Below are 230,686 nucleotides of genomic sequence, written 5' to 3' on the forward strand. Positions count from 1 at the left end.
TCCTTTGACTTTTGGTGAATGGTAATTTTACAAACCGTTGCATCACTATGTTTGACGACATTCGTCACCGCCTCTTTTATGCACATGCTCACAATGTTTTCGTTCAGAAGTGAGATGTGTTTCGGTGCTTCCTTTTCATCATAAATCAATTCAATTCCAGCTGCTTCGAGAATTTGCTCGATGTTCGACATTTCATCTTTGATTCGGATGCCTTTCATGGAGGAAACAATCTTCCGCACTTCATTGAGAGACGTTCTGGCGGTCTGCTGGACGCTTTTGAGTTCGGCACGAGCCTGTTCAGGGTCTTTATACACGAGTTTACGGGCAAGATCACTTTTTAAACCGATCAAAGAAAGCTTTTGTCCAAGGGTGTCATGCAGGTCGCGTGCAATGCGCTGCCTTTCTTCAAGCTTCACAAGATCTGCAATCCGTTCATTGGCATATTCTAATTTCTCCTCAAGCCGTTCACGTTCCTTCCTGCTCCGAATGCTGAGAGGAAGAAGAATGGCACTAATCAGGGTGATGACGACAAAAGGAATTTGTGTGAGAAACCAGCCCTTTTTTAAGATCAAACTAAAGTTCACTGCCACGGCGGCGCTCGCCAGATGGATATAGTACAAGATATAAAAGGGAACTTTTCGTTTAATATGTCCGTTAAAATAGGCGATGCAAAAAGCGAAATAAATATAGCTGTAGAGCATCACATAACCAGTTGAAATACCGATCAATAATAGGCCAAAGACATATAATGACCAGCCTTTTGCAACAAAGGCAAAACGATACACAGCGAAAAAGACGACGTTCAAAATAATGCCGATCACAATACCTAAAGTCGAAGGTGTCTTAAGGATAAAATAGAAGGGCAGGATGAAAAAAATGGCCCATATATAGGGGGAAATCCCATGCAATTTTTGAAGTTTAAACTGTTTTTTCATCCGTGTGCCACCTTTTTTCGTTTTTCATTGTTTTTCCTTACTTTATCAAATTCAGCCTATTGGTGCATCCTGTAAATGACAACAAGCCCCTTCTCGTGTAAGAAAGAGCCTGCGCCGATTATGCATTTTTCTTGAGAATGTCTCCTTTGATAACTGGAACGTTCATCTTCTTAGATTGCCGTGCTTCTCTAAACGTCACAAATGCTTTCGTTTCCTCATCCCACAGTCTAAATTTCATCGACTCAAGGCTTGTTTTCAACGTGATGGTCGGGACATTTTGCAGCGGTTCACTTTGGTCATGGGCATGCTCTAAAAGATAATTCGGTACTCTTGGGCTTAAATGATGGACATGATGGTAGCCGATATTACCAGTTAACCATTGAAGAAGCTTTGGCAATTTGTAAAAGGAGCTTCCTTCAACAGCTGCCTGCACATAGTTCCAATGTTCATCTGCTTCAAAATAAGAGTCCTCAAACGTATGCTGTACATAAAACAACCATACACCGATAGATCCTGAGATCAGGAAGATCGGACCTTGAACAAGCAGGAATTCCTGCCAGCCAAAAAGAAGACATGTTGCGGCTGCTAACGCAATGATGCTCACGTTTGTGAAATACGTGTTCCAACGCTCTTTTTTACGAGCATTTTTGACGTTGAAACGGTTTTTTAAGAGAAAGACAAAGATCGGTCCTAAAATAAACATCACAAAAGGGTTACGATAAAATCTGTAGCGAAATTTCGTCCATGCTGATGCTTCTTGATATTCTTTGACTGTTAGGAGCCAAATGTCGCCAGTACCTCGTTTGTCTAAATTACTGCTTGTGGCATGGTGAATGGAATGATCTCGTTGCCATTGAAGATAAGGGAAAAGGGTGAGTACGCCCGTTAAAAAACCGAACAGGTGATTTAGCGGCTTCTGTTTAAAAAAGGATTGATGGCAGCAGTCGTGAAAAATAATAAAGACACGTACTAAAAACCCAGCTGCAATAACCGCAAAAAAGAGGGTTAAAAGGTAGGAGATATTCAGGCTATAATAGGCAAGAAACCAAAGCCCTAAAAATGGAATGAATGTATTAAAGAGTTGAATGATACTTTTTTTCGAATCAGCACCAGAGAATTGACCCACTTGTTTTCTTAAAGTAGCTTGCTGCTGTGTGTTTGTTGAAGTCGTCATGAACGTTCAAGTCCTTTCCGTTTCTTTCTACTTCAAAGTATAGAAGGAAAGGTGTCATGCTCATAGTAGCACCCATCATGTATTCAATATGACATTTGTCATGTTTGTCATCAAAAAGGCTGATGGAATACGGTTTTGAGCTTATTTCAATATAAATAAAAAAAGTAAAGGCGCTGGGCCTTCACTTTTTTTATGAACGTGCTTCATGTACTTTTAACTGCTTGCCTTTAATGGTTGTGTGGCGCATGGCATTCAGCACAAGAGGGCCTTTGCCGTTTAAAATATCTACATATGTTTTTGTGTCTTGAATCGTAATAATCCCAATGTCATCGAATGCAACGCCTTCTATTTTGGCAATGGTCCCAACGAAATCAACAGCCCGCAGCTTCTTTTTCTTTCCGCCGTTAAAATAAAGCTTCATAATATCCTTCTCAACGCCTGCCTGTTTATTTTCCTTTTGAATAGGCGTTTCAATTTTCTCTTCGAAGCTTTCTACATGCTCCTCTGCTTCTTCCTTTGTCGGATAAGGCTGAGTTTGAAAGTCTATGCCAGCATCCTGCTTTAATTCATCAATAAGCGGTTTTGCATTCTTTGTCATAAACGCAATCGTTTTCCCGCTTTTTCCCGCTCTGCCTGTTCTGCCAGTCCGGTGAATATAGCGCTCTTTTTCATAAGGGAGATCATAATGAATGACATGTGTCATATCACTGACATCAATTCCCCGGGCTGCTATATCTGTTGCGATCAGATAACGGAATTCACCTTTTTTAAATTCATCCATCACATCAAAGCGGTCTTCCTGTCTCATGCCGCCATGAATTTTGTCACAGGGCACATCCCATTCGTCCAGCTTCAGTGTGAGTTCATTCACTCGGTCTTGTGTATTACAGAAAATAATGCAGCTATCTGGATTTTCAATGACGATCGTACGCTGAAGAAGGGAGAATTTTGATTCTTCTTCCGTTTCAATGACGGTGTGGGTGATTTGCTGTACAGACGTTTCTTCACGTGCAATCTCAATGACTTTTGGTGATTGTAAAAACTGTTCGCTCAATTTCTTCATGTCATCAGACATTGTCGCTGAAAACAGCATCGACATGCGCTTTGGCGGCAGATACTGAATAATAGAAGAGACTTGATCGATAAATCCCATGTTCAGCATCTCATCCGCTTCATCTAACACGAAAAATTTGAGATTTTCTAAAGAAAGGGTGCCTTTCTCAAGGTGATCCAAAATGCGGCCTGGTGTCCCGCACACAATATGGTTTTTCTGTGAAAGCTCTACTTTCTGCGCTTGAAAAGAGGCTTTTCCATAAATGGCTGCGGCTTTGATTCGTTTGAACCGCCCAAGGCTTGTGAGGTCTTGTTTGACCTGCATGGCGAGTTCTCGTGTCGGAACGAGGATGAGGGCTTGAGGTTTATTTTCAGCCCAATCAACCATTTCACAAATCGGCAGACCATAGGCTGCAGTCTTGCCGCTGCCAGTCTGAGATTTGACGATTAAATCCTGCTTTGAAAAAGCAACGGATAATGTCTCGTGCTGAACGGGTGTAGGTGTATGGAAGTGAAGCGCTTCTAACGCTTGTTTCAATTCATCACTTAATGGATATTGATCAAAATGTTGTAATGTCATCGTGTTCTCCTTTTCGTACATTCATACTTGTGACATCATACCATAACCATGGCCGTGAATGAAAAGACATAAAAAAAGCCCCGTAAAGGAGCTTTCAGCGTGCAGACAAATTCTCAAAGGAATCTGCGTTTTACTTTTTCCCAGTAAGAGTTGTCTTTTAATTTCACCGTTTTAATGACTTTTCCTGAAAGGCCAATGTCAATTTGTTTGACGTGTTTTGTGCCGAGCGCTTCGTTATCAAGCCCGATAATTGGATGATCGTTTCCATCCTGCACTACCTTCAGCGTCAGCTTGCGGTCACTGCTCAAGATGAAAGGAGCGCCTAATGTACGGTACGAGTTGTTATTCAGCGATGCAAGCTCTGTGACTTGCATACAAGGAAGCATCGGATCAACCACGGCGCCGCTCACCGATTTATTGTAAGCCGTTGAACCAGTCGGAGTGGAAATAATCATGCCGTCGCCTCTAAATGTTTCAAAGTGGAAATCATCTATATACACATCGATCACAAATGTTTTAATAATGCTGGAGCGGATCGACAGTTCATTTAAGCAATGGAACTGGTTTGTGCTGTCAACGCTTACATCGATGATCGGATATTTTCTCACTTCAAGCTGTTCAGTGTTCATGGCATCAATCATTTTATCAAAATGCTCTAATGAGAAATCGCAGTATAAGTGCGTATTTTCTGATTTTGATACCCCTACATACAAGCAGTCATCCCGGAAGTTTGTTTTACGTACTGCTTGAAGAAATGTGCCATCCCCGCCAATTGAAGCAATAATATGGGCATCCTCTGCACGCTTGACGACGTGAAAGCCCTGATCGGTAGCGAGCTTCTCGAGAGAAGAAATGTGTCCATCCAATTCATGATCTTTTTTGTAAAAGAAAAATACATTGCGACGATTGTCTGTCATTGACGTTCTCCCCTTTGCTGTCAAAAATAATTTTCAATGATAAAGGGCTTACATGAAAACCCTTGCTCACATTTTACACTTTTTTCATATGAAAGTAAAAACTTTAGAAAGAACCACCTGATGATCGGATTGCCTTTATGAGAAATGAGTCGATGTGAGTGATTTGAAATGGCTGAATCCTGAGCATAATTGAATAGCCGTTTTCTCATGAAAGAATGGTTTAGGTGTTTCGTTGCGGTGATGATCTAGCCTATTAGGTGCAGGGAGAGGATAAAAAAGCCAATTTTTCGTCATGCGCATATCTACGTAGACGATGTAAAGTTGATCGTTATTTAAGAGAGGTGCTATCATATGCCTACATGAAATGTAAAAAAACCACAATTCCTGTGAAACATTTCATGTGGGCATTCGTATGAATGAAGTGAGAAAAAAAGGAGGAGAAAAAGATGAATGCGAAAAGATGGGTAGCGCTAATTATTGCACTTGGTGTTTTCGGATTTTCAATTGTGATTAGTGTCACGATGGCCTTGTTCGATAGCTTCAATGACAATAAAATGAGCTATCAATTCGGGGATGAAATAGAAGAGAAGGTACTAGAGAATGGCAGCGGTGCAGGCAAGATTGCTGTTCTTGAGATTAATGGAACCATTCAAGATAATGGCGGTGCATCGAGCCTATTAGGCGGAGAAGGTTATGATCATCGTGCATTCCTCAAGGAACTAGATAAAGCGAAAGAGGATGCTTCTGTAAAAGGTGTACTTCTGCGCGTAAACTCTCCTGGCGGCGGTGTCTATGAAAGTGCTGAAATACATAAAAAATTAGAAGAAGTGAAAAAAGCGAAGAAGCCGATTTACGTATCTATGGGTTCAATGGCAGCTTCTGGCGGCTACTACGTGTCAACTCCAGCGAAGAAAATCTTTGCTTCACCTGAAACATTAACAGGGTCGTTAGGGGTCATCATGCAAAGCTTGAATTATTCTAAGCTCGCAGATAATCTAGGTATTAAATATGAAACGATTAAGAGCGGGAAATTCAAAGATATCATGTCTCCGAACCGTGATATGACAAAAGATGAGCGCAACATCATGCAAAGCATGGTCGATAACTCTTATGAAGGATTTGTCAAAGTGATCTCTGAAGGACGCGGCATGTCAAAACAGGAAGTCAAGAAAATTGCCGACGGCCGGGTATATGACGGGACACAGGCAAAATCGAACGGATTAGTCGATGAGCTTGGGTATTATGAAGATGCATTAAAAGCGATGAAGAAAAATGAAAAAGGCTTAAAAGGAGCAACAGTGGTCAGCTATTCTCAAAGCTTTGGCTGGAACTCTCTCTTCAACATGAGTGCAAGCAAGCTCTTTAAAAGCGAAATTGATTTTCTGAATTTAAAAGAAACACTGGCTGGCTCAAATGGGTCTAAACCGATGTATCTCTATTCAAAATAAAGGAGGGATCATAGATGGATTCTACATTCGATGAAGTAAGCGAAAGCCGCAGCCAAGAGGAAGAATCGAAGCCGGCCTTTGTGAAGCGCGCTTCAATTGAAGCACAGGCGTTTGCAGGTTTTTGGATTAGATTTTGGGCATTTATTCTTGATTGGCTCGTCGTCTGGGGTGTAAACCATTTGACGGTTTCTCCAATCTTTAGTCTGTTTGGCTGGTCCAAAGGAGGGGGATGGTTTTCTCCATTTTCCGTCACAACGACGATTGTATTCCTCCTTTATTTCGCCATCATGACGAAAATCTTTCAACAAACACTTGGCAAGATGGTGTTTGGAATTAAAGTGGTCTCACTTCAGCCTGAGAAGAAGCTGGCATGGGATGTTATTTTCTTTAGAGAGATTGTGGGGCGCTACATTAATACGATCTTTATTCTCTATGCTATCGTTGGGTTCTCACCGAAAAAGCAAGGGGTTCATGATTACTTTGCCGATACGGTGGTCGTCCATGAACATTTATATGAAAAAACAGAATCAAACGTATAATCAGAGGAGTTTGGCCGGGTACCGGTCAAACTCTTTTTTGTTGATTGGGTATAAAATCCAGAATGAGAGCCATAATCGTAGGGGAAGCATCATTTGTTATGGAGGAAGTGAGCACAGTGCTTTACGTTTGGATCGCAGCGTTTTTGCTTCTTGTGATCTTGTTGATTTTCATGAAAGTAACCATTTTGCTGGACTATTCGCATACAAACGACAATGACCACATTGCACTGAAGGTCATCACCTTATATGGATTGGTCAGACTCAAAAAAGATATTCCGATGGTGAGGGTCAATCCAGAAGACCAAACGATTGATATTCGTGAAAAGAAAATGGAAAGCGCTAAAAACCCTGATCACGAAAAAGAATCGATGCATAAAAAAGTAGGAAAGCGTGATATGAAGCAAATCCTTCATCAAATGGAGCGCATCACAAAAGAGATTGTCGATTTAAACCGGATCATGCGCAAATTCTTCATTCACATAAGGGTTGTCTCATTTCACTGGTCGACATGGATCGGCTTTCATGACGCCGCTTTAACAGGTGTAGCAGCCGGCGGTGTGTGGTCAGTGAAAGGAGCACTGCTTGCCTTTATGCAGGAGCATCTCACCTTTAAGCATAAACCGGTGTATGAAGTCATTCCGGCCTTTCAGCACAATGTGTCACAGACTCAGTTTACATGTATAGCATATTTTCGTATTGGACATGCTATGCTTGCAGCCATTCGTTTACTTGTCCATTGGTTAAAAGGAAGAAAGGCGAGAAAAAGTGCCTCTCTTCAAGCAACGAAGAATGAATCATCTGTTTAAGGAGGAACCCGAAAATGGCAGATCATCCAATCCAAGGTCTCATGAAGACAGCGATGGAAAACTTAAAAGAAATGATAGATGTGAATACAATCATCGGCGATCCAGTCGAAACCCCTGACGGCAGTGTCATTCTCACTGTGTCAAAGGTTGGTTTTGGATTTGCAGCCGGCGGCAGTGAATTTAACGGGAACCAAAAGAAAGAAAAACGTTCTGATGAACAGGAACGAAAAGAGCCGAGACTCCCATTTGGCGGCGGAAGCGGCGGCGGGGTGTCGATTACACCAATCGCCTTCTTAATTGTAGGAACAAACGGAGTTCGAATGCTTCATTTGGATGAACACACACATCTGCTCGATAAAATATTGGATTCTGCTCCTCAAGCAATTGAACGTCTTCAGCACATGTTTAAGAAGGATGAGCGGGAGCACCGTCACAAAGAACGAAAACTAGATGACATAGACCTTTAAAAAGTTAGCTGCGCTGCAGTTAACTTTTTTTGCAAAAGGGACGATTAGGCTTTGCAGTTTTTTGCTTTCTCTACTATGATAGAACCATACATTTGAAAAGGGAGGAATTGTTTTGGCATCGATCACATTTAAAGGAAGTCCTGTCACGCTTGTAGGAAATGAAGTAAAAGTAGGCGAGCAGGCTCCTGATTTTACGGTATTAACGAACTCACTTGGAGAAGTTTCACTTTCTGATTTAGCAGGAAAAGTGACGATCATCTCAGTGATTCCTTCTATTGATACAGGTGTGTGTGACGCACAAACAAGACGTTTCAATGAAGAGGCAGCGGGTTTAGGTCCGGTCAATATTTATACGATTAGTGCAGACCTTCCATTTGCACAAGCACGCTGGTGCGGAGCAAACGGAATTGAAAATGTCGAAACATTATCTGATCACAGAGATATGTCATTTGGTGAAGCATTCGGAGTGTATATGAAAGAATTGCGTTTATTGGCGCGCGCAGTCTTTGTATTAGACCCTAACGGAAAAGTGGTTTACACTGAATACGTAAGTGAAGCAACGAATCACCCAAATTATGAAAAAGCCATTGAAGCTGCAAAATCACTGTTATAAAAGCAGCATCGACAAGAGCTCCGGCTTCATCCTGGGGCTCTTTTCAATGAGAACATATAGCTTTTAACAAAGCGAGGAGAGAAAAGCATTGCAGAAAGATCAAGTAAGTACTATTTTTGAACTGCTCGATACAGCTTCTATTCGATTAAAAAAGGAACAGGGCATTTCCTATATTGAAGCATTGGCAGAAGCAGGAGAAGCCTTTTTCCAAGCAAATGATCGAAACGGTTTATTAAAGGATTTAATAGAAAAAGCAGATTTTGCTTCTTATGATCATGAGCAGATTCGTAAAGCGTTTCAGCTCGCCGTATTGAAAGGTCAAAAGGATATTTCTCACCCAAATCGCCAGATGACACCAGATACGATTGGACTGTTTGTCAGCTATTTGGTGAATAAATTTTTAGACGGTCAAAAAGAGCTCGTAGTCTTTGATCCAGCAGCGGGAACAGGAAACTTACTTCTTGCTGTTTTAAATAATCTCACTGCAGAAACAAAACGCGGCTTTGCGTCTGAAATTGATGATGTGCTCATTAAAATTGCTTGGGCCCAGGCGAATTTAGAGGAGAAAGAAGTTGAGCTTTTCCACCAGGACAGTCTTGAGCCGCTTCTGATCTCACCGGCAGATGTCACTGTATGCAGTCTCCCAGTGGGCTATTATCCAAATGATGAGCGTGCAGCAGACTTTGAACTAAAGGCAAAAGAAGGACATGCCTTTGCCCATTATTTATTCATTGAACAAAGCCTTCGCTACACAAAAGAAGGCGGCTTCTTATTCTTCATCATTCCAAATGATTTATTTGAAGGAAAAGAGAGCGTACAATTAAAGGATTTCATCAAAGATCATGCGTATATGAATGCGTTAATTCAGCTGCCAGTGTCCATGTTTAAGGATAAAAAACACGCCAAAAGCTTATTTGTGATGCAAAAGAAAAAAGAAGGGCTGGAAGCCCCAAAACGAATGCTGTTTGCCAATCTTCCATCTTTCTCACAGAAGGAAGCAATGGTCGGTGTGATGAGAAAATTAGACCAGTGGTTTATAGAAGAAAAAGAAACGAAAGAATAGCCAGAGTGATTTCTGGCTATTTCAGCGTGTAGACAAACCCTCGCATTCGCCCGCAGGTCTGCGCTCCGGTGCTCACGAATCCCAAATTCGCTCTGCTCCGATGCTCGCCCTTCCTAGAGCTGCAAAGGTTTTCTATCACGCTGAAAAGAAAACAAAGAGCTAAAATAAAAATCATTTTATCTCTTTGTCAATAATCTGGATATTTTACTATTCAGAAAATAACGACTTATTGATGTAAGCGATAACAGTTTGAAGGTGCACTTGAAATGCAAAGTTTTCAATGTTTAAATGAAAAAGTCAGATATTTTTCGGACTTATCGTTAAACTATAAAAGACCCGTCAAACAGGTTGAATATAGCACCGGAAAAAACGTGAAACCTTATATAACAACTGAGTAAAAGGAGCGACAGTAATGTCCAAAATTATTGCAATCAACGCAGGAAGCTCATCTCTTAAATTCCAATTGTTCGACATGCCAGAAGAAACCGTTTTAACAAAAGGGCTTGTTGAAAGAATCGGAATGGACAACAGTATCTTCACGATTTCTGTAGATGGAGAAAAGAAAACAGAAGTGACAGATATTCCAGATCACGCAGTAGCGGTCAAAATGCTGCTTGAAAAACTAACTGAATTTCACATCATCAAAGACTTTAATGAAATTGATGGCGTAGGACACCGCGTTGTTCACGGCGGAGAGAAATTCAGCGATTCTGTTCTTTTAACTGATGAAGTGATCAATGACATTGATCAGCTTTCAGAGCTTGCACCACTTCACAATCCTGCAAACGTTGTAGGAATCAAAGCATTCAAACAAATTCTGCCTGACGTACCAGCGGTTGCTGTGTTCGATACAGCATTCCACCAAACTATGCCAGAGCAGTCTTACCTATACAGCCTTCCGTACGACTACTACAAAAACTTTGGTATTCGTAAATATGGATTCCACGGGACAAGCCACAAGTTCGTTACAGAGCGTGCAGCAGAGCTATTAGGCCGTCCGCTTGAAGAGCTTCGTCTGATTTCTTGCCACCTTGGAAATGGTGCGAGTATTGCAGCAGTTGAAGGCGGAAAATCAATCGATACATCTATGGGCTTTACACCACTTGCTGGTGTTGCAATGGGTACACGTTCTGGTAACATTGACCCTGCCCTTATTCCATTTATTATGGAAAAAACAGGACATACTGCTGAAGAAGTGCTTTCTACTTTGAATAAGAAGAGTGGTCTTTTAGGTGTGTCTGGTCTGTCAAGTGACCTTCGTGATATCGAAGAAGCAACAGAAGAAGGAAACGACCGTGCAGAAGTTGCTCTTGATATTTTTGCGAGCCGTATTCATAAATATATCGGTTCTTATGCAGCAAGAATGAATGGCGTAGATGCGATCATCTTCACAGCTGGAATCGGTGAAAACAGTTCAGAAGTAAGAGCACGTGTACTTCGTGGTCTAGAATTCATGGGCGTTTACTGGGATCCTTCCCTAAACAATATGAGAGGCGAAGAAGCATTCATCAGCTACCCGCACTCTCCTGTAAAAGTGATCGTCATCCCTACAAACGAAGAAGTAATGATTGCAAGAGACGTTATGCGTTTAGCGTAATCAAGTTTGAAAAGCTCTTTTCCAATAAGGAAAAGAGCTTTTTTCTGTTAAAAGCAGCATGCTATAATGTTGTCCAATATGAAGCAAAAGGGAGCGGGTGCGAAAGATGAGCGTGACAGAACATAAACGTGAGGCGAAAGAAAGGCTTTATGTGAAAGTCATTACGGTCAGTGATACAAGAACGAAAGATACAGATAAAAGCGGCCGTCTGATGATTGATTTGGTCAAAGAACAGGGACATCTTGTTCTTGCATACGATATTGTAAAAGATGATATAGGATCGATTCAAGACGCTGTGCTCGAAGGAACAAGCGAACCGAAAATAGATGCCGTCTTGTTAAATGGCGGAACAGGGATTGCCGCAAGGGATGTGACCATTGAAGCGATCACTCCTCTTTTTTCCAAGGAACTGCCTGGCTTTGGTGAAATCTTCCGCATGCTCAGTTATACAGAAGACATAGGTTCAGCTGCTATTTTATCCAGGGCAACGGCAGGGGTCGTCAATCAAAAGGCTGTCTTTGCCACGCCGGGATCTACCGGAGCCGTTCGTTTAGCCATGACCAAACTCGTGATTCCAGAGCTTCCTCATGTCTTACGAGAGCTTGAAAAGGATCAAAAATAGCCCAAAATGACTCTGCCAAGAAAATTTGGCAGAGTTTTTTTCATAAAGGGGTTGAAAAAACAATTTTTCCTTGTTACAGTGTATACATACTAAATGCATGTTTATAAATTAAAACTTATTTTTATGCAAAAAACATTCACAGAATCAAAACAAGCGAGAGGAGCTTTTCAATCATGTCACAAAATAAAAAAGTCGTATTAGCATATTCCGGAGGTCTTGATACCTCTGTTGCAGTTAAATGGTTACAAGAGCAAGGATACGAAGTCGTTGCTTGCTGCCTGGACGTAGGTGAAGGAAAAGATTTAGCATTCGTTCAACAAAAAGCACTTCAAGTCGGAGCGGTTCAATCATACATGATTGACGCAAAAGAAGAATTTGCTGAAGAGTTTGCACTCACTGCATTACAAGCACACACAATGTATGAAGGAAAATATCCACTAGTATCTGCACTATCCCGTCCGCTTATTGCAAAAAAATTAGTGGAAGTGGCAGAAAAAGAAAATGCAGTAGCAGTTGCTCATGGATGTACTGGAAAAGGGAACGACCAAGTTCGTTTTGAAGTATCCATTAAAGCATTGAATCCAGACCTAGAAGTTCTTGCACCAGTGCGTGAATGGAAATGGTCTCGTGATGAAGAAATCGATTATGCACAAAAACACGGTATTCCAATTCCGATTAACTTAGACAGCCCATATTCAATCGACCAAAACCTTTGGGGCAGAAGTAACGAATGTGGCATTTTAGAAGATCCTTGGGCTGCGCCGCCAGAAGGTGCATACGATCTGACAAATCCACTTGAAAAAACGCCTGACACACCTGAAATCATTGAAATCACGTTTGAAAAAGGAAAACCGACAGCCATTGACGGTATCCAGTATTCATTATCTGATCTCATCCTTCATTTAAATGAAGTCGCTGGACAGCATGGTGTTGGCAGAATCGATCACGTTGAAAATCGTCTTGTCGGCATCAAATCTCGTGAAGTGTACGAATGCCCAGGTGCTGTCACACTTCTAAAAGCGCATAAAGAGCTTGAAGACTTAACACTTGTTAAAGAAGTCGCACACTTTAAACCAATCGTTGAACAAAAAATGGCTGAATTAATATACAACGGCTTATGGTTCTCACCGCTTAAAGAAGCACTAGATGCATTCTTACAAGAAACACAGCAGAACGTAACGGGTGTTGTACGTGTGAAACTATTTAAAGGTCATGCCATTGTAGAAGGACGTAAATCACCATATTCACTTTATGATGAAAATCTAGCCACTTATACAAAAGCAGATGAATTCGATCATGATGCAGCTGTAGGATTTATTAATCTTTGGGGCTTACCGACAAAAGTAAACAGCATCGTGAATAAAAAGGAGCAGGTTAAAGCATGAAAAAGCTTTGGGGAGGCCGATTTCAAAAAACACCAGAAAAATGGGTCGATGAGTTTGGCGCGTCCATTCATTTCGACAAACAATTAGTCAAAGAAGATCTGACCGGCTCCCTTGCTCATGCAAGTATGCTGAATAAATGCGGTATCCTCGATGATGAGGAAGCCGCTGCCATCAAAGACGGGCTGAATACGCTCATGAAAAAGGCAGAGGCGGATGAACTGGAATTCTCAGTGGATTATGAGGACATTCATTTAAACCTTGAAAAAATGCTCATTGATGAGATTGGTCCGCTTGGCGGCAAATTGCACACAGCGAGAAGCCGGAATGATCAGGTCGCAACTGATATGCACTTATATTTGAATAACCAAGTAGAGCATATCATTGAACTGATCTCTTCCTTTCAAACGGTGCTTGTAGAAAAGGCAGAACAGCACGTTGAAACGATTTTTCCAGGATATACGCACCTGCAGCGTGCACAGCCTATTTCGTTTGCCCATCATATGCTCGCCTATTTCTGGATGCTTGAGCGTGACAAAGCGCGCTTTCAAGATTCATTAAAGCGAATTAACGTGTCTCCGCTTGGATGCGGAGCGTTAGCAGGAACGACATTCCCGATTGATCGTGAATATACAGCAGAGCAGCTTGGCTTTGACCATATTTACGAAAACAGCCTCGATGGTGTGAGTGACCGGGATTTCATTTTAGAGTTTTTGTCTAATAGCAGCCTTGTGATGATGCACCTCTCACGTTTTTGTGAGGAAATCATTTTGTGGTGCTCGCAAGAATTTAAATTCATTGAACTTGATGACACGTATGCAACAGGCAGCAGCATGATGCCGCAGAAGAAAAACCCGGATATGGCTGAATTAATCCGCGGGAAAACAGGCCGTGTGTATGGCAACCTGATGGGGCTTCTCACGATTATGAAAGGCTTGCCGCTTACGTATAACAAAGACCTTCAAGAAGATAAAGAAGGCATGTTTGATACAGTGAAAACCATCGCTGGCAGCCTGCAAATCTTCACAGGCATGATCCAAACGATGACAGTGAACGAAGATGTCATGAAAAAGGCAACAAAAGAAGATTTCTCAAATGCGACAGAAGTGGCAGACTACCTTGCGAAAAAAGGCATGCCATTCCGTGAAGCACACGAAATCGTTGGAAAGCTTGTGTATACATGTATTCAAAAAGGCATCTATCTAAGTGATCTTTCTTTTGAAACATTCACAGAAGCAAGCGATCTTTTTGAACAAGACATTTACACTGTTCTTGATCCATATGTTGCGGTTGAAAAAAGAACAAGTGCAGGCGGAACTGGATTCAAACAAATTCAGCTCGCTTTAGAAAAAGCAAAAGCCTGCCTGGCATAACTTATTAAAACCATTCGTTTATACGGATGGTTTTTTTGTCATGGAAAAAGGAGATTGATGAATATTGGAGAAAATGAAAGCATACCGTCGCCAAGCAGAAGAGGGAGTGACAGCAGATCATGAAGAAAACGCTTGAGGCTTTGTTTCATCAACCACTCGTATCAGTGAAAACGTTAGGAGAACAATATGACGGACGGGCTAATGATGTGTGGCTGATCTCCTTACAAGATAAAACGGAATATGTAGTCAAATCTCCTAAAACTGCAAGAGAAGAAAGTGAATTTGTTTCTGGGATCAAGATGATCTATGGAGTAGATGACCGTACTGTAGAAGAGCATATCGATCAAATCAATCAAAAGCTGTCTCATACGAATTCCTTTCATATTCCAAAAGTTGTTCGTAAAGTGAAGAAGGCAGGGAGACATTTTTATGTAATGGAAAAAGTAGAAGGAACACCTTGTACATCTTTTGAGGGACGTTCATCAGACTTTTATAAGGATTATGGGAGGAAACTAGCACATCTTCATTCATATCGTACTGACTTTTTTGGTGCAGTCTACGGAGCTGAAAAGAAGCATTTGAGAGAATTCCATGCTGTGTTAAAAAAGGCTGTATCCAAACTCATAGGCCGCTATTACGCTGATCAGCATGAATTTCACTGTTATGCAGAAATTGTGCTGCAAAAGATGGAAAAGCTAAAGCCCCCTGATTCAGCAAGTCTCATTTTAATTGATTTAGATCCGTCTCAATATATTGAAAAAGATGATCAAGTGACAAGTTTAGTTGATACAGAATATGTCATATATGGACCAGCTGCGTTTGATTTTATTGCATTGGAATACCTTTTGACGAAAGAAGCTGCCCGCAATGTTCAATTGGGCTATGAAGAGATTTGCCCGCTTCCTCGTGATCTTCATGAGGTGAGAGAGTGCTATCGTTTTGTTTCTCTGCTGCTCGATATCCATGGCTCATGGGATTTGAAAATGTGGATGAATCACCCTATATTGTTTGACTCATATCGATAAAGGGTTCATAAGTGCGCCAGATGCCGGTTTATAGTAAAGTAAAGATAACAAAAGAAACACGTGAACTTGCAACCTTTGCTTTAGGAGGAGATTGTGTGCGACACGCATTAATAACAGCGGGTTCTAAAGGACTTGGCCGGAAAGTTACCGAGTCTTTACTGAATATGGGGTATTCTGTGACAGTGAATTATCGAAGTGATGATGAAGCTGTCCGGCAGATGAAAGAAGAATTACACCAGTACGAAGATAAGCTTCAATTTGTCGAAGGTGATGTGACAAAAAAAGAAGATTTAAAAAACATGGTAGAGCTGGCAGCAGAGCGATTTGGACGGATTGATGCCTTGATTAACAATGCCGGTCCTTATATTTTTGAACGAAAAAAATTGGCGGATTACTCTGAAGATGAATGGTATCAAATGATAGAAGGCAACCTATCAGCAGTATTCCATTTGTTCCGAATGGTCATCCCAACGATGAGAAAACAAGGCTTTGGCCGCATTATCACTTATGGCTTCCAAGGTGCAGACCATGCGCCAGGCTGGATGCACAGATCAGCCTTTGGAGCGGCAAAAGTGGGCCTTGCGTCATTGACGAAAACGATTGCGATTGAAGAAGCCGAAAATGGCATCACTGCTAATATGGTTTGTCCAGGCAAAATCGTTGGAGACATGAAAGAATCGACAATAGAGAAAGCCCGTCAAATCAAAGACGATGAAACGCCGATAGGCAGGTCTGGCACTGGAGAGGATATAGGGCGTATCATTTCATTTCTATGCGATGACCGTTCAGATCTCATTACAGGGACCGTCATTGAAGCAACAGGTGGTCTTAACGTCATTCACAGGCATTAAGTTTTTCAGCTTTTTATAGAGGGAATAAATGATATGAGATCAAAATTGAAAGGTGGATATACTACATGAAAGCTACATATCATGGACATTCAGTTGTACACATTGAAACAAACGGATATCATATTTGGATTGACCCATTTTTAAATGGAAATAAGCACACAGAGATCAAACCGCAAGATGTGAAAGCGGATGTCATTTTACTGACACATGGACATGGAGATCACCTTGGTGACACCATTGAAATTGCTAAAAATAATGACGCTCTCGTCGTTGCGCCAAATGAGCTTGCCGTTTATTTAAGCTGGCAAGGGGTGAAAACGCACCCGCTTCATATCGGCGGCGGACGTGAGTTTGAATTTGGTAAAGTGAAGCTCACGCAAGCGTTTCATGGTTCAGCTGTCATTGATGAAGAAACGAAAACAATTACGTATACAGGGATGCCATCAGGTATTTTATTTACCGCAGAGGGCAAAACAATTTATCATGCTGGAGACACTGCACTCTTTTCAGATATGAAACTGATCGGTGAACTGAATCATATTGAGCTCGCATTCCTTCCAATTGGTGATAACTTCACAATGGGACCAGAGGATGCAAGAATCGCAGCAGAATGGCTGCGGGCAAAACAGGTCGTTCCGATTCACTACAGCACATTCCCGCCAATTGAACAGGACCCGCATGCATTTGCAGACAGCCTGCATGGCGGCGTCGGTCATGTGTTAAACAGCGGGGAATCAATCGAAATTTAATCCTCATATGAAAAAAGCTGGCACACAAATGCCGGCTTTTTTATTTGCCTTCATCTGCCGAAAGAAAAGACAAATTGCTATTAAAAGCCTCCTGCCCTTATAATGAAACATAGATGAAAACGCTGAAAACAAAAAGGGTGAACGGGATTGGCGACAAAGCATGAGCAAATTTTATCGTATATTGATTCATTAGATGTCGGAGAGAAAATTTCTGTCCGGCGCATAGCGAAAGAAATGAAAGTGAGTGAAGGTACCGCTTACCGGGCCATCAAAGATGCTGAAAATAAAGGATTCGTCAGTACCATTGAACGAGTCGGCACCATTCGAATTGAACAAAAGAAAAAAGAAAATATTGAAAAACTCACATATGCAGAAGTAGTCAATGTTATTGATGGTCAGGTCCTTGGAGGACGCGCCGGCTTACATAAAACGTTAAATAAATTTGTTATCGGAGCGATGGAGCTGGACGCAATGATGCGCTATACGGCTGCTGGCAACCTGCTCATCGTCGGAAACCGGATCAATGCCCATAGGCAGGCATTAGAGGCAGGGGCAGCTGTGCTGGTCACAGGCGGATTCTCAACGGATGATGAAATCATTCAGCTCGCAGATGAGCTGGAGCTGCCGATTTTATCGACAAGCTACGATACATTTACCGTAGCGGCTCTCATTAACAGAGCCATTTATGACCAATTAATTAAAAAAGAAATTGTGCTTGTAGAAGATATTTTAACGCCGATTGAACGCACCGTGTATTTATCACCAGAGGATAAGCTTGAAAAATGGTATGAAAAGAATTATGAAACTGGCCACGGCCGTTTCCCGGTCGCAGATGATCAAATGAAGATTCACGGAATCCTCACCTCAAAGGATATTGCGGGGCATGACCGCTCCACACCGATTGAAAAAGTGATGACGAAAAATCCGCTGACGGTCATTGGCAAGACATCTGTCGCCTCAGCTGCACAAATGATGGTGTGGGAAGGCATTGAGGTGCTGCCAGTTGTGGATGATCATGCGAAGTTGATCGGTATGATCAGCCGTCAGGATGTGCTCAAGGCGCTCCAAATGATTCAAAAGCAGCCGCAGGTCGGAGAAAAGCTGGATGATGTTGTCTCAAGAGGATTTAAAGAAACCGATACAGAGAAACCAAAAGCAGATGCGGTTTATCAATACGAGGTCACCCCGCAAATGACGAACCAGCTTGGAAACATTTCATATGGGGTGTTCACACAAATTTTAATCGAATCTGCCAACCGCTTCTTAAAATCTCATAAAAAGGGCGAACTGATCGTCGAGAGTCTCTCTGTCTATTTCTTAAAACCGGTCCAAATGGAATCCACAATCCAGATTAAGCCGAATATTTTAGAAGTAGGACGCAAGTTTGGAAAGCTGGAAGTGGAGGTTTATCACCAATCGAATATCGTAGGCAAAGCGATGCTGATGGTGCAGCTGATGGAAAGAGGATAATGATAAAAAGGGCGAACTCATGTCGCCCCTTTCCTTATTACGCGTGATCTTTTTCGCCTTCCTTTAAAAAGAGCGGAAGATAATGCTTGTAGGCTTTATACCCAGCCCATGTACTGCCGATACCAACAGCAACAAAAATAAATCCGATGACAAATGCGAGTGACGAGCGGTTTAAAAATAATTGATTCACACCGAAGAGCAGGACAAAGCAGCCAAGGGCCATACTGGATTTCGCCGACCAGAATTTTTTCTCGACTGGCCGGTTCGTACGGACATTTTTTGCTTTGTAGTATAAATAAAACATGGCAGAACAAATAATAAACACAATCAAAACAAGCATGTGCCAAGCCTCCATTGTAAGTGGTTACAACCCTATTTTAAACGTAAATAGGCTTGCTTACTAGAATAAATTGTCTATCCCTCACTTTTCCGTCACGATAGATTATGATTTAATAATAAAAAGAGTATCGCATGAGAAGGAGTTTTTATGAAAAAAGAACTGATTAGAACCATATCATTATATGACACCATCATCATCCATAGACATGTAAGACCAGATCCTGATGCGTATGGATCGCAGTGCGGCCTTACGGAAATCTTGCGTGCCACCTATCCAGAAAAAAATATTTATGCGACAGGAACGCCTGAGCCATCCCTTTCATTTTTATATGAACTCGATGAGGTACCAGATGACGTGTATAAAGGGGCCCTTGTCATTGTCTGTGATACGGCCAATCAAGCAAGAATCGATGATCAGCGCTATTTAATGGGTGATAAGCTGATGAAAATCGACCATCACCCGAATGAAGATCCTTATGGTGATTTGCTTTGGGTGGATACAGAGGCAAGCTCTGTGAGCGAGATGATTTATGAATTGTACTTAGAGGGGAAAGAAGAAGGATATCAGCTGAATACAAAGGCAGCTGAATTGATCTATGCCGGCATTGTAGGAGACACAGGCCGCTTCCTTTTCCCAAACACAACGAAAAAGACACTCAAATATGCAGGGGAGCTTATCGAATATCCATTTTCATCTTCAGATCTTTTCAATCAATTGTATGAGACAGATTTGAATGTCGTGAAATTAAATGGCTATATTTTTCAACATATTTCTTTGTCAGAGAACGGGGTTGCATCTGTTTTCATTAAGCGTGAAATTTTGGAATCGTTCCAAACAACAGCGCAGCAGGCCTCACAGCTTGTTGGGACACTAGGGAATATTGCAGGCATTAAGGCATGGGTCTTTTTTGTGGAAGAAAACGATCAGATTCGTGTGAGATTCCGCTCTAAAGGCGTCGTCATTAACACCATTGCGAAAAAATATCATGGAGGCGGCCACCCGCTTGCAGCCGGTGCGTCCATTTATGATTGGGCAGTAGCAGATGAGATTTTGCGTGATTTAGAGGAAGTATGTAAATCATCATCATAAGAGAGGAGGGATGTGAAGTCCCTTCTCTCTTTTTTTGTCATGGAGAAAAGGGTTACTTGCATACAGGGATAAACCAGCAGCCGATGTCTGTTGAATCTTCATAGGCTTGGAGATTTTGATGCTTTAATTCTTTTTTAATTAAATGAGCCATCATTTCTGTCTCAGCATAAGCACACATGCCGTCTTTGATCCGGCTTGCTTTGTCTCGTGCCATTTGACGATAGCTGTAAACCTCCATTGTCCTCACCTCTTTCTATTTAAGATCTCGTTCTACTTTTAGTGTATAAAAATGAAGCGTGAAAAGCGATCATTGAGGGCAGAAATTCATAAAAATTCCACAACCTCTTTATTCAGCAAATGAAATACGTACTTCAAGTGAAAGCTTCGTATAAATTGTCAGCTCTGTCACTTTCGCGCGATATGCCTTTTCCCGAATGGTATATTCTTTATTTTCCACTGTCCGTTTTAGTAATTCCTTTGTTTTATAGACACTTTCAATATCTTTTGTAATGACTTCTGAGATATCCTCCTTGACCTGATCTTCAAACTTTAGCGTATCTGGCTCTGGGATTTTATATTGCTCACGATTCACGAGATGAACATCTACGCTTTGGATCAGCAGCCGCTTCTTATTATCCTCATTTAACTTATGCAAATCTTCCCGATAGAGTGTGATTTGTTCTTTCAGACTGTCCATATGATGCTGCTGGCTTCTCAGCAGTGTCACTTGCTTTTCCTGAAAGGTTCCGTATGTAAAGAGAAAAATAAGCCAGCTTACAATCGCACCAAACATCATTCCTGCAAAAAAACGCTGCCAGCCTGGGCGTTTATACAGCTCCGGCACCCTCATGATGACACATGCTCCTGGGTGAGCCACGTAATAATGAGATACCCCGTTTGTGCACCGCCCATGGCAGAGATAATTAATAAAATCTGCTTGAAAATATCACGCGTGTTTCCTTCGAAAATGCCTCGTTCAAAGCTATAAACAGCATCAAATGTTCCGCCGATAGCGGCGACAAGCGCCCAAATCTTTAAACGGTTGGCAAGACTAGTAATAATGGATAAAGGCGGCTGACCAGATAAATACGCACCAACACCGCCTATGATAGCACCACCCAAGATGACCCCTAGGGCGATAAAATAACAGCTGATAAAATTCGGAATAAAAGCTTCCTTCACATCCATTTTGTCCACCTCACTCTATTCAATATATGGCGTATGCTGGACAAGTATGAACGGACAGAAAAGAAAGAACATTTGTTTCTCATCGCATCGCGTTTTATAATGAAAGAATGACTTTAGACGAAAGGAGTGGATTAAGCATGTCTTATGTTCATCTTCAGGTCCACAGTGGATACAGCTTATTAAGCAGTGCAGCTAAAGTAAAGGAGCTTGTGCTGAAAGCAAAAGAACTTGGCTGCAAGGCGCTCGCTCTTACCGATGACCATGTGATGTATGGCACGGTTGAATTTTATAAGGAATGTAAAAAACATGGCATCAAGCCGGTTATCGGTTTAACAGCTTCTGTCTTCATAGATGAACAAGAGACAGAGGCTTATCCCTTGGTACTCCTTGCAAAAAACAATGAAGGCTATCAAAACCTAATCAAAATCAGCAGTGTGCTGAAATCAAAATCAAAAGCCGGATTGAAAGAGAAATGGCTCAAAAGCTATCACCGCGGGCTCATTGCCATCACACCAGGCGCATCTGGGTATATTGAAACGCTTTTGCAGCATGATCAGTTAGAAGAAGCACGTGAAGCTGCCAACCAATTGAAGCATATATTCGGCGAGGGACATGTGTATATCGCACTTCAGCCATTTCAGCAGGACGAATCGCTCGCCGGCAAACTGCGGGACGTCTCACAAAGTACAGACATTCCTCTTGTTGCGACGGGTGATGTTCACTATATCAATCGAGAAGACAAAATGGCTTATACGTGCTTAAAAGCGATCAAAGCAGGTAAGCAGCTTTCAGAGATAGAGGAAGACCGAGGAGAAAAGCATTTCAGATCCTTTGAAGAAATGTTGGAATGGTATAGAGATGATCAAGAGCTGCTGACAAGAACGGTGGAGATTGCAAACCGCTGTGAAGTTGATTTAAATCTTGGGCAGACAAAACTCCCATCTTACCCGACTCCTGATCAATCAACAGCAGATCAGTTTTTACGCAGAGTGTGCGCAGAAGGGATGAAGCAAAGAAAGCTTGCTTCAAATGACATGTATGTCAAAAGGCTTGAATATGAGCTGAGCATTATCCAAAAAATGAATTTCAGTGATTATTTTCTCATTGTGTGGGATTTTATGAAATATGCGCATGACAAAGGAATTGTCACAGGCCCTGGGCGGGGATCAGCAGCGGGTTCACTTGTTGCATACGTTCTGTTTATTACGGATGTCGATCCGATCCGTCACGGTCTTTTATTTGAGCGCTTCTTAAATCCAGAGCGGATCAGCATGCCAGATATTGATATTGATTTCCCCGACACGAGAAGAGATGAAATCATTTCTTATGTAAAAGACAAATACGGAGATATGCATGTGGCGCAAATTGTCACGTTTGGAACACTGGCAGCAAAAGCTGCTTTAAGGGATGTTGGTCGTGTGATGGGAATTGATTCAAAGGCAGCGGACCGTCTTGCCAAGCTGATTCCATCAAAGCCAGGAACGACGCTGAAAGAAGCGGTGACTGCATCTTCTGAATTAAAAACGATGCTTCAGCAATCCGATGAGCTTCGAAAGGTCTTCCAAACTGCTTTAAAAGTAGAAGGCTTGCCAAGACACACCTCGACACATGCAGCTGGCGTTGTGCTGAGCGAGGAGCCGCTGACAGAGGTCGTTCCGATTCAAGACGGCCATGAAGGTGTGTATTTAACGCAGTATGCGATGAATTATTTAGAAGATCTCGGACTTTTAAAGATGGATTTCTTAGGACTCAGAAATTTAACATTAATTGAATCCATTAAAAACCAGATTGAAAGACAGGAAAACGTCCACATTAACTTTAGTGACATTTCATATGAGGATCAGAAAACGTTTGAATTGTTATCCGCAGGAGATACAACTGGAATATTCCAGCTTGAATCACAGGGGATGCGTCAGGTGCTAAGGCGCCTGAAGCCGTCTAGTTTAGAAGATATCGTGGCGGTCAATGCCCTCTATCGTCCAGGTCCAATGGAAAATATCCCGCTTTTTATCGACCGAAAGCATGGCAGAGTCAAGGTCTCCTATCCTCATCCTGATTTGTATGACATATTAAAGGATACATATGGGGTCATCGTCTATCAGGAGCAAATCATGCTGATTGCAGCGAAGATGGCTGGTTTTCAGCTGGGCGAGGCAGATCTATTAAGAAGAGCTGTTTCAAAGAAGGATAAAAAGGTCCTGGATGAAGAGCGAAGCCATTTTGTTGAAGGATGCCTAAAAAAGGAGTATCCTGTTAACATTGCAAATGACGTTTATGACTTAATCGTCAAATTTGCAAACTATGGTTTTAATAGAAGCCATGCTGTTGCATATAGCATGATTGGCTTTCAGCTTGCTTATTTAAAAGCGCATTATCCGTTATATTTTATGTGCGGTCTTTTAACGAGTGTAATTGGAAATGAAGACAAAATTGCTCAATATTTCTATGAGGCGAAGGAAAAAGGGATATCTGTGTTGAAGCCTTCTATTAATAAGAGTGAGTTTCCATTTACGGTTGAAAAAGGGGAGATCCGCTACAGCTTAAGAGCGATCAAAAATGTCGGAGTGTCAGCTGTAAAGGATATATACAGAGCAAGACAGGAAAAGCCGTTTGAAGATTTATTTGATTTTTGCGCAAGAGTATCACCAAAGAGTGTCAACCGAAAAACGATTGAAGCGCTCATTTTTTCAGGGGCGATGGATGAATTTTATCCCAATCGTGCTTCGTTATTAGCATCGATAGATATCGCGTTAGATCACGTGTCATTTTTAAATCCAGAGGATCAGCTGGACTTTCTTGGGGATACAACCTTCTCCATTAAGCCAAAATATGCGGAGATAGAAGAAATGCCGCTTGTTGATCTCCTGCAATTTGAAAAAGAGGCACTCGGGTTATATTTATCAAATCATCCAGTACAAGCGTACCGAGACCGCTTAAGAGAGAATGGTGCAGTGGAAATCATCAGACTTTCTTCCTATATTAAGCGTAGAATCTCAATGGGTGGTCTTTTGACAAAAGTGAAATCGATTCGGACAAAAAATGGACAATCGATGGCATTTGTTACATTTGGGGATGAAACGGGAGAAATGGAAGGCGTCGTCTTTCCAGAGCAATTTAGAAAGCTGTCCCCCTTACTTGAGGAGGGCAACATGCTTTATGTTGAAGGCAGAGTAGAGGTCAGAAATGACAGCAGTCAAATCATCGTGCAAGAAGCTGCTTTACTGGAAGAGATGGATGCAAAAAGAAAAGAGTCTGTCTACATTCGTGTGAAAGAAGAGAATCATACGCAGGAGCTGCTAGAGCAAGTAAAACGAATCCTTTCGATGCACAGAGGAGGAGCAGATGTCTATTTGTATTATGAGAAGCAAAAAAAGACGATGAGACTTCCAGATGCATACAAAGTTCATGCAGATCATGCTGTCATTTTCCAGTTAAAAGAGCTGCTCGGTGAACAAAACGTTGTGATTAAATGATGACAAATCGCCTGAATATGTTTTACAAATTCACCTATTGTGTTATCATTTTAAAGATTCTGTTTATTTAAAACTGCCAGTATGTGCTTATCAACTTAGCAAATCATTAAATCATTTTCCACTTGAAGGAGTGTTCATCACATGTCATTAAGAGAAGAAGCATTACATATGCACAAAGAGAATCAAGGCAAACTCGAATCAAAATCAAAAGTACAAGTGAAAAATGCGAAAGACTTGAGCTTGGCTTATTCACCTGGTGTTGCAGAACCATGTAAAGATATTTATGACGACACAAGCAAAGTGTATGATTATACAATGAAAGGCAATATGGTCGCTGTTGTCACAGACGGAAGCGCTGTTTTAGGACTTGGAAATATCGGTGCAGAAGCATCTCTTCCAGTAATGGAAGGGAAAGCTGTATTATTCAAAAGTTTTGCAGGCGTAGATGCCTTCCCAATCGCGCTTGCAACAAACGATGTAGACAAAATCGTTGAAACAGTGAAGCTTCTTGAGCCGACTTTTGGCGGTGTGAACCTTGAAGATATTGCAGCGCCTAACTGCTTTATCATCGAAGAGCGCTTGAAAAAAGAGACAAACATTCCAGTTTTCCACGATGATCAGCACGGAACAGCGATTGTGACAGTAGCAGGACTTGTGAATGCACTGAAGCTATCTGGAAAATCCATGTCTTCAATTAAAGTAGTGGCAAACGGCGCCGGAGCAGCAGGGATTGCGATTATCAAGCTTCTTTATCATTTCGGTGTACGTGATATCATTATGTGTGATACGAAAGGTGCTATTTACGAAGGCCGCCCGAACGGTATGAATGCAGTGAAAAACGAAGTAGCTAAATTCACGAACCAAGACCGCAAAGAAGGTTCATTAGAAGAGGTCATTGAAGGCGCAGATGTCTTTATCGGGGTTTCTGTAGCAGGCGCTTTAACAAAAGAAATGGTTGGAAAAATGGCAAAAGATCCTGTCATCTTTGCTATGGCTAATCCAAATCCAGAGATCATGCCAGAAGATGCACATGCAGCAGGAGCAAGTGTTGTAGGAACTGGCCGTTCTGACTTCCCGAACCAAGTGAACAACGTACTGGCATTCCCAGGAATTTTCCGCGGAGCATTAGATGTACGTGCAACTCACATTAACGAAGAAATGAAAATCGCAGCTGTTGAAGCGATTGCGTCTCTTGTTTCAGATGAAGAATTGTCAGCTGAATATGTCATCCCTGCACCATTTGATGCACGCGTAGCACCAGCGGTAGCAAAAGCGGTGGCAAAAGCAGCAATGGAAACTGGCGTTGCAAGAATCAAGGTCGACCCAGAAGCTGTCGCTGAAAAAACAAGAAAATTAACGATTATCGGCGAATAATCAACTGGAAAAGTGTGCACGTTCTTTCTGAAACTGGAGAAAAACGTGCACCATTTCCTCTCTTACGCGAAAATTTTTTCATCCGGAATGAGATTTTTTTGTAGACGTTCACAATTCAAACATATCAACTGCTCAGCGCCCCAAACACATACTCATTTCTCATCAATTCCCCACTGAAAAAATTGAATGAAGGATGACAGCGTTTGACAAAAAAAGTACAATAGTTTCGGTACAGTTATGACATGTCCTATAATAGTGGATGTGCGTGTAAAGAAAAAACCCTTCAAAAAGGGAGGTAGTCATTTGTCAATCAAGAATATTTTCAGTAAAAAGAAAAAATATGCATCTGTACCCTCTGAACAGGCAAGTCAAGATGTGCCTGAAGGCATCATGACCAAATGTCCGCAATGTAAAAAAATAATGCTCACCAAAGAACTAGATAAAAATTTACGTGTTTGTATGAATTGCGGCAGACATTTGCAAATGAATGCAAAACAGCGTATTGAAAGCCTTGTAGATGAAGGCACATTTGAAGAATTTAACGGGCACCTCATTTCATCAAACCCGCTCGGTTTCCCAGGCTACGAAGAAAAGCTTGAGAAAGACAGAGAAAAAACATCTTTGAATGAAGCCATTGTCACAGGTAAAGGTGAAATTGAAGGCCAAAGTGCTGTGATTGCTGTCATGGATGCCACGTTCCGTATGGGCAGCATGGGATCCGTTGTTGGTGAAAAGATCACGCTGGCGATCGAGAAAGCAAAAGCGGACAAGGTGCCATTTATTATCTTTACTGCTTCTGGCGGAGCGAGAATGCAAGAGGGAATTCTCAGTCTCATGCAGATGGCAAAAACAAGTTCAGCATTAAAACTGTTCAGCGAGGATCAAGGTTTGATTATCTCTGTGATGACGAACCCAACAACTGGCGGTGTATCAGCTAGTTTTGCGTCTCTCGGTGATTACAATTTTGCAGAACCTGGTGCTTTAATTGGTTTTGCAGGCCGCAGAATCATTGAACAAACGATTCGTGAAGACCTGCCAGAGGACTTCCAGACGGCTGAATTTTTAATGAAGCATGGACAGCTTGATGCTGTGATTCATCGTGCAGAAATGAAAGAAACACTAGGCCGAATCTTAGCACTACACAGCACAGGAGGTGAACGAGAGTGGCTGGAGAATTAGAATTTGAAAAACCTGTCATTGAACTTCGAGCGAAAATTGATGAACTGAAAAAGTTCACACAAAACTCAGAAATGGATTTAAGTGCAGAAATTGAGCGCCTTGAAACACGTCTGAGTAAGCTTGAAGCAGACATTTATACAAATTTAAAGCCGTGGGACAGAGTGCAGATTGCTCGGCATGCGATGCGCCCAACAACTCTCGATTACATTCAAGAGCTGTTTGACAACTTTTTCGAATGTCACGGTGACCGTTTTTATGGTGATGATGAAGCGATCGTTGGAGGAATTGCCACGTTTAAAGGGCTTCCTGTCACGGTTATTGGCCATCAGCGCGGTAAAGATACAAAAGAAAACTTGCGCCGTAATTTCGGAATGCCTCATCCAGAAGGCTACCGTAAAGCGCTGCGCTTGATGAAACAAGCAGATAAATTTAATCGCCCGATCATTTGCTTTATTGATACAAAAGGAGCTTATCCTGGTAAAGCAGCTGAAGAGCGCGGACAAAGTGAAGCAATTGCGAAAAACCTATTCGAAATGGCAGGACTTCGTGTACCAGTTGTCTGTATTGTCATTGGAGAAGGCGGAAGCGGCGGCGCACTAGGCTTAGGCGTAGGAAACCACCTATTCATGCTAGAAAACTCAACATATTCAGTGATTTCACCTGAAGGTGCAGCAGCACTGCTCTGGAAGGACTCATCACTTGCGAAAAAAGCTGCAGAATCAATGAAAATTACCGCTCCAGACCTAAAAGAATTAGATATTATAGATGATGTTATTAAAGAAGTGCAAGGTGGAGCACATCGAGACGTGAAACAACAAGCAGCTTACATGGAAAAAACATTAAAACAGTCACTTACATCTTTGCTCAAACTAACGCCTGAAGAACTAGTCGAACAAAGATATGAAAAATACAAAGCAATCGGGAAAGTCTCGATTGAAAATCAATATATTGGGGTAAACTAAATAAACGTACAGCCTTTTTGGCTGGCGTTTATTTTTTTCATCTTTTTTCATGAAAACCGTCTTCATGTAAGCGCTATTTGAAAATAATTTTCTTTTGTTTTCATAAAATTTGAAACGTCTGAAAACCTTGACATGACAAGGTTTATAGCACTTGCCTTTACAGATTTCAGAGAGATTTGCTTTCATTACGTTCTTAACTTTTGTTTAAAAACGGTTTATTTAATTGTATAATAAGTACGGTTTTAGAAATTCGTATTGAAAACATCCAAATTTGCTCATGATTGTTTTCAAGCAGTGGAAATGGTATGTTTAATTCATATATGGTCTCTGAGGTGAAAAAGATGAAGCGTATAGGAGTTTTAACAAGCGGTGGGGATTCCCCAGGAATGAATGCAGCTGTGCGCGCAGTTGTAAGGAAAGCAATTTACCATAATGTTGAAGTTTACGGTATTTATAATGGATACTCAGGTCTAATTAACGGTAAAATTGAGAAACTCGAAATAGGTTCAGTAGGCGATATCATTCATCGTGGAGGAACAAAACTTTACACGGCAAGATGTCCTGAATTCAAGACAGTTGAAGGTCGTGAAAAGGGAATTGAAAACTTAAAAAAATTCGGTATTGAAGGACTTGTAGTCATTGGTGGAGACGGGTCATTTATGGGAGCAAAGAAATTAACAGAGCTCGGTTTTCCATGTGTAGGTGTTCCAGGCACGATTGACAACGATATTCCAGGTACTGATTTTACTATTGGCTTTGATACAGCACTGAATACTGTCATTGATGCCATTGATAAAATTCGTGATACAGCCACATCTCATGAACGTACATACGTAGTGGAAGTAATGGGAAGACATGCTGGTGATATTGCCCTTTGGTCAGGTCTTGCGGGCGGAGCCGAATCTATTTTGATTCCTGAAGCAGACTATGACATGGACGAAATTATTGCTAGGTTAAGAAGAGGTCACGAACGCGGCAAGAAGCATAGTATCATCATCGTTGCAGAAGGCGTAGGCAGCGGTGTTGAATTTGGTAAGCGGATTGAAGAGGAGACAAGCCTTGAAACACGTGTATCTGTCTTAGGGCATATTCAGCGCGGAGGTTCTCCGAGTGCGTTTGACCGTGTACTGGCAAGCCGTTTAGGAGCATATGCAGTCGAGCTTCTTCTTGAAGGACAAGGCGGACGCTGTGTAGGCATTCAAAGCAATGAACTCGTTCATCACGATATTTTAGAAATCTTAGATAAAAAACATACAGTCGATAAAAATATGTACCGACTTTCACAAGAGCTCTCTATATAAAACGAGAAGACCTTAGGAGGAACAGTAATGAGAAAGACAAAAATCGTTTGTACAATCGGTCCAGCAAGTGAAAGCATTGAAAAGCTGACTGAATTGATTGAAGCAGGAATGAATGTAGCCAGACTAAACTTCTCCCATGGAGATTTTGAAGAGCATGGTGCACGCATTGAAAACATACGTAAAGCAGGTAAAACATTAGGCAAGGACATTGCGATCCTTCTAGATACAAAAGGTCCAGAGATCCGTACACGTACAGTTGAAAACGGCTCAATTGAGCTAGTCGCTGGTGCTGATCTTATCGTGAGTATGGAAGACATTGTTGGAAATACGGAAAAAATTAGTGTGACATACGAAGATTTAATTCATGATGTAGAAGTAGGTTCAACGATTCTATTAGATGATGGTCTGATTGGTTTAGAAGTAAAAGAAATTAACAAGGACCGCAAAGAAATCGTCACAAAAGTCATGAATACAGGCACACTCAAAAACAAAAAAGGTGTCAACATACCTGGTGTCAGTGTAAACCTGCCTGGTATTACAGAAAAGGATGCCAATGATATTCTGTTTGGAATTGAACAAGGCGTCGATTTCATCGCAGCTTCTTTTGTGAGACGAGCTTCTGATGTTCTTGAAATTCGTGAGCTTCTTGAAAAGAACAATGCGACTGATATTCAAATCATTCCTAAGATTGAAAACCAAGAGGGTGTTGATAACATCGACGAGATCCTTGAGGTATCTGACGGTTTAATGGTTGCGCGTGGAGATCTTGGTGTAGAGATCCCGGCAGAAGAAGTACCGCTTGTTCAAAAAATGCTGATCAAAAAATGCAATCGCTTAGGCAAGCCTGTCATCACAGCGACTCAAATGCTGGACAGCATGCAGCGTAACCCTCGTCCAACTCGTGCGGAAGCAAGTGACGTGGCAAATGCTATTTTTGACGGTACAGATGCGATTATGCTTTCTGGTGAAACAGCAGCAGGAACATATCCAGTAGAAGCCGTACAAACAATGCATAACATTGCATCACGTTCAGAAGAAGCACTAAATTATAAAGCCATTCTTTCTCGCAGAAGCGAAGAAGTAGAAGTCAGTATTACAGACGCGATCGGTCAATCTGTTGCACATACAGCAATGAAGCTTGATGTAGCAGCGATTGTGACACCGACGGAAAGCGGACATACAGCAAGAATGATTTCAAAATATAGACCAAAAGCACCAATCGTAGCAGTTACTGCAAACGAATCAGTTGCGAGAAAGCTATCTCTTGTATTCGGTGTATTTGCAAAGAGCGGCTCAAAAACGACGTCTACTGATGAAATGCTTGAGAATGCAGTAGAGAAGTCTATTGAAACAGGCTATGTAAGACACGGCGATTTAATTGTGATTACAGCCGGTGTGCCAGTTGGTGAAACAGGTACGACGAACTTAATGAAAGTATATGTTGTCGGTGACATTATTGCGAAAGGTCAAGGGATTGGCCGTAAATCTGCATTTGGACCGGTTGTCATTGCACAAAGCGGAAAAGAAGCAGAAGAAAAAATGTACGATGGTGCGATCCTAGTTGCAAACTGCACAGATCGTGATATGATGGGAGCTTTAGAAAAAGCATCTGCCCTTATCACAGAAGAAGGCGGTTTAACAAGCCATGCAGCAGTTGTTGGACTAAGCCTCGGCATTCCAGTGATTGTTGGTCTTGACAGCGCCACGACACTTTTAAAAGAAGGCGAAGAGATTACAGTAGATCCAGCACGCGGAGCGATCTACAAAGGCCGTGCGAGCGTCCTTTAAATCATCCAAGAGGGGAGTTGTCTGACTCCTCTCTTTTTTTATGTTACACTAAAAAAAGTAAACAGCTTTCGATGAAAGATACCCCATGAGGTGATATGGTTGAAGAAATATTTTCTACTATTATTAATTCTGTTCCCTGCGGTGGAAATTAGTTTATTTTTAATCTCAAGTAAAATTATTGGCATTTTGCCAACGATGCTGCTCATCGTGCTGACAAGTGCCTTAGGTGCTTATTTTGCAAGAAAACAAGGTATAGAAGCCTTCCAAAAAGTGCAGCGAGATTTGCAATATGGAAAGATGCCAGGGGGAGCGATTGTCGATGGTTTTTGCATTCTAATCGGCGGTCTGCTGCTGCTCATACCAGGCTTCTTATCGGATCTCATTGGGGCTTTGCTGCTCATTCCGGTGACGAGAAAGGGAATCAAGCCGCTCTTTGAACGCTGGCTTAGAAACATGTCTAATCGTAACCGCTACACGATCATTCGTTAAAGAGACCTTCAGGCTGAAGGTCTCTTTTATTTTTGCATGCCATACCGAATGTACTCATAAATATCTCTGAAAACTCCTGCATTACGGAACGCCTGCCACACGACAAGTGAGGCAGGGCCAATCACAAGTCCTAAGAAACCAAACCATTTTAACCCGACAAATAGCGCTACAAGCGTTGCTAAAGGATTAAGTCCGATGGATTTGCTTAAGACTTTTGGCTCTGATATTTGTCTTTGAATGAGGACGACAATATACAAAATGCCCAGTCCAATGGCGAGGGAAAGATTTCCTGTCATAGCAGAATAAATGATCCACGGTAGAAAAACAGTACCGCTCCCGATATATGGAAGTAAATCGACGAGCCCAATACATAAAGCAATCACAAGGGCGTGCTCAACTTTTAAAATGATGAGTCCAATCAATACAATACCAATCGTCATGGCCACAAGCAGGAGCTGGGCTTTCATAAAGCCAGTAATGGCTTTTTTGATTTCAGATAAAATGGCGCGTGTATGCTGCATCCATTTTGCGGGAAAGATACGTGAGCCATATGTTTTTAACGTAAACCAATCCTTCGTGATAAAAAAAGTTGCGAGAGCAGAAAATAACAGAGTGGCTGCTGCATCAGGCAAAAGACCTAAAAACGCTGGAATAAGCTCGAGTGTTTTCGAAAGAAAAGTCCCGATTTTTGCGGCCGCTTCATCACCGAGTGCTTGAATTTGTCCCAAAATCGATTCCTTTTGACCTGCTTGAAGCGTATTAAATTGGGCCGTCATATCATGATATAAAGGCAGAATCTTGTCTGTGAAAAATTGCTCTACAATACCAATCATTTGATCAAGATGGCCAGGCAGCACTTTTGCCAAATAAGCACTTCCTGAAATGATTTCCGCAACTAAAAGCGTCATTAAGCCGGCAGCTGCAACTAAAAAGAGCAAGAGCACAATGACCACAACAAATCCTCTCGGCATTCCGGTGATCTCTTCGATTTTGCATACGGCAGGATGAATCAAACAAGACACAATAAGGGCGATCCAAAAAGGATATAAAAACGGAAAAGACTGATATAAAAAGACAACCGCAAAAACAGCAATGCTGATCATCATCAAACTTCGCAGAAAAATGGCCACATAGGCGTGATTCACACAATCCCCTCCAAAAAACAAGCATGTCCGATACTTCATTTTATTCAAAAAGATTAGTAATATGAAAAGGTCGCAATAAAAAGAAAGAAAGGAGCGGCGTATGTTTACTCAAGCAAATTTATTTTTGGTACTTTTACTCGTTATTGCACTTATTGCAAAAAACAATTCGTTAATTGTAGCGGTCTCTGTGCTGATCGCGATTAAGCTGATTGGCCTGGATCAAAAAATTTTCCCGGTTCTCCAATCTAAAGGCATTAATTGGGGAGTCACTGTCATTACCATTGCTGTGCTGGTCCCGATTGCAACAGGTGACATTGGATTTAAGCAGCTTGGAGAAGCGATGAAATCTTCCTATGCTTGGATAGCTCTTGGAGCGGGTATATTAGTAGCATTAATTGCAAAAAACGGGATTGTGCTACTCGAAAATGATCCGCATATTACGGCAGCGCTTGTGTTTGGTACCATTTTGGCAGTCAGCTTATTTAAAGGTGTGGCTGTTGGGCCGCTCATCGGGGCAGGAATCGCTTATTTGGCGATGCAGGCTGTGAAATTTTTCAGCGGGTGAAAAGAGAGTGGTTCCTGCCACTTTCTTTTTTAAATTTTTTCTTGCGTGAGCTTTTGCAAAAAAACATAATTAAATATATTAAAAGAAGCAAAATCCCTTTATTCCATGCCTGATATGGGAGACTGGAAAAAAAAATATCAAAAAAAATTATAGTTAAACATTTAACAAATGTCTGATTATTGTTTATAATGGGAATAGGCTTAATTTTGAACTCATTGATCATACAAGAGATATGAGGCTTAAAGCGCTCTAACCGTATAGGTAAATGTAAGCATTTTCTTTTCTGAGCCTGTTATCTTATTCGGATTGGATAGCGCTTTCAAAAAGTGAGAATTCTGCAACGAAGGGGAATCTTTTTAAAAAGGGGAGATTGAACATGACAGCAACAAGAGGTCTTGAAGGTATCGTGGCAACAACTTCATCCGTAAGCTCAATTATTGATGATACTCTTACTTATGTAGGGTACAATATCGATGATTTAACTGAAAAAGCTACATTCGAAGAAATTGTCTACCTGTTATGGCACTTAAAGCTGCCGAATGAGCAGGAGCTGAGTGAATTAAAACAGCAGCTCAATGAAAATGCTCAGATTCCGCAAGAAATCATTGAGCATTTTAAATCTTATTCGCTCGATGGGGTTCATCCAATGTCTGCGATTCGTACAGCAGTATCCTTACTAGGTTTACTCGATGACGAATCAGAGATTATGGACAAAGAAGCGAATTACAGAAAGGCGATTCGCTTACAGGCGAAAATTTCTGGACTAGTCGCTGCATTTTCACGTATTCGCAAGGGACTTGAGCCTGTACAGCCAAAAGAAGAATACAGCTATGCTGCAAACTTCTTGTATATGCTAAATGGCGAAGAGCCGTCACCAGTAGAAATTGAAGCCATTGATAAGGCACTTATTCTACATGCGGATCATGAATTAAACGCATCGACATTTACAGCACGTGTATGTGTTGCTACACTATCAGATATCTACTCTGGTGTAACAGCGGCTATCGGTGCGCTAAAAGGACCGCTTCATGGCGGCGCTAATGAAGGCGTGATGAAAATGCTTTCAGAAATTGGCGAAGTTGAAAACGTAGATTCCTATATTCATGGTAAGCTAGAGAAGAAAGAAAAAATTATGGGCTTTGGCCACCGCGTATACCGTCAAGGTGACCCGCGTGCAAAGCATCTAAAAGAAATGAGCCAGCGTTTAACAAACCTCACTGGCGAGCCGAAATGGTATGAAATGTCTGTTCGCGCAGAGGAAATCGTGACATCAGAGAAAAATCTTCCACCAAATGTTGATTTTTATTCTGCATCTGTATATCACAGTCTTGGGATTGATCATGACTTGTTTACACCAATTTTCGTGATCAGCCGATTCTCTGGATGGATTGCTCACATTCTAGAGCAATATGACAACAACCGTCTCATCCGTCCAAGAGCTGACTACATTGGACCTGATCTTCAAACCTTTGTTCCGATCAGTGAAAGAGACTAATGTTTATAGAATAAGCGGGGGCTGATTTCAAAAGGCCAATCAGCCTCCATATCAACAAAAAAACGAATCACGTGAAAAACTTTTTTGCTTGCAGACATCAAGCCAAGAAGTTTCAAATATTCACTACATAACCTGGGAGGTAATATCATTGTCACAAGGCGAAAAAATTACAGTTACTGGCGGCGTATTGAATGTACCAAATAATCCAATTATCCCGTTTATCGAAGGGGACGGAATCGGTCCTGACATTTGGAAAGCAGCATCAAGAGTACTTGAAGCAGCTGTAGAAAAAGCATATAAAGGTGAAAAGCAAATCACTTGGAAAGAAGTATATGCAGGTGAGAAAGCTTACAATAAAACTGGAGAGTGGCTTCCTGAGCAAACGCTTGAAGACATTCGTGAATACTTAATCGCGATTAAAGGACCACTAACAACACCAATTGGCGGAGGAATCCGTTCATTAAACGTGGCACTTAGACAAGAGCTTGATTTATTCACATGCTTACGTCCAGTTCGATGGTTCAAAGGCGTACCTTCTCCTGTGAAACGTCCAGAAGACACAGATATGGTGATCTTCCGTGAGAACACAGAAGATATCTATGCAGGTATCGAGTATGCAAAAGGTTCAGACGAAGTGAAGAAGTTAATTGACTTCTTGAAAAACGAATTAGGTGTGAACAAAATCCGTTTCCCAGAAACGTCAGGTATCGGAATCAAGCCAGTTTCTGAAGAGGGTACATCCCGTCTTGTCAGAGCGGCTATCCAATATGCAATTGACCAAGGCCGTAAATCTGTGACGCTTGTTCACAAAGGAAACATCATGAAATTTACAGAAGGTGCCTTCAAAAACTGGGGCTACGAAGTGGCTGAAAAAGAGTTTGGCGACAAGGTCTTTACATGGGCACAATATGATCGTATTGTAGAACAAGATGGAAAAGATGCGGCAAACAAAGCGCAAAGTGAAGCAGAAGCTGCTGGCAAAATCATTGTCAAAGACAGCATTGCAGATATTTTCCTTCAACAAATCCTAACTCGTCCAGCTGAGTTCGATGTTGTGGCTACAATGAACTTAAATGGAGATTACATCTCTGATGCACTTGCAGCACAAGTTGGTGGAATTGGTATCGCACCTGGTGCGAACATCAACTACGAAACAGGACACGCTATTTTTGAAGCGACTCACGGAACAGCACCAAAATATGCTGGTCTTGATAAAGTGAATCCATCTTCTGTTCTTCTATCAGGTGTGCTTTTACTTGAGCACCTTGGCTGGCAGGAAGCAGCTGATCTAGTGATTCAATCTGTTGAAAAAACAATTGCATCTAAAGTTGTCACGTACGATTTTGCTAGATTAATGGATGGCGCAACAGAAGTAAAATGTTCTGAGTTTGCTGACGAGCTCATCAAAAACTTGTCTTGATTCTTAAACTTTAAAGTTAAAGGGGAAAAAGGAAATGGCAAACAAGCGTAAAAAAGTATCTGTCATCGGAGCAGGTTTTACTGGAGCAACTACAGCATTTCTAACAGCTCAAAAAGAATTAGCGGATGTCGTATTAGTTGATATCCCGCAGCTTGAAAACCCAACAAAAGGGAAAGCACTTGATATGCTGGAAGCAAGCCCTGTTCAAGGCTTCGATGCGAACATTACAGGCACTTCTAACTACGAAGATACAGCCGGTTCTGATGTCGTGGTCATTACGGCAGGAATTGCAAGAAAGCCGGGAATGAGCCGTGACGATCTCGTGTCCACAAATGAAAAAATCATGCGCAGCGTGACACGCGAAATCGTTAAATATTCTCCAGAAGCCATTATTGTTGTGTTAACAAACCCTGTTGATGCAATGACATATGCAGTTTATAAAGAATCAGGATTACCAAAAGAAAAAGTCATTGGACAATCGGGCATTCTTGATACAGCACGTTTCCGTACATTTGTTGCTCAAGAATTAAACCTATCTGTCAAAGATGTGACGGGCTTTGTCCTTGGTGGACATGGCGATGACATGGTTCCGCTTGTTCGTTACTCTTATGCTGGCGGTATCCCGCTTGAAACATTGATTCCAAAAGATCGAATTGATGCGATTGTTGAAAGAACAAGAAAAGGCGGCGGCGAAATCGTAAACCTATTAGGTAACGGTAGTGCCTATTATGCACCTGCTGCTTCACTAGTAGAAATGGTTGAGGCGATTCTAAAAGATCAGCGCCGCGTCATCCCAACGATTGCATACCTTGAAGGTGAATATGGCTACGAAGGCATTTACCTTGGAGTACCAACAATCGTAGGTGGAAACGGCCTTGAGCAGATCATTGAGCTTGAGTTGACAGAAGAAGAAAGAAGTCAGCTTGACCGTTCTGTTGAATCTGTTAAGAACGTCATGAAAGTATTGTCTTAATATGAAAAAAAGAAGGCTTCTCTTATGAGGGGCCTTCTTTTTGTTTACAAAACAAATCTTGTCGAAATTTTAAATTGTCCTCTTGTTAAGCTTTCGTTAAAATGAAAGAGAAAGCATGACTTCTCGCTTTTCACATAAGATACAAAAAAACGGATGCAGGGGAAATCACTAATTGGAGGCACAACATGAATAAAAAAATATTAGTTGTGGATGATGAAGAATCGATTGTAACACTTCTAAGCTATAACCTTGAAAGGGCGGGCTATGATGTCGTCACAGCAAGAGATGGGGAAGAAGCGCTTGAAAAAGCAGCAAGTGAACAGCCTGATCTCATTGTATTAGATTTAATGCTTCCGAAGATGGACGGCATTGAAGTGTGTAAACAACTGAGAATTCAAAAAATGATGTTCCCTATTTTAATGCTGACAGCAAAGGACGATGAATTTGATAAGGTGCTCGGTCTTGAGCTTGGAGCCGATGATTACATGACAAAGCCATTTAGTCCTAGAGAAGTGGGTGCTCGGGTAAAAGCCATCTTGAGAAGAGCGCAGCAATCTCAGCCTGTCCCCGCGCAAGAGGAGAAGGAAGAGGTCATTGCAGACCAAATCAAAATTGGTGAACTGCGCATTTTACCAGAACACTACGAAGTCTACTTCCAAGAAGAACGCCTAGAGCTTACGCCGAAGGAATTTGAACTGCTGCTTTATTTGGCCAAGCATAAAGGACGTGTCCTCACACGTGATCTGCTGCTAAGTGCCGTTTGGAATTATGACTTTGCAGGTGACACTCGTATTGTGGATGTACATATCAGCCACTTGCGGGACAAAATTGAAAAGAATACGAAAAAACCAACATACATTAAAACCATTCGCGGATTAGGCTACAAATTGGAGGAGCCAAAGCCAAATGAGTAAAATTAGAACCCGTCTGTTTTCGGGACTTATTTTTCTCCTTTTTATTGTGTTTGTTGCACTTGGCCTTTTTTTGGATCACATGTTCCATGTTTTTTATGAAACAAAATTAACGGAACGAATGGAAAATGAATCGAGCTTTCTTCTTTCTTCCATGGATGGTGATGATCTGCAGGCGAAGCAAAACAAGGAGATCCTCAATCAGGCAAAGCAGCATCTCGATATGAATGCGTCAATTGTGGACCTGAAGGGGAATATCATACATACAACGGGTCAAGCGGAGCAAATGGGCATCATTCAAAACACACTGAACAATGAACGCCTTCAAACAAAAGGCGTCGTCATTGAGGATGAGAAGGATGCGCTGTTTCATTACGCAGTCCCTATCCTGAAACAAAACAAACCGGTGGGCTATTTATTTCTCCATGCGTCATTCCAGCCTTTAAATGAAATTGACGGCCAGCTTTGGCTCGCATTAGCCGTTTGTCTTGGCTCGGCGATTATTATTATCGTTTTCTTTGGATACCGCATGTCGATGAAATATGTAAAACCGATAGATTATGCCACAAAGGTAGCCAAACAGCTGGAACGCGGGAACTATGATACCAATCATTATGAAGAGCTCATCATCGAAACAAGTGAGCTTAATACATCAATGAAGCGCCTGGCAGAAAGCCTTCAAGAAATGACTAGCACTGGGGAAATGCAGCGGGACCGTCTGCAAACAGTCATTGAAAACATCGGTGCAGGAATTATTTTGATTGATAAGATGGGATATATCAACCTAGTCAATCGAACCTTCCGCAAGCAGTTTAAAGTGCAAAAGCACATTTACATGCACAAGCTGTACCATGAAGCATTTACTCATGAAGAAATTATTGAGCTGATTGACGAAATTTTCATGACAGAAACGAAGGTGCGGAAGTTTTTACGCCTGGCCGTTGACATTGAACGGCGCTACTTCCAGGTGGATGGTGTTCCCATTTTAAGTACAGACGATGAATGGAAAGGAATTGTCCTTGTATTTCATGACGTGACAGAAACAAAGCAGCTGGAGCAGATGCGAAAAGATTTTGTCGCCAATGTGTCTCACGAATTAAAGACACCGATTACGTCGATTAAAGGATTCTCCGAAACTCTTCTTGATGGAGCGATTGATGACAAAGAAGCGCTGACACAATTCCTTTCCATCATTCTAAAAGAGAGTGTCCGTCTCGAAACTCTTATTCAAGATTTACTCGATCTTTCCAAAATCGAGCAGCAGCATTTCAAACTGAATATTCAAGACGCCAATGCGACAGAAATCATTCAAGAGATTGAAGTCCTTTTAAAACAAAAGGCCGCAGAAAAAGGCATTCAATTACAAGTGCGAATCCCGAAAGAGCCTGTCTATGTGATGGCAGATCCGCTGAGGTTAAAGCAAATCTTCCTCAATCTCGTGAACAATGCCCTTACCTATACACCAGAGGGAGGGAGTGTCACCATTTCAGCAAGACCGCGGAAAGGCGCCTATGAATTTGATGTAGCAGATACAGGAATCGGCATGAAGAAAAGCGAGATTCCAAGAATATTTGAGAGATTTTATCGAATTGATAAAGATAGAAGTAGAAATTCAGGCGGTACAGGACTTGGTCTTGCCATTGTCAAACACCTTGTGGAGGCGCATGAAGGGACGATTTCGGTCCATAGCAAACAAGGCAAAGGAACGACTTTTACAGTGAGCCTGAAATCAAAATAGGAAAAAAGGAAAGTCACGTTAAAATTTACATGATCTTTACAATGGATTCATGTTTAGTTAAACAATCATTGGTAGGATGAATAGGAACCCCTTCATCCAAGGAGCCAATTTTGTAAGGACGAAAACACTTGTTGTTTTCGTCCCTTTTTTTATGCAGGTTCGACTATTTTCTTTTCAAAATAAACTTTGATAAAATGATGATACAATGTGTGAAAGAGACGGCTGAAATGGCTCAGCCGATGGAGGATTAAAACATGACAGACAAAAAGAAATTAGTACTAGTGGATGGAAACAGTCTCGCATATCGAGCCTTTTTTGCATTGCCGCTATTATCAAATGATAAAGGCGTCCATACAAATGCCATTTATGGCTTTGCGATGATCTTAATGAAGATGCTCGAGGACGAGAAGCCAACCCATATGCTTGTCGCATTTGATGCGGGAAAAACAACGTTCCGCCACGAGACATTTAAAGAATATAAAGGCGGAAGACAAAAAACGCCGCCAGAGCTATCAGAACAAATGCCGTTTATCCGTGAACTATTAGATGCCTATCAGGTGAAAAGATACGAGCTTCCTCAATACGAGGCAGACGATATTATTGGGACATTGGCTGTGGAGGCAGAAAAAGACGGCTTTGAAGTCAAAATTTTCTCAGGAGATAAGGACTTAACGCAGCTCTCAACAGACCATACGACGGTAGCAATTACGAAAAAAGGCATTACAGAAGTAGAATATTACACACCGGCTCATATTGAAGAGAAATATGGCCTGCGCCCAGATCAAATCATCGATATGAAAGGTTTGATGGGAGATTCCTCAGATAATATCCCAGGGGTGCCAGGTGTAGGTGAAAAAACAGCGATTAAATTGTTAAAGCAGTTTGAAACGGTTGAAAACCTGCTTGAACATATTGACGAAGTCAGCGGGAAAAAACTCAAAGAAAAGCTTGAAGAATATAAAGAGCAGGCAGTGATGAGTAAAAAACTCGCAACGATTCTTGTAGAAGCGCCAATTGATGTATCAAGCAAGGATCTCGCATATGAAGGTCCTCATATGGATCAAGTGATCTCTCTTTATAAAGAACTAGGCTTTCAAACGCTGCTAGAACGTCTAGGAGAAGCACCAGAAACAGGTGAACAGGTCGAAGTAGAAGCATTAGAAGTGAAAAAAATGACCGAAGTAACGGATGAGATGCTGACAGATCATGCCGCCCTTGTGGTAGAACAGCTTGGAGATAATTATCATGAAGCAGATTTGATTGGTTTTGCGATCCATAATGAAAATGGTGCGTTTTTTATCACGAAAGAAGATGCACTTCAATCAGATGCATTTAAACAATGGGTACAGGATGAAACGAAGAAGAAATGGGTCTTTGATTCAAAAAGAGCAGTTGTCGCCCTCAGATGGCATGATGTCGATCTAAAAGGTGTCGATAACGATGTTCTGCTCGCTTCCTATGTCGTCAACCCTCAGAAATCGTATGAGGACGTCGCAAGTGTGGCGAAGGAATACGGTCTTAACATCGCTCTTTCTGATGAAAAAGTGTACGGAAAAGGAGCAAAGCAGGCGATTCCACCTGAAGATGAACTGAAGGAACATCTTGGGCGAAAAGCAGCGGCGATCTCTGCTCTGCATGATTTAACACTTGAAGCGCTAGAAAAAAATGATCAGCATGAACTATATGAAGACTTAGAGCTGCCGCTTGCCCTCATCTTAGGTGAAATGGAATCCCTTGGCGTAAAGGTAGATATTGAGCGCCTAGAAAAGATGGGTGAAGAGTTAACGAAAAAGCTGAAAGAATATGAAGAAACCATTCACCGCTTAGCAGGTGAAACGTTTAATATCAATTCTCCTAAACAGCTTGGCGTGATTCTTTTTGAAAAATTAGGCCTGCCGATTATTAAAAAGACAAAGACGGGCTATTCGACATCTGCGGATGTTCTTGAAAAGCTTGAAGATAAGCACGAGATCATTCGGTCCATTCTGCATTACCGCCAAATTGGAAAGCTCCAATCGACCTATGTGGAAGGCTTAATGAAAGTAACGCGCAAGGATACCCATAAAGTGCATACACGATTTAATCAAGCGCTCACGCAAACAGGAAGATTAAGCTCAACAGATCCCAACTTGCAAAATATCCCGATTCGTTTAGAGGAAGGACGAAAGATTCGTCAAGCATTCGTCCCTTCAAAAGAAGGCTGGCTCATGTTTGCTGCTGACTATTCTCAAATTGAGCTGCGTGTACTCGCTCATATTTCTCAGGACGAGAATTTGATCGAAGCGTTTACGCAAGATATGGATATTCACACAAAGACAGCGATGGACGTGTTCCATGTCTCAGAAGAAGAAGTGACTTCCTCTATGAGAAGACAAGCCAAGGCAGTCAACTTCGGAATTGTATATGGAATCAGTGACTATGGATTATCTCAAAACCTTGGGATCACAAGAAAAGAAGCAGCTGCCTTTATCGAACGCTATTTAACAAGCTTTAAAGGCGTGAAAACCTATATGGAAGAGATCGTGCAGGAAGCGAAACAAAAAGGATATGTCACGACGCTTCTCAAACGCAGAAGGTATATCCCGGATATCACAAGCCGTAATTTTAATATCAAAAGCTTTGCCGAACGAACAGCCATGAACACACCGATCCAAGGAAGTGCAGCTGATATTATTAAAAAAGCCATGATTGATATGGCGCGAAAGTTAAAAGAAGAAAACTTGCAGGCAAATCTTTTATTACAGGTGCACGATGAATTGATCTTTGAAGCACCGAAAGAAGAAATTGCCATACTTGAAAAAATTGTCCCTGAAGTCATGGAAAATGCACTTCAGCTAGATGTGCCGCTAAAAGTTGATTTTGCTTCAGGCCCATCTTGGTACGACGCAAAATAATAGAGAGAGAAAAAGGAGCGAGGAGCATGCCGGAATTACCAGAAGTTGAAACCGTCCGGCGCACACTCAAGCGGTTAGTCGAAGGAAAAACGATTGAAACGGTCGATATTAAATGGCCAAATATCATCAAACGTCCTGGGGAGCCGGAAGAGTTCGCAAGAAGGATGGTAGGAGAAACGATACAAACCATTGAAAGAAGAGGAAAGTTTCTTCTCTTTCATTTAGACCATTACGTGATGGTCTCCCATTTAAGGATGGAAGGGAAATACCGTGTACATGAAGCGCATGAGCCATACGATAAACATGTCCACGTCGTCTTTACGTTTACAGACGGTACTGAGCTTCGGTATCATGATGTGCGTAAATTTGGCACGATGCATTTATTTCAGCCGGGTGAAGAAGAAAAGGAACTCCCGCTTTCACAGCTGGGGTATGAGCCTTTTGATGATCAATTCACTCCGGAATATTTATGGGAGCAATTGAAAAAAACATCCCGTGTGGTCAAAACAGCGCTGCTTGATCAAAAGATTGTCGTGGGACTAGGTAATATTTATGTAGATGAGGTTTTGTTTAAAGCAGGCATTCATCCAGAAACAAAAGCGAATCAGCTCAGCCTTGAATCGTGTAAAGTGCTCCACAGGCATATTATCGATACACTTCAAGTAGCGGTAGATGCAGGAGGCAGCACGATTCGATCATATATCAATTCACAAGGTGATATTGGCACATTTCAGCTGCAGCTTCTTGTGTATGACCGGCGGGGAGAGCCTTGTCAAACATGCGGAAGCATCATTGAGAAAACAGTAGTCGGAGGGCGCGGCACTCATTTTTGTGTGACCTGTCAAAAACGTCCTCAATAAAAATCAGCCATCAGCATGCTTCCTTTTTGCTGTGCATACGATAAAAAACATTCATTTTTCAGCAAGGTGTAGACTGACACACAGCCCACCTGCTCTTCATATAGTGAAGAAGAGTCTAAGGACGCCCAGAGACTCTTGATCATCGTTGCATGAACAGAAAGGAAGAGTTCAGGTATGATTTCGATTTCGCTCCTGTTTTTAGCTATTGCAGTCAGTATTGACAGCTTTTCTGTAGGCTTTACGTATGGCCTTCGTAAAATGAAGATTCCATTTAAAGCGATTGTCATTATTGCATGCTGTTCAGGGATTGTGCTGCTCATTTCCATGCTGATTGGCAGCCTGCTGACGACATTCCTCCCTGTCTCAGTGACAGATAAACTTGGTGGAGGCATTTTAATCGCCATTGGACTTTGGGTCCTTTATCAATTTTACAAACCAGCGAAAGAGCGTGATTTGCTTCTTCATGAAAAGACATTGCTCAATGTGGAAGTGCAATCGCTTGGTCTTGTTATTCAAATTTTGCGAAAGCCGACAAGTGCTGATATTGACCGTTCTGGGACGATCAATGGAATAGAAGCGGTGCTTCTTGGGATTGCTTTATCCATTGATGCATTTGGCGCAGGGATTGGCGCTGCGATTCTAGGCTTTTCTCCAATTGTCATGAGTATCACTGTGGCCGTGATGAGCTCACTCTTTGTGTGTATCGGGCTCCGTGCCGGGCATTACTTGGCCAATTGGCGCTGGATCGATAAACTTGCATGCTTACCAGGGCTTCTGCTCATTTTAATTGGGGTGTGGAAGCTGTAAAGGAGGAAATCAATTGACGCTTGTCATTGGATTAACAGGCGGGATTGCTAGTGGAAAAAGCACCGTCTCGCAAATGATAAAAGAGCAGGGCATCAGGGTCGTGGACGCAGATGTCATTGCAAAAGAAGCGGTTGCTAAAGGTACACCAGCTCTTCAACAAATCGTTCAAGCCTTTGGTGAGGATGTTCTCCTGCCAAATGGGGAGCTGAACCGGCAGCAGCTTGGAGCCATCATTTTTTCTGATGAAGAGAAAAGAAAGCAGCTGAATGCGATTGTTCATCCTGAAGTGAGAAAAGAAATGCTCAAACAGCGAGATGAAGGGGTTAGTCAGAAGGAAACCTTCGTTGTCCTCGATATCCCGCTTTTATTTGAAAGTCAGCTGGAAAGTCTCGTCGACCGCATCATTGTGGTGTATACAACGCCTGAATTGCAGCTGTCGCGGCTCATGAATCGAAATGACCTCGACGAGGAAGAAGCGCTGAATCGAATACACTCTCAGCAGCCTCTTGAGGAGAAATGTAAAAAAGCAGACCGCGTGATAGAGAACACACAAGATCTCGCGTTTATTAGAAAGCAATTGCAGAACATATTAAATGAATGGGAACATACAGATAAGTAAGAGTACATACACGTACTCTTCTTTTTTTATGCTTTATTCTGATTTCCTTTGAAAAGAACAGCCCTTTTTAGAAAATATACGTTTATATACTGGCAATTACATTCTAATGTGATATACTAATTTCATAAATAAATTTATTGAGTATAACACATAATAGAGGAGTGACCTGTTCATGAAGGTAAAAGCAGCGATCAATGGGTTTGGCAGAATTGGACGCATGGTCTTCAGAAAAGCAATGCTTGATGATCAAATTCAAATTGTAGCGGTGAACGCAAGCTATCCTGCCGAAACGCTAGCACATTTAATTAAATATGATACAAATCATGGACGTTACGAATGTGATGTGACAGCAGAAGATGACGCCTTGATTGTGAATGGCAAAAGAGTTCTTTTGCTTAATAATAGAGATCCAAAGCAGCTTCCATGGGGAGAGCTTGGGATTGATATCGTCATTGAAGCAACAGGTAAATTTAATTCAAAAGATCAAGCGATGGGCCATATAGATGCCGGAGCGAAAAAAGTCGTTCTAACAGCTCCAGGCAAAAATGAAGACATTACGATTGTGATGGGTGTCAATGAGGATGATCTTGATCCTGAAAAGCACGTCATTATTTCAAACGCATCTTGTACAACAAACTGTTTAGCACCAGTTGTGAAACTGTTAGATGATGAATTTGGCATCGACAATGGTTTAATGACAACGGTTCATGCTTATACAAATGATCAAAAAAATATCGATAACCCGCATAAGGATCTGCGCCGGGCGAGAGCATGTGCTCAGTCCATTATTCCAACTACGACGGGTGCCGCTAAAGCGCTTTCTTTAGTGCTTCCGCACATGAAAGGGAAATTACATGGACTTGCACTTCGCGTACCAGTTTCCAATGTGTCGATGGTTGATCTTGTCGTTGACTTGAAAAAAGATGTGACAGCCGAAGAAGTCAATGCAGCCTTCTCGAATGCATCTAAAACATCTCTTGCCGGTATTTTAGATTACACAGATGAGCCGCTTGTTTCTACGGACTTTAACACAAATCCTTATTCAGCAGTCGTTGATGGACTGACAACGATGGTAATGGAAGGGAGAAAAGTGAAAGTTCTTGCATGGTATGACAATGAATGGGGTTATTCATGCCGAGTGGTTGACCTTGTAAAGTTTGTCGGCGCACAGATGAAAGAGCTGTCTGCTGTTTGAAATGAAGAAGACGATCGTCCCTTTTCAAGAAATGAGAGAAAATCCCACTAAAAACACAGCTTGCAAAATGGGTCTAAACAAAGTATACTATTTTTCGTGAACTTCTTGTTCGCAGACTCATTCGGGTATACTTAAAGGGTTAGGACCTCTTAGGACTAACTTTCCCCCGTGGTATATGTCCGGTCCGGCTGCTTAGAACTTCACTCTTTCATTCTTGTTTAAAGGGGGGTCCATGATGGAAACAATCGGACGTCACGTTATCTCCGAGCTATGGGGATGCGACTGTGATAAACTGAACGACATGGATTTTATTGAAAAAACGTTTGTAAATGCAGCTTTGAAATCAGGAGCTGAGGTAAGAGAGGTTGCTTTTCACAAATTTGCACCTCAAGGAGTAAGTGGAGTTGTCATTATTTCTGAATCTCATCTGACAATTCACAGCTTTCCTGAACATGGTTATGCGAGCATAGATGTTTATACTTGCGGTGACCTAGATCCGAATATTGCAGCAGATCATATCGGAGATGAATTAGGTGCTGAAACAAGAGAAAACATCGAAATTCCTCGAGGCATGGGACCTGTACAAGTAAAACAGGCACAAGCCAAAGCACTGTAAACATAAAAAAGATTGCAATGGGAGCTGGCCAAAAGCATTGAATGCCTTTGTGTTATGCTCCTTTTTATATTTTTTTGATAAAAAATCCAACATTCCCCAGCTTGTCTATACTTTTGTTCTAGGAAAACAAAGGTTTTTTTTATAAAATAAAGAAAGAGGCATTATGGCAAAGGGGATACGTGTATGACTTTAAGACAAAAGTTTAAACGATTCATGTCAAACCATACAGAAACATCTGACGAGCATCCAGTGTCAGAACTGAAAAGCCATTACTACAAATCGACGAATGCACAAGTTTTTCAAGCGGTGGAAACCATTCTTTCCCGAAGCGATTCTTATCAAGTAACATCTGTTTCAGCAGAACGAGGTGAAATCAGCGCAAACATACGATTGCCGAAAAAAGCCTTTCTCGTGGCGACTGTCATTTCAATTCGTCCTTTTGAAACAGCTGTCGATTTTAATGTGACAACAGAAACGGCCCTGCCAACAGATTTCGGCTATAGTCAGAAGACCGTTCTGTCCCTTTATGATGAACTAGACAAACAACTTCCAAGAATAGATCGGAGCTGATGAAATGAAATGTCCCACATGTCAGCACCTTGGCACAAGGGTGCTTGATTCAAGACCAGTAGATGAAGGGAAATCCATCCGTCGTAGAAGAGAGTGCGAAAGCTGCCAATATCGCTTTACGACGTTTGAAAAATTAGAAGAATTACCGCTGATTGTGGTGAAAAAAGAAGGGATTCGAGAAGAATTCAGCCGGGAAAAAATGCTGAGAGGACTCATCAAAGCGTGTGAAAAGCGTCCTGTTGCTTTAAAGCAGCTGGAGGATGTCTGCTTTAATATCGAAAAAGAACTGCGCAATCAAGGCATGTCAGAGGTGAAAAGCGAGCTTGTAGGTGAAATGGTCATGGACGAGCTGGCGAAAATTGATGAAGTGTCTTACGTCAGGTTTGCCTCGGTTTACCGGCAGTTTAAAGACATCAATGTCTTTATTGATGAATTAAAAGATCTATTAAAGAAAGAACGCTAAAAAGAGCTGGAGATTCTTCATGCTCTTTTTCCTGCGTAAAGCGTAAAACGTAAAAAGAGTGTACAATGGAAACAATCGCAATTCATGGGGAGGATCAGCATATGACAGAGCATTGGAAGGAAGTGCTAGCCGTCGATCCGTATGTCGTCAAAAGCGCTTCATTGCTCGGTGACATCGATAGACAGCTCATCACTCTTTTATATCAGCCGCTTATTGGCATGTCCGCTTTCAGCTTATACATGACGCTGTGGGGTGAGCTGGAACAAAATCGTATGTGGGGGAAACCTGCACCTCATCGGCAGCTCATGGTCATGCTGCAGACGAATTTAAATGATATTTTTGAGGAACGTTTAAAGCTTGAAGCGATCGGCTTACTCCGCACATATGAACAGGAAACGGAAGAAGGCAGACTGTTTACATATGAGCTTGTACCGCCGCTAAGACCAGATGAATTTTTCCAAGATGGTATGCTGAATGTTTTGCTGTACCATCGTGTAGAGAAAGCAAAATATATGCAGCTTCGCGATTATTTCTCCTATCCGGGTGTTCCTGCAGAAGCAAAGAACATTTCACGGTCGTTTGAAGAAGTCTTTCACGTATTGCAGCCAGGCGAACGCAAGATGACAGAAGAAATTCATCAGGCTTCATCGCTTGATCAAGGCTATGAATATGTGACCGTTGGATCGAGTCAGCCGGCACCGCTCTCAGACGAATCCTTTGATTTCGATCTATTATTAGCCGGTATGTCTGACATGATGATTCCAAGAAAGGCTTTGACAAAGCAGGTAAAAGAAACAATTAAGAAGTTAGCTATTGTATACGGCATCACCCCGCTTCAAATGCAAAATATTGTAGCAGGTGCATGCGGTTCGGATCAAATGATCTCAACAGAAGAGCTGAGAAAAGCAGCAAGAGACTGGTACCAAATTGAATACAGAGGCGAACAGCCAAAGCTGATTGATCAAAAACAGCCAAGACACTTGCGACAAGATGCTTCAAAGACGCCGGCAGCGGATACTCCAGATGCAAAATTGATTGAAAAACTGGATCATATTTCGCCTAGAGAGCTGCTAAAAGACATGGCAGATGGTATTGAGCCAACATATGCCGACTTAAGAATTGTCGAAGATATCATGCTCGAGCAGCAGCTAGAGCCAGGTGTCATGAATGTTCTCATCTACTATACATTACTCAAAACAGATATGAAGCTGTCAAAAACATATATGCAAAAAATCGCCGCTCATTGGGTGAGAAAGAAAATTAAAACCGTAGCAGCGGCCATGAAAATTGCCAAAGAAGAAAACAGACAAATGACAGAGTGGGCGCAGCAGAAAAAGCAGCGCAGCACATATGGTTCAGGAAAAGTCGTCAGGGAAGAGAAACTGCCTGACTGGATGAAAGAAACCGAAACAAAAGAACAGCCGGCAAAAGAGCAAACGGACAGTCTGTCTACAGAAGACCTCGAACGAGAAAAAGAAAAACTGTTAGATCAGTTTAAAAATATGAAAAAGTACAATGCACATTAAGGTGAGGTGAGATGGGATGAAACCGATCGGTCGTTCATTTGAACAGCTAAAAGGACGAGTAGATTTTCGCGTGAGATACAATCAGATTAAGGAAAGTGTGTTATCTGATGAAGATGTGAAAGCCTTTTTACAGAAGCATCAAGAAGAGATACATGAAGACATGATCAATCGCAGCTTGAACCGGCTCTTTGAATATGTGCAGCAGTCGAAGGGCTGCTCTTACTGCTTAGATGACGAAAACGTTAATGCGATTTTAGATGGGTATCACCCTAAGCTTGTGATCAAAGGTCAGAGTATTGATATTGAATATTCCCCTTGTCCAGTCAAGCTGCGGCTCGATAGACAGAAGAAACAGCAAGAGCTGATGAAAAGCATGTATATTCCGCAAAATGTCCTTCAAGCGACGTTCGCTGATCTGAATGTTGTGGGAAGACAAGAGGTCATTCAAAAAGTAGGTCAATTCCTCCAAAGCTATGATGAGACTGGAAAAGGAAAAGGCTTGTATTTACACGGAAAGTTTGGGGTAGGAAAAACGTATATACTAGCAGCTATTGCGCAGCAGCTAGCGGAGAAAGAATACCCATCTCTCCTTGTTTACGTGCCTGAATTTGTAAGAGAGTTAAAAAATTCATTAGCCGATCATACGCTAGAAGAAAAGCTGAATATGGTCAAGTCCACTCCTATTTTAATGCTTGATGATATTGGGGCAGAATCGATGACAAGCTGGGTGCGGGATGAACTGCTCGGTACGATCTTACAATACCGTATGGCAGAGCAGCTGCCGACATTTTTCTCTTCTAATTTCTCACCAAACGAGCTGAAGCATCACTTTACGTACTCACAGCGGGGAGAAAAAGAAGAGGTCAAAGCCGCTCGTTTAATGGAACGGATTCTCTATTTAGCAGAGCCTGTCTTGCTCGAAGGAGAAAACCGCCGTCATTTATAAAAGCGTATGTCACCTGAAGGAGGAGCAAATGAAATGAACAAAAGAAAATGGCTGCTTTTTCTTGGGATTGGCATTCTTGCTGCTGCGCTGTGGTGGCTGAATAAACAGCATCTTCAGCTGGCGCCGAAAGATGTGAAGAATTGGGTGCTTCAATTTGGGATGCTGGCTCCCTTTGTTTTTCTTTTCTTATCTCTTTTCCGCCCGTTTGTTCTTGTTCCGATTACGGTCTTTTCCTTGGCGGCAGGTTTGGCATTCGGCAGTGTCCTTGGGACGATTTATGCCCTCATTGGAGCGACAGCCGGGGCAACAGGCTCTTTCATGATTGCTTCAACCTTTCGTGCAAAAAAGAAGGAAACGGAATCAAACAGCCGAAAGCTGAAAGCGGTGACGTCCCGCATTCAGGAGCATGGATTTCTTTATATTTTGTTATTGCGTATTGCACCGATTCATTTTGATTTTGTCAGCTATGCGGCAGCTGCTTCACGTGCAAATTATCGTGCATTTGTGACAGCCACCTTTTTAGGCTTAATACCGGGTACAATTGCGTTAAATGTTCTCGGCTCAAGCTTTGTCAGCGGCAATTATGCCGCCTTAGTGGTTGTTTGTTTGATTTATTTGATCTTTATCTCTGTTCCACTCATTTTAAAAAGAAAGATGCCTGATTTATTTTAGGCGTCTATTTTTTATGTTCCCCCCATATATATGTAACAGATGTCGTTAGGGGGGACAAACATGCTTGAAATAATCTTTGAAGATGAATATGATACCGCCGCTTTTTTACATCTTGCTGAACACTTGGACAGTCGGCATCACATGTCAATTCAACAAGGGAAAGACCGGCTTCTCATAGAGGCGAAGGAATCCGAAGAAGCACTTGAGCACATTGTGCGGCCATTACTGGTTCACTTTTTTTTGGAATGCAAAGAAAATGAGCGCATGCGCAGCATCCTTGAAAACACCTATTTGTTTAAAGATCCCGAAGAGCAGCACCAAATTCTTTCCATCGCACACAGTATCATGAACGGGGATTTAGATGATATTCCCGGTATTCAGCAAGACCCGTCAAGAGAAGCCCTTTTAAAAAAGGAGCTTGAGGCGATTTCTTTACAGCAAGGCGTTTTTTCAATTGGTTCATTTATGACATTTAGGCTGTCAGAGTATGACCGAAGGCTGAAGAACTATGTTGAAGTGTCCATTGAAGAATACAAAATGGAGCAGGAGTATCAAAACTTCATTCAATCGCTTCGAGACTATGTGATGGCAAGAGAGCCTAGGCTCGAAAAAGTACATGTTGTGCATCAGGACCGCCTGGTGATTTGGGAATTTCGCTACGCTTCTGAGCGTGATCAAAAACAATACATAGACAGACAGTTTGTAAGAGAGCATCCAATGTATATTGATTCTCAGCTGATTGCACCGCTTGTCTCCATTGCACCGCAAAAAATTGACCTATTTACAAATGATACAGGTCACTCGATGGTGCAAACCATTCAAAATATTTTTCAAGAAAGGGTCGAGGTGTTCCCGTCTCATTCATTCCAAGAGCAGAATGTTCAATTTGTACATGCTCATTTCAACAAGAAAAGTGAAAAGCTTTCTTGATTTTCACGAAAAAACGTTTTATAATACGGTGTAACTTCATACAGAGACCGTATTGATAAGGACATGAACAAATGAACACCCGCTTAAAGAGAGGGAAGCCGCGGCTGAAAGCTTCCTAGCAGAGGACCATTTGCTTTACCACCTTTGAACATCAGCTGTGAACTTTTTAGTAATGGCTGACGGGAATTCCCGTTATCGAAACGCAAGCCGTATTTGCTTATGAAAAAGCAAGCTGCAAATACGGGAAAAAGGGTGGAACCACGATTCCGTTTATTCAACCTCGTCCCTTTCCAGGGGGCGGGGTTTTTATATTGCCAAAAAAAGGAGTGACCAGAGATGTCAGAACAAATTCAACTTACATTTCCAGATGGAGCAGTCAAGGAGTTTGACAAAACAGCTACAACAGAAGACATCGCGGCATCAATTAGCCCGGGCCTAAAGAAAAAAGCACTTGCCGGTAAATTGAACGGTAAAGAAATAGATCTGCGTACGCCGCTATTAGAAAGTGGAACAATCGAGATCATCACAGATAAAAGTGAAGAAGCACTCGACATTATGCGCCACAGCACAGCACATTTGCTAGCGCAGGCGATCAAACGCCTGTATGGAAAAGAGCATCACGTTCAGTTTGGCGTAGGTCCTGTCATCGAAAATGGCTTCTACTACGATGTGGACATCGATGTTGCCATCACACCCGAAGACTTACCAAAGATTGAAAAAGAAATGAAGAAAATCATTAACAGCAATCTGCCAATTGAGCGAATTGAAGTATCAAGAGAAGAAGCGAAAAAGCGCTTTGAAGCAATTGGTGATGAATTGAAGCTTGAGCTGTTAGAGGCGATTCCAGAAGGTGAAGCTGTGACGATTTATGAGCAGGGTGAATTCTTTGACCTCTGCCGCGGGATTCACTTGCCGTCTACAGGGAAAATCAAAGAGTTTAAACTGTTAAGCCTTGCTGGTGCATACTGGAGAGGTGACAGTAACAACCAAATGCTTCAGCGTATTTACGGAACAGCTTTCTTCAGCAAAGAAGATTTAAATGAGCACTTACGTCTGCTGGAAGAAGCGAAAGAACGCGATCACCGTAAGCTTGGAAAAGAGCTGAAACTCTTTGCAAATTCTCAAAAGGTTGGTCAAGGTCTTCCGCTTTGGCTGCCAAAAGGCGCAACGATCCGCCGCGTCATTGAGCGTTACATTGTCGATAAAGAAGTGCGTCTTGGCTATGAGCATGTGTATACACCAGTTCTTGCGAATGTTGAGTTGTATAAAACATCAGGACACTGGGCCCATTATCAAGAAGACATGTTCCCAGTAATGGAAATGGACAACGAAGATCTTGTTCTTCGTCCGATGAACTGTCCGCACCATATGATGATTTACAAAAACGAGCCGCACAGCTATCGCGAATTGCCAATTCGTATTGCAGAGCTTGGTACAATGCACCGCTATGAAATGTCAGGTGCCTTATCCGGCCTTCAGCGTGTCCGCGGTATGACATTAAACGATGCACACATCTTTGTTCGTCCAGATCAGATCAAAGACGAGTTCATCCGTACAGTTCGCTTAATTGAAGAAGTGTATCAAGACTTTGGCTTGAATGACTACACATTCCGCTTGTCTTATCGTGATCCAGAAGATACTGAGAAGTATTTCGATGACGATGCGATGTGGAATAAAGCACAATCGATGCTGAAGGATGCAATGGACGAGCTTGGTCATGACTATTATGAAGCAGAAGGCGAAGCGGCATTTTATGGGCCGAAGCTTGATGTACAAGTGAAGACAGCTCTTGGAAAAGAAGAGACATTATCCACTGTACAGCTTGATTTCTTACTTCCAGAACGCTTTGATCTCACATATATCGGAGAAGATGGAAAGCACCATCGTCCAGTCGTGATTCATAGAGGCGTTGTTTCTACAATGGAACGCTTCGTTGCCTTCTTAATTGAAGAATACAAAGGAGCCCTTCCAACATGGCTGGCACCTGTACAATTCCAAGTCATTCCAGTTTCACCGTCTGTTCATTTAGACTATGCGAAAAAAGTACAAGAACGTTTGCAGCTTGAAGGTCTTCGTGTAGAGCTTGACAGCCGCGATGAAAAAATTGGGTACAAAATTAGAGAAGCGCAAATGCAAAAGATTCCGTACATGCTTGTCGTCGGAGATCAAGAAGCAGAAAATGGCGCTGTCAATGTAAGAAAATACGGGGAACAAGATTCAGAAACAATGGATCTTGAAGCCTTTGTGAAACATGCAGTAGCAGAAGCAAAGAAATAATAAGCACAGCCAGTGATTCTCTTTAGATCACTGGCTTTTTCTTTTTGGTGATCCAATTCCTAAAAAGAGACGTTTAGATAGTACAAAAGTAAGGGTAAGTATGTACTATTGGTTTGAGACAAATTGGGGGAATGAAAGCGATGATGCAAACAACAAACAATTTATCGTCACATGTATTGGAGCAATCAGCTGTTCTTCGTGCATTAGAGCACTCACTGGCAATGATTGAATTTAATGTGACAGGTGAAGTTCTATGGGTGAACGATATTTTTGCAAAAGCCATGGGATATTCTAAAGAAGAGATGATCGGTCTTAAACATAGACAGTTCTGTCCTCCGCATATTATAGAACACACGAGCTATCACATGTTTTGGAAGCGTTTGAGAGAAGGTCAAGTCTTTCAGGAAAAAGTGCAGCGGATCACAAAAAACGGCAGCAGCTTATGGCTTGAAGCGACATATTCACCTGTTCAAGATGAAGAAGGAACTGTAGTGGGTGTTGTGAAAGTGGCAACAGATATTACGGAGAGAGAACACACAATGAAACAGGTTGTAGAAGACTTAAAGGAGATGTCTGCGAAATTAATGGAACGAGCAGAAGTTGGCATTCAGCATAGTCAAAGTGTTAATGCTTCCTTTGATCATATAGCAAACGAAACCGATCAAAATATGAGCTTGCTAAAAGGATTAACGGAGCAGGTAGAGTCCATCAGATCCATTGCTGCAACCATTAACAGTATTTCTTCACAAACCCAGCTGCTCGCCTTAAATGCGGCAATAGAAGCGGCACATGCGGGTTCCTATGGAAATGGCTTTAGTGTAGTAGCAGCAGAAATTCGAAAGCTTGCGACAAATTCAAAAGAAGCGATCGTTAAGGTAGATCAATATGTGAAGGCGATCCATACAGAAGTAGAGAAGGTCAGCAGCGGAACAAGCCGGGCAAAGACAACCGTGTTTACAAACCGGGATCTTGTAAAGCAGGCAAGTGAGGAATTCATCGTTGTAGGAGAAGCAGCACGCGGCTTAGACCGGCAAGCGCAAAGTCTAGCGGCAATCATATAGCTCTAAAAATACAAAAACACCCAATCTCGTCAGGAGAAGGGTGTTTTTTTGTTCTATTTTAATATATCAAACAATTCATGTAAGTCTTTGATTTCATAATCAGGCGTCACATCTGTTTCATTTTTCTTGCCATGGCGATTGATCCAAACGGTTTGGATACCAACCCGAGAAGCACCGAGAATATCTGTTTTCGGATTATCTCCAACCATGATCACTTCGTCTTTTGTTAAGTTTAACAGCTGAAGGCAGTGCTCAAAGATACCAGGGTCAGGTTTGCCTTTTCCGTAATCTCCTGAAATCACAATTTCGTTAAAATAAGGTGCAAGCTCAGGAACACCTGCCAGTTTCTCCTTTTGAAGGCTAGGATCTCCGTTTGTTAAAAGGAGCAATTCGTAGCTGCCTTTCAGGCGGTTTAAAACAGGGTATGTTTCTTCATAGACATATGGGCGTTTTCTGCGTTCTGCTGCAAAGAAATCAGCCAAATATTGTCCAAATGCCTCATCGTCAATTCCCGCTGCCCTTAAGCCGTTGGTCCAAGCGTTTTTACGATACTCTGGTGCAATGGCGTTCAGCTTTTGAAAGCCTTCGCTAATCGGTTCACTAAAATTGGACCACAGTCCTTCGAAAGGATTAATGCCGATCATGACAGTATAATCATATGTTTCATAGGAAGAGTACAGCTTTCTTGCTTCTTCACGTACAATCTGTTCAAACGATTCTGGATCAAGTCCATATTTCTTTTCCGCTTCCCGGCAAGTTTCCTGAAAAGTTGTATGAATGCTTTTTTCGTCCCAAAGCAAAGTATCATCTAAATCGAAAAATACGGCTTTCATGATCTTCTCCCTTGTTATGTATGTGTTACCTTCAATTGCAAGTGTCAGGCTCATGTTCATTTTACAATAGAAGAAGAGGGCAATAAAGAAAAGATTTGAGAGATATTTGATCATTGACCGCACATGATAGAATAGAAAGACAATAGATATGACATACATCATTTGAGGTGGCCGGTTTGCTTCATTTAATTATCATGATGATCGAGCGTGTGGGGATCATCGTTATTTTAGGATTTGTGCTTGCCCATGTGAAGGGTTTTCGCAATCTATTGCTACATAATCAAGGGTTTCGGAAAAAGGCAATTCTTGTCTTCATTTTTGCTTCTTTTAGTATGATCAGCAATTACACAGGAATTGAAATCCAGCAGCAAATTGTCATGAATCATGAGTTTTCTTATCATCTTGGCTCGTCCAGCTCTATCGCCAATACGAGAATTATGGGGATCGAAATGGGTGGTTTGATCGGGGGGCCGTTTGTAGGGATTGGCGCAGGGCTTTTAGCTGGAATTCATCGATATTCCCTAGGAGGAAGCACTGCGCTCAGCTGTGCGATTTCTTCCATTTTAGCGGGTGTCATTGCAGGCTATGTCGGCAGCAGGTTTAAGCGGAGGAATCGAATGGTCACACCTCGCCAAGCAGCCCTTTTTGGTGTAGCGATGGAATCATTACAGATGATCATTATCCTTCTGTTTGCAAAGCCATTTGCGGATGCATGGGGGCTTGTCAGTATCATCGCTTTGCCGATGATCTTTGTGAATGGAATCGGCAGCTTTATCTTTTTATCTATTTTACAGTCAGTCATTCGGCAAGAAGAGCAGGCAAAAGCGATGCAGACACATCGAGTATTTTCGATCGCCGATCAAACACTGCCTTTTTTCCGCCAAGGGTTAAATGAACAGTCATGTAAAAGTGTGGCGGAGATCATTCATCGGTTGACTGAAACAGATGCGGTCTCCTTAACGGACACAGAAAAGATTTTAGCGCATGTCGGAGATGGAACAGATCATCATATGCCATCTAAAAGCCTGATTACGGGGCTGTCGAAACAAGTCTTGATGAGCGGCAAGATTATGAAGGCACATTCGAAGGACGAAATCAATTGTTCAGTCGCCCATTGCCCTCTTGAAGCCGCAATCGTGCTGCCGCTCACTTCTAACGGTCAAACGATTGGAACGTTAAAAATGTATTTCAATTCTCCGGTCGGATTAAGCAGGGTGGAAGAGGAGCTTGCAGAAGGTTTGGCGATGCTGTTTTCCACACAGCTTGAGCTTGGGGAGGCGGAAACCCAAAGCCGCCTGCTAAAAGATGCAGAGATCAAAGCACTTCAAGCACAAGTGAACCCGCACTTTTTATTTAACGCCATTAATACCATCTCTGTTTTATGCAGAACCAATGTGGAGATGGCAAGGAAGCTGCTGCTGCAGCTAAGTATTTATTTTCGTTCAAATATGCAAGGTGCCCGCCAGCTGCTGATTCCAATGCATAAAGAGATTCAGCATGTGGAGGCATATTTATCACTCGAACAAGCAAGGTTTCCAAATAAGTACCATGTGACCTTTCAAATTGAAAAGGAGCTGGAGCAGGTGATGATTCCGCCCTTTGTGCTTCAGGTGCTTGTTGAAAACGCAGTGAGACATGCTTTTCCTAAACATCAAACGAATTGTGAAGTCATCGTTTCCGCTTTGATGAAAGATGGGCATGTTTATATGAAAGTGACAGATAATGGACAGGGGATTGAAGATGATAAGATGGCTCAGCTATTAAAAGCGCCTGTCAAATCACTAGAAGGAACAGGGACAGCCCTTTTTAATTTAGATCAGCGGTTAAGAGGAATTTTTGGCAGACAAGCCGCTTTATCCATTCATAGTGACCAAGGCACTGACATCTCATTTCGCATTCCGATGGACTATGTAAAAAAGGATGATTCTCGTTGATGAAAGTATTAATCGTAGATGATGAAGTGTTAGCAAGAGATGAATTAAAATACTTATTACGAAGAACGAAAGAGGATGTTCAAATAGAGGAAGCAGAAAATATAGAATCTGCTTTTGACCGGATGGTCGACCATAAGCCGGATCTGCTCTTTTTAGACATTGATTTATCTGGTGAGAACGGATTTGATATTGCCAAAAGGCTCAACCGGATGTCTGATCCGCCAGCGGTTGTATTTGCGACAGCCTTTGATCAATATGCGCTGAAGGCGTTTGAGGTAAGTGCGCTTGATTACTTAACAAAACCATTTGATGAAGAGCGGCTGCTCCAGACCATCCAGAAGTTTAAAAAGTGGAAATCTGTTGAGACGAAAGAGCACCAGCTGTCAGATGAGAAAGCGCCACACCAGCAAAAATTAGCGATCTCAGTCGATGACTCAATTGTGATCCTGCAAGTTGAAGAGATCATGTATGTAGGACTCAGCGAGGGGAAAAAGGTCGTGAAAACAAAGAATCACATGTATGAGGTCTCAGAACCGCTTGTGGTCATTGAAAAGAAACTTCCTGAGGCTTACTTTATGAGGGTTCATCGCAGCTATATCGTGAATACCTCTCATATGAAAGAAGTACAGCCGTGGTTTAATTCGACGTATAATCTGCATATGACAGACGGGTCCATCATTCCTGTCAGCCGTACATATGCGAAAGAATTAAAGAAGTCGCTCCTGCTAGAGTAGGAGGGCTTTTTTTGTTTGTATTTCAATACTCGTTTTTTGCATTTCAGTCATTGAATCCAGCGAGTTTCATTGTAAACGCTTCATTTGTTTATTTCATGTCTTATACTGAGGGCAGTCGAAGAAAGAGGTGAAGGGGCATGAGTGCCACGAAAGTATATGGATTTCTATCTCAAGCATTTATTTTTGCAACCGTAATGTTCGTTTCTAATCTCATTTCAATGTATTTACCGATTCCGATGCCCGCATCCGTCATTGGTTTGGTTCTATTATTTGTTTTGTTAACAACGAAAATCGTCAAACTAGAGCAGGTCGAGCAATTAGGTACATCATTGACAGGACTCATTAGCTTTCTATTTGTTCCCTCTGGGATCTCCGTTATTCAATCATTAGGTGTCATGCAAGAAGTGGGTGTGCAAGTCGTCGGTGTCATTATCATTGCAACCATTATGCTACTTGCAGCGACAGGGCTGTTTTCGCAGCTTCTCATGCAATTATCAGAAAGACCGCAGAAACGTAAAGAGACAAAGGAGAGTAAATCTTCTCCTTCTCATTCAAATAAACCAGCTTCAAGTACGCATTAAAGGAGAGATGCAAAATGGGTACAAGTACGATGAGCCCTTATTTTGGCATTGTCGTCTCATTGGTCGCTTTTGGAATAGGGACATTCTTATTTAAAAAATCAAAAGGCTTCTTCTTGTTCACCCCGCTGTTTGTGGCGATGGTACTAGGCATTTTATTTTTGAAAGTTGGCGGTTTTTCCTACGCAGATTATAATGAGGGCGGCAAGATTATCAAATTTTTCTTAGAGCCTGCAACGATTGCTTTCGCTATCCCGCTTTATAAGCAGAGAGCCTTGCTTAAAAAATATTGGTGGCAAATTTTATCTGCTATTTTTGTAGGCTCACTTTGTTCTATTACGATCGTATATCTCGTAGCAAAAGGAATTCATTTAGATGCGGCTGTGATGAAAAGCATGCTTCCACAAGCAGCGACAACAGCGATTGCTCTTCCAATTGCAAAGGATATTGGCGGAATCGCAGATATCACAGCCTTTGCGGTCATATTTAACGCAGTCATTGTCTATGCACTAGGTGCCTTCTTCTTAAAATTGTTTCGCATTAAAAACCCAGTGGCAAAAGGTCTTGCACTTGGTACATCAGGACATGCGCTTGGGGTTTCTGTTGGAATTGAGATGGGAGAAGTAGAAGCAGCGATGGCAAGTATCGCCGTAGTAGTCGTAGGAGTTGTGACCGTTATCGTCATCCCAATCTTTATGCAGTTGATTCTTTGATGGTGTCATGGTGTGAAAAAGTCTTGCCCAATTCGTCTCATCGTGTTAAACTGAAAAAGTTGTTTCAAGAGTTCGGTTACTTGACGGACAAATGAAAATTGTGTAGAATAGTTAACGAATTGAATAGATATCACAAGCAGAAGCACCCGCTTCTCACCTGATTGACACATGTTTGTAGTTGACAGGTTGACCGTACATTTATTTTTTCATGCAAATGTTCGCAGTGTGGGTGTTTTATATGCCCACACTTTTTGTTTGCCTGTAAAACATACAACGAAATGGTCAAAATGAATTGTGAACTCAATTCAAAATCTCATGGAGGTGGCTCACTATTAGCAAAGATCAATTAGTTAATGAAGGTATTCGTGCGCGTGAAGTTCGTTTGATCGGACAAAATGGCGATCAGCTTGGGATTAAAACCCGCCAGGAAGCTCTGGAAATTGCTGCTAAAGCTAATCTTGACCTTGTGTTAGTTGCTGCAAATGCAAAACCACCTGTTTGCCGAATCATGGACTATGGTAAGTTCCGATTCGAACAGCAGAAGAAGGAAAAAGAGGCACGTAAGAATCAAAAAATCATTAGCTTAAAAGAAGTTCGGTTGAGCCCGACAATCGATGAACATGATTTTAACACGAAGCTCCGTAATGCAATCAAATTCCTTGAAAAGGGAGATAAAGTGAAAGCTTCTATCCGCTTTAAAGGCCGTGCGATTACGCATAAAGAAATCGGACAGCGCGTGTTAGACCGTTTCTCTGAAGCTTGCGCTGAAGTAGCAACAGTAGAAACAAAACCTAAGATGGACGGACGCAGCATGTTCCTCATGCTTGCACCAAAAGTCGAAAAGTAAAGTAACAGAGGGAGGAAACATCCAATGCCAAAAATGAAAACTCACCGCGGATCTGCTAAACGTTTCAAAAAAACAGGTTCTGGTAAACTTAAACGTTCTCATGCGTACACAAGTCACTTGTTCGCTAATAAATCTACAAAGCAAAAACGTAAATTGCGTAAGAGTGCAATCGTAAGTGCTGGAGATTTCAAACGTATCAAACAACAACTTGCAAACATTAAGTAATTTGGAATAGGAATCATAGGAGGGAATTACAATGCCAAGAGTAAAAGGCGGAACTGTGTCGCGTCAGCGTCGTAAAAAGGTTCTTAAATTAGCAAAAGGTTATTTCGGTTCAAAACATAGATTATACAAAGTAGCAAACCAACAGGTGATGAAATCTGGAAACTACGCTTTCCGTGACCGTCGTCAGAAAAAACGTGACTTCCGTAAACTATGGATCACTCGTATCAACGCTGCAGCTCGTATGAACGGTCTTTCTTACAGCCGTTTAATGCATGGCTTAAAGCTTTCTGGTATCGAAGTAAACCGCAAAATGCTTGCTGACCTTGCTGTGAATGACCTAAATGCATTCAATCAGCTTGCTGATGCTGCAAAAGCACAACTAGACAAGTAAGTTTTATAAAAGATCATTCCTTCGAGGGGTGATCTTTTTTTCTCATCATGTGAGGTGAAATGAATGAATATGGCTTTGATCCTGCTGCTTATTTTAGTGAATGGCTACGGCTTTTTTCTCATGGGTGAGGACAAACGCCGGGCGAAAGCACATAAATGGAGAATTTCAGAGGCGCATTTATGGAGTGCTGCGGTTCTTTTTGGCGCTGCCGGATCGTATCTAGGAATGCAGTATTTCCGGCATAAAACAAAGCATCCTGCCTTTCAAATCGGCATGCCTGTATTAATTATTTTGCAGTTGATTCTATTGGGATATATCCAAGTTATTTGAAAAAGGAGCAGACACCATTAGGATGGCGTGTCTGCTCCTTTTTTTTGTTTGATTTTTTTAATAGGCTGATCCCAATCAATTTTTGTTTGAGGATAACGCTCGATAATGTTTTCCTCCAGTTTTTCAAAGTCTTCTAATGTAAATTCACTCAGCTTCTCAGGTGACTCCGTCCAAACGTAAATGGAGTGGACAAACAGAGGATGATCCTTAGAAGGAACATGCTTCTCCCCTTCAAACAAGACACCTTTATAGACGAAATTAAAATTTTTGCGCGCATTTTGCTGTTCGTCCATAAAATAAAAGCCTTCTTTTAATTGTGCTTGTTTCAGCTTTCTTCTCGGGTTTGAGAAGAATTTTACCGCCATGTAGAAGATGTAGACAAGCAGTGCAACAAGAGCTAGTCTCATGAGGATTACAAACATGACAGGATGCACCTCCAATACCGTTATCTGATGTACTACGAATGAAAACGCCAAAAGGTTTCAACTTTTTTTAAAAAAATATTTCGTAAAACGAAAAAATATTCATAAAAAGATCGTATTGAACGAAAGAGGTTTTGTATAATAAGAATGCACCATGAAGATAAAGGAGGATAAATGGAATGACAAAGCTCGATCAAACATTAACTATGCTGAAAGACCTAACGGATGCAAAAGGGATTCCAGGAAATGAACGTGATGTCAAAAAAGTCATGCAGACATACATAGAATCATATGCAGATGAAGTCTCTACAGACCGCCTTGGCAGCTTGATCGCTAAAAAGGAAGGAAAAGCAAACGGACCTAAAATTATGCTCGCTGGTCACTTAGATGAAGTAGGATTCATGGTGACAAAAATTGATGACAAAGGCTACATTCGTTTTCAAACAGTCGGCGGCTGGTGGTCACAAGTCATGCTCGCCCAGCGTGTCACCATTGTGACGAAAAAGGGAGAGATCACAGGGGTCATTGGTTCAAAGCCACCACACGTCTTGTCACCTGAAGCTCGTAAAAAGTCAATTGAGATTACGGATATGTTTATTGATATTGGGGCGTCAAGCAAAGAACAGGCAATGGAGTGGGGCGTGCTGCCTGGAGATCAAATCGTTCCTTACTTTGAGTTTACAGTCATGAATGATGAAAAAATGCTCCTTGCAAAAGCATGGGACAACCGCATTGGCTGTGCAGTGGCCATTGATGTCATGAAAAACTTACACAATGCTCAGCATGAGAATATTGCTTACAGCGTCGCAACTGTCCAAGAGGAAGTAGGCCTGCGCGGAGCCAAAACAGCAGCGGCTACAATTCAGCCCGATATTGGATTTGCCATTGATGTAGGTGTAGCAGGAGATACACCAGGCATCACTGAGAAAGAAGCAACTAGCAAACTTGGCAAAGGCCCAACAATTGTTGTATTTGATGCTTCAATGGTCTCTCATAAAGGACTTCGTGATTTTGTTGTCCAAACAGCTGATGAGCTGAACATTCCTTATCAATATGACTCAATGCCTGGCGGCGGGACAGATGCTGGCGGTATTCATTTAACAGGTCATGGAGTTCCATCACTATCTATCGGGATTCCGAGCAGATATATTCATACCCATGCTGCAATGATTCACCGAGATGATTATGAAAATGCAGTGAAGCTTTTAACAGAAGTGATCAAAAGACTTGATCAAAAAACCGTTGAACAGATTACGTACGGTTCTTAAGGAAGAATGCCTTTCCTCAGTACAGAGGAAAGGCTTTTTTTATTGAATTTCCCAGGAAATGAACGGTGTGTTCAAGGTGAGCCAAAAGAACTGTTTTTGGTAAAAGAAGAGAGTGTTTCCTAGTGAATAAGGCACATGTGATCGAGCGTTTATTTTTGTAAGATGAAAGCAATAAAAAGGACAGAGCCATAGAATGCCCTGTCAAAAGAGAGTTTATGGAAGTAGGTGAAGCTACCTTAAGAATAAACACATTATTCTTATTTGTCAACTTGGTTTTAAAAGAAAGAAAAATCAATCAATTTATGTTATATTTGTAACAAATTGTTTATACAAAGGGGATGGTTAAATGAATGCGGTTACAATTGTAATAGGATCTATGTGTATTTTAGCGATTGCCTATCGTCTTTATGGCACATTTATGATGGTCAAGGTATTAAAGGTCACAGATGATCATCCTACACCGGCTCACACGCTAGAGGACGGGAAAGATTATGTGCCGACAAATAAATGGGTCACATTTGGGCATCACTTTGCTGCGATTGCAGCTGCTGGTCCGTTAGTGGGTCCGATTTTAGCCGCTCAATTTGGATATTTACCTGGTCTCCTTTGGCTTTTAATTGGTGCAGTCATAGGCGGAGCTGTACATGATCTAGTCGTCTTATTTGCGTCGATGCGAAAAAAGGGGAAATCATTATCAGAGGTAGCGAAGGAAGAGCTGGGACCTGTTGCAGGGTTTTGTACAGGGCTTGCGATGCTGTTTATTATTACCATCACGATGGCAGGTTTGTCTATGGTTGTGCTTCATGCTTTAGAACGTAACCCTTGGGGGACATTTGCAGTTGGAATCACGATTCCAATTGCAATGGGGGTTGGTCTGTATTATAAAAAAACAGGCAATTTAAAGCTGGCGACATCTGCGGGATTTATTTTGCTGATGTTTGGTGTATTCCTTGGGCCAAATATTCAAGGAACGGCACTAGGTGATTTTTTAACACTTGATACAAAAACGCTTGCTCTTGCCCTGCCGATCTATGCCTTTTTTGCTGCGGCTCTGCCAGTTTGGCTGCTGCTTGCACCGAGGGACTATTTAAGTAGTTTTATGAAAATTGGTGTATTCATTGCGCTGATTGCTGGTATTTTTGTCGTGAATCCGTCCATTCAATTCCCCGCGTTTACAGAGTTTGTGAATGGAGGAGGACCTGTATTAGCTGGTCCTGTCTGGCCATTTATTTCGATTACCATTGCTTGCGGTGCCATTTCTGGTTTCCACGCATTTGTTGGTTCAGGGACAACACCTAAGATGCTGGACCGATGGAGTGATATGAAGCCTGTTGCGTTTGGCGCAATGCTTGTGGAATGCTTAGTTGGGATTATGGCTTTAATTGCGGCTACTGCTCTGCATCCAGGGGATTATTTTGCGATAAACAGTACGCCAGAAGTGTTCCGTACACTCGGTATGAGTGTTGAAAACCTTCCGCAGTTGAGTAAGGAAATCGGCCTGGACTTAGAAGGAAGAACGGGTGGTGCCGTGACATTGGCTGTAGGGATGGCGTATATCTTTACGGGGATTCCGTTCTTTAGTCATTTGGCTTCTTACTTCTTCCAGTTCGTCATTATGTTTGAGGCTGTCTTTATTTTAACTGCTATTGATGCGGGGACACGTGTGGCACGCTATTTGATTCAAGACTTCTTAGGTGAAGCATATAAACCGCTTAAACGAACTGACTGGGTACCTGGTTCGGTGTTTGCAAGTGCGCTTGCTTGTTTTATGTGGGGATACTTACTTTACTCAGGGGACATTGGCTCTATTTGGGCGCTGTTTGGGGTTTCAAACCAGTTAATGGCTTCGGTTGGGTTAATCATTGGGGCAACTGTTGTATTAAAAATTGCAGATAAAAGGCGATATATGCTCACTTGTTTAATTCCGCTTGCTTACTTATATGTGACGGTGAATTATGCAGGCTATTGGATGGTAGCAAATGTCTATCTCAATCCTGAAGCATCCGGTTACAGCGTGCTGAATGCGGTGCTTTCGATCATCATGCTGATCTTAGGATTTGTCATTATTGTGTTTGCGATTAAAAAATGGGTTGAAATCTGGCGTGATCCAGCGCTTCGGATGGAAACACCTATCACTGGCTAAATGAAAAAGCCGGCTTGCTTTTATAAGCAAACCGGCTTCTTTTATTGCTGCTGTTGAGGTTTTAAGCCTTGTTCTAATGTTTCAAGGATCTCATTTTTCTCGTTTTCTGATGCTTCTTGCCATAGCACTTCGAACAACACGCCAAGGCCTGGCAGCATTTTTTCCTCGCCGCTTTGAATAGCATCTAAAATCGTATGTTCAAGCTGTTCTTGATTATGGCCAGTAATGTTTTGAATGACTGCGCCTCTTAAATTAAAATCCATTGCCCACACTCCTTTTTTGATGGTAATAGCCCTATTCTGTCTCAAAGACAGGTTTATTATGTAGTGTGCATGAGATATAATAAATTCATGATAATTAAAGGAGTTAACGTCGCTTGAAATATATAGAATCAGCTAAAAACACAAACATTAAACAGTGGAAGAAGCTCCATACGAAAAAAGAACGAACGAAAACGGGGCTGTTTCTCGTGGAGGGAATACATTTAGTCGAAGAAGCATTAAAGAGCGGGATCGTGAAGGAATTAATGGTCACCTCGCCCGATATGCTTCCTTCTCATATCCAGCCTGACATTGAGCTTTATGAACTGAGCGAAGAGGCCTTTTCTGCCATGACAGAAACAGAAACGCCTCAGCACATTGCCGCAGTCTGTACAGTTCCTGTTTTTGAAGAAAAGAAGGTTGAACGGCTTCTTTTATTAGACGCAGTGCAAGACCCGGGGAATTTAGGCACACTTATTCGAACAGCAGATGCCGCTGGTCTTGATGCTGTGATCTTAGGAGACGGAACAGTTGATGCGTTTAACGGAAAAACGCTCCGTTCCGCGCAAGGGTCTCATTTTCACCTGCCTATCTTAAAGCAAACTCTTCAACAGGCGATCACGGAGCTGAAAGAACGAGGCATACCTGTATACGGAAGTGCCTTAAAAGATGCGAAAGAGTATAAAAGCGTAACGGCAGAAGGTCCGTTTGCATTAATTGTTGGAAATGAAGGAGCTGGTATTGACCCAGACATTCTGCAAATGACAGATCAAAATTTATATGTACCAATGTATGGGCAGGCAGAATCTTTAAATGTAGCTGTAGCAGCCGCTGTTCTTGTTTATCATTTGCGTGGATAATGTTGCAACATGCGTTTATTTTCACTATAATAAAACTAATATTTTAAAAACCATGATAGAGGAAGATTGTTTCAAGAAGCGGCCTTTTAGGGAGAATGCATCGTAGACTGAAAGTGCATTTAAGGAATGCTGAAACAGGAATTCACCTCTGGAGTTGTCACCGGGACCGCAGGTTTTGCGTAAAGGTGAACCGGATTCGTTTGATTCCGTTATGTCAATGAAGCTTATTCGCACATGCATTTGTGCTTAACAAGGGTGGTACCGCGACCACAACTCGTCCCTTCTTTTATGGAGGAACGAGTTTTTTTATTGTCTTCAAACGATCAAACAGCCGTTTATCCGAGCGGTTTTGTATATCAAAAGGAGGATTACACTCATGCAAGAAACGTTAAAACAGCTTGAAACAGAGGCGTTAGCAAAGGTTGAAGCAGCCAGCTCGCTCAAAGAGGTCAATGACATTCGTGTTCAATATTTAGGGAAAAAAGGACCGATTACAGAAGTACTTCGCGGAATGGGCAAGCTTTCCGCAGAAGAAAGACCGAAAATGGGGGCACTCGCAAACGAAGTAAGAGAGCAGATTGCTAGTGCCATTGCTGAAAAAAATGAACAGCTGGAAGCAGAAGAAGTGAAGAATAAACTTGCCTCTCAAACGATCGATGTTACTTTGCCGGCAAGTCCAATCAAAATGGGAGCAAGACATCCATTAACGATAGTTGTCGAAGACATTGAAGATTTATTTATCGGAATGGGCTATACCGTTGAGGAAGGTCCTGAGGTGGAAACGGATTATTATAACTTTGAAGCGCTGAATCTTCCAAAGGAGCATCCGGCACGTGATATGCAGGACAGCTTCTATATTACCGAAGATACACTGATGAGAACACAAACATCACCAGTACAAGCACGTACACTTGAGAAATATAACGGACAAGGTCCTGTGAAGATCATCTGTCCTGGGAAAGTATATAGACGTGACAGTGATGACGCGACTCATTCACATCAATTTATGCAAATTGAAGGGCTTGTCGTCGATCACAATATTAGCATGAGTGATCTAAAAGGAACGCTGGAGACAGTCGCAAGAAAAATGTTTGGGGAAGATCGTGAAATTAGACTGCGTCCAAGCTTTTTCCCATTCACAGAACCATCTGTCGAAGTCGATGTGTCTTGCTTTAAATGCGGCGGGAAGGGCTGCTCTGTATGTAAAGGAACAGGCTGGATTGAGATTTTAGGTGCAGGAATGGTTCATCCGAATGTCCTGAAAATGAGCGGATTTGATCCAGAAACTTACCAAGGCTTTGCTTTTGGAATGGGTGTGGAACGGATTGCAATGCTGAAATACGGCATTGATGATATTCGCCATTTCTACACAAATGACATTAGATTCACAAAGCAATTCAAGCAGGACTAAGAGGAGGAAATCAACATGTTTGTTTCATATAAATGGTTAGAAGACTATGTCGATTTAGAAGGCATCAAGCCGGCCGAATTAGCAGAAAAAATTACAAGAAGCGGAATTGAAGTGGAAGCCGTTGAATATAAAGGCGAAGGCATCAAAGGAGTTGTCGTTGGACACGTCATTGAGCGTGAACAGCATCCGAATGCGGATAAATTAAACAAATGTCTTGTTGATATCGGCGAAGACGCACCGGTGCAAATTATTTGCGGGGCGCCGAATGTGGAGAAAGGACAGTATGTGGCCGTCGCAACGGTTGGCGCAGTCCTTCCTGGCAACTTTAAAATTAAAAAAGCAAAGCTGCGCGGTGAAGAGTCTCATGGCATGATTTGTTCTCTGCAAGAATTAGGCGTAGAGAGCAAGCTCGTACCAAAGGAATATGCAGAAGGGATTTTTGTTTTCCCGAATGACGTGAAACCAGGGGATGATGCCCTCCAAGCACTTCAATTAGATGATGCGGTGCTTGAGCTCGGCTTAACACCAAACCGTGCCGATGCCCTGAATATGCTGGGTGTGGCTTATGAGGTTGCCGCCATTTTAGGAAGAGTCATCAAGCTTCCTGATACAGCACATGACACTTCTTCCGAAAAAGCAGCAGACTATATTTCTGTTAAAATTGAGGATCAAGAAGCGAATCCACTTTATGCAGCGAAGATCATTAAAAATGTAAAGGTTGGACCAGCACCGCTTTGGATGCAAACAAGATTGATGAATGCAGGCATCCGTCCAATTAACAACGTCGTGGATATTACAAACTTTGTACTGCTTGAATACGGCCAGCCGCTTCATGCCTTTGATTATGACCGCTTTGGTTCAAAGCAGGTGGTTGTACGTAAAGCGTCTGACAGCGAAATCATTCAAACACTCGATGAGCAGGAGCGTACATTATCATCAAAGCATCTTGTCATCACGAATGGAACGAAAGCGCACGCGGTAGCTGGCGTCATGGGCGGCTTTGAATCAGAGGTGCGTGATGAGACAACGACGATTCTTTTAGAAGCGGCATATTTCAACGGTCAAACAGTCCGTCAAGCATCTAGAGACTTAGGGCTTCGCAGTGAATCAAGCACACGATTTGAAAAAGGACTCGATCCGCAGCGTACGAAACCGGCAGCAGAAAGAGCAGCTCAATTGATCAGTATGTATGCAGGCGGTGAAGTGCTAAGTGGTACAGTTGAGGAAAATCACCTTGAAGCAAGTATGAATGTCATTCACGTATCAACTGAGCGTGTGAACAAGGTGCTTGGAATGAGCATTTCAAAAGAAGATATGATTCAGATTTTCAACAAACTAGGCTTTACAGTAGGCGAATCAAATGATGTTCTTGTCGTAACGGTTCCTTCCCGCAGAATGGATATTACGATTGAAGAAGACCTCATTGAAGAAGTTGCAAGATTATACGGCTACGATAATATTCCATCTACACTGCCTGCGACAGCCGGCACTGTTGGCGGTCTCACACCATACCAAGTAAAGCGGAGAAAGGTCAGACGTTTCTTAGAGGGCGCAGGACTTTCTCAAGCGATTACGTATTCATTGACGAATCAGCATAAGTCCACAGCTTTTGCCCTGCATCCAGCTTATAAAACGAGACTTTCTCTGCCAATGAGTGAGGAACGCAGTGTGCTAAGACAAAGTCTTCTGCCAAACTTACTTGATTCTGTAGCATATAACTTGGCAAGACAAGCTGATTCATTCGGATTTTATGAAACGGGCTCAGTTTTCTTAGCAGAAGCTGAAGGGGCAAAACCAGTGGAAAAAGAACATGTCGCTGGTGCGCTGACAGGCTTATGGCATAAGAATCTTTGGCAGGGCGAGAAAAAAGCTGTCGACTTTTATGTAGCGAAAGGAATTGCTGAAGGATTGTTTGAAAAGCTTGGTGTGTCAGACCAAATCACATATGTTCAAGCAGAGCGTGAGGGTCTTCACCCAGGGCGAACAGCAGATGTTCACTTAAATGGTCAAGTCATTGGCTTTGTTGCCGCCCTGCATCCAGTCGTTGAAAAAGAATTGGATCTAAAAGAAACGTATGTGTTCGAGTTTGATTTAACAGATGTGATGACGTCTGAAACGAAGGATATGAAATATACAGCGATTCCGAGATTCCCTGCTGTGACAAGAGATATTGCACTTGTTGTCGATCAGCATATCTCAAGCGGACAGCTGGAGCGTGTGATCTATGAAGCAGGCGGTCAATTACTCACAGACCTATCTGTATTTGATGTATATGAAGGGGAACATATGGAAGAAGGCAAAAAATCTGTGGCATTCTCTCTTCAATATTTAAACCCTGAACAAACGTTGACCGAGGAAGAAGTCACAGCTGTTCATACAAAAGTATTGAAAGCACTAGAAGATACGTATCAAGCCGTCTTACGCGGTTAAAGAAAAAAAGCTATGGCCTCATGGGGGACTGACCCCCGTTTTTGAGACAGGGATCAAAACACCTTTATACAGCCAATTGCCGATAGTTGATCGGTGATTGGTTGTTTAGTTTTGTTTGAATACGAATGTTGTTATAATAATAAATGTATTCTTTGACAGTGCGTTCTACGATGGTGGTCGTAGTTCGATCAATGCTGTTAAGATAGAACGTTTCAGACTTTAGCGAGGAATGAAACGATTCGATGGAGGCATTATCAGCGGGCGTCCCTTTACGGGACATGCTCATGGTAATGCCTTTTATATGAACAGCTTTCTGATACTCGTAAGATGTATACACAGAACCTTGGTCGCTATGTAACACACAGTTTTCAGGCAGTGCTGGGAGCTGATCAAGTGTGTTTAAAATAAAGTCTGTGTCCTGCTTATCACCAATCGTAAACGCAATCACTTCTCCATTATATAAATCCAATATACTGGAAAGGTACAATTGTTTCTGTCCATAAGGCAAATACGTGATGTCCGTTACTAGTTTTTCAAGAGGACGATCAGACTGAAAGTTCCGATCCAGTATATTACCGGCCACGGCATAGGGCTGCCCATTCTTCTTACGCTTTTTCATTTTAACCCGGCACTGCCACTGGTTTTTCTGCATGATACGTTGAACAGTTTTATGGTTAATACGCATTCTCACTTTTAGTAAGGCTGTGATTTTTCGGTATCCATATCGATACTTGTGCTCTCGGCACAACGTGCCGATTTGCTTCTCTAGTTGTTTTTTAGAATGATTCTGAGTCAGATCTTTTTTCCATCTATAGTACGAAGCGCGAGAGATGCTTAAATGGACACAAATGTCCTGTACTGTCATCATTTTGCACAATTCTTCTACTAGTTTGATTGACGTTTCCTTATCAACTTCCTTTCCAATTCGTTGTACTTTTTTAAAACTTCATTCTGTTGACTCAGATAGCGATTTTCTGCCTGCAGTCTCTCTAATTCGGAAGAGTACTCGGGACCCTTTCCATAGGTATATTGTTTTCCAACAGGCTGTTCGAACCGGTGTGTATCCCCAGCCTTATGCCACCTCACCCATGTCTGAACCTGCGTTTTATTTTTGATATTCAATTCCTGCATGATCTCTTTCATAGATACGCCTGCCAATCTCATGTCTACAGCCTTCTGCTTGACTTCAACCGGATAACTCACTCTTGTCCCCATAGAAAAAACACCTCCATGTTTTATTTCGGATTACAACGATCCGTTTTCAAACTTGAAGGTGTTTTTTATTTGTCTCATCTTATGGGGTCAGTCCCTGGGCCCTAGCTTTTTTTATAGCATTTTTTTCGCTTTTTGTGTGTTGGCAAAATGCAGCTTTGTAAATTGACGTAAAGCATCTTCACCATGCAGCTTGATGAGCTTGGCGGCGGCCTTATCTACATGAGGACCGGCCCCTTTTGGGATGTCAAAGCCTGCAGCCTGTGATAATTTGTCCATTTCAATTAAAAAGGCGTACCTTGCGATAATGGAAGCTGCAGCGACTGACAAATGGATGCCTTCTGCTTTTGTACTAAAATACGTCCGCTCCCGAATAATTTTTTTCCCGGCAAGATGCTTGAAATAAATGCCTGGTTCTGCAAATTGGTCAATCAAAATGGCTTCAGGCTGCTTTCCATCTAGTTTTTCTAGCACAGAGGTGATGACTTGATTATGAAGCAGTGCCTTCATTTTTCCTTGACTCATGCCCTTTTCCTGCATTGTATTGTACTTTTCATTACGAAGAACGAGAAGGCTGAACGGAATGGTTTTGATGAGATCCTTGGCAATGTTGATAATTTGCGGATCCTTTAATCCTTTTGAGTCTTTTACACCAAGCTCTTTCATTAAAGCAAGCTGGCTGGCATCAACATAGGCCGCACAGACTGTGATCGGTCCAAAATAATCACCTGTACCTACTTCATCTGAACCGACGACCGACATGGAAGCAATGCCAGGCGGCGGACTGTATTTTGTGACAGCAGGTGATTTTTGACTTTTCGTATCAGCTGCTTGTAAATGGCTGAATTGACTGGCTTCAGCTTCTGCCTTTTGTCCTTGAAAGAGCACTTTCCCAGATCGATAAGCTGTAATCGTACAGCCAGGGACTTTTGCTTGAAAGAGGGCGCCTGGCGGCAAAGTGTCTGTTAAATGGTGCGCATAGGCGCTCTTCATTTTTTTGAGGTCTTCTGATGTTGCTTTTAAAACGGATTGGGGCACAGTGGATAACTCCTTTTTACCTTGATATCATTGATTTCTAAAGTGTACCATAACAGGTAAGGGCTCGTCTTTCCATTCAATGTCTAAACATGTTATGATAGAGACTAGGATTCTCGTGGAATGGAGGAGAAACGTTGTCTGACGGCGGTAAAACGAAAACAACAGTTGAGATATACGGACAGTCCTATACGATCATCGGTCAAGAAACGAAGATGCATATGCGGCATGTTGCGTCAATTGTTGATGATAAAATGAGAGAAATAAATGAAAAAAATCCATACCTTGATATAAACAAATTAGCTGTACTGACAGCAGTCAATGTCGTCCACGACTACTTGAAATTAAAAGAGCAATACGAAAAATTAGAGATTCAGCTAAAAGAAAAGGAATGAAATTACCGTGATCGATATCATCATTTTGTTTTTGCTTCTTATGGGAACGCTTGTCGGTCTAAAACGCGGGTTTATTCTTCAATTTATTAAATTGATCAGCTTTGTTGTTTCTATCTTAGTGGCGTCCATGTTTTATCAGTCACTGGCACCACAGCTTACGTGGATTCCGGCACCTAATTTTAGCGGCGGTCAACCGCAGCTCGCTTTCTTTAGCGGGAATCTAGAAACAGCTTATTATAATACCATTGCGTTTATCATTCTGTTTATCTTGACCAAAATCCTGCTCGCCATCATTGGCGGATTGCTCACAACCATTGCAAGTATACCTGTGATTAAACAGGTGAACAAACTGCTTGGCGGTGTTTTAGGATTTCTTGAAACCTATTTATTTGTGTTTATTCTATTGTTTGTCGCTGCATTACTTCCAGTAGATGCGCTGCAAACAATGATGAGCAAATCAATGTTAGCAGATGTGATCGTAAACAACACCCCTTACCTGTCCGGTCTTGTCAAAGACCTATGGTCGACGTATGGAGTTTAAAAACTTCTCCTTTCCTGGAGAAGTTTTTTCTCATTCCATGACAGAAAGTTGTAGGATGAAGGGAAAGTTTGTATATTTATATAGGAAGATGCCAAAGCGGCTGGAGGATGAGAGATGAATAAAAAAGATATTATCAAACTTCTTGAAACAATTGCAGTATATATGGAACTAAAAGGAGATAATCCTTTTAAAATTTCTGCCTTTCGTAAAGCAGCAGCGGCACTGGAACAAGACGACCGCAGCCTTTCTCAAATAGATGATCTATTAGCATTACCCGGCATTGGAAAAGGAACCTTTGCTGTGATCACAGAGTATATCGAAAAAGGGCAATCAGAAACACTTGAACAATTAAAAAAGGAAGTGCCTGAAGGACTTGTCCCGCTCTTAAAATTGCAAGGACTTGGTGGGAAGAAGATTGCTAAGCTTTACCAAGAGCTTGGAGTCCATGATGCACAGTCATTAAAGGAAGCATGTGAAGCGGAAAAAGTACAAGCGCTTGCAGGCTTCGGTAAAAAAACAGAAGAAAAGATTCTCGCTGCTCTTGAGGAGGCCGGAAAGCAGCCAGAACGACTGCCAATTGGCTTTGCATTAGATGTGGCAGAGCGGATTGATCATGCGCTTGAACAGATGAAGGGTATTCTTCGTTTTTCAAGAGCTGGCAGTTTAAGACGTGCACGGGAAACTGTCAAAGATTTAGATTATATCATCGCGACTGACAATCCTGAACAAGTCAGAGAGCAGCTCGTTGCACTCGATGATGTCAAAGACGTTATCGCAAGCGGTGATACGAAGGTATCTGTCATTCTTGCCCTTGATTTTGAGATCAGTGTAGACTTCCGGCTTGTGACAACAGATCAATTTGCCACAACGCTGCATCATTTCACCGGCTCAAAAGATCACAATATTCGCATGCGCCAGCTGGCGAAGGAACGCGGAGAGCGTATTAGTGAATATGGTGTGGAAACAATTGAAACTGGAGAAGTCAAAACGTTTGAAGACGAGGCCGCTTTTTATGCGCATTTTGAACTTCCGCTCATTCCGCCAGAAATTCGTGAAACCGGAGCGGAGATTGATACGTATAAAGAAAGTATGCAATTTGTAGAGTTAAAAGATATGAAAGGCGACCTTCATATGCACTCGACTTGGAGTGACGGCGCATTTTCTATTCGCGAAATGGCAGAGGCATGTATCGCAAAAGGCTATGAATACATGGCGATTACAGACCACTCGCAATATTTAAAAGTAGCAAACGGTTTAACAAAAGAACGTTTACGTCTGCAAGCAAAAGAAATTGACAAGCTGAATCAAGAATTTGAGCATTTTCACATTTTCAAAGGGGTCGAAATGGATATTCTCCCGGATGGATCATTAGATTATGATGATGACTTTTTATCAGACATGGATTTTGTGATTGCGTCCATCCATTCGAGCTTTTCTCAGCCAGAGGAAGTCATTATGGAGCGCCTTGAAAATGCGCTGCGGAATCAGCATGTGGATTTAATTGCACATCCAACAGGCCGTTTGATCGGCAGACGGGACGGCTATGCCTTAAATATAGATCAGCTTATAGAGCTTGCGAAGAAAACGGGAACTGCACTAGAACTCAACAGCAACCCGTCAAGACTTGATTTGAGAACAGAGCATTTAATGAAAGCAAACGAAGCAGGTGTAAACATCATGATCAATACAGATGCACACAATATCGCCATGCTGGATCATATGGAAGTTGGTGTAACAGCTGCAAGAAAAGGCTGGACACCAAAAGCAAATGTCGTGAATACTTTTTCTCTAAACGAGATCAAAAAGTTTTTAACGCGTGACAGGTAGTCGTTAGGAGGCAGGACCATGCTGCAACAAAAAGTGTTAGCATCATTAGAATTTCATAAAGTAAAAGAAAAAGTCATGTCCTATACCGCATCATCATTAGGAAAAGAAAAAGCGCAGGATTTAACGCCGCTGACGGATATAGAAACCATTCAGCATTTGCTGGAAGAGGTAGCAGAAGCACAGGATGTTATCCGCTTAAAGGGATCGGCGCCATTTGGCGGGCTGACGGATATTAGACGCGGGGTCAAACGGGCAGAAATCGGCAGTACATTAAGCCCGTCTGAGCTCATGGAAATTGCAGGACTATTATATGCTGTGAAGAATATGAAGCATTTTCTCAAGTCCATGTATGAAGATGGTGTAGACATACCACGACTTCATACATATGCAGAGACACTGATTTTACTGCCTGAAGTCAGAAAAGAAATCGAAAGCTGTATTGGTGATAATGGAGAAGTTCTCGACCATGCCACCCCGGCACTTCGTTCATTGCGCATACAATTACGTTCACTTGAATCAAAAGTTCGTGATAAATTAGAATCTATGATTCGTTCACAATCTGCTTCAAAAATGCTGTCAGACACGATTGTTACCATTCGTAATGACCGGTTCGTGATTCCGGTAAAGCAGGAGTACCGCTCGAATTACGGCGGAATTGTTCACGATCAATCATCATCTGGGGCAACCCTTTTTATCGAGCCGCAAGTGGTCGTGGATTTAAATAACACCTTGCAGCAAACCCGTTTAAAAGAAAAACAAGAGGTCGAAAAGATCCTGCAAATGCTGACAGAGAGTGTGTCAGAACACATTGAGGAACTGCTTCACAATGTAAAGGAGCTTCAGACGTTAGATTTTATTTTTGCTAAAGCAAAATATGCAAAGGCAGAAAAAGCCACAAAGCCTGCTGTGAACGATCAAGGGGAGATTTATTTAAAGCGGGCAAGACATCCTCTATTGCCTAGGGATCAGGTTGTGGCAAATGACATTGAGCTCGGCAAAGATTTTTCAACCATCGTCATTACTGGCCCAAATACAGGGGGTAAGACAGTGACCTTAAAAACGCTTGGTCTTCTTACGCTGATGACGCAGTCAGGCCTTCATATTCCAGTTGAAGAAGGATCAGAAGTGGCGGTATTTGACCAAGTCTTTGCTGATATTGGAGATGAACAGTCGATTGAGCAAAGCTTGAGTACATTCTCATCTCATATGGTCAATATTGTGGATATCTTAAAGAATTTGACATCTAACTCACTCGTGTTATTTGATGAATTAGGGGCAGGAACAGACCCTGCTGAAGGTGCCGCGCTGGCCATGAGTATCTTAGATGAAGTGCATCAAACAAATGCACGCGTCATCGCAACGACTCACTATCCTGAGCTGAAGGCTTACGGATATAACCGAGAAGGTGTCACAAATGCGAGCGTGGAGTTTGACATTGAAACCTTATCACCAACGTACCGCTTGCTCATCGGTGTGCCCGGACGAAGTAATGCATTTGAAATTTCTAAACGTCTTGGTTTGCCAGATCACCTCATTGACCGGGCAAAAGCGGATATGCATGCTGAACATAATGAAGTAGACCAAATGATTGCTTCATTAGAAGACAGCAAGAAACAAGCAGAAGAAGAGCTGCATGAAACAGAAGCCTATAGAAAAGAAGCAGAAAAGCTTCATAAAGAATTGCAGAGACAAATTCTTGAATGGAATGAGCAAAAGGACAAACTGCTAGAAGAAGCTGAACAAAAAGCAGCAGAAAAAATTGAACAAGCCTCAAAAGAAGCAGAAGACATCATTCAAGAGCTTCGGTCGATAAAAAATGAGCATCGCTCATTCAAAGAGCATGAACTCATCGATGCGAGAAAGCGTCTTGAAGAAGCAGTTCCTGAGTTTGACCGGAAGAAAAAGCCTGAGCCGGTGAAAAAAGCAGCAAGACAGCTAAAATCAGGCGACGAAGTGAAGGTGCTCACCTTCGGGCAAAAAGGAACGCTGCTTGAACAAACAGGTGACAAAGAATGGAGTGTCCAAATGGGCATTCTGAAAATGAAAGTAAAAGAAAAAGACATGGAATTTATCAAATCAGCACCTGAATTTAAGCAGGAGAAAGCCATTACGGCAGTCAAAGGAAAAGACTATCATGTATCGCTTGAGCTTGACTTAAGGGGCGAGCGTTATGAAAATGCCTTAAGCAGAGTCGAGAAATATCTAGATGATGCTGTCTTAGCTGGTTATCCGCGAGTGTCAATCATTCACGGAAAAGGAACTGGCGCCCTTAGAAAAGGGGTTCAGGAATTACTGAAACAGCACCGAAGTGTGAAAAATGCTCGTTTTGGGGAACAAGGCGAGGGAGGATCAGGCGTTACCATCGTCGAATTAAAGTAAAAAGGAGAAAACGCATGAAAGCCTTTTGGGAAAATGAACTTGTGGAAATTGCCGCCTATTACAGCGTGGCCGTCCTATGTCTTGTCTTATTTCTAACCATTTTTGAACTCGTTACCTCCTATAAAAACTGGGAAGAGATCCAGCGTGGGAACTTAGCTGTTGCCATGGCAACAGGCGGAAAGATTTTTGGGATTGCGAATGTGTTTCAGCATTCAATCGCACAGCACAATTCCCTTCTACAAATGGTTGGATGGGGCGTATACGGCTTTGTGATGCTGCTTGTCAGCTATTTCATTTTTGAATTTTTAACACCGCGATTTAAAGTAGACAAAGAGATTGAGAATGATAATAGAGCGGTCGGGTTTATTTCACTCATTATTTCAGTTGGGCTGTCTTACGTAGTAGCAGCCGGCATTTAAGGAGACGACATGGAAAAGCTAGCAAAAGTATTAATCGTAGTTGCCTGCACTTTTGCGGTCATTGGTGCCGTTTACATGTTCCTGTGAAATGAAGAAGACAAAGTGAGAAAGCTGTCAGGGATTCCTTGGCAGCTTTTATCTCACCCAAAGGCGGCGAATCACATGAAAAAAATTCTGCAAAAAGACGAACTCATAAAGCGTATTGATACTTGTCTCCAAATGACTTCCCTGCCAAGAGACATATATGAACCGTATATTGCACGTCCATTTCAAACGACTGGATTTTTTGATGATTTGAGCCCTTATGTTCAAATCGATTCGAGTGGCTATATTCTCATTCAATATGAACGAGGAATCCAAATGCTGCATAAAAGAACAAAAGCGGCGGATGAAGTCATTTACTGGATTTTAGAAGACACGATCTTTCTCACAGTCTACATAGACATGATGAGGCAGTATCAAGTCGACAACATCCAGACGCATTTACCTAATGACCCGAGTATCCATCAACAGATCGTGGAGAGAGTAAATGAGTCATTCCGTGCAATTGGTGGATTATATGAACAGTGGCATCATGAAGGAAAAAGAGCATCGATCGAAACACCAGCGAAGAAATAAAGATGGCATGGAACCAAGCTCTATTTGAAAAAAGCAAACTGCCTTAAGGAAAAGTTTGCTATAATAAAATAGTACGAAAGTTCAGGAAGGAGGGTTTTTATGCAGTCAGATAAACGTTGGCTTCTGCATTACCCGAATCAAATTCCCCACGAACTCACCATCCCAAATGAGACGTTACAATCTTACTTATTCAGCTCCGCAGAGGCTGCACCTGAGCATACAGCCATTCATTTTCTAGGAAAAAACATCACCTATGAACAGCTCCAGGAAGAAGCATTGAAACTAGCTGGTTACCTGATGAAAATTGGCGTGAAAAAAGGCGACAGAGTAGCGATCATGCTGCCAAACTGCCCTCAATCTGTCATTTCTTATTATGCTGTTTTAATTGCAGGCGGCATCGTTGTTCAAACGAACCCGCTTTATACGGAGAAAGAACTGGCATATCAAATGGAGGACAGCGGCTCAAAAGTGCTGATTACACTGGATTTATTGTATCCAAAGGCCTATAAAATGAAAGCGCTGACAAGTATGGAGCACTTGATCATCACCAAACTACAGGATTATTTACCATTTCCGAAAAACATTCTGTTTCCTATCGTCCAAAAAAGAAAAAATAAAATGGTCATCGAAGTCGAGAAAAGTGAGACCATTCATCACTTCTCACAAATCATGAAAGAATCGTCAGAAGAACAGATTCCGGCGCTTGCCTTTGAACCGAAAGAGGATGTCGCTGTTTTGCAATATACAGGCGGAACGACCGGTTTACCAAAAGGGGTCATGCTGACGCATGAAAATATTTTAGCGAATACTGAAATGTGCGCTTCTTGGATGTATAAAACGACAAGAGGCAAAGAACGAATCCTCGGCATCATTCCGTTTTTTCATGTATACGGAATGACGACCGTATTAAATCTTGCTGTCAAAGAAGGGCATTCAATGATTCTCCTTCCGCGGTTTGACGCAGCTGATACCCTCAAAACGATTGAAAAACAGAAACCGACGCTCTTTCCAGGTGCACCCACCATGTATATTGCCTTGCTGCATCATCCGAACATTGAAAAGTATGACCTGTCGTCCATCACTGCATGTTTAAGCGGCTCGGCGGCTCTTCCTGTTGAAGTCAAACAGAGCTTTGAGAAATTAACAGGAGGGCGTTTAGTAGAGGGGTATGGTCTTTCAGAAACTTCGCCAGTGACCCATTCTAACTTTTTATGGGGAGCGAACAAAACAGGCAGCATTGGCTGTCCGTGGCCTGGGACAGACGCAGGTATTTATTGCGAGGAAACAGGTGGCCTTAAAGAGCCGTATGAGCACGGAGAAATTATCGTCAAAGGGCCGCAAATTATGAAAGGCTATTGGAATCAGCCAGAGGAGACAGCAGCTGTATTAAGGGATGGATGGTTTTTCACCGGAGATATTGGGTATATGGATGAGGACGGTTTTTTCTATATCGTTGACCGGAAAAAAGATGTCATTATTGCGAGCGGTTATAATATTTACCCAAGAGAGGTCGAAGAAGCCCTATATGAGCATGAGCTTGTACAAGAAGTCGTTGTCGCAGGTATACCAGATCCTTATAGAGGCGAAACAGTAAAAGCGTTTGTTGTACCGAAAAAGGATGCTTATTTAACAGAGGATGAACTCGATCGCTTTGTCAGAACGAGAATTGCTTCATTTAAAGTACCGCGAGTGTATGAATTTAAAGAATCACTGCCTAAAACGGCTGTCGGAAAAATTTTGCGCAGAGTATTAATTGAAGAAGAAAAAAGAAAGCAAGCTTCATCATCTGAGACACCTGTCGATCAATTGAAGAAATAACGGCCTTCATCATCCGGTCGAGCGGCCGGATGATTTGAATGATGACAGTCTGCTCTGGTATGATAAAGGTGAAAAGAAAGAAGAAGATCACTTGACAAATCACCCGTTTCTTTTTAACATAAAGTTATGAATGAATGCTCATTCAATTTAGAAAGGGACGAAGCACATTGAAGCAGAAAAGACCGAAGTACATGCAAATTATTGATGCAGCAGTTGTGGTGATTGCGGAGAACGGCTATCATCAATCACAAGTTTCAAAGATTGCGAAACAAGCAGGGGTAGCAGACGGAACCATTTATCTTTATTTCAAAAACAAAGAGGATATTCTCATCTCATTGTTCAAAGAAAAAATGGGACAATTCATCGAACGGATGGAGACAGATATTCAAAAGAAGCCGTCTGCAAAAGAAAAGCTTCTACTGTTGATTGAGGAGCATTTTCGCATGCTGGCGCAAAATCATCATTTGGCTCTTGTGACACAGCTTGAACTCAGGCAGTCAAACCTTGAGCTGCGGCAAAAAATCAATGAGGTGCTAAAAGGGTATTTAAATATGCTCGAGTCGATTTTAACAGAAGGAAAGAAAACAGGAGAATTCAGACAAAATTTAGATGTCCGCTTAGCGAGACAAATGGTATTTGGGACGATTGATGAAACCGCAACAACATGGGTCATGAATGATCAAAAATATGATCTGCCTGCACTCGCAGAAAGTGTACATGACCTGCTGTTAAACGGAATACATCAATCCTAAAGACAATGTGAAAAAGGATGATTGACATGGAAAAAATACTCAGCTTACATCATGAAGGACAGACAGCGCTCATCACGATTCAGAACCCGCCTGCAAATGCCTTATCCTCTCAGCTGCTCACTGAGCTTAATGACATGTTTGATAAGCTCGAACAGAATGAAGAAGTAAGAGCGATTGTGATCCACGGAGAAGGCAGATTCTTCTCAGCAGGTGCTGATATTAAAGAATTTACGACTTTACAGGAAGAGTCTGATTATGCAAGCCTCGCTGATAGAGGACAGCAAGTCTTTGAACGGATTGAACAGTGTCCAAAGCCAGTCATTGCCTCGATTCACGGAGCAGCATTAGGCGGAGGCCTTGAGCTTGCCATGTCTTGTGATATCCGAGTCGCAACAAAAGATGCAAAGCTTGGACTGCCAGAACTAAACCTCGGCATTATTCCAGGATTCGGCGGCACGCAGCGCCTCCCTCGCTACGTTGGTTCTGCTAAAGCGCTTGAAATGATGGGAACAGCTGAACCGATTACAGGTGAAGAAGCATTTACGTGCGGCCTTGTTACAAAGCTGGCAGAAACAGAGGAAGAAGCGCTCGAAGCGGCTAAAACACTTGCGGGGAAATTTGCCGCGAAAAGCCCAAAATCACTTGAATATGTGCTTGATTTATTGAACGCCACAAAATTGTATTCATATGATGGCGGAATGAAGCTGGAAGCCAAAAAGTTTGGTGAGGTTTTCCAATCAAATGACGCCAAAGAAGGCATCCAGGCCTTTATAGAAAAGCGCAAACCGAACTTTAAAGGGGAATAAGGGATAAGTACGACACAAGGGGGAGAAATAAATGAATATATTTGTTTTGATGAAGCGTACGTTTGACACGGAAGAGAAAATTTCGATTCAGTCTGGTGCAATTCAAGAAGATGGAGCAGAGTTCATTATTAATCCTTATGACGAGTATGCCATTGAAGAAGCCATTCAGCTTCGCGATGAGCACGGGGGAGAAGTGACCGTTGTGACAGTTGGCGGTGAGGATGCAGAGAAACAGCTGAGAACAGCGCTTGCTATGGGCTGTGACAGGGCCGTCTTATTAAACGTCGAAGATGACTTAGAAGAGTGGGACCAATATTCAGCTTCTACCATTCTTTATCACTATTTAAAAGACAAAGAGGCTTCCTTGATCTTAGCAGGGAATGTAGCAATTGACGGCGGCTCTGGACAGGTAGCACCGCGTCTTGCTGAATTACTCGGTTTTTCATATGTGACTACGATAACAAGTATTCAAATTGACGGCGGCTCTGTATCGATTGAACGAGATGCAGAGGGGGATGTGGAAGTCATTTCTGCCGAACTCCCGCTTGTCGTCACAGCTCAGCAAGGACTCAATGAGCCTCGCTATCCATCATTACCAGGCATTATGAAGGCAAAGAAAAAGCCTTTAGAAGAATTGGAACTTGATGATTTAGATCTGGATGAAGACGATGTACCATATAAAAACAAAACAATTGAACGTTTCTTACCGGAGAAAAAAGAGGGTGGCAAGGTGCTGAGCGGCGAGCTTCAGGATCAAGTCAAAGAACTGACAGATCTACTCAGAAATGAAGCAAAAGTCATCTAAACATCCACTTTACGATATCACGAGAACAAGGGGGAGCTTAAAGATGAGTAAAAAAGTTGTTGTACTTGGAGAAAGTCGTGACGGTAAATTAAGAAATGTGACATTTGAAGCCATTGCTGCCGCTCACAAAGTGGCAGATGGCGGTGAGGTCATTGGCGTGTTAATAGGGGATGACGTCAAAGACCTAGCAGATGAACTGCTTTACTATGGAGCGGATCATGTCATGATTGTGGAGCATCCGCACCTTTCATATTATACGTCAGATGGTTTTGCGCAGGCACTTCAAGCCATATTAGATCAGGTCGATCCGGATGCTGTGCTCTTTGGCCATACGTCGATCGGAAAAGACTTGTCGCCGAAAATAGCTGCACGTCTCCAGACTGGCTTGATTTCAGATGCGATCGATGTAAGCGTTACCGGTGAACATCTTGTTTTCACTAGACCGATTTACTCTGGAAAAGCTTTTGAAAAAGTCATTTCGACAGACCGCCTGCTTCTAGCAACCATCCGGCCAAACAACGTGGCACCACTTGAGCGTGATGCGTCACGAGGCGGAGAAGTCACGCCGGTTTCTGTCGATATTCAGAACCTTCGGACGATCGTGAAGGAAGTCATTAAAAAAACGTCAGAAGGTGTAGATTTATCGGAAGCAAAGGTCATTGTTGCTGGAGGGCGCGGGGTTAAGAGCAAGGAAGGCTTTGAACCGCTGAATGAACTCGCTGAGACGCTGGGGGCAGCAGTCGGAGCCTCGCGCGGAGCCTGTGACGCTGACTATTGTGATTATGCCCTGCAAATTGGTCAGACGGGAAAAGTGGTCACACCTGATCTTTATATTGCATGCGGGATATCAGGAGCGATTCAGCATTTAGCGGGAATGTCTAACAGTAAAGTCATTGTGGCAATCAACAAAGACCCAGAAGCGGAAATTTTCAAAATCGCCGATTATGGAATCGTTGGTGACTTGTTTGAAGTGGTACCGCTTTTGAATGAAGAGTTAAAAAAGATGAATATCCACTCGTAACGCTCATACACTCAGAATGCCTAGGTATTCTGGGTTTTTTTGTATGTGATCAAGCAGAAAAGGAGCGGTTGACAAGTGAAGGGGACAGTAAAAGTCAATGACGTGATCGGACGCATTTCTAAACACATTTATGGGCACTTTCAAGAGCATTTAGGAAGAGGGATTTATGACGGGATTTGGGTAGGAAAAGACTCAGAGATTGATCATATTGAAGGGATTCGTACCGATGTGCTAAAGGCGCTTCAAGCATTACATATTCCGGTGCTGAGGTGGCCGGGGGGCTGCTTCGCAGACGAGTATCACTGGGCAAATGGTGTAGGTGATCTCAGTGAACGAAAGCCGATGGTCAATACCCACTGGGGTGGTACGGTTGAATCTAATGCATTTGGGACACATGAATTTATGACATTGTGTGAGCTGCTTGAATGTGAGCCTTACATTTGCGGCAATGTGGGAAGCGGGTCTGTTCAAGAATTAGCCGATTGGGTCGAATACATGACATTTCCAAAAGGGACACCTATGTCAGACTGGCGCATTCAAAATGGAAAACAAGAACCTTGGAAGCTGACCTATGTTGGTGTAGGCAATGAAAGCTGGGGCTGCGGCGGGAATATGACGCCTGAATACTATGCAGATTTATATAAACGCTATCAAACGTACGTAAGAGAATTTGCAGGGCAGCGTATTTATAAAATCGCCTGCGGTGCGAACTCTAATGACGTGAATTGGACAAAAGTATTGATGGAGCGGGCTGCACCGTGGATGGATGGGCTCAGTTTACATTATTACACCGTACCTGGTACATGGGAGAAAAAGGGGTCAGCGACTGAATTTGATGAAGATGAATGGTTTATCACGCTGAAAAAGGCTTATGAGATGGAACGGCTTGTCGAAGACCATGGAGAAATCATGGATCGTTATGACCCAGACAAGCGAATCGGGATGATTATTGATGAATGGGGGACATGGTATGACCCAGAGCCAGGAACAAATCCTGGGTTTTTATATCAGCAAAACACGCTAAGAGATGCCCTTGTGGCCGCCCTCCATTTTCATATTTTTCATCGCCATTGCGAGCGGATTCATATGGCAAATATTGCTCAGACGGTCAATGTGCTGCAAGCGATGGTATTAACAAAGGACGAAAAGATGCTTCTGACACCTACGTATCATGTATTTCACATGTTTCAAGTGCATCAAGAGGAAGAAGCGCTTGAAGTGGAGTTCGTTTCACCGCCGTATGAACGAAGAGGTGAAAAAATTCCTCAGGTCAGTGTGTCAGCCTCGCGTTCATCAGGGAAGATGCATATTAGCTACTGTCACTTGAATCCGCATGAACAAACAGAGATATCCCTTGCCATTGCAGGGATTGATGAACAAACGAAAGTCACTGGACGTGTGCTGACGGCCGATCGCATGAATGCCCATAATACATTCGATGAACCTCATTCTGTTCAGCCAAAAGACTTTCAGCAAATGACTGTAAAGTCCGGCGAATTAACAGTGGAGCTGCCGCCAATGTCAGTGGTCATGATAACTGTCGACCTCGCTTAATTGCATATTTCGATGTTTGATGAGAAGAATGTTGGGGCATCATACATTGTAAATGAAGCGGAAAGGGTGTCATGTCATATGCTTAGAACCATTCTAATGATCATCGGTGCGATTGTTGTTATTGGTGCGATTATACGGTTTGTTTTTTAATTCATTTCCTAAAAAATGATTCGTAAGCATTTCATTCGCAAGTCACATTGGTAGATGCTATACTAAAAAGCATAATTTACATTGGAGGAATGAATAATGGCAATCGTAAAAGCTACTGACGCAACATTTTCACAAGAAACTGCAGAAGGTGTTGTTCTTGCAGACTTTTGGGCACCATGGTGTGGACCTTGTAAAATGATTGCTCCAGTTCTTGAAGAACTTGATCAAGAAATGGGCGACAAAATGAAAATTGTAAAAATTGATGTAGACGATAACCAAGAAACTGCTGGTAAATACGGCGTTATGAGTATCCCAACACTTCTTGTTTTAAAAGACGGTGAAGTTGTAGAAACTTCTGTTGGTTTCAAACCAAAAGAAGCACTTGCTGAGCTTGTCAACAAACATCTATAAACCGATCTATGTCTAAGCGGCATAATCATATTGAAGCGGTTCTCGTAAAGACGAGAGCCGCTTTTCTTTCAACATGGTATAAAACAAATGTTCGTGATACACTAGAAGGAGTGAAAGAGGAAAACAAGGACGGATGAAAATATGAACAAACTAATCAAAGAAAAACTGTCAGTCCTGCCGGATCAACCAGGCTGTTACTTAATGAAAGATAGACAAAATACGATCATTTACGTGGGAAAGGCAAAGGTTTTAAAAAACAGGGTGCGCTCTTATTTCACTGGATCACATGACGCCAAAACGCAGCGGCTTGTCAGTGAAATTGAAGACTTTGAATACATTGTCACCTCTTCTAATATCGAGGCGCTCATTTTAGAGCTGAATTTAATCAAAAAATATGACCCAAAATACAATGTCATGCTCAAGGATGACAAGACGTATCCATTTATAAAAATTACGAATGAACGCCACCCTAAGCTGATCGTCACCCGCAATGTAAAAAAGGACAAAGGGAAATATTTCGGTCCATACCCAAACGTACAAGCAGCAAGAGAAACGAAAAAGCTGCTCGATCGCTTATATCCACTGAGAAAATGCGCCACTCTTCCTGACCGTGTCTGCCTTTATTATCATCTTGGGCAATGTCTTGCACCATGTGTGTATGACATTTCCGAGGAAACGAATAAGCAGCTCGTGGACGAAATCACAAGGTTTCTAAACGGAGGACATCAGCAAATCAAAAAAGAACTGACCGAAAAGATGCAGGAAGCTGCTGAAAATTTAGAGTTTGAACGGGCAAAAGAACTGAGAGACCAAATCGCTTATATCGACTCAACGATGGAAAAACAGAAAATGACGATGAGTGATTTATCAGATCGAGATGTCTTCGCCTATGCCTATGATAAAGGCTGGATGTGTGTCCAAGTTTTCTTTATCAGACAGGGGAAATTGATTGAACGTGATGTCAGCCTGTTCCCTATGTATCAGGACCCTGAGGAAGAGTTCCTTACGTTTATGGGGCAATTTTATGAAAAGAACAACCATTTTCTGCCGAAGGAAATTTTGGTACCGGACAGTGTCGATCAAGAGATGATTGAGCAATTACTTGAGACAAACGTTCACCAGCCGAAAAAAGGAAAGAAAAAGGATTTACTTTTACTTGCCCATCAAAATGCCAAAATCGCCTTAAAAGAAAAGTTTTCGCTCATTGAGCGTGATGAAGAGCGGACAATTGGTGCGGTGAAGCAGCTTGGGGATGCGCTTAATATTTATATGCCGTACAGAATTGAGGCGTTTGATAACTCCAATATTCAAGGAGCAGACCCGGTTTCTGCCATGGTCGTCTTTCAGGACGGGAAGCCATATAAAAAGGAATACCGAAAATACAAAATTAAAACCGTCTCAGGACCAGATGATTATGCATCCATGCGTGAAGTCATTAGAAGACGATATACCCGCGTGTTAAAGGATGAACTGCCGCTGCCAGATTTAATTTTAATTGACGGAGGAAAAGGACAGATCAACGCAGCCATCGATGTGCTTGAAAATGAATTGAATCTGTCTGTCCCAGTCGCAGGTCTTGTAAAAGATGAAAAACACCGGACTTCAAATCTCATGATGGGAGATACACTTGAAATTGTTGCGCTGGAGCGAAATAGCCAGGCTTTTTACTTGTTGCAGCGCATTCAAGATGAAGTGCACCGGTTCGCCATTAGCTTTCACCGGCAGCTGCGCGGAAAAAATGCATTCCAGTCTATTTTAGACGATGTACCAGGTATCGGAGAGAAGCGTAAAAAGCAGCTCCTCAAACATTTTGGCTCTGTGAAAAAGATGAAAGAAGCCTCTATCCAAGACTTTCAGGAGGCTGGCATTCCGAAACAGACGGCTGAACTTTTAATGGAAGCATTAAAAAAATAGATTGTACTTTTACCAAAAGTCTGTTAAGATGTGACTAATTTAATAAATGAACGTGTTGTTTGTTGAAGATAGAGGTGCGAACTTCAAGAGTAAGCCTTCGGAGATCGATGGGATCTAAGAAGAGGGCTGAAAGGGGAGCGTCGCCGAAGTGAATAAAATCCACTCATTTTATTCGCTGGCTGTACATTGAAGAAATGTAGGGCTGTCAAGAATTCATTTCTTGGAGGGCTATCTCATTGTTTGCATCGTTTAATGATGATTTTAAAGCAATGGGAGATTTGTTCTCTCATTGCTTTTTTATTTGCAGTGAGCGGCCAGTCTCCAAAGCTGCCTCTTCTCTCACACGTGAACTTTTGAAAAAGGGTGGTAGACATGGGACTAATTGTACAAAAATTTGGCGGAACTTCCGTTGGATCGACAGAAAAAATTCGCAATGCCGCAGAGAGAGTGATCGCTGAACGCGAGGCAGGACATGATGTGGTTGTGGTTGTATCAGCGATGGGCAAATCAACGGATGTTCTAGTAGACTTAGCGAAAGAACTCACAGACGATCCAAGCAAAAGAGAAATGGATATGCTGCTCGCAACGGGTGAACAGGTGACCATTTCATTATTAGCGATGGCGCTCCAAAGAAGAGGTTATGATGCCATTTCCTTTACAGGCTGGCAGGCTGGTATGAAAACAGAGCATGTACACGGAAATGCAAGAATCGTGGACATTGATGAATCAAGAATAAAAGAGGAATTAAGTGCGGGGAAAGTCGTTGTTGTGGCAGGCTTCCAAGGAATTGCAGATGACTTACATATCACAACTCTTGGCCGCGGCGGATCAGATACAACAGCTGTGGCACTGGCTGCCGCACTAAAAGCTGATAAATGTGATATATACACTGATGTACCAGGAGTGTTTACGACAGATCCGCGTTATGTATCATCTGCGCGGAAACTTGCAGGCATTTCATACGATGAGATGCTTGAGCTGGCTAATTTAGGAGCTGGGGTTCTGCATCCAAGAGCTGTTGAATTTGCGAAAAATTATCAAGTCCCGCTAGAAGTCCGTTCTAGTATTGAAAATGAATCGGGTACGTTAATTGAGGAGGAATCATCCATGGAACAAAACTTAGTCGTCAGAGGCATTGCATTTGAAGATCAGATTACACGTGTGACAGTGTGCGGGCTTTCAAGCGGTTTAACAACATTATCGACCATTTTTACGACGCTTGCGAAACAGAATATCAATGTCGATATCATCATTCAGTCTGCCACAAGCACCAATCAGACGTCGATCTCTTTCTCTGTGAAAACGGATGATTTGTCCAAAACAGTTGAAGTATTAGAAGAATATAAAGGGGCGCTTGGCTACGAGCAGATTGAGACAGAAAGCAAATTAGCGAAAGTATCCATCGTGGGATCTGGAATGGTCTCAAATCCAGGGGTAGCTGCTGAAATGTTTGCTGTGTTAGCGCAAAAAGACATTCAAGTGAAAATGGTCAGTACGTCTGAAATCAAAGTCTCAACGGTCGTTGGCCGTGATGATATGGTCAAAGCGGTTGAAGCGCTGCATGATGCGTTTGATTTATCAAAGGTGAGCGCCGCTGCGCACTCTTAAAAAGGTAAAGAGGTGATCTCATGAAAGAGGGTCGCCTCTTTTTTCTATATGGAAACGGCTGAAACGGGCGTAAACCTATTCATTAAGTATGCTATGATAGATGTAGACATATAAAAAGGCGTGACCTGAAGTCCGCGCCTTTTATAAAGAGTATTAGCTAGGGTCTCTTAAATCCCATTTAACGGTTAAAATGACTTTCTCAGCACGCTTTTTCACTTGTTCGTAGGATTCAGCTACGTGCTCATTTAGAAGCTGAATTTGTTCAGCAATAAAACCCGCTTCCATCTGAAAGCATGGCTCCTTTTGATAGGTGAGTCGATTGGATACTAGTGGACCTTCGAGCTCAAACTCAATTTCCTGTTTTTTCGAATGGACCATTGTGAGAGTCCCCCATCCGGCATCATGGAAAAATTCGGGGATCTTCTCCCATGATTCTTGAGGAAATTTACGAGCAAGCAGTTTACCCGCAAAATACATCATAGATGAATGGTCCTGACCAAGAATATCAGGCAGCAGAACTTCGCGTATCAGCTCGTAGGCAAATCCATTGACTTCAATTTCTTTTAGCTGTTCTAAGTTAGATTCGAATTTATTCATTGTACGGCTCCCCTCTTTCAACAATTTATTATAGCTTATGTGGGCATATGATGACAGAGTTTTCCCTGAAGTCTAAGAAATTCTTATTGTAGTAAAACGAATTTTGATTTAAAACTTTTAAATTTCGGAAAATTTTAATTTATGTACGCGGTTTCTTGACGCTTTTTTGACATAGGAGTAAAATGAAATTGTCAATAAATTTGAATAAAGTGCTTACAATTGAAAGAAGCGGGGGTAAGACAATTTTCAAGCAATTGCACTTTTTTTACTAGGGGGTAAAGTAATGTCGGGGAACAAAGAATTTTTTTATCGGAGATTGCATTCTTTGCTTGGCGTCATTCCGGTCGGTCTATTTTTAATACAGCACTTAGTGGTTAACCACTTTGCGACAAATGGACCAGAGGCGTTTAACAAAGCTGCACACTTTATGGAACAGCTTCCTTTCAGATATGCACTTGAGCTGTTCGTGATTTTCTTACCACTGATCTATCATGCTGTTTATGGGGTGTACATAGCCTTTACGGCACAAAACAACACGTCTCGCTTCAGTTACTTAAGAAACTGGCTGTTCAGACTGCAAAGGATTTCAGGTATTATCACATTGATTTTTGTCTCTTGGCACGTATGGGAAACACGAATTCAAGCTCAGCTTGGAGCTGAAGTCAACTATGACATGATGGCGAATATTTTAAGCTCTCCATTTATGCTAGGCTTCTATATTGTCGGCGTTTTATCTACTATTTTCCACTTTGCTAATGGCTTGTGGTCATTTGCTGTCAGCTGGGGAATTACCGTTTCACCACGCTCACAACGAATCTCCACATATGTGACATTAGGTATATTTATAGCGCTTTCATATGTAGGGCTAAGAGCAATTTTCGCTTTTGTTTAAGAGGAAATAGATTAGTAGAAGAGGGAGAGGGGCTACAATGAGTAATTCTAGCATCATCGTTGTCGGAGGCGGCTTAGCTGGTCTCATGGCAACTATTAAAGCAGCAGAAGCGGGAACAGCTGTTCAACTATTTTCAATCGTACCTGTGAAACGTTCGCATTCTGTATGTGCACAGGGCGGAATCAACGGAGCGGTCAATACAAAAGGTGAAGGGGATTCACCTTATGAGCATTTTGATGACACGGTATACGGCGGAGATTTCTTAGCCAACCAGCCGCCAGTAAAGGCAATGTGTGAAGCAGCACCGTCCATTATCCACTTACTTGATCGTATGGGTGTTATGTTTAATAGAACACCAGAGGGATTATTGGACTTCCGCCGCTTCGGGGGAACACAGCACCACCGTACAGCGTTTGCTGGAGCTACAACAGGCCAGCAGCTATTATACGCACTGGATGAGCAGGTTCGCCGCTATGAAGTAGCAGGACTTGTCACGAAATATGAAGGCTGGGAATTCCTTGGCGCTGTTTTAGATGACGAGGAAGTATGCCGCGGGATTGTCGCGCAGAACTTGACGACAATGGAAATTGAATCTTTCCGATCAGATGCAGTCATCATGGCAACAGGCGGTCCTGGAATCGTGTTCGGTAAATCAACAAACTCTATGATTAACACTGGATCTGCAGCATCTATCGTCTATCAGCAAGGTGCACATTATGCAAATGGAGAATTCATTCAAATTCACCCGACAGCGATCCCAGGAGATGACAAGCTTCGTCTTATGAGTGAATCAGCTCGTGGTGAGGGCGGACGTGTTTGGACATATAAAGACGGGAAGCCTTGGTACTTCCTTGAAGAAAAATACCCAGCATACGGGAACCTTGTACCGCGTGACATCGCAACGCGTGAAATCTTTGACGTATGTGTCGAGCAAAAGCTTGGCATCAACGGAGAGAACATGGTATATCTGGATCTTTCTCACAAAGATCCAAAAGAGCTTGATATTAAGCTTGGCGGAATCATTGAAATCTATGAAAAATTCATGGGTGACGACCCGCGTAAGCTGCCGATGAAAATCTTCCCAGCTGTTCATTACTCTATGGGCGGATTATGGGTCGATTATGATCAAATGACGAATATCAAAGGTCTATTCGCTGCCGGAGAATGTGATTACTCAATGCACGGCGGAAACAGACTTGGTGCAAACTCACTTCTTTCAGCGATTTACGGCGGAATGGTCGCTGGACCAAATGCGGTGAAGTACATTAACGGTCTTGAAAAATCTGCAGAAGACCTTTCTTCTGCACTATTTGACAGCGCCGTGAAGAAAGAGCAGGAGAAATGGGACAACATCCTCAGCATGGACGGAACAGAAAATGCGTACGTGCTTCATAAAGAGCTTGGAGAATGGATGACGGATAACGTTACAGTGGTTCGTTACAATGACAAACTCTTAAAAACAGATGAGAAGATCGAAGAACTAATGGAGCGCTACAAGAAGATCAACATCAATGATACCGCATCATGGAGCAACCAAGGCGCTGCCTTCACGCGTCAGCTTGACAACATGCTTCAGCTGGCAAGAGTCATTACGATCGGGGCATATAACCGGAATGAAAGCCGAGGCGCACACTATAAACCGGAATTCCCAGAGAGAAACGATGAAGAATTCCTTAAAACAACGATGGCTACGTTCAAAGGGAAAAATCAAAAGCCTGCATTCCACTATGAGGACGTCGATGTATCGTTAATTGCACCTCGTAAACGAGATTACTCGAAGAAAAAGGTGGAGAAATAAGATGAGTGAAAAAAACACAATTCATTTCATAATCACACGTCAAGATACAGCAGATGGAAAGCCTTATGATGAGGAATTTGAAATCCCTTACCGTCCGAATATGAACGTCATTTCTGCACTCATGGAAATTAGACGTAACCCGGTCAATAAACAAGGTGAAAAAACAACGGCGATCAACTGGGACATGAACTGTCTTGAAGAGGTGTGCGGAGCTTGTTCTATGGTTATTAATGGAAAACCACGCCAGTCATGTACAGCCTTGATTGACAAGTTAGATCAGCCGATCCGTCTTCAGCCGATGAAGACATTCCCGGTCGTGAGAGACTTGCAGGTTGATAGAAGCCGCATGTTCAACTCCTTGAAAAAAGTAAAAGCATGGGTGCCGATCGATGGCACATATGATCTTGGACCTGGACCAAGAATGCCTGAGAAAAAACGTCAATGGGCGTATGAGCTTTCTAAATGTATGACATGTGGTGTCTGCCTTGAAGCTTGTCCAAACGTAAATGATAAGTCTTCCTTTATGGGCCCTGCTCCGCTTTCGCAAGTTCGTCTATTTAACGCACATCCGACAGGTGCGATGAATAAGTCTGACCGTCTAGAAGAAATTATGGGAGACGGCGGTCTTGCGAACTGCGGGAACTCTCAAAACTGTGTGCAGGCTTGTCCGAAAGGAATCCCGCTGACAACGTCAATTGCAGCACTTAACCGAGATACAACATTACAAGCTTTCCGTAACTTCTTCGGAAGCGATCACGCAGAATAACATCACATTCAGTCCTCTTTGCCAATCATGATGAGTGTTTACAAGAGGCTGGATGGAACACAAAATAAACGCCTCTTCCAATATGGGAGAGGCGTTTATTGATGAATAAGGAGATGATGAAGTGAGACTTCCGTCATATATTGAAGAACCATTTGAAGAATGGAGAGCATCCTTTCGATTTTATGTCGAAACGACTGTCCGTTTTTCAGAAACGGATATGTTCGGCCATATGAACAATGTCACCCCTTTTGTCTATTTTGAAGAAGCACGGATTGCCTTTTTTCAAAAAACAGGAATTGTGGATAAACGAATGAAACGTGTGAAAGAGACGATTACAGTCGTGGCAAATCTGCAATGTGATTACATCAAACAGGTGGAGATTGGGGAGCGGCTTCGTGTGTATGTAAAGCCGGAAAAAGTCGGATCAAGCTCACTTATCCTTCATTATTTAGGAGAAAACGAGCAGCAGGAACCATGCTTTACAGGCTCAGTCACCATGGTGCAAATTAATAAAGAAACAGGCGCATCTGTCCCATTTACAGAGGAAGAAAAAGAGACATTTCAAGCTCAGCGAAATGGGTAGCATGCAGCCTCAGCAACGTGTAAGCTTCATTTTGTTATAATAAAAAGATCATATCAAGAAGAACAAAAGGAGAACACATGAAGATTTTTCAATATGACACCATTGATAGTACAAATAATGAAGCGAAAAGGCTCATTCAGCAAGGAGAAAAACCTTCATTTGCTGTCTATGCACATCAGCAGACAGAAGGAAGAGGCAGGCTAGGCAGACCGTGGGAAACACCTGCAGGGAATGTCGCTTTGACCATGACAGTTTTGCCGCCAGAAGAACTCTCCACCCAGTCAACGATTGCTCCGCTGACGGCACTAGCGATCTACGATGTACTCAAACCTCTCATCAGGGCTGAGGATCAGCTGGCGATCAAATGGCCAAATGATATTCTCATCAATGAAGCAAAGGTATCAGGCACATTGATTGAAGCGGACCGTACCGCCATTTATATCGGGGTTGGCATCAATGTGAAGACAAAGCCGGAGCATGTTCCGTACAAAACCATTTGCCTATCAGAGCTTACAGAGGTGAATGCCGATCAGCTTGTGAAGGAACTTGCCGCCGCTTTTGAAAAATATCATACACGCTGGAAGAATGAAGGGTTTGAAACACTCACTTCCCTCTATAACAAACGGTTATATCGTCTTCATAAACCGCTGCGGATTTCGTTAGACCGTGAAAAACAAACATGGGAAGAGGGCATTTGCTACGGAGTCAACAGCTACGGTCATCTCCAGCTCAAAGATGAGAAAGGGCAGATAAAAGCTCATTCTGCTGGAGATATCGATGCACCGCTTCAGCATTAAAAAAAGCAGACGATATTCTCGTCTGCTTTAAGCTTCTCTTTTAATCTGAGGCTGAATCACATAATCTTGTTTTGTGAAAACAACTCCGTCTAGAATTTCTCTTGCAGTTCGAATGACTTTGACTCTGTTTTGAGAGGTGTCAATTTCCGTTTGCATAATACCAGCAGGATGCCCAATACGAAGTGTGTCACCTTGTCCTTGAAACAGCTGAGAAGGAAGCGTTTCATCCAAGAAACAGCTGGCTGTCACACAGACAGAACCGGTAATGGCAAGTGCTTGGTGTGGCCTTTGCATCGATAGCATACGAACGATGATGTCCATATCTTCTGCTCGTCTCAAGATTCCATTTGTATCTACATAATCAGCAGGCTCGCTAATGAGCGCAAGCTTTGGAACAGCTGGAGACTGTAATGTGGCCATTTCTTTTGGTGCAAAGTGACACATTTCAGCAGCGAGGGAACGAATTTCTTCTAAATCATCCAGTAATTCGTCTGTAAACTCTTCAGGTAATTCAGTTCCTTTTAATTGAATATCTTTGGCACGAATAAAGGCAATTGGATTTGCAATGTCAACGATCGAGATTGGAATCTCCCCAAACTTTGTTTGAATCGTATCAATTTTGTTTCCAGTCGGATAGGTTTTACCTGTGACAGCTCCTTCAGGTTTCTCAAAGGATAAATAAATGGGAGAACCAGTTCCTTTTACGCCTGGAATTTCTGCCTGTCCTTCAAATTTTACTTCTCCATTTTCAACTTCGACCTCTGCCGTAATGACTTTATTTGTATTGGTATTGAGGATACGTACAGTCGTAATGGGCTCAACTGCTTGAACAAGTCCTTTAATGATCGCATACGGACCAACGGCTGAAGAGATGTTCCCGCAGTTTCCTTTAAAGTCGACATATCTCTCATTAATACTGACCTGTGCAAATGTATAGTTCACATCCACATCCGGGCGTGTGGCTTTATCGATAATGGCCACTTTACTTGTTAAAGAATTACCGCCGCCGATCCCATCGACCTGCAGCCGGTCAGGACTGCCCATAATGTCTAATAGAAATGCCTCGAGCTCATCGTGTTCATATGGTGCATTGTCAGCGTGAATGAATACTCCTTTGCTTGTACCGCCTCGCATGATTGTGATTGGAACTTTTCTCATGACTCTCACCCTCAATTTTTAATTAACTGTTTATCTAACCAAAATGGTAAAGTATAATAAGAAATAAGTTAAATACATTATTTTGAGAGAAATCAATAAAAATATTTTATAATTAGTAAAAAAGGAGGGCATACAATGGATGAAAAAGATTGGCGGTTTTTAAAGGTACTTTATGAAGAAAAGAACATCACAAAAGCGGCAGAAAAATTATTTGTCTCTCAGCCTGCCTTAAGCTATCGATTGAAACAGCTTGAAGAGGAGTTTGATATGAAACTTTTCTTTAAAAGAAAACGAGGAATTGAATTTACATCAGAGGGCGAATACTTGGCTAAATACGCAAATGACATGCTCAAACAGCTGCAGCAAACGAAAGATGGCATGCTCAATATGCAAAAAAAGGTCAAAGGAACGATCCGGTTAGGGGTCTCAAGTAACTTTGCCCAGTATAAACTGCCAGAAATATTAAAAGAATTTTCTAAGCAGTATCCACATGTTCAATTTATGGTCAACACAGGCTGGAGCACAAAGGTAATGGATTTATTAGGAACATCAAGTGTGCATTTAGGGATTTTAAGAGGCGATTATGACTGGAATGGAGAGCGTTTTTTGCTTGATAAAGAGCGTCTTTGCATTATTTCAAAATCAGAAATTCAGCTAAAGGATCTCCCGAATCTGCCGCTCATTGACTATCATACAGACAGTTCATTAAAACGGCTGATTAACAGATGGTGGCAGGAAACATTCACAATGCCTCCGCTTGTCACGATGGAGACAGACCGTCAGGATACATCAAAAGAGATGGTGAAGCATGGTTTAGGCTATGCCATTGTCCCAGAAATTTGCCTCAGACCAAGTGATGAGTTATTTGTAAAAGGACTTTCGTATAAAGATGGACAGCCTGTTTTAAGAGATACATGGCTCATGTACCAGCCAGACTCACTTCATTTGTCTGTGGTGAAAGCGTTCATTGAGTTTTTAAGAAATCAGCAAGGTTGATTATAAAAGAAATTTATTGAATATACGAAAAAATCGATATTTTCATTATAAAAAAAGCTATTATATCCTTGAAATAGAAAGCGCTAACATATAGATCGCAAGTGCAAGGGGGCGCTTGCAGATCATGTAAAGAAGAGGATGGAGGGATATAAAGTGCTAGCTATTTTAGGGATCTTGATGGTCTTGACATTTACATTTCTCATTATGACAAAACGTATGCATCCGGTGGTGGCTCTAACCGTTGTACCTATCATATTTGCATTGATCGGCGGCTTTAACAAAGGGTTAGGGGACATGATGCTTGATGGACTGAAAACTGTTGCACCATCAGCTGCTTTATTGTTATTTGCGATTTTATTCTTCGGTGTCATGCTGGATGCTGGATTGTTTGATCCTCTGATTAAACTCATTCTACGTATTGTAAAAGGTGATCCTGTCAAAATTGCTTTTGGGGTAGCGATTTTGTCTATGCTTGTTGCATTAGATGGTGATGGAACAACAACGTACATGATTACCGTATCAGCTATGCTGCCACTTTTCTTAAGAATTGGGATGAACCCATTAATTTTAGGAACAATTTCATTATTATCATTAGGAATTATGAGCGGAATGACGCCATGGGGCGGTCCAGCTACTCGTGCAATCGCGGCGCTTGGATTAGATGCAGGCGAATTTTTCATTCCATTACTCCCAACGATGGTTGGAGGCGGTCTTTTTATACTTTTTACTGCTTATGTACTTGGGAAAAAAGAAAGAAAACGGATTGGGATTGCAGAGATTCAGTACAAAGAAGAGCCGTCCATTTCTCCTGAATTGGCTGCATCAATTGAAGATGGAGTAGCTGATATCAAGAGACCGAATCTGATTTGGATTAACTTCTTCCTTACAGTTGCTGTCATGGTCACACTCGTCATGGATATCATACCAATTCCTGTACTCTTCTTAATTGGATTTGTCATCGCTCTGATGATCAACTATCCAAAGGTTGAAGATCAGCGCGAGCGAATTTTATCTCATGCAGGAAACGCATTAACGGTTATCACACTTGTATTTGCCGCAGGGATTTTCACAGGGATTTTTTCTGGAACAAAAATGGTTGAGTCCATTGCCAATTTGGTCATTTACATGATTCCGGATTCCTACAGCTCATTTTTCCCGCTGATTGTTGCTTTGACGAGTATGCCATTTACATTTGTGCTCTCAAACGATGCTTACTATTTCGGAGTGCTGCCAATCTTGGCTGAAGCCGGCGCAGCTTACGGGATTGATCCGGTGGAAATTGCACGTGCCTCTATCATAGGGCAGCCTGTTCACTTACTGAGTCCGCTTGTAGCTTCAACACTGCTGCTTGTCAGTATGCTGAACAAAGATATTGGTGATTTGCAAAAATATGCACTGCTATGGACCGTGTTAACTGCCCTTTTTACAACACTTATTGCATTGTTAACAGGCGCCATTTCAATCTTTTAAATACCACGCAAAAAAGGACGATGTCTCGGGGAGGAGACTCGTCCTTTTTTGCGTGGATGAAAGCGCAGAAATTGGACGCTGATATGCGGGATTTCTTGATTTTAACGTCACCTACCTCAGGCACCCGGCATATGATATCTCGACTATACAGAATCCCATTCTATAGAGACTAGAGCTCTCACCTTAGCAAGGAGGGTTACAATACTTGAAGGAGAAAGAGTTTCAATCCAAGCCGCTATTAACCAAAAGAGAAAGAGAAGTATTCGAATTGCTCGTCCAAGATAAAACAACAAAAGAAATTGCAAGCGAGCTTTTTATTAGCGAAAAGACTGTTCGAAATCACATTTCGAATGCCATGCAAAAGCTAGGAGTCAAAGGCCGTTCACAGGCCGTAGTCGAGCTTCTGCGTATGGGTGAGCTAGAGCTCTAAAGTCAGCCGGTTTTCCTTCCATATCGGGAAGGAACCGGTTATTTCTATATAGTTTCCATGAGTCTCTTCTTGCATTTTCTTTAAAAAACGAGGAAAATAGACATATACGTTTTAATCAAAGTGAGATGCTATAGTGAGGTATCAATAAAATGGAAACGAATGAATCAGGCCATGTTGCAGAGATTGAAAAATCATTGCGCCACATTGCCGCAATTATTAAGCAAAAAGGCAGAGAAATCCTCAATCAATATACGATTACACCTCCACAATTCATTGGGCTTCAGTGGCTTTATGAATTCGGAGATATGACAATAGGCGAGCTGTCACAAAAGATGTACTTGGCTTGCAGCACAACCACTGATTTAATTGATAGAATGGAAAAAAGTGAACTTGTCGAACGGGTGAAAGATCCATCTGACCGCCGCGTGGTTCGCATTCATTTATTGCCTGAAGGCGAGCGGATCATTCAAGAAGTGATTGCTAAACGCCAAGAATACGTCAGTGAACTTCTAGGGGCTTTCTCAGAAGAAGAAGCCATCGTTTTCAACCAATCCTTAACGAAACTACAGCAGCAAATGAAAAGAAAATGAGGCGATTTTGTTGGATCAACCAATCGGCGTCATTGATTCCGGCGTCGGCGGTTTAACCGTTGCAAAGGAAATCATGAGACAACTGCCAAAAGAAAAAATCATTTATGTAGGCGATACAAAACGATGTCCATATGGCCCGCGGAAAGAAGAAGAAGTCCTTCAATATACGTGGGAAATGGCACACTACTTACTAAAACACCATCATATTAAAATGCTCGTCATTGCATGCAACACAGCAACGGCGATCGCACTGGATGAAATTAAAGCAACGCTTGATATTCCGGTCATTGGCGTCATTCAGCCTGGCGCCCGTACAGCGATCAAGGTGACAAACAACCAGCATATTGGCGTTATTGGCACAATCAATACGATCAAAAGCGAGGCATACAAAGAAGCGCTGCTGTCACTAAAAGCAGGTCTAACGGTTCAAAGTCTGGCGTGTCCGCTCCTTGTCCCATTTGTGGAAAGCGGTACGTTTTTAGATCAGACAGCAGAGGCAGTGGTGAAAGATTCCCTTGAACCGATGAAAGAAACAGGAATTGATACACTTATTCTTGGCTGCACACACTATCCGATTTTAAAAGAGCCGATTCAGCGCTTTATGGGCAGTGATGTCAGCATCATTTCATCAGGAGATGAGACAGCGAGAGAAGCAAGTACGATTCTTTCATATAAAGGGCTGTTAAATACCTCTAAAGAAACGCCTGTCCATACATTTTACACAACAGGGCAGCAGCAAAATTTCCAAAACATCGCTCGTGACTGGTTTGGCTACCTGCCAGGGAAGGTCGAAACCGTGTCACTTGAACACATCTACCAGCAATAACCCCTTCTACTTGAAGCGGGTTATTTTTTTATGAAAAGGGTCTAATCCTCCGAGGGAGCTCGTATACATAGTAGTACAAACTACTAGAGGAGGGTGAAGTATGCTGAAAAAAGGATCTACAGCAGCTGTTACGTGTATCGCGTCAGCCATGCTTTTGTCAGGATGCGGATTGTTTCAAACAGACCAAGCGAAAACAGAGATTGATCCACCACAAAACGTCACATATGTGAAAGAAAATAAAGAAGATAAACAAACAGCCAAAGAAGGAAAAGAAGAGAAGCAGGCAGATACGGTCATGAGAGAACTATATTTAATTGATAAAAACGGGTATGTCGTCTCTCAATCCATTCCACTGCCGAAAAATGAAGGAAGTGCAAAACAAACCCTTGAATATCTCGTGGACGGGGGACCTATTTCTAACTTAATGCCGAATGGCTTCAGAGCAGTGCTGCCAGCGGATACGCGCGTATCTGTCGATATTAAAGACGGAACGGCGGTTGTCGATTTTTCAAATGAATTTAAAAACTATAAAAAAGAAGACGAGCAGCGCATTTTGCAATCTGTCACTTGGACGTTAACTCAGTTTGATTCCATAGCCAAAGTCAAATTGAAGATGAATGGACATGAACTAAAAGAAATGCCTGTGAACGGTACACCTATCTCAGATGATTTAAGCAGAGAAGACGGTATTAATATCCAGCACGAGGCTGCTGCTGATATGACAGCGACAAAGCCAGTGACGGTTTACTATTTAGCTGAATCTGATGAACAGACGTACTATGTTCCAGTGACCAAAAGAGCGCCAAAAGACGAGGATGATCCGATTACAGCAGCGATTGATGAGCTCGTTTCTGGACCAAGCAAAAAAAGCCATCTGCTTACAGACTTTGATCAAGATGTGAAGCTGAATGATGTACCAAAAGTAAAAGATGGCCATGTGACACTTGATTTCAACGAATCTATTTTTGGCAGTGCAGATGAAAAGAAAAAGGTCATTTCACAAAAAGTTCTTGATAGCATTGTGCTCACATTAACCGAGCTGCCGAACGTCAAAAGCGTATCTGTCAAGGTGAACGGCAAGGCTGAGCTTGTGAACGAAAAAGGAGCAGAGCTTACAAAGCCGGTTTCACGACCAGAACAAGTGAATACAGGTAGTTTTTAACGTCACACATTGATATAATGGAGAAAAAGAGGCATGCATATTCGCTGCCTCTTTTTTATTCCAAGCGATTAGAACGAGCTGAGGTTGTCAAAGTTAGTAGGAGAACCCCGCTGGCACTCGCGAGGAATGTATATCGTAACGGAGGTAAAACATGAGATTAGATGAAAGACAATATGACGAATTGAGAAAAATTGAAATAGAGGCAGGCTACATCACGCACCCAGAAGGCTCTGTCTTAATCTCAGCGGGAAATACGAAGGTGATTTGTAACGCATCGATCGAAGACCGCGTACCTCCTTTTTTAAGAGGAGAAGGAAAAGGCTGGATTACAGCAGAATATAGCATGCTTCCAAGAGCAACTGCACAAAGAACGATAAGAGAATCATCTAAAGGAAAAGTCACAGGACGTACGATGGAGATTCAGCGTTTAATTGGACGAGCACTCCGCGCAGTCGTTGACTTAGAAAAGCTTGGCGAACGCACGATTTGGATTGATTGTGATGTTATTCAAGCAGACGGCGGCACACGAACAGCATCCATCACAGGTGCTTTTGTTGCCATGACACTCGCGATTCAAAAGCTGCGAGCTGAAGGAGTCATCAAAGAAAACCCGATTACTGATTATTTAGCGGCGATATCCGTCGGAATTGATTCTCAGCAAGGTCTTCTGTTAGATTTAAACTATGAAGAAGATTCTTCTGCTGAAGTAGATATGAATGTCATCATGACAGGCGCTGGTCGCTTTGTTGAACTTCAAGGAACAGGCGAAGAAGCGACATTCTCAAGAGAACAGCTAAACGGACTGCTTGATTTAGCCGAAAAGGGCATCAAAGAATTAATCGAAAAGCAAAAAGCAGTAACAGGAGAAGTCATCGAATAAAGAGAAGGGTTTGATCAGGATGAAAACAGCCATCATTGCAACGCACAATGCGGGCAAAGCGAAAGAATTCAAAGCCATTCTTGAGCCAAAAGGATTCACGGTCAAAACACTAGCAGACATTGGCTTTACTGAAGAAATTGAAGAAACAGGACAAACCTTCGAAGAAAATGCCATCATTAAAGCCGAGGCCATCCAAGCCAAAGCAGGTGAAATGGTCATTGCAGACGATTCCGGTTTGTCGATTGATTATCTGGGCGGAAAACCTGGCGTGTATTCAGCGAGATACGCAGGTGAGCATAAAGACGATGCGGAGAATGTGGAAAAAGTGCTGAGCGAACTTCAAGGCATTGAAAAAGAAGACCGCACAGCCAGGTTTAGATGTGCCCTTGCTGTAAGCATACCGGGAAAAGAAACAAAGACGGTAGAAGGATCAGTAGAAGGCTTCATCGCTGAAAAACCTATCGGCGAAAATGGCTTCGGATACGACCCAATTTTCATCGTCAAAGACAAAGACCAGACGATGGCCGAGTTATCACCAGAGGAGAAAAACAAGATCAGCCATCGAGCGGTCGCGCTTCAAAAGCTTTCATCACTGCTAGACGCAAATGAATAAGGGGGAATGAAGCCATGAAGATACTCATCATTAGTGACAGTCATGGACTCACAGACGAACTTCAAACCATTGCCAAACGGCATGAGGCTGAAGTTGACATGATGATTCACTGCGGAGATTCAGAACTCGAAACGAACCACCCAGCACTCGAAGGATACAAAGTCGTCAAAGGAAATTGTGACTTTATGGGCGATTTTGAAGAAGAGCTCCTGCTCCCACTTGATGGAGGCGGAAAACTATTTCTCACTCACGGACATCTGCATGGCATCAAACAATCCTTACTTCAAGTCTACTACCGTGCAGAAGAGCTGGGCGCAGACATTATCTGCTTTGGCCACTCGCACATTCCAGGCAGTGAACTGCTAAGAGGAAAACTCCTCATTAACCCAGGCAGCGTGCACTTGCCAAGAGTGCGAAAAGAGCGCAGCTATGCTATACTGACACTAGATGGAAGCGAAGCAAACGTACAGTTTTTCACGGACGAAGGTCAGGCCATACAAGACCTCGAAAACTCTGTCACATTGGAAGGTATTTCATAAGGGTGCAGCATTTGCCCCTTATGAAAAAACTTTCGAAAAACCGTTGACTTTAAAGAACAATAGTAATATAATAAATCTTGTCGCTGAGGTAATACACCAAAGCACAATACATAACAACATGTCCCAGTAGCTCAGCAGGATAGAGCAACGGCCTTCTAAGCCGTCGGTCGGGAGTTCGAATCTCTCCTGGGACGTTAAAACTGTTAAAAGCCAGAAACGTTGTTTTATCAACGTTTCTGGCTTTTTTGCTAGTATTTATTAAATATTGCTCTGATCTTTCCTATGAGTTCTTAAAGATTTGTTTTATCCCTAGGGTAGTCATTCTTATATTAAATTAGATGAAACTTTTATTTGTTTTTTTCGTAATAGAAATAGCGGTGATGACATTTTGATTGATATAGATGATATGTTGTTTGAACTTAAACAAGAAGTGAGAAAAGTGAATACAATGAAATACTTATTAATAGATTCTCCTTTTTTAAATGAAGTGAAAGAAGAATCGGAAGTGAAGGCGCAAAAAAAGAACAAAATTTTTGTGGAATGTATATTAAAAATAGTCTCATGTTTAATTGTATTTATATTATTTATTTTCCTCTTAAATAAATTTTCACATGGAAAAGTATTCTTAATTGCAGTTGTGCTTGTTTTCTTGCTACTATTATTTATAGCTATATACTGTATAATGAAAGGTTTAACTTATTTTTCTGAATTGTCAGGGTTTAAGACTTTTGATGAGTTAAGAAAAAATGTTATTTATGAAGCTTTTAACGAAAAACTAAATAAACATAATTTTTCAACAACTCAAATTGAAAAATATATATTGCCTCAACTAAAAGAAATAAATAAAGATAGAAGAGAAGCTTCTATAACAACATTTTTGAAAATTTCTATTCCTTCTATTCTAGTTTCGATGATCGCGAGTTGGTTTACTCTTATTATAAATACTGCTGTTGAAGAACCATCTCTAAAAGAAGAAGAGTTTAATCAAGTTCTAGGTTTATGGTTGATACACGGGATTCAAGTAATGGTTGTCGGAGCTTTTTGTATACTGGTATACATTATGCCCAAAAAATTTTAAGTTCGAACAAAAACTATAAATTATTAGAAAAATTTTTTTATAGCTATCTTTTAGAGAAAAACTTGAATGCTTCAGTAAATAAAAAAGCAAAAAAGTCTAAGAAGAGAAAATAAACAAAAATATTTGTAACTAATCAATAAAATGTTATTAACCAAGAGCACAGAAATAATAAGCTATTTTAAGATGCTATGTTTACAACAGGCTACGGTGACGGCTTTTGGGGGCTAGATCAAAACGGAGAACCTGCTTGCCTTGTGACAGACTTTTTATTAGTAGACTGATGAGAAACCCATGAAAACATGGGTTTTTATTGTTCTCTGATTATAGAGTATTAGTAGAGAGATCTAGTGAAAGTGGATAAAGTTTTGAAGACTTACGATAAGAGATCCTTTTTTCTCTCGGCAAATGTTGCTGGCTATTCGAAACAATATTGTTCTTGCCGATAAAAAGATTAAAAGCACAAAAAGATATGAAATTTGTTAAACAAACGTCAATTAACTTAACTTTGTCAGTGGTGGATTAAGTCTACCTAATTTTTGTATAAATATAGTATAATAAACATATAAAACCTTTTAGGAAACGGTGATAATGATGAATAGCAATTTTTCATTTTTTCAAGGGAAGTGGGCAGTACTTTCCAATTTAGGAGAAACAGCTGAGAAAAATGTATATCATGACCCACATACAACAGTAATGAAACTAAGGTTATTTGCCGAAACATTAACAAAATTTATTCTAGCCGCTGAAAATATTAAGGAAGCATATGGGACAAAACAAGTAGAGCGCATCAATATATTACGCCGAGAAGGAATACTTGAACCAGAATTAATAGATATTGTTGAAACGCTTCGCCGCAAAGGGAATGTGGCTATGCATGAAGCAGGTTATCAAAAAACAGAAGAAGCAAAATCTTTATTGCATTTAGCTTTTCGTTTGTCGACTTGGTTTATGGAGGTATACGGTGATTGGAATTTTCAAGCTCCAGAGTACATAGAGCCAAAAAAACAAACTGCTATAGATACACGACAGCTTCAACAAGAGTATGAAGTGAAAGTGAGGCAGCTTGAAGAGGAATTAGAGGCAATTCGCCATCAAGCTGAATTAGAGCAAGTAGATGAGAAAATGAAACGTAGAAAAGCGTCCAAAAACTTTATGCGTAGGCAGCAACTGACTGAAGATGAAACACGTATCATCATTGATCAGAAGTTACGTGCTGCTGGATGGGAAGTAGACACGAATTTACTAAACTATAAAAAAAACAGGACGCAACCAGAGAAAAACAAACATCTGGCCATTGCTGAGTGGAAGGTCGATGGCGGCTGGGTTGATTATGCATTGTTTATTGGACTCAAGCTTGTTGGTTTCATTGAAGCAAAAGCAGAAAAGAAAACGATTCCTGGGGCATTAGATAGTCAAACAAAAGTGTACGCGAAAAATGTCATGCAAGTAGAAGATGAACAGATTACACCAACAACTGGTGATTATCAAGTCCCATTTTTATATGCAACAAATGGCCGCCCTTATTTAAGACAGCTTCAAGAGGAATCGGGTATTTGGTTCTGGGATTCACGCAAACCATTTGAACATGCACGTCCGCTTGAAGGATGGCATTCACCTGAAGATTTACAACTTCTTCTTAGCCAAGATGATAAGGATGCGGATAAGCGCCTAGAAGAAGAGGAAATAACGAAGTTTGGATTGCGTCACTATCAGCAGAATGCGGTTCTGGCTGCAGAAAAGTCGTTAAAAGAAGGAAACAGAAGGATGCTTATTGCAATGGCTACAGGAACTGGAAAAACTCGTACCGCTATTGCGCTTATGTATCGCTTAATTAAGTCTAAAAAGTGTCGCCGCATTCTTTTTCTTGTCGATCGTAATTCACTCGGTAAACAAACAGAGGATTCACTGAAAGATACGAAAATTGAAGGTTACTCGTTTGCTGATATATATGATGTGAAGTCATTAGGCGATCTCACACCGGAAGTTGAAACGAAGGTGCAGATTGCAACTGTGCAGGGAATGGTTCGCAGACTTTTTTATAACGATAGCGAAAAGCTTCCAAGCGTCGGGCAATATGATTTCATCATTGTAGATGAGGCGCATCGAGGCTATACAAGTGATAGAGAAATGACAGAGGAAGAATTAGAATTCCGTGATCAGAATGATTATATTAGTCAATATCGGCGCGTTATCGATTATTTTGATGCGGCATGTTTAGGACTTACCGCAACCCCTGCTCTACATACAACAGACATTTTCGGTATGCCAATTTTTAAATATTCATATAGCGAAGCAGTGTTGGACGGATATCTAGTGGACCATGAGCCCCCTTATTTGTTTAAAACAGAACTTTCACAAGTGGGCATCACCTTTGAAAAAGATGAGGAAGTAGAAGTATATGATGTTGATAAAGGGGAGATTCAACTAGAAAAGTTAGAAGATACTGTGCACTTTGAAGTGGAGCAGTTTAATAAAAAAGTCATTACAGAACCGTTTAACCGTGCAGTATTAAATAAATTAGTTGATTATATTGACCCTGCAGGTAAAGAAAAAACGCTCATCTTTGCAGCTACTGATCAACACGCAGATCTTGTTGTTCGTTTATTAAAAGAAGCCTTTAAAGAACGTGGCGATGAAATTGAAGATGATGCCATTATGAAAATTACTGGATATATCTACAAGCCATTAGATGCCATTACACGGTTTAAAAATGAGCGACTACCTAATGTCGTTGTTACAGTTGATTTACTTACAACAGGTATTGACGTGCCGCCGATCACAAATTTGGTGTTTTTAAGAAGAATACAATCTCGTATTCTCTATGATCAAATGCTTGGCCGTGCGACTCGTCTTTGCCCAGAGATTGGGAAAACACACTTTAACATCTACGACGCTGTTGGTATATATGACAAGTTGCAACATTATACAGAAATGAAACCAGTTGTGAAGAAACAAAACTTTCGTATTGGTGAGTTGTATGATTCTCTTGTAAATGCAACGACTGATGAGGAAGCTTCGTTTTATCGTGATCAATTAGTAGCAAAAATCCAACGTCGCAAACAAAGATTTGACGAAGAAGGCATGGGAAAGTTTGAAGAATTATCAAATGGAAAACATGTGGATGAATGGGTGAAAGAAATTCAAACATACTCACCGCAAGAAGCCACACAGAATAATATCCTATTTGAATACATGGAAACGTACCAAGTGACACGTGAAAAACGCTATATATCTGATAAGGAAGATGAAGTAACAGACGTCATTCGTGGGTATGGTGAAGGAAACAAGCGACCAGAAGATTATCTGGATGGTTTTGTTCGGTTTATCCAAGAAAACATCAATGAAATTCCCGCTTTGCATCTGATCTGTACACGGCCAAAAGATCTAACGAGACAAGATTTACGAGAACTTATGACGATTTTAGAAACAAAAGGCTTTAAGCAATCTCATTTACAAACCGCTTGGAAACAGACAAAAAATGAGGACATTGCAGCAGATATTATTAGTTTTATTCGCCAAGCTGCATTAGGTGAAGCACTCGTTGACCATGAAGCACGTATTAAACAGGCAATGCACAAAGTGTATTCACTGCATGATTGGACGCCTAGGCAAAAGAAGTGGTTAGAGAGAATAGAAAAGCAATTACTTCAAGTGCCTGTTCTTGCGCCTACCGCAGAAGAGGCATTCTCGGAAGAACCTTTTAGAACGTCTGGTGGCTACAAATTACTGAAACGTGAGTTCGGTGACGATATTGATCAAATTGTGAATACGATCAATGAGAACCTTTATATCAGCTAACGACTGTGCCTCTTCATTGAGGCACTTTTTTGGGTTATAATGAAAAAGTTCGCTTTCAACTAAAAATCATCAAATGTGATTTAATAGATTAGAAGCTTTTCAGGAGGAAAAAAGATGAATAACCAAGAAATCGTTCAAAAATTATGGAATTTATGCAATGTGCTTCGTGATGACGGTATTACATATCAACAATATGTCACTGAGTTAACTTATATTTTATTTTTAAAAATGATGAAAGAACAGCAAACAGAAAATGTAATACCCGAAGGATATAGATGGGATGATTTGCTAGAAAAAGAAGGGGTAGAACTCAAAACATTTTATCAACATCTTTTAATTAAGCTGGGTAATAGCGAGAATGCTCAATTGCGTCAGATTTACACGGATGCTGCTACAAGTATTACAGAACCAAAGAATCTAGAGAAAATTCTGAAGACCATTGATGGCCTTGATTGGTACAACGCAAAAGAAGAAGGTTTAGGTAATTTATATGAAGGCTTGTTAGAAAAAAATGCAAGTGAAACAAAATCAGGTGCTGGTCAATACTTTACTCCGCGTGTATTAATTGATGTAATGGTACAACTGATTGACCCTAAACCTGGAGAAAGATGTAATGACCCTGCAGCTGGTACATTTGGTTTTATGATTGCGGCAGACCAGTATTTGAAAAATAAGACAGATAACTATTATGATTTAGATCCACAACTGGGCGTTTTCCAAAAGAAAGAAGCGTTTACTGGCATGGAACTCGTCACAGGGACTCATCGTCTTGCTTTAATGAATGCATTACTTCATGATATCGAAGGGCGACTGGAACAAGGGGATTCGTTATCTAGTAATGGAAAATGGATGAAAAACTTTGATGTCATTTTAACCAATCCACCATTTGGGACGAAAAAAGGTGGAGAGAGTGTCTCCCGTGATGACCTGACGTTTGCAACTTCCAATAAACAGCTTAATTTTCTACAGTTAATTTATAACGCTTTAAAAGACGATGGTCATGCACGGGCAGCAGTGGTATTACCTGATAATGTTTTGTTTGAAAGCGGGGTTGGTGCACAGATTCGACGTGATTTAATGAATAAATGCAATCTGCATACAATCTTACGCTTACCAACGGGGATTTTCTATGCCCAAGGTGTGAAAACAAACGTTTTATTCTTTACAAGAGGAACAACAGACCAAGATAATACAAAGGATGTTTGGGTATATGATCTCCGCACCAATATGACGTCATTTGGAAAACGGAATCAGCTAACAATGGCACACTTTGAACACTTCATGAAAGCATATGTAGCAGAAGATCGCTCAAAAGTAGAGGATGAACGTTGGAATGTGTTCACAAGAGAAGACATTGCAAAAAAAGGGGATAGTTTAGATATCGGTTTGATTGCAGATGAATCATTATCCTCCTATGACAACTTACCAGATCCAATTGAATCAGCAGAAGAAGCAATTGCAAAACTTCAGCAGGCTATGGGGTTATTAAATGAGGTAGTTGAAGAGTTGCGTGCTGTTGAAGAGGATGAGGTGGTCAAACAGTGAGTAAGATTAAGAAGACCATTGAGGAGTTATTGAAAGCAGCAGTAGTATTAGAAGAGAAGCAACGGTTTGGAATTCCTGAAAATTGGATATGGACACAAACTGGTTCTATCACAGATGTAATAGGGGGTGGAACACCTAAATCTACAGTAAAAGAATATTTTGAAGATGGTGATATACCATGGTTAACACCCGCTGATCTTTCGGGATATCAAGATATGTATATTAGTAGAGGAAAGCGGAATATAACTGAAGTTGGTCTAGCTAACAGTTCTGCTAAAATATTGCCTAGTAACACCGTGTTACTTTCATCAAGAGCACCGATAGGATACGTTACAATAGCTTCTAATGATATTTGTACAAATCAAGGGTTTAAAGTTTTCTACCAAGTAACGCCTATTATCCAGAATATTTATATTGGTATTTAAAATTCTCCACAACCTATTTAGAATCTATGGCAAGTGGCACAACATTTAAGGAGCTTTCAGGTAGTAAATGCAAAGAAATTGCATTGCCATTACCTCCTTTAAACGAACAAAAACGAATTGCTGACAAAGTAGAGCATCTTTTAAGTAAAATTGAAGAAGCGAAGCAGTTGATTGAGGAAGCGAAGGAAACGTTCGAACTTCGTCAAGCGGCTATTTTGGATAGGGCATTTCGTGGTGAATTGACTAGAAAATGGCGTATCGACAATCCTAATGCAATAAATGTTAACCAGATTTTAGAAGAAGTAAAATCTAAAATTGTAAATAAAAAGCTAAAACATAGCAATGTGGAAGAGGAAAATCTTTATGAATTACCGAATGGTTGGGCTTGGGTAAGATTAGGAGAAGTTTCAAATGTAAAATCAAGTAAGAGGATTTTTGCTTCTGAGTATGCAGATAGCGGGATACCTTTTTATCGTTCAAAAGAGATTGGGGAATTATCTTCCTTAGGAAAAGCAAAGAGTGAATTATTTATATCGGAAGAACGGTATGCTGAGATTAAAGAAAAATTTGGTGTTCCAAAGGTAGGAGACTTACTATTAACCCCTCGTAGGAACTAATCGGTAATACATGGATGATGTGTGATGGGAGAGAATTTTTATTATAAAGATGGAAATATAACTCAAATAGAAAGGAATGAATATATTAACACTGAATTTGTTCAATTGTTTTTTAATAGTTATTTGTTTAAAAGCAAGTTAACCTTACTGTTTCTGGTTCAGCTTACAATGCTTTAACTATTGAAAAATTAATCAATTGGTTCTTCCTTTCCACCATTAGAAGAACAACAAGAAATTGTTAGGATAACTAAAAAGATCTTAAAGACAGAAGAGGAATCTAAAAATTTACTTTCATTTAGAGAAAATCTAAAAAGGTCTAGCCCAATCCATACTTTCTTAAAGCCTCTGTGGGAACTTGAACAAATGATCCAAGTGAAGAAAGTGCTGTTGAATTGCTAAAAGAAGTGCTACAAGAACAAGTAAATTAGTTATCAGAAGACATCCAAATTAAAGACATTCAAATTAATTGGATGTCTTTTATTGTTGCATATGTGCCAAGTTGTATTGGTTTGTTACAGAACCACTCTCATTCACAAACTGACAATCGATAAATTTCCGACAAGTTTCATTAGCATGGTAAAGTAATAAGAATTGTAGTGAAACTCTATTCAAGCTCGATAATGATATCGATAGCAGAGGTGTAGCCTTATAAGTGATATCAAAGAAAAGGTACTGCAGCCTTTATCACATTTTTTTCGATAAGCTACTTTTTTTAAAAGGTACACTTATTGCGACGAGCTTTTTGGATCTGTAGAATAAGGGTTCAAGGTGTATCATATGGTATTAATTTACTTTTGGTACGCATCATAATTGAGATTGATCTTTTGATGCAAAGGCGTTGCGTTTAAAGTATTAAATAACAAGGCAGAATCAATTTTGGATAACAAAGAATTTGGATACGTTAGAGTAAGCAGCTAAGACCAAAATGAAGCACGACAACTGGATAGTATGTATGCTCTTGGAATTGATGAGCGTGATATTCATATCGATAAGCAAAGCGGGAAAGACTTCAATAGAACTCAATACCAAACTTTGAAATTGCGTTTGCGAAAAGGAGCGTTATACATACATTCACTAGATAGGCTAGATCGTAACAAAGAGATGATTTTAAACGAGCGGAAAGATATCACACAGAAGAAGGAGATGATGAACCGAGTATGAAGAAATTCGAGCATTTACAAAATCAAATTGAGTGATTTTCTTTTGAATGAAGGTGAAAGGTGAAAAAAGACAAGTATATAGATGAGAATAGAGATGAAGCTTCTCTTGTTTCAGATTTTTTATTGACGGATTAAAAGGGAGAAAATAAAACAGGAACAAAAGACAAAACAGAGAAAAATACATAATCCCAAACGTCTCATAAAAACAATGAGAGAAATAATCCCTTGTACAACATCGATCCAACAAACTTAATTTTTGAAAATGGAGAGAACCAAAGCAGCTCGGAAGGTGATCAATTATTTGTAAAACAGTTAGGCCATATTGAGATCACAAGCGGTCATATCGTTGCCTGTGATCCTTTTGTTTCAGAAGGGAACCAATCGTTTACGAGGAAGGTGGCTCTAGGGAAACATCCTATTCTACTGATGGTTAAGCGGTTAGAAAGCGGAGACGAACGCGTAGCCTATGCAATGATCAAGTTTACAAACGAGCAAGCAATAGAATGGGAGATTGCCACACAGCAGGGCAGGAACTCAAACAATTAAAAGAAGACGAGTTCTTTGGCTACGGAGTAAATAAAGGTATGGGTTGTTTCATGGATGCGGAGACAGCACAATATCTTTAAGCTTATGAGGCTAAGCAATATAAAGAGGATAATTATTTTTATCTTTATGAGGAATTTGCAGAGCCTCTTGAGCAAAACTACAAGCATACATGGGACTGGCTTGTCACCCGTTTTCATGACAAAGTGGACATTGCCATGTTTACAACAGGCTTCGGTGACGGGATGTATCCAAGCTTTTGGGGGATAGATGAAAACGGGGAACCTGCTTGCCTTGTGACGGATTTTCTTATAGTGGATTGATGAGAAACCTTGAAACCAGTGGTTCTTATCAAGATATAACAGGAAAAATTAACATATAAGTTAATGTAAAACGAATTTTCTTAAATTTACCTTAAAATCATTGAAAATCTAATTGATATAATATAATATTTTTATTCAACTAAATTTCTAATGAACTATAGGAGTATTTAACATGATGAAAAAAGTAATTTCCACACTATTAGCTCTATCCGTATTTACCTTTGTTTTACAAGCACCAGCAAAGGCAACAGAAAATGAAACTGTTGTAATTAACACAAATGATTCTGTATCATCTGAAGGAGAATTAAATCCTGATCAACTTGCAGAAACTAAATTCGCCATCCCACTTCCTTTCTTCTTTATTCCAGGGTTAGGACAAGCTGCAGTATTAGCAACTGGTGCTGTTATTGTAGGTGGTATGATATTTTCTTCAAACTCTTGGGAGGCTCAAGTTGTCAAACATCATAAAATGACAGCAGACCAATTCATCTCTAAGAATAGAAAAGGGTCAATCAGAAAAGAGTTTCCAAGTGAATACTTAAATAAAACGATAGAACAAATCAACAAAGACGCAAAAAAAGGAAAAAAGAATGCTAAAAAAGCTAAAAAACTGTTAACAGACAACAGATTAAGAAAAATGAAATGAAAAGTGATCATTTATGTATGATATTTATTCTGTAAAAGTTTTATTTGAATCAACAACTGCCACGATTAAGCCCCTGAAAAATATTTGAAGAGAATTTTTTTAATAAAAACAAAAAAACCAGATGAAATTGAAAGTATCATACAGGAAAACTTCCCAGAAGAAACTTATGAAAATTCAGAGGGTGGAATGACTACTACCAAAGTAGTTGCAATTTTAGATATCTTTTGAACTAGTAGATAATATAGATGAATCCGTACATTTTAAAAGAAGTTTATAGTCGTTATCTTGTATTTGATAAAGAAACGTCTCAGAAGAAGAAGCCATTGAAAGATATTCCCTAGACAAATAAATTCGCACGAATTTTGAAGTAAATGAAATCAATGCCATCTAGTCAAACTAGGTGGTTTTTTACATTAGTCCGACAGCTTCCACCAATTTTAAGGCAAATTTAAGGCAAATTTAAGATCGATTTCATTTCAAATGTATTAAATCTTTGTTACAATAAGACAGCTTTGCTCAAAAGAGACGTTCCAAGGTTCGACATTTTTAAGTATTTAAAATTTTATGTTTTGAGATGAAACTCTTTGAATGAGTCATGGTCTCTATAAGTGTCAAAAAGAAAAGAGGTTATCAATATGCTATTCAAAAGCTATCAGAAAATAAGTCTGTAAAATGGATAGGATATACAAGCTTTTACTTACTTATTTTGCTATTATTGTTCTTTATTTACGGATTCCACACAGCAAATACGGATCATTCATTTACAACGATTTTTAATTGGAGATTAAATTATGAAACTATTACAAACGATTCATGAATACCAGCAAACGAAACCAACACAGCCAGCATTTGTTTCTCAACATGCGTCGATCACATATGATGAGCTTTGGCATTTATCAGACCAAATGGCTGGTGCGATCGATGCAATTGCAACTGGCAGTGAACCTGTCATTGTATACGGTCATATGGAGCCAGAGATGCTGATTTCTTTCTTAGGCAGTGTGAAATCAGGCAGACCGTATATTCCGGTCGATATCTCAATACCTGTCGAGCGCATCGTCTCAATTATTGAAAGCTCAAAAGCCAGTCTATTGATTTGTGCAAATGAGCAGAATGTATTAGATGTAGAAGAGCACATTGAAGTGAAGAGTGCGGCATCGCTTTTAGCACTTGAAAAAGAAGCACCGCCATCCACGCAGTGGGTTCAACAAGATGATGTTTTTTACATCATTTATACGTCTGGCAGTACCGGAAAACCGAAAGGCGTTCAGGTAACAGCCAATAATTTAGAAAGCTTTACAGAGTGGATGTGCCGTGACTTCCCAATTGGTGAGGGACGTACATTCTTAAATCAAGCGCCATTTTCTTTTGACTTATCAGTGATGGATCTCTATCCAGCGCTTCAATCAGGCGGCACGCTTTACTGTTTAGTAAAAGATCTCGTCAACAAGCCAAAGGATATGTTTGCAGCACTTGGTCAATCTGACGTTGAAGTGTGGACATCAACACCTTCTTTTGTGCAAATGTGCTTAATGGACCCTTCCTTTACAGGGGAGCTTTTACCTGAGCTGAAAGTTTTCTTGTTCTGCGGTGAGGCGCTTCCTGTAGCTGTAGCAAGTGCACTTCTGGAGCGTTTTCCAAAGGCGCAGGTCTTTAATACGTATGGTCCAACTGAAGCAACTGTTGCAATCACATCGATTGAAGTCACGCAGGAGATTCTTGATCAGCACGATTCTTTACCAGTCGGCTATGCCAAACCTGATACAGACATCGTCATTTTAGATGAAGAAGGCAAGACACTTCTTGATGGTGAAAAAGGAGAAATTGTCATCGTGGGGCCAAGCGTCACGAGAGGCTACTTAGGTGAACAAGCCTTGACAGATAAAGTGTTCTTTGAATACGAAGGACGTCCTGCTTACCGTACAGGTGACGCAGGTGTGGCGCAGGATGGTTTAATTACGTGCCATGGCCGTCTCGACTATCAAATTAAGCTTCATGGATACCGGATGGAGCTTGAAGAAATTGAATATCATGTAAGCGAGACAACCTATGTCAATGCTTGTGTGATTGTGCCATTCCAGCCAAACGGTCATGTCGAGTACTTGATTGCAGCGATTGTTCCAGCAGCTCATTCATTTGAAAAAGAGTATCAGCTGACAAGCGCGATTAAGAAAGAAATGGCGGATTCACTGCCAGCGTACATGATCCCAAGAAAGTTTGTCTATCTTGAGCAGCTGTACATGACGCCAAACGGGAAGGTTGACCGTAAGAGAATCGCGAAAGAGGTTCTTCTATGATTCCGTTTAGTTCATTCTTTTTCTTCATTCTAATTGGTATTCTTCTTTTGCCGACGATCATTCTTGGTCTTCGCGGCAAAAGAATGCAGGGCTACAACATGTTTGCAACGGTTGTGGCGCTGGCACTTATTTTCTCAAAGGATGCCCATGGCGCGTTGCTGCTCTTCTTGTTCACGGTGTGGCAAATCTTCATCATCCGCCTGTACCTTGCGTACAGGTTAAAGGCGAATCAGGCATCTGTTTTCTATGCAGCAGTGGTGGCATCTATTTTGCCGCTTGTGCTGTCAAAGATTTTACCGTTCTTTTTAACTCATCAGCCGCACCAGCCGCCGCCAATGAACTGGCTGAGCTTTTTGGGGATCTCGTACTTAACATTTAAAGGTGTTCAGTTAATTATTGAGACAAGAGACGGCTTGATTAAGAAGAAAATTCCGATTCACCGTTTGGTCTATTTCATTGTCTTTTTCCCGACGATTTCATCAGGTCCGATTGATCGTTACCGCCGATTTGAAAAGGATATGGATACGCCGCCTGAAAAGGAAGCATACAGTGATCTTCTATATGCCGGTATTCATAAAATTTTCATTGGCTTCTTATATAAGTTTATTATTGGTTATCTAATTCACACATATATTCTGATGAATATTCATCACATTAGCAGCAGTCACTTTGTTCAGCAGTTAACGTATATGTATGCTTACAGCATGTATTTGTTCTTTGACTTTGCTGGATATACAATGTTTGCTGTAGGTGTGAGTTATATTATGGGTATTAAGTCGCCAGAGAACTTTAATAAACCGTTTATCAGCCGAAACATTAAAGACTTCTGGAATCGCTGGCATATGTCCCTGTCCTTCTGGTTCAGAGACTACGTGTTTATGAGATTTGTGTTCTTTATGACTAAAAAGAAGTGGATCAAGAACCGAATGGCTGTATCAAATATTGGGTACTTTGTCCTCTTTCTATTGATGGGTGCTTGGCATGGCCTTGCCCTTCAATATATTATTTACGGACTATATCATGCAGTTGTCATGTCCGGTTACAATTTATTTGAGAAATGGAATAAAAAGCACAAGTGGTGGCCGGATAATAAGGTCACAATGGTTGTGTCAATCATTATTACATTCCATGTGATTTGTTTCGGATTTTATATTTTTTCAGGAAAACCATTTCATCATTAATGATTAAGGGAGTAGAAAATTATGGAATTTAAAAATCAAGTATATGGTATTATTGCAGAGGTTTGTCAGGACGACGTTGTGAAAGAAAATCCAGAGATTGCGATTTTTGAAGAAGGTCTTCTTGATTCATTTGGTACAGTAGAACTGCTTATGGCAATTGAAAGTCAACTCGGAATCACTGTTCCGATTACAGAATTCGATCGTGATGTGTGGGATACGCCGAATCATATTGCTGAGCAGCTGGCAGAGATGAAGTAATGAAAAAGCGTTTTTTTGGGCCGCTTATTTTAGCGGCTGTTCTATTCATTGGTGTTCTTCTTGTACCAAATGCATGGCTCTCACACCTGATCCCAAAAGACAAATTACAAAAGTCAGCCACAGAATTAGATCCTGGGATGTTCCAAGGGCTTTATTTACAAGATGAAATGCTAAAAGATCCAACTTATTTGCCGATCTATGGATCTTCTGAACTATCACGTTTTGATCCATATCACCCTTCGAATTTCTTTCATGAGAATCCTCAAGGGTTTACACCTTATCTTATTGGAAAAGGTGGATCGCAATCATTAATTCATGCGATGAACTTCGCAGCGCATATGGATGAATTAAAAGGGAAGAAGCTTGTATTTATCGTGTCCCCGCAGTGGTTTGTGAAATGGGGATCTGACGAGAATCACTTTGCACCTAACTATTCAGCGCTTCAAGCACTGAATCTCGCCTATAATAAAGAAATTGATCCAACTGTGAAAAAAGAGCTGATTAAAAGAATCATGAAGTTTAAAGCAGTCAAAAACGACATGGTGATTACAGAGCTTTTTAAAGCAGAGCTATCTGGGAACAAGTTCGCTTACGGCGCGATTTCTCCTATTGCGAAAATGTACTATGGCATGCTTCAAAAGAAAGACATCTACTATACGATTGGATCGGGGCATGAGCGCAAGCTTCAACCGTCTCCTTCAGTCAAAGGAAAAACATGGGCTGAGCTTGAAAAAGAAGCGAGCATTTTTGGTGCGAAAAGAGCAGGGGACAACCCGTTTTATATTAATCAAAAACTGTTTGACCACAAGCTGAAACCGATCATGAAAAAGATGAAGGATTCCCGTGAAGGTCATTCTTATGCGGAATCACCAGAATACAAAGATTTTCAAATCATGCTGGATATTTTAAAACAGGCAGGGGCAAAGCCTTTGTTTGTAACGATTCCTGTCAACGGAAAGTGGTATGATTACACCGGTTTTCCGAAAGAAGGCCGTACAGGTTATTATGAAAAAATCAATCGTCAAATTCGAGATAATGGGTATGAAGTCGCGGATTTGACTAAGCATGAGTACGATCCATATTTCTTTAAAGATACGATTCATGTGTCTTATAAAGGATGGGTGTACATCGATAAGGCAATTGAAAAGTTTTACAAAGAGCAGTAGAATGCAGCAGCTTTCTGCTGCTTTTTGTTTGTCGAATCGGCGGATATCTTGTATAACTAAGGGAAAAGGGCTATGCTGTAGATGGAGGCGATATGATGAATCGTTCTGAGAAAAAAGAACTATTAAAGCGTTCGAAGAAGCATTTTAATGATCATGCCTTTTGGGAAAAGTTAAAAAAGACGGCACAAAAAGCTGGTGTCTCTCTTGTCTATGCTGTGCTATTACTTTACTATACATTGCAAAAACCCGAAGTGCCGGTCAAAGCAAAGACCTTGATTATTGGAGCACTCGGCTATTTTATCCTTCCACTTGATCTTATTCCGGATACATTGGTTGGTGTCGGCTATACAGATGATTTAGGAGCCATTACATTTGCTTTGCTTCAAGTAGCAATGTACATTGATGATGATGTGAAAGGGAAAGCAAAAGACAGGCTGTCAAAATGGTTCGGCGAAAAAACCGATACGTCTTTGATTGATCAAAAGCTTGAGGATGGCGGTATGCCGTCTGTATAAAGAAAAGCCTCCGTTTGGAGGCTTTTTTCTTTACCCTAAAAATTTCACGCAAACTGGATGAGGGACGGTAATGTCTGATTGTAAGACAGTAAGTCGTCCTGTTTCTTTGTCGCGTTTATATAACACAAGATTGCTAGATTCTTGGTTTGAACCGACGAGGAATTCTTCTGTTGGATCAAGTACAAAATCTCTAGGCCAGTTTCCTTCAGAAGAAGCAATCTCGACTAGGCTTAATTGGCCATCAGCGTCTGTTTTAAAAATCGCAATGCTGTCATGACCGCGATTTCCTGCATAAACAAATTGGCCGTCTGAAGAGACATGAATGGCACTGCCTTGATTGTTCTCCGTAAATTCGCTTGGAATGGTCGCGATTGTTTGGATCTCTTCAAAATGACCATCTTCAAAGTAACGAAGCACAATGACCTCTGAGCTTAGCTCTGTCATGACATATGCCACAGGTTTCGTTGGGTGGAATGTGATATGACGAGGTCCGCTGCCTGGCTTTGTTTCAAATATATGAGCAAGCTCAAGTTTGCCGTCTTCTTTCTTATACGTATAAATTCCATCTGTTCCAAGGTCAACAGCTACTGCAAATTGTTCATCTGGCGTGAGACCCATAAAGTGAGTGTGCGGTTTTTCCTGACGATCTTCGTTAGGGCCAGTTCCTTCATGCTGCGCCTGTGAGAGCGTGCGGATCACTGAGCCGTTTTCAGAATCGATTTCATACATCTCTGCTGTCCCTTTATGATAGTTCGCTGTATACGCCGTTTTCGTTTGACTGTCCACGCTGACGTGGCAAGGAGAAGCTCCATCGGCAAGCTCTTGGTTGATGAAGTGAAGTCTGCCTGTTGTTGAATCAATTTGATACGCAGCAAGGCCGCCCTGTGATCCTTTTTTCACAACAGCATAAACAAACTTTTGATCCTCTGACACGGTTAAATATGTAGGATTTTCAAGCTCAGCAGCGACTTCTACTTGCTCAATCTGCTGCTTGTCCGTATTTAATGTAAACGTATAAACACCTTTACTGTCTCCCTTTGTATACGTACCGATATAACCTCTGATGTTAGCCATGTATTGCCCTCCTTCTATTAGATGCTCTCATTCTATCATAAATTCATAGGAAAACGCTTTAGAAAGGCATGCCAAAAGAAAAACAAAGCCAAAGAAATCTCACAATATTCATCAAAAATGTTGTGAAAAAATATCACAAAAGTTTTCTCAAAAGAAAACCGTTCATGTAAAGTAAATAAATTGAAGAAAAAATACAAAAAATTTTAAGTTTTTTCATTCCTTGTCTAGCAAAGGTGTAAGCGTATACATTTAATTTTGATTAGTCTAAATTGTCTAATAATTTTAAAAATGCTGTTGACACTGTATGGAAAGCGGCGTAAGATGGGTTCAACAAAAGCTAAACAAACACGCAGTTCAAGCGAGAGACACTTCAATATAAAGTGTCTGAAAATTCAACTACTTTTTGTTTGAAAGAGAGGGTGCTCACTGAAAATGGAAGACCAAAAGGAACAGTGGATCTTTTTAAACGATGAACTCGTGAAAAAAGAGGATGCGAAAATTTCAGTTTACGATCATGGCTTCTTATATGGCGACGGTGTTTTCGAAGGGATTCGCGTGTATAACGGAAATATCTTTCGAATGAAAGAACATTTAGACCGCCTGTATGATTCCGCTAGATCCATTATGCTGAACATTCCATATTCACTTGAGGAACTCACGGAGAAAATGATTCATACAGTTGAAAGGAACGGCTTAAAGGATGCCTATATCCGCCTTGTCGTCTCAAGAGGAGCAGGTGATCTTGGATTAGATCCTAACAACTGCGGGAGAGCCAATACAGTGATCATTGTAGAGCCGCTGGCCATTTTTCCAAAGCACCTATATGAAACGGGTATTGATATTGTGACGGTTCCAACAAGACGAAATCGTCCAGATGTCCTTAGCCCAAAAGTGAAATCATTAAATTATTTAAATAACATTCTTGTCCGAATCGAAGCCCATATGGCCGGTGTGAGTGAAGCGCTGATGCTCAACGATCAAGGGTACGTGGCGGAAGGTTCTGCAGACAACGTGTTTATTTATAAAAAAGGTAAGCTTTTTACACCGCCAGGTTATATTGGCGCACTTGAAGGCATTACAAGAAATGCCATCATGGAGATTGCAGAAGACTTAGGCTACGAAGTGAAAGAAGAACCATTCACAAGACATGATGTGTATACAGCTGAAGAAGTATTTCTAACAGGAACCGCAGCCGAAGTTATCGCCGTTGTAAAAGTTGACGGCCGTACAATCGGTGAAGGAAAACCTGGGTTCCACACAAACAAACTTCTTGAACAATTCCGTAAGCGAGTAGTTGAAGAGGGAGAAAAAGTCGTTTTTGCAGATGAAAACATTCATGCAAGTTAAATAGATATCGATAAACGTTGAAGAGGACTAGTAGCTTTAGAGTCAGTATCTACAGAGAGCCGGTGCTAGCTGGAAACCGGTGTTACTTTCTAAAGTGAACTCACCTCTGAGTGTCTGCTTGAAATGATAGTAGGGCAGACCGAGTGACATTGCTCACTCGTTACCAAAATGGACGAAAGATGTCCATGAGACGGCAGCAGGATTGCCGTGAACAAGGGTGGTACCGCGAAAAACAAAGCTTTTTCGCCCCTTTGACCTAGTGAAAAGTAGTGTCATTGTGGGGTGAGAAGGCTTTTTTATATGGTCTCATATCTCTATCTTGAATGGAAAAGGGTGAAAGGACTTGACTGAAGCAAGACAAAGAGGAGGAAATCAAATGGGGACAAATGTACAAATGGAGACGGAAAAATCAAAAGCACCACAAACGATGAACGGTGCACTCATGTTAATTGAAGCACTCAAAAGAGAAAAAGTAGAAGTCATTTTCGGCTATCCGGGCGGAGCAGTTTTGCCAATCTACGATAAAATTTACGATTCTGGTTTATTTCATGTCCTGCCAAGACATGAGCAGGGAGCGATTCACGCAGCAGAAGGATACGCAAGAGTATCTGGTAAACCGGGTGTGGTCATTGCCACATCAGGGCCGGGAGCGACAAACCTTGTGACAGGAATTGCAGATGCGATGATTGATTCACTTCCCCTTGTTGTATTCACAGGGCAGGTGGCAACGTCAGTCATTGGATCGGATGCATTCCAAGAAGCAGATGTACTCGGCATCACAATGCCAATTACAAAGCACAGCTACCAGGTAAGGAATCCAGAGGAATTACCGGGTGTCATTAAAGAGGCATTCCATATCGCAACAACAGGCAGACCTGGTCCAGTCTTGATTGATATTCCAAAAGATGTCGCAGGCATTGAAGGAAGCTTTGAATATGATCAGCCAATTGATTTACCTGGTTATCAGCCAAAAGTAGAGCCGAACTATTTGCAAATTCGCAAATTAGTAGAAGCTGTCAGCAGAGCGAAAAAACCAGTCATTCTAGCAGGAGCCGGCGTACTTCATGGCAAAGCATCTGAAGAATTAAGACAGTATGTAGAGCAACAGCAAATCCCAGTCGCTCATACACTGCTTGGACTTGGCGGATTCCCGGCAAAGCACCCTCTTTTCCTAGGGATGGCTGGTATGCATGGCACATATGCAGCGAACATGGCTCTTCATCAATGTGATCTGCTCATTTCAATCGGAGCAAGATTTGATGACAGGGTAACAGGTAACCTCAATCATTTTGCGAAACATGCGAAGGTCGCTCATATTGACATCGACCCAGCGGAAATTGGCAAGAACATTCATACCCATATCCCGGTTGTTGGAGACAGTAAGCTCGTTCTTGAAGAACTGATCAAGCAAGACGGGAAGCAAGGGGAATCAGACGAATGGAAAAATCAATTAGATCAGTGGAAGGAAGAATATCCACTCTGGTACGTTGAAAACGAAGCAGAAGGCTTTAAGCCTCAAAAGCTGATTGAATACATTCATCAATTCACAAAAGGTGAAGCCATTGTCGCAACTGATGTCGGACAGCATCAAATGTGGGCAGCGCAGTTCTATCCATTTGAAAATGCAGATAAGTGGGTCACATCTGGAGGTCTTGGCACAATGGGCTTCGGATTGCCAGCAGCCATCGGCGCTCAGCTGGCTGATCAAGAGGCAACTGTTGTGGCGATTTTAGGAGACGGAGGTTTCCAAATGACCCTGCAAGAACTTGCCGTTATCCGTGAGCTGAACCTTCCAGTCAAAGTGATTGTACTCAATAATCACAGCCTTGGAATGGTAAGACAATGGCAAGAAATTTTCTACGAAGAACGCTACTCACATTCTAAATTTTCAGAGCAGCCAGACTTCGTCAAATTATCTGAAGCTTATGGCATTAAAGGAATCAGAATCTCATCAGACGAAGAGGCGAAAGAAAAGCTTGAAGAAGCCTTAACCTCTAGAGAGCCTGTTTTCATCGATGTCAATGTAGCGCGAGATGAAAAAGTATTCCCGATGGTAGCACCGGGGAAAGGACTTCATGAGATGGTGGGGGTGAAACCTTGAAAAGAATTATTGTGTTGACTGTATTAAATCGATCAGGCGTACTGAACAGAATCACAGGCCTCTTTACTAAAAGACACTACAACATTGAAAGCATTACGGTCGGCCATTCTGAGATTCAAGATGTATCACGCATCACGTTCGTCGTCCATGTAGACCAGGAGAAAGACATCGAGCAGCTGACAAAACAGCTGAACAAACAAATCGATGTGCTGAAAGTAACAGACATTACAAACCAATCAATCGTTCAGCGAGAGCTGGCTTTGATAAAAGTCGTATCTGCACCAGCATCTAGAATGGAGATCACAGGGGTCATTGAACCGTTTAGAGCTTCTATTGTAGATGTGAGCAGAGAGAGTGTCGTCATTCAGGTGACAGGTGAGTCTTCAAAAATTGAAGCACTCATTGAATTACTTAAGCCATACGGCATTAAAGAAGTCGCCAGAACTGGCACTACGGCCTTTGCGAGAGATAATCAGCAAAAGCCGCAAACAAATAAAACAATTTCAATTGTCTAAACAAAAGGAGAGAGTCAAATGGTAAAAGTATATTATAACGGTGATATTCAAGAAAACGTATTAAATGGTCAAAAGGTAGCAATCATTGGTTACGGTTCACAAGGTCATGCACATGCATTGAACTTAAAAGAAAGCGGCGTAGATGTGATCGTCGGCGTAAGAAAAGGCGGATCTTATACAAAAGCACAAGAAGACGGCCATCAAGTATTCACAGTAAAAGAAGCAGCAGCACAAGCAGACGTCGTGATGGTACTACTTCCAGATGAGCAGCAAAAGAAAGTATATGATGAAGAAATCAAAGATCAATTAGAAGCTGGCAACTCACTTGTATTCGCACACGGATTCAACGTTCACTTCCATCAAATTGTTCCTCCAAGTGACGTAGACGTGTATCTTGTAGCTCCAAAAGGTCCAGGACATCTTGTGAGAAGAACATATGAGCAAGGCGCTGGTGTACCTGCCCTATTTGCTATCTATCAAGATGTATCTGGCCAAGCGAAAGACAAAGCACTTGCTTATGCAAAAGCGATCGGCGGAGCAAGAGCGGGCGTTCTTGAAACAACATTTAAAGAAGAAACAGAAACGGATCTATTCGGTGAGCAGGCAGTTCTTTGTGGAGGTCTTACTTCACTAGTAAAAGCAGGATTCGAAACGTTAACAGAAGCTGGTTATCAGCCAGAGCTTGCATACTTCGAGTGTCTGCATGAACTAAAATTGATCGTTGACCTTATGTATGAAGAAGGATTAGAAGGCATGAGATATTCAATCTCTGATACAGCACAATGGGGTGACTTCGTATCAGGACCACGCGTTGTGGATGCAAAAGTAAAAGAGTCAATGAAAGCTGTTTTGACTGATATCCAAAACGGAACATTTGCAAAAGAATGGATTGTTGAAAACCAAGTGAATCGTCCACGTTTCAATGCGATCAATGCAAATGAAAATGAGCACCAAATTGAAATCGTTGGTAGAAAGCTTCGTGAAATGATGCCTTTCGTTAAACAAGGAAAGAAAAAGGAAGCGGTGAGCGTCGGTGCGGAAAATTAATTTTTTTGACACAACACTTCGGGATGGAGAGCAATCACCAGGAGTGAACTTAAATGCACAAGAAAAGCTAATCATTGCAAAGCAGCTTGAGCGCCTTGGGGTTAATATCATTGAAGCGGGATTTCCCGCTTCATCCCGAGGGGATTTCTTAGGCGTACAAGAAATTGCAAGAACGATTAAAAACTGTTCTGTTGCTGGTCTTGCACGATGTGTGAAAGGTGACATTGATGCTGCATGGGAAGCATTAAAAGATGGAGTGGAGCCAAGGCTTCATGTCTTTATTGCCACTTCTGATATTCACCTGAAGCATAAACTAAAGAAAACACGTGAAGAAGTCGTAGAACAGGCTGTCGCAATGGTGAAATATGCGAAAGAACGTTTTCCAGTTGTCCAATGGTCAGCAGAAGATGCGTGCCGTACAGATCTTGCCTTCTTGGCAGAAATTGTAGAAAAGGTCATTGACGCTGGGGCGAGTGTCATTAACTTGCCAGATACAGTTGGATACCTAGCGCCAAAAGAGTACGGTAATATCTTTAAATATATGAAGGAACACGTTCCAAATATCGACCGCGTCAACTTGTCCGCTCACTGTCATGATGATTTAGGAATGGCTGTAGCAAACTCACTTGCTGCCATTGAAAATGGAGCAGATCAAATTGAAACGGCTGTCAACGGAATTGGCGAGCGCGCTGGAAATGCCGCTTTAGAAGAAATTGCAGTAGCTCTTCATATTCGAAAAGACTTTTACCAGGTCGAATCAACGATTCAATTGAATGAAATTAAGCGTACAAGTGATGTAGTGAGCAAATACTCAGGAATGATTGTGCCGCGTAATAAAGCAGTCGTTGGAAACAACGCATTTGCACATGAATCAGGTATTCACCAAGATGGTTTCCTCAAAGAAAAAACAACCTATGAAATTATTTCTCCAGAGCTTGTCGGCGTGACAACAGATGTGCTTGTCCTTGGAAAACACTCCGGAAGACACGCGTTTAAAGACCGCATGAAAACACTAGGCTTTAAACTAACGGAAGACGAAATCAATAAATTCTTTGAGACTTTCAAGAACTTGACAGAGAAGAAGAAAGAAATTACAGATGATGACTTGATCTCTATTATATTAGAAGAAAAAGTAGCAGACCGAAAAATCGGCTACGAATTTGAAAGTCTGCAAGTACACTATGGAACAGAACAAATGCCAACAGCAACAGTTTCTCTGAAAAACCAAGAAACACAGGAAGTCATTCAAGAAGCAGCTACAGGTGCAGGCAGTGTAGAGGCTGTGTACAATACGCTTGAGCGCTGTATGGAAGAAAGAATTCATTTGCTGGACTACCGCATTCAATCAAATGGAAAAGGCAGAGATGCACTAGCAGAAGTATATGTCACTGTTTCAATAGAAGGAAAAGAAACAGCAGGGCGCGGTGTAGCGCAAGATGTACTTGAAGCATCAGCAAAAGCTTACGTCAATGCAGTGAACAGACATTTAATCTTCAAATCAAATCTGATTGAAATTGAGAAACATCACGCGATCTCATAGGAAAGGAGGAAGGTTCTCATGAAAAAGAAAATTGCACTTTTGCCCGGCGATGGAATCGGACCGGAAGTCGTGACATCTGCAGTCGCAGTCCTTCAAGAGACAGCGGCTCAATTTAGGCACGAATTCGAATTTGAAACTGCGCTTATTGGCGGTATCGCAATAGATGAAAAAAATAACCCGCTTCCAAAGGAAACAGTAGATGTATGCAAAAACGCTGATGCGATTTTATTAGGAGCAGTCGGCGGACCAAAGTGGGATCAAAACCCGCCAGAGCTCCGTCCAGAAAAAGGCCTGCTCGCCATTCGTAAACAGCTGGACTTATTTGCCAACATCCGCCCTGTAAAGGTGTTCGATAGCTTAAGCGAGGCATCTCCGTTAAAACAAGATCACATTAACGGAGTTGATTTCGTCATCGTTCGTGAATTAACTGGCGGTCTCTATTTTGGTGAACCAAGCGAACGCTATACGGATGATGAAGGAAAAGAAGCTGCCGTTGATACGCTCCTTTATACAAAGGAAGAAATTGTCCGCGTATTAAAAGAAGCGTTCAACATGGCCTTAACAAGACGGAAAAAAGTGACGTCTGTGGATAAAGCGAATGTTCTTGCTTCTAGTAAACTATGGCGGGATGCAGTAGAAGAAGTTGCTGCTCAATATCCAGAAGTTGAATTTGAGCATATGCTCGTCGACAATGCTGCCATGCAGCTGATTTACAAGCCCGCTCAATTTGATGTCATTGTGACGGAGAATATGTTCGGTGATATTTTAAGTGACGAAGCTTCTATGATTACTGGATCACTCGGCATGCTGCCATCTGCTAGTTTATCAAGCACTGGCCTTCATTTATATGAGCCAATTCATGGTTCAGCACCCGATATTGCGGGGCAAAACGTTGCAAACCCTCTGGCAACCATTTTATCAGCAGCAAGCTTGCTTAGAACATCCTTTGCATTAGAAGAAGAAGCGGCTGCAATAGAAGAAGCTGTCGAAGCTGTTCTTGCCTCTGGCAAACGAACAAAAGATTTAGCAGCAAAAGAGGGAACTTATCAAACGACTGAAGAAATCACTAATGCGGTTGTAGACGCACTCAAGCAGCGCGTGCAAACCATTGTGTAAATAGAATCTTGTGGAATTAGGTAGAGGGAGGAAAAGGGTTATGCCTCGAACAATCATCGAAAAAATATGGGATCAGCATGTAGTCAAAAGCGGCGAGGGAAAACCAGACCTTTTATATATTGATCTGCACTTGGTGCATGAAGTGACATCACCTCAAGCATTTGAAGGATTAAGACAAAAAGGACGCAAGGTGAGAAGACCTCAAAACACGTTTGCGACGATGGATCACAACATCCCCACTGTGAATCGATTTGTGATCAAAGATGAGATTGCTAAAAAGCAAGTGAGTGCCTTAGAGCGCAACTGTGCGGAATTTGGCGTTCGTCTTGCTGACCTTCACAGTGTTGACCAAGGAATCGTCCATGTCGTTGGACCTGAGCTTGGATTGACACTTCCGGGGAAAACAATCGTTTGTGGAGATAGTCATACATCAACTCACGGCGCGTTTGGTGCACTTGCCTTTGGGATCGGTACTAGTGAGGTTGAACATGTACTTTCTACACAAACACTTTGGCAGCAGCGTCCGAAAACGCTAGAAATTAGAGTAGACGGAAAGCTTCAAAAAGGGGTAACCGCCAAAGATGTCATTTTAGCCGTCATTGGTGCGCACGGCGTGAAGTTCGGCTCAGGTTATGTCATTGAATACACTGGGGAAGTATTCAGAAACATGACGATGGATGAGCGGATGACCGTTTGTAATATGTCAATTGAAGCAGGCGCAAGAGCAGGATTGATTGCACCTGATGAAGTCACCTTCGAATATTGCCGCGGACGCAAATATGCACCGCAGGGTGAAGACTTCGAAGCAGCTATTAAAGAATGGGAAGAACTTAGAACAGATCCAGGTGCAACCTACGATAAAACCATTGTGTTAGATGGAAATCAGATTTCACCAATGGTTACGTGGGGAATTAACCCAGGAATGGTACTGCCTGTGGATGCATCAATCCCAGGACCTGAGGACTTTGCACAAGAAGATGATCAAAAAGAAGCAATTCGTGCTTACGAATACATGGGTGTCCACCCGCATCAGCGTATAGAAGATATTACGATTGAGCATGTCTTTATCGGCTCATGTACGAACTCAAGAATGACTGATTTACGTCAAGCTGCTTCTATGATTGAAGGACAAAAAGTAGCAGATCATGTCAGAGCGATTGTGGTGCCTGGCTCTCAAAGTGTCAAATTGCAAGCAGAAAAAGAAGGTCTTCATGAAATCTTCCTTGAAGCAGGATTTGAATGGAGAGAATCAGGCTGCAGTATGTGCCTTAGTATGAATAACGATGTGGTACCGGAGGGCGAACGCTGCGCGTCCACATCAAACCGTAACTTTGAAGGGCGTCAAGGGAAGGGTGCGAGAACGCATCTTGTCAGCCCGGCAATGGCTGCAATGGCTGCGATACATGGCCGCTTTGTCGATGTCAGGAAGTTTAATCAAGAGAAAACAGTCGTGTAAGGAGTTGTCATAGATGGAGCCTTTAGTCACTCATAAAGGGAAAGCCGCTGTGCTTAACCGGATCAATGTAGATACAGATCAAATTATTCCGAAACAATTTTTAAAAAGAATCGAACGAACAGGATATGGCCGCTTTGCCTTTTTCGACTGGCGTTATTTAGCCGATGGCAGCCCAAATCCAGATTTCGAACTAAATCAGCCGATCTATGAAGGAGCATCCATTTTGATCGCAGGAGAAAACTTTGGCTGCGGATCATCTAGGGAACATGCTCCTTGGGCGCTTGATGATTATGGCTTTAAAATTGTCATCGCACCATCATTCGCAGATATATTTCATCAAAACTGCTTTAAAAATGGGATGCTTCCGATTCGCCTTGATTATGATGTGTGGAAAACCTTCGCAGCGTCATATGAGAACAAAGGGTATGAGATGACGGTTGATCTTGAAAAACAGCAAATAGAAGATCACGAAGGGAATATCACCCCTTTTCAAGTTGACCCTCACTGGAGAGAAATGCTCCTAAATGGTTATGATGAGATTTCATTAACATTACTACTAGAAGATGACATTCAAGCATTTGAAGAAAAGCGCAGCAGCTGGCTGCGCGCTTAAGCAACGAGAAGCTGTCCGCCCGAGGTGTGACGGCTTCTTTTTTGCATGAAAACCTCTCGTTACTTGTGTTTACTAATCTTCGTTGGTAAACTGATAAAAAATATGCGCCCGAAAGGAACGTAAGCATGAAGCATGACAAGAAGAAAGATAATGTCATTTTGTTTCCTGGTCTGAAAGAAAGACTGATTGAAAAAGGAATGGCAGCATTAAAAGATAAGCAGTATCAAGAGGCGCTTCACTTGTTTTCAGAAGCTAAATCGTATGATGACGATGAAGAATCCGATATTCACCTCGGAATGGCTATTTGTTTTCTGGAGCTGGGTGAGCTGCAGGATGCAAAGCGTGTTTGTGAAAAAATGCTGCATGAAGGATATGGTCACTATTTCACTGTGCTCCAAGTGTATATGACGATCCTCATTCAGCTGAAAGAATATGAAGAAGTCAAACAGACGATTGAGGCTGTGCTTGAGGAAAACCATCTTCCGGCAGAAAGCGCGGAGCATTTTTACAAGCTGCTCGAATTTAGCAGAAAAATGATTGAATCACCTGAAGAGATTTTAGATGAAGATGAGGACGCCGGAAGTGAGGTCAACATAGATGATATGCTGAAGCGTCCGGAAGAACAGGTCCAGTTCATTCATTCATTGAAAGACCGGAATATTACACCGCATATGGGTCTATTAAATACCATATTACAAAATCCTGATGGGAACCCTTTGGTCAAATCAATGATCCTGCAGCTTCTGGCAGATCATGATGTGGCAAAACAGGTTCATGTGACAAAATTCGGTGATTCTTTAACCCTTATTCCTTCTGAGGCTGTAAAGCCAGAGCAGATGCCGCTTCTTCAGCAAGTCCTTCGTATGCTTGATGACACGCTCGGCAATGAGAATCCGACCCTTTACCAAGCTGTAGAAGAGTTATGGCGCCGGCACTTATTTGTGTTGTATCCATTTCTTCCTAAATACACAGATCCGAGTCTTTGGGCAGCGGCACTTCATAAAGTAGGCTATGAAATGCATGGGATTGAGATTGAACTCGAAGAATTGCATCTATTGTATGAATTTAACGAACGAGAGCTGAGAGAAGCTTGCACAATGCTGAAAGATATTGAAGAAATTTCTTATTTGTAATTTGTCGATTTAGTTGAAAGACGGACTTGTTATGTTATAATATAATGGTTGTATTTGTGCATATATAGTGCAGTTGTCAGATTCCAACGGTTGAAAGACGATATGTATAATCAAGTCAAATGTTGTATACATAATGCAAGCTTCTTAGCGGAGTGCGTGGTTTTTGATTGGACGAAGTCTTTATGATGCTTTAGAATGGAGCAACGCACAATCTGAATAGATTTTTGGAGGGAAACACACATGTCAGTAAAATGGGAAAAACAAGAAGGTAACGAAGGCGTACTAACTGTAGAAGTTGACGCTGAAACATTTAACAAAGCACTTGATGATGCATTTAAGAAAGTGGTTAAGCAAGTATCGATCCCTGGATTCCGTAAAGGGAAAGTACCACGTGGTCTTTTCGAGCAGCGTTTTGGTGTAGAATCTCTTTATCAAGATGCATTAGATATTCTTCTTCCGGTTGAATATCCAAAAGCAATCGACGAAGCTGGTATCGAGCCAGTTGACCGCCCTGAAATCGATGTTGAGAAAATCGAAAAAGGCGAAAACTTAATCTTCACTGCAAAAGTAACAGTGAAGCCTGAAGTAAAACTTGGTGACTACAAAGGTCTTAACGTAGAAAAAGACGACACAGCTGTTACTGATGAAGATGTACAAGAAGAGCTTAAAGGCATGCAAAACCGTCAAGCTGAGCTTGTTGTCAAAGAAGAAGGCGCAATCGAAAACGGCGATACAGTTGTTCTTGATTTCGAAGGATTCGTTGATGGAGAAGCATTCGAAGGCGGAAAAGCTGAGAACTACTCTCTTGAAGTAGGTTCTGGTTCATTCATCCCTGGTTTCGAAGAGCAATTAGTTGGTCTTGAAGCTGGCGCTGAAAAAGACGTAGAAGTTACATTCCCAGAAGAATACCATGCTGAAGACCTTGCAGGTAAACCAGCTGTATTTAAAGTGAAAATTCATGAAATCAAAGCAAAAGAACTTCCAGCACTTGACGATGAGTTCGCTAAAGATGTTGATGAAGAAGTAGAAACGCTTGCTGAGTTAACTGAAAAAACGAAGAAACGTCTTGAAGAAGCAAAAGAAAACGAAGCAGAAGGAAAACTTCGTGAAGAGCTAGTTGCGAAAGCTTCTGAAAATGCGGAAGTTGACATCCCACAAGCGATGGTTGACACTGAGCTAGACCGCATGATGAAAGAATTCGAACAACGTCTTCAAATGCAAGGAATGAACCTTGAGCTTTACTTCCAATTCTCTGGACAAGATGAAGATGCGCTGAAAGAGCAAATGAAAGAAGATGCTGCTAAACGCGTAAAATCTAACCTAACACTTGAAGCAATTGCTGCTGCAGAAAACTTACAAGTGTCTGACGAAGAAGTGGAAGAAGAACTTTCAAAAATGGCTGAAGCATACAACATGCCAATTGAAAATATCAAACAAGCGATCGGATCTACTGAAGCAATGAAAGAAGATCTAAAAGTTCGTAAAGCAATTGATTTTCTTGTAGAAAACCGTTAATATGGTGCATAATAATAAAACAGGGCGCGAGTGACTCGTGCCTTGTTTTGTACAATTTTTGACTTATCATCGCTTCTTTTGGAAACGATAGTGTAAGTCGCATCTTTCTGTCATACATATCTCAATGTGCAGTGTTAGAAACACATCGTTACCGTCTTTTAGGAAAGTATGGTAAAATGCATACATACTGGACCCAGAAAGGTAGCTGACTGTTAGCTACAGGCAAGTGAAGAAGAATAAGGGGTGAAAGAATGTTTAAATTCAACGAGGAAAAAGGTCAATTAAAATGCTCGTTTTGCGGAAAAACGCAAGATCAAGTGCGTAAACTGGTCGCAGGACCTGGCGTATATATATGTGATGAATGTATCGAGCTTTGCACGGAAATAGTTGAAGAAGAGCTCGGCACAGAGGAAGAAGTTGAATTCAAGGATGTTCCGAAGCCTCATGAAATTCGGGAGATTCTTGATGAATATGTCATCGGACAAGACAATGCGAAAAAATCCTTAGCTGTAGCGGTGTATAACCACTACAAACGGATCAATTCCAACAGCAAGATTGATGATGTTGAGCTTTCGAAAAGTAATATTTCTATGATTGGACCAACAGGAAGCGGTAAAACATTACTTGCTCAAACACTTGCACGTATTTTAAATGTGCCATTTGCGATCGCAGATGCAACATCATTAACTGAAGCGGGTTATGTTGGTGAAGACGTAGAGAATATTTTACTAAAGCTGATCCAGGCAGCGGATTATGATGTAGAAAAAGCGGAAAAAGGCATTATCTACATCGATGAGATCGATAAAGTAGCAAGAAAATCAGAAAACCCTTCTATCACTCGCGATGTATCTGGGGAAGGCGTCCAGCAAGCCCTTTTGAAAATTCTTGAAGGAACAGTCGCTAGTGTACCGCCTCAAGGTGGACGTAAGCATCCGCATCAAGAATTCATTCAAATTGATACGACGAACATCCTCTTCATTTGTGGAGGAGCCTTTGACGGGATTGAGCAAATCATCAAACGCCGCTTAGGTCAAAAAGTAATTGGATTCGGTGCGGAAAATAAAGTCGAAGATCTTGAAAAAGAAGTCCTTCTATCAAAAGTACTGCCAGAAGACTTGCTTCGCTTCGGTTTAATTCCAGAATTCATCGGTCGTCTGCCGGTTATTGCAAGCCTAGAGCCGTTAGATGAAAAAGCACTTGTAGAAATCTTGACGAAGCCTAAAAATGCGCTTGTTAAGCAATATACAAAAATGCTTGAGCTTGACGATGTAGAGCTTGAATTTGAAGAAGATGCTCTTAGCGAAATTGCGAAAAAGGCAATTGAGCGTAAAACAGGAGCTCGTGGTCTTCGCTCGATCATTGAAGGCATCATGCTTGATGTCATGTTTGACCTTCCATCTCGTGATGATATTGAAAAATGTGTCATCACTGGTGCAACGGTTGCTGATGGTGAGCCGCCGCGTCTTGTGTTAAAGGATGGCACAGTCGTCAACAAGGATACTAAAACATCTGCATAAGAGAAGTCTCGCTCCTGAATCATTTTGATTCAGGAGTTTTTTATTTATCGTGGAAGACGTGTTTATTCCGTCCAGCTCTAGGAAATACTAGCAGACAGAAACCAATACATAAGATAGATGAAGGAGGGAGCACCGATTGAGCTGGACAGGAATCGTATTATTCATACAGCTGTTCTTTGGTATCGTCATCGGGCTGTACTTTTGGAACTTACTGCGAAATCAGCGTACACAAAAGGTGACGATAGACAAAGAATCAAAGAAAGAAATGGAAGCGCTCAGAAAGATGCGGTCAATCAAGCTGAGTGAGCCTTTATCAGAGAGAGTCCGGCCAAAGGGATTTCAAGATATTGTAGGGCAGGAAGACGGCATTCGTGCTCTAAAAGCAGCGCTGTGCGGTCCAAATCCTCAGCATGTCATAGTCTACGGACCCCCGGGGGTTGGAAAAACAGCCGCTGCCCGTCTTGTTATGGAAGAAGCGAAACGTCATGCTGATTCACCGTTTAAGAAAGATGCGGTATTTGTGGAGCTCGATGCCACAACCGCAAGATTCGATGAACGTGGCATTGCAGACCCACTCATTGGCTCCGTGCATGACCCGATTTACCAAGGGGCGGGAGCAATGGGACAGGCAGGTATTCCGCAGCCAAAACAAGGAGCCGTTACGCATGCTCATGGCGGGGTTCTGTTTATCGATGAAATTGGTGAACTGCATCCGATCCAAATGAACAAAATGCTGAAAGTCCTTGAAGATCGGAAAGTATTTTTAGACAGTGCTTACTATAGTGAGGAAAACACCCAAATTCCGAATCACATTCATGATATTTTTCAAAATGGGCTTCCGGCTGATTTTCGATTGATTGGTGCTACGACAAGAACACCTGAAGAAATTCCACCAGCGATTCGATCGAGGTGCTTAGAAATTTTCTTTAAGGACCTTGACCAGCATGAACTGAAAATTGTCGCTGCTAAGGCTGTCCAGAAAATCCAAAAGGAATTATGTGATGAAGGGCTGAACTTGTTAACCTCTTATGTGAAAAATGGCCGTGAAGCAGTCAATATGGTGCAGATCGCCGCTGGAATGGCCGTCACGGAAAACAGAAAAGACATCACGATCGCCGATGTCGAGTGGGTCATTCACTCAAGCCAGCTGACACCAAGATATGAACAAAAAGTACCGGAAAAGCCAAAAGTCGGTGTAGTGAATGGTCTGGCAGTCTACGGACCAAACAGCGGTGCCTTGCTCGAGATTGAAGTGAATATATGTAAGGCACTCGAAAAAGGAAGTATCAACATTACAGGCATTGCAGAAGAAGAAAGCATTGGCAGTCAGTCTAAATCTATTCGACGAAAAAGTATGGCAAAAGGATCTGTTGAAAATGTATTAACAGTGCTGAGAAACTTAGGGATACGGACAAATGAATATGACATCCATATTAATTTTCCAGGCGGTGCCCCTATTGATGGACCGTCTGCTGGGATTGCCATGGCGGCAGCGATTTTCTCTGCCATTCATCAAATCCCGATTGATCATCTGACAGCAATGACAGGTGAAATCGGATTGCAGGGTCAGGTGAAGCCGATCGGCGGTGTAATACCGAAGATTAAGGCGGCGAAACAAGCTGGTGCCACAACTGTGATTATTCCTTATGACAACCAGCAGTCGATCTTAAAAGAGATTGAAGGCGTCACCATTGTGCCTGTGAAGCACTTCCAAGAGGTGCTGGATCACTGTTTGGTCAACCCTCCAGACGAGAAGAAAGATGGACTAGAAGAGGAAATGAAAAGAAAATCTGTTTAATCCCCATCACATATGGGGATTTTTTAGTGAAATAGATCTTTTTTTCTTTTTCAAGATAAAAAGAAAGGGTATACTACGGTAAGATCATCATTTCTCAAGTCTTTTACATTGTACAAGACTGAAACAGGTATATTATAATGATTCATACTAGTGACGGAGGTGTCAATCAACATGGCAGATGAAATCAAAAAGAATGTTCCGCTCCTCCCATTGCGAGGCTTGCTTGTTTATCCAACAATGGTCTTGCATTTGGACGTTGGACGCGAGAAGTCTGTTCAAGCATTAGAACAGGCGATGATGAACGATCATATGATTTTTCTAGCAACACAGCGGGAAATTTCAATAGATGAACCAGGTGAAGAGGAAATTTTCAAAGTCGGCACCTACACAAAAATCAAACAAATGCTGAAGCTGCCGAATGGAACGATTCGTGTACTCGTTGAAGGCTTAAATCGAGCGCAGATCGAGTCATATGTGGAGCTTGAGGACTATACGTCCGTCGATATTAAAGAATTGGCAGAAGAAGAGTTAAAGGACGCAGAAGCAGAAGCACTCATGCGCACTTTGTTAGATCACTTTGATCAGTACATAAAAATTTCAAAAAAAATCTCAGCTGAAACATATGCAACGGTGACGGATATTGAGGAACCGGGGAGAATGGCAGATATCGTCGCTTCTCACCTGCCGCTCAAATTAAAGGACAAACAAGAAGTACTGGAAACAGTGGATGTCAAAAAACGTCTGAATCGTGTCATCAGCTTAATCCACAATGAAAAAGAAGTGCTGGAAATTGAAAAGAAAATTGGCCAGCGCGTCAAACGTTCAATGGAACGAACGCAAAAAGAATATTATTTGCGTGAACAAATGAAAGCCATTCAAAAGGAGCTTGGAGACAAGGAAGGAAAAACAGGCGAAGTCAGTTCATTAATGTCTAAAATCGAAGAGTCCAGCATGCCGGATTCTGTTCGTGAAACGGCGCTAAAAGAATTGAACCGTTATGAAAAAATTCCTTCAAGCTCTGCGGAGAGCTCTGTCATTCGAAATTATATTGATTGGCTGATTAATCTTCCATGGGGCATCTATACAGAAGATCGTCTAGATTTAAAGCTTGCAAGTGAAATTTTAGATGATGAGCATCATGGACTGGAAAAAGTCAAAGAACGTGTACTTGAATACCTTGCTGTACAGAAGCTGACCAATTCATTAAAAGGACCGATTCTTTGCTTAGCAGGACCTCCTGGGGTAGGGAAAACGTCACTTGCCAAATCGATTGCTAAATCACTTGACCGAAAGTTTATCCGTATCTCTCTTGGCGGGGTGCGTGATGAATCTGAAATTCGCGGACATAGAAGAACATATGTAGGGGCGATGCCAGGCCGTATCATTCGTGGGATGAGTAAGGCAGGCACAATGAATCCAGTGTTTCTTTTAGATGAAATCGATAAGATGTCCTCTGATTTTAGAGGTGATCCGTCTTCTGCGATGCTTGAAGTGCTGGATCCAGAGCAAAATCACAACTTTAGCGATCACTATATTGAAGAGACATTTGATTTATCACAGGTGTTATTTATTGCCACTGCCAACAATTTAGCAACCATTCCAGGTCCACTTCGTGATAGAATGGAGATTATCACGATTGCAGGGTATACAGAGGTTGAAAAAGCAGAGATTGTGAAAGATCATCTTCTGCCGAAGCAGCTAAAGGAGCACGGATTAAAGAAAGGGAACTTGCAGCTTCGTGAAGCAGCGATTTATGATATGATTCGCTATTACACAAGAGAAGCAGGAGTTCGTGGATTAGAGCGTCAGCTTGCAGCCATTTGCCGAAAAGCGGCAAGAGCGATTGTGGCTGAAGACCGCAAGCGCATCACAGTGACGGAAAAGAACTTATCTGAATTTCTCGGAAAAAGACTTTACCGTTATGGTCAGGCTGAAACGACAGACCAAGTCGGGGTTGTCACAGGACTTGCGTATACGACAGTTGGCGGAGACACCTTATCCATTGAGGTATCACTTTCTCCTGGTAAAGGCAAGCTCTTGTTAACAGGTAAGCTTGGTGATGTCATGAGAGAATCTGCACAGGCGGCATTCAGTTATATTCGTTCCAAAGCAGATGAACTGAACATTGATCCTAATTTTAATGAAAAGCACGATATTCATATCCATGTTCCAGAGGGTGCGGTTCCAAAGGACGGGCCATCAGCTGGTATCACCATTGCGACGGCTCTTGTATCAGCACTCACAGGACGTCCTGTATCAAAAGAGGTTGGTATGACAGGAGAGATAACGTTAAGAGGAAGAGTGCTTCCGATTGGCGGACTAAAAGAAAAAGCATTAGGCGCACATCGTGCAGGATTGAAAACCATCATTCTTCCAAAGGACAATGAGAAGGATATTGATGATATTCCTGAAAGTGTGAGAGAAGGACTAACCTTTATTCCGGTCTCACATTTAGATGAGGTGCTTGAGAAAGCGTTGGTAGGAGAGGGAAGATGAAAGTAACAAAATCAGATATCGTCATTAGTGCGGTGAAACCAGAGCAGTACCCGAGCGGCGGACTGCCTGAAATCGCGCTTGCTGGACGATCAAATGTTGGAAAGTCCTCGTTCATCAACTCATTGATTAATCGTAAAAATTTAGCGCGTACGTCTTCTAAACCAGGTAAGACCCAGACGCTTAATTTCTACATTATTAATGATATGCTCCATTTTGTGGACGTTCCGGGCTACGGTTTTGCCAAAGTATCAAAAACAGAGCGCGAAGCCTGGGGTAGAATGATCGAAACGTATATTACAATGCGTGAAGAATTAAAAGCAGTCGTCCAAATTGTGGACCTGCGCCATAAGCCATCAGTAGATGATGTGAACATGTATGAATTCCTTAAATATTACGGAGTTCCCGTGATCGTCATCGCAACAAAAGCGGATAAAATTCCAAAAGGTAAATGGGAAAAACATGCGAAAGTCGTCAAACAGACGCTCGACATTGACCCATCAGATGAACTCATCTTATTCTCTTCTGAAACAAAAAAGGGAAAAGATGAAGCCTGGAATGCGATCCTTGCGAAGGTAAACGGCTAAAAAAAGGCATCTGCGATGAGCAGATGCTTTTTTATCTTTGTCTTCTTTTCGGCGTGATAAGAAAACCCTTGAAGTCTAGAAAGGACGAGTACTGGCGCGGAGCGAATTTGCTATTCGTGAGCACCAGCACGCAGGACTGACACCGAATGCGAGGGTTTGTTTTTACGCTGAAGGCATCTGCCATGAGCAGATGCCTTTTTTATTGTATAAGTTATTTCCTTTTTAAAAATAATAAGAGGAGACTGATAGCAATCAGTACATAAGGCCAGTACAATTCAAAGCCGGAAGTAGGGATCGAAAGGGAACTTAGCTGTTTTGTAATTTGCTGAAAGAAATAAAGGAACAAACCGAGTGCGATCAGCACAACACTTTCAATTCGATATTCTTTTTTCTGAGATGATTTCACAAAGAGTGCAAGTCCTACGATGAACACAATCATTGTAAATGTGTCTGGCCAGTGGTCCAATTTAGGCTGTAGAATAAAGTGTAGCGAAAGGCCTGTCATGAGCATACCGATAAACACATGAGCGCTTTCTTGCTCCTTTTTTCCTTGATATAAGAACGCGAGGCCAAAAAGCAGTATAAGTGTATACCATTTCTCTTGATCCTTCCAAATGTCAAATTGACCTCCTGAGAGAATGGCATATAGCGCTACAGCCAATAAAGTGAGCGGCAGCAAAATGGATTTCTTCTTCAAAGATGTCACCTTCTTTTAAGCAGATCATTTGTCCGCACGCGCCAAATCTGGTAAATTGCTTGAAGTGATGATCTGGCATAATTGGTGTCGAACATTTTTCTACTATATCACAACATTTTTGAAATCTGTTCACAATTTTTATCCAGTTAAAAATGAATATATGTTATAATCATTATAAATAATAAATTCTATATTGTAATTATTATAAATTAGACAGGGCGTTGGGGGTGCAAGCTGAAGTTATGCATATTCTTGTTGTGGGTTTAGATTATAAAACAGCCCCTGTTGAGATACGGGAACAGCTGAGCTTTGAACCGAGTGAGCTCGGAACAGCGATGTCCAAGCTTAAAGAAGAAAAAAGCATTCTAGAGAATATCGTCATCTCAACATGTAATCGAACAGAGATCTACGCAGTAGTAGATCAGCTTCATACTGGACGGTTTTATATAAAAAGATTTTTAGCCGATTGGTTCGGTTTAGAAAAGGAAGATGTCTCTCCATATTTGAAGTTCTATGAAAACGATGGAGCGGTTGAGCATTTATTCCGTGTGGCTTGTGGACTTGATTCCATGGTCATTGGTGAAACGCAGATACTCGGTCAAGTACGTTCCAGCTTTAAAGTAGCTCAAGAGGAGAAGACCATTGGTACCGTTTTCAATTATTTATTTAAACAGGCGGTAACCGTTGCAAAGCGCTCTCATGCGGAAACGGATATTGCGTCTAATGCCGTATCTGTCAGCTATGCAGCTGTTGAGCTTGCCAAAAAAATCTTTGGACGTCTTTCTGATAAGCATGTCCTGATTCTTGGTGCGGGCAAAATGGGCGAACTGGCAGCTCAAAACCTTCAAGGTCAAGGAATTGGCCAAGTAACGGTCATCAACCGAACGTTTGAGAAGGCAAAGGAATTGGCCGGTCGTTTTTCAGGAGAGCCTAAGAGCTTAAACCAATTAGAAAAAACATTATCCGAAGCGGACATTTTAATTAGCTCAACGGGTGCGAAACAATTTGTCATTACAAAAGAAATGGTCGAAAGTGCGAATAAAAAGCGGAAGGGCAGACCTCTATTTATGGTAGATATTGCTGTACCCCGTGATTTAGATCCAGCCATTTCTGAAGTAGAAGGTGCTTTTTTGTATGACATTGATGACCTTGAAGGCATCGTGGCTGCTAACTTAAAAGAGCGCCGTGCAGTGGCTGAGCAGGTTGAGCTCCTGATTGAAGCAGAAATTGTAGAATTTAAGCAATGGCTGAATACGTTAGGTGTTGTTCCAGTCATTTCTGCACTTAGAGAAAAGGCACTCACAATTCAAGCCGATACGATGCAGAGTATTGAGCGGAAGCTTCCAAACCTCACAAACCGTGAAATGAAGCTGTTAAATAAACATACGAAAAGCATCATCAACCAAATGCTGAAAGATCCTATCTTAAAGGCAAAAGAAATTGCCGCGGAGCCAAATGCAGAGGAAAAGCTTTTACTCTTTAAAGAAATCTTTGATTTACAGGTTGAAGATGAAGAGCAAAAGGTCGAGCCGATGCAGGTGGAGCAAGGGGCATTTCAGCTGTTCAAACCAAATATGGCACAAGGCTTTGCTACAGTTGCCAGTGAGTGATTAAGCGATGATGGAATCCATTGTAGCGAGACTCAATGAAGCAACGATCTTAATCTATGCACTAAGTGTCTTGTTCTATTTCATAGATTTTCTTCAACACAACCGGAAGGCTGGAAAAATGGCTTTCTGGTTGCTTTCTATTGTCTGGCTGCTGCAAACAGTCTACATGTTCTATATTATGATGGAAACAGACCGATTCCCTGTGTTGAATGTAGCAGAGGGGTTATATTTTTATACGTGGGTGCTTGTGACACTTTCGCTTGTGCTCACAAAGATATTGCGCGTTGAATTTATTGTCTTTTTTACAAATGTGATCGGTTTTTCCATGATGGCGATTCACACCTTTACACCATCTGACCTCCATTCAGCAGAACTAACGGGGAAGCTGACGAGTGAACTGCTCGTGATTCATATTACGATGGCAATTTTATCCTACGGTGCCTTTTCACTTTCATTTGCGTTTTCACTGCTTTATCTCTTTCAATATCGTTTGCTGAAAAAGAAAAAATGGGGAAAATGGCTTCTGAGAATTGAAGACTTATCAAAGCTGGATCATATGGCGTACGTATTAAACATTATTGGTGTGCCTATGCTCTTGCTTAGTTTAATTCTTGGCATCATATGGGCATATATTTCGTATGATACGTTGTACTGGACAGATGCAAAGGTGCTTGGTTCGTTTATTATGCTGTTTTTATATGGCTTTTACTTATATATCAGATTGGTGAGAAATATGCAGGGCAAAATCGTGGCATTTTGGAATGTCGCTTCATTTCTTGTGCTGATGATCAATTATTTTCTGCTTGGTAGCTTATCAACCTTTCATTGGTTTCAATAATGATGAGTCTTAAAGGCATTGTCGGGAGGAAGACGTATTGCGTACAATTAAAGTAGGTTCTAGACGAAGTAAGCTGGCAATTACACAAACAAAATGGGTCATTCAAAAGCTGTCTGAACTAAACCCTTCTTATTCTTTTGAAATAAAAGAAATTGTGACAAAGGGTGATCAAATTTTAGATGTGACTTTATCTAAGGTTGGCGGAAAAGGACTGTTTGTTAAAGAGATCGAGCAGGCGATGCTGAATCATGATATCGATATGGCGGTGCACAGCATGAAGGATATGCCGGCTGCTCTTCCAGAAGGTTTAGTTATTGGCTGTATTCCTGAGCGTGAAGATGTGCGGGATGCACTTATTTCGAAGGATCATCTAAGTCTCAGCGAACTGCCTAAGGGCGCAATTGTAGGAACAAGCAGCTTACGGCGCAGCGCCCAGCTTCTTCAGGAAAGACCAGATCTTGAGATTAAATGGATTCGAGGAAACATTGATACGAGATTGGAAAAGCTGAAAAATGAAGAGTATGATGCCATTATTCTAGCGGCTGCCGGTCTGTCCAGAATGGGATGGAGCAAAGAGGTCGTGTCGGAATTTTTATCTCCTGAGACTTGCCTTCCTGCCGTTGGACAAGGCGCGCTATCGATTGAGTGCCGCGGGGATGATGAAGAACTGCTTAAGCTTCTCGCCCAATTTACGAATGAATATACGAAGAAAACGGTCCTTGCAGAAAGAGCCTTCCTCAAACAAATGGATGGAAGCTGTCAGGTGCCGATCGCTGGCTATGCAACGATGAATGAGCATAACGAAATTGAACTAACAGGTCTTGTTGCATCTGCTGATGGGCACACGATTATTCGAGAAACCGTCACAGGCACTGACCCTGAAGCTATTGGAACAGCGTGTGCGAAGCAGATGGCCGATAAGGGAGCAAAGGATTTGATCGACAAGGTGAAAAAGGATCTGTCTCAATGAGCATAGGCAAATCGCTTCACGGACAGACGGTGCTTGTCACTCGAAATGAACGTCAAGCGGGCGTGTTTCAGCAAAAGATCGAAGCGCTGAACGGTCATGCGGTTTTAACCTCTCTTATTCGGTTTGAGCCTACGCTCACAAAAGAAAAAGCGCAGGCCTTTTTAAAGGACTTACAAAATAGCCACTGGCTTGTTTTCACGAGTGTGAATGGTGCGTCTTTTTTTCTGAATTACATAAAAGACCATCATTTACATAAGAGCTTAACCCATTTGAAAGTGGCTGCTGTAGGAGAGAAAACCTCTGCCTATCTTGAGCAGCACGGCTTGAAGGTGGATGTGGTGCCAGAACGATTTATAGCGGAAGAACTGGCAGATGCATTACTTGACCATGTACGCCCAGGAGAGCGTGTGTTTGTAGCGAAAGGGCATCTGTCACGAGATGTGGTCAAAGAGACCCTCATTCCGCTCGGCATAGAGGTAAAAGAATGGATTTTATATGAAACAGTCAAGGATGAGGAAGGAATTGCTGCTCTTAAATCGGCAATGACGAAGCAATCATTTGATTTTATTACATTTACGAGCTCATCCACTGTTCATTCTTTTATGCATGTGATGGAAGCAGATGCAGCGAAGCTTGCTGCATCTGACACCTGTTTTGTGACGATCGGTCCTCTGACAAAAGAGGCACTGCTTCAATACGGGATTTCTTCAGAAACCCCAGATACTTATACGATAGACGGAATGCTTGATTTAATGTGCCGTTTATCTGAAAGGAAGTTGAACCATTGATGAAATTTAACAGACACCGCAGATTGCGGACAAGCGCAGGAATGAGAGAATTAGTCAGAGAAACCTTTTTAAGACCATCTGATTTCATTTACCCGATCTTTTTTGTAGAGGGAGAAAATGTCCGAAAAGAAGTCTCTTCAATGCCAGGTGTATATCACATTTCTGTAGATCTTGTGAAAGAAGAAGTCCAAGAGCTTGTTGATCTTGGCATCAAATCAATCATTGTATTTGGTGTGCCAGATCATAAAGATCATGTAGGCAGTGAGGCGTATCACGATCACGGCATTGTTCAAAGAGCAACGCTTGAGATCAAAAAGCATTTCCCAGAGCTCGTGGTTATTGCAGACACTTGCTTATGCCAATATACAGATCACGGACATTGCGGAATCGTTGAAGATGGAGAAATCTTAAATGATGAATCTCTTCAGCTATTAGCGAAAACTGCTGTCAGCCAAGCGCGTGCAGGTGCAGATATCATCGCGCCTTCAAATATGATGGACGGATTTGTTGTTGCCATTCGTGAGGCACTTGATGAAGCAGGCTTTATTCATGTACCTGTCATGTCATATGCGGTGAAATATGCAAGTGCTTTTTACGGTCCGTTTCGTGATGCGGCACATAGTACACCGCAGTTTGGAGATCGTAAAACATATCAAATGGACCCTGCAAACCGTTTAGAGGCTCTAAGAGAAGCGCAATCTGATGTAGAAGAGGGAGCTGACTTCTTAATTGTCAAACCATCCCTTTCTTACTTAGACATTATGCGTGATGTGAAAAATGAATTTACACTCCCTGTTGTTGCTTACAATGTGAGCGGAGAGTATGCAATGGTGAAAGCCGCTGCTCAAAATGGCTGGATTTCTGAAAAAGAGCTTGTTCTTGAAATGCTGACAAGCATGAAACGTGCAGGAGCAGAACTCATCATTACGTATCATGCAAAAGATGCAGCAAAATGGCTCTCAGAATAAAGAACGGATAGACAGGAGGACGTTGAAATGGGACGTAGCTATGAAAAATCAAAGCAAGCATTTGAAGAAGCACAGCATTTAATGCCTGGTGGTGTCAACAGCCCTGTGCGTGCATTTAAATCAGTCAACACAGACCCAATTTTTATGGAACGAGGCAAAGGCGCCAAGATCTATGATATTGATGGAAATGAATACATCGATTATGTCTTATCATGGGGACCGCTTATTTTAGGACATACGAATGACCGTGTCGTTGAAAGCATTCAGCGAGTAGCGGAAAATGGGACAAGCTTCGGTGCTTCTACGTTAGTTGAAAATGAATTAGCTAAACTTGTATCAGAACGGGTTCCTTCCATCGAAGTTATTCGCATGGTCAGCTCTGGTACAGAGGCGACGATGAGTGCACTTCGTCTAGCTCGTGGTTTTACAGGCAGAAATAAAATTGTGAAATTTGAAGGCTGCTATCATGGCCACGGTGATTCTTTGCTCATTAAAGCGGGTTCTGGAGTAGCAACGCTTGGACTGCCGGATAGTCCTGGTGTTCCTGAAGGGACTGCAAGTAACACAATCACAGTGCCGTACAATGATTTAGAAAGTATTCAAGTTGCTTTTCAAGAATTCGGAGATGATATCGCTGGTGTTATTGTAGAGCCGGTCGCAGGAAATATGGGGGTTGTCCCTCCGCAAGAAGGTTTCTTGCAAGGACTAAGAGACATCACGGAGCAATATGGATCACTGCTTATTTTTGATGAGGTCATGACAGGCTTCCGTGTGGATTATCACTGCGCGCAAGGCTATTTTGGCATCACACCTGATCTGACGTGCCTTGGTAAAGTCATTGGCGGCGGTCTTCCGGTCGGTGCTTATGGCGGAAGAGCGGATATTATGAGACAAATTGCGCCAAGTGGTCCAATTTATCAAGCAGGAACGTTATCTGGTAACCCTCTTGCGATGACAGCAGGCTTAGAAACCTTAAAACAGCTGACACCTGAGTCTTATGAAGAGTTTAAACGAAAAGGTGACCGTTTAGAAGAAGGCATTTCGAAAGCGGCAAAAGCATACGGAATTCCATTAACGTTTAACCGTGCGGGTTCCATGATCGGATTCTTCTTTACAAATGAAGAAGTGATCAATTATGACAAAGCGAAAACAGCTGATCTTGCTTTATTCGCTGAATTTTACAAGGAAATGGCCGATCACGGCATCTTCCTCCCGCCTTCTCAATTTGAAGGACTATTCCTGTCAACAGCTCATACAGATGAAGACATCGAATATACGATTGAGACAGTGGAAAAGGTTTTTCAAAAACTACGTCGATAAAACAAAAGGCCGATATGGAGACATATCGGCTTTTTTGCATTAGAGAAAACCAATCATATTTTCACTACCTCCCTCATACAACTGTATTGACATCTAATTTTATTTTTTAAGGATTAGATGAAAGGAGGACACCGACTTGTCTCAAAACAATCGATTACAGTTTTCGGTAGAAGAATCCATTTATTTCAAAAGCGGACAGGAAGTCAGTGAGCTGCTGTCAATTTCTCTCGACCCTGACATTCTCGTTCAAGAAGTGAATGATTATGTTTCTATTAGAGGTTCACTCGAGCTAACAGGAGAATACAACATAAATCAAGAGGAGCTATTGGGTGAATTGAGTTCCTTTCCAACATACAGGGAAGCAGATGAGGTAAAGGTCAGAGAAGACGGAACGGCGGAGCTTTTGCATCAATTTCCAGTCGATATCACCATTCCGAAGAACAAAATTAGTCATTTAAATGATGTGTTTGTGTTTATTGATGCGTTTGATTACCAGCTGACAGAGAATCGTTTGCTCACCATTCAGGCTGATTTAGCCATTGAGGGCTTGTTAGACGAGGAAATGCCTCAAGCGCCTGTAGAGGAGCCGTATGAATTTGTCCATCGTTCTGAAGTGGATTATGGCGATATGGCTTACGATTATCAGTTGCAGCCAGAACATGAAGAACAAGAAGAGCTGCAAGGCGAAGAACGTGAGCATGATGAGAATCAGCCTGTATTCCAACATGACACGCGCGCGGAGCAAGAGGAACAGGAAGTGCAGGAAGTACAAGAAGAAGAGGAAGAAGAAATTGAGATAGAATTGGTGAACAGGGAAGTAGAGGAAGCGTCCGACGAACCTGAAGAATTAGAAGAACCTGAAGAGCCAGAACAGCCGGAACAACCAGAACAGCCGAATAATCAAGAAGAAGCTGTGGCGCTTGGTTATCGATCCATCCCTGAAGCTCAGGTGCAGGAACCGCCATTTTTTGAACCGCCAAAGCTATTAGAAGAAGAGGAGCGGGAAGAGCCGTTCTTTGAAGTGGAAGTAAGAAAAGATCCGGAAGCTGCTGAAGAGCAGGAAGAAACGGTACAGTCGTATCCGGCTTTTGAATCACCTGCTGATCAAGTGGAGCCTGAGCATGAGGCGCAAGATGATGAATATCAGCTCGGGCGGTTATATGAACGGGAAGCACCTAAAATATATGAGTCAGCTCAAGAAGAAGAGGAGCTTGAAGAAGACGTGAGAGAAACGTCTGGCAGTGAGAATTCTCTTTATTTAACAAAGCTGTTCGCTAAGCAGGAGGAGGAAGATTTTTCCCGCATGAAAATATGTATAGTTCAGCAAGAAGATACGGTCGATCGTATTTGTGAGAGATATCAGTTGAATGTGCAGCAGCTTCTTCGCACAAACTCATTATCGATTGATGCAGAGCTTGAGGAAGGGCAGATTCTTTATATTCCTGAATATCAAAAAAGCAATGCATAGCAAGCGATGACTGACCGAGAAAATGTGGTGAGTGAACGTGGATGAAATCCAATCTGTCTTATACGAATACGGACTTGAGGCTGAATATATTGAACCTGTCAGTCCTGCTGTCATCAAGGTATATACAAAGCAGGGTGTATTTGCTCTAAAGCGAGTAAAAGCCAGCCGGCATATGCAATTTACAGAACAAATGCTTGAACTGGAATCAAAGGGCTATCGCTCCTTTGTGCCGATTTATCGGACGACGAGCGGTTCCTTTTTCTCAAGTCATCGGGAAAGCCAGTATGCATACTATCTGATGCCGTGGCTGACGAATGAAAAGAGAGAAGAGCAGGACGATAAGCACGAATATTTATTTCAAGAGATTGCAAGACTTCATAAGCGGACTGAAGTCATGATGGATATCACAGAACAAGAGATAGAAGCACATTACACACAAATCAAGACCAAATGGGAAACAGAGAAAGACATGTATGAACGATTCATAGAGCGGGCAGAACAAACGTGGTATATGTCGCCATTTGAGCTGGCCGCTGCTATGTATTTTTCAGAGGCGATGTCTGCCAGTGAATTTGCGCTTGAACGTTTAGAAGATTGGCATGAAGAAATGAAAGACAAAGAGACAACGCGTGTTGTGCTAAATCATGGGCAGCTATCGATCCATCACTTTTTGTATAATGATGTAGGGACAGGACATTTCACCAATTTCGAGCGGTCTAAAAAAGCCTCCCCCATTTATGATCTTCTGACTTTTTACTTTCGGACTTTCAAAACCTATCCTACGTCTTGTCCTGAATGCACTTCTTTGTTTTATACGTATCAAAAAGGAAACCCTCTTCGGGAGGAAGAACTGCATTTGTTCCTAAGCTACCTCGCTTATCCGCAAGGGCTGTTTGATACAGTAAAAGCCTATGAAGCAGGCGGGCAGGATGAAATGGAAAGCTGCCAGCAGCTGTTAAGAGCGTATTGGCAGATGAAAAATTCTGAGCCGACCGTCATGAAAATTCACGAAATTGAGCAGGCTAGACGGCTTGAAGAAGAACAAAGTGCCTCGTCATCGGCGGAATGACGAGGTTATGCTTCGTTGGCTTTATATGGGCGGGTACATAATGATGAGTTTTTAAAACCAATCAAGATGAAAGGCACAGGCGAGAAAAATAAGAATACCTAGAATGAGGACGTCAAATGTCGTAGGGAAAATGATCGTACGAAATCCTTGAAATATAGCAATCGGGAGAACGACTTGGGAAGCAACTGCCCGAATTTGTCTCAGCCAGGGGGGAAGTGTGTAAGGATTGATCTTCTTCAAATCAAACGCCCTCCTTCTTCATTTTGTTATTATCATATGGGCAAAAGGGCGAAGGGTGCCTGCCCAATTTGTATAAAGAAGAAGAAAAGCGGAAAAGATGATTGACGAAAACAAAAGGCATTTAGTAATATTAATAAAAGATGAGTATGTGCTGATGAACGTGATATATCGTAAGCGTGGATCAGGAAGAGTACGAGCAAGACCCTAAAGAGAGGGAAGCCAAGAGCTGAAAGGTTTCCTAGGATGTACTTGTTTGGAAGGTCGCCTGTGAGCTTAATTTCTTGAATGAACAAGTAGAGAAATTCGGGAGAACCCCGTTATCCTTTAGAGTGTATGGGACACGTGTATGTGTCTCGTGAAAAAAGGTGGTACCGCGAAAAAGCTTTTTCGTCCTTTTATAAGGATGGAAAGGCTTTTTTTATGTTTCATCAGCCGAAAAAATGTGGAGGTTACACAAATGGAAACAAATAATCAAGAAATGCCAACAAAGTACGATCCAAATGCGATTGAAAAAGACCGCTATACGTACTGGCTTGAAGGGAAATTCTTCGAAGCACAAAATGACAAAACGAAAGATCCATATACAGTCGTCATTCCTCCACCAAACGTGACAGGAAAACTGCACCTTGGGCATGCATGGGATTCTACACTACAAGACATCGTGACACGTATGAAACGGATGCAGGGCTATGACGTTCTTTGGCTTCCAGGTATGGACCATGCCGGTATTGCGACTCAAGCAAAAGTCGAGGCAAAGCTTCGCGAAGAAGGCGTAAGCCGGTATGACCTTGGCCGGGAGAAATTTGTGGAAGAAACGTGGAAGTGGAAAGAAGAATATGCAGATTTTATTCGCAGCCAGTGGGCGAAAATGGGTCTTGGGCTCGATTACTCCCGTGAACGTTTTACTTTAGATGAAGGTCTGAATAAAGCCGTTCGCCAAGTGTTTGTTCAATTGTATGAAAAAGGGCTTATTTATCGCGGAGAGTACATCATTAACTGGGATCCAGCAACGAAAACGGCACTTTCTGATATTGAAGTGATTTATAAGGATGTTCAAGGTGCGTTTTATCACTTGAGATATCCGCTTTCAGATGGAACAGGTTCAATTGAAATTGCGACAACAAGACCTGAAACTATGCTGGGGGATACAGCCGTAGCCGTACACCCTGATGACGAACGCTATCAGCATTTGATTGGAAAAACAGTGGTTTTACCAATTACAGGCCGTGAAATCCCAATCGTCGGTGATGACTATGTCGATATGGAGTTTGGTTCAGGTGCTGTGAAAATTACACCTGCTCATGATCCGAATGACTTTGAGCTTGGAAACCGCCATGGGCTTGAGCGTATTCTTGTCATGAATGAAGATGGCACAATGAATGCGAATGCCCTGAAATACAAAGGAATGGACCGTTTCGAATGCCGCAAACAGCTTGTGAAGGATTTACAAGAGGAAGGCATTTTGTTCAAAATTGAAGACCACATGCATTCAGTTGGTCATAGTGAGCGAAGTGGAGCTGTCGTTGAACCGTATTTATCGACACAATGGTTTGTGAAAATGCAGCCGCTGGCAGACGAAGCCATTCATCTGCAAAAAGGGGACGACCAAGTTCAATTTGTTCCAGACCGATTTGAGAAGACATATTTACATTGGATGGAAAATATCCGTGACTGGTGTATTTCTCGTCAGCTATGGTGGGGACACCGCATTCCAGCTTGGTATCATAAAGAAACGAAAGAAGTATACGTTGGACTTGAAGCGCCAGAAGATATTGAGAACTGGGAACAGGATAACGATGTACTTGATACATGGTTTAGTTCAGCGCTGTGGCCGTTTTCTACAATGGGCTGGCCAGATGCAGACAGTGAAGACTTCAAGCGCTACTACCCAACCAATCTGCTTGTAACAGGCTATGACATCATTTTCTTCTGGGTATCCCGCATGATCTTCCAAGGTCTTGAATTCACAGGAGAAAAACCGTTTAAAGATGTCCTCATTCATGGGCTCATCCGCGACGAACAAGGACGTAAAATGAGTAAGTCGCTTGGCAACGGAATTGATCCAATGGAGGTCATCGACAAATACGGTGCGGATTCATTAAGATATTTCTTAGCGACTGGAAGCTCACCAGGTCAGGATCTTCGTTTTAGCTTTGAAAAGGTTGAATCCACTTGGAACTTTGCGAACAAAATTTGGAACGCATCCCGTTTTGCTTTAATGAATATGGATGGTTTAACGTATGATGAGCTTGATTTATCAGGAGAAAAATCAGTTGCTGATCAATGGATTTTAACACGCTTAAATGAAACAATTGAAAGTGTCACACAGCTTGCTGACAAGTATGAATTCGGTGAAGTGGGCAGACATTTATACAACTTCATTTGGGATGATTTCTGTGATTGGTACATTGAAATGGCGAAGCTTCCACTTTATGGTGAAGACGAAGCAGCAAAGAAAACGACTCGTTCGATCCTTGCGTATGTATTAGATCAAACAATGAGACTTTTACATCCGTTTATGCCGTTCTTAACAGAAGAAATCTGGCAACATCTACCGCATGAAGGTGAGTCTATTACTGTAGCGGCATGGCCTGAAGTGAAGCCGGAGCTTTCCAACGAACAAGCTTCTGCTGATATGAAGCTGCTTGTTGAACTCATTCGTTCTGTTCGTAACATTCGCAGTGAAGTGAACACGCCAATGAGCAAACAAGTTGAGCTTTACATTAAAGCATCTACGTCTGATGTTCAGGAACGTTTAGAGAAAAATCGTTCATATATTGAGCGATTCACGAACCCAAGTGTTCTTGAAATTGGTACAGATGTCCCAGCTAGTGAAAAAGCGATGACGGCTGTCATTTCTGGAGCAGAACTCATTCTGCCGCTTGAAGGCTTAATCAACTTAGATGAAGAAATTGCTCGTCTGCAAAAAGAGCTTGATAAACTGACAAAAGAAGTGGAACGAGTTCAGAAAAAGCTTGGCAATGAAGGCTTTATGAAAAAAGCGCCTGAAAGTGTCGTAGAAGAAGAGCGTGCGAAAGAACGTGATTATGTCGCAAAACGCGAAGCTGTTCAAAAGCGTATTGAAGAGCTGAAAGCATAAGAGTGAAAAGACGGCTCCTAATGAAATGGAGTCGTCTTTTTTGAAAATTTCGTATGAAATGAGAGATGACATTGTTTACAAACTACCATGAAGCAATTGAGTGGATTCACAGCAGACTGGCCTTTGGCGTAAAACCGGGTCTTGAACGAATGAAATGGCTGATGAACAGACTAGGAAATCCGGAACAAAGCATAAAAGCAGTACATGTTGCAGGTACAAATGGCAAAGGATCAACCATTGCGTTTACACGTTCTGTTTTACAGGGAGCCGGCTATTCAGTCGGAACCTTCACCTCTCCGTTTATACTAACGTTCAATGAAAGAATCAGCGTGAACGGAGCGCCTATAGAGGATGAAGAATGGCTGAGTTTGGTGAATGAAATCAAGCCTCTTGTTGATGAATTAGATCAAACAGAGCTTGGCGCAGCAACAGAATTTGAAATCATTACAGCATGTGCATTTGCTTATTTTGCTCATGTGCACCAAGTAGACTTTGTCCTCTTGGAAACAGGGCTTGGCGGAAGGCTTGATTCTACAAATATTGCTGTGCCAATCTTAACAGCGATTACGTCGATTGGTCATGATCATATGGCCATTTTAGGTGACACACTTGAACAGATTGCAGCTGAAAAAGCGGGTATTATCAAAGAGGGTATTCCAATGATTACGGCAGTCCACCAGCCAGAAGCTCTTGCTGTCATTCAAAACACAGCAAAAGAAAAGAATGCCGAATATATTTCCTTACAAGATACTTGCAGCTTTGATGAGCAGCAGCCGACAGAAACAGGTGAACGTTTCACGTTACGCACATCAAAAAGGCAGTATCCTCAGCTTGAAACAGGATTAATTGGAACGCATCAAAGGCAAAATGCTTCCCTTGCTGTTTTACTCATTGAATGGCTGGAGCAAGAAGGCTATATTAGCGTGACAAAAGAGCAAATATATGAAGGTATTCGGCAGGCAGTTTGGGCTGGGAGGTTTGAAAAGGTCAAAGATCATCCTCCAGTGTATTTAGACGGCGCACATAATGAAGAAGGGATCGACCGTTTAATTGAAACCGTACAAGCTCATTTTTCTAGTAAAGAGGTGCATATATGTTTTAGTGCTTTAAAAGATAAGCCGTACAAGAAAATGATTCAAAAGCTTGAAGCTGTCAGTTCTTCTATTCATTTTGTTTCATTTGATTTTCCAAGAGCCGAATCAGCTGAAAAGCTTTATGTGTGCAGTCAATTAGACGCAAAGTCGTATGATGATGACCCTCGTACAGTGCTTGAGTTCATTCAGAAAAAAAGTGATGATCCTTCAGCGGTGATTCTTGTGACTGGCTCTCTTTATTTTATTTCAGATATACGAAATCGTATTTTAAGGTAATCAAAAGACGCAATTGCTTTTATGCAATGTGCGTCTTTTTCTTTTGAAATGTAAAAGAGCGGGTTTACTAGGTACTCAAGTTGCAGCGTTGATGACGGGAATGAATTCTATATGGAGTGAACATATTTTATTCGATGCCCATCCTTTCTTATTCCCTCTATGATGATATATGAGATATTTTTAATCAAATTTCACTTCAAGTAATGACTGCTACTTTTTATGATGGATTATTTTGGGTTTAATGTAACTGTATAGTACAATGGATAAAAAGGTGCATCGCGTAGTATTAATTTATAAATTAACAGATTGTAATTTAATTTTAAAACGCTTTCCCTCAATTTTCACCTGAAAGGAGGAATAACTTGTTTATTATCAGTGGAGTACTTCTTTCTTTTATGTTATTAATAGTTGTTTTAATAGTTGTCATCCTTTTTAAACGAATTATTTTAAGGAAAAGCATAGGTGTTTACTATACTCCCTTTGACAATATTACTGGAAACACCAGTATTGAATTTCATGAAGAGCAAAATGAAGAAGAGAATGAAGACGATCAAGGTAATGATAAAAATAATGGAAAAAATTCTATAAACTATTAAATAAATTATTATTTAATAGTGATGGAAGTGTTGTTGAGATAATATATGGTGTTAATTTTAGTGCTCTTCTTACAAAATGAGCGTAAAAATAATTGCTTATACAAGATATCCGAAATCGTATTTTAAGGTAAGCAAAAGACGCAATTTCTTCTATGCAATGTGCGTCTTTTTTCTTTTGAAATGTAAATGAGAGGGGAAATCACATTTTCATTAGGTGTTCAAGGTGAATCGCTATGGTAAAATCCGGTCTATCTTATTCTCGGAAGGGGTCACGATATATGATAGGCATTTTTGTGTTTCTTGCGGGCGTCACCATGGGGTCATTCTTTCATCTAGTCGGTGAAAGGCTGCCACTGAAGCGGTCTATTCTTTTTCCTCGTTCTCACTGCACAGCCTGTAAACAGCCGCTTTCCTTGTGCGAGATGATTCCGCTAGTTTCGTATGCATTATTGAGGGGAACTTGTAAACATTGCGGCACTCGGCTGCCAATGCTATCTCCACTGATTGAGCTGCTGTCAGGCAGTCTTTTTTTGCTCATGTATAGAATCGCTGGTATTTCGTTTGAAGGTCTTTTTCTTGTGATTCTTTGTAGTTTATTTGTGATTGCTGTCGTGAGCGATCTCCTTTATATGAGGGTGCCAAACGAGCTGTTTCTCTTCTTTTTCCCTCTTTTCGTCATATACCGCACGCTTGAACCTCTTCTTATTTGGTGGGAAGGAGCGGCTTCGCTTCTTTTTTGCTTTCTCTTGTTTTATAGTTTAGATCGTTTCAAGCCAAATAGCATGGGTGGAGCTGATATGAAGCTGTTCGGTGTGCTTGCATTTTGCTTTGGCTTAAAGCCATTCCTTCTCATTCTTTTTCTCTCGTGTATCGCTGGAATCGTCTATGCGAAGGTTTTTTCTTTTCGATTAGATGAGCCATTTCCCTTTGTTCCTGCGATCTCTTTTTCTTTTTGGCTGTATCTCTATGGCGCTCATGTCATGCTCCCGTTGGCCGGGTCGATCGGTTGAAAAAATTGGCGAACACTTTTTTTCCGTGCCGACAAAAGTCTTGTTCTTTTTTTTATCCGCTATGTTAAAGTGTGAAACAGAAAGAAGGACGGGTTATATTCGCGCTGATTCATTGGACAAAAAGGTCTTTCTTACAAACAATGTCAGAAAGCGGGGAATGACAGTGAAAAAAAGGCAGGCAAAAAAACAAGGGTTAAAAGTCAATATTAATGGCAAAGAAGAAATGCTTCATGAAGATGACCACCAGCCGCCAAAACAGCAAGAGGATGATCAAGTGACGTTTTCGAATTGGGAGGAAAAAAGGCAGTCAGAACAGGAGACAGCTGCTTCCGAGGAAGAACCGGCTAAACCGAAAGAAGAAGACTTCCAGTGGGATGACGCAGCTGATCATATTTATCATTCTGACCCAAAGGTCGTCACACCTTATCAAAAGAAAAAAGGCTCCTTTGACCAGAAGTTCGGTAAAAACCGCGGCCCGTTTAAGAGAGTGATGACAACGATTGTGTTTGCAGTGGTTCTTGGGACAGGCCTTGGTGTGTTTGCACTTAGCTTAAGTCAAGATGGTACTCAGAATCCATCAGGGGGAGATATCAGCGTTTCAGCGTCCGGAAATCAATCATCAATGAAAGCGGGCGGGGATGCGCCCCCAGCAGATACTGCTGATGAATCAAAAGAGAATAAGGATGAAAAAAGCGCCTCTGGCAGCTTTTCAACCTATGTCGTACAGGCTGGAAAGTTTTCCTCTGAAAAAGGAGCAGATGAATTAGTTGGCAGTTTAAAAGAAGCAGGATATGCGGGGAAAAAGGTCTCGATGGATGATGGCTATTATGTCATTGCCGGGCTTGCGACAGAACAGGGCATGACAAGTGCTGTTGGGAAGAAGCTGATTGATCAGCACTTTGAGGCGTGGGGAGGCAAGGAGCTCTCATTTCAAGTACCGGAGGAGCTGACTAGTTTAATAGAAAAGGCATCTGTTTTATCCTCTAAGGTCATTGCAGGGGATGATGTGGATCAAAAGGACGTTGCGCAGCTAATCTCTGAGCTTGAAAGTGCTAAAACAACGGACGCACCAGCTAAAAGCAGTTTGCTGAAAGCGGTGCAGCTATTAAATGAACCTACTGCTGAAAACGGGTGGAAATCTCAGCAGGCATTGCTTGATCAATTAAATACGTAAAATCATATTTTAAGAAACCAAACTAGTCAAAAAATGACTAGTTTTTTTCTTTTGCATCCAACATAATGATGAAGGAACATGAAAAATGAATTTTCGTAAATTGTCGGTAAGATGTACATTTGATAGGATGAATGGGTATCTTACTTCTTAGGCTAAACCCTGAAAGGATGAACAAACATGAACCAATTGATTCTCGCATCTCAATCCCCTAGAAGAAAAGAATTGCTTGATCTAGCAGGGTTTTCTTATGACATTCAAGCAAGTCAATTAAAAGAAGAAATAAATCGAAACTTTTCTCCTGCAGAGAACGTCCAATGGTTGGCAGAACAAAAAGCAAGTGATATTCAAATATTATATCCCGAAGCTGTGATTATTGGTGCAGATACGATTGTTGCAATTGACGGCAAATGTCTTGGGAAACCAAAAGACAAGGAAGAAGCGGCCTCAATGCTTCAATTATTGTCAGGAAAGACACATCAAGTCTTGACGGGTGTCACGATTCAGTCAGAGAATAGAAAAGAAACATTTTATGAACAGACAGAAGTGACGTTTTGGACACTTACGCAAAATGAAATAGAACGCTATATCGAAACGGGAGAACCGCTTGATAAAGCGGGAAGCTATGGCATTCAAGGAAAAGGCGCACTGTTTGTTCAAAAAATAGATGGTGATTATTTTTCCGTTGTAGGTCTCCCTATTGCCAAAACAGTTAGAGTGCTCGAAACATTTGGAATCACCCCTTTTTGATGACAGGAAGGAATCTAAAAGGAGTGGGCATCATGAACGATTTCCCTATGTTGCTAAAGCATTTTCCTCAAGATGAAAAGCCGAGAGAACGATTGATCAAATATGGTCCCGGCAGTCTGTCAAACCATGAACTTGTTGCGATTCTTTTAAGGACAGGCACAAAAAAGGAATCAGTTCTTCAAATTTCTGCAAGACTTCTGCAAACATTTGGCGGTCTTCGCACTATAAGAGAAGCCTCAATTGAAGAAATGTCGAAGATTCGAGGAGTTGGAAAGGCGAAGGCGGTCTCTCTTTTAGCTGCTTTAGAACTCGGCACTAGATTACACCATCAAACGACGGACAACCGCTATGTGATCCGCACACCAGAGGATGGGGCAAACTTTGTGATGGAAGATATGAGGTTTTTACAACAGGAAAATTTCGTTTGTCTTTATCTCAATACTAAAAATCAAGTCCTTCATAAACATACCGTGTTTATTGGAAGTTTGAACTCATCCATCGTTCACCCGCGTGAAATTTTCAAAGAGGCCTTTAAACGGTCCGCTGCTTCATTTATATGTGTGCACAACCATCCATCTGGAGATCCGACGCCGAGCAGGGAAGATATTGAAGTCACACAGCGACTTTTTGAATGTGGAAAGCTGATTGGAATACAGCTGCTTGATCATCTTGTCATAGGTGATCAAAAATTTGTGAGTTTGAAGGAAAAAGGGTATTTGTAACACTTTTTTTTTCAATGTTTTACGATATAATAGAGTTTATGAGTTTTTCCCTAAGGGAATTTTGGTTTAAGAAAGGAAGATACATACATATGTTTGGAATTGGTACAAAAGACCTTGGAATAGATCTTGGCACAGCGAATACGCTTGTTTTTATTAAAGGAAAAGGCATTGTTGTAAGAGAACCTTCGGTCGTAGCCTTGGAAACAGATACGAAGTCTATAGTGGCAGTCGGAAATGATGCTAGAAACATGATTGGCCGTACACCTGGTAATGTTGTGGCACTACGCCCAATGAAAGACGGTGTCATTGCAGATTACGAGACGACAGCAACAATGATGAAATATTACATTAATCAAGCATTAAAAGGCAAAGGGCTTTTTGCTCGTAAACCTTACGTCATGGTATGTGTACCATCTGGTATTACAGCTGTAGAAGAGCGTGCAGTCATTGATGCAACAAGACAAGCTGGTGCACGTGACGCATACCCTATTGAAGAACCATTTGCTGCGGCAATCGGTGCTAACCTTCCTGTATGGGAACCAACAGGAAGTATGGTTGTGGATATTGGCGGCGGTACAACAGAAGTAGCGATTATTTCTCTTGGCGGCATTGTGACATCACAATCAATCCGTGTGGCAGGAGATGAGATGGATGATGCGATCAGCAGCTACATCCGTAAAACGTATAATCTAATGATCGGTGATCGTACATCAGAAGCGATTAAAATGGAAATCGGTTCTGCGCAGCCTGACGTACATGATGAGATGGACATTCGCGGACGTGACCTTTTAACAGGTCTGCCAAAAACAATCTCTATTACGGCAGAAGAGATTGCAAAAGCGCTTCGCGATACGGTGGAAACAATTGTCGATGCAGTGAAAATGACTCTTGAAAAAACCCCGCCTGAGCTCGCAGCAGATATTATGGACCGCGGAATTGTTTTAACAGGAGGCGGTGCACTGCTGCGTAATCTTGACAAAGTCATTAGCGATGAAACGAAAATGCCAGTCATTATTGCAGAAGACCCGCTTGACTGTGTGGCAATCGGGACAGGGAAAGCACTAGAACATATTCATTTGTTCAAAGGAAAATCAAAAGATAATCGATAATCGGGCGTAATTAAAGAGGTGTAAGACATGCCGCAGTTTTTTATGAATAAAAGATTAATGTTGCTCCTTGTCTGTGTCATCGTACTGGTGGCCATGATTGGTTTTTCAGTGAAAAGCGGCAGAGGTGCTTCATGGCCGGAAAAATTAGTGGGGGATACGACAGGCTTTTTTCAAGGTGTCTTTCATAAACCATCACAATTTATTGCCGGTATTTATGGGAACGTACAAGATTTAAAGAACACATATGATGAAAACGAGCGTCTTCGAAAAAAACTTGATGGACAAACTCAATATGAGGCGAAACTTCAAGAACTAGAAGATGAGAACAAAAAGCTTCGCAAACAGCTTGGCTATGTGAACTCTATTCGTGACTACACGCCAATTCTATCAACTGTTATCGCAAGAAACCCTTCTCTTTGGGATAGCTTTGTGATGATTGATAAAGGGAAAAAACAAGGCGTGGAAAAAGATATGGCAGTCACTAATGAGAGTGGCGCATTAATTGGGAAGATTGAAAGTGATAAGCTCAACAATTTTACTTCGACTGTAAGATTGCTAAGCTCTACTGACCAAAATAATAGAATTTCAACGAAAATTTTTGCGAAAAAGGGCAAAGAAGAACTCAATGGAATCATTAACGGTTATGACAGCAAGAAAAAAATGCTGACTATGAATATTCTGAAATCCGATGCAGATGGGGATGTCAAAAAAGGAGATCTTGTTGAAACATCTGGAGCAGGGGGCGTATTCCCGCAAGGCTTAACGATTGGTAAGGTAAGTGAAATCGAGCCAGACCATTACGGCCTGACAAAGATCATTTACGTAGAACCAGCGGCTGAACTCAACAATTTAGACCGCGTGATTGTGGTGAATCGCAGCACAAGTACAGCAGATGCATCTGAATTGACGAAGGAGGAAGGCTCGTGAAACGTGTCCTTCTTGCTTTCGTCATGTTGTTTATCTTCGTATTTGACAGCATTTTTGTTGATTTAGTGAAGCTCCCATTTGTTTCAGAGAATCAAATTTTAGCTCCTCATTTCATTTTACTCGCACTTGTATTTTTGACTGCTTTTGTGAATCAAAAATATGGTGTGATTTACGGATTTATCTTTGGACTTTTATATGATATTTCATATACAGGTATACTTGGTGTTCATATGTTTGGCTTTGGGGCGCTTTGCTATTTGTTAGCAAAAGCCTTTAAAGTTCTGCAAACGAATATGTTAGTCGTTGTCTTTCTGTCGATTATTGCTGTTTCCGTGATGGAGTTTTATGTATACGGCGTTCAAGCGACAATTCAACCAGGGATTATGCCGTTTAATACGTATGTCATCGAACGCTTTATTCCAACGATTCTTTTAAATACTGCTGCGTCTCTCATACTTGTTGTGCCGTTTAGGCTCTTTTTCACCCACGTGAAACAAGGACTGATCGACGAATAAAAGCAGGAGTTTGTCCAATTACGGCGAAATGAGTATGTTGTTGAGGTGAGCATCTTGAAAACTCAAAAACAGCAATATGTGACGATAAAAGGTACAAAAAACGGATTAACATTACAGTTAAATGATGACTGTTCGTTTGATGACCTTCTTTCCGGCTTGCGAGAGGTTCTATTACTTGAGCAATATACAGATGGAAGAGAAGGACATAAGGTCAATGTGCATATTAAGCTTGGTTTTCGGTATTTAACAGAGGATCAGGAGACACGTTTGACTGAAGCGGTGTCTGAAAATGAACATCTCGTCATCCACTCCATTGAAAGTGAAGTCATGTCAACTGAAGAGGCGAGACGATTAAAAGCAGAGGCTGAAATTACTTCTGTAGCAAAAATTGTGCGCTCTGGACAGGTGCTGCATGTCGAAGGAGATCTTTTATTAATAGGAGATGTCAATCCTGGCGGAACGATTCGCGCAGGAGGAAATATTTTTGTGCTTGGCGCATTAAAAGGTGTGGCGCATGCTGGATGTAATGGCAACAAACAGGCTGTTATTGCGGCATCTCATATGATTCCAACACAGCTTCGCATCGCACAAGTTTTTAACCGTGCACCAGACCAAAAAGAAGATGGAAATGAAATGGAATGTGCTTATTTAGATATAGATGGCAATATGATCATTGAACGCCTGCAGCAATTGGCTCATATAAGACCTAATCTGACAAGGCTTGAGGGAGGAATGTGAAATTGGGCGAGGCTATTGTGATTACCTCAGGAAAAGGCGGCGTTGGCAAAACAACAACATCTGCAAACTTAGGCACAGCACTAGCAATTCAAGGGAAAAAAGTGTGTCTAGTTGATACCGATATCGGCCTTCGGAATCTGGATGTCGTGATGGGGCTAGAAAACCGCATTATTTATGATCTAGTCGATGTAGTAGAAGGAAGATGCAAAATTCATCAAGCGCTTGTAAAAGATAAGCGTTTCGAGGATCTTTTGTATCTTTTACCTGCTGCTCAAACAAGTGATAAAACGGCTGTAGAGCCGGAACAGATCAAAGAATTAATTCAATCATTGAAACAAGACTTTGATTATGTTGTCATTGACTGCCCTGCTGGAATTGAGCAAGGCTTTAAAAATGCTGTATCTGGTGCAGACAAGGCCATTGTCGTGACGACGCCTGAAATCTCAGCTGTGAGAGATGCGGACCGAATCATCGGTTTGTTAGAACAAGAAGATATCGAACCGCCTCGTTTGATTGTCAATCGTATTCGTACACACATGGCGAAAAATGGCGATTCAATGGATGTAGATGAAGTGGTACATCATTTATCAATTGATCTACTTGGCATTGTAGCAGATGATGATGATGTGATTAAGGCTTCAAACAATGGTGAACCGATTGTAATGGATGCTAAAAACAAAGTATCGATTGCCTATCGCAATATTGCCCGCCGCGTACTAGGCGAATCTGTTCCGCTTCAATCTTTTGAAGAAGAAAACAAGGGAATGTTTGCAAAGCTCAAAGCATTTTTTGGTGTAAGAGCATAATCACTGAACCGTGATAGAAAACCTTTGCAGTCTAGGAAAGACGGCTACCTTTGCGAAGCGAATTTGACATTCGTGAGTACCGGAGCGCAGACCTGACACCGAATGCGAGGGTTTGTCTGCACGCTGAGACCGATTCGATGAGAATCGGTCTTTTTGTTGCATATCAGATGGGGTTGTCACATAAAATGTACAAACTGTTTGTATGTAAAGGGTGATCTCATGAAAAGAGTGGACGAGTACCGAAAGAAAATCGCGCAGCGCCGCAAAATGATGCAGCCAGCCGCTCCTCCTAAGAAGACGGCTTTCAAGAAAAAAGAAGATATCCCGCCATGGGTTATGCTGACAGAGGAAGAAAAGCATTCTGGCTCGACCTCCTATGAACCGGCGTCCCATCAGCCAAAGAAATACCGTCATCCCTTATTTAACCCGAATACCTTTGTGCTTAAATGCTTATTATCAGCGTCCCTTGTCTTGATTGCAGCCATTTCATTTAAAGGTCAGACAGGTCCGTTTCAGCAGCTGAAGCCAATGATTACTCAGACTTTTGAGCAAGATTTTCAATTTGCTGCTGCTAACCGCTGGTTTGAAAAAACAGTTGGACATCCGCTGGCCTTTTTAACAGAGAAAAAAGATGGCCAAAAGGACGTACAAGCGAATCAAGAACTAGCTGTTCCTGCCTCTGGTAAAGTGCAGGAATCCTTTACGCAAAATGGAGCAGGTGTCAAAGTGGAGACATCCGCTGAAGCCATTGATAGTATGAAGGAAGGCTATGTGGTCGAGGTGAAAAAACAAAGCGATACAGGGCTTACCGTTGTAGTGCAGCATGCAGATAACAGCTATAGCTGGTACGGTCAATTAAAGAAAGCCGATGTGGCCTTATACGATTTTGTCGATAAGGGTGAAAAAATTGGCCAGATTTCGCTTGATGATCAAGGGAAGGGCACGTATTACTTTGCTATTAAGCAAAATGAACAATTTATCGATCCTATTCAGGTGATGACCTTTGAATAGATGGCTGCTCATGCTGACGAAAATTCACATCCATCCGCTGCTGTGGATTGTGATGGCGTTTGCGATTCTGTCAGGTCAAATCAAGCCGCTGCTTTGTCTGCTCGTGATTGTTTGTGTCCATGAACTTGGACATGCAGCGGCTGCCTGCTATTATCATTGGCGCATTCGGCGGATTTTTTTACTGCCATTTGGCGGAACGGTGGAAGTAGAGGAACATGGGAACCGTCCGTTAAAAGAAGAGCTGGCGGTCATTTTGTGCGGGCCGCTTCAGCATGTACCGCTCCAGCTCATCGCATGGCTTTTCATGGAGGCTTCTCTTATCTCGCACGATGTCTTTACGATGTTTACCTTTTATAATATGGCGATTTTCCTTGTGAATCTTTTGCCCGTTTGGCCGCTTGATGGCGGAAAATTATTCTTTTTGCTCTTATCTGTTTTTTACCCTTTCCAACGTGCACATGCCCTAGCAATAAAAGGCTCACTTGTCTTTTTCGGTCTATTGACAGGAGGGTTACTTTTGTTTGCACCGCTGCAATTCAATGGCTGGGTGCTGCTTACTTTTTTAGCTTATTCACTCGTGATGGAGCACAGGCAGCGGCATTACGTCAGGGTTCGCTTTTTACTAGAACGGTATTACGGTAAAAAAGAGCAAAAGGTAGAAAAACTGATTCCGCTGAGAGCAAGTGCAGAGGAAAAAGTATACGAAGTGATGGCACGATTTCAAAGGGGCTGCAAGCATCCGATTATTATTGAAAGAGATGGCGTGAAGATGAGCCAGCTTGATGAAAATGAACTGCTCCATGCGTATTTTTCAGATCGCAGAACCACCTCCTCAATGGAAGAGCTTCTTTTACCATACTAATGGTGAAAATACATTGACATTCTGCGTCTAGTTTGATATATTTTTTAATGTTATGGATATGTAGCACCCGTGCTACAACCGCGCGGAGCAGGTGTAAAGTGCCTATGGCCCCCTGTATTCGGCGAGTCTGAGTTTATTAGGAGGTGCAGAGATGTACGCAATTATCGAAACTGGTGGTAAACAAGTAAAAGTTGAAGAAGGTCAAACTGTTTATGTTGAAAAACTAGCTGCTGAAGCAGGTGAAACAGTAACTTTCGAAAACGTATTGTTTGTCGGCGGAGACACTGTCAAAGTGGGTAACCCTTCAGTTGCTGGAGCAACAGTAACGGCTAAAGTTGAAAAACAAGGTCGCGGTAAGAAAATTACTGTGTTCAAGTACAAACCGAAGAAAAACAACCACAAGAAACAAGGTCATCGTCAACCTTACACTAAAGTTGTTATCGAAAAAATCAACGCTTAAGGCGTGTGAGTGATATGATCAAAGCAACCATTACTCGGTCATCAGCAGATGAAAGCATTACGTCTTTTCAGATGACTGGACATGCCGAGTTTGCTGAAAAAGGTCAGGATCTCGTTTGTGCAGGTGTATCTGCTGTTGTTTTCGGCTCAGTCAATTCAATTATTGCACTGACAGGATTGGACCCACTGCTTGATATTGGTGAAGATGGCGGCTACTTCTCTTTTGAACTGCCGGCTGATACAGATCCAGTATCCTTTGAAAAAGCCCAGCTGCTTTTAGAAGGCATGGTCGTTTCCTTAGAGACAATTGAACGAGATTATCACGATTATGTGAGAATATCAACAAAAAAATAGGAGGTGAACTTCATGCTTAGATTAGATCTTCAATTTTTCGCATCTAAAAAAGGGGTAGGTTCTACAAAGAACGGACGTGACTCTGAGTCTAAACGTTTAGGCGCTAAACGTGCTGATGGTCAATTCGTAACTGGTGGTTCTATCCTTTATCGTCAACGTGGAACGAAAATCTATCCAGGTGAAAACGTTGGACGCGGAGGCGACGACACTCTTTTCGCTAAAATCGACGGAACAGTTAAATTCGAACGTTTCGGTCGTGACCGTAAAAAAGTGAGCGTATATCCTGCGGCACAATAATTGCTAAAAACTCCGGTCATTGACTGGAGTTTTTTCACTTTTTACAAGCAGTACCGAAGATGATAAAAGAAGATGCACTCCATAAATATCAAAGAACGTTTGCTGACTTTGCCTCATTTTCTCCTATACGATCAGAAAAAACAACCTTTCCTCACATAACTAGTGTTTTTCTATGCTGTCTTCTCTGTTATAATTCAGGGAGACATATTGATGATAAGACTCCTAAAAGAGAGACCAAACGATTGGGAGTGCGATAATGGAAGAGATACCAAGTAAAGAAAATGAAAAATTAACTCACGTTGCATTAACAAATGAATTGATCTATCTGCTCAGTCGTTCAAGACACGACTGGATGAATAAATTACAGCTGATCAAAGGCAACTTGACATTAGAAAAATATGACCGCGTGTTTGAAATTATAGAAGAAATGGTCATTGAAGCACAGCATGAATCCAAACTCTCAAATTTAAAAATTCCCCAATTGGCCTATTACTTTCTAACATTTAATTGGGAGTCGCATTTTATCACCTTAGAATATGAAGTGCTTGGTGAAACCCGAGACTTATCAGCATATGAATCGCAGCTGCTAACGGTATCACAGGAGTTGTTTTCGATATTCGATCAATCAGTTTGCCAAAAAACTGAAAATCATTTAACGGTCACTTTCCAAACAGATCATGAAGAAAATGATGTGATCTTATATTTTGATTTCAAAGGAAAATTAACAAGTTTGGATGCGTTAAATGCGTTTCATGACGCAAACTATCCATGTATGAGTATAACGCAATTTCATGTGACGCCTCATGAGTCCATGATTGAGCTTTGTTTGAGGCAAGAACGAGATATGTGATGCAGAGAAACGGAGGAAGTTATGTTTGTAGATCAGGTTAAAGTGTATGTTAAAGGCGGTGACGGCGGAAACGGTATGGTGGCGTTCCGTCGTGAAAAATATGTACCAAGGGGCGGCCCAGCAGGCGGCGACGGCGGAAATGGTGCAGATGTTGTATTTGAAGTAGACGAAGGACTTAGAACGTTAATGGACTTTCGTTATAAGCGCCATTTCAAGGCTGACCGCGGCGAGCACGGAATGAGTAAAAACCAGCATGGCCGAAATGCGGAAGAAATGATTGTCAAAGTTCCGCCGGGTACGGTTGTGACAGATGCAGAGACGGAACAAGTACTAGCTGACTTGACAGAGCATGGGCAGCGGGCTGTAATTGCCAAAGGCGGACGTGGCGGACGTGGGAATTCACGCTTCGCAACACCAGCAAACCCTGCACCACAGCTGTCTGAAAACGGTGAGCCAGGTAAAGAACGTGACGTCATCTTAGAATTAAAAGTACTTGCAGATGTTGGACTTGTTGGTTTCCCAAGTGTCGGGAAGTCAACGCTGCTCTCGATTGTCTCTTCTGCGAAACCAAAAATTGCGGATTATCATTTTACAACGCTTGTACCGAACCTCGGGGTTGTTGAAACGGACGATAACCGAAGCTTTGTTATGGCGGATCTGCCAGGACTGATCGAAGGAGCGCACGAAGGCGTTGGCTTAGGTCATCAATTTTTACGTCATATTGAGCGTACACGTGTCATTGTCCATGTCATTGATATGTCTGGACTTGAAGGACGTGACCCATACGAAGACTACGTGACGATTAATGAAGAGCTTGAGCAGTACAATATGAGATTGACAGAGCGTCCGCAAATCATTGTTGCGAACAAAATGGACATGCCAGATGCAGCTGACAATCTAGAGGCATTTAAAGAAAAATTAACGGATGACTATAAAGTGTTCCCGATTAGTGCGATCACAAGAGAAGGGCTTCGTGAGCTCTTATTTGAAATCGCCAATCAGCTTGAAACAACACCGGAATTCCCGCTCTATAATGAAGAGGAGCTGTCGGATAACCGCGTGATGTACAGATTTGATGAAGGCGATGCACCATTTGAGATCTCTAGAGATCCTGATGGCACATTTGTCTTAACGGGTAAAGCACTTGAGCGTCTGTTTAAGATGACAGACTTCTCAAGAGATGAATCTGTTAAACGATTCTCTAGACAGCTGCGCGGAATGGGTGTCGATGATGCCTTGCGTGAGCGCGGAGCAAAAGATGGCGACATCATTCGTCTGCTTGAATTTGAATTCGAATTTATTGATTGATCAAAAGGAGGGTCCAGACCATGGGCTCTCCCGTTTTTAAAAGGGGAGAAAACAGGTGAAAGAAGAAACGTTCTATTTAGTAAGAGAGGATGTACTTCCAGATGCGATGCGAAAAACGCTTGAAGTCAAAAAGCTTCTCGATCGCAAAAAAGCGGATTCAGTTGCTGATGCTGTTCAAAAAGCGGATTTAAGCCGCAGTGCTTTTTATAAATATCGAGATGCTGTTTTTCCATTTTATACAATGGTGAAAGAGCAGATCATCACATTGTTTTTCCACCTTGAGGATCGGTCTGGAGCTTTATCAAGACTGCTTCAAATTGTGGCTGACTCTGGCTGTAATGTGTTATCCATTCACCAAACGATTCCGCTGCAAGGAAGAGCGAATGTCACCTTATCAATTAGTACAGCTGGTATGGCAGATGATATCAACACCGTCATGAATCAATTAAGAAAGCTTGAATTTGTCGAAAAAGTCGAAATTCTCGGTTCTGGGGCGTAAAAGGAGAGATCATAGCAGATGAAGCAATTAACTGTAGGTTATTTTGGACCAGAGGCAACATTTACTCATTTGGCCGTATGCTCTTGTTTTCCAAAAGATGCGGTGCAGCGTGCCTATGCAACGATTCCACAATGTATGGATGCTGTGTCAAAAGGCGAAGTCGATTTGGCGGTCGTTCCACTTGAAAATGCACTCGAAGGCTCTGTGAACTTAACGATTGATTATTTAATTCATGAAGAAGCGCTGTCCATTGTGGGGGAGATGACAGCACCAATTCGGCAGCATTTGCTTGTCCACCCATCAAGAGCGAAGAGCTGGGAGACGTTAGATGTCATTCAATCGCATCCTCACGCGATTGCCCAGTGTCATCAATTTCTGAAAAAGCAGTACCCTCATATTCCTCATCGGCCAGTGGAATCAACAGGCTATGCAGCAAAATACATCAGTGAGCATCCAGATGAAGCTGTCGGGGCTATTGCCAATGAAATTGCCGCAAAAACGTATGGTTTGGCGATTGCAAAAAAAGACATTCATGATTATCCGCACAACCATACACGCTTTGTGATTTTACATAAAGATCCTAACGCATCGTTCCCAATGAATTCTGGTTTCTCATCAAAGCCAAAAACGACCATTGTGGTCAGTCTGCCTAAGGATGACCAATCAGGCGCATTGCACCGCGTGCTGTCTGCTTTTTCTTGGCGGAATCTCAACTTGTCAAAAATTGAATCTCGTCCGACAAAAACAGGCCTTGGACATTATTTATTTATTATTGATATTGAAAAAGAATTGGATGATGTCCTCGTCCCTGGTGCGATTCAAGAATTAGAAGCGATTGGCTGTGAGGTCAAGCTGCTCGGCAGCTATCAAACATATGAATTAACGAATGAAAAATAGTGTCCCGTGCAGGACACTATTTTTTTAGTCTTTTATTAAAAACCCAGCATCATCCAGCGCTTGAATGGCTTGATCAAGCTGCTTTTGGCTGTAAGAAGTGAGAGTATGCAGATGCACGCCGTCTGTTAGTTCTGACAAGTAGGACGCGCCGGTGTTAGAAATATGATGGACAAAATCAGCAACTTGTTTCCGTGTGCTGACGCGAATAGAGGCCGTTAGTTCACCATAAACGGGGTGCTCAATGATCACATCTTTCACCGTCACTCCAAAGTCTACAATCAATGTCAGTTCCTCTTCTGTACGAGCAGGATCATGTTTGCAGGCGATGATTTGTTCAATTTCTCTTTCTGGCGCATGCTGCGCTGCCATATACACATAGCCTTGGCTTGTGGCAATAATGGGTTCGCTTTTTGCTTTTAATAATGAAATATCTTGTACAATGACTTGCCGAGAGACAGCCGCCTTTTTAGCTAAAAAGCTTCCAGTAAGCGGTGTGTCTGTTTCTTTCAGCCACTCTAAAATGGCGTTTCTTCTTTCTTCGCCAATGAGTTTCCTCTCTTGCTCCACGTCCTAAGCTCCCTTCTTCTCCTTTTGCAAATGCTCAAATGTATGCAAAAGCTGATCGATGTCATCTTTTGATGACTGATATCCAAATGATAGTCGAATAAATTGTAGGGCATCACGATCTGATACACGCAATGCCTTCACAGCAGGGGAAGGATGGTGATAACCGGAAGCACATGCGCTTCCAGTAGATAGACAAATCCCATGCCGGTTACATGCTAACATTACATATTGTCCTTCAAACCCTTCAAAAAAACAACCAATAATATGAGGAAGCGTGCGGCGATTGTCAATGTCCTGAAGTGTACGAACTGGCAGCTGTCTTATTTTTAACTGCTGAAGAAAATAATCACGCAGCTGCTTATCTAATTTTTGCTGTTCATCCAGCCTAAGCATCGCTTGTTCACTTGCAGCAGCAAAAGCACCGATACATGGAACGTTTACTGTCCCTGGACGTAAGCCATTTTCCTGAACTGCTCCTGTATATAAAGGTTTCCAAGGAACATGAGCGCCCATATAAACGGCACCAGCGCCTTTAGGAGCATACACTTTATGACTTGAGATGGACACAGCATCGACTCCAAGTTCTTTGATGGACACACGAATCTTTCCAAATGTTTGCACAGCATCTGTATGAAAAAGAATGTTCCTTTCTTTTAAAAGAGGCGCTAATTCAGCAAGCGGCTGGATAATTCCTGTTTCTGAATTAGCATGCTGAATAGATACTAGTCCTGTTTCAGGCAATAATGCTTTTTTGAGAATGTCCTTTGTTATGATTCCATCCTGATTCGGTTCAATGATCGTGACTTTTACGCCAAGACGCTCTAAGCTGCTAACTGCATAATGAACAGAAGGATGCTCAACTGAAGTTGTGATGACATGCTGTTGATGTGCTGGCAGTCCATTGATGATCGATTGAATCGCAAGGAGATTGGATTCAGTTCCACCGCTTGTAAAATAGATCCCATCCGGTTCACCCTCGATCATGGCAGCGAGTGATTGTCTGCTGTAAGTCAATATGTCATTTGCTTTTCCCCCAGCATCATGAAGGCTGCTTGCATTTCCGTAGAAATTTTTGCTTAGCTGCTCAAAAACATGCAGCGCTTCCTCTGAAACAGGTGTAGAAGCTGCGTAATCTAAATAAACCAACCCATCCATCTCCCGTGTGAAAATTTTTTCTTGTATTTATTTTAGTGTTGTGTAATGATATGTGTCAAGACAGGTGTAAATGACAGGAGGGGCGATGGTGTCATCAATCAAAAAAGTCATTGTGGTGGGATCAGGCATTGCAGCGCTTTCCTTTGCAAAAACCATTTCGAAAAGCTGCCAGGTCATCATGATGACAAAAAAACAATGTTCATCTAGTAATTCCATGCTGGCTCAAGGAGGAATCGCTGCTGCCTTTTCAGCACATGACTCAGCTGAGCAGCATGTGCAAGATACACTAGCTGCCGGCTGTGATCACAATGATGAAAGAACCGTACAAGAAATCGTGAGACTTGGAAAACACCTTGTGGAGCAGCTCGTAGCAGAAGGCTGTCCATTTGATCAAGATGAGGCAGGAGAGCCGCAATTAGGCAAAGAGGGAGCACATACCACTCATCGCATCTTGCATGCAGGAGGAGATCAATCAGGTAAAACCCTTGTACAGTTTCTGAAAAGTCAGCTCGGCTCACATATTCATTTATACGAATATCATCATGTCATTGATCTATTGATTCATGAAGGGACATGTACGGGTGTTGTATGGAAAGACGAGACAGGACACGTACATACGATGACCGCAGATGCCGTTGTTTTATCAACTGGCGGCTGCGGCTCCCTATATGAGACAAACACAAATGATCCTTCTATCACAGGAGACGGACTGATGATGGCCTATCGAGCCGGGGCACAATTAGTGGATCTCGAATTTGTTCAATTCCATCCAACTCTTTTAACAATCGCTGGAAAAGCAGTTGGCCTCATTTCAGAGGCAGTACGGGGAGAGGGAGCTTATTTAGAAGATGAAACAGGCAGGCGGATCATGAAAGGTATTCACCCACAAGCTGATTTAGCACCTAGAGATGTGGTCGCTAGAACTATTTTTCATGAGCAGCAATTAGGTCATCAATTGTATCTTAACATCCATGATATCCCGCATTTTTCAGCTCGTTTTCCGGCCATAGCTCAGATGTGCCAGCGTGCAGGCGTTGATATGGAAAACGGCAGGCTGCCAATTTCCCCCGGTATGCACTTTTTAATGGGCGGCATCAGCGTCAATGAATATGGAGAAACGACTGTTCCAGCGCTATTTGCCATTGGAGAAGCGGCCTGTACTGGCTTACACGGTGCGAATCGATTGGCGAGTAATTCTCTTCTGGAAGGTCTCGTGTTAGGCAGCAAAGCGGCACAGAGAATTGAACAACTGCCTAAACAGAAAGAAACAAGTCCACCTTTTTCCATTCAAGAAATATGGATGGTCCCAATGATTTCAACAACTCAGCTGAGACAATGGATGACTACATTTGCGGCCATTGTGAGAGATGAAAAAGGCTTGCAGACCTTGCTTCATTCGTTACAGCATGTCAATTTTCAGCAAATTAATGTGAAGGATATCACAAATGAACAGATCGAATTAAGCAATCAATGGGCATTAGCGGTTTGCCTTGCCAAATCTGCATTACTCCGTACAGAAAGCAGAGGCGGCCATTATCGAATGGATTATCCAGAGCGGAGCGATGCGTTGTGGCGGGGCAGGCAGATTGTTCATGAAAAAGGTCACATTCATATCATGAAAAATGAAAGGATCGGTGCCAAATGGAACGTTTACAGTTAAAACAAATGCTCACTCATTTTTTCACAGAAGATATTGGCTTTGGAGATGTATCAGCAGATGCCATCTTTGGGGACAAGAAGGGAACAGCTTTTATCATTGCGAAACAATCTGGTGTATTGGCAGGATCACAAGTGATTGATCTAGGGTACCGCCTGTTGAATGAACAGATTCAAACGGAGCTGTATTTTCAAGAAGGTGATTGGATTCATTCAGGCGCTGTACTGGCGAAAATAAAGGGCCCAGTCAACGACTTATTAAAGGGAGAGAGGGTCATTTTAAATCTTTTGCAGCGAATGACAGGTATCGCCACCTTAACACATGAGGCGGTGCAGCGATTAGGCGACCCGTCTATTACGATTTGTGATACGAGAAAAACGACACCCGGCCTGCGTATGTTAGAGAAATACGCAGTGAAGACAGGCGGTGGAAAGAATCATCGCTTTGGCTTATCGGATGGGGTGATGATTAAAGATAATCATATTGCCGCATGCGGTTCTATTCGTGAAGCTGTAGAGAAAGCAAGAGCATATGCCGGTCATATGGTGAAAATTGAAGTGGAAATTGAATCAGAAACGCAGCTTATAGAAGCCATTGATGCAAAAGCGGATGTCATCATGTTTGATAACTGCTCTCCGGACGAGGTAAAACGTTTTAAACAAATGACGCCAGAGTCCATTCTGACAGAGGCTTCAGGGGGCATCACGCTAGAGACATTGCCAAGCTACAGGGGGACAGGAGTCGACCTTATTTCACTTGGTTTTCTGACTCATTCTGCTCCAGCATTTGATTTTAGTATGAATATGGAATTCAGTCATAAAGGGGGAACAACTCATGTCCATGCTTAATGTATTAGCCAATCAACATGCAGTCATGATGCCAGATGAATATAAACACCGCTCTGATGATGAGATGAAGCAGCGAGTGTTAGACATTAAGCGGGCTTTTGGCTCAAAGCTTTTTATACCAGGCCACCATTATCAAAAGGATGAGGTCATTGAATTTGCAGATGCAACAGGAGATTCATTGCAGCTGGCACAAATAGCGGCTGACAATCATGAGGCTGAATACATTGTATTCTGCGGTGTTCATTTTATGGCAGAAACGGCAGATATGCTGTCAAACAAGAATCAGAGCGTTGTATTGCCAGATATGAGGGCAGGCTGTTCCATGGCAGATATGGCAAATATGAAACAAACAGACAGAGCATGGGAGCAGCTCACTAATTTGTTTGGGGATACAATACTTCCGCTTACGTATGTCAATTCAACAGCAGACATTAAAGCATTTGTTGGCAAACATGGCGGGGCAACAGTGACTTCATCAAATGCTAAAAAAGTACTCGAGTGGGCGCTGACACAAAAAGAGCGGATTCTGTTTCTCCCTGATCAGCACCTAGGACGTAATACAGCATTTGATTTAGGTATTCCGCTAGAAGAAATGGCTGTCTGGGATCAGATAGAAGAAAAGCTTATCACCGATCAGCCGCTTTCCCGGATCAAGATGATTTTATGGAAAGGCCATTGCTCTGTACATGAGAAGTTTACCGTTCGGAATATAGAAGAAATGAGAAAAAAAGACCGTGACATTCAAATTCTTGTTCATCCTGAATGCACGCATGAGGTCGTAAGGGCTTCTGACCTAGCAGGTTCAACGAAATTTATTATTGATACGATCAAACAGGCGCCAGCAGGAAGCAAATGGGCGATTGGAACAGAGATGAATTTAGTCAAACGGATCATAGCGCAGCACCCAGATAAACAAATTGAATCCCTTAACCCAGATATGTGTCCATGTTTGACTATGAACCGGATTGATCTGCCTCATTTGCTATGGTCACTGGAAAGCATTGAGAAGGGTCAGCCGGCCGGGTTGATACAGGTCAATGAAGACATCACGAAAGACGCTTTGCTTGCACTTGAGAAAATGCTCGCCATTAAATAATGAATCAGCCCCTCCTATCAGAAAACAAGTTTTTATCATATCGGCTTGTAAATAGGCATAAATTTATGTTGAAACATATTGTACTTCTGACATAACCGTTACGTTCACGTTTTGCATAGGAGGGGAAAACGTTGAAAATTCATATTGTGCAAAAAGGAGACTCCCTTTGGAAAATTTCAAAGAAATACGGAGTCGACTTTCAAGAATTGAAAAAACTAAATTCACAGCTCAGTAATCCTGATTTAATCATGCCGGGTATGAAGATTAAAATTCCATCTAGTGGTGTTCCTGTAAAAACAGATCATCACAAAGCAAAAGAAATGCCAAAAACGAAAGAACATCCGTATGTGAAAGAAAAGCCAAAAGATGTCGTGCAAGTGCAAGATACGAAACCGAAGGAAAAGCCAAATGAACCGGTGCCATATGTACCGCCAGTGCCAAAAATCGAGCAGCCAGTTTTTCCGCAAGTGGATGTGAACTATTATCAGACCAATCTCTACCAGCCATTCACACCTCCTCCCAAAAAAGATCATCATGAAAAAAAAGATCACGTTCATGAGAAGAAAGATCATGTTCATGACAAAAAGGATCACAAGGATCATTTTCATCATGAAAATAAAGACCACAAAGATAACAAGGGTCATGTCCATCATGAAAATAAGGAACATAAAGATCACAAGGACCATTTTCATCATGAAAATAAAGGTCATCTAAAAGATGAAGTGGCAAAGGGGTATGATCCGTTTATTCATATTCCGCATCAAAAAGAGGAGGGAAAAGACATGGAGCATGGCAATTATCCGAACCTTCCTAACTTCCCGCAAATGCCAAATGTGGGAGGGGCAGCGGTAGGGGGAATGGCTGAAAATAACGAGCATCATCACCAGCATCATCATCATGAACCATATGATCCTTATTTTGGTTATGGCCATGGTCATTACATGCCGGCGATGTATCCATATCCGCAGCAAATGGTGCCGGCATCGCCAATTTTACCGGGATCGGGCTTATGTTATCCTATCCATCCATATTATCACCATCATATGATGCCATATCCATACCCGGCTCATCCTTATTATCCTGCGTATCAAGCGCCTGCTTACTACGGAGAAAATCATGAGCACCATGCAAACGACGGACATCACTGGCATCACCATACGCATCCAAACGCCAATGCAAATGCCAACGCAAATCAAGGCTTTTATCCAAACGTTTCAAATGCAGCATATGGCAAGGAAGATTGCGGATGCGATGATGGCATGAAGCATCATCAGCCTTGGCCAGGACATTATCCGAATCCTGTTCCTTATGGCCAAATGGGGGCTTATCCAGCTCAGCCTTACATGCAGCCATATCCAGGTCAATCCGTTTTTGCAAGGCCGGAGGAAGAAGAAGAAGATTAATGACAGAAGGAACGATCTCAATCGTTCCTTTCAGCGTGTAGACAAACCCTCGCATTCGGTGTCAGGTCTGCGCGCCGGTACTCACGAATGTCAAATTCGCTCCGTTCCGGTGCTCGCCCTTCCTAGACTGCAAAGGTTTTCTATTACGCTGAAAAGAAGACAAATGGCTAAAATCAAAAACATTTTAGCCATTTGTCACCAATCAGAAGGAACGATCTCAATCGTTCCTTTTTTTGTTTATAACTGACAGCTTGATTTTTTTCCTAACTGTACATGCTAAAACAGAGCCTGTTTCGCGCTCATGAGATTGAATTTGTACAGGGGGTTTTTCGTTTGAGACAAAAATGGCAAAAAACAATCGCATTAGTGCTTCTTCCTATTGGTTTAACAGCATGTGGTGCAAATAATAACGCAGGTGTCGATACACGTCATAATCAATCAGGCCAGCCGGTTGGTTATCATTCGAATCAACGAGCGGAAGACAACAACCAAGATCATCAAGGACCAGTTTCTGAACTCATGGAGGGAATGAACGGGAGAAATACAACAAATGTTGATTACCGTACACGTCCTCAAGCTGATGATCGAATGCCTCTCACAGGTGGAGATGGACGCTACAGTCATGGAGATATGAACTATCATAACCAAATGTCGTTCTCAGGCTACGATAAACAAGAGAACATCCAGCGTTCAAGAAAAATTGCCAACCGCATCAATAAAATGAATCACGTGGCAGACTCTCAAGTCATGGTGACGGATGAGAATGTGTATATTGCCATTAAATCAGATGGCCGCCTGACGTCAGAAGGCGTATCACAAGTAGAAGAAGCAGCGACTCGTTATGCGGATGGAAGAGCAGTCCAAGTCATAAAAGATGAAGGTGCATTCACACGCTTTAGAGACATGAGAAGAACGCAATTTGAAACAGGCCAAACAGGCATGACCCGATAGTTTGACACAAAAAGGCTAAAGTTCATTACGAACTTTAGCCTTTTCTTAAAAATAAACCTTGATGCCTATATAAAATTCGTAAAAGAAATAACAGCCAAACCCTAGTAATAAAATACCAGCAATAATGGATGTCCACTTGATCATCGTTCGATTCATCACTTTTCTTGTTAAGGATACAAGTGTGAGAAGACCGATGTCATGAAGGAGAATCCCTGCCAAAATACCGCCGGCAGCCAGCATAAATTCAGATGAATCTGTTTTTGTATACGCATCCGCAAGTACAGCACCAAAAACAGAAACCCAGAACACAAGATTTCCAGGAGATACCGCCACGAGCAAGCCGTTTCGATATGTTTTTGCGAATGATTTATTGACCTTTTCTCCTGCTAAATGGATATCTTGATCCGCATTTTTAATGGAATCGTATGCGAGAATCATTAAAAATACAGCTCCGATCAGCCAGAGCGGGATTTGAACAAACGGCAAAGATAAAAACTGAGCAAATCCAGCATATAAAGCTAAAATAAGTAATAAGTCTATGGTCATACCGCCTGCTCCGACAGTTAAACCATGAAAGAATCCGTTTTTGAGTCCCTGTTTTGTCATTTCAACCGTGATTGCTCCAACAGGCAGAGCAATTGAGAATCCTACGACGATAAATGTGAGAAATGTTTGCAATCGACTAGAACTTCCTTTGAACAAATTGTATAAAAATTCTCCGTTTAGATTAATTATACATAATAGGAGAAAAGGATCAATGTTTATTTCAGATTTTATTGAAATGATAGAGATAGATGATGTATAGAAGACTGTATATCAACATGATCCATAACGCTTGTAGGGGAAAGGAACTATTTTCCTGAATCTTCTTTTCTTCATGATGTCTCTATGCTACACTGATGTGGAAATCAATAAAAGTGACTAGGGGTGCCCGTAAATGGGCTGAGAGAGAAGCATAAACTTCTTAACCCTTTGGACCTGATCTGGCTCGTACCAGCGTGGGGAAGTTAAAGATGATGCATGTATCCTATCAATGATATGCATGTTATTTCTGACGACGAAACCAGGTTCTTTAAATAGAGCCTGGTTTTTTGCTGGTGCTGATTCCATCCTGTCCGGTGACAAGAAGAAAAGGAGAGAACAGCAAATGAAGGAAAAGAAAAGTGTCCCATCCAACCAATCATTATTATCCAGCTTTGACGGAAGCCGAAAGGTGTATGAGAAAGGATCAAGGCCCGATATCTTAGTGCCGAAAAGAGAGATTGCACTCTCACATACTGTGACAGAGGCGGGCGACATAAAAAATGAACCAGTCCGTGTATACGATACGAGTGGACCGTACACTGATGAGAACGTTCATATTGACGTCACAAAAGGATTAAAGCGTCTTAGAGCAGCATGGATAGAAGAAAGAGGAGATACAGAAAGCTATGAAGGGCGTCATGTAAAACCGGAAGATAACGGATATCGGTCAAGGGAGAAGGAGTCCTTCCATTCTGTCCAAACTGATTTTCATCATAAGCCGCTCCGCGCGAAACAAGGAGCGTGCGTGACGCAAATGCATTATGCCAAAAAAGGCATCATTACGCCTGAAATGGAGTTTATCGCAATAAGAGAAGAGCTAAGCCCTGAGTTCGTTAGAGAGGAAGTAGCGAGCGGAAGAGCCGTTATTCCTTCGAATATTAACCATCCAGAAAGTGAACCAATGATTATCGGAAGGAATTTTCATGTCAAAATCAATGCGAATATTGGCAATTCAGCTGTCACGTCATCCATTAATGAAGAGGTAGAAAAGATGACGTGGGCGATCAGATGGGGGGCAGACACAATGATGGATCTGTCTACTGGAAAGGATATTCATACAACGAGAGAATGGATCATTCGGAATTGCCCAGTTCCAGTAGGAACCGTTCCTATCTATCAGGCCCTTGAAAAAGTGAATGGAGTCGCAGAAGATTTGACGTGGGACGTGTACAGGGACACATTAATTGAACAAGCAGAACAAGGAGTAGATTATTTTACAATTCATGCGGGCGTGCTGTTAAGATATATTCCGCTCACAGTTGATCGGGTGACCGGAATTGTTTCAAGAGGCGGTGCAATTATGGCAAGATGGTGTCTTGCTCATCATCAAGAGAATTTCCTCTACACGCACTTCGAAGACATTTGTGAAATTATGAAAACGTATGATATTGCCTTTTCACTTGGAGATGGACTTAGACCAGGTTCGATTGCTGATGCCAATGATGAGGCGCAGTTTGCAGAGCTGGAAACGTTAGGTGAGTTAACAGAGATCGCTTGGAAACATGATGTGCAGGTGATGATTGAAGGACCCGGCCATGTCCCAATGGATAAAATTAAAGAGAATGTGGACAAGCAAATGGACATTTGCAAGGAAGCCCCATTTTATACATTAGGGCCTCTTACAACAGATATTGCGCCGGGGTATGATCACATTACATCCGCCATCGGTGCGGCCATGATCGGCTGGTACGGAACAGCCATGCTATGCTATGTAACGCCAAAAGAGCATTTAGGTCTGCCGAATAAAGAAGATGTGAGAGAAGGCGTAATCGCCTATAAAATTGCCGCACATGCGGCTGATCTAGCAAAAGGACATCCTGCGGCTCAAAAACGCGATGATGCTTTATCGAAAGCGAGATTTGAATTTAGGTGGCGGGATCAATTCAACCTGTCACTTGATCCAGAAAGAGCCTTGGCGTTCCATGATGAAACATTGCCTGCCGAAGGCGCTAAGACCGCTCACTTTTGCTCGATGTGCGGACCGAAGTTTTGCAGTATGAAAATTTCTCATGATATCCGCAATCAATCTGAAGAAGTGAAAAGAGAGATGGAAAAGAAGGCGAAGGAGTTTGTCAGCCAGGGAAGTCAAATTTATCAGCCCTAAAAAAAGAACCTCGCACGATGCTGTGCGGGGTTTTATCAAACGGCTGAGAAGGCTTTTCTTAAAAGGTGAAAAAATGCCTTTACTGCATATGCCATCATGTCCACACTTGGAATGAGGGCATCTGTTAAATGAAAAAAGACTGTTTTTCTTTCTGGAGATGTTCGTTTCTTTTTTTGCTTCATCAAGGGCAGCCTCCTTTTTAACTAATATACTTCTTTGCAGATTTGAGAGATAGATGTTTGTGTGAATTTAAACAAAATTTAAACTTCTTGGGTTTGAATGGAAACAAGGAGGGGAAACGAGTTGAATAGAGAATGAATGAAAAGAGCTGATCTATTTGATCAGCGAACAAGAAGAGTGGAAGGTGATCTTATGATGAAAGTATTTAAGGTAACATTTCATATGAACAATGGGGAAGTGCTTGATTTCGAGCTCAAACGTCCAGCTACCTATGATGTGTATAAAAAAATTGAAGAAGCCAATCATTGGTTTAAGCTGAATAATGAAATCATTAACCTATTAAACGTCAATAGTATCCATGTAGAAACAGAATAACGCAGAAAGCCGCTCGTAGAGAGCGGCTTTCATTATGCAGAAAAATCATTTCGATTATTAAGCTGCCCGCGGGACAGCCAGTTCTTTTTATACAAATAAGCAATGACTTCAAGCCACAGACGCGGTGCTTTTTTAGGGAAAAAAGGTTTTTGGTAATAGGCATAAGCGGCTTTTAAATCATCCCATTGATGACATGCTTTCGTTTGCGTGAACCTGGCAACGTCAATGACCCTGATCCGCCCTTCTTTTGTTAAGATCAGATTGCGCAGATGAATATCAGAAGGATTCAATCCTTTCTCGCGCGCTTCCTCCAGCGCATCATCGACTTGTTCAATCATTTGTTTTTTAATAGGAATTCCTTTTGTAAGGCATTCATAGAATGTGTAGCCTTTAATATATTCCATTAAAATATACTGATCCCCAGACTCATAAATCTCAGGGTAGTAAGACGAACCAGAAAGTTTTTCGTAAATGGCAGCCTCTTTGCGGGCAATATGCTGATAAGAAGGGAAAAAGACTTTTAGTGCCATTTTCTTGCCGTCTTTTTTGTATAAAAAGACATAGGCACTTCTTCCTTTGCCGCACAGTTCAAGCTCTGCCGGTTTATAGGCAAGCTTATGAAAACGTTTCTCTTCATCATACTGAATCGATTCGGCTAATCTTTTGACATCTGACATTGACTTCACCTTCTTTGGTTTCAGTTTATGCGGCTGAAAAACGAATGATGAAAAAACCGTGTCATTCGATAAAGCAATGGATTGTATAAAACATAACATTTACGAATGAAGGATACAACGAAAGACTCTTAACATACATTTGAATCATCGATTTGGTTAATGTTTAGAAAAATGGGTCAAACTACATATGTCATGCATCGATCTCATGTTCTAAAGAGGTGTAAATAGTGAAAGTGAAGATGAAATGTTTCGTTACAGGACTTATCATGACAAGTGTGCTTTTTTTCGCTGCGGATATGGAAGGAAAAGAACACTTGCAAAAGCAGTCAAACTCTATTACCGTCCAGCTTGAAAAAGTCTATCTAGACGGAGATGTGAGTATTGAAAGACACCGGGCATCATTAGAAGACAAAGACACATTCTGGGCGCAGTATAAAGGCTGGACGCTGGTAGAACAAAAAGAGGATTTTGCCCTTTTTAGAAAGCAAATTGATGATATCTCTCCATTAAGTAAAGCAAATGGATATATCGGATTATCAGAGGACGGTGTGATTTCTACGTTTCATGGAAGGCCTGACGGCTGGGCGGAGCCTATTCATCTCTTTTTTCAAATTGATACGTCCCGTTTAGAAAGCCATGTGGAAAAGCAGCTTGAGCAAGGCATTCCTTTTCGAACAAAGGATGAATTTGAGCATGTGCTTGAAGCCATGAAGCCTTATCGAAATGAAATATCGTTTTAAAGCGTGTAACAGCTTGCTGGTGTGAAGACCGCAAGCTGTTTTTCGTGGTTTCATCATAAAAATGTACTGAGCGAACGTATGTTAACTTTTATTGCGGTTTTCTCTTCGATTTATGTTACAATGAAGAACAGTCAAAGAGGTGAAAACGGTGATAGAGTTTGTAAAAGGGACCATTGATTATGTGTGCCCGCAATATGTTGTCATTGAAAACGGCGGAGTGGGATATCAAGTCTATACCCCAAACCCGTTTATCTATCGAGTAAATAAACAAGAAACGATTTATACGTATCATTACATAAAGGAAGACGCCTTTTCGTTATACGGTTTTCAAACACGAGAAGAAAAAGCGCTGTTCACAAAACTGTTAAATGTCACAGGAATTGGGCCAAAGGGAGCACTCGCGATTCTTGCTTCCGGTGATCCTGGCGCTGTCATTTCAGCAATAGAGCGTGAAGATGAAGCGTTCCTGATTAAATTCCCTGGTGTGGGCAAAAAAACAGCACGTCAAATCATTCTGGATCTAAAAGGCAAACTTGCAGATGTAGTGCCAGAAATGATTGGCAACTTATTTAATCACGAGGACCACATTCAGGTCGAAACGCAGCAAACTGCATTAGATGAAGCGCTTGAAGCCTTAAGTGTCCTTGGATACGGTGATCGTGAAATCAAAAAGGTTCTTCCATTATTAAAAGAAGAAAAGAATCTCACAACCGATCAATATGTGAAAAAAGCATTACAAAAAATGTTGAAATAGGGTGATGTCTCATGGATGAACGGCTCGTCTCAACTGAAGCAGACAACCATGAATCAGCCATTGAGCAAAGTCTGCGGCCACAGACACTTAGCCAATATATCGGTCAGCAAAAAGTAAAGGATAACCTCAGCGTATTTATTGAAGCTGCCCGCATGCGGCAGGAAACGCTTGATCACGTCCTTTTATATGGACCTCCTGGACTTGGGAAAACAACGCTTGCGTCGATCATTGCCAATGAAATGAATGTTCAGCTGCGTACAACGTCAGGACCAGCGATTGAGCGTCCTGGTGATTTGGCGGCCATCTTAACATCTCTTGAGCCAGGTGATGTATTGTTTATTGATGAAATTCACCGCTTGCAGCGCTCAATAGAAGAAGTGCTGTACCCAGCAATGGAGGATTTTTGTTTAGATATTGTTATTGGAAAAGGAGATACAGCACGCTCTGTACGGCTTGATTTACCGCCATTTACGCTTGTAGGTGCAACGACCCGTGTCGGGCTATTAACAGCGCCGCTTCGTGATAGGTTTGGGGTACATGCAAGATTGGAATACTATGAGCAAAGAGATTTGGCTCACATTGTGGCAAGAACAGCCGAGCTGTTTGAGATTGGGATCGACATTCGCTCTGCCGAAGAGATTGCGAGACGTTCCCGCGGAACACCGAGGGTTGCCAATCGTTTGCTCAGAAGAGTAAGAGATTTTGCGCAGGTGCTTGGGAATCATGCCATTACGCAGGACATTGCGGAAGATGCTCTTGAGCGTCTTCAAGTCGACAGGCTAGGCCTCGATCATATAGACCATAAGCTCCTTTTAAGTATGATCGAAAAATTTAGAGGCGGTCCTGTTGGGCTTGATACGATCTCAGCGACAATAGGAGAAGAATCACATACGATTGAAGATGTGTACGAACCGTACTTACTGCAAATTGGTTTCCTGCAAAGAACGCCAAGAGGACGGGTCGTCACAAGAGAAGCGTATGAACATTTTCAAATGGAGGTTCCGATTCGTGACTGAATTCCCTAAAATATTAATGATTTTAGGTGGTGTCCTTTTTGCCGCAGGATTAGTGTTTCAATTGGTTGGTAAGCTTCCAGGTGATATTTTTGTGAAAAAAGGGAATGTAACGTTCTTTTTTCCTGTCATTACCTGCATTGTCATTAGTATCGTACTGACCATATTACTGAATATCTTTGGACGGATGAAATAACGTTAACTAGTTAACTACAGAATAGGTGAAGGAAATGAAGCTAGAACTATTTGATTTTGATTTACCAGAAAGATTAATTGCACAAGTGCCGCTTGAAAAAAGAGATGCATCAAGACTGATGGTCTTAAACAAACAAACGGGTGCGATTACACATGATACATTCTCACAAATCATCGATTATTTTCAAAAGGGTGATTGTCTCGTTCTAAACAACACGCGCGTTCTGCCTGCACGTCTGTTTGGGATGAAAGAGGATACAGGTGCCAAAGTTGAACTTCTTCTATTGAAACAAGAAGAAGGAGACAAATGGGAAACACTTGTCAAACCAGCCAAACGGGTGAAAAAAGGGACGGTTATCACGTTTGGTGATGGACGGCTCCAAGCTGTATGTACAGAGGAAATGGAACATGGCGGAAGAAAAGTCGAGTTTCAATATACAGGCATTTTTTATGAAGTGCTTGAATCCCTTGGTGAAATGCCGCTGCCTCCATATATTAAAGAGCAGCTTGACGACCGTGAACGCTATCAAACCGTTTATTCAAAAGAGGTTGGCTCCGCTGCTGCGCCAACTGCCGGTCTCCACTTTACAACCGAGCTGCTGGATGCGCTGAAAGCGAAAGGTGTACACATTGCTTTCATTACGCTGCACGTAGGGCTTGGCACGTTTCGTCCGGTAAGTGCAGAACGTATTGAAGAACACGAAATGCACGCAGAGTTTTATGAAATGAATGAAGAAACAGCTGATGAGCTTAATCGCGTTCGCAAGGAAGGCGGACGGATTATTTCAGTCGGTACAACGTCGACAAGAACGCTTGAAACCATTGCAAGTGCACATGATGGTGCGTTCAAAGCCTCAAGCGGCTGGACGTCGATCTTTATTTACCCTGGCTACACATTCAAGGCAATTGATGGCATGATCACGAATTTCCATCTGCCAAAATCCTCGTTAATTATGCTTGTCAGCGCATTAGCTGGACGAGAGCACGTACTAAAAGCGTACAATGAGGCTGTGAAAGAGGAATACCGATTCTTCAGCTTTGGCGATGCCATGCTGATTCAATAACATTATACAACGAAGACAGGAGGGCTCATTTTTGTCGCAATCACCGATACGTTATGAGTTCATTAAATCATGCAAACAGACAGGTGCACGTCTTGGCCGCGTTCATACACCGCACGGCTCCTTTGAAACACCTGTATTTATGCCAGTAGGTACACTGGCTACAGTCAAAACAATGGCGCCTGAAGAATTAAAGGCTATGGATGCAGGCATCATCTTAAGCAATACGTACCACTTATGGCTCCGTCCAGGTCACGATATCGTAAAAGAAGCAGGCGGTCTGCACAAATTTATGAACTGGGATCGAGCAATTCTAACTGATTCGGGCGGATTCCAAGTTTTTTCATTGAGTGAATTTAGAAAAATTGAAGAAGAAGGCGTTCACTTCCGTAATCATTTAAACGGAGACAAGCTGTTCCTATCTCCTGAAAAAGCGATGGACATCCAAAATGCACTTGGCTCTGATATTATGATGGCATTTGATGAATGCCCGCCGTATCCTGCAGAGTACGATTACATGAAACGTTCTGTGGAGCGGACAAGCAGGTGGGCAGAGCGCTGTCTAACAGCGCACCAGCGTCCTGAAGATCAAGGGCTGTTTGGGATTGTCCAAGGCGGAGAATACGAAGAGCTTCGAAAACAAAGTGCAAAAGACCTTGTTTCACTTGATTTCCCAGGCTACGCCATCGGAGGCTTATCTGTAGGGGAACCAAAAGATGTGATGAATCGTGTACTTGAATTTACAACACCATTCTTACCAGCAGACAAACCGAGGTACTTAATGGGTGTCGGCTCACCAGATTCCTTAATTGACGGCGCCATTCGCGGAGTAGATATGTTTGATTGCGTACTGCCAACTCGAATTGCAAGAAACGGTACCTTGATGACAAGTGAAGGCCGTCTTGTTGTGAAAAATGCAAAATATGAGCGTGACTTTAGACCAATCGATGAAAACTGTGACTGCTATACATGTAAAAACTATACACGCGCCTATATTAGACATTTAATTCGAACAAATGAAACGTTCGGAATTCGATTAACAACTTATCATAATCTTCATTTTCTGTTAAAATTAATGGAGCAAGTGAGAGAAGCTATCCGTGAGGATCGTTTAGGTGATTTTAAAGAAGAATTTTTTGAGCGTTACGGCTTTAACAAACCGAATGCGAAAAACTTTTAACGCATAAACGAAAGGCTTTACAATGCTTTAGAAAGGGGTGAAATAGAATGGATGGTGGTATGGGTTCAATCATTATGATTGTTGTCATGTTTGCTGTGCTTTACTTCTTGTTAATCCGTCCACAGCAAAAGCAACAAAAAGCTGTGCGTCAGATGCAGCAATCTTTATCAAAAGGCGATAAAATCGTCACAATCGGTGGTTTACACGGTGAAATCGACTCAATTGATGAATCAAAAGTGGTCATCAAAACAAGCGAAAACAACCGTTTAACTTTCGATCGTCGTGCTATTAGAGAATTAGCTGACAAAGGCTAATCCTCTGATACATAGCCATAAAAAAAGAGCGATATGACCGCTCTTTTTTTATTTGCCTCGAAGATTGACGCCAATCATTCCCCCCAGCATACAAATGCCTAAAAATGCTCCATGATAGATAAACTGCTCTGGTGAAAACGTTTTTCCAAACCCCAAATATTGAAATAAAAATACAGTGAGAGAAAAAATGATAGATGTGACCGCACCAATCAGCCAGCCGCGCTCCTTTGCTTTCCCGCCAGAAATGATGCCTCCTAATAAAAGGGCAGCAAAGGACAAAATCATAATCATCCATTTAAATGATGATTCCTGCATACTTGTGAATGTAAGCATGAGTGACACAAGTAAACTTGTGACAACCATCACGATAAAAATGGCAATTAAGCCGGATAAAATGCCTTTTCCAATTTGTTTCGTTTCCTGCATGTAGATTCGTCTCCTCTCCAATTGAACGAAGCTTGTCTTTTACTAAAATGTATTCACAGTGAAGAAAAAATAGACATGTTTCAGACGTTTCTTTTCTACATAAATAAAGTGTTTTGACACAAGCTATGTTGGAGAAGGAGGGTTTACATCACATGCAGGACATCTTGATCATTTCCATGAGAACCATCATCTTATATTTTCTTATTTGGTTTATATTTCGCTTAATGGGCAAAAGGGAAATTGGCGAGCTGAGCATTTTAGATCTAGTCATTTTTATGATGATCGCAGAAATTGCGGTTCTCGCCATAGAAGAAGTAGAGGATAACATGTTACATACGGTATGGCCAATCCTGCTGTTAACCTTCATTCAAATCACACTTGCCTACCTCTCATTAAAATTTCAAGGTGTCCGGCGCTTTCTTGACGGAAAACCGGCCCTGCTTATCATCAATGGGAAAATAGACGAAGGTGCAATGAGAAAACAGCGATACAATTTTGATGACCTGCTCATTCAATTAAGAGAAAATAACATCGACAGCATTCAGGATGTCTCTTACGCCATTTTAGAGCCGTCTGGAAAGCTCGCCGTCGTCGAAAAAGAAAACAAGCGCAAACATGCAGCGCTTGAGCTTCCACTTGTTGCGGATGGTGTAGTGCAGCATGACCACCTAAAGCAAATCAATCAAAATGAACAGTGGCTGAAAGATGAGCTTGCTAAAAGAGGCTATCATGATATCGAACAAATCTCTTACTGCAGCTTTAATCAAAAAACATTTTATATTGATTTGAAAGATGAAGTGATCAAAAAGAGATGAGCTAAAACAGCTTCCCCATGAACGGGATGCGGCGCAGCTCTTCTCGTTTCACTAGACCTAGGCAGATTAATAGAATGACATACAGCGTGCACGTAATGAAAATGAGCGTCACAAGTTCAATAGGAGCAGAAAAAAGTCCGTTTACTTGAGATTTCAGCCAAAGGCTGACAGCACCTGTACTGATAATCACAAGGACGCATAGTCCATATTCCTTTAATGGTAAATGAATAGGCAGCACCTTTCCAACAGTTGCTGCATGGAGCAGTGTGACAAGGATGATACCGATTAAGATCGCCAGTGCAGCGCCCATAATGCCAAAGCCTGGCTGTGAAGCAAGAACAAAAATCATCCCTGTTTTTACAATAGCGCCAATCAGGCTGTTGGTCATCGCCGCACCAGCTAAATTGAGTGCTTGAAGCACGGCTTGAAGAGGCCCCTGAAAATAATATAGAAGGAAAAATGGCGCCATGAATTTCACATAAATGGCCGCGTGCGATGAACCATACATAAAGAGCGTTAAATCTTCTGCGTAAACGAAAAGAATAATACATGAAATGCCTCCGCTGAGTAAACATAGGCGCATCGCCTGCTTCAGACGGTATTCGACCGTTTTACGTTTGTTCTGCTCCATTCCTTCACTGATCGCCGGAACTAATGCAGTGGAGAGTGAATACGTAATAAAACCAGGCAGTGTCAAAAGGGTCAGAGCAAGCCCGGTCAACTCCCCGTACTGCCTTGTCGCCTCTACAGCCGCATAACCAGCAATGGCAAGACTTTGCGCGACAACAATCGGCTCTAAAAACCACGAAATATTCCCGATAAAACGGCTGCCTGTTGTTGGCAGGGCAATGCTCATCAGCTGTTTAAATGTGTCCTTCCCGTCATGAATCGCTTTAAAAAATCGTTTTCGAATACGAATGGTCTTTTTATAGCGAAAGGCGATCAGTAAGTAAGCAAGTGAAATCATCTCTCCAATCACAGATGACACCATCGCACCTGCTGCCGCAAATTCAATCCCGTAAGGAAGGAAAGCCGTTGTACATACCGCCACTAGCGAAATTCTTGCGACCTGCTCCAGAACTTGAGACATCGCAAGCGGACTCATTTGCTGTCTGCCCTGGAAATAGCCTCTTAACACACTTGAAATGGCGATGACTGGTACGACAGGTGTAATAGCCAGCAGTGGATAGACCGTTCTAGGGTCTGTCAGCATATTTTCTGCCATGATGGGCGCAAACCATAAAAAGAGCGGCGTGAAAATCAGACTGAGTGTTCCTGTTATCGCAAGGGACATGACCAGAATACGTTTTGTTTTCTGTTTGTCACCCCGGGCTTCTGCTTCTGCAACAAGCTTACTAATAGCGACAGGCAGTCCGAATTGCGTGAGCGTCACGGCGAGAAAAAAGGTAGGTGCAGCCATCATATAAAGCCCGACCCCTTCTTCGCCAATGAACCTCGCAATGACAATTCGATTGACAAAACCCAATATTCTCGTGATAAAACCTGCTAAAATTAAAATGATGGTCCCCTTTAAAAACGTTTGCTTCGTCAAATCACAGATCACCTGCCTTCTCAAACGACATAGAATCATATACAATAAGATATGCGTGTATATCGTCCAAGCATGACAAGTCTCTCGATAAAAAACTGAAAAGGGGGAGCTACGCAATGACACAACACCCAGCAGCTATTTACAAAGACCATTTAAAGCCTTTTCTGTTCAGTAAGCTTGAAGAATTCATCGTTTTGGGCTATAAAGATGTAGATTTAGAGGAATTATGGTCATACTTAGAGAATAAGAAGTGGAAGAAAAAACAAGAGTATCCGATTCATGTAATGGTTGCAGATATTTTATCTGTGAAAATAGGCGAATTTATGAACTATGCAACCGTTCAGTCGTTTAAAACGTCTGCTTTTTTGGACAGTGAAGATGGCAAGAATATGCTTGATGAACTGTTGAAATAAGCCATCTTAATGGATTCAGGTGTTTAAGGAGGAAATACATAATGAAAAAAGGGCGCATTCTTGCGTTTTTCTTAGTGGTTCTGTTAATCGGAACTGGCGTAGGCTTACTAACAAAGCCTGTTGCGAAAGATATGACGCTAGGGCTGGATTTACAGGGTGGATTTGAAGTCCTGTATGATGTACATCCAGTGAAAAAAGAGGACAAGATCACAAATAGTGTTCTCGTTAGTACAGTGGAGGCTCTTAACCGAAGAGCGAACGTGCTTGGAGTAAGTGAGCCGAACATCTCGATTGAAGGCAATAATCGTATCCGCGTGCAGCTTGCAGGGGTAAAAGATCAAAACAGAGCTAGGGAGATTCTTTCCACTGAAGCACAGCTATCCTTTAGAGATACGAATGATAAAGAACTCCTTAACGGGGCTGACTTAGTCGAAAACAGTGCAAAACAAACATTCAGTCAAACGAATGAGCCAATTGTGACGGTTAAACTAAAAGATGCGAAAAAATTTGGTGACGTCACAAGAAAAGTAGCAGCGATGGCACCAAATAATCAGCTTGTCATTTGGCTTGATTACCATAAAGGAGATTCCTTCAAAAAAGAAGTCTCAAAATCGAACCACAAGTATGTCTCTGCACCAAATGTGAATCAAGAGATTAACAGCAGTGACGTACAAATTGAAGGGAAATTTACTGTCCAAGAGGCAAAAGACCTTGCAAGTATTTTAAATGCTGGTGCATTGCCAGTGAAATTAACTGAAAAGTACTCCACTTCAGTGAGTGCGCAATTCGGCGAACAGGCATTAAATGAAACTGTCTTTGCAGGGATTGTGGGAATTGCCCTCATTTTCTTATTCATGCTTTTTTATTACCGAATACCTGGTCTTATTGCTGTCATTACGTTATCAACGTATATTTATATTACCTTACAGGTGTTTGACTGGATGGGGGCTGTTCTGACACTTCCTGGAATTGCGGCGCTGATTCTTGGAGTAGGGATGGCGGTTGATGCCAACATCATCACATATGAACGAATCAAAGAGGAGCTTAAGCTCGGTAAATCTGTCCGTTCTGCTTTCAGGTCAGGGAACCGCCGATCATTTGCGACCATCTTTGATGCAAACTTAACGAGTATTATTGCAGGGGGCGTCCTTTTCTTCTTCGGGACAAGTTCTGTAAAAGGGTTTGCGACTATGCTGATCCTTTCCATTTTAACAAGCTTTATTACGGCTGTATTCCTATCAAGATTCCTTCTTGGTCTGCTTGTAGAGAGCCGCGCGCTCGACCGCAAAAAAGGCTGGTTTGGTGTCCGCAAAAAAGACATCATGAGTATTCATGAAACTACAGAAAATACCGAACCGAAAACGCCATTTGATAAATGGGATTTCGTCAGCAAACGTAAAGGCTTTATGATTTTCTCCATAGCTGTTACTATTGCGGGAATCATCGTCCTTTCGATCTTCAAGCTCAATGCTGGTATTGACTTTGCTAGTGGAACGAGAATTGATGTTCAAAGCGATCACAAGCTGACCACTGCACAAGTAGAGCAAGACTTTAAAAAGCTTGGTCTTGAGACGGACAGTGTCGTGTTATCGGGTCAAAAAGAAAATCAGGCAGCCGCACGATTTGTCGGTGTGCCAAACAAAGAAAAGATTGCTGAAGTAAAAGATTACTTCAAAGATAAATATGGCACTGAGCCGAACGTAAGTACAGTGTCTCCGACTGTCGGAAAAGAGCTTGCCCGTAATGCATTATATGCCGTTATTATTGCTTCAATTGGGATCATTATATATGTATCCATCCGCTTTGAATATAAAATGGCGATTGCGGCGATTGCCTCATTGCTGTACGATGCATTCTTTATTGTCGCCTTCTTTAGTATTACGCGCTTAGAGGTGGATGTCACCTTCATTGCCGCGATCCTCACAGTCATTGGATACTCGATCAACGACACGATCGTTACCTTCGACAGGGTTCGTGAACAAATGAAGAAACGTAAACCGAAAACCATTGAAGATCTATCGTACATTGTGAACTTAAGCTTACAGCAAACCTTTACGCGATCTGTCAACACGGTGCTGACTGTAGTTGTCGTTGTGATCGCACTGCTTATCTTCGGATCAGCGTCGATTACAAACTTCTCCATCGCCTTACTTGTCGGCTTATTAACAGGGGTATACTCATCCCTTTACATCGCGGCACAAATTTGGCTGATGTGGAAAGGCCGTGAGCTGAAAAAACCAGCTAAGATAGATACAGATCAAGATATTTAATCTAGAAAGACTGCCTTTTTCGGCAGTCTTTTTCTATCGTTTTTCCCGAAAAGTAGAGGCTTTGAAAAAACATTTTGGGTTTCATTGATCTTGAAATGGTCTTTTGCTATAATGACTTACGTTTAGACCAGTATAGAAAGCAAGTGTCTGTTTAGGGCATTTGGCTTTATTCATTGGAGGGGCTGTTATGAAGGTTCGGGAAACTGAACTGCCAGGTATCGGTCATAAAGCCGAAATGATCACAAGAAATAATGAGAAGCTTGCCATCATTACACATGATGACGGCAGAAGAGAAATGTATCATTTTCAGGAGGACGACCACGAAGAAACGATTTCTGGCATCCTGCTAAACGATGAAGAAGCAAGACAAATCGCGGCTATTTTAGGCGGCATGGTCTATAAGCCGAAAGCGCTTGAAACCGTAGAGGTAGCCATTGATGAACTGGTGATTGAATGGTTTAAAATTGAAAAGAATGCACCAGCTGTTCAGAAAAGCATCGGTGACCTCAATGTTCGCCAAAACTATCAAGTAACAGTCATCGCCATTGTGAGAAAATCACATGAGAAGATTTTAAATCCAGGACCAGATACCATCATCGAAGAAGGGGATACCCTTGTCATTTCTGGAGAAAGAAAAGAATTAAAGAATCTGATTAAAGAAAAACTCAGCAGCTGATGATGCCCATGCTGATAGGTTTTCTTCCACTGCTTTCTTTCGGTGTTTAAAAAAGGCAGTGAAAAGGGAAGAATAAAAGAAAAAGCTTGGGGGATTTGTAGATGAACAAACAACAATGGACCATCATACTCGCATTTATTTTCGTATTAATTGTCTCAGTATTTGCCGTGATTAATGTACGGCCTGTCGAGGTACACTACTTATTTGGAACGGCTGAATGGCCGCTGATCCTTGTCATTATCGGTTCTGTTTTAATGGGCGGACTGATTGTGGCATTTGCAGGGATCTTCCAAATTGTGAAACTGAAACGTGAACTAAAAGCATTAAAAGCTGAGCGTGCAGCCGCTGCACCTGCTGCTTCGACGAAAAAGGCAGACAAAGATCTTCAAAAAAAATCTCATGTCACGCCTTTAAAAGAACAGCCAGCATCATTTGACCGGAAGGAAAAATAATCTTCCAGCACAATTTCATAAAATAAAAATTGAAACCCCTCAGGCCACTCTAGTATAATAGTGTGGTTGAGGGGTGAATTTATGTTATTATCCAAAATGCGCTGGGAATATGAACATCCAAGCGAAGAAAAAGTGAAATCACTCTCTGAAAATCTGAATATTTCAGCGCTGACTGCATCGCTTCTCGTAAAAAGAGGATTTGAAGAAGTAGAAGAGGCGAGGTCTTTTTTATTTGATCAAAAAGCCGAATTTCATGATCCATTCCTATTAAAAGGGATGAAAGAAGCAGTAGAGCGCATCAACAAAGCGATCGAAGAGCAGGAATCGATTGTGATCTTCGGAGACTATGATGCAGATGGTGTGACAAGTACGTCTGTACTTTTACATACATTAAAAGAGCGGTCTGCGATAGTAGACTTTTATATTCCAGATCGATTTAAAGAAGGCTATGGACCTAATGAACAGGCTTTTCGATATATCAAGGAGCAAGGAGCATCGCTTGTCATCACGGTCGATACAGGCATTGCTGCTGTAAATGAAGCACGTATTGCAAAAGAAATAGGGTTAGACCTGATCATTACAGATCACCATGAACCAAGTGAGGAGCTGCCTGAGGCACTTGCCATTGTCCATCCTAAGCAGCCTGGCTGTGAGTATCCCTTTAAAGAACTTGCTGGTGTAGGTGTCGCGTTTAAAGTGGCGCATGCACTTCTTGGAGAGCTGCCAGTTCAGCTGTTAGATCTTGCAGCAATCGGGACAATCGCGGATCTCGTACCGCTTCACGATGAGAATAGATGGCTCGCCAAAAAAGGCCTTGTGCAGCTTCGGCAGTCGAATAGACCGGGGCTGAAAGCGTTATTGAAAGAAGCGGGAGCCACTCTAGAAGAAGCGAACGAGGAAACGGTCGGCTTTCAAATTGCGCCAAGGCTGAATGCTGTTGGGCGAATTGAACAGGCAGATCCAGCCGTTCATCTTCTGATGACTGAGGATAAGGATGAAGCAGAAGAGCTCGCTCGTTTTGTACAGGAACTGAATAAAGAACGACAAAAGATTGTCAGTACGATCACAGAAGAAGCCATTCAAATGGTGGAAGAGGCAGGTGATGACCAGTCTGCGATCGTTGTAGCGAAAGCTGGCTGGAATCCGGGCGTTGTCGGAATTGTTGCCTCTAAATTGACGGATACTTTTTCTCGTCCGGCGATTGTGCTTGGAATAGATGAAGAGACGCAAATGGCAAAAGGATCAGCCCGGAGTATTCCTGGCTTCGATCTATTTTTCCATCTAAGCAAATGCCGCGACATCCTGCCGCATTTCGGCGGGCATCCGATGGCAGCAGGGATGACACTTCGAGCGGATGATGTATCTTTACTAAGGGAAAGATTAAATCAATATGCAAATGAAACATTGACGGAAGAAGATTTTATTCCAATTCAGCGCGTCGATGCCGTGTGCAAGATAGACGAATTGACGGTTCAAGCGATTGAAGAAGCGGGGATGCTGTCACCATTTGGTATGTCAAACCCAAAACCGTTCATTATGATTGAAGATGCGAAGCTTGAAGATATCCGAACGATTGGGGCAAATCACAACCATATTAAAATGTCTCTGAAAGACGAAGACACACTGCTTGACTGTGTCGGCTTTCACCAAGGGAAATTAAAAGAGGAAATTGTTCCAGGAAGCCGCATTTCTGTGATTGGAGAAATGTCGGTTAATGAATGGAATAACCGGAAGAAGCCCCAGCTGATGTTAAAAGATGCACGAGTTGATGAATGGCAGCTGTTTGATCTGCGCGGGAAAAAGGATTGGGAGAAGAAAGTTTCGACACTTGATTCAGAAAAATCATTGGTTGTCTGTTTTGATGAAGCAACAAAACAGGACGTCGATCTCCCCATTCATCACGTTCATGCAGAAAATGTATCAACATTTGATGTACAAGGAAAGTATGTGGTCTTTGCAGATGTTCCCGCAGATGAGCAATTGCTGAAGCAGCTTTTAGAAAATCAAAAGCCTGCAAGAATTTATACGGTTTTTCAAAGAAAAGAAGATCATTTTATGTCCTCTTTCCCAAGCCGTGATCAATTCAAATGGTTTTATGGGTTCTTGTTTAAACGAGGAAGTTTTCCTATCAAAGAACAAGGAATGGAGCTTGCCAAACATAGAGGCTGGACAAAAGATACAATCATTTTTATGACAAAGGTGTTTTTTGAACTCGGTTTTGTTAAAATAGAGAATGGTGTGCTGTCAATAGTACTTGATGCCCCTAAAAAAGATTTAACGGCGTCAGCGTCCTATACAGCAAAACAACGATTGATGGAACTCGATCAAACACTAACATATTCCTCAGCTAAAGAGCTGAAGGAATGGCTGAATAGCATGATGAGCGAAGTCTCACCTGTGCTTTGACGTACGAGGAGGAAAAGGAAAAGATGGATTTAAAACAATATGTGACAGTTGTACCTGACTACCCAAAGGAAGGTGTACAATTTAAAGATATTACAACGTTAATGGATAAAGGCGAAGTGTACCGTTATGCAACGGATCAAATCGTTGAATACGCGAAGGAAAGAGACATTGATCTCATTGTTGGACCTGAAGCGCGTGGATTCATTATTGGCTGCCCTGTAGCATACGCACTTGGTGTAGGTTTTGCACCGGTTCGTAAAGAAGGAAAGCTTCCTCGTGAAGTCATTAAAGTCGATTACGGCTTGGAATATGGTAAAGATGTATTAACGATTCATAAAGATGCGATTCGTCCTGGTCAGCGTGTCCTGATTACAGATGACTTACTGGCAACTGGTGGAACAATTGAAGCGTCCATCAAGCTTGTAGAGGAATTAGGCGGCGTTGTGGCAGGGATTGCATTTTTGATTGAGTTGACGTATCTGGACGGCAGAAAGAAGCTTGACGGCTACGACATCATGACGTTAATGCAATACTAATGGAGTTTTTCGTAAAAAGCACTCAGTAAGAAGGGTGCTTTTTTCCTATCAAAAATCTTTTAGCGGACTTCTTCTCTTTACATCTATCGAATTTTTCTTGATAATAAACTACAATACAGTTTTCATTTAAAAAGGTGATTCCATGGCGAACGAACAAGTTTTAACGGCGCAGCAGGTCATTGACAAGGCAAGAGAATACCTGTCCGCTGAACATATTCAATTTATAGAGCGAGCATATGAATATGCTGAAAATGCACACAAGGAGCAATACCGGAAATCTGGTGAGCCCTATATTATCCATCCAATTCAAGTGGCGGGTATTCTTGTTGACCTTGAAATGGACCCATCAACCATTGCAGGCGGTTTCCTGCACGATGTAGTTGAGGATACAGATGTGACATTACAGGATTTAAAAGAGCATTTTAACGAAGAAGTAGCAATGCTTGTTGATGGTGTCACAAAGCTCGGGAAGATTAAATATAAATCACAAGAAGAACAGCAGGCCGAAAACCATCGAAAAATGTTTGTTGCAATGGCGCAGGATATTCGCGTGATCTTGATTAAGCTGGCAGACCGTCTTCATAATATGAGAACGCTCAAACACCTTCCGCAGGAAAAGCAGCGGAGAATTTCAAATGAAACACTTGAAATCTTTGCACCGCTTGCGCACAGATTAGGGATTTCAAAGATTAAGTGGGAGCTTGAAGATACAGCGCTCCGCTATTTAAATCCGCAGCAATATTACCGGATTGTGAATCTGATGAAGCGCAAACGAGCGGAACGTGAGGAATACTTGGACGAGGTTGTCAATGAAGTGAAAGACCGCGTGTCTGAGGTGAACATCAAGGCTGAATTTTCTGGCAGACCAAAACATATTTATAGCATTTATCGCAAAATGGTCTTGCAAAATAAGCAGTTTAATGAAATTTATGATTTGCTTGCTGTTCGTATTTTGGTCGACAGCATTAAAGACTGTTATGCGGTGCTCGGAATTATCCATACTTGCTGGAAGCCGATGCCGGGCAGGTTTAAGGATTATATTGCGATGCCAAAGCCGAACATGTACCAGTCTCTTCATACAACGGTGATTGGACCAAAAGGTGATCCGCTTGAAGTTCAGATCCGTACAGTGGAAATGCATGAAATTGCAGAATACGGGATTGCGGCACACTGGGCATACAAAGAAGGTAAAGAGTCAGCAGAATCAACGGAAGAAGCGGTCTTCCAGAAGAAGCTCTCTTGGTTTAGAGAAATTCTTGAATTCCAAAATGAATCCACAGATGCAGAAGAATTTATGGAGTCGTTAAAGATCGATCTCTTCTCTGATATGGTGTTTGTGTTTACGCCAAAAGGAGACGTCATTGAACTGCCGTCGGGCTCAGTTCCGATTGATTTCTCTTACCGGATTCACTCGGAAATTGGGAATAAGACGATCGGTGCCAAGGTCAATGGCAAGATGGTCACACTCGATCACAAACTAAAAACAGGTGACATTATTGAAATTCTGACATCAAAGCACAGCTACGGGCCAAGTCAGGATTGGGTCAAGCTTGCCCAAACCTCCCAAGCGAAGCACAAGATCAGACAGTTTTTCAAAAAACAGCGCCGTGAAGAAAATGTCGAAAAAGGCCGAGAGCTCGTGGAAAAAGAAATCAAAAACCTTGAGTTTGACGTCAAAGACATTCTGACCGCTGAAAACCTGCAAAAAGTGGCTGACAAATTCAATTTTTCAAACGAAGAGGACATGTATGCAGCTGTTGGATATAACGGCATTACTGCACTGCAGGTCGCCAATCGTTTAACGGAAAAAGAAAGAAAACAAAGAGACCAAGAAGAGCAAGAGAAAACCGTTCAAGAAGTGACGGTGGAACCAAAGACGTATCACGGGAAAAAACGGGAAGCTGGCGTAAGGGTCAAAGGGATTGATAACCTGCTTGTCCGCTTATCTAAGTGCTGTAATCCTGTTCCTGGTGATAGCATTGTCGGTTTTATTACGAAGGGCCGAGGTGTATCTGTTCACCGCGAGGACTGTCCGAACGTCAAGACAGGAGAAGCACAGGAGCGGTTAATTCCGGTCGAGTGGGAGCATGAGCAGCCTGCTCAAAACCGTAAAGAATACAATGTGGAAATTGAAATATTAGGATATGATAGACGCGGCTTACTCAATGAGGTGCTTCAAGCAGTCAACGAAACCAAAACGAACATCTCCTCTGTTTCTGGGAAGTCTGATCGTAACAAAGTGGCGACGATCCATATGGCGATCTTTATCCAAAATATTAACCATTTGCACAAAGTAGTCGAACGCATTAAGCAAATCAAAGACATTTACTCTGTTCGCCGATTCATGAATTAGAAAGGAAGTATATCGTCTATGAGGCTTGTTGTGCAGCGTGTGACAAATGCATCTGTGAAAGTAGAAGAAGAGATCACAGGTGCCATCAACGAAGGTTATATGGTGCTTGTTGGTGTCACACACGAAGATACAGAAGAAGATGTGCTCTACTTAGCTGAAAAGCTTGCACATTTACGTATTTTTGAAGATGAAAACGGGAAAATGAATCGTTCATTATTGGACATAAAAGGAAGCGTTCTGTCTGTATCTCAATTTACCCTTTATGGTGATACGAGAAAGGGCAGACGGCCGAATTTTATGAAAGCCGCCAAGCCGGATGCAGCCAATTCGCTTTACGAATGTTTCAATAAAACCCTTAGAGAAAAAGGCATCCATGTCGAAACTGGCCGTTTTGGTGCGATGATGGACGTGTCATTGATCAATTCAGGACCGGTCACGATCTTGATGGACAGCAAAGAATAGATTCTCTTTAGACTGTAGATGAACTCATGCGGGAGTTTGTTTAGAGTCTTTTTCTTTTGCGGTCAAACAAAAAAGAGGCGCAGAGGCCTCTTTCTTTTTAACGGAAATATTGTTTTAATCCTTCAGTCATTCCTTCTGTGACTCGTTCTTGGTAAGAGGCGCTATAAATGATCGCTTCCTCCTGAGGGTTGCTTAAGTACCCGAGTTCATATAAAAGGGAAGGGCGTTTGTTTTCTCTTAAAACAAAGTAATCTCCGAATTTGACACCCTTATCAGGGATTTGAGAGCGTTTTGCGACTTCGGAATGAACGCTTGACGCTAACTGCTGATCTTTTGCTGCGTGATAATAATACGCTGTACTTCCTCTAACACTTTGGTCCATAAAACTATCATAATGAAGACTAATAAATGCATCTGCATTTCGGTAATGAGATGTCGCCACCCTTGATTGAAGGCTGATAAAGGTATCATCACTTCTTGTTAAATATACATTTGCACCAGAAGCCCTTAATTTGCCTGCCAGTAAATTGGCGGTTTTGATGGTGATGTTCTTTTCAAATGCACCGTCTGCGCCAATCGTGCCGCTGTCTTTTCCGCCATGACCAGGATCAAGAACAATCGTTTTTCCTTTTAAAGAACCAGTTCCAGACGATGAATCCTGCTGAGGCCTTGGCGCTTCGCTGCTATTTTTCTTCGTTTGAACGACCCAGCTCGCCACGTAGCCAGTTCCGCCGTTTGATAGTGTCACCTCGTACCAGTCACCTTGCGTCCGAACAATTTGATAGGCAGCTCCTTTTGTTGCTCTTTCTGCAATCCCAGCAGAGGTAGAAGCGCTTTTTCGAATGTTGGTGCCGTCATAGACAATGTATGCTTTTTGCTCAGAAGCCGAAGAGGATGAACTCTTTTCAGGTGCAGAGCCTGCTCCTTTGCCTGTGACAATGTAATAGCTTGCAACCCAGCCTTTTACGCCTTTCCCCTCAATTTCATACCAGCCGTTCTGCTCTCGCAAAATGGTGATCTGTGTGTTGCGGGCAAGTGAAGCGATGACTTGTGCATTTGGTGCGGCCGATTGCCTCACATTCAAGCTCGATACGCCAACTGTGCCTGTCTGGTTAGAGCGAGAGGACTCGCCGGAACTTGATTGAGAAGTTTTCTGCCCCCCTGAAACATAATCAGAGTGAACCCAGCCTTCTGCTTGTTTATACGAAATTTTCGTCCATTCGCCGCTTGTCTCGAGCTTTTTAGCGGTAGCGCCTTGCGGGAAAGTACCAATCACTTGATAGGAAGTCCCAGGGCCTGTCCGGATGCGAAGATCGGAAGCTGTCGATGTAATTGTACTGCCTCCAGCCGTGCTTTGACCTTGCGCCTTTGGCTTCGCGGATTTTTGAGCGCCGGATGATGTGGTAATCAGCCATGAGACGACCCAGCCTTTTTGTCCGTTTGATAATTGGATCTGCACCCATTCTCCTTGTTCTGTGAGAATAGGATAACTTTCGCCGCGTTTCACAACAGCTGCAATTCCATAGCTTAAACCAGGGCCCGTTCTCACATTGATTTCATCTGTTGCGACAACAGCTTGATCTGTTTGTGCTGTAGCATGTGTCATAGGCAAAGAACTCGCGATGAGAACAAAACAAGTAAGCAGCATCATCATTTGATTGTGTTTTTTCAGATTCAAAACGGTGTTTTCCCCTCCCTTGTAAAACCGATGAATGTTAATTCGTTATGTAGTGGATGAATTCCTTGCAGTTTCCCTAATAAAAATGAATCAATCTGTTTATACTAAATAAAAATGTGATAAAAGGATGTACAAACATGAGATTAAGCAGAAAATTAGGACGAGTGCAATATAATGGACATCGTGATATCGACCGCTGGCAGCACGACGAAATGGATCAGCCAGGCTTCCTTGAAGAGACCGCATCTGAATACGGATGTACGTCAAAAGAAGAGCTGGAAAAGAAAAAGAGGCACGGCAAGGGTTGACAGAGTGGCAGCACCGACCTTATTATAATATAAATCAACACACTTGAAAATTTAAAATGTGGAACTGATGATAGAGAATAGTAGGGTAAATTGCGTGAGCAGAGAGGACTCGCCTTAGGCTGAAAGCGAATCCGCATGGCATTTATCACGAAAGAACACTCTGTAGGTTTCCTGCTGAACGCTCTAAAAATGAGTCAATAGGCGGAGAACGTGAATCTGCGTTAAGGATTTGAGCGGGAACATGCTGGATTATGTTCCAACTAGGGTGGCACCACGGGTATAACTCTCGTCCCTACTATACATATAGTAGAGGCGGGGGTTTTTTATATGTCCACATAAAAAATGAATGATGGTCGTAGGAGGACGAAAAATGAGTTTTAATATTCCAAGAGGCACACAGGATATTTTACCTGGAGAGTCAGAACGCTGGCAGTATGTTGAACAAATTGCGAGAGATACATGTGCAGCCTTTCAATACAAAGAAATCCGCACACCGATTTTTGAGCATACTGAGCTGTTTGCACGGGGAGTAGGCGAATCAACTGATATCGTTCAAAAAGAGATGTACACATTTGAAGACAAAAAAGGACGCAGCATCACACTTCGTCCAGAGGGAACAGCTTCAACTGTACGCTCTTATGTTGAAAATAAATTGTTCGCACAGCCGGCTCAGCCAACAAAGCTTTATTACATCGGCCCAATGTTCCGCTATGAACGTCCGCAAACCGGAAGATATCGTCAATTTTATCAATTTGGGATAGAAGCGATTGGTTCTAAGGATCCTGCTATTGATGCAGAGGTCATTTCGCTTGCGATGAGTGTGTATGAGAAAGCAGGTCTTTCTAACTTAAAGCTCGTCATTAACAGCCTTGGTGACAAAGAGAGCCGTGCAGACTACCGCACAGCACTGGTCAAGCACTTTGAACCAAGAATTGAGGAATTCTGTCACGACTGTCAAACGCGTTTACATCAAAATCCACTGCGCATTCTTGATTGTAAAAAGGATCGTGACCACGAACTGATGACAACAGCTCCATCCATTCAAGATTATTTAAATGAAGAATCACGGACGTATTTTGAAAAGGTCAAACAATACTTATCAGATATAGGCATTGAGTATGTCGTCGATCCAAATTTAGTACGTGGTCTTGATTACTACAATCACACAGCATTTGAGATCATGAGTAATGCAGAAGGCTTTGGTGCGATTACAACATTAGCCGGCGGCGGCCGTTATGATGGACTCGTTGAAGGAATTGGCGGTCCTGAATCACCAGGGATTGGATTTGCGATGAGTATTGAGCGTTTCTTATCTGCGATCGATGCTGAAGGAATTGAGCTTCCTCTCCAGGATGGTATTGATCTATACATTGCTGCTCTCGGAGATGAAGCGAAGGATTATTCTGTTTCATTATTAAACCGTCTGAGAAAAGAAGGTATCTCAAGTGAAATGGACTATACAGGGAAGAAACTAAAAGGACAATTTAAAGCGGCTGATCGATTAAAAGCCAAATTTATTGCAGTTCTTGGTGAAGATGAGCTAGCGCAGCAAATTGTGAATGTGAAAGATACAACAACGGGTGAACAAATTGAAGTGAAGCTTGATGAGCTGATTCAAATGTTGAAGGCCCACCAGAAAGCGTAAAGAAGGAGTGGAATGTTTGTGTTTGGTAGAACTTTTTATTGTGGAGAAGTAACAGAAGACCAAATTGGTCAGTCAGTTGTATTAAAAGGATGGGTTCAAAAAAGGCGTGACCTAGGCGGATTAATCTTTATTGATTTGCGCGACCGTACAGGGATTGTACAAGTTGTCTTCAATCCAGACTTATCAAAAGAGGCGCTTGAGACAGCAGAATCAATCCGTAATGAATATGTCCTTGATATTAAAGGAACGGTTGTCGCAAGAGAAGAAGCAACGATCAACCCAAATTTAAAAACGGGCAAAATTGAAATTCAAGTCGAAACGGTCACCGTTTTAAATGAAGCGAAGACTCCTCCATTTGTGATTTCAGATCAAGCAGACGAGGTATCAGAAGATGTTCGTTTAAAATATCGTTACCTGGATCTTCGCCGCCCTGCAATGTTTGAAACAATGAAAATGCGACATGAAGTCACAAAAGCATTCCGCCATTTCTTAGACGACAACGGCTTTCTAGACATTGAAACACCAATTTTAACAAAAAGTACGCCAGAAGGTGCGCGTGACTATCTTGTTCCAAGCCGTGTACACGAGGGAGAATTTTATGCACTGCCTCAGTCTCCGCAATTATTTAAACAATTGCTGATGGTTTCTGGGATGGACCGTTATTATCAAATTGCCCGCTGCTTTAGAGATGAAGACTTGCGTGCTGACCGTCAGCCGGAATTTACACAAGTCGATATTGAAATGTCCTTTATGAGTCAAGAGGACATCATGACGCTTGCTGAAGAGATGATGGCGAAGGTGATGAAAGATGTCAAAGGCGTAGACCTTACATTGCCATTACCTCGTATGACATACGATGAAGCGATGAATTCTTATGGATCTGATAAGCCGGATACTCGCTTTGAGATGAAGCTAGTGAACATTTCAGACACGGTAAAAGACTCAGATTTCAAAGTGTTTAGCGGAGCTGTGAAAAATGGTGGAGCTGTGAAAGCCATCAATGTAAAAGGGGCTGCAGAGAACTACTCAAGAAAAGACATTGATGCACTTGGTGCATTTGCAGCGAACTACGGTGCAAAAGGTCTAGCTTGGCTAAAAGCAGAAGGGACTGAATTAAAAGGTCCGATCGCTAAATTCTTTGATGAAGCAAAGCAAGCTGAATTAAAGGAACAGCTGCAAGTTGAAGAAGGCGACCTTTTACTCTTTGTTGCAGATAAGACGTCTGTTGTCCATGATGCGCTTGGTGCACTTCGCTTAAAACTTGGTAAAGAGCTTGAACTGATTGATGAGTCTGTATTCAATTTCTTATGGGTTGTCGATTGGCCGCTGCTTGAAAAGGATGAAGAAGAAGGCCGCTTCTATGCTGCCCATCATCCATTCACAATGCCGGTTCGCGATGATCTTGAATTAATTGAAACAAGCCCGGAAGACATGAAGGCCCAGGCTTACGATCTTGTGTTGAATGGCTACGAGCTTGGCGGAGGTTCTATTCGTATTTTTGAAAAGGACATTCAAGAAAAGATGTTTGGCTTACTTGGTTTTTCAAAAGAAGAAGCTTACGAACAATTTGGCTTCCTGCTGGATGCGTTTGAGCATGGTGTTCCTCCGCATGGCGGAATCGCGCTTGGGCTTGACCGTTTAGTGATGCTGCTTGCAGGCCGCTCTAACTTAAGAGATACGATTGCATTCCCTAAAACGGCAAGTGCGAGCTGCGTTCTTACAGATGCCCCTGGCCATGTAAGCGAGGCGCAGCTTGATGAGCTGAGTTTAGCGATTAAAACAAAAGTAAAACAGTAAAATAGGCGCATGTTTATAGGTATGTAAACGCTTGAAAAAGAAATATGCCTATGATATGCTTTCATCAATCAATAAATAAAGTCCTGATACGTACGGTGGTTACCTAGTTTTGACCGAACATTTTTTTATACGGGAGCTTGCCTTTCCTTTCTGCATAAATGCCTCTTTAGAGGACTTATAAAGTCAGGAAGAAAGCACCCACCTGCATGGTGCGGGGTTCAAAACGAAGGAAATGCTGGCGGCGTCATCGGGACTTTTTTGTGTTTTTTTCTTTTAGAGAAGGATGACGGAGAAGTCTGAATATGATATGATTCTTTCGATTCATTTTAAATAAAGGTGGAGTGAGGCACTTGTTACATCAGTTTTCAAGAAACGAGCTTGCCATTGGCAAGGAAGGCTTAAATATACTAAAAAACAGTACAGTTGCAGTGCTTGGTGTGGGCGGCGTTGGTTCATTCGCAGTAGAGGCACTCGCGCGTTCAGGCGTTGGCCGTATTGTTCTTGTTGATAAAGATGATATTGATATTACAAATGTAAACCGTCAGCTTCCAGCATTGCTATCGACAGTTGGCCAGCCAAAGGTTGACTTAATGCAGGCGAGAATCGCTGATATTAATCCAGAATGTGAAGTTGTTGCGCTGAAGATGTTTTATACAGAGGAAACATACGAGCAATTTTTTGAGTATCCGCTTGATTATGTCATTGATGCCTCAGATACCATTCACTATAAAATTCATTTAATGAAAGAGTGTCTGAAACGAGGTGTGAACATCATTTCAAGTATGGGAGCTGCGAACAAAACAGATCCGACACGCTTCAAAATTGATGATATTTCAAAAACACATACCGATCCTATTGCAAAAGTTGTGAGAACACGCCTGCGTAAGGAAGGGATTCGTAAAGGAATTGAAGTCATTTTCTCTGATGAAAGTCCGATTGTCATTCGTGAAGATGTCAGAAAAGAAGTTGGAAATGATGAAGCGAAGATTCGCAAGGCGCAAATGCCGCCATCATCTAATGCCTTCGTTCCGTCTGTTGCCGGACTGATCATGGGTGGTCATGTCATTATGAAGCTTTTAAAAGATATTCCGATTACACGTGTGAAGGATAAATAAACAGCCCGCCTGCTAACATGGGACTGACCCCATAAGATGAGACAAATAAAAAACACCTTCAAGTTTGAAAACGGATCGTTGTGATCCGAAATAAAACATGGAGGTGTTTTTTCTATGGGGACAAGAGTGAGTTATCCGGTTGAAGTCAAACAGAAGGCTGTAGAAATGAGATTGGCAGGCGTATCAATGAAAGAGATTTTGCGGGAATTGAATATCAAAAATAAAACGCAGGTTCAGACATGGGTGAGGTGGCATAAGGCTGGGGATACACACCGGTTCGAACAGCCTGTTGGAAAACAATATACCCATAGAAAGGGTCCCGAGTACTCTTCCGAATTAGAGAGACTGCAGGCAGAAAATCGCTATCTGAGTCAACAGAATGAAGTTTTAAAAAAGTACAACGAATTGGAAAGGAAGTTGATAAGGAAACGTCAATCAAACTGGTAGAAGAATTGTGCAAAACAATGACAGTACAGGACATCTGTGTCCATTTAGGCGTCTCACGCGCTTCGTACTATAGATGGAAAAAGAATCTGAATCAGAATCATTCTAAAAGACAACTAGAGAAACAAATCGGCACGTTGTGCCGAGAGCACAAGTATCGATATGGATACCGAAAAATCACAGCCTTACTAAAAGTGAGAATGCGTATTAATCATAAAACTGTTCAACGTATCATGCAGAAAAACCAGTGGCAGTGCCGGGTTAAAATGAAAAAGCGTAAGAAGAATGAGCAGCCCTATGCCGTGGCCGGTAATATACTGGATCGGAACTTTCAGTCTGATCGCCCTCTTGAAAAACTAGTAACGGACATCACGTATTTGCCTTATGGACAGAAACAATTGTACCTTTCCAGTATATTGGATTTATATAATGGAGAAGTGATTGCGTTTACGATTGGTGATAAGCAGGACACAGACTTTATTTTAAACACACTTGATCAGCTCCCAGCACTGCCTGAAAACTGTGTGTTACATAGCGACCAAGGTTCTGTGTATACATCTTACGAGTATCAGAAAGCTGTTCATATAAAAGGCATTACCATGAGCATGTCCCGTAAAGGGACGCCCGCTGATAATGCCTCCATCGAATCGTTTCATTCCTCGCTAAAGTCTGAAACGTTCTATCTTAACAGCATTGATCGAACTACGACCACCATCGTAGAACGCACTGTCAAAGAATACATTTATTATTATAACAACATTCGTATTCAAACAAAACTAAACAACCAATCACCGATCAACTATCGGCAATTGGCTGTATAAAGGTGTTTTGATCCCTGTCTCAAAAACGGGGGTCAGTCCCCCCCATGCAGGGGGCTTTTTTTATTTCTGGCGTTTTAAATTTTCATAGACCTGTTTCAATGCACCTTCAAATTTTCCGGTTTGTTTCGGTACATAGTATTGCTTGTTTTTCAGCGGATCAGGTAAATATTGCTGCTTCACCCAGCCGTTTTCGTAATCATGTGGGTATAAGTAATCGACGCCTCTTCCGAGTGCTGTAGCGCCTTTGTAGTGAGCATCTTTTAAATGAACTGGAACTTCTCCAATTTTCCCTGTACGAATGTCACCAAGTGCCGCATCAATCGCTTTATATGCCGAATTAGACTTAGGGGAAAGACACAGCTCAATCACTGCGTTCGCCAGCGGAATCCGTGCTTCTGGGAAGCCGACTCTTTCTGCTGTTTGTACTGCGCTTAACACGCGGGGGCCTGCCTGCGGACTGGCTAAGCCAATGTCCTCGTAAGCCATCACGAGTAATCTTCTTGAAATGCTTTCAAGGTCTCCTGCTTCAATCAGTCTGGCAAGATAATGCAGCGCCGCATCTGTATCAGATCCTCTAATGGATTTTTGAAAAGCGGAGAGGACATCATAATGAGCATCACCATTCTTGTCATGTGAGAAGCTCTTTTTTTGTAAACATTCTTCTGCTGCGGCAAGAGTGATTGTGATATGCCCTGTCTCATCAGCTTTTGTCGATAAGACAGCGAGCTCGAGTGCATTTAAAGCAGAACGCACGTCTCCTCCGCATCCATTGGCAAAATGATTCATCGCTTCATCGTCCACTGTCACCTCATAGCCGCCAAGCCCGCGATGCTCATCCTGTAAGGCTCTTGTTAACGCAGCTTTGATTTGCTCTGTTTCAAGCGGCTTCAGCTCGAATATTTGTGTCCGGCTTCGAATGGCAGGATTGATCGCATGATAGGGATTAGCCGTCGTTGCCCCAATTAAAATGATCATGCCATTTTCTAAATAAGGAAGAAGAAAATCCTGCTTTCCTTTATCAAGCCGGTGGACTTCGTCTAAAATAAGGATCACCTGGCCGCTCATTTTCGCTTCAGCGGCAACAGCTTCCATATCCTTTTTGTTATGAATGACCGCATTCAGCGTTCGAAAAGCAATGCTTGTACTGCCAGCAATCGCGGTTGCAATCGATGTTTTGCCGATGCCCGGCGGTCCGTATAAAATCATCGAGGATAAATGTTTTGCCTCGACCATCCGCCTAATAATTTGACCTTCTCCAACAAGATGCTCCTGCCCAATAATGTCTTCAATATGACTTGGGCGCATCCGGTACGCTAAAGGTTTCATAATTATCTCTCCTATAGCAATGTCTTGTTTGTATAGAGTACCGAAAATTCTTCAAATAGAAAAGGGATTCGTCCTTCTATCATGCTCAGAACCCGTAAATGAAAGTTGGCTGAAAGTATGATATAATTGCTTTTGGTCTATATATCAGCGTATATGAAATCAGAAAAATAATTGATGACATAGAATAGAAAACGCAGAGGTGTTTAACTTGAAAATATCAACTAAAGGCAGATATGGTCTGACGATCATGATCGAATTAGCCAAAAAACATGGCGAAGGCCCTACATCATTAAAATCAATCGCTCAAAACAATGATTTGTCTGAGCATTATTTAGAGCAGCTTGTATCACCACTCCGCAATGCCCGTCTTGTAAAAAGTATCCGAGGAGCGTATGGCGGCTATGTTCTTGCACATGAACCAAACGAGATCACAGCAGGTGATATTATTCGTGTATTAGAAGGACCCATTAGTCCTGTTGAAGTCATCGAAAACGAAGAACCAGCAAAGCGTGAACTATGGATTCGTATTCGTGATGCAGTAAAAGACGTACTAGACAATACAACTCTTGAAGACTTGGCAAGCTACACAGATGACGGGGATCAAGACTCGTATATGTTCTATATTTAGATCAGAGGTGTACCGGAAATGGAACGAATCTATTTAGATCATGCGGCCACAACGCCGATGGATCAGCGTATTGTGGACAAGATGATGCCGTACTTTACAGAGATATTTGGCAATCCCTCTAGTATTCATTCATATGGGCGCGAGGCAAGAAAGTGGCTTGATGAAGCAAGAGAAGTCATTGCAGGAGAATTACACTGTAAACCGCAGGAGATCATCCTCACAAGCGGTGGAACCGAGGCGGACAACCTGGCAATTACAGGTGTTGCCATGGCAAGACAGCATGAAGGAAAACATATCATCACTGTGAAAACAGAGCATCATGCGGTGCTGCATACATGTGAACGCCTAGAAAAACTAGGATTTGAAGTGACATATTTAGATGTGGACGAAACAGGATTGATTCATCTTGATCAATTAAAACAAGCATTGAGAGATGATACGATTCTTGTGACCGTCATGTACGGCAATAATGAAACAGGTGTGATTCAGCCAATCAAAGCCATTGGCGAACTTCTGCGTGATCACACTGCTCATTTTCATACAGACGCAGTGCAGGCGTTTGGCACAGTGCCCATTGATGCAGCAGATCTCCATATTGATCTTTTATCTGCTTCTGGCCATAAGCTGAATGGTCCGATGGGAACAGGTTTTTTATATGTAAACGAAGGCGTGAAGCTTTCTCCGCAAATATTCGGAGGCGAACAAGAAAGAAAGCGCCGTGCTGGCACTGAAAATGTGGCAGGAATTGTTGGGCTTGCAGAAGCTGTTCAATTAACGAAGCAAAATAGAAGAGAAAAAGCGATGCATTATGGTAAGCTCAAAGAAACCATGCTGCAAGTATTCGAAGAGGAATCTCTCAATTTCTCTATCAATGGACATCCGAAAGAGACATTGCCGCACATTTTAAATGTTCATTTCCCGGGCGTCTCCATTGAATCGCTGCTTGTGAATTTAGATATGGAAGGAATTGCTGTTTCAAGCGGATCGGCATGTACGGCTGGATCTGTCCTTCCTTCGCACGTGTTAAGCGCCATGTATGGCGAAGAAGCAAAAGAGCTGACGTCCTCAGTCAGAATAAGCTTCGGTCTTGGGAATGAAGAGGATCATGTGAAGCAGGCGGCACGTAAGATAGCGGCTGTTGTCAAACGCCTAGCCAAATAAATGCTTCCTTTTGTTCGTGTGTGAAAAATGAAACAGCGAAGCACCTGAAGAACGAAACGCGCATGTTGTTTCATTGAAATTGGAGTTGATGAAGATGACAAAAAGACCAGAAGATACAAGAGTTGTGGTCGGTATGTCCGGAGGAGTCGATTCATCAGTTGCCGCTCTTATGTTAAAGGAGCAAGGCTATGATGTCATCGGCATATTTATGAAAAACTGGGATGACACTGATGAAAATGGTGTTTGCACAGCAACGGAAGACTATGAGGATGTCATCCGCGTATGTAACCAAATTGGAATCCCTTATTATGCAGTGAATTTCGAGAAGCAATATTGGGACAAAGTATTTCAATATTTTCTTGATGAATATAAAGCGGGCAGAACGCCAAACCCAGATGTCATGTGTAACAAAGAAATTAAGTTCAAGGCATTCCTTGAGCATGCACTGTCACTTGGTGCGGATTACTTGGCAACAGGACACTATGCCCGTGTTGACAGAACAGGCGAAGAAGTCAAAATGCTGCGAGGTCTTGATGCAAACAAAGACCAAACGTATTTCTTAAATCAGCTGACACAGGAACAACTTGATAAAGTCATGTTCCCAATCGGTGATTTAGAGAAAAAAAGGGTTCGTGAATTAGCTAAAGAAGCAGAGCTCGCAACAGCAGCGAAAAAAGATTCAACTGGTATCTGCTTTATCGGAGAAAGAAACTTTAAAACGTTCCTTAGTCAATATTTGCCTGCACAGCCTGGTGTGATGCAGACAATGGACGGAGAAGTAAAAGGGGAGCACGATGGACTGATGTATTACACGATCGGTCAGCGCCAAGGACTTGGCATTGGCGGCAGCGGTGATCCTTGGTTTGTCGTTGGAAAAGACTTGGAGAAAAACATCTTGTTTGTTGAACAAGGCTTCCACAATCCACTTTTATACTCTGAAAGCATTTCAGCCGTTAATATCAGCTGGACTCGTCCTCATATTGTCGGAGAAAACGGTGAATTAACTTGCACAGCAAAATTCAGATACCGTCAAGAAGATCACCATGTGAAGGTCAAAATGACAGGTGAGCAAGAAGCGATGGTTATTTTTGATGAACCTGTTCGTGCTGTTACCCCGGGACAAGCGGTTGTTTTTTATGATGGTGACGAATGTCTTGGCGGCGGTACAATTGACGATGTCTTCAAAGATGGTCAAAAGCTGTCGTATGTGTAGCATGTTTCAAAACCTCAACGTCGCTGTTGAGGTTTTTTAATGAAAGGATGAGAGAGCGAATGAATCATAACGAAATCGGCATAGAAGCCTTGAATCAAGGGAATATCGAAAAAGCAGCTGAAGCTTTTACAAAAGCGATCGAAAAAAGCCCGAAGGACCCGGTTCCATATATTAACTTTGCGAACTTACTTTCAAGTATCAATGAATTTGAACGTGCTTTAAACTTTTTTCAAAAAGCAATTGAACTTGATCATACCGCAGCTGCAGCCTATTATGGAGCAGGAAATGTATATACATTAAAAGAAGACTTTATGAAAGCGAAAGACTATTTTGAACAAGCACTAAAAGCCGGCATGGAAAATAGTGATTTGTTTTATATGCTCGGGCAGACGCTCATCAAATTAGAGCAGCCAAAGCTTGCGATGCCATATCTTCAGCGTGCCGTTGAACTAAACGAAGAGGATAATGAAGCAAGATTCCAATTTGGCATGTGTTTAGCCAATGAACACATGCTGGAAGAAGCGGTGACAACTTTTACTGAAGTCATCACGCGTGATCCGCAGCATGCAGATGCTTTTTATAATTTAGGGGTTGCGTATGCGTACTTAGAGAAAAAAGACGAAGCACTTGAAATGCTGGGTAAAGCCATTGACGTGCAGCCTGACCATATGCTGGCACTACATGCGCAAAAGCTGATTCAAGAGGCAGAATAGATGGAAGGAGGGAAGACCTGTGCAGGAACATCCAGATCAAATGAAGCTTGAGGACGAACCGTTTTTAAAGGGGACCATTCAAGCCGTTATTTTCCATAATGAAAGTAATTTATACTCGGTGTTAAAGGTAAAAGTCATTGAAACATCGGAAAACTTAGAGGAAAAAACAGCATCTGTCACAGGCTACTTCCCAGCACTTCATGAGGAGGAAACCTACACTTTCTATGGCAAAGTGACAAGCCATCCGAAATTTGGTGAACAGTTTCAGGCCACTCATTTTCAAAAGGAAGTGCCGACAACGAAGCAAGGAATCATTCATTATCTCTCAAGTGATTTATTTGAAGGGATAGGGAAAAAGACGGCGGAAGAAATTGTGGGGAAGCTTGGCAATCAGACACTTCATAAGATTATGCGTGACCCAGCTGTTTTGTATGATGTACCGCGCTTATCAAAAAAGAAGGCGGATAAGCTTGCCGCAGCGCTTCAGGAGCATCAAGGACTGGAACAAATCATGATCAGCCTGAATCAGTATGGCTTTGGTCCGCAGCTCAGCATGAAGATTTACCAAGTATACGAGAGTGAAACACTGCAGAAAATCGAGGAAAATCCCTATCAGCTCGTTAAGGATGTTGAGGGGATCGGATTTATTAAGGCGGATGAGCTTGGCGCTAGAACAGGCATCTCAGGAAATGACCCAGAACGGATTCGCGCAGCCTTGCTATATACAGTGGAGACAGCCAGTCTACAGGACGGTCATACGTACATACAAACGAAAGATTTGATCGTCGAAACCCGCAAGCTGCTCAACCAAACCGGCAATGATTACAAAGTGACTGAAATGGATGTTGCCAATCAGATCATTGCACTTGGCGAAGGAAAAGAAATGATCATTGAAGATGACCGCTGCTATCATCCATCCTTATTTTATGCGGAGCAAAGTGTCGCCAAACGCATTCAAAAAATCGTCTCCCAAACAGAATATGCAGATCAATTTCCTGAATCAGAATTCCTGCTGGCACTTGGCGAGCTGGAGGAGCGGTTAGGCGTCCAATATGCACCGACACAAAAGGAAGCGATTCAAAAGGCACTCATGTCCCCGATGCTGCTTTTAACAGGCGGGCCTGGAACAGGGAAGACGACGGTCATTAAAGGAATTGTCGAGCTTTACAGTGATCTTCACGGTGTTTCTCTTGATCCGAGTGATTATAAAAAAGATGAATCCTTCCCATTTGTGCTTGCGGCACCAACTGGACGGGCGGCTAAACGGATGACAGAATCAACAGGGCTTCCAGCTGTCACCATTCACCGGCTGCTAGGCTGGAATGGTTCGGAGGGCTTCTCTCATGATGAGGAACAGCCGATTGAAGGAAAGCTTGTCATCATTGATGAATCAAGTATGCTGGATATTTGGCTGGCGAATCATTTGTTTAAAGCCATTCCTGATCATATCCAAGTGATTATGGTAGGGGATGAACATCAGCTGCCATCTGTCGGACCAGGCCAAGTTTTACGGGATTTGCTTGCCTCAAAAGCCGTGCCGGCTGTTACCCTGACAGATATTTACCGGCAGGCAGACGGCTCAACCATTGTTGAACTTGCACATGATATGAAAAATGGTGTGCTGCCAAAGGATATCACTGCACGCTCAAAGGATCGGTCCTTCATTCAGTGTTCAGCTGATCAAATGAAAGAAGTCATTGAGAAAGTTGTCAGCAATGCTGCTCAAAAAGGGTTTTCGGCAAAGGATATTCAAGTGCTGGCACCGATGTATAAAGGAAAAGCAGGCATCAATGAGCTCAACAAAATGCTGCAGCACATTTTGAATCCTAAAAAACCAAAGGGCAGAGAAATCCCGTTTGGTGATGTGGTGTACCGGACAGGTGATAAGGTGCTTCAGCTTGTGAATCAGCCGGAGAACAACATTTTTAACGGCGATATCGGTGAAATTGTCTCGATTTTTTATGCAAAAGAAAATACAGAAAAAGAAGACATGGCTGTGATCTCCTTTGATGGAAATGAAATCACCTTTACAAAAAAAGATTTTCATCAATTTACACATGCTTATTGCTGCTCTATTCACAAATCACAAGGAAGTGAATTCCCGATTGTTGTGCTGCCAGTCGTCAGGAGCTACTACCGAATGCTTCGGCGGAATCTACTGTACACAGCCATTACACGCAGTAAAAAGTTTTTAATACTGTGCGGCGAGGAATCAGCGCTGGAGTGGGGCGTGAAAAACAATGAGGATTCCCTCAGACAAACGTCCTTAACGATGCGGCTAGTGCAAACCGAACAAATCATGGATGCAGAACTTGAAGCACTCCAAAAAGAGCTTCCGTTTAGCGTACATGACGCAAATATTGGCATGGAGGGAATCACTCCGTTTGATTTTATGCATGAGTAGAAGGTTCAGATTGTTGACAAAGGGCTAAAATGATTTTTATTTTAGCCCTTTGTCTTCTTTTCAGCGTGAAAAGAACTTCACCCATTCCGTTCATGGAAGCCATTTCTTCGTATGAGTCATGAAGCAAACGCACACGATAAGACTGTTCCGCAAAAGGTGGTTGAGCACATTTTGAGAACATGCCGAGAACTTGAAGGAATGACGATCTATACAGATGAGCTGTCCCAATCGCTTGGTTCCATAAAAGATATTTGCTTTTTAGCCGGAGGCAGCTGCGGAGGATATGTGTTAGAGGGGAAAAAGAAAGACTGTGCACTCGTTCCATTTTCTGCTTTTGATCAGCTGACAGACAAAGGTTTGTATGTGAGCTGCCAGGAGGGAGTGGGCATGGATTCCTCTGCTCCATTCTTGTTATTTTCGAAATTAAAAAAGAAAATGTTGCAGTCGCCTGATGGTGAAAATTTAGGCATTTTGGAAGATGTATACTTTTGCTCAAATTCGGGCACAATCGTAGCATATGAACTCTCGGACGGCTTCTTTACAGAGCTATCAGGGATTCGGAAACAGCTGCAGGCTGCCGGAACCTTGATGAACGTTCAAAAGGAAGCACTGGTTCTAAACCGAACGTAAAGAGGTGCTGATTATGCTCATTTGCCCAAATTGCAAATGTAAAGACATCGGAAAAATTGGGGTCAATCAATATTATTGCTGGGGCTGTTTTATTGAATTGACGCTGTCAAAAGGCAAAATATCTACACACCAAGTGGAGGAAGATGGGACACTAAGCAGCTTAGATGATCTGTTTAGTGACGATGAACGTTCAATTCAACTATAAGTGTTAAGGGGGAATTTCGAATGGGCAAAATGACTTCTTCACTATTAACGCTTGGTGCAGGTGCACTCGCATATCATTTTGCAAGCCGATATGATATGCCATCAAAGCGGGATATGAAAAAGCTAAGAAAACGTGTTATGAGAATGATGTAAACAAAAAGGGCTAAAATGATCTTCATTTTAGCCCTTTGTTTTTTTCAGCGTGATAGCCAACCGGTCTATACGCTGGCATTCGCCAAGAGCGGATGTTCTTTTTATGCCTGCCTGTATTCTAATCGTCTTGCAAGAATGGATAAGCTGAAATTGACGACAAAATACATCATAGCTGCCAATAGGAAAATCGGCAGTAAATAGGATTGGCTTTGACCGTTTAATATTTGAGCGTGATGCAATAATTCTGGAAGCGCAATGACAACGGCAAGCGACGTATCTTTTAAAAGAGATATGAATTGACTGACAATTGGCGGCACCATTCTGCGCAGGGCCTGCGGCATAATAATCATTTTCAATGTTTGAATATAGGTTAAACCAGAAGACCTGGCTGCTTCGATCTGGCCCTTATCAATTGATTTAAGGCCGCTCCGAATAATTTCTGACAGCATCGCGGATTCAAACACAGTTAAAGCCGCAATGGCAGAGGCTGTGATGCTTAGCTTGATGCCGATTTCAGGCAATGCAAAATACGTGAAAAAGATGATCAGTAAAAGTGGCAGGTTCCGAATGGTTTCTACAACTACCGCAAGCACCTTCGATAAAATCGGTATTTGAGCGAACCGTAATGTGCCAACGACTAATCCAATGATAAAGCTCAAAATGATGGAGATAAAAGCCACTTTTAAGGTGACAGCAAATCCTTCAAGTAAAAAGGCGAGATGATCAGGTTGGTAGGCACCTATAAAATCCATGATGTTTCCTCCTTTCTAGTGGCTTCTTGCTAATCTTCTTTCTAAATAACCAACACCTAAACTGAGCGGAATGGTTAATAGCAGATAGAACATCGCAACAAAGATGTAGACATCAAACGTCACAAATGTTCTAGACGCAATAAGGTCTCCTTGATACATGAGATCAAACCCTGCAATGACACCTAAAATCGAGGAGTTTTTGACAAGGTTAATAAATTGATTCCCAAGAGGGGGAATGACGATTTTAATCGCCTGCGGCAAAATGATATACCGCATCGTCCCGCCATATGACAGACCTGAGGCGCGGGCTGCTTCCATTTGTCCGAGCGGTACAGCTTGTATCCCTGCACGAATGGCTTCAGCAATAAAGGCAGACGTATAAATGGCAAGAGCAATCGTACCAGCAGTAAAGCCATCTGCTACAATACCCAGCACCGGTAAACCAAAGAAGAAAACAAAGGTGATCAATAATAATGGAATATTCCGAATAAATTCAACATAAGCCGTTCCGAACCAGTTGAGCGGCCTAAATGGCGCAATTCTCATAATGGCAATGAGTGTACCGATCAAAAAGCTTCCAATCAGAGCAATGACACTTGCACCAATGGTATATTTAAAGCCTTCTAAATAAAGATGAACATTTTCAGTGAGAATGGAAAACCGCAGCAATCAGTTCACTTCCTTCCTGATTAACAGGGGAGCCTTTGAGCGGCTCACCTGAGGCATTGATCTTGACGAAACAAATGTTATTCTTTGATCCATTTTTTAAGAATTTTGTCATACTCTCCATTGTCTTTTAACGTTTTTAAAGCTTTATTGATCGCATCTGTTAATTCTTGATCCCCTTTCTTCACAGCAATGCCATAAGGCTCATCTGTAAAGGTGCCGCCGACGACTTCGTAATTTGAATCCTCATCTGCCATACCAAATAAGATCGCATTATCAGTTGTCAGCACTTGCCCTTGATTTGATTTTAAAGCTGTAAAAGCCTCTTGATAGTTCTCAAATTCTAATACGGATACTTCAGGTGCTTTCTCACGGATATTTTGAGAAGAAGTAGATCCTTTCACGGCCAGCACCTTCGTTCCTTTTTTAAGATCATCAATGGATTGAATGTCGCTTCCTTTTTTCACAAGCAGTGATTGTCCTGCTTCAAAGTAAACATCTGAGAAATTGACTTCTTTTTTACGCTCTTCTGTAATTGTCATGGTCGCAACAATCGCATGGATATCCCCTTTTTGAAGCAAAGGAATTCTTGTTTTAGATGTCACTTCCTTAAATTCTGCTTTTCCTTCATCGCCGAGTATTTCCTTTGTGATGGCTTTTGCAATGTCAATATCAAATCCTTCAATATCACCGCTGCTCGGATTTTTTAGACCGAATAAACGTGTGTCATTTTTTACACCGAAAATGATTTTTTTGTCTTTCTTAATGGCTTCTAAAGAACTTCCTTGTTTCGCATCAGTTGAGCCTTTTTCAGTAGATCCACAAGCAGCCAAAGCGGCGATGCAGCAAGTCATAAAGAGCAGCAGGCCAAAGCGTTTCATTTTTTTCATCAAACCATTCCCCCTAGTGATTTAATATACGGCTTAAAAATAATTGAGCACGTTTCTCTTGCGGTTTTTCATAAAATGCAGCCGGTGTTGATTCTTCAAGAATTCTGCCTTCATCAATAAAGACAATGCGGTCAGCCACTTCGCGGGCAAAGCCCATTTCATGTGTGACGACAACCATGGTCATGCCTTCACGAGCCAGCTGCTTCATCACATCTAATACCTCGCCGATCATCTCTGGATCAAGTGCAGATGTCGGTTCGTCGAAAAGCATCACCTCCGGCTTCATCGCAAGCCCTCTTGCAATGGCAACGCGCTGCTGCTGTCCGCCCGAGAGTCGTGAAGGGTAGGTGTCTGCCTTTTCAGGAATGCCGACTTTATTTAAATAAAATTCAGCTGTTTCCTTTGCTTCTTCCTTGCTCACTTTTTTGACCTTCATCGGCGCAAGCATAATGTTTTCAAGCACCGTCTTATGCGGATAGAGGTGAAAATGCTGAAAGACCATTCCGATATTTTGCCTAACAAGATTGATGTTGGTCTTCGGATGCTGAACAGACACTTGGTTGACGAGAACTTTTCCCGCATCAATGCTTTCAAGACGATTGATACACCTGAGCATCGTGCTTTTACCAGACCCTGAAGGACCGATGATCACAACAACCTCCCCTTTTTGAATATGTAGGTTAATGTCCTTAAGTACATGGAACTGGCCATAATGCTTGTTGACTTCTTCGAATGTGATCATGAAGAACCTCCTCTTGTGTTTCATTGGCTAAAGCTAAAGTGGATTCTAGCACAACTTGTGTAAAAAGAAGTAAATGATGGAATATTTTCTGACGAGATTTTACAGCAAACAGTGACTTTGGATGGAGCTGTATGTTTCATGTGTATTCATTTTTAACAAAGTTAGGACAAATTTTATTTACGTGGATAATTGCAGAAGATGGTTAAACAATAAGAAAAGAGGTGAAAAAGGTGAAGAAACGTCCGATCCAATTTCTAATATATGCTGCAGGGGTCCTGCTTGTCCTTGCATCCTTGCTCATTTTACTGCAGCTCGACGAGTTATGGATGCCTGTTTTTTTATTGCTGAAGGCGGTTCTCATTCCGCTTTTCATCGCTATTTTTATTTCTTATCTGCTTTATCCGATTGTGGAAAGACTGCATGCACGAGGGCTGCCGAGAACAGTCAGTCTCTTACTCATCTATGTCCTGTTTTTTGGCGGGATTGGTTTTGCGGTATATAAAGGAGCGCCTGTTATGATTGCACAGTTAAATGAGCTGTCAGAACAAATTCCTGTCATCGCTGAAACGTATAATGGCGCTTTATCACATATCCATCATCATACGAGCCACTGGCCTGACGGACTTCATGACCGCTTGGACCGCTTCATTGTTCAATCGGAGACATATGCAGCCAATAGCGCTGAGCGGATGATTCTTAGCTGTAAAGTTTTATTTGATTACGCATTAGTTGCAGCACTTATTCCTTTTCTTGTTTTTTATATGGTAAAAGACATGAATACGATGAAACGGGCGGCATGGTATTTAACGCCGCCGTCATTTAGGAAGAGGGGGCATGCCTTTGTGAAAGCAGTGGATGAATCGCTTGGTGATTATATTCGAGGGCAGCTGCTTGTCTGTTCTTTAATCGGGGGTGCAGCAGCCATTGTGCTTTGGCTTTTTCATATCCCGTATCCGCTCGTTCTTGGCATGCTGATAGGAGCAACGAACGTGATTCCGTATTTTGGACCGATAATTGGCGCAGTTCCTGCCATCTTTATTGCGTTTACCATCTCAGTGAAATCGGTCATCATCGTATTGATCACAGTAGCGGTGCTGCAATTTTTAGAGAGCAATGTCCTCAGCCCGATCATTGTAGGACGAAGTCTTCATATGCATCCTGTCGTCATTATGCTTGTCTTGCTTGCAGGAGGGGAGCTATTTGGCTTAATTGGGATGATTTTAGCCGTACCAGCAGCTGCGATTATCAGGGTGATCATTGTGCAATATATCCTGATGAGACGAAGCGTTCATTGACAAGACGAGCCGAGTTGTCTATAATAATTTCGATTCATACATATTGAAATTCAATGACGGACCCGAGTACGTTAAAAAGCTGTTGCAGAGAGAGGCTTTATTTGCTGAGAAAAGCCTTATCAGACCTTTAACGGAAGCTAGTCCCGAGTGCAGATAAACACTGCCGCTCTCTTCCGGCGTTATCGGATGTGAAGGTGATAGACGAATTTGTCTATAATCAGGGTGGTACCGCGAGAACATCTCGTCCCTGTGTAAGTCGTTTTGTGCTTGCATAGGGCGGGATGTTTTTTCGTTTGTGTGGAGATTGATGAATGATAAGGGAGGATTTTTGAATGAAAACTTTAACTTCAGCTCAAGTACGTCAAATGTTTTTAGACTTTTTTAAAGAAAAAGGACATGCTGTAGAACCGAGTGCGTCACTTGTACCGCATGACGATCCGACACTTTTATGGATCAACAGTGGGGTGGCAACATTAAAAAAATACTTTGATGGCCGCGTCGTACCTGACAATCCGCGTATTTGCAACGCGCAAAAATCGATTCGTACGAATGATATTGAAAATGTAGGGAAGACAGCACGTCATCACACGTTCTTTGAAATGCTTGGAAACTTTTCTATTGGTGATTATTTTAAAGAAGAGGCCATTGAATGGGCGTGGGAATTCCTCACAAGTGAAGAGTGGATTGGCTTTGATCCGAATTTGTTATCTGTGACAGTCCACCCAGAGGACGAAGAAGCATATATCCTTTGGAGAGATAAAATTGGTGTGCCTGAAGAACGTATTATCCGTCTTGAAGGCAACTTCTGGGATATTGGCGAGGGCCCAAGCGGACCGAATACAGAAATTTTCTATGACCGCGGTGAATCATACGGTGACGACATGAACGATCCAGAACTATATCCAGGCGGAGAAAACGAGCGTTATCTAGAAGTATGGAATCTCGTGTTCTCTGAATTCAACCATAATCCAGATGGATCATACACTCCACTGCCGAAGAAAAACATTGATACAGGGATGGGCCTTGAACGAATGGTATCTGTCATTCAAAATGTGCCAACGAACTTCGATACAGACCTTTTCATGCCGATTATTCGTGCAGTCGAAACCATTTCTGGAGAAAGCTATGGTTTGGCGAAGGAAAAAGATACAGCATTTAAAGTCATTGCTGACCATATCCGGACAGTTGCCTTTGCTGTAAGCGACGGTGCGCTTCCTTCCAATGAAGGCCGCGGATATGTATTAAGACGTTTGCTGCGCCGCGCTGTGCGTTATGCAAAAACGATCCATATCCATCGTCCGTTTATGTATGATCTAGTGCCAGTTGTTGCTGAGATCATGAAGGATTTCTACCCAGATGTACAAGCAAAAGAAGAATTTATTGCGAAAGTCATCAAAAACGAAGAAGAACGTTTCCACGAAACACTGAACGAAGGGTTAGCTATTTTGTCAGAAGTGATCAAAAAAGAAAGAGACAAAGGCAGCTCACAGATTTCAGGTGAAGATGTATTTAAGCTGTATGACACGTATGGATTCCCTGTCGAGCTGACAGAAGAATATGCAGAAGATGAGAACATGACAGTTGATCGAGAAGGCTTTCAAGCGGAAATGGAGAAGCAGCGTGAACGGGCAAGAAATGCGAGACAAGATGTCGGCAGTATGCAGGTTCAAGGCGGCGCATTAGGCGATATTAAAGTGGAAAGTACCTTTGTTGGCTACGAAAATTTAACTGCGGATACTCGCATTATCGAATTGCTTCAAAATGGTGAAATTGTCTCGGAAGCACATGAAGGAGACACGGTGCAAATCTTGTTAGATGAAACACCTTTCTATGCGGAAAGCGGCGGACAAGTAGCGGATAAAGGAACACTAAAAAGTGCAGAAGCCATCATTGAGATCAAAGATGTGAAAAAAGCGCCAAACGGTCAGCATGTCCATGAAGGAGTCGTTGTAAGCGGTACGGCTCAAAAAGGTCTCGAGGTCACTGCTGAAGTGGAATCAGCTCTTCGAAAAGGGATTGTCAAAAACCATACAGCGACACACCTTCTGCATCAGGCGCTCAAAGATGTATTAGGAAGCCACGTAAACCAAGCAGGTTCATTGGTAAATGAAAACAGACTTCGCTTTGATTTCTCTCACTTTGGACAAGTGACGAAAGAAGAATTGTCTCAAATTGAAAAAATCGTCAACGAAAAAATTTGGGAAGGCATCTCTGTTGCCATTGACCTGAAACCAATTGCTGAAGCAAAAGAAATGGGTGCAATGGCGCTCTTTGGCGAGAAGTATGGCGATATTGTCCGTGTTGTCCAAGTGGGCGATTACAGCATCGAGCTATGCGGCGGCTGTCACGTGCAAAACACTGCGGAAATCGGTTTGTTTAAAATTGCATCTGAGTCGGGTATTGGTGCTGGAACACGCCGTATTGAAGCTGTGACTGGTAAAGGCGCTTATGAAGAATTAAATGACCAGCTGGCGATTTTAGAACAGGCAGCAAGTGAGCTGAAGTCAAATACGAAGGATGTACCAAAACGGATTGCTTCATTACAGGCAGATTTAAAAGAGGCTCAAAGAGAAAACGAATCTCTCCTTGCGAAATTAAGCCAAGCAGAAGCAGGCTCTATTTTAGAGAAGGTGACAGAAGTTGGCGGAGTGAAAGTATTAACTGAAAAAGTAAATGCTAAAGACATGAACCATTTAAGAACAATGGTTGATGACTTAAAAGCTAAATTAGGATCAGCTGTCATCGTCCTGGGAGCCGTTCAAAACGGAAAAGTAAACATTTCAGCAGGAGTAACAAAAGACGTGATCGAAAAAGGTCTGCATGCAGGGAAGCTTGTGAAGCAGGCAGCTGAAATCTGCGGCGGAGGCGGAGGCGGACGTCCAGACATGGCACAAGCAGGCGGAAAACAACCAGAAAAGCTTGAAGAAGCACTGGCAACTGTCGAAGAATCTGTCAAATCCGTTTTATAATCAGGCAATGTAGTGTAGAATAATGGTATTAGATGAGCGGTTAGAAAAAAGCTTGCTAGTAGAATGTTGGAAGAGAGGTGCAAGAAGCAGTGAGTTCATTTGATAAGACAATGAAGTTTAACTTCTCTGATGATTCAGCTGAAACCAATGTGAATGAAGTGCTCATTACAGTTCATGACGCACTCCAAGAAAAAGGATACAACCCGATCAATCAAATTGTCGGATACTTGCTGTCAGGCGACCCTGCTTATATTCCAAGACATCAGGATGCACGCAACCTAATTCGTAAACTAGAACGAGACGAATTAATTGAGGAATTGGTTAAATCGTACTTAGAGACACATAAAGAGGCGTAAAACATGAGAATTTTGGGCTTAGATTTAGGCACGAAAACCCTTGGTGTTGCGATCAGTGATGAAATGGGATGGACAGCGCAAGGGATTGAAACAATTAAAATTGATGAAGCAGGCGGAGACTTTGGTCTCAGCCGCCTGTCTGAGATCATAGCGGAATACGGAGCGGATAAAATTGTACTTGGCTTTCCAAAAAATATGAACGGTACGGTCGGTCCTAGAGGCGAAGCCAGCCAATCATTTGCGAAAGTGCTAGAAAACACGTACAATGTTCCTGTTGTGCTTTGGGACGAGCGTCTGTCAACAATGGCAGCGGAAAAAATGCTCATCTCTGCAGATGTGAGCAGACAAAAGCGTAAAAAAGTCATTGATAAAATGGCGGCTGTCATGATCCTGCAAGGATATTTAGACAGCTTAAATTAAAATGAGGTGAATCAAATGGAACACGGAGAAAAGCAAATTACAATCGTTGATGATAATGGAAATGAACAGCTTTGCGAAGTACTATTTACTTTTGAAAGCGACCATTTTAACAAATCTTATGTTCTTTACTACCCAATTTCTGAACAAGACAATGAGGAAATTGAAATTCATGCATCAAGCTTTACACCGAACGAAGACGGTGAAGATGGCGAGCTAGAGCCGATTGAAACGGATGAAGAATGGGACATGATTGAAGAAACGTTAAATACGTTCTTAGATCAAGAAGACGAAGAATAGAACAAATAAAAGGCCTGTGAACAGATCTTCTTGATCTTTCTTCACAGGTCTTTTTTTACGATCACTATGTTAACTTAATTTTATTTTATGTTGACATAATGAATTGTACCTTTTACTCTGTTTTTAACAATAAATTGAGTGAGGGGCATGGAGATTGAAAATACAAGATATGATGCAAATAGCGTTAATGACAGCGGTCATCGGGATGTTAGGCTTGATCCCGCCGATTTTACTTACATTTACACCTGTACCGATTACATTGCAAACCGCAGGTCTTTTGCTTGCTGGGGGGCTGTTAAAGCCTAAACAAGCACTGATCAGTTTATGTCTTTTTCTTTTGGTTGTGGCAGCAGGCGCACCTCTTTTGTCAGGCGGGAGAGGCGGGATAGGGGTCTTCTTTGGGCCAAGCGGTGGTTTTCTTCTTGCTTATCCTGTTGCTGCCTTCATGATCAGCTTATGGGTGAACCGGCTGAAAAAAGTAACCGCACTGCGTCTTTTTGTGATCTATGCGGTTTGCAGTATTGTGATTTTGTATATATGCGGCATCCCCTTTCAAGCCATGATGATGCATATTAAGGTCTCGCAGGCCGCTTTCCTTAGTTTGATTTATCTTCCAGGTGATCTCATCAAAGCGGGAATGTGTGCTGTCTTTACGGTCAAAATCATACAGGCCATGTCATATCGAAAAAGGGATCTGCATAAAGGGAGGCGTGCAGTTTGAACAGAATAACGGAAAGCTATGCAGTACATGCAGAAATGAAACCAGATCAGATTGCCATCATAGATGAGCAAGAAAGCATTACATATCAAGATTGGTACGAACGTGTACAGAGATCGGCGCAGTGGTTACAAGAAACGGCTCATCAGCAAAAAAGAATCGCTTTTTTATTATCAAATGGTGCTTCTTTTCTTCAAATATTTGCGGGCGCTGCTTGTGCAGGGTGGACAGCCGTTCCGCTTGATCCGAGATGGAGTCATGAAGAATGTGTAGAAAAGCTCTTGTTAAGTGAGGCGGATCTCGCCATTATAGAGGATCGATTGATGAAAAGATTTGAACAGGGAAGCGTGGACATACCGATTCTTTCTTTATCTGAATGGAAGGAAAGAATGAGTCTTCTCACAGACAGTCCATGCAGTAAAAGTGATACCGAGAAGGACCCTGTCTTTTATATGGGTTTTACGTCAGGATCAACGGGCTCACCGAAAGCCTTTATTAGGCGTCAGCAGTCATGGATCGAGAGCTTTCAAATGACCACCGCTTCATTTGGAATCACTCATCAAGATCATGTTCTCATATTAGGTACACTTTTATCCTCACACTTTTTATATGGTGCCATCAGTACATTATACTTTGGCGGTACAGTGACGCTTTTAGAAAAATTTGTGCCAGGAAAAGCAAAGAAAGCCTTAGAGACAGGTCATATCACCGTGATGTATACTGTCCCAACAATGACAGAAACGTTACTGCAAATCGATGCTTTTAAAGGAGACAATCCGCTTCTTGTCATGTCATCGGGAGCAGATTGGAGCATCTCGTCAAAAGAACAGCTCGTTTCCAACTATCCACATATCACTTTTTTTGATTTTTATGGTACATCAGAGTTAAGTTTTGTCTCTTATTTGTCTTCAAATGACTTTCTGCAAAAACCTTCTTCTGTTGGACGGCCTTTCTCCTCCATTCAAGTAGAAGTAAGGCGGCCCGATCAATCTGTCTGCCAGCCAAATGAAACAGGGAGGATTTATGTAAAGAGCCCAATGACGTTTTCAGGATACTTGCATGAGCAGAAACCGCCGGAGGAGTGGCTGACAGTTTACGATATGGGATGGCTGGATGAAGACGGTTATCTGTATATGAGCGGTCGTGAGAATGGCATGATTGTCTATGGAGGACTGAATATTTTCCCAGAGGAAATTGAGCGTGTGCTAAATGATCAGCCAGAGGTAAAACGGTCGATTGTGGTTGGCGTTCCTGACCCATATTGGGGTGAAATCCCTGTTGCCATACTGGAGCAAGTGCCGCAAATAAAGGCGGTTCGACAAGCTGTTAAAGAAAAGCTGGCCGCCTACAAGGTACCAAAAAAATGGCTTGTGATTGATCAAATGATTGAAACATCCGGCGGAAAAATAGCCCGCGCGAGCATGAAAAAGTGGGCGGAGGAGCAATTGTCATGCAAGCAGTGATTGTAGAGGCAAAACGAACACCCTTCGGTGACAAAAATGGGATGCTGAAAAATTATCGCCCAGAGCAATTAGCCGCTCCCCTTATCCGGCATTTGTCTCAGATCATGACACCGGATGACGTCATATTAGGCAATGTCGTCGGAGGCGGTGGAAATATGGCCCGTCTGTCCTCATTAGAAGCAGGACTTCCTTTACACGTTCCTGGTATGACAATTGACAGGCAGTGTGCCTCTGGTCTTGAAGCGATCCGAACAGCTTGCGTCATGGTTCAATCGGGGGAGGGCACGATGTATATCGCTGGCGGGACTGAGAGCATTTCCAGCTCACCAATGAAAGAGAGAGCACGCTTTTCACCGGAGCGGATAGGAGATCCGCATATGGGAGAAGCAGCAGAGCTGACCGCGTCGGCATTTTCTGTCACGAGAAAAGAACAAGATGACTATGCCCTTTTGAGCTGGGAAAGAAGTTTAGCGGCATTCACACATGGTACATATTCAGAAGAAATCGTTTCGATTGACGGGATGAACATAGATGAAGCCGCTGCTAAAATAAGACCGATGGCAAAGCTGATCAAGCGGGCAAAGCCTGTATTTTTACCGGGAAAAGGAACTGTGACTGCCGCCAATAGCTGTAAGGAAGCAGACGGAGCAGCTGCTGTCGCTGTGTTGGAAAGATCGCTAGCGGAAGCGAGTGGATATAAGGCGATGTTACGGTATGTCGGAAGCGCTGTGACAGCGATACATCCTCATTTTCCAGCTGCTTCACCAATTGATGCGATCGAGAAACTTTTGCATCAAGAGAATATAAAGGCAGAAGAAGTGGCGTTATTTGAAATCAATGAAGCGTTTGCGCTGAAACCAGCACTTATTGCCCGGACGCTGGGTATACCATATGAGCGGATCAATAGAAGAGGCGGTGCACTTTGCCTTGGGCATCCATACAGCGCGTCAGGAGCTGCTATGATGGTGAGATTATTTTATGAAGCGCACGCCTTACCGAATAGAAGCTATGTCATGGCTGCTATTGGAAGCGGTGGCGGCATTGGTTTAGCCGTGTTATGTCAAGTTCTGTCATGAGATGCATAAGCAAGTAATTGCCGAACTCCGTCGAATCATGTACTATAAAAGCTAGATGTGAGGAGGGCCATGCATGTTTTCAGAACAAAAGAAACGACCATTCTTCAAAAGAAAAATGGGGATCGTCCTGTTATCAGTCCTTGCTGTCATCATCATTGCAGCATTATCAGGCTTTGTATATGTTAAATCAGCACTTGGACCGGTCGATCAAAAAAGTAAACAAACGATTAATATTCATATTCCAAATGGGACATCTGTGCGCGAAATTGCGGGCATTTTAAAAGATAATGGGCTCATTTCGAATGACACGATTTTCACTTATTATGCAAAATACAAAAAAGCGTCCGGCTTTAAAGCAGGCTATTTTCATCTAAAACAAACAATGGACGCAGACACACTGATTAAAAAACTGACATCTGGCGGGACAGACTACGCCTTTCAGCTAGTGATTCCAGAGGGAAAACAGCTGTCTGATATTGCTGCCATTATTGCAAACCAGACGAATTTTTCAGCGAAGGAAGTTGAAGCGAAGCTGGATGATCCTGCTTTTATTCAAACGTTAATGAAAAAGTATCCGAAAACCGTGACATCACAGGTGAATGGAAAACAGGTGAAACATCCGTTAGAGGGTTATTTATTCCCTGCTACGTATCCATTTTATCGTGAGGATGAATCACTCGAAACGATTATTGAAACGATGATTAAACAAACAGATCAATACGTGAAAACGTATGAAAAAGACATGAAAAAGAGAAACATGTCCATACATGATGTGTTAACGATGGCATCACTGATTGAAATGGAAGCAACAGAAAAGACAGATCGGGCAAAAATCTCAAGTGTATTTTATAACCGGTTGAAAAAGGACATGCCGCTTCAAACTGACCCAACCGTTCTTTATGCACTAGGTGAGCATAAATCCCGCGTTTATTACAAAGACCTAAAAGTAAAATCTCCTTATAACACGTATAACAACAAAGGGCTGCCGCCTGGACCTATTGCAAATGCTGGTGAATCCTCTTGGAAAGCAGCACTGCATCCAGAGAAAACGGATTACGTTTACTTCCTTGCGAAGAAAAATGGAGAAGTCGTATTTACGAAAACGTTAAATGAGCATAATAAAGCAAAAGCGAAATACATCACAGGCAGCAATTAACGTACAAGTGAATCGAAAAAGACTGTAGACAATATGAGATTGCCTGCAGTTTTTTTCGTTGGAATATCCATTTTATAGGTTCGCAATTACCACTTCTTTGTGGTAAAATATATCGGGTTGTTTTTACTTAGATGAACGAAAGATTGACGAGAAAGAGAGCTGCAATAGGCAGGACTCTTCTTTTTCAGGTCATGAAGGAGCTAGACAGATAATGACTATCGAAGATGATCGAATAAATGATTATATTGAACATTTAATTCAACCAAGTCCTGATGCAATCGCTCAATTAGAGATATATGCAAAAGAGCATCATGTGCCAATTATGGAAAAGGTGAGCATCGAGCTTTTATTGCAGCTGCTTTCGATGAAAAAGCCGAAGAAAATTCTTGAGGTCGGGACAGCGATTGGCTATTCTGCCATTCGAATGGCAACAGCTCTGCCAGATGCTGAGATTTATACGATTGAGCGCAATGCAAAGCGCTATGAAGAAGCGACACGGAACATTGAGGAATTAAAGTTAAAAGAAAGAATACACGTGTTTTTTGGTGATGCAATGGAATCGGCTAAAACGGTCCAAACGATGGCGCCCTATGATGTGATTTTTATTGATGCTGCAAAAGGGCAGTACAAGCGTTTTTTTGAACTGTTTGAACCGATGCTCGCTCATGACGGAATGATTATTACAGACAATGTATTATTCAAAGGCTTAGTGGCGACAAATTATGAAGAAGAAATTGAAGATAAACGAAAAAAACAATTAATTGGAAAGATTGATCGATACAATCAATGGCTTATGTCAAACCCTGATTTCCAAACGTGCATTATTCCAGTTGGAGACGGGATCGCCATTAGTACAAAAAGAGGTGACCAATCATGAAGAAACCAGAATTGCTTGTGACGCCAAGCAGCGTGTCAGACGTACTGCCATTAATTGAGGCAGGGGCTGATGCATTCTTAATAGGCGAACAAACATACGGTATTCGTCTTGCAGGTGAGTTTTCAAGAGAAGATGTGAAACAAACGGCTCTGCTTGCACATGCCCATCACAAAAAAGTGTATGTAGCGATGAATGCGATTTTTCATAATGACCGCGTGCAGCTGCTTGGAGATTATTTAACCTTTCTCGATTCATTAAGCGTGGACGGCGTCGTCTTCGGAGATCCAGCCGTGATCATGGCAGCAAAGGAAACAGGGGTGAACCTGAATCTTCACTGGAGTACAGAAACGACTGGAACCAACTATTACACTTGTAACTATTGGGGTAGAAAAGGCGCATCGCGTGCTGTTCTTGCTAAAGAGCTGAACATGGACAGTGTGATCGACATCAAAGAAAATGCTGAGGTGGAGATTGAAATTCAAGTTCATGGCATGACATGTATGTTTCAATCGAAACGTACGCTCATAGGCAACTACTTTGAATACCAGGGCAAACAAATGGACGTCGAAGGCAGAGATATGGAGGAAGGGCTATTCCTGCATGACCAAGAGCGTCAAAACAAATACCCTATTTTTGAGGATGCAAACGGGACACATATTATGAGTCCAAATGATGTGTGTATGATTGACGAATTAGAAGAGTTTGTTGACGCAGGCATTGACTCATTTAAAATTGACGGAATTTTAAAGTCACTTTCTTATATGACAGAGGTGACATCACTCTATAGAAAAGCAATTGATTTACTAACGACTGACAAAGACGCGTATGAAGATCAGAAAGAGGACTGGGTGAACCGAATTGAAGAGATTCAGCCAGTGAATCGTTCGATTGATACAGGATTCTTCTTTAAAGAAACGGTTTATTAATATAAGAGGAGGCAGAGGAAATGGCATTATTGAAAGATGGTATTTCTGAAATGATTGATGGGAAACGTATCATTACAAAAAAACCAGAACTGCTTGCACCCGCAGGAAACTTGGAAAAGCTGAAAATTGCTGTACACTACGGAGCTGACGCTGTCTTTATTGGCGGGAAAGAATTCGGGCTTCGCTCAAATGCAGATAACTTTTCAATTGAAGAAATGGCAGAAGGCGTCGCATTTGCAAACAAATATGGCGCACGCATTTATGTGACAACGAATATCTTTGCTCACAATGAAAACATGGACGGGCTGGAGGAATACCTTCAAGGGATCGAAGGCGCTGGAGTAGCAGGCATTATCGTAGCTGATCCACTGATCATTGAAACATGTAAACGTGTTGCACCGAAGCTTGAAGTCCATTTAAGCACACAGCAATCTCTTTCAAATTGGAAAGCTGTTCAGTTTTGGAAGGAAGAAGGGCTTGAGCGTGTGGTGCTTGCACGTGAAACAAGTGCGCTAGAAATTAGAGAAATGAAAGAAAAGGTCGATATTGAAATCGAAACATTCATTCACGGTGCAATGTGTATCGCATACTCTGGCCGCTGCGTGCTCAGTAACCATATGACGGCAAGAGATTCTAACCGCGGAGGCTGCTGTCAGTCCTGCCGCTGGGATTATGATCTTTATAAACTAGAAGGTTCTGAGGAAGCGCCTTTATTTGGTGAGGAAGATGCGCCATTTGCAATGAGTCCAAAAGATTTGAAGCTTGTTGAATCCATTCCTCAAATGATCGAAATGGGAATTGACAGCTTAAAAATCGAAGGACGGATGAAATCCATTCATTATGTTGCCACTGTTGTAAGTGTATATCGCAAAGTCATTGATGCGTATTGTGCTGACCCAGACAATTTTGTCATTCAGCAGGAATGGTTAGATGAATTAGATAAATGCGCAAACCGTGACACAGCACCAGCCTTTTTCGAAGGCGTACCAGGAACGGATGAACAAATGTTTGGCATCCATGGGAAGAAAACGACATTTGATTTCGCAGGTCTTGTTCTTCATTATGATGAAAAAGAACAAATCGTGACATTGCAGCAGCGTAACTTCTTTAAGCAAGGCGACGAAGTCGAATTCTTCGGACCAGAGATTGAGAATTTCACATGCAAAATTGAAACGATTTGGGATGAAAAAGGAAATGAACTAGATGCCGCTCGTCATCCGCTGCAAATCGTCAAATTCAAGCTTGATCAAAAAGTATACCCTAGCAACATGATGAGAAAGGGGAAATAACAACCACATGAGGAGTAAACCAGTTGTCATTGGTATTGCTGGCGGCTCGGGTTCAGGTAAAACGAGCGTCACCAATTCAATCTATGAAAAATTTAAAGGACATTCCATCCTCATGCTTCAGCAAG

The 230,686-nt window shown here is 42.0% G+C and carries 220 protein-coding genes, 1 tRNA gene, 1 other RNA gene, 2 pseudogenes, 2 riboswitches and 7 other annotated features (2 of these 233 cut by a window edge); of the genes and pseudogenes, 192 read left to right on the top strand and 32 right to left on the bottom strand.

Annotated features, from left to right (window positions below; translation table 11 throughout):
* The 4 genes from JJ692_RS07815 to JJ692_RS07830 all read right to left on the bottom strand — a co-directional run.
* Positions 1–935, bottom strand: the 5' portion of a protein-coding gene (locus JJ692_RS07815; RefSeq protein WP_024424817.1) for a sensor histidine kinase. Its footprint begins 202 nt before the window's first position; only the first 935 of its 1,137 coding nucleotides appear in the window; its start codon is at positions 933–935; the stop codon falls past the left edge of the window.
* 118 nt (positions 936–1,053) lie between these two features.
* The gene (gene desA, locus JJ692_RS07820) at positions 1,054–2,109 is read right to left on the bottom strand and encodes a Delta(5) desaturase DesA (protein WP_024424816.1); all 1,056 of its coding nucleotides are present in this window, start codon (positions 2,107–2,109) and stop codon (positions 1,054–1,056) included.
* A 190-nt stretch (positions 2,110–2,299) separates the two neighbouring features.
* Positions 2,300–3,742 (bottom strand): DEAD/DEAH box helicase, encoded by a 1,443-nt coding sequence (locus JJ692_RS07825; RefSeq protein WP_185853761.1) that lies wholly within the window; start codon positions 3,740–3,742, stop codon positions 2,300–2,302.
* 113 nt (positions 3,743–3,855) lie between these two features.
* On the bottom strand, positions 3,856–4,659 hold the full coding sequence (locus JJ692_RS07830) for an NAD kinase (RefSeq protein ID WP_024424814.1): 804 nt from the start codon (positions 4,657–4,659) through the stop codon (positions 3,856–3,858).
* A gap of 446 nt (positions 4,660–5,105) precedes the next feature.
* On the opposite strand from JJ692_RS07830, the gene sppA reads away from it, so the two are divergent.
* From sppA to JJ692_RS07900, 14 genes are all read left to right on the top strand, one after another.
* On the top strand, positions 5,106–6,107 hold the full coding sequence (gene sppA, locus JJ692_RS07835; RefSeq protein ID WP_024424813.1) for a signal peptide peptidase SppA: 1,002 nt from the start codon (positions 5,106–5,108) through the stop codon (positions 6,105–6,107).
* 14 nt (positions 6,108–6,121) lie between these two features.
* Positions 6,122–6,646: an RDD family protein gene (locus tag JJ692_RS07840; RefSeq protein ID WP_024424812.1), complete on the top strand. Its 525-nt coding sequence runs from the start codon at positions 6,122–6,124 to the stop codon at positions 6,644–6,646.
* 98 nt (positions 6,647–6,744) lie between these two features.
* Entirely contained in the window at positions 6,745–7,452 is a 708-nt protein-coding gene (locus JJ692_RS07845) for a DUF2953 domain-containing protein (protein ID WP_206534388.1), read from the top strand.
* A gap of 14 nt (positions 7,453–7,466) precedes the next feature.
* Positions 7,467–7,919, top strand: coding sequence for a GerW family sporulation protein (ytfJ, locus tag JJ692_RS07850; protein WP_007501733.1), 453 nt, complete (start codon positions 7,467–7,469; stop codon positions 7,917–7,919).
* A gap of 112 nt (positions 7,920–8,031) precedes the next feature.
* Entirely contained in the window at positions 8,032–8,532 is a 501-nt protein-coding gene (gene tpx / locus JJ692_RS07855) for a thiol peroxidase (RefSeq protein WP_024424810.1), read from the top strand.
* Between the two features lie 88 nt (positions 8,533–8,620).
* Complete coding sequence (locus JJ692_RS07860; RefSeq protein WP_034624206.1) at positions 8,621–9,595, top strand: class I SAM-dependent methyltransferase; 975 nt, start codon at positions 8,621–8,623, stop codon at positions 9,593–9,595.
* Positions 9,596–10,007: 412 nt separating this feature from the next.
* Positions 10,008–11,192 (top strand): acetate kinase, encoded by a 1,185-nt coding sequence (locus tag JJ692_RS07865; RefSeq protein ID WP_024424808.1) that lies wholly within the window; start codon positions 10,008–10,010, stop codon positions 11,190–11,192.
* Positions 11,193–11,298: 106 nt separating this feature from the next.
* Positions 11,299–11,814, top strand: coding sequence for a MogA/MoaB family molybdenum cofactor biosynthesis protein (locus tag JJ692_RS07870; protein WP_056768188.1), 516 nt, complete (start codon positions 11,299–11,301; stop codon positions 11,812–11,814).
* Between the two features lie 173 nt (positions 11,815–11,987).
* Positions 11,988–13,199 (top strand): argininosuccinate synthase, encoded by a 1,212-nt coding sequence (locus JJ692_RS07875; RefSeq protein WP_024424806.1) that lies wholly within the window; start codon positions 11,988–11,990, stop codon positions 13,197–13,199.
* Complete coding sequence (gene argH, locus JJ692_RS07880; RefSeq protein ID WP_024426149.1) at positions 13,196–14,569, top strand: argininosuccinate lyase; 1,374 nt, start codon at positions 13,196–13,198, stop codon at positions 14,567–14,569. The genes JJ692_RS07875 and argH overlap by 4 nt, the downstream gene beginning before the upstream one ends.
* A gap of 119 nt (positions 14,570–14,688) precedes the next feature.
* Positions 14,689–15,594, top strand: coding sequence for a phosphotransferase (locus JJ692_RS07885; RefSeq protein ID WP_206534389.1), 906 nt, complete (start codon positions 14,689–14,691; stop codon positions 15,592–15,594).
* A 95-nt stretch (positions 15,595–15,689) separates the two neighbouring features.
* Complete coding sequence (locus tag JJ692_RS07890) at positions 15,690–16,445, top strand: SDR family oxidoreductase (protein WP_171464570.1); 756 nt, start codon at positions 15,690–15,692, stop codon at positions 16,443–16,445.
* Between the two features lie 65 nt (positions 16,446–16,510).
* Positions 16,511–17,194, top strand: a complete 684-nt coding sequence (locus JJ692_RS07895) for a metal-dependent hydrolase (RefSeq protein WP_073206955.1) — start codon at positions 16,511–16,513, stop codon at positions 17,192–17,194.
* Between the two features lie 147 nt (positions 17,195–17,341).
* On the top strand, positions 17,342–18,664 hold the full coding sequence (locus JJ692_RS07900; protein WP_034279630.1) for a CBS domain-containing protein: 1,323 nt from the start codon (positions 17,342–17,344) through the stop codon (positions 18,662–18,664).
* Between the two features lie 37 nt (positions 18,665–18,701).
* Here the strand turns inward: JJ692_RS07900 and JJ692_RS07905 are convergent, their stop codons facing one another.
* Positions 18,702–19,004 carry a YtpI family protein gene (locus tag JJ692_RS07905; RefSeq protein WP_003216665.1) on the bottom strand — a complete coding sequence of 101 codons (303 nt, stop codon included), beginning with the start codon at positions 19,002–19,004 and terminating at the stop codon, positions 18,702–18,704.
* A gap of 147 nt (positions 19,005–19,151) precedes the next feature.
* Between JJ692_RS07905 and JJ692_RS07910 the strand changes: the two genes are divergently transcribed.
* Entirely contained in the window at positions 19,152–20,093 is a 942-nt protein-coding gene (locus JJ692_RS07910; RefSeq protein WP_024424800.1) for a DHH family phosphoesterase, read from the top strand.
* A gap of 52 nt (positions 20,094–20,145) precedes the next feature.
* On the opposite strand, the gene JJ692_RS07915 is transcribed toward JJ692_RS07910, so the two are convergent.
* From JJ692_RS07915 to ytrH, 3 genes are all read right to left on the bottom strand, one after another.
* On the bottom strand, positions 20,146–20,331 hold the full coding sequence (locus JJ692_RS07915) for a YtzJ family protein (protein WP_003216400.1): 186 nt from the start codon (positions 20,329–20,331) through the stop codon (positions 20,146–20,148).
* 108 nt (positions 20,332–20,439) lie between these two features.
* The gene (ytrI, locus tag JJ692_RS07920; RefSeq protein WP_003216226.1) at positions 20,440–20,943 is read right to left on the bottom strand and encodes a sporulation membrane protein YtrI; all 504 of its coding nucleotides are present in this window, start codon (positions 20,941–20,943) and stop codon (positions 20,440–20,442) included.
* Entirely contained in the window at positions 20,940–21,281 is a 342-nt protein-coding gene (gene ytrH / locus JJ692_RS07925; RefSeq protein ID WP_024424798.1) for a sporulation membrane protein YtrH, read from the bottom strand. The genes ytrI and ytrH overlap by 4 nt, the downstream gene beginning before the upstream one ends.
* Positions 21,282–21,418: 137 nt before the next feature.
* On the opposite strand from ytrH, the gene dnaE reads away from it, so the two are divergent.
* The 7 genes from dnaE to JJ692_RS07960 all read left to right on the top strand — a co-directional run bounded on the left by dnaE (position 21,419) and on the right by JJ692_RS07960 (position 31,847).
* Positions 21,419–24,754 carry a DNA polymerase III subunit alpha gene (gene dnaE / locus JJ692_RS07930; protein WP_206534390.1) on the top strand — a complete coding sequence of 1,112 codons (3,336 nt, stop codon included), beginning with the start codon at positions 21,419–21,421 and terminating at the stop codon, positions 24,752–24,754.
* 141 nt (positions 24,755–24,895) lie between these two features.
* The gene (gene ystJ / locus JJ692_RS07935) at positions 24,896–26,128 is read left to right on the top strand and encodes an NADP-dependent malic enzyme (RefSeq protein ID WP_025092260.1); all 1,233 of its coding nucleotides are present in this window, start codon (positions 24,896–24,898) and stop codon (positions 26,126–26,128) included.
* A gap of 303 nt (positions 26,129–26,431) precedes the next feature.
* Positions 26,432–27,307 carry an acetyl-CoA carboxylase, carboxyltransferase subunit beta gene (gene accD / locus JJ692_RS07940; protein ID WP_024424796.1) on the top strand — a complete coding sequence of 292 codons (876 nt, stop codon included), beginning with the start codon at positions 26,432–26,434 and terminating at the stop codon, positions 27,305–27,307.
* Positions 27,292–28,269, top strand: coding sequence for an acetyl-CoA carboxylase carboxyl transferase subunit alpha (gene accA, locus JJ692_RS07945; protein ID WP_024424795.1), 978 nt, complete (start codon positions 27,292–27,294; stop codon positions 28,267–28,269). The genes accD and accA overlap by 16 nt, the downstream gene beginning before the upstream one ends.
* Positions 28,270–28,610: 341 nt before the next feature.
* Complete coding sequence (gene pfkA, locus JJ692_RS07950; protein ID WP_024424794.1) at positions 28,611–29,570, top strand: 6-phosphofructokinase; 960 nt, start codon at positions 28,611–28,613, stop codon at positions 29,568–29,570.
* 27 nt (positions 29,571–29,597) lie between these two features.
* The gene (gene pyk, locus JJ692_RS07955) at positions 29,598–31,358 is read left to right on the top strand and encodes a pyruvate kinase (RefSeq protein ID WP_024426143.1); all 1,761 of its coding nucleotides are present in this window, start codon (positions 29,598–29,600) and stop codon (positions 31,356–31,358) included.
* A 99-nt stretch (positions 31,359–31,457) separates the two neighbouring features.
* Positions 31,458–31,847: an FxsA family protein gene (locus tag JJ692_RS07960; protein WP_024424793.1), complete on the top strand. Its 390-nt coding sequence runs from the start codon at positions 31,458–31,460 to the stop codon at positions 31,845–31,847.
* A 26-nt stretch (positions 31,848–31,873) separates the two neighbouring features.
* Here the strand turns inward: JJ692_RS07960 and ytvI are convergent, their stop codons facing one another.
* The gene (gene ytvI, locus JJ692_RS07965; RefSeq protein WP_024424792.1) at positions 31,874–32,992 is read right to left on the bottom strand and encodes a sporulation integral membrane protein YtvI; all 1,119 of its coding nucleotides are present in this window, start codon (positions 32,990–32,992) and stop codon (positions 31,874–31,876) included.
* Between the two features lie 100 nt (positions 32,993–33,092).
* Between ytvI and JJ692_RS07970 the strand changes: the two genes are divergently transcribed.
* The 20 genes from JJ692_RS07970 (at position 33,093) to JJ692_RS08065 (ending at position 55,530) form a co-directional block, all read left to right on the top strand.
* Positions 33,093–33,557 (top strand): DUF441 domain-containing protein, encoded by a 465-nt coding sequence (locus JJ692_RS07970; protein ID WP_024424791.1) that lies wholly within the window; start codon positions 33,093–33,095, stop codon positions 33,555–33,557.
* 376 nt (positions 33,558–33,933) lie between these two features.
* Entirely contained in the window at positions 33,934–35,052 is a 1,119-nt protein-coding gene (citZ, locus tag JJ692_RS07975) for a citrate synthase (RefSeq protein ID WP_024424790.1), read from the top strand.
* A 148-nt stretch (positions 35,053–35,200) separates the two neighbouring features.
* The gene (gene icd, locus JJ692_RS07980) at positions 35,201–36,472 is read left to right on the top strand and encodes an NADP-dependent isocitrate dehydrogenase (protein ID WP_024424789.1); all 1,272 of its coding nucleotides are present in this window, start codon (positions 35,201–35,203) and stop codon (positions 36,470–36,472) included.
* A gap of 34 nt (positions 36,473–36,506) precedes the next feature.
* A complete protein-coding gene (gene mdh, locus JJ692_RS07985) occupies positions 36,507–37,445 on the top strand; it encodes a malate dehydrogenase (protein WP_008356047.1) in 939 nt (312 codons plus the stop codon).
* Between the two features lie 185 nt (positions 37,446–37,630).
* Positions 37,631–38,359 (top strand): response regulator transcription factor, encoded by a 729-nt coding sequence (locus JJ692_RS07990; protein WP_024426141.1) that lies wholly within the window; start codon positions 37,631–37,633, stop codon positions 38,357–38,359.
* A complete protein-coding gene (pnpS, locus tag JJ692_RS07995; protein ID WP_206534391.1) occupies positions 38,352–40,094 on the top strand; it encodes a two-component system histidine kinase PnpS in 1,743 nt (580 codons plus the stop codon). Before JJ692_RS07990 ends, pnpS begins: the two co-directional genes overlap by 8 nt.
* Positions 40,095–40,348: 254 nt before the next feature.
* A complete protein-coding gene (polA, locus tag JJ692_RS08000; protein WP_024424786.1) occupies positions 40,349–42,988 on the top strand; it encodes a DNA polymerase I in 2,640 nt (879 codons plus the stop codon).
* A gap of 26 nt (positions 42,989–43,014) precedes the next feature.
* On the top strand, positions 43,015–43,848 hold the full coding sequence (gene mutM, locus JJ692_RS08005) for a DNA-formamidopyrimidine glycosylase (protein WP_024426140.1): 834 nt from the start codon (positions 43,015–43,017) through the stop codon (positions 43,846–43,848).
* Positions 43,849–44,022: 174 nt separating this feature from the next.
* Positions 44,023–44,655 (top strand): sporulation membrane protein YtaF, encoded by a 633-nt coding sequence (gene ytaF / locus JJ692_RS08010; protein WP_024425705.1) that lies wholly within the window; start codon positions 44,023–44,025, stop codon positions 44,653–44,655.
* Positions 44,656–44,668: 13 nt separating this feature from the next.
* Positions 44,669–45,274 carry a dephospho-CoA kinase gene (coaE, locus tag JJ692_RS08015; protein ID WP_206534392.1) on the top strand — a complete coding sequence of 202 codons (606 nt, stop codon included), beginning with the start codon at positions 44,669–44,671 and terminating at the stop codon, positions 45,272–45,274.
* A gap of 172 nt (positions 45,275–45,446) precedes the next feature.
* Positions 45,447–46,469 (top strand): glyceraldehyde-3-phosphate dehydrogenase, encoded by a 1,023-nt coding sequence (locus JJ692_RS08020; RefSeq protein WP_024425707.1) that lies wholly within the window; start codon positions 45,447–45,449, stop codon positions 46,467–46,469.
* A gap of 235 nt (positions 46,470–46,704) precedes the next feature.
* Positions 46,705–47,085: an adenosylmethionine decarboxylase gene (gene speD, locus JJ692_RS08025; protein WP_003216492.1), complete on the top strand. Its 381-nt coding sequence runs from the start codon at positions 46,705–46,707 to the stop codon at positions 47,083–47,085.
* A gap of 183 nt (positions 47,086–47,268) precedes the next feature.
* Positions 47,269–47,655 carry a hypothetical protein gene (locus tag JJ692_RS08030; protein ID WP_024425708.1) on the top strand — a complete coding sequence of 129 codons (387 nt, stop codon included), beginning with the start codon at positions 47,269–47,271 and terminating at the stop codon, positions 47,653–47,655.
* A gap of 4 nt (positions 47,656–47,659) precedes the next feature.
* Complete coding sequence (nrdR, locus tag JJ692_RS08035) at positions 47,660–48,118, top strand: transcriptional regulator NrdR (protein WP_003216720.1); 459 nt, start codon at positions 47,660–47,662, stop codon at positions 48,116–48,118.
* A 101-nt stretch (positions 48,119–48,219) separates the two neighbouring features.
* The gene (gene dnaB, locus JJ692_RS08040) at positions 48,220–49,644 is read left to right on the top strand and encodes a replicative helicase loading/DNA remodeling protein DnaB (protein ID WP_206534457.1); all 1,425 of its coding nucleotides are present in this window, start codon (positions 48,220–48,222) and stop codon (positions 49,642–49,644) included.
* Positions 49,645–49,660: 16 nt separating this feature from the next.
* Complete coding sequence (gene dnaI / locus JJ692_RS08045; protein WP_024425710.1) at positions 49,661–50,590, top strand: primosomal protein DnaI; 930 nt, start codon at positions 49,661–49,663, stop codon at positions 50,588–50,590.
* Between the two features lie 33 nt (positions 50,591–50,623).
* Positions 50,624–51,262, top strand: coding sequence for a TVP38/TMEM64 family protein (locus JJ692_RS08050; protein ID WP_025092250.1), 639 nt, complete (start codon positions 50,624–50,626; stop codon positions 51,260–51,262).
* 60 nt (positions 51,263–51,322) lie between these two features.
* Positions 51,323–52,192 (top strand): putative sporulation protein YtxC, encoded by an 870-nt coding sequence (gene ytxC / locus JJ692_RS08055; RefSeq protein ID WP_024425712.1) that lies wholly within the window; start codon positions 51,323–51,325, stop codon positions 52,190–52,192.
* A gap of 43 nt (positions 52,193–52,235) precedes the next feature.
* Positions 52,236–52,483, top strand: a binding site (T-box leader).
* Between the two features lie 45 nt (positions 52,484–52,528).
* A complete protein-coding gene (thrS, locus tag JJ692_RS08060) occupies positions 52,529–54,469 on the top strand; it encodes a threonine--tRNA ligase (RefSeq protein WP_024425713.1) in 1,941 nt (646 codons plus the stop codon).
* Positions 54,470–54,609: 140 nt separating this feature from the next.
* Positions 54,610–55,530, top strand: a complete 921-nt coding sequence (locus JJ692_RS08065) for a methyl-accepting chemotaxis protein (protein WP_151040373.1) — start codon at positions 54,610–54,612, stop codon at positions 55,528–55,530.
* Positions 55,531–55,583: 53 nt separating this feature from the next.
* Here the strand turns inward: JJ692_RS08065 and JJ692_RS08070 are convergent, their stop codons facing one another.
* A complete protein-coding gene (locus JJ692_RS08070) occupies positions 55,584–56,363 on the bottom strand; it encodes an HAD family hydrolase (protein ID WP_041086561.1) in 780 nt (259 codons plus the stop codon).
* Between the two features lie 176 nt (positions 56,364–56,539).
* On the opposite strand from JJ692_RS08070, the gene JJ692_RS08075 reads away from it, so the two are divergent.
* The 8 genes from JJ692_RS08075 (at position 56,540) to JJ692_RS08110 (ending at position 62,115) form a co-directional block, all read left to right on the top strand.
* Positions 56,540–58,297, top strand: a complete 1,758-nt coding sequence (locus JJ692_RS08075) for a sensor histidine kinase (RefSeq protein ID WP_024425716.1) — start codon at positions 56,540–56,542, stop codon at positions 58,295–58,297.
* The gene (locus JJ692_RS08080; RefSeq protein ID WP_044335477.1) at positions 58,294–59,031 is read left to right on the top strand and encodes a LytR/AlgR family response regulator transcription factor; all 738 of its coding nucleotides are present in this window, start codon (positions 58,294–58,296) and stop codon (positions 59,029–59,031) included. The genes JJ692_RS08075 and JJ692_RS08080 overlap by 4 nt, the downstream gene beginning before the upstream one ends.
* A 137-nt stretch (positions 59,032–59,168) precedes the next feature.
* A complete protein-coding gene (gene lrgA, locus JJ692_RS08085; RefSeq protein ID WP_056768112.1) occupies positions 59,169–59,612 on the top strand; it encodes an antiholin-like murein hydrolase modulator LrgA in 444 nt (147 codons plus the stop codon).
* Positions 59,613–59,626: 14 nt separating this feature from the next.
* Positions 59,627–60,322 (top strand): antiholin-like protein LrgB, encoded by a 696-nt coding sequence (gene lrgB, locus JJ692_RS08090; protein ID WP_024425719.1) that lies wholly within the window; start codon positions 59,627–59,629, stop codon positions 60,320–60,322.
* Between the two features lie 128 nt (positions 60,323–60,450).
* Positions 60,451–60,582 (top strand) — a sequence feature (ribosomal protein L20 leader region).
* A gap of 71 nt (positions 60,583–60,653) precedes the next feature.
* Entirely contained in the window at positions 60,654–61,169 is a 516-nt protein-coding gene (infC, locus tag JJ692_RS08095; protein ID WP_024425720.1) for a translation initiation factor IF-3, read from the top strand.
* Positions 61,170–61,193: 24 nt separating this feature from the next.
* On the top strand, positions 61,194–61,394 hold the full coding sequence (gene rpmI / locus JJ692_RS08100) for a 50S ribosomal protein L35 (RefSeq protein ID WP_003216324.1): 201 nt from the start codon (positions 61,194–61,196) through the stop codon (positions 61,392–61,394).
* Positions 61,395–61,425: 31 nt separating this feature from the next.
* Positions 61,426–61,785, top strand: coding sequence for a 50S ribosomal protein L20 (gene rplT / locus JJ692_RS08105; protein WP_007501659.1), 360 nt, complete (start codon positions 61,426–61,428; stop codon positions 61,783–61,785).
* 63 nt (positions 61,786–61,848) lie between these two features.
* Positions 61,849–62,115 (top strand): DUF1294 domain-containing protein, encoded by a 267-nt coding sequence (locus JJ692_RS08110; protein ID WP_024426128.1) that lies wholly within the window; start codon positions 61,849–61,851, stop codon positions 62,113–62,115.
* A 17-nt stretch (positions 62,116–62,132) separates the two neighbouring features.
* Here the strand turns inward: JJ692_RS08110 and JJ692_RS08115 are convergent, their stop codons facing one another.
* Complete coding sequence (locus JJ692_RS08115; RefSeq protein ID WP_024426127.1) at positions 62,133–62,537, bottom strand: hypothetical protein; 405 nt, start codon at positions 62,535–62,537, stop codon at positions 62,133–62,135.
* A 179-nt stretch (positions 62,538–62,716) separates the two neighbouring features.
* On the opposite strand from JJ692_RS08115, the gene JJ692_RS08120 reads away from it, so the two are divergent.
* Positions 62,717–63,805 carry a M42 family metallopeptidase gene (locus JJ692_RS08120; protein WP_151040371.1) on the top strand — a complete coding sequence of 363 codons (1,089 nt, stop codon included), beginning with the start codon at positions 62,717–62,719 and terminating at the stop codon, positions 63,803–63,805.
* A gap of 346 nt (positions 63,806–64,151) precedes the next feature.
* Positions 64,152–65,948 carry a carbon starvation protein CstA gene (cstA, locus tag JJ692_RS08125; RefSeq protein ID WP_024425724.1) on the top strand — a complete coding sequence of 599 codons (1,797 nt, stop codon included), beginning with the start codon at positions 64,152–64,154 and terminating at the stop codon, positions 65,946–65,948.
* Between the two features lie 41 nt (positions 65,949–65,989).
* On the opposite strand, the gene sspI is transcribed toward cstA, so the two are convergent.
* Positions 65,990–66,211: a small acid-soluble spore protein SspI gene (sspI, locus tag JJ692_RS08130; RefSeq protein ID WP_024425725.1), complete on the bottom strand. Its 222-nt coding sequence runs from the start codon at positions 66,209–66,211 to the stop codon at positions 65,990–65,992.
* 113 nt (positions 66,212–66,324) lie between these two features.
* Between sspI and JJ692_RS08135 the strand changes: the two genes are divergently transcribed.
* The 3 genes from JJ692_RS08135 (at position 66,325) to pheT (ending at position 70,909) form a co-directional block, all read left to right on the top strand.
* Positions 66,325–67,068 (top strand): TrmH family RNA methyltransferase, encoded by a 744-nt coding sequence (locus tag JJ692_RS08135; protein ID WP_206534393.1) that lies wholly within the window; start codon positions 66,325–66,327, stop codon positions 67,066–67,068.
* A gap of 376 nt (positions 67,069–67,444) precedes the next feature.
* Complete coding sequence (gene pheS, locus JJ692_RS08140) at positions 67,445–68,479, top strand: phenylalanine--tRNA ligase subunit alpha (protein WP_024425727.1); 1,035 nt, start codon at positions 67,445–67,447, stop codon at positions 68,477–68,479.
* A gap of 15 nt (positions 68,480–68,494) precedes the next feature.
* Entirely contained in the window at positions 68,495–70,909 is a 2,415-nt protein-coding gene (gene pheT / locus JJ692_RS08145) for a phenylalanine--tRNA ligase subunit beta (RefSeq protein ID WP_206534394.1), read from the top strand.
* A gap of 64 nt (positions 70,910–70,973) precedes the next feature.
* On the opposite strand, the gene JJ692_RS08150 is transcribed toward pheT, so the two are convergent.
* Both JJ692_RS08150 and rnhC read right to left on the bottom strand, forming a co-directional pair.
* Positions 70,974–72,124, bottom strand: a protein-coding gene (locus tag JJ692_RS08150) for an IS3 family transposase (protein WP_206534229.1) whose coding sequence is annotated in 2 segments (ribosomal slippage) — positions 70,974–71,851 and positions 71,851–72,124 — 1,152 coding nt in all. Because the reading frame shifts where the segments join, the coding sequence is not laid out codon by codon here.
* 111 nt (positions 72,125–72,235) lie between these two features.
* Positions 72,236–73,114 carry a ribonuclease HIII gene (gene rnhC, locus JJ692_RS08155; RefSeq protein WP_217273348.1) on the bottom strand — a complete coding sequence of 293 codons (879 nt, stop codon included), beginning with the start codon at positions 73,112–73,114 and terminating at the stop codon, positions 72,236–72,238.
* Between the two features lie 179 nt (positions 73,115–73,293).
* Here rnhC and zapA point away from each other — a divergent pair, with 179 nt between their 5' ends.
* From zapA to JJ692_RS08230, 15 genes are all read left to right on the top strand, one after another.
* Complete coding sequence (gene zapA, locus JJ692_RS08160; RefSeq protein ID WP_012010831.1) at positions 73,294–73,551, top strand: cell division protein ZapA; 258 nt, start codon at positions 73,294–73,296, stop codon at positions 73,549–73,551.
* 7 nt (positions 73,552–73,558) lie between these two features.
* Complete coding sequence (locus JJ692_RS08165) at positions 73,559–74,092, top strand: CvpA family protein (protein WP_024423226.1); 534 nt, start codon at positions 73,559–73,561, stop codon at positions 74,090–74,092.
* Between the two features lie 114 nt (positions 74,093–74,206).
* Complete coding sequence (polX, locus tag JJ692_RS08170) at positions 74,207–75,919, top strand: DNA polymerase/3'-5' exonuclease PolX (RefSeq protein ID WP_206534395.1); 1,713 nt, start codon at positions 74,207–74,209, stop codon at positions 75,917–75,919.
* Between the two features lie 21 nt (positions 75,920–75,940).
* Entirely contained in the window at positions 75,941–78,298 is a 2,358-nt protein-coding gene (locus JJ692_RS08175) for an endonuclease MutS2 (RefSeq protein ID WP_206534458.1), read from the top strand.
* A 14-nt stretch (positions 78,299–78,312) separates the two neighbouring features.
* The gene (locus JJ692_RS08180) at positions 78,313–78,717 is read left to right on the top strand and encodes a DUF350 domain-containing protein (protein ID WP_007501637.1); all 405 of its coding nucleotides are present in this window, start codon (positions 78,313–78,315) and stop codon (positions 78,715–78,717) included.
* Between the two features lie 162 nt (positions 78,718–78,879).
* Positions 78,880–79,335 carry an immunity 63 family protein gene (locus JJ692_RS08185; RefSeq protein WP_206534396.1) on the top strand — a complete coding sequence of 152 codons (456 nt, stop codon included), beginning with the start codon at positions 78,880–78,882 and terminating at the stop codon, positions 79,333–79,335.
* A 99-nt stretch (positions 79,336–79,434) separates the two neighbouring features.
* Positions 79,435–81,153, top strand: coding sequence for an AMP-binding protein (locus JJ692_RS08190; protein ID WP_056768086.1), 1,719 nt, complete (start codon positions 79,435–79,437; stop codon positions 81,151–81,153).
* 167 nt (positions 81,154–81,320) lie between these two features.
* On the top strand, positions 81,321–81,905 hold the full coding sequence (locus JJ692_RS08195) for a fatty acid metabolism transcriptional regulator FadR (protein WP_024427175.1): 585 nt from the start codon (positions 81,321–81,323) through the stop codon (positions 81,903–81,905).
* Between the two features lie 26 nt (positions 81,906–81,931).
* Positions 81,932–82,711: an enoyl-CoA hydratase gene (locus tag JJ692_RS08200; protein ID WP_206534397.1), complete on the top strand. Its 780-nt coding sequence runs from the start codon at positions 81,932–81,934 to the stop codon at positions 82,709–82,711.
* A gap of 31 nt (positions 82,712–82,742) precedes the next feature.
* Positions 82,743–83,516: an electron transfer flavoprotein subunit beta/FixA family protein gene (locus JJ692_RS08205; protein ID WP_151040359.1), complete on the top strand. Its 774-nt coding sequence runs from the start codon at positions 82,743–82,745 to the stop codon at positions 83,514–83,516.
* 43 nt (positions 83,517–83,559) lie between these two features.
* The gene (locus JJ692_RS08210; RefSeq protein ID WP_073206874.1) at positions 83,560–84,537 is read left to right on the top strand and encodes an electron transfer flavoprotein subunit alpha/FixB family protein; all 978 of its coding nucleotides are present in this window, start codon (positions 83,560–83,562) and stop codon (positions 84,535–84,537) included.
* Positions 84,538–84,612: 75 nt separating this feature from the next.
* On the top strand, positions 84,613–86,091 hold the full coding sequence (locus JJ692_RS08215; protein WP_073206871.1) for an alpha-N-arabinofuranosidase: 1,479 nt from the start codon (positions 84,613–84,615) through the stop codon (positions 86,089–86,091).
* A 246-nt stretch (positions 86,092–86,337) separates the two neighbouring features.
* Positions 86,338–86,652, top strand: coding sequence for a thioredoxin (gene trxA / locus JJ692_RS08220; protein ID WP_007501629.1), 315 nt, complete (start codon positions 86,338–86,340; stop codon positions 86,650–86,652).
* A gap of 141 nt (positions 86,653–86,793) precedes the next feature.
* Entirely contained in the window at positions 86,794–88,566 is a 1,773-nt protein-coding gene (uvrC, locus tag JJ692_RS08225) for an excinuclease ABC subunit UvrC (RefSeq protein WP_024423216.1), read from the top strand.
* Between the two features lie 61 nt (positions 88,567–88,627).
* Positions 88,628–88,805, top strand: a riboswitch (Lysine riboswitch).
* Positions 88,806–88,938: 133 nt separating this feature from the next.
* Positions 88,939–90,174 (top strand): aspartate kinase, encoded by a 1,236-nt coding sequence (locus tag JJ692_RS08230; protein ID WP_044335318.1) that lies wholly within the window; start codon positions 88,939–88,941, stop codon positions 90,172–90,174.
* A gap of 153 nt (positions 90,175–90,327) precedes the next feature.
* Here the strand turns inward: JJ692_RS08230 and JJ692_RS08235 are convergent, their stop codons facing one another.
* Positions 90,328–90,771 (bottom strand): YslB family protein, encoded by a 444-nt coding sequence (locus JJ692_RS08235; protein ID WP_024423214.1) that lies wholly within the window; start codon positions 90,769–90,771, stop codon positions 90,328–90,330.
* Positions 90,772–91,054: 283 nt separating this feature from the next.
* On the opposite strand from JJ692_RS08235, the gene JJ692_RS08240 reads away from it, so the two are divergent.
* From JJ692_RS08240 to JJ692_RS08260, 5 genes are all read left to right on the top strand, one after another.
* Positions 91,055–91,663, top strand: coding sequence for a succinate dehydrogenase cytochrome b558 subunit (locus JJ692_RS08240; protein ID WP_024423213.1), 609 nt, complete (start codon positions 91,055–91,057; stop codon positions 91,661–91,663).
* A 37-nt stretch (positions 91,664–91,700) separates the two neighbouring features.
* Positions 91,701–93,461, top strand: a complete 1,761-nt coding sequence (gene sdhA / locus JJ692_RS08245; RefSeq protein WP_122631787.1) for a succinate dehydrogenase flavoprotein subunit — start codon at positions 91,701–91,703, stop codon at positions 93,459–93,461.
* Between the two features lies 1 nt (position 93,462).
* Positions 93,463–94,227, top strand: a complete 765-nt coding sequence (gene sdhB, locus JJ692_RS08250) for a succinate dehydrogenase iron-sulfur subunit (RefSeq protein WP_024423211.1) — start codon at positions 93,463–93,465, stop codon at positions 94,225–94,227.
* 121 nt (positions 94,228–94,348) lie between these two features.
* Positions 94,349–94,810 (top strand): acyl-CoA thioesterase, encoded by a 462-nt coding sequence (locus JJ692_RS08255; protein ID WP_024423210.1) that lies wholly within the window; start codon positions 94,349–94,351, stop codon positions 94,808–94,810.
* A 77-nt stretch (positions 94,811–94,887) separates the two neighbouring features.
* The gene (locus JJ692_RS08260) at positions 94,888–95,607 is read left to right on the top strand and encodes a biotin--[acetyl-CoA-carboxylase] ligase (protein ID WP_133744278.1); all 720 of its coding nucleotides are present in this window, start codon (positions 94,888–94,890) and stop codon (positions 95,605–95,607) included.
* A gap of 27 nt (positions 95,608–95,634) precedes the next feature.
* On the opposite strand, the gene JJ692_RS08265 is transcribed toward JJ692_RS08260, so the two are convergent.
* A complete protein-coding gene (locus JJ692_RS08265; RefSeq protein WP_206534398.1) occupies positions 95,635–96,765 on the bottom strand; it encodes a 2-methylaconitate cis-trans isomerase PrpF family protein in 1,131 nt (376 codons plus the stop codon).
* 135 nt (positions 96,766–96,900) lie between these two features.
* On the opposite strand from JJ692_RS08265, the gene JJ692_RS08270 reads away from it, so the two are divergent.
* The 24 genes and pseudogenes from JJ692_RS08270 to JJ692_RS08395 all read left to right on the top strand — a co-directional run bounded on the left by JJ692_RS08270 (position 96,901) and on the right by JJ692_RS08395 (position 119,823).
* Positions 96,901–97,761, top strand: a complete 861-nt coding sequence (locus JJ692_RS08270; protein WP_024423208.1) for a LysR family transcriptional regulator — start codon at positions 96,901–96,903, stop codon at positions 97,759–97,761.
* A gap of 153 nt (positions 97,762–97,914) precedes the next feature.
* On the top strand, positions 97,915–99,231 hold the full coding sequence (locus JJ692_RS08275) for a CitMHS family transporter (protein WP_024423207.1): 1,317 nt from the start codon (positions 97,915–97,917) through the stop codon (positions 99,229–99,231).
* Positions 99,232–99,436: 205 nt separating this feature from the next.
* Positions 99,437–99,661, top strand: a complete 225-nt coding sequence (gene gerE, locus JJ692_RS08280; RefSeq protein WP_003184172.1) for a spore germination transcription factor GerE — start codon at positions 99,437–99,439, stop codon at positions 99,659–99,661.
* Positions 99,662–99,810: 149 nt separating this feature from the next.
* A complete protein-coding gene (locus tag JJ692_RS08285; RefSeq protein WP_024423206.1) occupies positions 99,811–100,251 on the top strand; it encodes a MarR family winged helix-turn-helix transcriptional regulator in 441 nt (146 codons plus the stop codon).
* A 7-nt stretch (positions 100,252–100,258) separates the two neighbouring features.
* Positions 100,259–101,077: a glutamate racemase gene (gene racE, locus JJ692_RS08290; protein WP_369810464.1), complete on the top strand. Its 819-nt coding sequence runs from the start codon at positions 100,259–100,261 to the stop codon at positions 101,075–101,077.
* Between the two features lie 100 nt (positions 101,078–101,177).
* Positions 101,178–102,239 (top strand): GerMN domain-containing protein, encoded by a 1,062-nt coding sequence (locus JJ692_RS08295; RefSeq protein WP_206534399.1) that lies wholly within the window; start codon positions 101,178–101,180, stop codon positions 102,237–102,239.
* Between the two features lie 151 nt (positions 102,240–102,390).
* Positions 102,391–103,119: a ribonuclease PH gene (rph, locus tag JJ692_RS08300; protein WP_024427165.1), complete on the top strand. Its 729-nt coding sequence runs from the start codon at positions 102,391–102,393 to the stop codon at positions 103,117–103,119.
* A gap of 10 nt (positions 103,120–103,129) precedes the next feature.
* On the top strand, positions 103,130–103,732 hold the full coding sequence (locus tag JJ692_RS08305) for an XTP/dITP diphosphatase (RefSeq protein WP_162860205.1): 603 nt from the start codon (positions 103,130–103,132) through the stop codon (positions 103,730–103,732).
* Positions 103,733–103,746: 14 nt separating this feature from the next.
* Positions 103,747–104,271 (top strand): YfcE family phosphodiesterase, encoded by a 525-nt coding sequence (locus JJ692_RS08310; RefSeq protein ID WP_206534400.1) that lies wholly within the window; start codon positions 103,747–103,749, stop codon positions 104,269–104,271.
* A gap of 120 nt (positions 104,272–104,391) precedes the next feature.
* Positions 104,392–104,465, top strand: a tRNA-Arg gene (locus tag JJ692_RS08315).
* A 194-nt stretch (positions 104,466–104,659) separates the two neighbouring features.
* Positions 104,660–105,349, top strand: a complete 690-nt coding sequence (locus JJ692_RS08320; RefSeq protein ID WP_206534401.1) for a hypothetical protein — start codon at positions 104,660–104,662, stop codon at positions 105,347–105,349.
* A 591-nt stretch (positions 105,350–105,940) separates the two neighbouring features.
* Positions 105,941–109,147 carry a type I restriction-modification system endonuclease gene (gene hsdR / locus JJ692_RS08325; protein ID WP_206534459.1) on the top strand — a complete coding sequence of 1,069 codons (3,207 nt, stop codon included), beginning with the start codon at positions 105,941–105,943 and terminating at the stop codon, positions 109,145–109,147.
* 114 nt (positions 109,148–109,261) lie between these two features.
* Complete coding sequence (locus tag JJ692_RS08330; RefSeq protein ID WP_206534402.1) at positions 109,262–110,692, top strand: class I SAM-dependent DNA methyltransferase; 1,431 nt, start codon at positions 109,262–109,264, stop codon at positions 110,690–110,692.
* On the top strand, positions 110,689–111,117 hold the full coding sequence (locus tag JJ692_RS19120; RefSeq protein WP_206534403.1) for a restriction endonuclease subunit S: 429 nt from the start codon (positions 110,689–110,691) through the stop codon (positions 111,115–111,117). The genes JJ692_RS08330 and JJ692_RS19120 overlap by 4 nt, the downstream gene beginning before the upstream one ends.
* 26 nt (positions 111,118–111,143) lie before the next feature.
* Positions 111,144–111,734: a restriction endonuclease subunit S gene (locus tag JJ692_RS19125; RefSeq protein WP_277602655.1), complete on the top strand. Its 591-nt coding sequence runs from the start codon at positions 111,144–111,146 to the stop codon at positions 111,732–111,734.
* 876 nt (positions 111,735–112,610) lie between these two features.
* Positions 112,611–112,868, top strand: a pseudogene (locus JJ692_RS08345) (recombinase family protein); the annotation flags it as partial.
* A gap of 251 nt (positions 112,869–113,119) precedes the next feature.
* A pseudogene (locus JJ692_RS19290) lies at positions 113,120–113,760 on the top strand (DUF4241 domain-containing protein).
* Between the two features lie 172 nt (positions 113,761–113,932).
* Positions 113,933–114,406 carry a hypothetical protein gene (locus tag JJ692_RS08365; RefSeq protein ID WP_206534406.1) on the top strand — a complete coding sequence of 158 codons (474 nt, stop codon included), beginning with the start codon at positions 113,933–113,935 and terminating at the stop codon, positions 114,404–114,406.
* Positions 114,407–115,001: 595 nt separating this feature from the next.
* Positions 115,002–115,223, top strand: coding sequence for a teichoic acid D-Ala incorporation-associated protein DltX (gene dltX / locus JJ692_RS19295; RefSeq protein WP_481747504.1), 222 nt, complete (start codon positions 115,002–115,004; stop codon positions 115,221–115,223).
* Positions 115,198–116,703 (top strand): D-alanine--poly(phosphoribitol) ligase subunit DltA, encoded by a 1,506-nt coding sequence (gene dltA, locus JJ692_RS08375; protein WP_206534407.1) that lies wholly within the window; start codon positions 115,198–115,200, stop codon positions 116,701–116,703. The genes dltX and dltA overlap by 26 nt, the downstream gene beginning before the upstream one ends.
* A complete protein-coding gene (gene dltB / locus JJ692_RS08380) occupies positions 116,700–117,884 on the top strand; it encodes a D-alanyl-lipoteichoic acid biosynthesis protein DltB (protein ID WP_034621161.1) in 1,185 nt (394 codons plus the stop codon). Before dltA ends, dltB begins: the two co-directional genes overlap by 4 nt.
* Positions 117,885–117,905: 21 nt before the next feature.
* The gene (gene dltC / locus JJ692_RS08385) at positions 117,906–118,142 is read left to right on the top strand and encodes a D-alanine--poly(phosphoribitol) ligase subunit 2 (protein ID WP_024423191.1); all 237 of its coding nucleotides are present in this window, start codon (positions 117,906–117,908) and stop codon (positions 118,140–118,142) included.
* Positions 118,142–119,308, top strand: coding sequence for a D-alanyl-lipoteichoic acid biosynthesis protein DltD (dltD, locus tag JJ692_RS08390; protein WP_206534408.1), 1,167 nt, complete (start codon positions 118,142–118,144; stop codon positions 119,306–119,308). Before dltC ends, dltD begins: the two co-directional genes overlap by 1 nt.
* Before the next feature lie 95 nt (positions 119,309–119,403).
* Positions 119,404–119,823 (top strand): YkvA family protein, encoded by a 420-nt coding sequence (locus tag JJ692_RS08395; protein WP_034621160.1) that lies wholly within the window; start codon positions 119,404–119,406, stop codon positions 119,821–119,823.
* 30 nt (positions 119,824–119,853) lie between these two features.
* Here JJ692_RS08395 and JJ692_RS08400 read toward each other — a convergent pair whose 3' ends face one another.
* Positions 119,854–120,897, bottom strand: a complete 1,044-nt coding sequence (locus JJ692_RS08400; RefSeq protein ID WP_206534409.1) for a lactonase family protein — start codon at positions 120,895–120,897, stop codon at positions 119,854–119,856.
* A gap of 432 nt (positions 120,898–121,329) precedes the next feature.
* On the opposite strand from JJ692_RS08400, the gene ilvE reads away from it, so the two are divergent.
* The 14 genes from ilvE (at position 121,330) to yihA (ending at position 139,675) form a co-directional block, all read left to right on the top strand.
* Complete coding sequence (gene ilvE, locus JJ692_RS08405) at positions 121,330–122,244, top strand: branched-chain-amino-acid transaminase (RefSeq protein WP_122631800.1); 915 nt, start codon at positions 121,330–121,332, stop codon at positions 122,242–122,244.
* Positions 122,245–122,252: 8 nt separating this feature from the next.
* Positions 122,253–122,498: a binding site (T-box leader), on the top strand.
* Positions 122,499–122,620: 122 nt separating this feature from the next.
* Entirely contained in the window at positions 122,621–124,345 is a 1,725-nt protein-coding gene (gene ilvB / locus JJ692_RS08410; RefSeq protein ID WP_197172628.1) for an acetolactate synthase large subunit, read from the top strand.
* Positions 124,342–124,860, top strand: coding sequence for an acetolactate synthase small subunit (ilvN, locus tag JJ692_RS08415; RefSeq protein WP_007501584.1), 519 nt, complete (start codon positions 124,342–124,344; stop codon positions 124,858–124,860). The genes ilvB and ilvN overlap by 4 nt, the downstream gene beginning before the upstream one ends.
* An 18-nt stretch (positions 124,861–124,878) precedes the next feature.
* Positions 124,879–125,907: a ketol-acid reductoisomerase gene (gene ilvC, locus JJ692_RS08420; protein WP_024423187.1), complete on the top strand. Its 1,029-nt coding sequence runs from the start codon at positions 124,879–124,881 to the stop codon at positions 125,905–125,907.
* Entirely contained in the window at positions 125,894–127,447 is a 1,554-nt protein-coding gene (locus JJ692_RS08425; RefSeq protein ID WP_024423186.1) for a 2-isopropylmalate synthase, read from the top strand. The genes ilvC and JJ692_RS08425 overlap by 14 nt, the downstream gene beginning before the upstream one ends.
* A gap of 18 nt (positions 127,448–127,465) precedes the next feature.
* Positions 127,466–128,563 carry a 3-isopropylmalate dehydrogenase gene (gene leuB / locus JJ692_RS08430; RefSeq protein ID WP_206534410.1) on the top strand — a complete coding sequence of 366 codons (1,098 nt, stop codon included), beginning with the start codon at positions 127,466–127,468 and terminating at the stop codon, positions 128,561–128,563.
* A gap of 40 nt (positions 128,564–128,603) precedes the next feature.
* Entirely contained in the window at positions 128,604–130,019 is a 1,416-nt protein-coding gene (gene leuC, locus JJ692_RS08435) for a 3-isopropylmalate dehydratase large subunit (protein ID WP_025092482.1), read from the top strand.
* Positions 130,020–130,032: 13 nt separating this feature from the next.
* Positions 130,033–130,632 carry a 3-isopropylmalate dehydratase small subunit gene (gene leuD / locus JJ692_RS08440; RefSeq protein ID WP_024423183.1) on the top strand — a complete coding sequence of 200 codons (600 nt, stop codon included), beginning with the start codon at positions 130,033–130,035 and terminating at the stop codon, positions 130,630–130,632.
* A 125-nt stretch (positions 130,633–130,757) separates the two neighbouring features.
* The gene (ddcA, locus tag JJ692_RS08445) at positions 130,758–131,765 is read left to right on the top strand and encodes a DNA damage checkpoint antagonist DdcA (RefSeq protein WP_133744265.1); all 1,008 of its coding nucleotides are present in this window, start codon (positions 130,758–130,760) and stop codon (positions 131,763–131,765) included.
* A gap of 240 nt (positions 131,766–132,005) precedes the next feature.
* Positions 132,006–133,280 carry a trigger factor gene (gene tig / locus JJ692_RS08450; RefSeq protein WP_024423181.1) on the top strand — a complete coding sequence of 425 codons (1,275 nt, stop codon included), beginning with the start codon at positions 132,006–132,008 and terminating at the stop codon, positions 133,278–133,280.
* A gap of 251 nt (positions 133,281–133,531) precedes the next feature.
* Positions 133,532–134,797, top strand: a complete 1,266-nt coding sequence (gene clpX / locus JJ692_RS08455; RefSeq protein WP_024423180.1) for an ATP-dependent protease ATP-binding subunit ClpX — start codon at positions 133,532–133,534, stop codon at positions 134,795–134,797.
* 136 nt (positions 134,798–134,933) lie between these two features.
* Positions 134,934–136,595: an ATP-dependent protease LonB gene (gene lonB, locus JJ692_RS08460; protein ID WP_073206715.1), complete on the top strand. Its 1,662-nt coding sequence runs from the start codon at positions 134,934–134,936 to the stop codon at positions 136,593–136,595.
* 171 nt (positions 136,596–136,766) lie between these two features.
* A complete protein-coding gene (lon, locus tag JJ692_RS08465; RefSeq protein WP_044331485.1) occupies positions 136,767–139,091 on the top strand; it encodes an endopeptidase La in 2,325 nt (774 codons plus the stop codon).
* The gene (gene yihA, locus JJ692_RS08470) at positions 139,088–139,675 is read left to right on the top strand and encodes a ribosome biogenesis GTP-binding protein YihA/YsxC (protein WP_024423177.1); all 588 of its coding nucleotides are present in this window, start codon (positions 139,088–139,090) and stop codon (positions 139,673–139,675) included. The genes lon and yihA overlap by 4 nt, the downstream gene beginning before the upstream one ends.
* A 211-nt stretch (positions 139,676–139,886) precedes the next feature.
* Here the strand turns inward: yihA and JJ692_RS08475 are convergent, their stop codons facing one another.
* Positions 139,887–140,372: a hypothetical protein gene (locus JJ692_RS08475; RefSeq protein ID WP_206534411.1), complete on the bottom strand. Its 486-nt coding sequence runs from the start codon at positions 140,370–140,372 to the stop codon at positions 139,887–139,889.
* 242 nt (positions 140,373–140,614) lie between these two features.
* Between JJ692_RS08475 and hemA the strand changes: the two genes are divergently transcribed.
* The 8 genes from hemA to ysxE all read left to right on the top strand — a co-directional run bounded on the left by hemA (position 140,615) and on the right by ysxE (position 149,403).
* The gene (gene hemA, locus JJ692_RS08480; protein WP_151040191.1) at positions 140,615–141,982 is read left to right on the top strand and encodes a glutamyl-tRNA reductase; all 1,368 of its coding nucleotides are present in this window, start codon (positions 140,615–140,617) and stop codon (positions 141,980–141,982) included.
* 7 nt (positions 141,983–141,989) lie between these two features.
* A complete protein-coding gene (locus JJ692_RS08485; protein WP_039180413.1) occupies positions 141,990–142,820 on the top strand; it encodes a cytochrome c biogenesis protein in 831 nt (276 codons plus the stop codon).
* 37 nt (positions 142,821–142,857) lie between these two features.
* Complete coding sequence (hemC, locus tag JJ692_RS08490) at positions 142,858–143,790, top strand: hydroxymethylbilane synthase (protein ID WP_024423173.1); 933 nt, start codon at positions 142,858–142,860, stop codon at positions 143,788–143,790.
* Complete coding sequence (locus tag JJ692_RS08495; RefSeq protein ID WP_044331498.1) at positions 143,787–144,578, top strand: uroporphyrinogen-III synthase; 792 nt, start codon at positions 143,787–143,789, stop codon at positions 144,576–144,578. Before hemC ends, JJ692_RS08495 begins: the two co-directional genes overlap by 4 nt.
* On the top strand, positions 144,578–145,546 hold the full coding sequence (gene hemB, locus JJ692_RS08500; RefSeq protein ID WP_029706177.1) for a porphobilinogen synthase: 969 nt from the start codon (positions 144,578–144,580) through the stop codon (positions 145,544–145,546). Before JJ692_RS08495 ends, hemB begins: the two co-directional genes overlap by 1 nt.
* 27 nt (positions 145,547–145,573) lie before the next feature.
* A complete protein-coding gene (hemL, locus tag JJ692_RS08505) occupies positions 145,574–146,866 on the top strand; it encodes a glutamate-1-semialdehyde 2,1-aminomutase (RefSeq protein WP_039180405.1) in 1,293 nt (430 codons plus the stop codon).
* Between the two features lie 136 nt (positions 146,867–147,002).
* Positions 147,003–148,334, top strand: a complete 1,332-nt coding sequence (locus JJ692_RS08510; RefSeq protein ID WP_206534412.1) for a LysM peptidoglycan-binding domain-containing protein — start codon at positions 147,003–147,005, stop codon at positions 148,332–148,334.
* A gap of 37 nt (positions 148,335–148,371) precedes the next feature.
* A complete protein-coding gene (gene ysxE, locus JJ692_RS08515) occupies positions 148,372–149,403 on the top strand; it encodes a spore coat protein YsxE (protein WP_034621137.1) in 1,032 nt (343 codons plus the stop codon).
* A gap of 51 nt (positions 149,404–149,454) precedes the next feature.
* On the opposite strand, the gene JJ692_RS08520 is transcribed toward ysxE, so the two are convergent.
* A complete protein-coding gene (locus tag JJ692_RS08520; protein ID WP_003216497.1) occupies positions 149,455–149,643 on the bottom strand; it encodes a hypothetical protein in 189 nt (62 codons plus the stop codon).
* Between the two features lie 168 nt (positions 149,644–149,811).
* Positions 149,812–150,041, top strand: a binding site (T-box leader).
* Between the two features lie 59 nt (positions 150,042–150,100).
* Here JJ692_RS08520 and JJ692_RS08525 point away from each other — a divergent pair.
* The 21 genes from JJ692_RS08525 to pheA all read left to right on the top strand — a co-directional run bounded on the left by JJ692_RS08525 (position 150,101) and on the right by pheA (position 168,994).
* On the top strand, positions 150,101–152,743 hold the full coding sequence (locus JJ692_RS08525) for a valine--tRNA ligase (RefSeq protein ID WP_206534413.1): 2,643 nt from the start codon (positions 150,101–150,103) through the stop codon (positions 152,741–152,743).
* 65 nt (positions 152,744–152,808) lie between these two features.
* Positions 152,809–154,113 carry a bifunctional folylpolyglutamate synthase/dihydrofolate synthase gene (locus JJ692_RS08530; protein ID WP_206534414.1) on the top strand — a complete coding sequence of 435 codons (1,305 nt, stop codon included), beginning with the start codon at positions 152,809–152,811 and terminating at the stop codon, positions 154,111–154,113.
* A gap of 362 nt (positions 154,114–154,475) precedes the next feature.
* Positions 154,476–154,709 (top strand): DUF3951 domain-containing protein, encoded by a 234-nt coding sequence (locus JJ692_RS08535; protein WP_374756284.1) that lies wholly within the window; start codon positions 154,476–154,478, stop codon positions 154,707–154,709.
* Between the two features lie 278 nt (positions 154,710–154,987).
* Entirely contained in the window at positions 154,988–155,719 is a 732-nt protein-coding gene (locus JJ692_RS08540) for a prepilin peptidase (protein ID WP_206534415.1), read from the top strand.
* 157 nt (positions 155,720–155,876) lie between these two features.
* Entirely contained in the window at positions 155,877–156,893 is a 1,017-nt protein-coding gene (locus tag JJ692_RS08545; RefSeq protein WP_029706176.1) for an SPOR domain-containing protein, read from the top strand.
* Between the two features lie 177 nt (positions 156,894–157,070).
* Positions 157,071–157,640 (top strand): Maf family protein, encoded by a 570-nt coding sequence (locus tag JJ692_RS08550; protein ID WP_103131882.1) that lies wholly within the window; start codon positions 157,071–157,073, stop codon positions 157,638–157,640.
* 47 nt (positions 157,641–157,687) lie between these two features.
* Positions 157,688–158,362 carry a RadC family protein gene (gene radC / locus JJ692_RS08555; protein ID WP_029706175.1) on the top strand — a complete coding sequence of 225 codons (675 nt, stop codon included), beginning with the start codon at positions 157,688–157,690 and terminating at the stop codon, positions 158,360–158,362.
* A gap of 89 nt (positions 158,363–158,451) precedes the next feature.
* The gene (locus JJ692_RS08560) at positions 158,452–159,471 is read left to right on the top strand and encodes a rod shape-determining protein (RefSeq protein WP_007501538.1); all 1,020 of its coding nucleotides are present in this window, start codon (positions 158,452–158,454) and stop codon (positions 159,469–159,471) included.
* A 27-nt stretch (positions 159,472–159,498) separates the two neighbouring features.
* Positions 159,499–160,398, top strand: a complete 900-nt coding sequence (gene mreC / locus JJ692_RS08565; protein WP_024423163.1) for a rod shape-determining protein MreC — start codon at positions 159,499–159,501, stop codon at positions 160,396–160,398.
* Entirely contained in the window at positions 160,395–160,913 is a 519-nt protein-coding gene (mreD, locus tag JJ692_RS08570; protein ID WP_073206528.1) for a rod shape-determining protein MreD, read from the top strand. The genes mreC and mreD overlap by 4 nt, the downstream gene beginning before the upstream one ends.
* Positions 160,914–160,967: 54 nt before the next feature.
* Positions 160,968–161,651 carry a septum site-determining protein MinC gene (gene minC / locus JJ692_RS08575; RefSeq protein WP_024423161.1) on the top strand — a complete coding sequence of 228 codons (684 nt, stop codon included), beginning with the start codon at positions 160,968–160,970 and terminating at the stop codon, positions 161,649–161,651.
* 2 nt (positions 161,652–161,653) lie between these two features.
* The gene (gene minD / locus JJ692_RS08580; RefSeq protein ID WP_017358134.1) at positions 161,654–162,457 is read left to right on the top strand and encodes a septum site-determining protein MinD; all 804 of its coding nucleotides are present in this window, start codon (positions 161,654–161,656) and stop codon (positions 162,455–162,457) included.
* 219 nt (positions 162,458–162,676) lie between these two features.
* A complete protein-coding gene (locus JJ692_RS08585; protein ID WP_024427844.1) occupies positions 162,677–163,468 on the top strand; it encodes a M23 family metallopeptidase in 792 nt (263 codons plus the stop codon).
* On the top strand, positions 163,461–164,330 hold the full coding sequence (locus JJ692_RS08590; protein WP_185853733.1) for a M50 family metallopeptidase: 870 nt from the start codon (positions 163,461–163,463) through the stop codon (positions 164,328–164,330). Before JJ692_RS08585 ends, JJ692_RS08590 begins: the two co-directional genes overlap by 8 nt.
* Before the next feature lie 66 nt (positions 164,331–164,396).
* Positions 164,397–164,469, top strand: a sequence feature (ribosomal protein L21 leader region).
* 12 nt (positions 164,470–164,481) lie between these two features.
* The gene (gene rplU, locus JJ692_RS08595; RefSeq protein ID WP_003216781.1) at positions 164,482–164,790 is read left to right on the top strand and encodes a 50S ribosomal protein L21; all 309 of its coding nucleotides are present in this window, start codon (positions 164,482–164,484) and stop codon (positions 164,788–164,790) included.
* Positions 164,791–164,804: 14 nt separating this feature from the next.
* Positions 164,805–165,143, top strand: coding sequence for a ribosomal-processing cysteine protease Prp (locus tag JJ692_RS08600; RefSeq protein WP_034621123.1), 339 nt, complete (start codon positions 164,805–164,807; stop codon positions 165,141–165,143).
* Positions 165,144–165,155: 12 nt separating this feature from the next.
* A complete protein-coding gene (rpmA, locus tag JJ692_RS08605) occupies positions 165,156–165,440 on the top strand; it encodes a 50S ribosomal protein L27 (RefSeq protein WP_003216586.1) in 285 nt (94 codons plus the stop codon).
* A gap of 256 nt (positions 165,441–165,696) precedes the next feature.
* On the top strand, positions 165,697–166,290 hold the full coding sequence (locus JJ692_RS08610; protein WP_024423157.1) for a sporulation initiation phosphotransferase B: 594 nt from the start codon (positions 165,697–165,699) through the stop codon (positions 166,288–166,290).
* Positions 166,291–166,311: 21 nt separating this feature from the next.
* Positions 166,312–167,598, top strand: coding sequence for a GTPase ObgE (gene obgE / locus JJ692_RS08615; protein WP_206534416.1), 1,287 nt, complete (start codon positions 166,312–166,314; stop codon positions 167,596–167,598).
* A gap of 55 nt (positions 167,599–167,653) precedes the next feature.
* Positions 167,654–168,097, top strand: a complete 444-nt coding sequence (locus JJ692_RS08620; protein ID WP_008342790.1) for an ACT domain-containing protein — start codon at positions 167,654–167,656, stop codon at positions 168,095–168,097.
* Between the two features lie 18 nt (positions 168,098–168,115).
* On the top strand, positions 168,116–168,994 hold the full coding sequence (gene pheA, locus JJ692_RS08625; protein WP_206534417.1) for a prephenate dehydratase: 879 nt from the start codon (positions 168,116–168,118) through the stop codon (positions 168,992–168,994).
* Between the two features lie 24 nt (positions 168,995–169,018).
* Here pheA and JJ692_RS08630 read toward each other — a convergent pair whose 3' ends face one another.
* Positions 169,019–169,561 carry a transcription repressor NadR gene (locus JJ692_RS08630; protein ID WP_206534418.1) on the bottom strand — a complete coding sequence of 181 codons (543 nt, stop codon included), beginning with the start codon at positions 169,559–169,561 and terminating at the stop codon, positions 169,019–169,021.
* A 3-nt stretch (positions 169,562–169,564) separates the two neighbouring features.
* A complete protein-coding gene (locus tag JJ692_RS08635) occupies positions 169,565–170,707 on the bottom strand; it encodes an IscS subfamily cysteine desulfurase (protein WP_206534419.1) in 1,143 nt (380 codons plus the stop codon).
* 94 nt (positions 170,708–170,801) lie between these two features.
* Here JJ692_RS08635 and nadB point away from each other — a divergent pair, with 94 nt between their 5' ends.
* From nadB to JJ692_RS08660, 5 genes are all read left to right on the top strand, one after another.
* Positions 170,802–172,376: an L-aspartate oxidase gene (nadB, locus tag JJ692_RS08640; RefSeq protein WP_206534420.1), complete on the top strand. Its 1,575-nt coding sequence runs from the start codon at positions 170,802–170,804 to the stop codon at positions 172,374–172,376.
* Positions 172,358–173,221 carry a carboxylating nicotinate-nucleotide diphosphorylase gene (gene nadC / locus JJ692_RS08645; RefSeq protein ID WP_125586684.1) on the top strand — a complete coding sequence of 288 codons (864 nt, stop codon included), beginning with the start codon at positions 172,358–172,360 and terminating at the stop codon, positions 173,219–173,221. The genes nadB and nadC overlap by 19 nt, the downstream gene beginning before the upstream one ends.
* Complete coding sequence (gene nadA, locus JJ692_RS08650) at positions 173,208–174,317, top strand: quinolinate synthase NadA (protein WP_025092436.1); 1,110 nt, start codon at positions 173,208–173,210, stop codon at positions 174,315–174,317. The genes nadC and nadA overlap by 14 nt, the downstream gene beginning before the upstream one ends.
* A 131-nt stretch (positions 174,318–174,448) precedes the next feature.
* Positions 174,449–175,720, top strand: a complete 1,272-nt coding sequence (gene safA / locus JJ692_RS08655) for a SafA/ExsA family spore coat assembly protein (RefSeq protein ID WP_206534421.1) — start codon at positions 174,449–174,451, stop codon at positions 175,718–175,720.
* Positions 175,721–176,053: 333 nt separating this feature from the next.
* Positions 176,054–176,671 (top strand): YhcN/YlaJ family sporulation lipoprotein, encoded by a 618-nt coding sequence (locus tag JJ692_RS08660; protein WP_024423149.1) that lies wholly within the window; start codon positions 176,054–176,056, stop codon positions 176,669–176,671.
* A 45-nt stretch (positions 176,672–176,716) separates the two neighbouring features.
* Here the strand turns inward: JJ692_RS08660 and JJ692_RS08665 are convergent, their stop codons facing one another.
* Positions 176,717–177,349: a LysE family transporter gene (locus JJ692_RS08665; RefSeq protein WP_024423148.1), complete on the bottom strand. Its 633-nt coding sequence runs from the start codon at positions 177,347–177,349 to the stop codon at positions 176,717–176,719.
* Positions 177,350–177,584: 235 nt separating this feature from the next.
* Positions 177,585–177,693: riboswitch (TPP riboswitch) on the top strand.
* A gap of 125 nt (positions 177,694–177,818) precedes the next feature.
* Between JJ692_RS08665 and thiC the strand changes: the two genes are divergently transcribed.
* Positions 177,819–179,579, top strand: a complete 1,761-nt coding sequence (gene thiC / locus JJ692_RS08670) for a phosphomethylpyrimidine synthase ThiC (protein WP_044331579.1) — start codon at positions 177,819–177,821, stop codon at positions 179,577–179,579.
* Positions 179,580–179,614: 35 nt separating this feature from the next.
* Here thiC and JJ692_RS08675 read toward each other — a convergent pair whose 3' ends face one another.
* On the bottom strand, positions 179,615–179,761 hold the full coding sequence (locus JJ692_RS08675; protein ID WP_164512168.1) for a hypothetical protein: 147 nt from the start codon (positions 179,759–179,761) through the stop codon (positions 179,615–179,617).
* Positions 179,762–179,951: 190 nt separating this feature from the next.
* Here JJ692_RS08675 and JJ692_RS08680 point away from each other — a divergent pair, with 190 nt between their 5' ends.
* Positions 179,952–180,134: a hypothetical protein gene (locus tag JJ692_RS08680; protein ID WP_008342761.1), complete on the top strand. Its 183-nt coding sequence runs from the start codon at positions 179,952–179,954 to the stop codon at positions 180,132–180,134.
* 32 nt (positions 180,135–180,166) lie between these two features.
* On the opposite strand, the gene JJ692_RS08685 is transcribed toward JJ692_RS08680, so the two are convergent.
* Positions 180,167–180,811, bottom strand: a complete 645-nt coding sequence (locus JJ692_RS08685) for a protein kinase family protein (RefSeq protein ID WP_206534422.1) — start codon at positions 180,809–180,811, stop codon at positions 180,167–180,169.
* A 239-nt stretch (positions 180,812–181,050) separates the two neighbouring features.
* Here JJ692_RS08685 and JJ692_RS08690 point away from each other — a divergent pair, with 239 nt between their 5' ends.
* The 7 genes from JJ692_RS08690 to yajC all read left to right on the top strand — a co-directional run bounded on the left by JJ692_RS08690 (position 181,051) and on the right by yajC (position 186,068).
* Positions 181,051–181,551, top strand: a complete 501-nt coding sequence (locus tag JJ692_RS08690; RefSeq protein ID WP_206534460.1) for an intercompartmental signaling factor BofC — start codon at positions 181,051–181,053, stop codon at positions 181,549–181,551.
* Positions 181,552–181,699: 148 nt separating this feature from the next.
* Positions 181,700–182,305: a Holliday junction branch migration protein RuvA gene (gene ruvA / locus JJ692_RS08695; protein WP_024423144.1), complete on the top strand. Its 606-nt coding sequence runs from the start codon at positions 181,700–181,702 to the stop codon at positions 182,303–182,305.
* Between the two features lie 11 nt (positions 182,306–182,316).
* Positions 182,317–183,321: a Holliday junction branch migration DNA helicase RuvB gene (gene ruvB, locus JJ692_RS08700; RefSeq protein WP_024423143.1), complete on the top strand. Its 1,005-nt coding sequence runs from the start codon at positions 182,317–182,319 to the stop codon at positions 183,319–183,321.
* Positions 183,314–183,514 carry a DUF2905 domain-containing protein gene (locus JJ692_RS08705; RefSeq protein ID WP_012010741.1) on the top strand — a complete coding sequence of 67 codons (201 nt, stop codon included), beginning with the start codon at positions 183,314–183,316 and terminating at the stop codon, positions 183,512–183,514. Before ruvB ends, JJ692_RS08705 begins: the two co-directional genes overlap by 8 nt.
* Before the next feature lie 34 nt (positions 183,515–183,548).
* Positions 183,549–184,577, top strand: a complete 1,029-nt coding sequence (queA, locus tag JJ692_RS08710) for a tRNA preQ1(34) S-adenosylmethionine ribosyltransferase-isomerase QueA (RefSeq protein WP_206534423.1) — start codon at positions 183,549–183,551, stop codon at positions 184,575–184,577.
* 31 nt (positions 184,578–184,608) lie between these two features.
* On the top strand, positions 184,609–185,754 hold the full coding sequence (gene tgt / locus JJ692_RS08715; RefSeq protein WP_025092430.1) for a tRNA guanosine(34) transglycosylase Tgt: 1,146 nt from the start codon (positions 184,609–184,611) through the stop codon (positions 185,752–185,754).
* Between the two features lie 47 nt (positions 185,755–185,801).
* On the top strand, positions 185,802–186,068 hold the full coding sequence (yajC, locus tag JJ692_RS08720) for a preprotein translocase subunit YajC (RefSeq protein WP_008360993.1): 267 nt from the start codon (positions 185,802–185,804) through the stop codon (positions 186,066–186,068).
* Positions 186,069–186,116: 48 nt separating this feature from the next.
* Here the strand turns inward: yajC and JJ692_RS08725 are convergent, their stop codons facing one another.
* Positions 186,117–186,494, bottom strand: a complete 378-nt coding sequence (locus JJ692_RS08725) for a TIGR04086 family membrane protein (protein WP_024423140.1) — start codon at positions 186,492–186,494, stop codon at positions 186,117–186,119.
* 152 nt (positions 186,495–186,646) lie between these two features.
* Between JJ692_RS08725 and JJ692_RS08730 the strand changes: the two genes are divergently transcribed.
* Positions 186,647–187,309, top strand: coding sequence for a DUF421 domain-containing protein (locus JJ692_RS08730; RefSeq protein ID WP_024423139.1), 663 nt, complete (start codon positions 186,647–186,649; stop codon positions 187,307–187,309).
* A gap of 1 nt (position 187,310) precedes the next feature.
* Here JJ692_RS08730 and spoVB read toward each other — a convergent pair whose 3' ends face one another.
* Positions 187,311–188,861: a stage V sporulation protein B gene (gene spoVB, locus JJ692_RS08735; protein ID WP_206534424.1), complete on the bottom strand. Its 1,551-nt coding sequence runs from the start codon at positions 188,859–188,861 to the stop codon at positions 187,311–187,313.
* 116 nt (positions 188,862–188,977) lie between these two features.
* Between spoVB and JJ692_RS08740 the strand changes: the two genes are divergently transcribed.
* The 8 genes from JJ692_RS08740 to dtd all read left to right on the top strand — a co-directional run bounded on the left by JJ692_RS08740 (position 188,978) and on the right by dtd (position 198,429).
* Positions 188,978–189,274 (top strand): post-transcriptional regulator, encoded by a 297-nt coding sequence (locus JJ692_RS08740; RefSeq protein WP_103131888.1) that lies wholly within the window; start codon positions 188,978–188,980, stop codon positions 189,272–189,274.
* Between the two features lie 41 nt (positions 189,275–189,315).
* Positions 189,316–191,544, top strand: coding sequence for a protein translocase subunit SecDF (gene secDF / locus JJ692_RS08745; RefSeq protein WP_103131889.1), 2,229 nt, complete (start codon positions 189,316–189,318; stop codon positions 191,542–191,544).
* A gap of 187 nt (positions 191,545–191,731) precedes the next feature.
* Entirely contained in the window at positions 191,732–192,220 is a 489-nt protein-coding gene (locus tag JJ692_RS08750; RefSeq protein ID WP_024423136.1) for a cation:proton antiporter regulatory subunit, read from the top strand.
* A 101-nt stretch (positions 192,221–192,321) separates the two neighbouring features.
* Entirely contained in the window at positions 192,322–192,672 is a 351-nt protein-coding gene (locus tag JJ692_RS08755; protein WP_024423135.1) for a LapA family protein, read from the top strand.
* Positions 192,673–192,753: 81 nt separating this feature from the next.
* Positions 192,754–195,078, top strand: coding sequence for a single-stranded-DNA-specific exonuclease RecJ (gene recJ / locus JJ692_RS08760; RefSeq protein WP_206534425.1), 2,325 nt, complete (start codon positions 192,754–192,756; stop codon positions 195,076–195,078).
* A gap of 23 nt (positions 195,079–195,101) precedes the next feature.
* Positions 195,102–195,614, top strand: coding sequence for an adenine phosphoribosyltransferase (locus JJ692_RS08765; protein WP_024423133.1), 513 nt, complete (start codon positions 195,102–195,104; stop codon positions 195,612–195,614).
* 142 nt (positions 195,615–195,756) lie between these two features.
* A complete protein-coding gene (locus tag JJ692_RS08770; RefSeq protein ID WP_024427858.1) occupies positions 195,757–197,967 on the top strand; it encodes a RelA/SpoT family protein in 2,211 nt (736 codons plus the stop codon).
* Between the two features lie 18 nt (positions 197,968–197,985).
* On the top strand, positions 197,986–198,429 hold the full coding sequence (dtd, locus tag JJ692_RS08775) for a D-aminoacyl-tRNA deacylase (RefSeq protein ID WP_103131892.1): 444 nt from the start codon (positions 197,986–197,988) through the stop codon (positions 198,427–198,429).
* Between the two features lie 97 nt (positions 198,430–198,526).
* On the opposite strand, the gene JJ692_RS08780 is transcribed toward dtd, so the two are convergent.
* Positions 198,527–200,107 (bottom strand): N-acetylmuramoyl-L-alanine amidase family protein, encoded by a 1,581-nt coding sequence (locus tag JJ692_RS08780; RefSeq protein ID WP_122631820.1) that lies wholly within the window; start codon positions 200,105–200,107, stop codon positions 198,527–198,529.
* 137 nt (positions 200,108–200,244) lie between these two features.
* On the opposite strand from JJ692_RS08780, the gene JJ692_RS08785 reads away from it, so the two are divergent.
* The 6 genes from JJ692_RS08785 (at position 200,245) to JJ692_RS08810 (ending at position 206,237) form a co-directional block, all read left to right on the top strand.
* Positions 200,245–200,415 (top strand): YrzK family protein, encoded by a 171-nt coding sequence (locus tag JJ692_RS08785; RefSeq protein WP_003216250.1) that lies wholly within the window; start codon positions 200,245–200,247, stop codon positions 200,413–200,415.
* Between the two features lie 58 nt (positions 200,416–200,473).
* Positions 200,474–200,712 (top strand) — a binding site (T-box leader).
* Between the two features lie 73 nt (positions 200,713–200,785).
* Positions 200,786–202,060, top strand: coding sequence for a histidine--tRNA ligase (hisS, locus tag JJ692_RS08790; protein WP_024423129.1), 1,275 nt, complete (start codon positions 200,786–200,788; stop codon positions 202,058–202,060).
* Between the two features lie 18 nt (positions 202,061–202,078).
* Complete coding sequence (aspS, locus tag JJ692_RS08795) at positions 202,079–203,857, top strand: aspartate--tRNA ligase (protein ID WP_206534426.1); 1,779 nt, start codon at positions 202,079–202,081, stop codon at positions 203,855–203,857.
* Positions 203,858–203,934: 77 nt separating this feature from the next.
* Positions 203,935–204,115, top strand: a non-coding RNA gene (ssrS, locus tag JJ692_RS08800) — 6S RNA.
* 92 nt (positions 204,116–204,207) lie between these two features.
* Positions 204,208–204,972, top strand: coding sequence for a tRNA threonylcarbamoyladenosine dehydratase (locus JJ692_RS08805; protein ID WP_024423127.1), 765 nt, complete (start codon positions 204,208–204,210; stop codon positions 204,970–204,972).
* A 114-nt stretch (positions 204,973–205,086) separates the two neighbouring features.
* Positions 205,087–206,237, top strand: a protein-coding gene (locus JJ692_RS08810) for an IS3 family transposase (protein ID WP_206534427.1) whose coding sequence is annotated in 2 segments (ribosomal slippage) — positions 205,087–205,360 and positions 205,360–206,237 — 1,152 coding nt in all. Because the reading frame shifts where the segments join, the coding sequence is not laid out codon by codon here.
* Between the two features lie 60 nt (positions 206,238–206,297).
* Here the strand turns inward: JJ692_RS08810 and JJ692_RS08815 are convergent.
* Positions 206,298–207,563: a replication-associated recombination protein A gene (locus JJ692_RS08815; RefSeq protein ID WP_076840405.1), complete on the bottom strand. Its 1,266-nt coding sequence runs from the start codon at positions 207,561–207,563 to the stop codon at positions 206,298–206,300.
* Between the two features lie 208 nt (positions 207,564–207,771).
* Here JJ692_RS08815 and cymR point away from each other — a divergent pair, with 208 nt between their 5' ends.
* From cymR to JJ692_RS08855, 8 genes are all read left to right on the top strand, one after another.
* A complete protein-coding gene (cymR, locus tag JJ692_RS08820) occupies positions 207,772–208,191 on the top strand; it encodes a cysteine metabolism transcriptional regulator CymR (protein ID WP_024423125.1) in 420 nt (139 codons plus the stop codon).
* An 18-nt stretch (positions 208,192–208,209) separates the two neighbouring features.
* The gene (locus JJ692_RS08825) at positions 208,210–209,352 is read left to right on the top strand and encodes a cysteine desulfurase family protein (RefSeq protein ID WP_041086402.1); all 1,143 of its coding nucleotides are present in this window, start codon (positions 208,210–208,212) and stop codon (positions 209,350–209,352) included.
* A 94-nt stretch (positions 209,353–209,446) separates the two neighbouring features.
* Complete coding sequence (gene mnmA / locus JJ692_RS08830) at positions 209,447–210,565, top strand: tRNA 2-thiouridine(34) synthase MnmA (RefSeq protein WP_103131895.1); 1,119 nt, start codon at positions 209,447–209,449, stop codon at positions 210,563–210,565.
* Between the two features lie 59 nt (positions 210,566–210,624).
* Positions 210,625–211,278, top strand: a complete 654-nt coding sequence (locus JJ692_RS08835; protein WP_056767976.1) for a tetratricopeptide repeat protein — start codon at positions 210,625–210,627, stop codon at positions 211,276–211,278.
* Positions 211,279–211,297: 19 nt separating this feature from the next.
* Entirely contained in the window at positions 211,298–213,682 is a 2,385-nt protein-coding gene (recD2, locus tag JJ692_RS08840; protein ID WP_149126431.1) for an SF1B family DNA helicase RecD2, read from the top strand.
* Between the two features lie 111 nt (positions 213,683–213,793).
* Complete coding sequence (locus JJ692_RS08845) at positions 213,794–214,312, top strand: PRC-barrel domain-containing protein (protein ID WP_051170124.1); 519 nt, start codon at positions 213,794–213,796, stop codon at positions 214,310–214,312.
* Between the two features lie 13 nt (positions 214,313–214,325).
* On the top strand, positions 214,326–214,517 hold the full coding sequence (locus JJ692_RS08850; protein ID WP_003216308.1) for a hypothetical protein: 192 nt from the start codon (positions 214,326–214,328) through the stop codon (positions 214,515–214,517).
* A 20-nt stretch (positions 214,518–214,537) separates the two neighbouring features.
* Complete coding sequence (locus JJ692_RS08855) at positions 214,538–214,669, top strand: YrzQ family protein (protein WP_003216198.1); 132 nt, start codon at positions 214,538–214,540, stop codon at positions 214,667–214,669.
* 101 nt (positions 214,670–214,770) lie between these two features.
* Here JJ692_RS08855 and JJ692_RS08860 read toward each other — a convergent pair whose 3' ends face one another.
* From JJ692_RS08860 to JJ692_RS08875, 4 genes are all read right to left on the bottom strand, one after another.
* Positions 214,771–215,421 carry an amino acid ABC transporter permease gene (locus tag JJ692_RS08860; RefSeq protein WP_024423119.1) on the bottom strand — a complete coding sequence of 217 codons (651 nt, stop codon included), beginning with the start codon at positions 215,419–215,421 and terminating at the stop codon, positions 214,771–214,773.
* A gap of 15 nt (positions 215,422–215,436) precedes the next feature.
* Positions 215,437–216,090, bottom strand: a complete 654-nt coding sequence (locus tag JJ692_RS08865) for an amino acid ABC transporter permease (RefSeq protein WP_024423118.1) — start codon at positions 216,088–216,090, stop codon at positions 215,437–215,439.
* Between the two features lie 77 nt (positions 216,091–216,167).
* Positions 216,168–216,977: a transporter substrate-binding domain-containing protein gene (locus tag JJ692_RS08870; RefSeq protein ID WP_103131897.1), complete on the bottom strand. Its 810-nt coding sequence runs from the start codon at positions 216,975–216,977 to the stop codon at positions 216,168–216,170.
* 13 nt (positions 216,978–216,990) lie between these two features.
* Positions 216,991–217,719, bottom strand: coding sequence for an amino acid ABC transporter ATP-binding protein (locus tag JJ692_RS08875; protein ID WP_024423116.1), 729 nt, complete (start codon positions 217,717–217,719; stop codon positions 216,991–216,993).
* A gap of 230 nt (positions 217,720–217,949) precedes the next feature.
* Here JJ692_RS08875 and JJ692_RS08880 point away from each other — a divergent pair, with 230 nt between their 5' ends.
* The 13 genes from JJ692_RS08880 to udk all read left to right on the top strand — a co-directional run.
* Positions 217,950–219,014 (top strand): AI-2E family transporter, encoded by a 1,065-nt coding sequence (locus tag JJ692_RS08880; RefSeq protein ID WP_103131898.1) that lies wholly within the window; start codon positions 217,950–217,952, stop codon positions 219,012–219,014.
* Between the two features lie 44 nt (positions 219,015–219,058).
* Positions 219,059–219,266 (top strand) — a binding site (T-box leader).
* A gap of 80 nt (positions 219,267–219,346) precedes the next feature.
* Positions 219,347–221,983, top strand: coding sequence for an alanine--tRNA ligase (alaS, locus tag JJ692_RS08885; protein ID WP_025092421.1), 2,637 nt, complete (start codon positions 219,347–219,349; stop codon positions 221,981–221,983).
* Positions 221,984–222,072: 89 nt separating this feature from the next.
* A complete protein-coding gene (locus JJ692_RS08890) occupies positions 222,073–222,339 on the top strand; it encodes an IreB family regulatory phosphoprotein (RefSeq protein WP_008358522.1) in 267 nt (88 codons plus the stop codon).
* Positions 222,340–222,342: 3 nt separating this feature from the next.
* Complete coding sequence (ruvX, locus tag JJ692_RS08895) at positions 222,343–222,759, top strand: Holliday junction resolvase RuvX (RefSeq protein ID WP_024423113.1); 417 nt, start codon at positions 222,343–222,345, stop codon at positions 222,757–222,759.
* Between the two features lie 15 nt (positions 222,760–222,774).
* Entirely contained in the window at positions 222,775–223,056 is a 282-nt protein-coding gene (locus JJ692_RS08900; RefSeq protein ID WP_024423112.1) for a DUF1292 domain-containing protein, read from the top strand.
* Positions 223,057–223,210: 154 nt separating this feature from the next.
* A complete protein-coding gene (locus JJ692_RS08905; protein WP_073206472.1) occupies positions 223,211–223,777 on the top strand; it encodes a biotin transporter BioY in 567 nt (188 codons plus the stop codon).
* 35 nt (positions 223,778–223,812) lie between these two features.
* Positions 223,813–225,237 carry an acyl-CoA synthetase gene (locus JJ692_RS08910; protein WP_446699468.1) on the top strand — a complete coding sequence of 475 codons (1,425 nt, stop codon included), beginning with the start codon at positions 223,813–223,815 and terminating at the stop codon, positions 225,235–225,237.
* Positions 225,225–226,313, top strand: a complete 1,089-nt coding sequence (locus JJ692_RS08915) for an acetyl-CoA C-acyltransferase (RefSeq protein ID WP_103131900.1) — start codon at positions 225,225–225,227, stop codon at positions 226,311–226,313. The genes JJ692_RS08910 and JJ692_RS08915 overlap by 13 nt, the downstream gene beginning before the upstream one ends.
* 73 nt (positions 226,314–226,386) lie before the next feature.
* Entirely contained in the window at positions 226,387–227,469 is a 1,083-nt protein-coding gene (mltG, locus tag JJ692_RS08920) for an endolytic transglycosylase MltG (RefSeq protein ID WP_103131901.1), read from the top strand.
* A 211-nt stretch (positions 227,470–227,680) separates the two neighbouring features.
* Positions 227,681–228,346, top strand: a complete 666-nt coding sequence (locus tag JJ692_RS08925) for an O-methyltransferase (RefSeq protein WP_103131902.1) — start codon at positions 227,681–227,683, stop codon at positions 228,344–228,346.
* Positions 228,343–229,272, top strand: coding sequence for a peptidase U32 family protein (locus JJ692_RS08930; protein ID WP_103131903.1), 930 nt, complete (start codon positions 228,343–228,345; stop codon positions 229,270–229,272). The genes JJ692_RS08925 and JJ692_RS08930 overlap by 4 nt, the downstream gene beginning before the upstream one ends.
* A gap of 20 nt (positions 229,273–229,292) precedes the next feature.
* A complete protein-coding gene (locus tag JJ692_RS08935) occupies positions 229,293–230,561 on the top strand; it encodes a peptidase U32 family protein (RefSeq protein WP_103131904.1) in 1,269 nt (422 codons plus the stop codon).
* A 7-nt stretch (positions 230,562–230,568) separates the two neighbouring features.
* A protein-coding gene (gene udk / locus JJ692_RS08940) for a uridine kinase (protein WP_024423106.1) crosses the window boundary here: on the top strand, positions 230,569–230,686 show its 5' portion. The gene runs 515 nt beyond the window's last position; the window shows 118 of its 633 coding nt (coding positions 1–118); it begins with the start codon at positions 230,569–230,571; its stop codon lies off the right edge, out of view.

It is taken from the genome of Bacillus sp. 3a, from assembly GCF_017161885.1.
In the GTDB taxonomy this organism is placed as follows: Bacteria; Bacillota; Bacilli; order Bacillales; family Bacillaceae; genus Bacillus; species Bacillus safensis.

What these genes read in the sequence shown, in the direction of transcription:
- dltB (WP_034621161.1), top strand. Translation starts at nt 116,700, where the DNA reads ATGATTCCGTTTAGTTCATTCTTTTTCTTCATTCTAATTGGTATTCTT.
- JJ692_RS08270 (WP_024423208.1), top strand. Translation starts at nt 96,901, where the DNA reads ATGGATGAAAAAGATTGGCGGTTTTTAAAGGTACTTTATGAAGAAAAG.
- JJ692_RS08585 (WP_024427844.1), top strand. Translation starts at nt 162,677, where the DNA reads ATGAAAAGAGTGGACGAGTACCGAAAGAAAATCGCGCAGCGCCGCAAA.
- JJ692_RS08030 (WP_024425708.1), top strand. Translation starts at nt 47,269, where the DNA reads ATGACTTTAAGACAAAAGTTTAAACGATTCATGTCAAACCATACAGAA.
- JJ692_RS08870 (WP_103131897.1), bottom strand. Translation starts at nt 216,977, where the DNA reads ATGAAAAAAATGAAACGCTTTGGCCTGCTGCTCTTTATGACTTGCTGC.
- dltA (WP_206534407.1), top strand. Translation starts at nt 115,198, where the DNA reads ATGAAACTATTACAAACGATTCATGAATACCAGCAAACGAAACCAACA.
- JJ692_RS07875 (WP_024424806.1), top strand. Translation starts at nt 11,988, where the DNA reads ATGTCACAAAATAAAAAAGTCGTATTAGCATATTCCGGAGGTCTTGAT.
- speD (WP_003216492.1), top strand. Translation starts at nt 46,705, where the DNA reads ATGGAAACAATCGGACGTCACGTTATCTCCGAGCTATGGGGATGCGAC.
- hsdR (WP_206534459.1), top strand. Translation starts at nt 105,941, where the DNA reads ATGAATAGCAATTTTTCATTTTTTCAAGGGAAGTGGGCAGTACTTTCC.
- JJ692_RS08400 (WP_206534409.1), bottom strand. Translation starts at nt 120,897, where the DNA reads ATGGCTAACATCAGAGGTTATATCGGTACGTATACAAAGGGAGACAGT.
- yajC (WP_008360993.1), top strand. Translation starts at nt 185,802, where the DNA reads ATGGATGGTGGTATGGGTTCAATCATTATGATTGTTGTCATGTTTGCT.
- trxA (WP_007501629.1), top strand. Translation starts at nt 86,338, where the DNA reads ATGGCAATCGTAAAAGCTACTGACGCAACATTTTCACAAGAAACTGCA.
- nrdR (WP_003216720.1), top strand. Translation starts at nt 47,660, where the DNA reads ATGAAATGTCCCACATGTCAGCACCTTGGCACAAGGGTGCTTGATTCA.
- mltG (WP_103131901.1), top strand. Translation starts at nt 226,387, where the DNA reads ATGTTTTCAGAACAAAAGAAACGACCATTCTTCAAAAGAAAAATGGGG.
- leuC (WP_025092482.1), top strand. Translation starts at nt 128,604, where the DNA reads ATGCCTCGAACAATCATCGAAAAAATATGGGATCAGCATGTAGTCAAA.
- JJ692_RS08755 (WP_024423135.1), top strand. Translation starts at nt 192,322, where the DNA reads ATGAACAAACAACAATGGACCATCATACTCGCATTTATTTTCGTATTA.
- rph (WP_024427165.1), top strand. Translation starts at nt 102,391, where the DNA reads ATGAGATTAGATGAAAGACAATATGACGAATTGAGAAAAATTGAAATA.
- dnaE (WP_206534390.1), top strand. Translation starts at nt 21,419, where the DNA reads ATGTCTTATGTTCATCTTCAGGTCCACAGTGGATACAGCTTATTAAGC.
- JJ692_RS07915 (WP_003216400.1), bottom strand. Translation starts at nt 20,331, where the DNA reads ATGGAGGTTTACAGCTATCGTCAAATGGCACGAGACAAAGCAAGCCGG.
- thiC (WP_044331579.1), top strand. Translation starts at nt 177,819, where the DNA reads ATGAAGGAAAAGAAAAGTGTCCCATCCAACCAATCATTATTATCCAGC.
- JJ692_RS08855 (WP_003216198.1), top strand. Translation starts at nt 214,538, where the DNA reads ATGGGCAAAATGACTTCTTCACTATTAACGCTTGGTGCAGGTGCACTC.
- ystJ (WP_025092260.1), top strand. Translation starts at nt 24,896, where the DNA reads ATGTCATTAAGAGAAGAAGCATTACATATGCACAAAGAGAATCAAGGC.
- JJ692_RS08365 (WP_206534406.1), top strand. Translation starts at nt 113,933, where the DNA reads ATGATGAAAAAAGTAATTTCCACACTATTAGCTCTATCCGTATTTACC.
- JJ692_RS08875 (WP_024423116.1), bottom strand. Translation starts at nt 217,719, where the DNA reads ATGATCACATTCGAAGAAGTCAACAAGCATTATGGCCAGTTCCATGTA.
- sdhB (WP_024423211.1), top strand. Translation starts at nt 93,463, where the DNA reads ATGAGTGAAAAAAACACAATTCATTTCATAATCACACGTCAAGATACA.
- JJ692_RS07845 (WP_206534388.1), top strand. Translation starts at nt 6,745, where the DNA reads ATGGAGGAAGTGAGCACAGTGCTTTACGTTTGGATCGCAGCGTTTTTG.
- dltC (WP_024423191.1), top strand. Translation starts at nt 117,906, where the DNA reads ATGGAATTTAAAAATCAAGTATATGGTATTATTGCAGAGGTTTGTCAG.
- ruvX (WP_024423113.1), top strand. Translation starts at nt 222,343, where the DNA reads ATGAGAATTTTGGGCTTAGATTTAGGCACGAAAACCCTTGGTGTTGCG.
- dltD (WP_206534408.1), top strand. Translation starts at nt 118,142, where the DNA reads ATGAAAAAGCGTTTTTTTGGGCCGCTTATTTTAGCGGCTGTTCTATTC.
- JJ692_RS08550 (WP_103131882.1), top strand. Translation starts at nt 157,071, where the DNA reads ATGAACCAATTGATTCTCGCATCTCAATCCCCTAGAAGAAAAGAATTG.
- thrS (WP_024425713.1), top strand. Translation starts at nt 52,529, where the DNA reads ATGTCAGAACAAATTCAACTTACATTTCCAGATGGAGCAGTCAAGGAG.
- JJ692_RS08765 (WP_024423133.1), top strand. Translation starts at nt 195,102, where the DNA reads ATGGATTTAAAACAATATGTGACAGTTGTACCTGACTACCCAAAGGAA.
- lrgB (WP_024425719.1), top strand. Translation starts at nt 59,627, where the DNA reads ATGGGTACAAGTACGATGAGCCCTTATTTTGGCATTGTCGTCTCATTG.
- JJ692_RS08330 (WP_206534402.1), top strand. Translation starts at nt 109,262, where the DNA reads ATGAATAACCAAGAAATCGTTCAAAAATTATGGAATTTATGCAATGTG.
- JJ692_RS08690 (WP_206534460.1), top strand. Translation starts at nt 181,051, where the DNA reads ATGAAATGTTTCGTTACAGGACTTATCATGACAAGTGTGCTTTTTTTC.
- argH (WP_024426149.1), top strand. Translation starts at nt 13,196, where the DNA reads ATGAAAAAGCTTTGGGGAGGCCGATTTCAAAAAACACCAGAAAAATGG.
- JJ692_RS08485 (WP_039180413.1), top strand. Translation starts at nt 141,990, where the DNA reads ATGATGGAATCCATTGTAGCGAGACTCAATGAAGCAACGATCTTAATC.
- JJ692_RS08930 (WP_103131903.1), top strand. Translation starts at nt 228,343, where the DNA reads ATGAAGAAACCAGAATTGCTTGTGACGCCAAGCAGCGTGTCAGACGTA.
- JJ692_RS08295 (WP_206534399.1), top strand. Translation starts at nt 101,178, where the DNA reads ATGCTGAAAAAAGGATCTACAGCAGCTGTTACGTGTATCGCGTCAGCC.
- pheA (WP_206534417.1), top strand. Translation starts at nt 168,116, where the DNA reads ATGAAGCAATTAACTGTAGGTTATTTTGGACCAGAGGCAACATTTACT.
- dnaB (WP_206534457.1), top strand. Translation starts at nt 48,220, where the DNA reads ATGACAGAGCATTGGAAGGAAGTGCTAGCCGTCGATCCGTATGTCGTC.
- dtd (WP_103131892.1), top strand. Translation starts at nt 197,986, where the DNA reads ATGAGGCTTGTTGTGCAGCGTGTGACAAATGCATCTGTGAAAGTAGAA.
- JJ692_RS07840 (WP_024424812.1), top strand. Translation starts at nt 6,122, where the DNA reads ATGGATTCTACATTCGATGAAGTAAGCGAAAGCCGCAGCCAAGAGGAA.
- JJ692_RS08900 (WP_024423112.1), top strand. Translation starts at nt 222,775, where the DNA reads ATGGAACACGGAGAAAAGCAAATTACAATCGTTGATGATAATGGAAAT.
- JJ692_RS07990 (WP_024426141.1), top strand. Translation starts at nt 37,631, where the DNA reads ATGAATAAAAAAATATTAGTTGTGGATGATGAAGAATCGATTGTAACA.
- JJ692_RS08260 (WP_133744278.1), top strand. Translation starts at nt 94,888, where the DNA reads ATGAAGATTTTTCAATATGACACCATTGATAGTACAAATAATGAAGCG.
- ddcA (WP_133744265.1), top strand. Translation starts at nt 130,758, where the DNA reads ATGAAGCATGACAAGAAGAAAGATAATGTCATTTTGTTTCCTGGTCTG.
- JJ692_RS08210 (WP_073206874.1), top strand. Translation starts at nt 83,560, where the DNA reads ATGAGTAAAAAAGTTGTTGTACTTGGAGAAAGTCGTGACGGTAAATTA.
- JJ692_RS08560 (WP_007501538.1), top strand. Translation starts at nt 158,452, where the DNA reads ATGTTTGGAATTGGTACAAAAGACCTTGGAATAGATCTTGGCACAGCG.
- JJ692_RS08395 (WP_034621160.1), top strand. Translation starts at nt 119,404, where the DNA reads ATGAATCGTTCTGAGAAAAAAGAACTATTAAAGCGTTCGAAGAAGCAT.
- JJ692_RS07895 (WP_073206955.1), top strand. Translation starts at nt 16,511, where the DNA reads ATGAAAGCTACATATCATGGACATTCAGTTGTACACATTGAAACAAAC.
- JJ692_RS08685 (WP_206534422.1), bottom strand. Translation starts at nt 180,811, where the DNA reads ATGTCAGATGTCAAAAGATTAGCCGAATCGATTCAGTATGATGAAGAG.
- JJ692_RS08675 (WP_164512168.1), bottom strand. Translation starts at nt 179,761, where the DNA reads ATGAAGCAAAAAAAGAAACGAACATCTCCAGAAAGAAAAACAGTCTTT.
- rnhC (WP_217273348.1), bottom strand. Translation starts at nt 73,114, where the DNA reads ATGAAGAGCGCCTATGCGCACCATTTAACAGACACTTTGCCGCCAGGC.
- ytfJ (WP_007501733.1), top strand. Translation starts at nt 7,467, where the DNA reads ATGGCAGATCATCCAATCCAAGGTCTCATGAAGACAGCGATGGAAAAC.
- JJ692_RS08200 (WP_206534397.1), top strand. Translation starts at nt 81,932, where the DNA reads ATGGAAAAAATACTCAGCTTACATCATGAAGGACAGACAGCGCTCATC.
- JJ692_RS08770 (WP_024427858.1), top strand. Translation starts at nt 195,757, where the DNA reads ATGGCGAACGAACAAGTTTTAACGGCGCAGCAGGTCATTGACAAGGCA.
- ytrI (WP_003216226.1), bottom strand. Translation starts at nt 20,943, where the DNA reads ATGAGGGTGCCGGAGCTGTATAAACGCCCAGGCTGGCAGCGTTTTTTT.
- JJ692_RS08265 (WP_206534398.1), bottom strand. Translation starts at nt 96,765, where the DNA reads ATGAGAAAAGTTCCAATCACAATCATGCGAGGCGGTACAAGCAAAGGA.
- rplT (WP_007501659.1), top strand. Translation starts at nt 61,426, where the DNA reads ATGCCAAGAGTAAAAGGCGGAACTGTGTCGCGTCAGCGTCGTAAAAAG.
- JJ692_RS08910 (WP_446699468.1), top strand. Translation starts at nt 223,813, where the DNA reads ATGAAACCAGATCAGATTGCCATCATAGATGAGCAAGAAAGCATTACA.
- JJ692_RS07970 (WP_024424791.1), top strand. Translation starts at nt 33,093, where the DNA reads ATGTTTACTCAAGCAAATTTATTTTTGGTACTTTTACTCGTTATTGCA.
- recJ (WP_206534425.1), top strand. Translation starts at nt 192,754, where the DNA reads ATGTTATTATCCAAAATGCGCTGGGAATATGAACATCCAAGCGAAGAA.
- rpmA (WP_003216586.1), top strand. Translation starts at nt 165,156, where the DNA reads ATGCTTAGATTAGATCTTCAATTTTTCGCATCTAAAAAAGGGGTAGGT.
- JJ692_RS08600 (WP_034621123.1), top strand. Translation starts at nt 164,805, where the DNA reads ATGATCAAAGCAACCATTACTCGGTCATCAGCAGATGAAAGCATTACG.
- JJ692_RS08540 (WP_206534415.1), top strand. Translation starts at nt 154,988, where the DNA reads ATGATAGGCATTTTTGTGTTTCTTGCGGGCGTCACCATGGGGTCATTC.
- hemB (WP_029706177.1), top strand. Translation starts at nt 144,578, where the DNA reads ATGAAATTTAACAGACACCGCAGATTGCGGACAAGCGCAGGAATGAGA.
- radC (WP_029706175.1), top strand. Translation starts at nt 157,688, where the DNA reads ATGTTGCTAAAGCATTTTCCTCAAGATGAAAAGCCGAGAGAACGATTG.
- rplU (WP_003216781.1), top strand. Translation starts at nt 164,482, where the DNA reads ATGTACGCAATTATCGAAACTGGTGGTAAACAAGTAAAAGTTGAAGAA.
- JJ692_RS08240 (WP_024423213.1), top strand. Translation starts at nt 91,055, where the DNA reads ATGTCGGGGAACAAAGAATTTTTTTATCGGAGATTGCATTCTTTGCTT.
- JJ692_RS08495 (WP_044331498.1), top strand. Translation starts at nt 143,787, where the DNA reads ATGAGCATAGGCAAATCGCTTCACGGACAGACGGTGCTTGTCACTCGA.
- JJ692_RS08915 (WP_103131900.1), top strand. Translation starts at nt 225,225, where the DNA reads ATGCAAGCAGTGATTGTAGAGGCAAAACGAACACCCTTCGGTGACAAA.
- JJ692_RS08785 (WP_003216250.1), top strand. Translation starts at nt 200,245, where the DNA reads ATGAGATTAAGCAGAAAATTAGGACGAGTGCAATATAATGGACATCGT.
- JJ692_RS07865 (WP_024424808.1), top strand. Translation starts at nt 10,008, where the DNA reads ATGTCCAAAATTATTGCAATCAACGCAGGAAGCTCATCTCTTAAATTC.
- JJ692_RS08740 (WP_103131888.1), top strand. Translation starts at nt 188,978, where the DNA reads ATGACACAACACCCAGCAGCTATTTACAAAGACCATTTAAAGCCTTTT.
- mutM (WP_024426140.1), top strand. Translation starts at nt 43,015, where the DNA reads ATGCCGGAATTACCAGAAGTTGAAACCGTCCGGCGCACACTCAAGCGG.
- JJ692_RS07830 (WP_024424814.1), bottom strand. Translation starts at nt 4,659, where the DNA reads ATGACAGACAATCGTCGCAATGTATTTTTCTTTTACAAAAAAGATCAT.
- JJ692_RS08070 (WP_041086561.1), bottom strand. Translation starts at nt 56,363, where the DNA reads ATGAAAGCCGTATTTTTCGATTTAGATGATACTTTGCTTTGGGACGAA.
- JJ692_RS07825 (WP_185853761.1), bottom strand. Translation starts at nt 3,742, where the DNA reads ATGACATTACAACATTTTGATCAATATCCATTAAGTGATGAATTGAAA.
- JJ692_RS07910 (WP_024424800.1), top strand. Translation starts at nt 19,152, where the DNA reads ATGAAAAAAGAACTGATTAGAACCATATCATTATATGACACCATCATC.
- sdhA (WP_122631787.1), top strand. Translation starts at nt 91,701, where the DNA reads ATGAGTAATTCTAGCATCATCGTTGTCGGAGGCGGCTTAGCTGGTCTC.
- mnmA (WP_103131895.1), top strand. Translation starts at nt 209,447, where the DNA reads ATGACAAAAAGACCAGAAGATACAAGAGTTGTGGTCGGTATGTCCGGA.
- tig (WP_024423181.1), top strand. Translation starts at nt 132,006, where the DNA reads ATGTCAGTAAAATGGGAAAAACAAGAAGGTAACGAAGGCGTACTAACT.
- secDF (WP_103131889.1), top strand. Translation starts at nt 189,316, where the DNA reads ATGAAAAAAGGGCGCATTCTTGCGTTTTTCTTAGTGGTTCTGTTAATC.
- JJ692_RS08525 (WP_206534413.1), top strand. Translation starts at nt 150,101, where the DNA reads ATGGAAACAAATAATCAAGAAATGCCAACAAAGTACGATCCAAATGCG.
- JJ692_RS08530 (WP_206534414.1), top strand. Translation starts at nt 152,809, where the DNA reads ATGACATTGTTTACAAACTACCATGAAGCAATTGAGTGGATTCACAGC.
- ytxC (WP_024425712.1), top strand. Translation starts at nt 51,323, where the DNA reads ATGCTTGAAATAATCTTTGAAGATGAATATGATACCGCCGCTTTTTTA.
- JJ692_RS08065 (WP_151040373.1), top strand. Translation starts at nt 54,610, where the DNA reads ATGATGCAAACAACAAACAATTTATCGTCACATGTATTGGAGCAATCA.
- JJ692_RS08925 (WP_103131902.1), top strand. Translation starts at nt 227,681, where the DNA reads ATGACTATCGAAGATGATCGAATAAATGATTATATTGAACATTTAATT.
- polA (WP_024424786.1), top strand. Translation starts at nt 40,349, where the DNA reads ATGACAGACAAAAAGAAATTAGTACTAGTGGATGGAAACAGTCTCGCA.
- JJ692_RS08115 (WP_024426127.1), bottom strand. Translation starts at nt 62,537, where the DNA reads ATGTTTGTAATCCTCATGAGACTAGCTCTTGTTGCACTGCTTGTCTAC.
- JJ692_RS08235 (WP_024423214.1), bottom strand. Translation starts at nt 90,771, where the DNA reads ATGAATAAATTCGAATCTAACTTAGAACAGCTAAAAGAAATTGAAGTC.
- desA (WP_024424816.1), bottom strand. Translation starts at nt 2,109, where the DNA reads ATGACGACTTCAACAAACACACAGCAGCAAGCTACTTTAAGAAAACAA.
- ytrH (WP_024424798.1), bottom strand. Translation starts at nt 21,281, where the DNA reads ATGGATGTGAAGGAAGCTTTTATTCCGAATTTTATCAGCTGTTATTTT.
- JJ692_RS08110 (WP_024426128.1), top strand. Translation starts at nt 61,849, where the DNA reads ATGAATATGGCTTTGATCCTGCTGCTTATTTTAGTGAATGGCTACGGC.
- JJ692_RS08725 (WP_024423140.1), bottom strand. Translation starts at nt 186,494, where the DNA reads ATGCAGGAAACGAAACAAATTGGAAAAGGCATTTTATCCGGCTTAATT.
- pfkA (WP_024424794.1), top strand. Translation starts at nt 28,611, where the DNA reads ATGAAGCGTATAGGAGTTTTAACAAGCGGTGGGGATTCCCCAGGAATG.
- hisS (WP_024423129.1), top strand. Translation starts at nt 200,786, where the DNA reads ATGAGTTTTAATATTCCAAGAGGCACACAGGATATTTTACCTGGAGAG.
- rpmI (WP_003216324.1), top strand. Translation starts at nt 61,194, where the DNA reads ATGCCAAAAATGAAAACTCACCGCGGATCTGCTAAACGTTTCAAAAAA.
- JJ692_RS08020 (WP_024425707.1), top strand. Translation starts at nt 45,447, where the DNA reads ATGAAGGTAAAAGCAGCGATCAATGGGTTTGGCAGAATTGGACGCATG.
- JJ692_RS08050 (WP_025092250.1), top strand. Translation starts at nt 50,624, where the DNA reads ATGAACAAAAGAAAATGGCTGCTTTTTCTTGGGATTGGCATTCTTGCT.
- pnpS (WP_206534391.1), top strand. Translation starts at nt 38,352, where the DNA reads ATGAGTAAAATTAGAACCCGTCTGTTTTCGGGACTTATTTTTCTCCTT.
- ilvC (WP_024423187.1), top strand. Translation starts at nt 124,879, where the DNA reads ATGGTAAAAGTATATTATAACGGTGATATTCAAGAAAACGTATTAAAT.
- JJ692_RS19125 (WP_277602655.1), top strand. Translation starts at nt 111,144, where the DNA reads ATGGCAAGTGGCACAACATTTAAGGAGCTTTCAGGTAGTAAATGCAAA.
- JJ692_RS08180 (WP_007501637.1), top strand. Translation starts at nt 78,313, where the DNA reads ATGAAAGCCTTTTGGGAAAATGAACTTGTGGAAATTGCCGCCTATTAC.
- JJ692_RS08835 (WP_056767976.1), top strand. Translation starts at nt 210,625, where the DNA reads ATGAATCATAACGAAATCGGCATAGAAGCCTTGAATCAAGGGAATATC.
- JJ692_RS07905 (WP_003216665.1), bottom strand. Translation starts at nt 19,004, where the DNA reads ATGCTTGTTTTGATTGTGTTTATTATTTGTTCTGCCATGTTTTATTTA.
- JJ692_RS08730 (WP_024423139.1), top strand. Translation starts at nt 186,647, where the DNA reads ATGCAGGACATCTTGATCATTTCCATGAGAACCATCATCTTATATTTT.
- JJ692_RS08680 (WP_008342761.1), top strand. Translation starts at nt 179,952, where the DNA reads ATGATGAAAGTATTTAAGGTAACATTTCATATGAACAATGGGGAAGTG.
- obgE (WP_206534416.1), top strand. Translation starts at nt 166,312, where the DNA reads ATGTTTGTAGATCAGGTTAAAGTGTATGTTAAAGGCGGTGACGGCGGA.
- JJ692_RS08825 (WP_041086402.1), top strand. Translation starts at nt 208,210, where the DNA reads ATGGAACGAATCTATTTAGATCATGCGGCCACAACGCCGATGGATCAG.
- pyk (WP_024426143.1), top strand. Translation starts at nt 29,598, where the DNA reads ATGAGAAAGACAAAAATCGTTTGTACAATCGGTCCAGCAAGTGAAAGC.
- JJ692_RS08545 (WP_029706176.1), top strand. Translation starts at nt 155,877, where the DNA reads ATGACAGTGAAAAAAAGGCAGGCAAAAAAACAAGGGTTAAAAGTCAAT.
- JJ692_RS08205 (WP_151040359.1), top strand. Translation starts at nt 82,743, where the DNA reads ATGAATATATTTGTTTTGATGAAGCGTACGTTTGACACGGAAGAGAAA.
- ruvB (WP_024423143.1), top strand. Translation starts at nt 182,317, where the DNA reads ATGGATGAACGGCTCGTCTCAACTGAAGCAGACAACCATGAATCAGCC.
- JJ692_RS08860 (WP_024423119.1), bottom strand. Translation starts at nt 215,421, where the DNA reads ATGGATTTTATAGGTGCCTACCAACCTGATCATCTCGCCTTTTTACTT.
- dltX (WP_481747504.1), top strand. Translation starts at nt 115,002, where the DNA reads ATGGTCTCTATAAGTGTCAAAAAGAAAAGAGGTTATCAATATGCTATT.
- ilvB (WP_197172628.1), top strand. Translation starts at nt 122,621, where the DNA reads ATGGGGACAAATGTACAAATGGAGACGGAAAAATCAAAAGCACCACAA.
- JJ692_RS07885 (WP_206534389.1), top strand. Translation starts at nt 14,689, where the DNA reads ATGAAGAAAACGCTTGAGGCTTTGTTTCATCAACCACTCGTATCAGTG.
- nadB (WP_206534420.1), top strand. Translation starts at nt 170,802, where the DNA reads ATGGTGTCATCAATCAAAAAAGTCATTGTGGTGGGATCAGGCATTGCA.
- queA (WP_206534423.1), top strand. Translation starts at nt 183,549, where the DNA reads ATGAAGCTAGAACTATTTGATTTTGATTTACCAGAAAGATTAATTGCA.
- alaS (WP_025092421.1), top strand. Translation starts at nt 219,347, where the DNA reads ATGAAAACTTTAACTTCAGCTCAAGTACGTCAAATGTTTTTAGACTTT.
- JJ692_RS08185 (WP_206534396.1), top strand. Translation starts at nt 78,880, where the DNA reads ATGAAAAAAATTCTGCAAAAAGACGAACTCATAAAGCGTATTGATACT.
- polX (WP_206534395.1), top strand. Translation starts at nt 74,207, where the DNA reads ATGAATAAAAAAGATATTATCAAACTTCTTGAAACAATTGCAGTATAT.
- sspI (WP_024425725.1), bottom strand. Translation starts at nt 66,211, where the DNA reads ATGGATTTTAATTTAAGAGGCGCAGTCATTCAAAACATTACTGGCCAT.
- JJ692_RS08750 (WP_024423136.1), top strand. Translation starts at nt 191,732, where the DNA reads ATGAAGGTTCGGGAAACTGAACTGCCAGGTATCGGTCATAAAGCCGAA.
- ilvE (WP_122631800.1), top strand. Translation starts at nt 121,330, where the DNA reads ATGGAAGACCAAAAGGAACAGTGGATCTTTTTAAACGATGAACTCGTG.
- leuD (WP_024423183.1), top strand. Translation starts at nt 130,033, where the DNA reads ATGGAGCCTTTAGTCACTCATAAAGGGAAAGCCGCTGTGCTTAACCGG.
- sppA (WP_024424813.1), top strand. Translation starts at nt 5,106, where the DNA reads ATGAATGCGAAAAGATGGGTAGCGCTAATTATTGCACTTGGTGTTTTC.
- pheT (WP_206534394.1), top strand. Translation starts at nt 68,495, where the DNA reads ATGTTTGTTTCATATAAATGGTTAGAAGACTATGTCGATTTAGAAGGC.
- JJ692_RS08310 (WP_206534400.1), top strand. Translation starts at nt 103,747, where the DNA reads ATGAAGATACTCATCATTAGTGACAGTCATGGACTCACAGACGAACTT.
- dnaI (WP_024425710.1), top strand. Translation starts at nt 49,661, where the DNA reads ATGAAACCGATCGGTCGTTCATTTGAACAGCTAAAAGGACGAGTAGAT.
- JJ692_RS08120 (WP_151040371.1), top strand. Translation starts at nt 62,717, where the DNA reads ATGACAAAGCTCGATCAAACATTAACTATGCTGAAAGACCTAACGGAT.
- JJ692_RS08285 (WP_024423206.1), top strand. Translation starts at nt 99,811, where the DNA reads ATGGAAACGAATGAATCAGGCCATGTTGCAGAGATTGAAAAATCATTG.
- leuB (WP_206534410.1), top strand. Translation starts at nt 127,466, where the DNA reads ATGAAAAAGAAAATTGCACTTTTGCCCGGCGATGGAATCGGACCGGAA.
- mdh (WP_008356047.1), top strand. Translation starts at nt 36,507, where the DNA reads ATGGCAAACAAGCGTAAAAAAGTATCTGTCATCGGAGCAGGTTTTACT.
- JJ692_RS08850 (WP_003216308.1), top strand. Translation starts at nt 214,326, where the DNA reads ATGCTCATTTGCCCAAATTGCAAATGTAAAGACATCGGAAAAATTGGG.
- JJ692_RS08815 (WP_076840405.1), bottom strand. Translation starts at nt 207,563, where the DNA reads ATGAAACCTTTAGCGTACCGGATGCGCCCAAGTCATATTGAAGACATT.
- ytaF (WP_024425705.1), top strand. Translation starts at nt 44,023, where the DNA reads ATGATTTCGATTTCGCTCCTGTTTTTAGCTATTGCAGTCAGTATTGAC.
- JJ692_RS08230 (WP_044335318.1), top strand. Translation starts at nt 88,939, where the DNA reads ATGGGACTAATTGTACAAAAATTTGGCGGAACTTCCGTTGGATCGACA.
- nadC (WP_125586684.1), top strand. Translation starts at nt 172,358, where the DNA reads ATGGAACGTTTACAGTTAAAACAAATGCTCACTCATTTTTTCACAGAA.
- cstA (WP_024425724.1), top strand. Translation starts at nt 64,152, where the DNA reads ATGAATGCGGTTACAATTGTAATAGGATCTATGTGTATTTTAGCGATT.
- JJ692_RS08190 (WP_056768086.1), top strand. Translation starts at nt 79,435, where the DNA reads ATGCAGTCAGATAAACGTTGGCTTCTGCATTACCCGAATCAAATTCCC.
- pheS (WP_024425727.1), top strand. Translation starts at nt 67,445, where the DNA reads ATGCAAGAAACGTTAAAACAGCTTGAAACAGAGGCGTTAGCAAAGGTT.
- lrgA (WP_056768112.1), top strand. Translation starts at nt 59,169, where the DNA reads ATGAGTGCCACGAAAGTATATGGATTTCTATCTCAAGCATTTATTTTT.
- JJ692_RS08845 (WP_051170124.1), top strand. Translation starts at nt 213,794, where the DNA reads ATGAGTCATGAAGCAAACGCACACGATAAGACTGTTCCGCAAAAGGTG.
- clpX (WP_024423180.1), top strand. Translation starts at nt 133,532, where the DNA reads ATGTTTAAATTCAACGAGGAAAAAGGTCAATTAAAATGCTCGTTTTGC.
- mreC (WP_024423163.1), top strand. Translation starts at nt 159,499, where the DNA reads ATGCCGCAGTTTTTTATGAATAAAAGATTAATGTTGCTCCTTGTCTGT.
- hemA (WP_151040191.1), top strand. Translation starts at nt 140,615, where the DNA reads ATGCATATTCTTGTTGTGGGTTTAGATTATAAAACAGCCCCTGTTGAG.
- yihA (WP_024423177.1), top strand. Translation starts at nt 139,088, where the DNA reads ATGAAAGTAACAAAATCAGATATCGTCATTAGTGCGGTGAAACCAGAG.
- lon (WP_044331485.1), top strand. Translation starts at nt 136,767, where the DNA reads ATGGCAGATGAAATCAAAAAGAATGTTCCGCTCCTCCCATTGCGAGGC.
- JJ692_RS08610 (WP_024423157.1), top strand. Translation starts at nt 165,697, where the DNA reads ATGGAAGAGATACCAAGTAAAGAAAATGAAAAATTAACTCACGTTGCA.
- JJ692_RS08935 (WP_103131904.1), top strand. Translation starts at nt 229,293, where the DNA reads ATGGCATTATTGAAAGATGGTATTTCTGAAATGATTGATGGGAAACGT.
- JJ692_RS07870 (WP_056768188.1), top strand. Translation starts at nt 11,299, where the DNA reads ATGAGCGTGACAGAACATAAACGTGAGGCGAAAGAAAGGCTTTATGTG.
- nadA (WP_025092436.1), top strand. Translation starts at nt 173,208, where the DNA reads ATGTCCATGCTTAATGTATTAGCCAATCAACATGCAGTCATGATGCCA.
- citZ (WP_024424790.1), top strand. Translation starts at nt 33,934, where the DNA reads ATGACAGCAACAAGAGGTCTTGAAGGTATCGTGGCAACAACTTCATCC.
- hemL (WP_039180405.1), top strand. Translation starts at nt 145,574, where the DNA reads ATGGGACGTAGCTATGAAAAATCAAAGCAAGCATTTGAAGAAGCACAG.
- uvrC (WP_024423216.1), top strand. Translation starts at nt 86,794, where the DNA reads ATGAACAAACTAATCAAAGAAAAACTGTCAGTCCTGCCGGATCAACCA.